The organism is Vreelandella lutescens (genome assembly GCF_014640815.1).
Taxonomy (GTDB): Bacteria; Pseudomonadota; Gammaproteobacteria; order Pseudomonadales; family Halomonadaceae; genus Vreelandella; species Vreelandella lutescens.
The window spans coordinates 227,857-458,542 of the sequence record NZ_BMHM01000003.1 but is presented as its reverse complement, the minus strand read 5'-3'; the positions used below and the strand labels follow the sequence as shown (position 1 = coordinate 458,542).

200 protein-coding genes and 1 tRNA gene (2 of these 201 running past the window's edge) are annotated in these 230,686 nt (G+C 56.6%); 86 read left to right on the top strand and 115 right to left on the bottom strand.

Going from position 1 to position 230,686, the window contains the following annotated elements:
- Together IEW65_RS09650 and IEW65_RS09645 are read left to right on the top strand one after the other, a co-directional pair.
- Positions 1 to 438: the 3' portion of an NfeD family protein gene (locus IEW65_RS09650; protein WP_188639262.1), read on the top strand. Its footprint begins 48 nt before the window's first position; only the last 438 of its 486 coding nucleotides appear in the window; the start codon falls outside the window, past its left edge; the stop codon is at positions 436 to 438.
- Positions 439 to 448: 10 nt separating this feature from the next.
- Entirely contained in the window at positions 449 to 1,498 is a 1,050-nt protein-coding gene (locus tag IEW65_RS09645; RefSeq protein WP_188639261.1) for an SPFH domain-containing protein, read from the top strand.
- Between the two features lie 38 nt (positions 1,499 to 1,536).
- On the opposite strand, the gene IEW65_RS09640 is transcribed toward IEW65_RS09645, so the two are convergent.
- From IEW65_RS09640 to IEW65_RS09630, 3 genes are all read right to left on the bottom strand, one after another.
- The gene (locus IEW65_RS09640) at positions 1,537 to 2,865 is read right to left on the bottom strand and encodes a DUF2252 domain-containing protein (protein WP_188639260.1); all 1,329 of its coding nucleotides are present in this window, start codon (positions 2,863 to 2,865) and stop codon (positions 1,537 to 1,539) included.
- Positions 2,866 to 2,929: 64 nt separating this feature from the next.
- Positions 2,930 to 4,420: a sodium:solute symporter family protein gene (locus tag IEW65_RS09635; RefSeq protein ID WP_188639259.1), complete on the bottom strand. Its 1,491-nt coding sequence runs from the start codon at positions 4,418 to 4,420 to the stop codon at positions 2,930 to 2,932.
- Positions 4,413 to 4,640, bottom strand: a complete 228-nt coding sequence (locus tag IEW65_RS09630) for a hypothetical protein (protein WP_188639258.1) — start codon at positions 4,638 to 4,640, stop codon at positions 4,413 to 4,415. Before IEW65_RS09630 ends, IEW65_RS09635 begins: the two co-directional genes overlap by 8 nt.
- 120 nt (positions 4,641 to 4,760) lie before the next feature.
- Here IEW65_RS09630 and IEW65_RS09625 point away from each other — a divergent pair, with 120 nt between their 5' ends.
- On the top strand, positions 4,761 to 5,924 hold the full coding sequence (locus IEW65_RS09625) for a glycosyltransferase (protein WP_229755525.1): 1,164 nt from the start codon (positions 4,761 to 4,763) through the stop codon (positions 5,922 to 5,924).
- 40 nt (positions 5,925 to 5,964) lie between these two features.
- On the opposite strand, the gene IEW65_RS09620 is transcribed toward IEW65_RS09625, so the two are convergent.
- The 9 genes from IEW65_RS09620 to fabV form a co-directional block, all read right to left on the bottom strand.
- Positions 5,965 to 6,390: a GNAT family N-acetyltransferase gene (locus IEW65_RS09620; protein WP_188639256.1), complete on the bottom strand. Its 426-nt coding sequence runs from the start codon at positions 6,388 to 6,390 to the stop codon at positions 5,965 to 5,967.
- A 56-nt stretch (positions 6,391 to 6,446) separates the two neighbouring features.
- Complete coding sequence (astB, locus tag IEW65_RS09615; protein WP_188639255.1) at positions 6,447 to 7,805, bottom strand: N-succinylarginine dihydrolase; 1,359 nt, start codon at positions 7,803 to 7,805, stop codon at positions 6,447 to 6,449.
- Positions 7,802 to 9,274: a succinylglutamate-semialdehyde dehydrogenase gene (astD, locus tag IEW65_RS09610; protein ID WP_188639463.1), complete on the bottom strand. Its 1,473-nt coding sequence runs from the start codon at positions 9,272 to 9,274 to the stop codon at positions 7,802 to 7,804. The genes astB and astD overlap by 4 nt, the downstream gene beginning before the upstream one ends.
- Before the next feature lie 74 nt (positions 9,275 to 9,348).
- Complete coding sequence (astA, locus tag IEW65_RS09605) at positions 9,349 to 10,380, bottom strand: arginine N-succinyltransferase (RefSeq protein ID WP_188639254.1); 1,032 nt, start codon at positions 10,378 to 10,380, stop codon at positions 9,349 to 9,351.
- The gene (locus tag IEW65_RS09600; protein WP_188639253.1) at positions 10,380 to 11,444 is read right to left on the bottom strand and encodes an arginine N-succinyltransferase; all 1,065 of its coding nucleotides are present in this window, start codon (positions 11,442 to 11,444) and stop codon (positions 10,380 to 10,382) included. The genes astA and IEW65_RS09600 overlap by 1 nt, the downstream gene beginning before the upstream one ends.
- A 35-nt stretch (positions 11,445 to 11,479) precedes the next feature.
- On the bottom strand, positions 11,480 to 12,694 hold the full coding sequence (locus tag IEW65_RS09595; RefSeq protein ID WP_188639252.1) for an aspartate aminotransferase family protein: 1,215 nt from the start codon (positions 12,692 to 12,694) through the stop codon (positions 11,480 to 11,482).
- A 100-nt stretch (positions 12,695 to 12,794) separates the two neighbouring features.
- Positions 12,795 to 13,769, bottom strand: a complete 975-nt coding sequence (locus IEW65_RS09590; RefSeq protein ID WP_188639251.1) for a GlxA family transcriptional regulator — start codon at positions 13,767 to 13,769, stop codon at positions 12,795 to 12,797.
- A 188-nt stretch (positions 13,770 to 13,957) separates the two neighbouring features.
- Entirely contained in the window at positions 13,958 to 14,173 is a 216-nt protein-coding gene (locus IEW65_RS09585; RefSeq protein WP_188639250.1) for a hypothetical protein, read from the bottom strand.
- A gap of 68 nt (positions 14,174 to 14,241) precedes the next feature.
- Positions 14,242 to 15,447, bottom strand: a complete 1,206-nt coding sequence (gene fabV, locus IEW65_RS09580; RefSeq protein WP_188639249.1) for an enoyl-ACP reductase FabV — start codon at positions 15,445 to 15,447, stop codon at positions 14,242 to 14,244.
- Between the two features lie 160 nt (positions 15,448 to 15,607).
- On the opposite strand from fabV, the gene IEW65_RS09575 reads away from it, so the two are divergent.
- Positions 15,608 to 15,991, top strand: coding sequence for a DUF7079 family protein (locus tag IEW65_RS09575; protein ID WP_188639248.1), 384 nt, complete (start codon positions 15,608 to 15,610; stop codon positions 15,989 to 15,991).
- 11 nt (positions 15,992 to 16,002) lie between these two features.
- Here IEW65_RS09575 and IEW65_RS09570 read toward each other — a convergent pair whose 3' ends face one another.
- A complete protein-coding gene (locus IEW65_RS09570) occupies positions 16,003 to 16,488 on the bottom strand; it encodes a glutathione peroxidase (RefSeq protein ID WP_188639462.1) in 486 nt (161 codons plus the stop codon).
- Positions 16,489 to 16,563: 75 nt separating this feature from the next.
- A complete protein-coding gene (locus tag IEW65_RS09565; protein WP_188639247.1) occupies positions 16,564 to 17,181 on the bottom strand; it encodes a LysE family translocator in 618 nt (205 codons plus the stop codon).
- A gap of 246 nt (positions 17,182 to 17,427) precedes the next feature.
- Between IEW65_RS09565 and IEW65_RS09560 the strand changes: the two genes are divergently transcribed.
- Positions 17,428 to 18,159 carry a YebC/PmpR family DNA-binding transcriptional regulator gene (locus tag IEW65_RS09560; protein ID WP_188639246.1) on the top strand — a complete coding sequence of 244 codons (732 nt, stop codon included), beginning with the start codon at positions 17,428 to 17,430 and terminating at the stop codon, positions 18,157 to 18,159.
- Positions 18,160 to 18,163: 4 nt separating this feature from the next.
- On the opposite strand, the gene IEW65_RS09555 is transcribed toward IEW65_RS09560, so the two are convergent.
- The 3 genes from IEW65_RS09555 to IEW65_RS09545 are packed head-to-tail and all read right to left on the bottom strand — an operon-like array spanning position 18,164 to position 20,933.
- Complete coding sequence (locus tag IEW65_RS09555; protein WP_188639245.1) at positions 18,164 to 18,922, bottom strand: DUF429 domain-containing protein; 759 nt, start codon at positions 18,920 to 18,922, stop codon at positions 18,164 to 18,166.
- The gene (locus IEW65_RS09550) at positions 18,922 to 19,749 is read right to left on the bottom strand and encodes a mechanosensitive ion channel family protein (RefSeq protein WP_188639244.1); all 828 of its coding nucleotides are present in this window, start codon (positions 19,747 to 19,749) and stop codon (positions 18,922 to 18,924) included. The genes IEW65_RS09555 and IEW65_RS09550 overlap by 1 nt, the downstream gene beginning before the upstream one ends.
- Before the next feature lie 8 nt (positions 19,750 to 19,757).
- Positions 19,758 to 20,933, bottom strand: a complete 1,176-nt coding sequence (locus IEW65_RS09545; protein WP_188639243.1) for a hypothetical protein — start codon at positions 20,931 to 20,933, stop codon at positions 19,758 to 19,760.
- Positions 20,934 to 21,070: 137 nt separating this feature from the next.
- On the opposite strand from IEW65_RS09545, the gene IEW65_RS09540 reads away from it, so the two are divergent.
- Positions 21,071 to 21,337, top strand: coding sequence for a hypothetical protein (locus IEW65_RS09540; RefSeq protein ID WP_188639242.1), 267 nt, complete (start codon positions 21,071 to 21,073; stop codon positions 21,335 to 21,337).
- A 62-nt stretch (positions 21,338 to 21,399) separates the two neighbouring features.
- Here IEW65_RS09540 and IEW65_RS09535 read toward each other — a convergent pair whose 3' ends face one another.
- The 6 genes from IEW65_RS09535 to ybaK form a co-directional block, all read right to left on the bottom strand.
- On the bottom strand, positions 21,400 to 22,407 hold the full coding sequence (locus IEW65_RS09535) for a zinc-dependent alcohol dehydrogenase family protein (protein ID WP_188639241.1): 1,008 nt from the start codon (positions 22,405 to 22,407) through the stop codon (positions 21,400 to 21,402).
- Positions 22,408 to 22,451: 44 nt separating this feature from the next.
- The gene (locus tag IEW65_RS09530) at positions 22,452 to 24,344 is read right to left on the bottom strand and encodes an ABC transporter ATP-binding protein (RefSeq protein ID WP_308421457.1); all 1,893 of its coding nucleotides are present in this window, start codon (positions 24,342 to 24,344) and stop codon (positions 22,452 to 22,454) included.
- Between the two features lie 52 nt (positions 24,345 to 24,396).
- The gene (locus tag IEW65_RS09525; RefSeq protein ID WP_188639240.1) at positions 24,397 to 25,440 is read right to left on the bottom strand and encodes an AbrB family transcriptional regulator; all 1,044 of its coding nucleotides are present in this window, start codon (positions 25,438 to 25,440) and stop codon (positions 24,397 to 24,399) included.
- 184 nt (positions 25,441 to 25,624) lie between these two features.
- Positions 25,625 to 26,482 (bottom strand): PA4780 family RIO1-like protein kinase, encoded by an 858-nt coding sequence (locus IEW65_RS09520; RefSeq protein ID WP_188639239.1) that lies wholly within the window; start codon positions 26,480 to 26,482, stop codon positions 25,625 to 25,627.
- Between the two features lie 111 nt (positions 26,483 to 26,593).
- A complete protein-coding gene (dbpA, locus tag IEW65_RS09515) occupies positions 26,594 to 27,991 on the bottom strand; it encodes an ATP-dependent RNA helicase DbpA (RefSeq protein WP_188639238.1) in 1,398 nt (465 codons plus the stop codon).
- 135 nt (positions 27,992 to 28,126) lie between these two features.
- Positions 28,127 to 28,594: a Cys-tRNA(Pro) deacylase gene (ybaK, locus tag IEW65_RS09510; RefSeq protein WP_188639237.1), complete on the bottom strand. Its 468-nt coding sequence runs from the start codon at positions 28,592 to 28,594 to the stop codon at positions 28,127 to 28,129.
- Positions 28,595 to 28,701: 107 nt separating this feature from the next.
- Here ybaK and IEW65_RS09505 point away from each other — a divergent pair, with 107 nt between their 5' ends.
- Positions 28,702 to 28,893: a DUF3008 family protein gene (locus IEW65_RS09505; RefSeq protein WP_188639236.1), complete on the top strand. Its 192-nt coding sequence runs from the start codon at positions 28,702 to 28,704 to the stop codon at positions 28,891 to 28,893.
- A gap of 58 nt (positions 28,894 to 28,951) precedes the next feature.
- Here the strand turns inward: IEW65_RS09505 and IEW65_RS09500 are convergent, their stop codons facing one another.
- Both IEW65_RS09500 and IEW65_RS09495 read right to left on the bottom strand, forming a co-directional pair.
- Positions 28,952 to 29,221, bottom strand: a complete 270-nt coding sequence (locus tag IEW65_RS09500; protein WP_188639235.1) for a hypothetical protein — start codon at positions 29,219 to 29,221, stop codon at positions 28,952 to 28,954.
- A 104-nt stretch (positions 29,222 to 29,325) separates the two neighbouring features.
- Positions 29,326 to 30,189, bottom strand: a complete 864-nt coding sequence (locus tag IEW65_RS09495; RefSeq protein ID WP_188639234.1) for a cation diffusion facilitator family transporter — start codon at positions 30,187 to 30,189, stop codon at positions 29,326 to 29,328.
- A 119-nt stretch (positions 30,190 to 30,308) separates the two neighbouring features.
- Here IEW65_RS09495 and IEW65_RS09490 point away from each other — a divergent pair, with 119 nt between their 5' ends.
- Together IEW65_RS09490 and IEW65_RS09485 are read left to right on the top strand one after the other, a co-directional pair.
- Positions 30,309 to 31,178, top strand: coding sequence for a LysR family transcriptional regulator (locus IEW65_RS09490; protein WP_188639233.1), 870 nt, complete (start codon positions 30,309 to 30,311; stop codon positions 31,176 to 31,178).
- 190 nt (positions 31,179 to 31,368) lie between these two features.
- Positions 31,369 to 32,778: a PhoH family protein gene (locus IEW65_RS09485; protein ID WP_188639232.1), complete on the top strand. Its 1,410-nt coding sequence runs from the start codon at positions 31,369 to 31,371 to the stop codon at positions 32,776 to 32,778.
- Positions 32,779 to 32,845: 67 nt separating this feature from the next.
- On the opposite strand, the gene IEW65_RS09480 is transcribed toward IEW65_RS09485, so the two are convergent.
- The 10 genes from IEW65_RS09480 to IEW65_RS09435 all read right to left on the bottom strand — a co-directional run bounded on the left by IEW65_RS09480 (position 32,846) and on the right by IEW65_RS09435 (position 46,310).
- Complete coding sequence (locus IEW65_RS09480) at positions 32,846 to 33,874, bottom strand: YihY/virulence factor BrkB family protein (protein ID WP_229755524.1); 1,029 nt, start codon at positions 33,872 to 33,874, stop codon at positions 32,846 to 32,848.
- Positions 33,874 to 35,643 (bottom strand): complex I subunit 5 family protein, encoded by a 1,770-nt coding sequence (locus IEW65_RS09475; RefSeq protein WP_188639230.1) that lies wholly within the window; start codon positions 35,641 to 35,643, stop codon positions 33,874 to 33,876. The genes IEW65_RS09480 and IEW65_RS09475 overlap by 1 nt, the downstream gene beginning before the upstream one ends.
- Positions 35,640 to 37,145 (bottom strand): complex I subunit 5 family protein, encoded by a 1,506-nt coding sequence (locus IEW65_RS09470; protein ID WP_188639229.1) that lies wholly within the window; start codon positions 37,143 to 37,145, stop codon positions 35,640 to 35,642. Before IEW65_RS09470 ends, IEW65_RS09475 begins: the two co-directional genes overlap by 4 nt.
- Complete coding sequence (locus tag IEW65_RS09465; RefSeq protein ID WP_188639228.1) at positions 37,142 to 38,632, bottom strand: complex I subunit 5 family protein; 1,491 nt, start codon at positions 38,630 to 38,632, stop codon at positions 37,142 to 37,144. Before IEW65_RS09465 ends, IEW65_RS09470 begins: the two co-directional genes overlap by 4 nt.
- On the bottom strand, positions 38,629 to 39,288 hold the full coding sequence (locus IEW65_RS09460) for a DUF4040 domain-containing protein (RefSeq protein ID WP_308421459.1): 660 nt from the start codon (positions 39,286 to 39,288) through the stop codon (positions 38,629 to 38,631). The genes IEW65_RS09465 and IEW65_RS09460 overlap by 4 nt, the downstream gene beginning before the upstream one ends.
- Before the next feature lie 103 nt (positions 39,289 to 39,391).
- Entirely contained in the window at positions 39,392 to 40,057 is a 666-nt protein-coding gene (locus IEW65_RS09455; RefSeq protein ID WP_188639226.1) for an alpha/beta hydrolase, read from the bottom strand.
- 72 nt (positions 40,058 to 40,129) lie between these two features.
- On the bottom strand, positions 40,130 to 41,899 hold the full coding sequence (locus IEW65_RS09450; RefSeq protein WP_188639225.1) for an SLC13 family permease: 1,770 nt from the start codon (positions 41,897 to 41,899) through the stop codon (positions 40,130 to 40,132).
- Between the two features lie 795 nt (positions 41,900 to 42,694).
- Positions 42,695 to 42,901, bottom strand: a complete 207-nt coding sequence (locus IEW65_RS09445; protein WP_054641278.1) for a cold-shock protein — start codon at positions 42,899 to 42,901, stop codon at positions 42,695 to 42,697.
- Between the two features lie 190 nt (positions 42,902 to 43,091).
- Positions 43,092 to 44,771, bottom strand: coding sequence for a GMC family oxidoreductase (locus IEW65_RS09440; protein ID WP_188639224.1), 1,680 nt, complete (start codon positions 44,769 to 44,771; stop codon positions 43,092 to 43,094).
- Positions 44,772 to 44,798: 27 nt separating this feature from the next.
- Entirely contained in the window at positions 44,799 to 46,310 is a 1,512-nt protein-coding gene (locus IEW65_RS09435) for a CoA-acylating methylmalonate-semialdehyde dehydrogenase (protein ID WP_188639223.1), read from the bottom strand.
- 138 nt (positions 46,311 to 46,448) lie between these two features.
- On the opposite strand from IEW65_RS09435, the gene IEW65_RS09430 reads away from it, so the two are divergent.
- The 3 genes from IEW65_RS09430 (at position 46,449) to IEW65_RS09420 (ending at position 49,669) form a co-directional block, all read left to right on the top strand.
- Complete coding sequence (locus IEW65_RS09430; RefSeq protein WP_188639222.1) at positions 46,449 to 47,357, top strand: LysR family transcriptional regulator; 909 nt, start codon at positions 46,449 to 46,451, stop codon at positions 47,355 to 47,357.
- A gap of 73 nt (positions 47,358 to 47,430) precedes the next feature.
- Complete coding sequence (msrA, locus tag IEW65_RS09425; RefSeq protein WP_188639221.1) at positions 47,431 to 48,054, top strand: peptide-methionine (S)-S-oxide reductase MsrA; 624 nt, start codon at positions 47,431 to 47,433, stop codon at positions 48,052 to 48,054.
- A 232-nt stretch (positions 48,055 to 48,286) separates the two neighbouring features.
- Entirely contained in the window at positions 48,287 to 49,669 is a 1,383-nt protein-coding gene (locus IEW65_RS09420; RefSeq protein ID WP_188639220.1) for an NAD-dependent succinate-semialdehyde dehydrogenase, read from the top strand.
- Positions 49,670 to 49,774: 105 nt separating this feature from the next.
- Here the strand turns inward: IEW65_RS09420 and IEW65_RS09415 are convergent, their stop codons facing one another.
- The 5 genes from IEW65_RS09415 to IEW65_RS09395 form a co-directional block, all read right to left on the bottom strand.
- A complete protein-coding gene (locus tag IEW65_RS09415; protein WP_188639219.1) occupies positions 49,775 to 50,251 on the bottom strand; it encodes a phosphatidylglycerophosphatase A family protein in 477 nt (158 codons plus the stop codon).
- Positions 50,251 to 50,979, bottom strand: coding sequence for a tellurite resistance TerB family protein (locus IEW65_RS09410; RefSeq protein WP_188639218.1), 729 nt, complete (start codon positions 50,977 to 50,979; stop codon positions 50,251 to 50,253). Before IEW65_RS09410 ends, IEW65_RS09415 begins: the two co-directional genes overlap by 1 nt.
- Positions 50,980 to 51,088: 109 nt before the next feature.
- Positions 51,089 to 53,692, bottom strand: coding sequence for an AAA family ATPase (locus IEW65_RS09405; protein ID WP_188639217.1), 2,604 nt, complete (start codon positions 53,690 to 53,692; stop codon positions 51,089 to 51,091).
- Complete coding sequence (locus tag IEW65_RS09400) at positions 53,689 to 54,837, bottom strand: exonuclease SbcCD subunit D (protein WP_188639216.1); 1,149 nt, start codon at positions 54,835 to 54,837, stop codon at positions 53,689 to 53,691. The genes IEW65_RS09405 and IEW65_RS09400 overlap by 4 nt, the downstream gene beginning before the upstream one ends.
- Positions 54,838 to 54,946: 109 nt before the next feature.
- The gene (locus IEW65_RS09395) at positions 54,947 to 56,587 is read right to left on the bottom strand and encodes an SLC13 family permease (RefSeq protein WP_188639460.1); all 1,641 of its coding nucleotides are present in this window, start codon (positions 56,585 to 56,587) and stop codon (positions 54,947 to 54,949) included.
- A gap of 242 nt (positions 56,588 to 56,829) precedes the next feature.
- On the opposite strand from IEW65_RS09395, the gene IEW65_RS09390 reads away from it, so the two are divergent.
- The 3 genes from IEW65_RS09390 to IEW65_RS09380 all read left to right on the top strand — a co-directional run bounded on the left by IEW65_RS09390 (position 56,830) and on the right by IEW65_RS09380 (position 67,097).
- A complete protein-coding gene (locus IEW65_RS09390; RefSeq protein WP_188639215.1) occupies positions 56,830 to 57,444 on the top strand; it encodes a CDP-alcohol phosphatidyltransferase family protein in 615 nt (204 codons plus the stop codon).
- A gap of 203 nt (positions 57,445 to 57,647) precedes the next feature.
- Positions 57,648 to 66,239 (top strand): glycoside hydrolase family 94 protein, encoded by an 8,592-nt coding sequence (locus IEW65_RS09385; RefSeq protein WP_229755522.1) that lies wholly within the window; start codon positions 57,648 to 57,650, stop codon positions 66,237 to 66,239.
- 540 nt (positions 66,240 to 66,779) lie between these two features.
- On the top strand, positions 66,780 to 67,097 hold the full coding sequence (locus tag IEW65_RS09380; protein WP_229755521.1) for a hypothetical protein: 318 nt from the start codon (positions 66,780 to 66,782) through the stop codon (positions 67,095 to 67,097).
- Between the two features lie 81 nt (positions 67,098 to 67,178).
- Here the strand turns inward: IEW65_RS09380 and IEW65_RS09375 are convergent, their stop codons facing one another.
- Positions 67,179 to 67,508, bottom strand: coding sequence for a hypothetical protein (locus IEW65_RS09375; protein ID WP_188639213.1), 330 nt, complete (start codon positions 67,506 to 67,508; stop codon positions 67,179 to 67,181).
- A gap of 233 nt (positions 67,509 to 67,741) precedes the next feature.
- Between IEW65_RS09375 and sstT the strand changes: the two genes are divergently transcribed.
- The 9 genes from sstT to IEW65_RS09330 all read left to right on the top strand — a co-directional run bounded on the left by sstT (position 67,742) and on the right by IEW65_RS09330 (position 75,911).
- Entirely contained in the window at positions 67,742 to 68,959 is a 1,218-nt protein-coding gene (gene sstT, locus IEW65_RS09370) for a serine/threonine transporter SstT (RefSeq protein ID WP_188639212.1), read from the top strand.
- An 81-nt stretch (positions 68,960 to 69,040) separates the two neighbouring features.
- Entirely contained in the window at positions 69,041 to 69,571 is a 531-nt protein-coding gene (locus tag IEW65_RS09365; protein ID WP_188639211.1) for a helix-turn-helix domain-containing protein, read from the top strand.
- The gene (locus tag IEW65_RS09360; protein ID WP_188639210.1) at positions 69,568 to 70,308 is read left to right on the top strand and encodes an AzlC family ABC transporter permease; all 741 of its coding nucleotides are present in this window, start codon (positions 69,568 to 69,570) and stop codon (positions 70,306 to 70,308) included. The genes IEW65_RS09365 and IEW65_RS09360 overlap by 4 nt, the downstream gene beginning before the upstream one ends.
- Positions 70,305 to 70,640: an AzlD domain-containing protein gene (locus tag IEW65_RS09355; protein ID WP_188639209.1), complete on the top strand. Its 336-nt coding sequence runs from the start codon at positions 70,305 to 70,307 to the stop codon at positions 70,638 to 70,640. The genes IEW65_RS09360 and IEW65_RS09355 overlap by 4 nt, the downstream gene beginning before the upstream one ends.
- Before the next feature lie 159 nt (positions 70,641 to 70,799).
- Positions 70,800 to 72,260, top strand: a complete 1,461-nt coding sequence (locus IEW65_RS09350) for a DHA2 family efflux MFS transporter permease subunit (RefSeq protein ID WP_188639208.1) — start codon at positions 70,800 to 70,802, stop codon at positions 72,258 to 72,260.
- Complete coding sequence (locus tag IEW65_RS09345) at positions 72,257 to 73,237, top strand: ABC transporter substrate-binding protein (RefSeq protein ID WP_229755520.1); 981 nt, start codon at positions 72,257 to 72,259, stop codon at positions 73,235 to 73,237. Before IEW65_RS09350 ends, IEW65_RS09345 begins: the two co-directional genes overlap by 4 nt.
- Positions 73,227 to 74,231, top strand: coding sequence for a FecCD family ABC transporter permease (locus IEW65_RS09340; RefSeq protein ID WP_188639207.1), 1,005 nt, complete (start codon positions 73,227 to 73,229; stop codon positions 74,229 to 74,231). Before IEW65_RS09345 ends, IEW65_RS09340 begins: the two co-directional genes overlap by 11 nt.
- Positions 74,228 to 75,268, top strand: a complete 1,041-nt coding sequence (locus IEW65_RS09335; RefSeq protein ID WP_188639206.1) for a FecCD family ABC transporter permease — start codon at positions 74,228 to 74,230, stop codon at positions 75,266 to 75,268. The genes IEW65_RS09340 and IEW65_RS09335 overlap by 4 nt, the downstream gene beginning before the upstream one ends.
- 19 nt (positions 75,269 to 75,287) lie before the next feature.
- Entirely contained in the window at positions 75,288 to 75,911 is a 624-nt protein-coding gene (locus IEW65_RS09330) for an RraA family protein (protein WP_188639205.1), read from the top strand.
- A 53-nt stretch (positions 75,912 to 75,964) separates the two neighbouring features.
- Here IEW65_RS09330 and IEW65_RS09325 read toward each other — a convergent pair whose 3' ends face one another.
- The 6 genes from IEW65_RS09325 to IEW65_RS09300 all read right to left on the bottom strand — a co-directional run bounded on the left by IEW65_RS09325 (position 75,965) and on the right by IEW65_RS09300 (position 86,021).
- Complete coding sequence (locus IEW65_RS09325) at positions 75,965 to 77,872, bottom strand: IucA/IucC family protein (protein ID WP_229755519.1); 1,908 nt, start codon at positions 77,870 to 77,872, stop codon at positions 75,965 to 75,967.
- Between the two features lie 43 nt (positions 77,873 to 77,915).
- A complete protein-coding gene (locus tag IEW65_RS09320; RefSeq protein WP_188639203.1) occupies positions 77,916 to 78,689 on the bottom strand; it encodes an HpcH/HpaI aldolase family protein in 774 nt (257 codons plus the stop codon).
- Entirely contained in the window at positions 78,683 to 80,563 is a 1,881-nt protein-coding gene (locus tag IEW65_RS09315) for an IucA/IucC family protein (protein ID WP_188639202.1), read from the bottom strand. The genes IEW65_RS09320 and IEW65_RS09315 overlap by 7 nt, the downstream gene beginning before the upstream one ends.
- 35 nt (positions 80,564 to 80,598) lie before the next feature.
- Positions 80,599 to 81,867: a type III PLP-dependent enzyme gene (locus tag IEW65_RS09310; protein WP_188639201.1), complete on the bottom strand. Its 1,269-nt coding sequence runs from the start codon at positions 81,865 to 81,867 to the stop codon at positions 80,599 to 80,601.
- Positions 81,860 to 83,677, bottom strand: coding sequence for an IucA/IucC family protein (locus tag IEW65_RS09305; RefSeq protein ID WP_188639200.1), 1,818 nt, complete (start codon positions 83,675 to 83,677; stop codon positions 81,860 to 81,862). Before IEW65_RS09305 ends, IEW65_RS09310 begins: the two co-directional genes overlap by 8 nt.
- Positions 83,678 to 83,894: 217 nt before the next feature.
- Positions 83,895 to 86,021 (bottom strand): TonB-dependent receptor, encoded by a 2,127-nt coding sequence (locus IEW65_RS09300; protein ID WP_422822613.1) that lies wholly within the window; start codon positions 86,019 to 86,021, stop codon positions 83,895 to 83,897.
- A gap of 248 nt (positions 86,022 to 86,269) precedes the next feature.
- On the opposite strand from IEW65_RS09300, the gene IEW65_RS09295 reads away from it, so the two are divergent.
- Positions 86,270 to 87,091, top strand: a complete 822-nt coding sequence (locus tag IEW65_RS09295) for an ABC transporter ATP-binding protein (RefSeq protein ID WP_188639198.1) — start codon at positions 86,270 to 86,272, stop codon at positions 87,089 to 87,091.
- On the top strand, positions 87,088 to 88,035 hold the full coding sequence (locus IEW65_RS09290) for a sucrase ferredoxin (RefSeq protein WP_188639197.1): 948 nt from the start codon (positions 87,088 to 87,090) through the stop codon (positions 88,033 to 88,035). Before IEW65_RS09295 ends, IEW65_RS09290 begins: the two co-directional genes overlap by 4 nt.
- Here IEW65_RS09290 and IEW65_RS09285 read toward each other — a convergent pair.
- Positions 87,968 to 89,320, bottom strand: a complete 1,353-nt coding sequence (locus IEW65_RS09285; protein ID WP_188639196.1) for a serine hydrolase domain-containing protein — start codon at positions 89,318 to 89,320, stop codon at positions 87,968 to 87,970. The genes IEW65_RS09290 and IEW65_RS09285 overlap by 68 nt on opposite strands.
- Before the next feature lie 79 nt (positions 89,321 to 89,399).
- Positions 89,400 to 90,437 (bottom strand): diguanylate cyclase domain-containing protein, encoded by a 1,038-nt coding sequence (locus IEW65_RS09280; RefSeq protein WP_188639195.1) that lies wholly within the window; start codon positions 90,435 to 90,437, stop codon positions 89,400 to 89,402.
- A gap of 469 nt (positions 90,438 to 90,906) precedes the next feature.
- Between IEW65_RS09280 and IEW65_RS09275 the strand changes: the two genes are divergently transcribed.
- On the top strand, positions 90,907 to 91,635 hold the full coding sequence (locus tag IEW65_RS09275) for a Crp/Fnr family transcriptional regulator (RefSeq protein WP_188639194.1): 729 nt from the start codon (positions 90,907 to 90,909) through the stop codon (positions 91,633 to 91,635).
- A gap of 188 nt (positions 91,636 to 91,823) precedes the next feature.
- The gene (locus IEW65_RS09270; protein ID WP_188639193.1) at positions 91,824 to 92,537 is read left to right on the top strand and encodes a Crp/Fnr family transcriptional regulator; all 714 of its coding nucleotides are present in this window, start codon (positions 91,824 to 91,826) and stop codon (positions 92,535 to 92,537) included.
- 70 nt (positions 92,538 to 92,607) lie between these two features.
- On the opposite strand, the gene IEW65_RS09265 is transcribed toward IEW65_RS09270, so the two are convergent.
- The gene (locus IEW65_RS09265; protein ID WP_229755518.1) at positions 92,608 to 94,752 is read right to left on the bottom strand and encodes a TonB-dependent siderophore receptor; all 2,145 of its coding nucleotides are present in this window, start codon (positions 94,750 to 94,752) and stop codon (positions 92,608 to 92,610) included.
- Between the two features lie 227 nt (positions 94,753 to 94,979).
- On the opposite strand from IEW65_RS09265, the gene IEW65_RS09260 reads away from it, so the two are divergent.
- A complete protein-coding gene (locus IEW65_RS09260) occupies positions 94,980 to 96,827 on the top strand; it encodes a 3'-5' exonuclease (RefSeq protein ID WP_188639192.1) in 1,848 nt (615 codons plus the stop codon).
- Positions 96,828 to 97,546: 719 nt separating this feature from the next.
- Here IEW65_RS09260 and IEW65_RS09255 read toward each other — a convergent pair.
- On the bottom strand, positions 97,547 to 99,220 hold the full coding sequence (locus IEW65_RS09255; protein ID WP_188639191.1) for an ATP-binding protein: 1,674 nt from the start codon (positions 99,218 to 99,220) through the stop codon (positions 97,547 to 97,549).
- 300 nt (positions 99,221 to 99,520) lie between these two features.
- Positions 99,521 to 99,597, bottom strand: a tRNA-Ile gene (locus IEW65_RS09250).
- 138 nt (positions 99,598 to 99,735) lie between these two features.
- Here IEW65_RS09250 and IEW65_RS09245 point away from each other — a divergent pair.
- On the top strand, positions 99,736 to 100,311 hold the full coding sequence (locus tag IEW65_RS09245; RefSeq protein ID WP_188639190.1) for a hypothetical protein: 576 nt from the start codon (positions 99,736 to 99,738) through the stop codon (positions 100,309 to 100,311).
- Positions 100,312 to 100,337: 26 nt separating this feature from the next.
- Here IEW65_RS09245 and IEW65_RS09240 read toward each other — a convergent pair whose 3' ends face one another.
- The 5 genes from IEW65_RS09240 to IEW65_RS09220 are packed head-to-tail and all read right to left on the bottom strand — an operon-like array spanning position 100,338 to position 106,135.
- Positions 100,338 to 102,173: an ABC transporter ATP-binding protein gene (locus tag IEW65_RS09240; RefSeq protein ID WP_188639189.1), complete on the bottom strand. Its 1,836-nt coding sequence runs from the start codon at positions 102,171 to 102,173 to the stop codon at positions 100,338 to 100,340.
- A gap of 47 nt (positions 102,174 to 102,220) precedes the next feature.
- Entirely contained in the window at positions 102,221 to 103,021 is an 801-nt protein-coding gene (locus IEW65_RS09235; protein WP_188639188.1) for an ABC transporter ATP-binding protein, read from the bottom strand.
- Positions 103,018 to 104,148 (bottom strand): FecCD family ABC transporter permease, encoded by a 1,131-nt coding sequence (locus tag IEW65_RS09230; protein WP_188639187.1) that lies wholly within the window; start codon positions 104,146 to 104,148, stop codon positions 103,018 to 103,020. The genes IEW65_RS09235 and IEW65_RS09230 overlap by 4 nt, the downstream gene beginning before the upstream one ends.
- Positions 104,149 to 104,174: 26 nt before the next feature.
- Positions 104,175 to 105,143 carry a FecCD family ABC transporter permease gene (locus tag IEW65_RS09225; RefSeq protein WP_188639457.1) on the bottom strand — a complete coding sequence of 323 codons (969 nt, stop codon included), beginning with the start codon at positions 105,141 to 105,143 and terminating at the stop codon, positions 104,175 to 104,177.
- A 56-nt stretch (positions 105,144 to 105,199) separates the two neighbouring features.
- The gene (locus tag IEW65_RS09220; RefSeq protein WP_188639186.1) at positions 105,200 to 106,135 is read right to left on the bottom strand and encodes an ABC transporter substrate-binding protein; all 936 of its coding nucleotides are present in this window, start codon (positions 106,133 to 106,135) and stop codon (positions 105,200 to 105,202) included.
- Positions 106,136 to 106,424: 289 nt separating this feature from the next.
- On the opposite strand from IEW65_RS09220, the gene IEW65_RS09215 reads away from it, so the two are divergent.
- The 3 genes from IEW65_RS09215 (at position 106,425) to IEW65_RS09205 (ending at position 113,089) form a co-directional block, all read left to right on the top strand.
- The gene (locus tag IEW65_RS09215; protein ID WP_188639185.1) at positions 106,425 to 108,614 is read left to right on the top strand and encodes a TonB-dependent receptor domain-containing protein; all 2,190 of its coding nucleotides are present in this window, start codon (positions 106,425 to 106,427) and stop codon (positions 108,612 to 108,614) included.
- A gap of 234 nt (positions 108,615 to 108,848) precedes the next feature.
- Entirely contained in the window at positions 108,849 to 109,931 is a 1,083-nt protein-coding gene (locus IEW65_RS09210; protein ID WP_188639184.1) for an efflux RND transporter periplasmic adaptor subunit, read from the top strand.
- Positions 109,931 to 113,089, top strand: coding sequence for an efflux RND transporter permease subunit (locus IEW65_RS09205; RefSeq protein WP_188639183.1), 3,159 nt, complete (start codon positions 109,931 to 109,933; stop codon positions 113,087 to 113,089). The genes IEW65_RS09210 and IEW65_RS09205 overlap by 1 nt, the downstream gene beginning before the upstream one ends.
- A gap of 51 nt (positions 113,090 to 113,140) precedes the next feature.
- Here IEW65_RS09205 and IEW65_RS09200 read toward each other — a convergent pair whose 3' ends face one another.
- Positions 113,141 to 115,099: a ligand-gated channel protein gene (locus IEW65_RS09200; protein WP_188639182.1), complete on the bottom strand. Its 1,959-nt coding sequence runs from the start codon at positions 115,097 to 115,099 to the stop codon at positions 113,141 to 113,143.
- Between the two features lie 188 nt (positions 115,100 to 115,287).
- Here IEW65_RS09200 and IEW65_RS09195 point away from each other — a divergent pair, with 188 nt between their 5' ends.
- The 5 genes from IEW65_RS09195 (at position 115,288) to IEW65_RS09175 (ending at position 121,324) form a co-directional block, all read left to right on the top strand.
- A complete protein-coding gene (locus IEW65_RS09195) occupies positions 115,288 to 116,211 on the top strand; it encodes a LysR family transcriptional regulator (RefSeq protein ID WP_188639181.1) in 924 nt (307 codons plus the stop codon).
- A gap of 69 nt (positions 116,212 to 116,280) precedes the next feature.
- Positions 116,281 to 117,156 (top strand): AEC family transporter, encoded by an 876-nt coding sequence (locus tag IEW65_RS09190; RefSeq protein WP_188639180.1) that lies wholly within the window; start codon positions 116,281 to 116,283, stop codon positions 117,154 to 117,156.
- Between the two features lie 94 nt (positions 117,157 to 117,250).
- Positions 117,251 to 118,438 carry a PQQ-dependent sugar dehydrogenase gene (locus tag IEW65_RS09185; protein ID WP_188639179.1) on the top strand — a complete coding sequence of 396 codons (1,188 nt, stop codon included), beginning with the start codon at positions 117,251 to 117,253 and terminating at the stop codon, positions 118,436 to 118,438.
- 25 nt (positions 118,439 to 118,463) lie between these two features.
- A complete protein-coding gene (locus IEW65_RS09180) occupies positions 118,464 to 119,909 on the top strand; it encodes a sensor histidine kinase (protein ID WP_188639178.1) in 1,446 nt (481 codons plus the stop codon).
- Positions 119,910 to 119,920: 11 nt separating this feature from the next.
- Positions 119,921 to 121,324 (top strand): sigma-54-dependent transcriptional regulator, encoded by a 1,404-nt coding sequence (locus IEW65_RS09175; protein ID WP_188639177.1) that lies wholly within the window; start codon positions 119,921 to 119,923, stop codon positions 121,322 to 121,324.
- A gap of 103 nt (positions 121,325 to 121,427) precedes the next feature.
- On the opposite strand, the gene IEW65_RS09170 is transcribed toward IEW65_RS09175, so the two are convergent.
- Both IEW65_RS09170 and IEW65_RS09165 read right to left on the bottom strand, forming a co-directional pair.
- A complete protein-coding gene (locus tag IEW65_RS09170) occupies positions 121,428 to 121,646 on the bottom strand; it encodes a hypothetical protein (RefSeq protein ID WP_188639176.1) in 219 nt (72 codons plus the stop codon).
- Positions 121,647 to 121,879: 233 nt separating this feature from the next.
- The gene (locus tag IEW65_RS09165) at positions 121,880 to 122,314 is read right to left on the bottom strand and encodes a hypothetical protein (RefSeq protein ID WP_188639175.1); all 435 of its coding nucleotides are present in this window, start codon (positions 122,312 to 122,314) and stop codon (positions 121,880 to 121,882) included.
- A gap of 375 nt (positions 122,315 to 122,689) precedes the next feature.
- Here IEW65_RS09165 and IEW65_RS09160 point away from each other — a divergent pair, with 375 nt between their 5' ends.
- The 4 genes from IEW65_RS09160 to IEW65_RS09145 all read left to right on the top strand — a co-directional run bounded on the left by IEW65_RS09160 (position 122,690) and on the right by IEW65_RS09145 (position 127,615).
- Positions 122,690 to 123,892 (top strand): quaternary amine ABC transporter ATP-binding protein, encoded by a 1,203-nt coding sequence (locus tag IEW65_RS09160; RefSeq protein WP_188639174.1) that lies wholly within the window; start codon positions 122,690 to 122,692, stop codon positions 123,890 to 123,892.
- Positions 123,892 to 124,725 carry an ABC transporter permease gene (locus tag IEW65_RS09155; protein ID WP_188639173.1) on the top strand — a complete coding sequence of 278 codons (834 nt, stop codon included), beginning with the start codon at positions 123,892 to 123,894 and terminating at the stop codon, positions 124,723 to 124,725. The genes IEW65_RS09160 and IEW65_RS09155 overlap by 1 nt, the downstream gene beginning before the upstream one ends.
- A gap of 148 nt (positions 124,726 to 124,873) precedes the next feature.
- Positions 124,874 to 125,746 carry a glycine betaine ABC transporter substrate-binding protein gene (locus IEW65_RS09150; RefSeq protein ID WP_188639172.1) on the top strand — a complete coding sequence of 291 codons (873 nt, stop codon included), beginning with the start codon at positions 124,874 to 124,876 and terminating at the stop codon, positions 125,744 to 125,746.
- A gap of 228 nt (positions 125,747 to 125,974) precedes the next feature.
- The gene (locus IEW65_RS09145; RefSeq protein WP_188639171.1) at positions 125,975 to 127,615 is read left to right on the top strand and encodes a BCCT family transporter; all 1,641 of its coding nucleotides are present in this window, start codon (positions 125,975 to 125,977) and stop codon (positions 127,613 to 127,615) included.
- A gap of 91 nt (positions 127,616 to 127,706) precedes the next feature.
- On the opposite strand, the gene IEW65_RS09140 is transcribed toward IEW65_RS09145, so the two are convergent.
- From IEW65_RS09140 to IEW65_RS09130, 3 genes are all read right to left on the bottom strand, one after another.
- Positions 127,707 to 128,432: a 3'-5' exonuclease gene (locus tag IEW65_RS09140; RefSeq protein WP_188639170.1), complete on the bottom strand. Its 726-nt coding sequence runs from the start codon at positions 128,430 to 128,432 to the stop codon at positions 127,707 to 127,709.
- A 1-nt stretch (position 128,433) separates the two neighbouring features.
- Positions 128,434 to 130,344: a DUF294 nucleotidyltransferase-like domain-containing protein gene (locus tag IEW65_RS09135; protein WP_188639169.1), complete on the bottom strand. Its 1,911-nt coding sequence runs from the start codon at positions 130,342 to 130,344 to the stop codon at positions 128,434 to 128,436.
- A gap of 246 nt (positions 130,345 to 130,590) precedes the next feature.
- A complete protein-coding gene (locus tag IEW65_RS09130; RefSeq protein WP_188639168.1) occupies positions 130,591 to 130,980 on the bottom strand; it encodes a DUF4168 domain-containing protein in 390 nt (129 codons plus the stop codon).
- A 146-nt stretch (positions 130,981 to 131,126) separates the two neighbouring features.
- On the opposite strand from IEW65_RS09130, the gene IEW65_RS09125 reads away from it, so the two are divergent.
- Both IEW65_RS09125 and IEW65_RS09120 read left to right on the top strand, forming a co-directional pair.
- Positions 131,127 to 132,050 carry a DMT family transporter gene (locus IEW65_RS09125; protein ID WP_188639167.1) on the top strand — a complete coding sequence of 308 codons (924 nt, stop codon included), beginning with the start codon at positions 131,127 to 131,129 and terminating at the stop codon, positions 132,048 to 132,050.
- Between the two features lie 40 nt (positions 132,051 to 132,090).
- The gene (locus IEW65_RS09120; protein WP_479694273.1) at positions 132,091 to 132,858 is read left to right on the top strand and encodes an EAL domain-containing protein; all 768 of its coding nucleotides are present in this window, start codon (positions 132,091 to 132,093) and stop codon (positions 132,856 to 132,858) included.
- Positions 132,859 to 132,888: 30 nt separating this feature from the next.
- Here the strand turns inward: IEW65_RS09120 and mtgA are convergent, their stop codons facing one another.
- The 4 genes from mtgA to IEW65_RS09100 all read right to left on the bottom strand — a co-directional run bounded on the left by mtgA (position 132,889) and on the right by IEW65_RS09100 (position 136,712).
- Positions 132,889 to 133,605, bottom strand: coding sequence for a monofunctional biosynthetic peptidoglycan transglycosylase (mtgA, locus tag IEW65_RS09115; RefSeq protein WP_188639166.1), 717 nt, complete (start codon positions 133,603 to 133,605; stop codon positions 132,889 to 132,891).
- A gap of 10 nt (positions 133,606 to 133,615) precedes the next feature.
- On the bottom strand, positions 133,616 to 134,470 hold the full coding sequence (gene fghA / locus IEW65_RS09110; protein WP_188639165.1) for an S-formylglutathione hydrolase: 855 nt from the start codon (positions 134,468 to 134,470) through the stop codon (positions 133,616 to 133,618).
- Positions 134,471 to 134,554: 84 nt separating this feature from the next.
- On the bottom strand, positions 134,555 to 135,664 hold the full coding sequence (locus IEW65_RS09105; RefSeq protein ID WP_188639164.1) for an S-(hydroxymethyl)glutathione dehydrogenase/class III alcohol dehydrogenase: 1,110 nt from the start codon (positions 135,662 to 135,664) through the stop codon (positions 134,555 to 134,557).
- A gap of 61 nt (positions 135,665 to 135,725) precedes the next feature.
- Positions 135,726 to 136,712 carry an MBL fold metallo-hydrolase gene (locus IEW65_RS09100; protein ID WP_188639163.1) on the bottom strand — a complete coding sequence of 329 codons (987 nt, stop codon included), beginning with the start codon at positions 136,710 to 136,712 and terminating at the stop codon, positions 135,726 to 135,728.
- A 127-nt stretch (positions 136,713 to 136,839) separates the two neighbouring features.
- Here IEW65_RS09100 and IEW65_RS09095 point away from each other — a divergent pair, with 127 nt between their 5' ends.
- Entirely contained in the window at positions 136,840 to 137,727 is an 888-nt protein-coding gene (locus IEW65_RS09095; protein WP_188639162.1) for a LysR family transcriptional regulator, read from the top strand.
- On the opposite strand, the gene IEW65_RS09090 is transcribed toward IEW65_RS09095, so the two are convergent.
- Positions 137,724 to 139,091: an L-serine ammonia-lyase gene (locus IEW65_RS09090; RefSeq protein ID WP_188639161.1), complete on the bottom strand. Its 1,368-nt coding sequence runs from the start codon at positions 139,089 to 139,091 to the stop codon at positions 137,724 to 137,726. The two genes, IEW65_RS09095 and IEW65_RS09090, sit on opposite strands and share 4 nt — an antisense overlap.
- A gap of 257 nt (positions 139,092 to 139,348) precedes the next feature.
- Between IEW65_RS09090 and IEW65_RS09085 the strand changes: the two genes are divergently transcribed.
- Both IEW65_RS09085 and IEW65_RS09080 read left to right on the top strand, forming a co-directional pair.
- A complete protein-coding gene (locus IEW65_RS09085; protein ID WP_188639160.1) occupies positions 139,349 to 139,993 on the top strand; it encodes a hypothetical protein in 645 nt (214 codons plus the stop codon).
- A 180-nt stretch (positions 139,994 to 140,173) separates the two neighbouring features.
- Positions 140,174 to 141,745, top strand: a complete 1,572-nt coding sequence (locus IEW65_RS09080) for an AbgT family transporter (protein WP_188639159.1) — start codon at positions 140,174 to 140,176, stop codon at positions 141,743 to 141,745.
- A 102-nt stretch (positions 141,746 to 141,847) separates the two neighbouring features.
- Here IEW65_RS09080 and rpoD read toward each other — a convergent pair whose 3' ends face one another.
- From rpoD to rpsU, 3 genes are all read right to left on the bottom strand, one after another.
- The gene (gene rpoD / locus IEW65_RS09075) at positions 141,848 to 143,704 is read right to left on the bottom strand and encodes an RNA polymerase sigma factor RpoD (protein ID WP_188639158.1); all 1,857 of its coding nucleotides are present in this window, start codon (positions 143,702 to 143,704) and stop codon (positions 141,848 to 141,850) included.
- A 232-nt stretch (positions 143,705 to 143,936) separates the two neighbouring features.
- On the bottom strand, positions 143,937 to 145,796 hold the full coding sequence (gene dnaG / locus IEW65_RS09070) for a DNA primase (RefSeq protein ID WP_188639157.1): 1,860 nt from the start codon (positions 145,794 to 145,796) through the stop codon (positions 143,937 to 143,939).
- 186 nt (positions 145,797 to 145,982) lie between these two features.
- Positions 145,983 to 146,198: a 30S ribosomal protein S21 gene (rpsU, locus tag IEW65_RS09065; protein ID WP_016416934.1), complete on the bottom strand. Its 216-nt coding sequence runs from the start codon at positions 146,196 to 146,198 to the stop codon at positions 145,983 to 145,985.
- A 201-nt stretch (positions 146,199 to 146,399) separates the two neighbouring features.
- Between rpsU and tsaD the strand changes: the two genes are divergently transcribed.
- Positions 146,400 to 147,443 (top strand): tRNA (adenosine(37)-N6)-threonylcarbamoyltransferase complex transferase subunit TsaD, encoded by a 1,044-nt coding sequence (tsaD, locus tag IEW65_RS09060; RefSeq protein ID WP_188639156.1) that lies wholly within the window; start codon positions 146,400 to 146,402, stop codon positions 147,441 to 147,443.
- Positions 147,444 to 147,488: 45 nt separating this feature from the next.
- Here the strand turns inward: tsaD and plsY are convergent, their stop codons facing one another.
- Entirely contained in the window at positions 147,489 to 148,058 is a 570-nt protein-coding gene (gene plsY, locus IEW65_RS09055; RefSeq protein WP_188639155.1) for a glycerol-3-phosphate 1-O-acyltransferase PlsY, read from the bottom strand.
- Positions 148,059 to 148,160: 102 nt separating this feature from the next.
- On the opposite strand from plsY, the gene folB reads away from it, so the two are divergent.
- Together folB and folK are read left to right on the top strand one after the other, a co-directional pair.
- On the top strand, positions 148,161 to 148,526 hold the full coding sequence (gene folB / locus IEW65_RS09050) for a dihydroneopterin aldolase (protein ID WP_188639154.1): 366 nt from the start codon (positions 148,161 to 148,163) through the stop codon (positions 148,524 to 148,526).
- Positions 148,527 to 148,537: 11 nt separating this feature from the next.
- Positions 148,538 to 149,083, top strand: coding sequence for a 2-amino-4-hydroxy-6-hydroxymethyldihydropteridine diphosphokinase (folK, locus tag IEW65_RS09045; protein WP_188639153.1), 546 nt, complete (start codon positions 148,538 to 148,540; stop codon positions 149,081 to 149,083).
- A 20-nt stretch (positions 149,084 to 149,103) separates the two neighbouring features.
- Here folK and IEW65_RS09040 read toward each other — a convergent pair whose 3' ends face one another.
- On the bottom strand, positions 149,104 to 150,231 hold the full coding sequence (locus IEW65_RS09040; RefSeq protein WP_188639152.1) for a tRNA nucleotidyltransferase/poly(A) polymerase-related protein: 1,128 nt from the start codon (positions 150,229 to 150,231) through the stop codon (positions 149,104 to 149,106).
- On the bottom strand, positions 150,232 to 151,047 hold the full coding sequence (locus IEW65_RS09035) for a symmetrical bis(5'-nucleosyl)-tetraphosphatase (protein WP_188639151.1): 816 nt from the start codon (positions 151,045 to 151,047) through the stop codon (positions 150,232 to 150,234).
- 178 nt (positions 151,048 to 151,225) lie between these two features.
- Between IEW65_RS09035 and IEW65_RS09030 the strand changes: the two genes are divergently transcribed.
- Both IEW65_RS09030 and IEW65_RS09025 read left to right on the top strand, forming a co-directional pair.
- Positions 151,226 to 151,411, top strand: a complete 186-nt coding sequence (locus IEW65_RS09030) for a hypothetical protein (RefSeq protein ID WP_188639150.1) — start codon at positions 151,226 to 151,228, stop codon at positions 151,409 to 151,411.
- Positions 151,411 to 152,865, top strand: coding sequence for an FAD-dependent oxidoreductase (locus IEW65_RS09025; protein WP_188639149.1), 1,455 nt, complete (start codon positions 151,411 to 151,413; stop codon positions 152,863 to 152,865). Before IEW65_RS09030 ends, IEW65_RS09025 begins: the two co-directional genes overlap by 1 nt.
- Before the next feature lie 6 nt (positions 152,866 to 152,871).
- Here the strand turns inward: IEW65_RS09025 and apaG are convergent, their stop codons facing one another.
- Genes apaG through IEW65_RS09000 form a run of 5 tightly spaced genes read right to left on the bottom strand, consistent with a single transcriptional unit; the run spans position 152,872 to position 158,684 of the window.
- A complete protein-coding gene (apaG, locus tag IEW65_RS09020) occupies positions 152,872 to 153,249 on the bottom strand; it encodes a Co2+/Mg2+ efflux protein ApaG (protein ID WP_188639148.1) in 378 nt (125 codons plus the stop codon).
- A complete protein-coding gene (gene rsmA / locus IEW65_RS09015; RefSeq protein WP_188639147.1) occupies positions 153,246 to 154,094 on the bottom strand; it encodes a 16S rRNA (adenine(1518)-N(6)/adenine(1519)-N(6))-dimethyltransferase RsmA in 849 nt (282 codons plus the stop codon). Before rsmA ends, apaG begins: the two co-directional genes overlap by 4 nt.
- A gap of 26 nt (positions 154,095 to 154,120) precedes the next feature.
- A complete protein-coding gene (gene pdxA / locus IEW65_RS09010; protein ID WP_188639146.1) occupies positions 154,121 to 155,164 on the bottom strand; it encodes a 4-hydroxythreonine-4-phosphate dehydrogenase PdxA in 1,044 nt (347 codons plus the stop codon).
- Positions 155,164 to 156,201 carry a peptidylprolyl isomerase gene (locus IEW65_RS09005; protein WP_188639145.1) on the bottom strand — a complete coding sequence of 346 codons (1,038 nt, stop codon included), beginning with the start codon at positions 156,199 to 156,201 and terminating at the stop codon, positions 155,164 to 155,166. Before IEW65_RS09005 ends, pdxA begins: the two co-directional genes overlap by 1 nt.
- 35 nt (positions 156,202 to 156,236) lie before the next feature.
- Positions 156,237 to 158,684 (bottom strand): LPS-assembly protein LptD, encoded by a 2,448-nt coding sequence (locus IEW65_RS09000; RefSeq protein ID WP_188639144.1) that lies wholly within the window; start codon positions 158,682 to 158,684, stop codon positions 156,237 to 156,239.
- 70 nt (positions 158,685 to 158,754) lie between these two features.
- On the opposite strand from IEW65_RS09000, the gene IEW65_RS08995 reads away from it, so the two are divergent.
- From IEW65_RS08995 to speD, 4 genes are all read left to right on the top strand, one after another.
- Positions 158,755 to 159,765, top strand: a complete 1,011-nt coding sequence (locus IEW65_RS08995; protein ID WP_188639143.1) for an aminoglycoside phosphotransferase family protein — start codon at positions 158,755 to 158,757, stop codon at positions 159,763 to 159,765.
- Positions 159,762 to 160,424, top strand: coding sequence for an N-acetylmuramate alpha-1-phosphate uridylyltransferase MurU (murU, locus tag IEW65_RS08990; RefSeq protein ID WP_188639142.1), 663 nt, complete (start codon positions 159,762 to 159,764; stop codon positions 160,422 to 160,424). The genes IEW65_RS08995 and murU overlap by 4 nt, the downstream gene beginning before the upstream one ends.
- Before the next feature lie 94 nt (positions 160,425 to 160,518).
- Positions 160,519 to 160,938, top strand: a complete 420-nt coding sequence (locus IEW65_RS08985; RefSeq protein WP_188639141.1) for an OsmC family protein — start codon at positions 160,519 to 160,521, stop codon at positions 160,936 to 160,938.
- A 219-nt stretch (positions 160,939 to 161,157) separates the two neighbouring features.
- Positions 161,158 to 161,952, top strand: a complete 795-nt coding sequence (gene speD, locus IEW65_RS08980; protein WP_188639140.1) for an adenosylmethionine decarboxylase — start codon at positions 161,158 to 161,160, stop codon at positions 161,950 to 161,952.
- A 75-nt stretch (positions 161,953 to 162,027) separates the two neighbouring features.
- Here speD and lpxL read toward each other — a convergent pair whose 3' ends face one another.
- The 12 genes from lpxL to IEW65_RS08920 all read right to left on the bottom strand — a co-directional run bounded on the left by lpxL (position 162,028) and on the right by IEW65_RS08920 (position 172,664).
- Positions 162,028 to 162,942 (bottom strand): LpxL/LpxP family Kdo(2)-lipid IV(A) lauroyl/palmitoleoyl acyltransferase, encoded by a 915-nt coding sequence (gene lpxL / locus IEW65_RS08975; RefSeq protein ID WP_188639139.1) that lies wholly within the window; start codon positions 162,940 to 162,942, stop codon positions 162,028 to 162,030.
- A gap of 12 nt (positions 162,943 to 162,954) precedes the next feature.
- Positions 162,955 to 164,055 (bottom strand): alanine racemase, encoded by a 1,101-nt coding sequence (gene alr, locus IEW65_RS08970; protein WP_188639138.1) that lies wholly within the window; start codon positions 164,053 to 164,055, stop codon positions 162,955 to 162,957.
- Between the two features lie 222 nt (positions 164,056 to 164,277).
- Positions 164,278 to 165,252: an RNA polymerase sigma factor RpoS gene (gene rpoS / locus IEW65_RS08965; protein WP_188639137.1), complete on the bottom strand. Its 975-nt coding sequence runs from the start codon at positions 165,250 to 165,252 to the stop codon at positions 164,278 to 164,280.
- Between the two features lie 127 nt (positions 165,253 to 165,379).
- Entirely contained in the window at positions 165,380 to 166,417 is a 1,038-nt protein-coding gene (locus IEW65_RS08960) for a peptidoglycan DD-metalloendopeptidase family protein (protein ID WP_188639136.1), read from the bottom strand.
- A gap of 28 nt (positions 166,418 to 166,445) precedes the next feature.
- On the bottom strand, positions 166,446 to 167,411 hold the full coding sequence (locus IEW65_RS08955; protein ID WP_188639135.1) for a DUF368 domain-containing protein: 966 nt from the start codon (positions 167,409 to 167,411) through the stop codon (positions 166,446 to 166,448).
- Positions 167,408 to 168,085, bottom strand: coding sequence for a protein-L-isoaspartate(D-aspartate) O-methyltransferase (locus IEW65_RS08950; RefSeq protein ID WP_188639134.1), 678 nt, complete (start codon positions 168,083 to 168,085; stop codon positions 167,408 to 167,410). The genes IEW65_RS08955 and IEW65_RS08950 overlap by 4 nt, the downstream gene beginning before the upstream one ends.
- On the bottom strand, positions 168,072 to 168,818 hold the full coding sequence (gene surE, locus IEW65_RS08945) for a 5'/3'-nucleotidase SurE (protein ID WP_188639133.1): 747 nt from the start codon (positions 168,816 to 168,818) through the stop codon (positions 168,072 to 168,074). The genes IEW65_RS08950 and surE overlap by 14 nt, the downstream gene beginning before the upstream one ends.
- Positions 168,819 to 168,839: 21 nt before the next feature.
- Positions 168,840 to 169,880 (bottom strand): tRNA pseudouridine(13) synthase TruD, encoded by a 1,041-nt coding sequence (gene truD / locus IEW65_RS08940; protein WP_188639132.1) that lies wholly within the window; start codon positions 169,878 to 169,880, stop codon positions 168,840 to 168,842.
- Complete coding sequence (ispF, locus tag IEW65_RS08935; protein ID WP_188639131.1) at positions 169,873 to 170,361, bottom strand: 2-C-methyl-D-erythritol 2,4-cyclodiphosphate synthase; 489 nt, start codon at positions 170,359 to 170,361, stop codon at positions 169,873 to 169,875. Before ispF ends, truD begins: the two co-directional genes overlap by 8 nt.
- Positions 170,361 to 171,071: a 2-C-methyl-D-erythritol 4-phosphate cytidylyltransferase gene (ispD, locus tag IEW65_RS08930; protein WP_188639130.1), complete on the bottom strand. Its 711-nt coding sequence runs from the start codon at positions 171,069 to 171,071 to the stop codon at positions 170,361 to 170,363. The genes ispF and ispD overlap by 1 nt, the downstream gene beginning before the upstream one ends.
- Positions 171,068 to 171,433: a cell division protein FtsB gene (ftsB, locus tag IEW65_RS08925; RefSeq protein WP_188639129.1), complete on the bottom strand. Its 366-nt coding sequence runs from the start codon at positions 171,431 to 171,433 to the stop codon at positions 171,068 to 171,070. The genes ispD and ftsB overlap by 4 nt, the downstream gene beginning before the upstream one ends.
- Before the next feature lie 82 nt (positions 171,434 to 171,515).
- The gene (locus tag IEW65_RS08920; protein ID WP_188639128.1) at positions 171,516 to 172,664 is read right to left on the bottom strand and encodes a GNAT family N-acetyltransferase; all 1,149 of its coding nucleotides are present in this window, start codon (positions 172,662 to 172,664) and stop codon (positions 171,516 to 171,518) included.
- Between the two features lie 164 nt (positions 172,665 to 172,828).
- On the opposite strand from IEW65_RS08920, the gene IEW65_RS08915 reads away from it, so the two are divergent.
- The 4 genes from IEW65_RS08915 to IEW65_RS08900 all read left to right on the top strand — a co-directional run bounded on the left by IEW65_RS08915 (position 172,829) and on the right by IEW65_RS08900 (position 179,497).
- Positions 172,829 to 174,184: an aldehyde dehydrogenase family protein gene (locus tag IEW65_RS08915; protein ID WP_188639127.1), complete on the top strand. Its 1,356-nt coding sequence runs from the start codon at positions 172,829 to 172,831 to the stop codon at positions 174,182 to 174,184.
- Positions 174,185 to 174,255: 71 nt separating this feature from the next.
- A complete protein-coding gene (locus IEW65_RS08910; RefSeq protein ID WP_188639126.1) occupies positions 174,256 to 176,880 on the top strand; it encodes an ATP-binding protein in 2,625 nt (874 codons plus the stop codon).
- Positions 176,877 to 178,634: an EAL domain-containing response regulator gene (locus IEW65_RS08905; protein ID WP_188639125.1), complete on the top strand. Its 1,758-nt coding sequence runs from the start codon at positions 176,877 to 176,879 to the stop codon at positions 178,632 to 178,634. The genes IEW65_RS08910 and IEW65_RS08905 overlap by 4 nt, the downstream gene beginning before the upstream one ends.
- Positions 178,634 to 179,497, top strand: coding sequence for a MurR/RpiR family transcriptional regulator (locus tag IEW65_RS08900; protein ID WP_188639124.1), 864 nt, complete (start codon positions 178,634 to 178,636; stop codon positions 179,495 to 179,497). Before IEW65_RS08905 ends, IEW65_RS08900 begins: the two co-directional genes overlap by 1 nt.
- A gap of 12 nt (positions 179,498 to 179,509) precedes the next feature.
- Here the strand turns inward: IEW65_RS08900 and IEW65_RS08895 are convergent, their stop codons facing one another.
- The gene (locus IEW65_RS08895; RefSeq protein ID WP_188639123.1) at positions 179,510 to 179,869 is read right to left on the bottom strand and encodes a RidA family protein; all 360 of its coding nucleotides are present in this window, start codon (positions 179,867 to 179,869) and stop codon (positions 179,510 to 179,512) included.
- An 81-nt stretch (positions 179,870 to 179,950) separates the two neighbouring features.
- The gene (locus IEW65_RS08890) at positions 179,951 to 180,427 is read right to left on the bottom strand and encodes an Lrp/AsnC family transcriptional regulator (RefSeq protein WP_188639122.1); all 477 of its coding nucleotides are present in this window, start codon (positions 180,425 to 180,427) and stop codon (positions 179,951 to 179,953) included.
- A gap of 249 nt (positions 180,428 to 180,676) precedes the next feature.
- Here IEW65_RS08890 and IEW65_RS08885 point away from each other — a divergent pair, with 249 nt between their 5' ends.
- A complete protein-coding gene (locus IEW65_RS08885) occupies positions 180,677 to 182,362 on the top strand; it encodes a 2-isopropylmalate synthase (protein WP_188639121.1) in 1,686 nt (561 codons plus the stop codon).
- Here IEW65_RS08885 and IEW65_RS08880 read toward each other — a convergent pair whose 3' ends face one another.
- On the bottom strand, positions 182,363 to 182,704 hold the full coding sequence (locus IEW65_RS08880) for a TraR/DksA family transcriptional regulator (protein ID WP_188639120.1): 342 nt from the start codon (positions 182,702 to 182,704) through the stop codon (positions 182,363 to 182,365).
- A 66-nt stretch (positions 182,705 to 182,770) separates the two neighbouring features.
- On the opposite strand from IEW65_RS08880, the gene IEW65_RS08875 reads away from it, so the two are divergent.
- The gene (locus IEW65_RS08875; protein ID WP_188639119.1) at positions 182,771 to 183,967 is read left to right on the top strand and encodes an MFS transporter; all 1,197 of its coding nucleotides are present in this window, start codon (positions 182,771 to 182,773) and stop codon (positions 183,965 to 183,967) included.
- Here the strand turns inward: IEW65_RS08875 and IEW65_RS08870 are convergent.
- A complete protein-coding gene (locus IEW65_RS08870) occupies positions 183,960 to 184,814 on the bottom strand; it encodes a universal stress protein (protein WP_188639118.1) in 855 nt (284 codons plus the stop codon). The genes IEW65_RS08875 and IEW65_RS08870 overlap by 8 nt on opposite strands.
- A gap of 188 nt (positions 184,815 to 185,002) precedes the next feature.
- Between IEW65_RS08870 and IEW65_RS08865 the strand changes: the two genes are divergently transcribed.
- Genes IEW65_RS08865 through IEW65_RS08855 form a run of 3 tightly spaced genes read left to right on the top strand, consistent with a single transcriptional unit; the run spans position 185,003 to position 186,754 of the window.
- A complete protein-coding gene (locus IEW65_RS08865; protein ID WP_188639117.1) occupies positions 185,003 to 185,380 on the top strand; it encodes a fluoride efflux transporter FluC in 378 nt (125 codons plus the stop codon).
- 13 nt (positions 185,381 to 185,393) lie between these two features.
- The gene (crcB, locus tag IEW65_RS08860; protein ID WP_188639116.1) at positions 185,394 to 185,798 is read left to right on the top strand and encodes a fluoride efflux transporter CrcB; all 405 of its coding nucleotides are present in this window, start codon (positions 185,394 to 185,396) and stop codon (positions 185,796 to 185,798) included.
- The gene (locus IEW65_RS08855) at positions 185,798 to 186,754 is read left to right on the top strand and encodes an arsenic resistance protein (protein ID WP_188639455.1); all 957 of its coding nucleotides are present in this window, start codon (positions 185,798 to 185,800) and stop codon (positions 186,752 to 186,754) included. Before crcB ends, IEW65_RS08855 begins: the two co-directional genes overlap by 1 nt.
- A 52-nt stretch (positions 186,755 to 186,806) precedes the next feature.
- Here the strand turns inward: IEW65_RS08855 and IEW65_RS08850 are convergent, their stop codons facing one another.
- Positions 186,807 to 187,664 (bottom strand): universal stress protein, encoded by an 858-nt coding sequence (locus tag IEW65_RS08850; protein WP_188639115.1) that lies wholly within the window; start codon positions 187,662 to 187,664, stop codon positions 186,807 to 186,809.
- A 19-nt stretch (positions 187,665 to 187,683) separates the two neighbouring features.
- The gene (locus IEW65_RS08845) at positions 187,684 to 189,174 is read right to left on the bottom strand and encodes a SulP family inorganic anion transporter (RefSeq protein WP_188639114.1); all 1,491 of its coding nucleotides are present in this window, start codon (positions 189,172 to 189,174) and stop codon (positions 187,684 to 187,686) included.
- A gap of 515 nt (positions 189,175 to 189,689) precedes the next feature.
- On the opposite strand from IEW65_RS08845, the gene IEW65_RS08840 reads away from it, so the two are divergent.
- The 11 genes from IEW65_RS08840 to IEW65_RS08790 all read left to right on the top strand — a co-directional run bounded on the left by IEW65_RS08840 (position 189,690) and on the right by IEW65_RS08790 (position 199,459).
- On the top strand, positions 189,690 to 190,706 hold the full coding sequence (locus IEW65_RS08840) for an isocitrate dehydrogenase (RefSeq protein ID WP_188639113.1): 1,017 nt from the start codon (positions 189,690 to 189,692) through the stop codon (positions 190,704 to 190,706).
- 91 nt (positions 190,707 to 190,797) lie between these two features.
- Positions 190,798 to 191,820 (top strand): NAD-dependent epimerase, encoded by a 1,023-nt coding sequence (locus tag IEW65_RS08835; protein ID WP_229755517.1) that lies wholly within the window; start codon positions 190,798 to 190,800, stop codon positions 191,818 to 191,820.
- Between the two features lie 24 nt (positions 191,821 to 191,844).
- Positions 191,845 to 192,687 carry a glycosyltransferase family 2 protein gene (locus tag IEW65_RS08830; RefSeq protein ID WP_188639111.1) on the top strand — a complete coding sequence of 281 codons (843 nt, stop codon included), beginning with the start codon at positions 191,845 to 191,847 and terminating at the stop codon, positions 192,685 to 192,687.
- Complete coding sequence (locus tag IEW65_RS08825) at positions 192,684 to 193,598, top strand: glycosyltransferase family A protein (RefSeq protein ID WP_188639110.1); 915 nt, start codon at positions 192,684 to 192,686, stop codon at positions 193,596 to 193,598. The genes IEW65_RS08830 and IEW65_RS08825 overlap by 4 nt, the downstream gene beginning before the upstream one ends.
- Positions 193,599 to 193,765: 167 nt before the next feature.
- Positions 193,766 to 194,674 (top strand): glycosyltransferase family protein, encoded by a 909-nt coding sequence (locus tag IEW65_RS08820; protein WP_229755516.1) that lies wholly within the window; start codon positions 193,766 to 193,768, stop codon positions 194,672 to 194,674.
- Positions 194,671 to 195,624, top strand: coding sequence for a DUF6492 family protein (locus IEW65_RS08815; protein WP_188639109.1), 954 nt, complete (start codon positions 194,671 to 194,673; stop codon positions 195,622 to 195,624). Before IEW65_RS08820 ends, IEW65_RS08815 begins: the two co-directional genes overlap by 4 nt.
- Positions 195,625 to 195,668: 44 nt before the next feature.
- The gene (locus IEW65_RS08810; protein WP_188639108.1) at positions 195,669 to 196,586 is read left to right on the top strand and encodes a glycosyltransferase family 2 protein; all 918 of its coding nucleotides are present in this window, start codon (positions 195,669 to 195,671) and stop codon (positions 196,584 to 196,586) included.
- Between the two features lies 1 nt (position 196,587).
- Entirely contained in the window at positions 196,588 to 197,157 is a 570-nt protein-coding gene (locus IEW65_RS08805) for a sigma-70 family RNA polymerase sigma factor (RefSeq protein ID WP_188639107.1), read from the top strand.
- Between the two features lie 15 nt (positions 197,158 to 197,172).
- The gene (locus IEW65_RS17165; RefSeq protein ID WP_188639106.1) at positions 197,173 to 197,379 is read left to right on the top strand and encodes a zf-HC2 domain-containing protein; all 207 of its coding nucleotides are present in this window, start codon (positions 197,173 to 197,175) and stop codon (positions 197,377 to 197,379) included.
- A complete protein-coding gene (locus IEW65_RS08795) occupies positions 197,369 to 198,052 on the top strand; it encodes a DUF3047 domain-containing protein (protein WP_229755515.1) in 684 nt (227 codons plus the stop codon). The genes IEW65_RS17165 and IEW65_RS08795 overlap by 11 nt, the downstream gene beginning before the upstream one ends.
- A gap of 138 nt (positions 198,053 to 198,190) precedes the next feature.
- Complete coding sequence (locus IEW65_RS08790; RefSeq protein ID WP_188639105.1) at positions 198,191 to 199,459, top strand: methyl-accepting chemotaxis protein; 1,269 nt, start codon at positions 198,191 to 198,193, stop codon at positions 199,457 to 199,459.
- A 62-nt stretch (positions 199,460 to 199,521) separates the two neighbouring features.
- On the opposite strand, the gene IEW65_RS08785 is transcribed toward IEW65_RS08790, so the two are convergent.
- From IEW65_RS08785 to IEW65_RS08775, 3 genes are all read right to left on the bottom strand, one after another.
- Positions 199,522 to 200,172: a peroxiredoxin gene (locus IEW65_RS08785; protein WP_188639104.1), complete on the bottom strand. Its 651-nt coding sequence runs from the start codon at positions 200,170 to 200,172 to the stop codon at positions 199,522 to 199,524.
- 102 nt (positions 200,173 to 200,274) lie between these two features.
- Positions 200,275 to 201,312 carry a CNNM domain-containing protein gene (locus IEW65_RS08780; protein WP_188639103.1) on the bottom strand — a complete coding sequence of 346 codons (1,038 nt, stop codon included), beginning with the start codon at positions 201,310 to 201,312 and terminating at the stop codon, positions 200,275 to 200,277.
- Between the two features lie 114 nt (positions 201,313 to 201,426).
- Entirely contained in the window at positions 201,427 to 203,352 is a 1,926-nt protein-coding gene (locus IEW65_RS08775) for a diguanylate cyclase (protein WP_188639102.1), read from the bottom strand.
- Positions 203,353 to 203,689: 337 nt separating this feature from the next.
- On the opposite strand from IEW65_RS08775, the gene IEW65_RS08770 reads away from it, so the two are divergent.
- The gene (locus IEW65_RS08770; RefSeq protein WP_188639101.1) at positions 203,690 to 204,961 is read left to right on the top strand and encodes a methyl-accepting chemotaxis protein; all 1,272 of its coding nucleotides are present in this window, start codon (positions 203,690 to 203,692) and stop codon (positions 204,959 to 204,961) included.
- Positions 204,962 to 205,057: 96 nt separating this feature from the next.
- On the opposite strand, the gene IEW65_RS08765 is transcribed toward IEW65_RS08770, so the two are convergent.
- The 6 genes from IEW65_RS08765 to IEW65_RS08740 all read right to left on the bottom strand — a co-directional run bounded on the left by IEW65_RS08765 (position 205,058) and on the right by IEW65_RS08740 (position 210,436).
- Complete coding sequence (locus IEW65_RS08765; protein WP_188639100.1) at positions 205,058 to 205,525, bottom strand: S-ribosylhomocysteine lyase; 468 nt, start codon at positions 205,523 to 205,525, stop codon at positions 205,058 to 205,060.
- Between the two features lie 54 nt (positions 205,526 to 205,579).
- A complete protein-coding gene (locus tag IEW65_RS08760) occupies positions 205,580 to 205,927 on the bottom strand; it encodes a putative quinol monooxygenase (RefSeq protein ID WP_188639099.1) in 348 nt (115 codons plus the stop codon).
- Between the two features lie 87 nt (positions 205,928 to 206,014).
- On the bottom strand, positions 206,015 to 206,470 hold the full coding sequence (locus IEW65_RS08755) for a DUF302 domain-containing protein (RefSeq protein WP_229755514.1): 456 nt from the start codon (positions 206,468 to 206,470) through the stop codon (positions 206,015 to 206,017).
- Between the two features lie 27 nt (positions 206,471 to 206,497).
- The gene (locus IEW65_RS08750) at positions 206,498 to 207,178 is read right to left on the bottom strand and encodes a haloacid dehalogenase type II (protein ID WP_188639098.1); all 681 of its coding nucleotides are present in this window, start codon (positions 207,176 to 207,178) and stop codon (positions 206,498 to 206,500) included.
- Positions 207,179 to 207,318: 140 nt separating this feature from the next.
- The gene (locus IEW65_RS08745) at positions 207,319 to 208,752 is read right to left on the bottom strand and encodes an aspartate aminotransferase family protein (protein WP_188639097.1); all 1,434 of its coding nucleotides are present in this window, start codon (positions 208,750 to 208,752) and stop codon (positions 207,319 to 207,321) included.
- A 187-nt stretch (positions 208,753 to 208,939) separates the two neighbouring features.
- The gene (locus IEW65_RS08740; RefSeq protein WP_188639096.1) at positions 208,940 to 210,436 is read right to left on the bottom strand and encodes an NAD-dependent succinate-semialdehyde dehydrogenase; all 1,497 of its coding nucleotides are present in this window, start codon (positions 210,434 to 210,436) and stop codon (positions 208,940 to 208,942) included.
- 397 nt (positions 210,437 to 210,833) lie between these two features.
- Between IEW65_RS08740 and IEW65_RS08735 the strand changes: the two genes are divergently transcribed.
- On the top strand, positions 210,834 to 212,015 hold the full coding sequence (locus IEW65_RS08735) for a diguanylate cyclase (protein ID WP_229755513.1): 1,182 nt from the start codon (positions 210,834 to 210,836) through the stop codon (positions 212,013 to 212,015).
- Here IEW65_RS08735 and IEW65_RS08730 read toward each other — a convergent pair.
- The 3 genes from IEW65_RS08730 to doeA are packed head-to-tail and all read right to left on the bottom strand — an operon-like array spanning position 212,010 to position 214,758.
- Complete coding sequence (locus IEW65_RS08730; protein ID WP_188639094.1) at positions 212,010 to 212,492, bottom strand: Lrp/AsnC family transcriptional regulator; 483 nt, start codon at positions 212,490 to 212,492, stop codon at positions 212,010 to 212,012. The two genes, IEW65_RS08735 and IEW65_RS08730, sit on opposite strands and share 6 nt — an antisense overlap.
- Before the next feature lie 8 nt (positions 212,493 to 212,500).
- Positions 212,501 to 213,532 (bottom strand): N(2)-acetyl-L-2,4-diaminobutanoate deacetylase DoeB, encoded by a 1,032-nt coding sequence (gene doeB, locus IEW65_RS08725; protein WP_188639093.1) that lies wholly within the window; start codon positions 213,530 to 213,532, stop codon positions 212,501 to 212,503.
- Positions 213,533 to 213,558: 26 nt separating this feature from the next.
- Entirely contained in the window at positions 213,559 to 214,758 is a 1,200-nt protein-coding gene (doeA, locus tag IEW65_RS08720) for an ectoine hydrolase DoeA (protein WP_188639092.1), read from the bottom strand.
- A 300-nt stretch (positions 214,759 to 215,058) separates the two neighbouring features.
- On the opposite strand from doeA, the gene IEW65_RS08715 reads away from it, so the two are divergent.
- From IEW65_RS08715 to IEW65_RS08700, 4 genes are all read left to right on the top strand, one after another.
- Positions 215,059 to 215,994: a 2-hydroxyacid dehydrogenase gene (locus tag IEW65_RS08715; RefSeq protein ID WP_188639091.1), complete on the top strand. Its 936-nt coding sequence runs from the start codon at positions 215,059 to 215,061 to the stop codon at positions 215,992 to 215,994.
- Positions 215,995 to 216,083: 89 nt separating this feature from the next.
- Positions 216,084 to 216,794 (top strand): hypothetical protein, encoded by a 711-nt coding sequence (locus IEW65_RS08710; protein ID WP_188639090.1) that lies wholly within the window; start codon positions 216,084 to 216,086, stop codon positions 216,792 to 216,794.
- Positions 216,795 to 217,727: a LysO family transporter gene (locus tag IEW65_RS08705; protein WP_188639089.1), complete on the top strand. Its 933-nt coding sequence runs from the start codon at positions 216,795 to 216,797 to the stop codon at positions 217,725 to 217,727.
- 75 nt (positions 217,728 to 217,802) lie between these two features.
- Entirely contained in the window at positions 217,803 to 219,032 is a 1,230-nt protein-coding gene (locus IEW65_RS08700; RefSeq protein WP_188639088.1) for a nucleoside recognition domain-containing protein, read from the top strand.
- Positions 219,033 to 219,047: 15 nt separating this feature from the next.
- Here the strand turns inward: IEW65_RS08700 and IEW65_RS08695 are convergent, their stop codons facing one another.
- The 5 genes from IEW65_RS08695 to IEW65_RS08675 form a co-directional block, all read right to left on the bottom strand.
- The gene (locus tag IEW65_RS08695; protein ID WP_188639087.1) at positions 219,048 to 220,061 is read right to left on the bottom strand and encodes an asparaginase; all 1,014 of its coding nucleotides are present in this window, start codon (positions 220,059 to 220,061) and stop codon (positions 219,048 to 219,050) included.
- A gap of 31 nt (positions 220,062 to 220,092) precedes the next feature.
- Positions 220,093 to 221,556 (bottom strand): alanine/glycine:cation symporter family protein, encoded by a 1,464-nt coding sequence (locus tag IEW65_RS08690; RefSeq protein WP_188639086.1) that lies wholly within the window; start codon positions 221,554 to 221,556, stop codon positions 220,093 to 220,095.
- Between the two features lie 228 nt (positions 221,557 to 221,784).
- Positions 221,785 to 223,968, bottom strand: a complete 2,184-nt coding sequence (locus tag IEW65_RS08685; RefSeq protein WP_188639085.1) for an OsmC domain/YcaO domain-containing protein — start codon at positions 223,966 to 223,968, stop codon at positions 221,785 to 221,787.
- Between the two features lie 108 nt (positions 223,969 to 224,076).
- The gene (locus tag IEW65_RS08680; protein WP_188639084.1) at positions 224,077 to 224,961 is read right to left on the bottom strand and encodes an alpha/beta fold hydrolase; all 885 of its coding nucleotides are present in this window, start codon (positions 224,959 to 224,961) and stop codon (positions 224,077 to 224,079) included.
- Between the two features lie 30 nt (positions 224,962 to 224,991).
- Positions 224,992 to 225,876, bottom strand: coding sequence for a LysR family transcriptional regulator (locus tag IEW65_RS08675; RefSeq protein WP_188639083.1), 885 nt, complete (start codon positions 225,874 to 225,876; stop codon positions 224,992 to 224,994).
- Positions 225,877 to 225,996: 120 nt separating this feature from the next.
- Between IEW65_RS08675 and IEW65_RS08670 the strand changes: the two genes are divergently transcribed.
- Both IEW65_RS08670 and IEW65_RS08665 read left to right on the top strand, forming a co-directional pair.
- Positions 225,997 to 227,007, top strand: a complete 1,011-nt coding sequence (locus IEW65_RS08670) for a zinc-binding alcohol dehydrogenase family protein (protein ID WP_188639082.1) — start codon at positions 225,997 to 225,999, stop codon at positions 227,005 to 227,007.
- Positions 227,008 to 227,118: 111 nt separating this feature from the next.
- The gene (locus IEW65_RS08665; protein WP_188639081.1) at positions 227,119 to 227,922 is read left to right on the top strand and encodes a helix-turn-helix domain-containing protein; all 804 of its coding nucleotides are present in this window, start codon (positions 227,119 to 227,121) and stop codon (positions 227,920 to 227,922) included.
- A gap of 11 nt (positions 227,923 to 227,933) precedes the next feature.
- Here the strand turns inward: IEW65_RS08665 and IEW65_RS08660 are convergent, their stop codons facing one another.
- Positions 227,934 to 228,521: a TetR/AcrR family transcriptional regulator gene (locus IEW65_RS08660; RefSeq protein ID WP_188639080.1), complete on the bottom strand. Its 588-nt coding sequence runs from the start codon at positions 228,519 to 228,521 to the stop codon at positions 227,934 to 227,936.
- Positions 228,522 to 228,736: 215 nt separating this feature from the next.
- Here IEW65_RS08660 and IEW65_RS08655 point away from each other — a divergent pair, with 215 nt between their 5' ends.
- Together IEW65_RS08655 and IEW65_RS08650 are read left to right on the top strand one after the other, a co-directional pair.
- Positions 228,737 to 229,942 (top strand): efflux RND transporter periplasmic adaptor subunit, encoded by a 1,206-nt coding sequence (locus tag IEW65_RS08655; RefSeq protein ID WP_188639079.1) that lies wholly within the window; start codon positions 228,737 to 228,739, stop codon positions 229,940 to 229,942.
- On the top strand, positions 229,939 to 230,686 hold the 5' portion of the coding sequence (locus IEW65_RS08650; RefSeq protein WP_188639078.1) for an efflux RND transporter permease subunit. 2,351 nt of this gene lie beyond the right edge of the window; only the first 748 of its 3,099 coding nucleotides appear in the window; it begins with the start codon at positions 229,939 to 229,941; the stop codon falls past the right edge of the window. The genes IEW65_RS08655 and IEW65_RS08650 overlap by 4 nt, the downstream gene beginning before the upstream one ends.

Below are 230,686 nucleotides of genomic sequence, written 5' to 3'. Positions count from 1 at the left end.
AGCCTAGCCGAACTGACCTCTGGCGCGATGGTGCTGTTGGCGCTCGGCATCGCGGCGGCGCTCACCGCCGCCGTCACGGCTTTGGGACTATCGCTGCCCTGGCAGTTGCTCAGCATGGGCATCTTTGCGGGTGTGCTGGTGCCGTTAGGCGTAATGGTGATTCGGCCACGCTTCTCCCCCAAAGGCGTTGCCTACGGCACCACCGGTACCGGAGTAGAAAAAGGCCATCGCTATACCACGCTGATTCGTGAGTATGACAATGCCACAGGGATTAAAGTGAACGGCGATTTTTACCGTTTACGTGTGCTTGAAAGTGGCCAAACAGAGCTGCCCGAAGGCACCCAAGTGGTGTTCAAGCACTTTGAAGGTACGACCGCTCTGGTGAATGTATCATCACCTGAAGCACTCGATAGTGAACGCAATACGCCCGACACCTAGGAGTTTTAAAATGGATTTACCGATTAGCCCCGGCCTATTGATTAGCCTGATTGTTGTCATCATTGGCATTTTGATCATCTCGAAAGGCTTGGTGATTGTTCGCCAGTCAGAAGTGATGGTGATTGAACGCCTCGGCTCTTTTCACCGCGTGTTAGAAAGCGGTATTAACATCATCATTCCATTTATTGAACAGCCCCGCGCCATCACCATGCTGCGCTATCGCAAAATGGGCGAGGAGTACACGGCCATCACCACCGATGAAACCCGCATCGACCGCCGCGAAACGGTGATGGATTTCCCCGGCCAGCCCGTGGTGACCACAGATAACGTCACGGTGCGCATCAATGGCGCGCTGTATTACCAGATCATCGATCCAAAACGGGCGGTCTATGAAGTCGAAAACATGAGCCAAGCCGTCGAGGTATTAGCGAAAACCACGCTACGCTCGGTGGTGGGTAAAATGGAGCTGGATAAACTGTTTGAGTCTCGTGCAGAGGTCAACAACGAGATTCAGGCGGCGATGGAAGAGCCTGCCTCTAAATGGGGCGTGAAAATTTCCCGGGTGGAAGTGCAGGATATCGCCATGCCGGAAGAGGTAGAGTCGGCCATGCGCCTGCAAATGGCCGCCGAGCGGAAGCGGCGCGCCACGGTGACCGAAGCCGAGGGTGAAAAATCGGCCGCCATTGCCATGGCCCAGGGCCAGCGTGAATCCTCCATCTTAAATGCTCAGGGCGATAAAGAGTCCGCCATTCTGCGCGCCCAAGGTGAGCAAGAATCCATCAAGCTGGTGCTTAGCGCTATCGGCGATAGCGAAGAGAACAAGCGCACGGTGGTGGGTTACTTGCTTGGCCAAAGTTATATCAAGGTGCTGCCCACCATGGCGAAAGACGGCGAGCGAGTGTTCGTGCCTTACGAGTCCTCTGCTCTGCTGGGCTCTATGGGGATGTTCCGTGAAATGGCAGGCTCCCCAGAAGACACCGTGTCTAATCATTTAAAAAGCCGCTCCGGTCAGGAAAGCGGCTTAAGAAGTGGCATTGTCGGTGGTGCCAGTAGCAGCTAACGCAAAGGTCTTAAGCTACTGGCACGGTACTGCTCAGCCTATGATTCCGTGTCAGTGGCTAGAAAATGCTCCATAAACACTTGGTAGTCTTGAGCCACACAGTCCGCGTAGGCCTTAGCAAGCGTTGAGACCACGCCGATAAACTGCTCTTCACGCCCTTCTAACCGCTGGCATACCGCGTCGGCAAACGGTGCGGCTTTACCTCGGTTAAGTGCCTGTGCACCGCGCAGGTGTTCACGGGCCAGAATCTCGCCCCACTGGCGCGCCAGCTTGCGGTAGGCTTTACCGCCTGAGAGCTTGTGGGTAGGGACATCCTTTTTGAACGGTGAACGTTCGCGTACCGAAAACACCTTGCCGTTCATGGTCAACCAGCCAAGGTAGGCATCCGGGTGTTCGGCAATGGCATGGAACGCCGCGGCATGGCGAATACCTTCATTGGGAAACAGCTTGCGCCACGCCTGCTGCTGCGCTTTGTCCATCAGACGGTAGGCTTCTGGCGTGACCTGCTCTTTGATGTCCAGGATCACATCGTCGTGCTCGTGATCGGCCCCGCCTTCGATCAGCACGTAGTAACGCTCAACGCCCAGCGACCCAGTGCCTGCATCCAAGCGCCGCGCGGTGTCTTTGACAAAGAAGTGCTGCGGGTCGCTCTCCTTAATGGGGTGCTGAAGCGTTTGCTGGTACTCCTGCTCGATGATGCGCCGTAGCTGGCTTGCCATATCGGCAGGCAGATTGGCGAGTTTGCCGGGGCGCTCAGCAAACTGACGCCCTTTATCTGGGTCGAGCGTCGTCCACTTCTCTAGCATACGCGCACGGCTCTGTTTATCGGCCACCTTGCCCATAAAGGATTTGAGCGGATCTTTCGCGCTATCGAGAGTAACAGCGTAAATCGGCAGCTCCTCCTCGCAGTGCGCGCTCAGAGTCTCCATGTACCCTTCCAGCAGTTTTTTGAGTGCTTTATCCACCGCTTTGGGGCTTAACTCAGCGTTTTCACGGGCATCCAACACGAGGCTAATAGCCAACCGCCACACGTCGTACTGATAATCCCCAATCAACGCATCATCGAAGTCATCCATGCCGTAGCGCACTTGGTCATCGTGATGGCCGTAGGCGCCAAAGTTGTAGGCATGGGCGTCGCCCTGCAACCAGGTTTGGGTATTGGGCCAGCCGCCGAACAGCGCAAAGCGCCAGTCGTGCCAAACATCTTGCCAATAGAGATGGTTGGAGCCGCGAAAGAAGCGATAGGGAGAGGCCGCCATTTTGGCGTATTTCGCCTGCCGATGCGCCGCGCTTAGCGACGCATTCGCCTGTTGAATGGCCTCAATGACCTGTTGAGGGCGGTTGTGTCCAGTCAATGCGTGGCTCATTGCAGTGCCTTTGTAGGTGCATTAAATCGCTGTGCGCTAAGCGTAAACGATGCACGTTAACAGATTAAGACACCCGCTTACCCACACGCGTCAGCCCCCGAGGCGCTGCAATGCGAAAGAAGCGCTCGACAACCTCGTCACGCGTCGCAGGGGTCGCTAGCGACACCAGCACAAACAGCGGCAAATTGACCATTAGCCCCCAAAACCCTGCATGAATGCCGAGCGGATGCCGCCATAAGGTAGTGAACGCCACGGTCACCACAAAGCCGCCTAAAATGCCCGCCATAACGCCTAGCCTAGAGGCGCGAGGCCAAAAGAACATGCCAATAAACGCGGGCAAGACCTGCGAGGCAAAGCCAAGCCCTACGAGCAAAATCATCACTAGGCTTCCCGGCTCGGCAATCGCCAGCGGCGCAATCACCAGAAACATAATGGGCAGAATCAAAAGCCGCGCCAGCTTGGCGGTAACACCTTCCGAGAGTTTTAGCAGCGGCTGCAGCACATCTTTACTCACAGAAAGGGAAATCGAATGAATAAACGGCTCGCTGGAGGACATAGAAGCCGCCAAGGTGCCCGCGCCCAGCAGCCCGACTAACACCACGGGCAAATGCTGCATGGCGTACTCCAGCACTACGGTATCTGCCCGCACCAGCTCTGGTAGCGAGAAAATACCGATAAAGCCCACCACTACCATGGGCAAAATCACCACGTAGTAGGTGGGTAGCCATGTCGCGCTGCGGCGGATGGTGCGCGCTGAGGAGGCGCTCATCCACTGCGTCCAGACGGGGGGCATAAACGAGAACATCGAGACAATGATCGACGTTGTCCAGAAGCTAAAACTCATATCGCCACCCGCGCCGGGTAGGGTCAGAAACTCGGGGTGCTCGGCGGCGATGCGTTCAAACACCCCCGCAAAACTCAGCCCGCCGGTGGCACTATGTATGGCCCATAGGCCTACCGCCCAGGCCACCACCAGCATCAGCACGCCCTGGAACGCGTTGGTGCGGCCAATCGCCCGCTGCCCGCTGGCGTAGAGATAAACCGCAATGCAAGCCAGCACCAACAGCACGCCCAGCCAAACGGGAATCTGCCCGCCGCTCATCACGAACAGAATATAAGCAGAGCCAATCGTTTGTAGCACCGCGTAGGCCACGGAGCCTACCGCCATGACCAACGCGGACAGCGCCCCCAACGCAGGACTTTGATATCGATCGGCAATGGCGCTTGCTTGGGTCACATGGCCAAACTGCTCGCCGAACTGCCATACCTTCGGCCCGAAATACCACGCCACCAGCGCTAAATAGGCCAGATAAACCGCTACATAAAATACGGCTACGCCCTTGGAGTAGGCCCAGCCCGGCGCGCCCATAAAGGTGTAAGCACTCACACTGCCTGCCGCGATCAGCAGATACAGGGTTACTGGCCCCATGCTGCGCCCAGCCACGCCCCACTCTTCAAGATTATTCATGGAACGCCCCGCCCGTGCGCGAAGGCCAATCAGCATCGCGGTGGCAACGTATAGCAGCGTGATCACCAGCGGCCAGGCACTATTCATGATCGTCTCGCTCTACCATCCGGTTGCCTATCAGCATGACCGCCACGCAGGCGAAGATAATCACGTAGCTCCACACCACCAGCAGCGGCAGTCCCATCACCAGCGTGGCGCGGTTCACCCAGCTAATCACCGGCCAACTGCCTGCCAACACTAGCGTCAAAAAGGCAATAAGAAGCCCCCAGCCCGCCCGAGACGTGGGCAGCACTAAAAAACGTCGCATGTCATATCCATAAGATGATGAAAAGAAGTGGTAGCCTCAGCGGCTGTCATGGCGGTGTCACGGCACATTGCCACACTAGCGGCAATGCCAGCCGTTAAGCCGCTTATAATGAAGATTTTAATGCTTTCCGACGTCTACTTCCCCCGGGTGAACGGCGTTTCCACGTCGATTGAAAGCTTTCGCGGGGCGCTAGAGCGTTTAGGCCATCAAGTACATCTGATTTGCCCCCGCTATGCGGATCACGCCAACGAAGACCCGCGCCTTTGGCGTATCGATTCCCGAGGCGTATTGGGTGACCCCGAAGACCGCATGATGCGCTACCAGGCCATCATGGCACTGGCTCCGTCGCTGCACGCCATCGAGTTTGATCTGATCCACATTCACACCCCTTTTGTGGCGCACTACGCGGGAGTGGCATTAAGTAAACGGCTCGGCGTGCCCGTCGTAGGCACCTACCACACGCTGTTTGAGGAGTATCTGCACCACTACGTGCCGTGGCTGCCTCGCCGCAGCCTGCGCTTTGCTGCCCGGCGCTTTTCGGTGCACCAGTGCCATCAGCTTTCCGCTGTTGTCGCTCCTTCGTCCGCCATGAACACTGCACTCACCGCCTATGGCGTTCGCTCCCTGATCGCAACCATTGCAACCGGCTTATCGCTCACTCATTTCGTTGCGCACACCGCTGGCGGAGAGTTTCGTGAGCGGCATGGCCTCCCAACACAGGGTCGACTGCTGCTGTTTGTAGGTCGCGCCGCGTATGAGAAAAACATCGGCTTTCTGATCGATATGCTGCCTAAGGTGCGCCACCAGCACCCGGCGACTCACCTGGTGATCGTCGGCGAAGGCCCGGCACTCACCTCACTGAAACAGCAGGCCCAGCAAGCAGGTCTCTCCGATGCGGTTCACTTTTTAGGCTACCTTCCCAGGGATGGCGCACTGCAAGATGCCTACCGAGCAGCCGATGCCTTTGTGTTTGCCTCCCGCACGGAAACCCAAGGCTTAGTCCTGCTGGAAGCCATGGCGCTGGGCACTCCAGTCGTCTCGACCGCCATCATGGGCACCCAAGATGTATTGCAACAGGATGAGGGCTGCCTGATCGCGGAGGAACACCCTGCCCGCTTTGCAGAACACGTCAGCCGACTGCTCTCTGATGACGCTCTTCGCACCACCCTCGCCCACCGCGGCCAAGCCTACGCCCAGCGCTGGAATGAAGACACCAAAGCCGAAGCACTGGCAGCGCTGTATGAGAGCCAATGCCCTAAGGGGTTTGCTTCATCGCCTGCTTAGTTGTCGATATAGTTGTCGATATAGTTGTCGATAGAGAGGATCACACAATACGCCGCTCCATAGCATGCACGGCGTCTTCAGTGTTCAGCACTCGAAACCCCGTGCGCTCGTATAAAGCGATAGCGGGATTGATACTAAATACCCGCAGCCGCAGTCGGTGAATACCTGCTTGCCGTGCACGCGCTTCGGCGAAGTATAGCGCCGCTGTTCCCAAACCTTGGCGCTGCCACGGCGGGGCAATTTGCAGCTCTCGAATATGGTAGGCGTCATCCTCCTGATGGAGGCATAGCACGCCGACAGGGGTCTCATTGACGACTAACTCAAAGCTTTCTAGCTCGCGCCACTGCTGATCGAACAGGGCGGTGTCCCAGTGCCACCCTAGCTGCTGGTGGTAAGCCGCCATGTTGTGACGAATCAGCGTTTCGGCAAACGTTTTGTCGTTTGTCGGCCGGATAACGGGCGTCATAGCGCAACGCCTGGTTCATCCGGCCATTTGCGAACACAGACTTGGCCGTTCATTGCCTACCCTAATTGGAACGGATAGACCGGGCCAACTTGCAGTAGCTGAGTCAGCTCATCCAGCGCGGTGAGCACTTCTGTGGCGAGTTGGGGGTCGGCGAGGTCTTCACTCGTCAGGCGGTCGCGGTAGTGGCGGTTCACCCAGGCGGTGAGGTCGCTATAAAGTGCATCGTTGAGCAGTACGCGGCCAGTCAGCGCAGCGCGCTCGGCTTCCGACAGCACCACCCGTAGGCGCAGGCAGGCGGGGCCGCCGCCGTTGCGCATGCTTTGCTTCACGTCTTTCACGATCACTTCGCCGATGGGGTTATTGCCCGCCAGGATGAAGTTTTGAATCGTGTTCCAAACGGCTTCGCGCTCTTGGCACTCGCTGGGCACCACCAGGGTCATGGTGCCATCTGGGTTGGAGAGCAGTTGGGAGTTGAACAGGTACGACGCCACCGCGTCTTCCATGCTCACGGCTTCCACCGGTACCCGCACAGGAATCAGCGGCGTGCTCATTTTGGCGCGCAGCTCGTTCAGCGTGCGCTCTTCATCAAGAAACGCCATTTCGTGGTAGAGCAGCACCGGGCCGTTACCCACGGCAATCACATCGTTGTGGAACACCCCAGCATCGATGGCCTCCGGGTGCTGCTGGGCGAAGACGGTTTGCGCCTCACTCAGACCGTGCTGGCGGGCCACCGCTTGGCTGGCTTCCAGGGTTTGGCGGGCGGGATAGCGCTTGGGTTCGCGCTCACTGCTGCGCTCGTCGCCAAACGCTTGGCGGCCGTAAACGAAGAGATGAACGCCTGGCTCGCCGTATTCGCCGCACAAGCGGGTGTGGTTGGCCGCCCCTTCATCGGAAAATGCGGGCGTGGCGGGCAGCACCGGATGATGGGCAAAGCGCTGCTCATCGCGGAAAATCGCCTGCAGCACGCGGCCAGTGGTTTTCGGTTCCAGGTAGCGGTGGAAGCTGGACTGCAGGTTGGCGGGGGTGAAGTGCACCCGACCATCCGGTGCATCGACGCTGGGGGTAATCGTGCCTGCGTTAGCCGTCCACATGCTGGAGGCTGAACATACTGCCCGCAGCAGCTGTGGCGCTTGCTTCGCGGCTTGAGCGAGGATCTCGCTATTGCTGCCGCTAAAACCTAACGCTCGCAGCGCGCCCAAATCCGGGCGCTGCTGGGGAGGCAGCACGCCCTGGGCGTAGCCTGCGTCCATCAGCGACTTCATTTTGGCCAGCCCCTGCAGCGCACCCTCTTTGGGGTTGGAAACCAAGCCGCCGTGGCTCATGGAGGCCACGTTGCCGTGGGCAAGACCCGAGTAGTTGTGGGTAAGCCCTACCAAGCCATCGAAGTTAACTTCCCGGATGCTGTTCATGCTCATAGGTTGACTCCCGGCGGCAGGGTTTCGGGCATTTCCAGGCTCTCGGCTTCCATGGAAGCGACCGGATAGGCGCAGTAATCCGCCGCGTAGTAGGCACTGGGGCGGTGGTTGCCGCTGTCGCCTACGCCGCCGAAGGGCGCATCGCCAGAGGCACCGGTGGTCTGACGGTTCCAGTTCACAATGCCTGCGCGAATACGCAGCAGGAAGTCGTCCCAATCCGCCTGCTCGCCACCAATCAGCCCTGCAGAAAGGCCGTAACGGGTGTCGTTGGCAAGAGCCAGCGCCTCATCCCAATCCGCGTAGCGGTGGATTTTCAGCAGCGGGCCGAAGTGCTCCTCGTCGGGCACGTCCAGGCCCGTCACGTCGATCAGCGCGGGGCTGAGCAGGCTGGTGTTCTCTTTGAGGCGCTGCATACGATTAATCACCGTGCCGCCCATGGCTTCCAGTTCATCCTGGGCGTTGAGCAGGCCATCGGCTGCGGCAACGCTTACCAAGCCGCCATAAAACGGCGCGGGCTCCTCGTCGAACTGCCCCGCCACATACAGCTTGGTAATAGCATCGGAAAGCGCATCGATGAGACGGTCGCCCACCTCGCCTTGGGGCACCATCAATCGGCGCGCACAGGTGCAGCGCTGACCCCCAGAGAGAAACGCTGATTGCAGAATCGTCAGCACCGCTGCTCGCTCGTCGTCAATATCCTTCACCACCAGCGGGTTATTGCCGCCTAACTCCAGCGCGAGGATTTTATCCAGCTGCCCGGCGAACTGCTGCTGCAGCATTCCACCCACTTTGGCACTGCCGGTGAACAGCAGGCCATCAATGCCAGGATGGGCAGAGAGCGCCTGCCCAACCGCGACACCGCCCTGCACGAGGTTGATCACCCCGGCAGGCAATCCAGCTTCTAACCAGCACTGCAGGGTTAAATCCGCAGTAAGCGGGGTTTGGTCGCTGGGCTTGAATACCACGGTGTTACCTGCCAACAAGGCAGGCACCATATGGCCATTGGGCAGGTGGCCGGGGAAGTTATAAGGGCCAAACACCGCCATGACGCCGTGAGGGCGGTGGCGCAGTACCGCTTTGGCGCTGCCGACCTCTTTTTCGCGCTCCCCGGTGCGCTCGTGGTACGCCTTGATGGAGAGCGCGACCTTACCCACCATCGCGCCTGCCTCGGTGCGTGCTTCCCACAGTGGCTTGCCGGTTTCCGAGGCGATGGCAATGGCCAAGTCTTCGCGGCGGGCGGTTAATACGTCTACAAAGCGCTCGACCAGCGCCTGACGCTCAGCAAAAGGTGTACGTGCCCAGCCAGGAAATGCCCCACGCGCTGCGTCAACCGCCGCGCCTACCTGGCGGCTAGAGGCAGCCGCGCCTTGCCATAGCAGCGTTCCCGCGACGGGGTCGTGCTTCGTCAAGGAGTCAGCGTCGCCGTCTTCCCAAGCACCGTTGATCAGTTGCTGCTGCTGGGCGTGCATGTTCTGGATGTGCATCGTGCTCTCCTTCACTGAGCCTGCGTGTCTGTCGAGTCGTTTTGTTAGCGAGCCGGGCGTTAGGTTTCCAGTAGGCGAACGGTATCGCCGCTAGATACCCCCAGGCGCTCGGCTTCTTGGGGAGTGAGGACGATGGTGCTGCCGTCTTCGGGGCCACGACCTACCCAGCTAGCGGTAAAGCTGAGCATGCGGGTAGACGCTGCCAACCAGCGGCTAACGCTCTCTTGCTTCGCGTTAGGTGACACTTCCACCTGATAAAGCTGCGAGTTGCGAATGGCGCGCACGTCATCGATATAGGCTTCTACGGTGGGGCCACCATCGAAGATGTCGATGTAGCCTTCCCAGCGAAGCCCCTCTTTTTTGAGCATTTCAAGCGCCGGGCGTGTGTGCCGGTGCACCTGGCCAATACACGCCCGCGCCTCTTCCGCCATAAACGTGGTGTAGATGGGAAACTTGGGCATCAGCTCGCCGATAAAGCTCTTCTGGCCCAGGCCGGTTAAGCGGTCGGCTTCGTTGAAATCCATGGGGAAGAAGTGTTTGCCAAGGCTTTCCCAGAAGGGGCTGACGTTGTTTTCATCGAACACACCGCGCATCTCGGCCAGCACTTTTTGTGGAAAACGATCGCGGAACTGAGCAATAAACAGCCAGCGCGCTTTAGAGAGCAGCGCCCCGTTACGCAGGTGTTTGTTGGCCTCGCCGCGATACTCTGGGCGCAAAAACAGCGAACACACTTCGGCGTCGCCGGTATGGTCGGAGCTTAAAAACAGTGTATCGATGGTGCGATGCAGATCGAGCTGTACCGACGAGTGCGCCAACGTACCCAGCCGGTAGTTATAGAACGGCACTTCGCGCCCTACCTGGCCTTCAATGGCGCAGCAGCCTGCCAGCTCGCCGTTGGTTTCATCTTCCAACACAAAAAAGTACAGACGGTCATCTACCGGGGTGCGCTCTTCAAAAGCGCGGGCGGCGGCCTCGATTTTACCGGCTAAAAATTCGCGGTTATCCGGCAGCGAGGTAAAGCCAACGCCAGCCTGCTGCGCAAGCGCCTGGAGCCCATCCAGATCATCACGGGCAATGGGTCGAATGCGCATTACATCTCTCCTTCATCAAGCGCATCCACGGCGCTTGGCAGAGTTAACGGCGCGGCCAGCACCGCCCGCCCCTCTTCTACGCCCAAACGCTCCGCGTGCTGGGGGGAGAGCATCAGCTGCCCCGTGGGCGAGAGCGCATAGCGCGCGACGATGCAGCGGAAATCGCTCAGCGTTTGGTTGGCGATCATTGCCGGTTCGGCATCCGGCAACGCGTGTTCTGGGCGGATTCGTACAGGGTGCCAGGCAGCGCGGCGGAAGGTTTCCAGGCGCTCGCGTTCGGCTTTGACGATGGGGCCTGCGTCGAAAATATCCACATGCCGGGAGCGCACGAAGCCTTCGGCCAGCATTTCGGCCAGCGCCTCTTCATGGGCCGGGTGCTCGCGGCCAATGGCAGCGCGGGCCTGGGGCGTGAGCAGCGGTAAGTAGAGCGGAAACTGCGGCATCACTTCAGCAATAAAGCTTTTCGAACGCACGCCTGCCATGTGATTCATCTCTTGGAAGCTGCGGGCAAAAAAGTGACGCCCCACGCTCTCCCAAAAGGGGGATTCATTCTGACTATCCAAATAGCCGGGAAAGGCCACCGCCAGAATCCGCGAGAAGCGCTCCGGGTATTGGGCGATAAACATCAGCCGCGCCCGACGCAGCAGGCTCTCCGCACTGGTGCCTTTATAGCGCGGGTTGAGCGATAGCGCGCAAAGCAGCGTGGCATCCGAGGCTTCATGGGAAAGCGCCAGCGTTTGCACTTCACGGCGCACGTTGAGCTGCTGAGAGGCGTGAATCAGCGTCTCTTGACGGTAGGTGTAGTAGGCCTCGGCGGCCCCTGCTTGGGCGCGAATCGTGGCCGTTCCCAGCACGTCATTGCGGCTATCGTCCGCCAGCACAAACATATAGTGCTCGTTACCGGGATACTCGATATCACTCGCAAACGCTTCCTGGGAGCGCAGAATGCGCTCCTCAAGACGGTCACGGTTGGCAGGCAAGTTGGTAAGCCGTGGCACTGCGTGCTCTGCCAGTTGCTCTAAGGCGGGAAGGTCAGCCAACGTGACCGGACGGATTACCAACATGTTTAACGCCCCCTCTTTTTTATCTTGCTGCCTGCTCATGCGCTGGCAACAAGTCGCTCGATGGCACGTTCAAGGCGCGCCATGCCTTCAGCAATGTCTGCTTCCGGAATCACCAGCGAAGGCGCCATACGCAGCACGTTGGGGCCAGCAATCAGCGCCATCACGCCCTCTTCAATGGCCAGCGGCAGAATATCCTTGGCGCGGCCTTCGAAGGCATCCGACATCTGCGCCCCCATCAGCATGCCCATGCCACGAATCTCTTTGAAGACGCCGTGCTTGCGGTTGATGGTTTCCAGGTGCTCGCGGAACAGGTCGTGGCGATGTTTGACACCTTGCAGCACCTCGGGCGTATCGATGAACTCAACCGCCGCCAGCGCTACCGCGGATGCCAGCGCGTTGCCGCCGTAGGTAGAGCCGTGGGTGCCGATGGCCAGCGATTTGGCGATGGCATCGGTGGTCAGCGTGGCACCAATCGGGAAGCCGCCGCCCAGCGACTTAGCGCTGGTAAGAATATCCGGGGTGATGCCGAAGTTTTTATAGGCGTACAGCTCGCCGCTGCGGCCAACGCCGGTTTGCACTTCATCGAAAATCAGCAGCGCGTTGTGCTCGTCACACAGATCGCGCAGACCCTGCAGGAATTCCTGAGTGGCGGGTACGATGCCGCCTTCGCCCTGCATCGGCTCAACCATAATGGCGCAGGTGTCGTCGCCCACGAGCTGACGTACGCTCTCCAGGTCGTTGAAGTTGGCATGCAGAATGCCGCCCGGTACCGGGCCAAAACCTTGGGAGTACTTGGGCTGGCCGCCCACGCTCACGGTAAAGAACGTGCGGCCGTGGAACGACTGGTAGAACGAGATGATTTTGTCTTTGTGCTCGCCGTGGTGGTCTACCGCCCAGCGGCGGGCCAGCTTCAACGCGGCTTCGTTAGCTTCGCCACCGGAGGAGCATAAAAAGACCTTATCGGCGAAGGTGCGCTCGGTCAGGGTTTTGGCCAGTTTGAGCGCCGGTTCGTTGGTGAACACGTTGGAGAGATGCCAAAGTTTTTCGCCCTGCTCTTTCAGCGCGTTGACCAGCACCGGATGGCAGTGACCCAGGGAGTTCACCGCGATGCCACCGGCAAAGTCGATGTACTCACGGCCTTCTTGGTCCCACAAGCGGCTGCCTTCACCACGTACCGGAATAATCTGCTGCGGCGCGTAGTTAGGCGTCATGTAGTGGTCGAAATCTTGACGGCTCGGGGTGTGGCTCATGGGACAGTACCTCCAGTGGAGTAAGCGATAGAATCAGTATACGGGGGGCGATGGACGCCCTGCTTTCAGTATTGGGACGGTAAATTATGAAAAGCTGCGCTTAACCCAGCCGCTCTTCTCGCGGGGTAATACCAAAGTGGTTGCGGTAAGCGGTGGAAAAGTGCGCGCCAGAGGAGAAACCGGTCATCAGGGCGATATCCCCCACCGGGCGGTCGCTCTCTCGCAGCTGCTTGCGGGCATCCTGCAGGCGTAAATCTAGGTAGTAGCGGCTGGGCACCGCCTGCAAGTACTTCTTAAATAAACGCTCGAGCTGACGCCGGGAAATCCCCAAATGCTCCGCCAGTTCCAGCGTCGAGAGCGGCTCTTCGATATTGGCTTCCATAAGAGTGACCGCATCTACCAAGCTTTGGGGGGCATGACCCAACCGGTTGCGTAGAGGAACGTGCTGGCGCTCATCGGCTAAGCGAATACGGCCACACACAAACTGTTCAGAGACCTGCTCGGCTAGGCGCGGGCCATGATGTTTACCAATCAGCGTCAGCATCATATCCATGGCGGCGGTGCCGCCCGCGCAGGTCAAGCGGTCACGATCAATCTCGAAGAGCTGTTGGGAAAGCGTCACCTGGGGGTAGGCTTGAGCAAAGGCCTCGAAGCGCTGCCAGGGCAAGGTGGCGCGGTAGCCTTCCAGCAAGCCACAGCGGGCCAGCACTTCGGTGCCACCGGCCAAACCGCCCAACACCACGCCGCGGCCTTGGTGGCTACGCAGCCACTCATTGAGTTTTGCGGGCAGTGCGTACGGCAGCGGCGTGGGCGCACACACCAGCAGTAGATCCAGCGGGCCAAGGGGCTCAGCCAGGGTGTGTTGCGCCATAAGCGATAGCTGCGCGCCGCTGCGCACCGGCTCTTCATTCAAGCTGAGAGTGACGGTGTGATAAAGCATCTGACCGCTCAGCTGGTTGGCCATTTGCAACGGTTCAATGGCGCTGGCGTGGGCCAACAGCGAAAACCCTGGCAGCAGCACAAAGGCTACCCGCCTACGATTCTGGGAGGGCGGGTTTAACGTGCTAAAAGACATGTGAATTCGCTGATGTGCATGTGACGCTGCATGAAAACCGCCGCTGGCTGACTGGGTAAGGTGTTCTATTTAAACGCCATCTTACCCAATTGCGCGATTGAAGGCAGCGCCATGACCACGCAAACAAAAACAGGACGCATAAATGCAAATTGCCGGGCCATGGGCCCGGCAATGGAGGAGTCACGTTGTTAACCGCCGCTGTTGCCCATCCCCATAATAATGAAGGCTGCAACGATTAACCCTAAACCAATAACGACAATCGGCAGCAGCTTATGAAGGCCGCTGGGAGATTTTTTGGCTTCAGGCTGCCGTTGGGGCTCAGCGCTGTCAAAATCCTCCGGTAAGCGCTGGTTTAGCACATGCTCTTTCTCTTCTTCCCGGGTTTTGCTTTCTCTCGTATCCATACAACACCTCATCCTATCCGGTAGATGATCAACAGCGCGGCGGAAAATGATGCCCGTCGCGCGTCGCCTTATAACGTCACGACATCAAACACAACGTCAGGGTTCACATCGGCGTCGTAATCCACATCGTCACGCTCGAAGCCAAACAGCTTCAAAAACTCATGCTTGTAACCAGCATAGTCGGTAATCGCGAATAAGTTTTCAGTGGTGACTTCTGGCCATAGGTCCTGGCAGGCTTTTTGAACATCGTCACGCAGTTCCCAGTCGTCCAGGCGCAGGCGGCCCTGGTCGTCGGTCGCCATCTCGCCGGGCTGGCCAGAGTAGAGACGCTCACCAAACAGACGGTTCAACTGATCAATCGTGCCTTCGTGCAAGCCCTGCTCTTTCATGATGCGGTAGACCATGGCGATATACAGCGGCATGACCGGAATCGCGGCGCTGGCCTGGGTCACCACGGACTTCAGCACGGCTACATTGGCACCGCCGCCGCTCGCTTTCAGCTTGGTGTCGATGGCTGCCGCCGCGCGGTCGAGATCTTCTTTGGCTTTACCCAGCGCGCCGTGCCAGTAAATTGGCCAAGTGATTTCGGTGCCGATGTAGCTAAACGCCACGCTACGCGCGCCTTTCGCCAGCACGCCCGCGTCATCCAGCGCGCTCATCCACAGTTCCCAATCTTCGCCACCCATGACGGTGATGGTGTCGTCGATCTCTTGCTGAGTGGCGGGTTCCACTTCAGCTTCGATGATGGCGTCTTTGTTAGTATCAATGGCCGTGGCGCGGTAGGTTTCACCAATCGGCTTCAGGCTGGAGCGTTTGACTTCGCCCGTATCCGGCAGCTTACGCACGGGGGATGCCAGGGAGTAAACCACGAGATCAATCTCCCCCATGTCCTGCTTAATCAGCTCGATGGCTTTTTCCCGCGCTTCGTGGGAGAACGCATCACCATTGATAGATTTGCTGTACAGGCCTTCTTGCTTGGCAAATTTGTCGAAAGCAGCGCTGTTGTACCAGCCCGCCGTCCCGGTTTTCTTCTCGCTGCTGGGCTTTTCAAAAAATACCCCTAGCGTATCCGCTCCATAGCCAAAGGCAGCTGTAATACGAGCGGCTAAGCCGTAGCCGCTGGACGCACCAATCACCAGTACCTTTTTAGGGCCAGCGCTTTTATCCAAACCACGGGCGCGGGTCGCCTCAATCTGCTCAAGAACATTCTGCTCGCAGCCCTTGGGATGAGTAGTCGTACAAATAAAGCCACGCACTTTCGGTTTAATGATCACAGTGAACCCCTTTATCAGATAATGATCGCGTTCGGCACGGCGGTGCCGAGTTACCAATGGGGGTATTCTAGCGGTCTCGGCGCGCCCTGTCCGCTCTTGAGCTTCTCCGCTATTCGCGGCAGGATAGCGGCCTGCCCACCACTTGCCGACGAGATCTTTGATGAATGCACAGCAGCTAGTCGATGAGCGAGGCGATCTGTGGCTTGCACTCGCCCCCCTCTGGCTTGACCGTGAACCCAGCGAGCGTGATTACGCCCACATGGTTGAGGTGATTGAACAGCACCACCTGTCACTGAAAGAGCTTGAGTGGGTGTTCCGTATTGAGCTGGCCCCCGTGCTGTCACGCCACCAGCTCTCGGTCGCCAGCGAGTGGCGTAAGTTCGATGACTACAAACTAATGAAACAGTTGGTTAACCATAATCTTCGCTTGAAAGGATGGCGACGCAAAAGTTGGGCACTCTTCTCTGGCCTAACCACGATGATGGTTCGCCATCGCTGGACCGAATTAATGCAGCGGCTAGTGGTGGTACGCGGTGAGATTTAGTCGCTGCTGCGCTACTCTTTATCCAGTGCAGCTTCAAGAGCTAAGCGCAGCGTTAGCCCATGATCTTTGGGACCAAAACGGGCAATCACGTTGCCATCTCGCCCCACCAGAAATTTCGTGAAATTCCATTTAATGGCTTTGGTACCCAGTACGCCTGGCGCATCTCGCTTGAGCTGCGCAAATAAAGGATGGGTATCAGAGCCATTTACCTTGACCTTCTCCATCAGCGGAAAGTGCACCCCAAACTGCTGTTCACCGAAGGCGCAGAATGCCTCAGCGCTTTCAGGCGATTGGCGTCCAAACTGGTTGCACGGAAACCCCAGAACCGTAAAACCGCGATCACGGTAGCGCTGATACAGTGCTTCAAGCTCTTTTAACTGAGGCGTAAAGCCACACTGGCTGGCCACATTGACGACCAGCAGCACCTGACCACGCAGCGCGCGTAGGTTAAAAGGCTTTCCTAGGTGGGTATAACAATCCTGCTCGTAAATCGTCATTGCCAGGCCTCTAAATGCCTTTACCAGCATGCGCCTTACCTTGCCACGGCAACGGTAGTGACACCAGCGTGGAGATTAAATGATGGGTCCCGCCACGACACGCAGTGCTAACGCAATCAGCAGCACACCGGTGATACGGTTAACCCAGTGGGCGTTGCGTTGCAACCACGGCAACACCCTAGAGTGAGAGAGACCTACTGCCACTAGCACGTACCAGCCGCCATCAATAATAATAGCGGTAGCCACGATAATCGCCTTGGCCAGCAGGCTCATTTCCGGCGTGACAAACTGGCTCAATAGAGCAACAAAAAAGATGATCAGCTTCGGGTTACCCAAGGCGACTAACACGGCTTCTTTCGCCGCTTGACGCGGTGTGGTCATCACCGCCCCCGGCGTAAATGCTCCCCCACGGCCTGCGCGTAGGGCTTTGATGCCCAACCACGCCAAGTAGGCCGCCCCACACCAGGTGATGACCTGAAATAACTCGGGGAAACGCACCATCACAGCGCCTAAGCCCAGCACGGTCAGCAGCGCGTAAAACCCCACGCCCAAAGCATGGAAGATGGCAGCCGTCATCCCAGGCACGCGCCCACCCCCGAGAGTGTGGCGAAGCACCAGCGCCAAACTTGGCCCAGGCGACATGGCCCCCATCGCACAAATAGCGGCCAGTGATAGCCAGAGTGTCAGTGGCATAACTTCCTCCATGAAAGCGTCGTCTTTGAGCGGCTCAGTATACGCCAGCTTTCTTCGCGACTAATCGCCAATTCTCGTGGTGTTTTTATGCGTACTTTTTTTAGTGTTGATAGTCATCTTTAGCGAAACCACACGAGCACTTAAATAACGCTGTTAGCATGGTACGCTGTTGGGTAAAATTTTCCCTTTTTTGAACACGATGACGCCTGCCATGCAGGCGGTTCATGGCTGATAAAGGACTTCGATATGGGTAGGGCGTTTCAAAACCGTAAGGAATCCATGGCCAAAACGGCCGCTGCGAAAACCAAGGTTTACAGCAAATATGGACGCGAAATTTACGTCTGTGCCAAAGCGGGCGGCACAGACCCCAACGGCAACCTGACGCTGCGCGGTTTGATGGAGCGCGCTAAGAAAGACCAGGTTCCCTCTCACGTCATCGATAAAGCGCTGGATAAAGCCAGCGGTGCAGGCGGCGAAGACTTTTCACCAGCGCGCTATGAGGGCTTTGGCCCCGGCAATGCCATGGTGATTGTCGACTGCCTCACCGACAACCCTAACCGCACGTTTGGCGATGTGCGCGGCTGCTTTACCAAAACCAAAAGCAAGATCGGCACGCCGGGCAGCGTGAGCCACATGTTTGATCACTGCGCGATTTTCTCTTTCACCGGCAGTGATGAAGAAGCCGTGCTGGAAGCGCTAATGGAAGCCGACGTGGATGTCACCGACATCGAGCAGGAAGGCGGTCGCATCACGGTGTTTGCTCCCCACACCGATTACGCCAAAGCCAAGCAGGCGCTGCTGGATGCGTTCGGCGAGATCGACTTTGAAGTCGATGAAATTCAGTTTCTGCCACAAGCCACCACGCCGATTGCAGGCGATGATGTGGCGTTGTTTGAAAAATTCTTGGGCATGCTGGAAGAATTAGACGACGTGCAAAACGTCTTCCACAGCGCGGAGCTCCCCGAAGAGAACGCCTAACCGATTAGCTGTTTAAGGCGTCCTTCGGTACAAAGATCCACCCTTCGGCCGCTGGCACCTCTGTTGGCGGCCAAGCCACGCTCTCTTTTGCATGTTCCAAGCTCCACGCCAACAACGCGCAGTGCCAAGCATCGTGGATATCTTGCTGCTTTGGCGTGGGTTGATGAAGCATGGCGTTCAATGTTTCAGGCATGTGCACGCGCTGACGCAGCGCCGCAAACTCGGCCGACCGTTTAGCGGGCGACGGGTAGCCCTCGACCGCGCACAGCTCTCCCGCTACTGATTGCCACTGACCGCAGGCCGTTATGCGCGGAGCAAACCGTGCTAAAAAGTGCATGCCTTTCGTGGCTTGGCTGCCAATCATATCTTTAATCGGCGAAAGCGGCGCGATACCTCGGTCAAACAGCCAGCGCTCAGTTTTCCGGTATAGATAAGGATTCTCCTGTGAGCGGCCCAGCGTATCCACTGCCTCGCCACGGGCAAGCGCCAGGAGCGCCTGAGGAAGCGCTAACGGCGTATCAATCGCCATCGCCACTCGCTCATTGCCACTGGGCACATATTGGCACAGCGCCAGCAGCCGGTTGATCACATCACGACTAGAGGTAGCAGCATTCAGCGTAACGCGTAGGTTTCCACGCCACGGCGTTCCTACTACCTGCAGCGCTTCATCCAGCACCACCAGCGCATCCCGGCTGGCAGGGTTGTTGTCGCAGTTCCAGCCGCCCACATCCCAGCCCATGTAGAGTGTCTTTTGCCATGTCATCAAAGGGCTGCGCCTCGCGCATCTAGCGCTGCATCTGGTGGCAGCAGCGCGGGTGTAATGCCTGCAGCGCTGAGCACCGCTTTTCCGCGCACGGTTAAATCAGTGACAAATAGAAATTGCTGGCGGGGGTCGACCGGATAAGCCCGGATACGGTAATGGGTGCCCCAGGGCTTCTCCTCCGCCACCACAATAATGGGCTTATCGAATTTTAAGTACGCGCTGGTGAGGGCTACATCGCGCAGCGCCTTGCGTACCCAACCCGCCTCATGCGCTGGGTGAAGGTAGAAACTGGCCACACACTGCAGGCTCGTACCGCCGTTATTGGCATTGTAGATCGCAGAGTCCCAGAGCTTTAAATGCGGTACCGCCACGAGATCATCATCCGGCGTTTGGACTTCCACTGTGCGCATGCCCACGTGCTTTACTTCGCCGTAAGTGCCTTCGATATTCACCCAGTCGCCGGGCCGGTACGGCAGCTCCACCGCAGACACTACCCCCGCAATCAGGCTGCTCACATAATCTTTCAGGGCAAAGCCAATGGCTAGGCCAATGGCCCCCAGCAGCGTCACCATATTGCGCAGCGACGGCTCGATAATAATGGGTACGGCAATGGCGAGCGCAGCAATCAAAATGATCAGCCGGGTGAGTGGCACCAGCGCAAAGACTCGAAAGCGCACTTGGCCATGCAGCCGGTTCGCCACCCAGTTGAGCCCTCGCTGGCTGGCAATAATCAGTAAGATAGTGCTGGCTAAAATCACCCCGAGCGTTATCAGCGCTTGGCTATCGATATCGTTAAACAGCTTGGCATACTGCCCTTGATCGTCCATCAGCGCTCCTACAGCGGGTCCACAAGGTAATTACGCGACTCAAGCAACTGCCGCACGCTGGCGTAACTAAGCGGTGCCACCTGCCAGCGCCCTTGCTGGCTGCTGAGAATGCCACGCCGGGCTAGCGCAAACCGTGCGTTTAAAGCCTCATGGTCCGAAAACGGCAGCACGTGTTTTAACGCTTGATCTTCAAGCCCACCATGAATCAGCAGGGTATGCAGCAGTAGCGTGGCTACGTCACCGGTATCCGCGGGTAGCTCAGCGTCAGCAAGCGCATCCAATAGCCATAGTTCTTGGGAAGAATCAGGCTGAGCTTTTTCACTCTGTTGATCGTCCGCGTCAACGTCCTCGGCGGGTTCACGTAGCCTTTCCCGCCAGTAGTGCCAAGCAATGCCCAAATGCCCTCGGCAGTGTGCCGCCAGGCGCTGTAACTCTTTGAACACCGCTTTTTGATCACTTTCGCTGGTCAGTATCAGCTTCCCTGTGCGTGTGCTGTATACGGTCGGGCACTCCCCAGCCGCTTGAGAAAAGTAGTGGGCCAGTTGTTCTCCCTCTACTCCCTGTAGCGTTAAGACCGGTATACCCTCAAGCCCCACCGCATGCTGCAAGTAGGCGTAGGTCCAGCTGTCGCAGCCTATCACGCTCTGCCCTAAACGACCGCTCAACGCGCGTTCAAACAACTCACGAACGCCTTGTAAGCCGTGGGTATGGCGTAAAAAATGACGCTCAAGGGCGGGAATTGCCCAATGCTTGGTTTGGGTAGCGCTATCGACCCAGGCCAAGTTTCCGTCTATTAACTCTTTTAATGTGGGGACGGTGAGGCAGTCCGCGCCCTGTTGTGCAGCCCAATGGCTGACCACCGCACTGTGCCCTCCGTGGGGCGGTGAAATGAAGAGCACTACAGGGGCATCGTGATAGGGCTTCAGCGCCTGCTCCAAGCGCGCGGCGGCGGGTCGCCAATCAATAGAAGGTGCCACGTGCGCCAGCTTGATTTCAGGCAGCGCACGCAGCTCGCTTTCCTGTTTCGCTTGGCGCTCGGAGGCTTCTCTGCCGATCATCCAGGTAGTCGCTGCCCGCCAACTACGTCGCCACTGGCTCGCTTGAGTGCGTTCGGGGGTTTGAAAGGTATCTAATGCCACTACATCCCATGGCGATAAAGCCGCGTTCGTTGAGCCTTGCGCCATATCCCGCCTCAGATTCGTTAACTATATTAAGGTTAGCATGCCTTATGCTGGCCCCTCGGGGCTAGCCGAACTTATCGACTAGAATAAAGTCGTTATAACTTAGCAACTCACCTTTGAGCGATGCGCAGGAGGCAACGATGAGCGTGGTTAATGTCACCATGGCAGAATTACACGAGAAGCTTGCAAAGTGCATTGCTGGCGAGCGAGTGCTTGTTGACCAGGAGGGAAATCGCTTCAGTGCCCGCATTCAGCACGTTGGTATGACGGGAGTAAAGGTGATTCCTGAGACTATCATCAAAAATAGCACCGGCGACCCAGGCGACTTAGACGGCGTAACGGTACCCTACGATGATATTTGGGAGCTTGAGGTGAAAGGCGTGGTATTTAGCCGATTAGGAGAGTAGACCCACGTTATGTGGCTGCGCGCCTACCTCTCGGCAGGCGCGCAAAGACGTGCGCAATGCCTTTAGAACGTCAGGCAGATTTTACCGAAGTGCTTACCCGACTCTTGATGGCGAAACGCCTCAGCGATGTCAGACAGCACAAACTCGCGGTCAATCACTGGCTTCATGTTCGCCGCTTCAATGGCACGAATCATGTCCATCTGATGACGGCGGCTACCCACAATCAGCCCCTGCAGCCTGGCCTGTTTCGCCATCAGCTTCGCGGTCGGGATCTCACCTTCACGGCCGGTGAGCACGCCAATCAGCGAGATATGCCCACCAATTTTCACCGCATCGATCGATTGCGGCAGCGTGCCTGGACCGCCCACTTCCACCACGTGATCAACACCTTCACCATTGGTTAGCTCTTTGACCGCGTTACCCCACTCTGGGGTTTCACGGTAGTTAATGGTGTGCTCAGCGCCCAGCGCACGCAGGCGCTCAAGCTTCTCATTGGATGACGACGTTGCAATCACCCGAGCGCCCATCATCTTGGCAAACTGCAGCGCGAAGATAGATACACCACCGGTGCCTAGTACCAATACGGTATCGCCGGCTTTCAGCCCGCCATCCACGACCAAGGCGCGCCACGCAGTTAAGCCCGCGGTGGTCAGCGTCGCTGATTCGGCATGGCTGTAACCTTGCGGCTGACGCGTAAACCAGGTGGCGGGGCGAATTACTTGCTCCCGTGCGTAGCCATCTACGCCATCGCCTGGAGTGGTTCTGAAATCGCCCACCCGCGCGGGGCCTTCCAGCCAGTAGGGAAAGAACGTCGAGACCACCGCATCGCCCACAGCAAACTCTTCAACGCCTTCGCCTACGGCTTCCACCACGCCTGCACCATCTGACATGGGAATACGGGCATCGTCGGTGGGAATCATCCCTGCCACCACCGCGTAGTCGTGAAAGTTCAGCGAGCTGGCGTGCAGGCGCACTTTGATCTCGCCGGGGCCCGGCTCACCGGGAGCGGCCACGTCGACGACGTTCAATTTGTCTAAACCGCCGGGTTGTTGCAGCTGAATGGCTTGCATCACTACCTCCTGTTAATGCGCCTTTGTAGGCGACCGGTCTAGTTTCAAATGGGGGCGTTGTTGTCAGGATCAAGGTCATTACCCAAAAAGCCGCCCGACTGGCGCTGCCATAGGCCTGCGTAAATGCCGTTTCGGGCCAGCAATTCCTGATGGGTGCCGCTCTCCACCATGCGCCCTTCATCCACCACAATCAAACGGTCCAGCATGGCAATGGTAGAGAGCCGGTGTGCGATGGCAATCACCGTTTTACCCTCCATCAACGCGTCCAGTTGCTCTTGAATCGCCGCCTCTACTTCAGAGTCTAGCGCTGAGGTCGCCTCATCCAGCACCAAAATCGGCGCATCTTTAAGCAGTACACGGGCAATGGCAATGCGCTGGCGCTGACCGCCAGAGAGTTTGACGCCCCGCTCGCCCACATGCGCATCTAAACCGCGCCGCCCTTTGGGGTCGACAAGGTCGTTGATAAAGGTATCCGCATGGGCGCGGCGCACGGCCTGCCAAACATCTTCGTCGCTGGCGTGAGGGCTGCCGTAGCGAATGTTGTCCCGCAGCGAGCGGTGCAGCAGCGAGGTATCTTGGGTCACCATCCCAATCTGATGGCGCAAAGAGGTCTGCGTCACCTCGGCAATGTTTTGGCCATCAATCAGAATGCGCCCGCCCTGCAGGTCATAAAAGCGTAACAGCAGATTCGCCAGGGTGGATTTGCCCGCCCCAGAGCGACCAATAAGGCCGATCTTCTCACCGGGCTTGATGGTTAGGTTCAACCCATCAAACACGTTTTTGCTCTCCCCTTTGGCTTGGGCATACTGAAAACGCAGGGCGTCGAAAACGATTTCTCCCTTTGGCACCACCAACGCTTTGGCATTGGGTATGTCCTTCACCATGGGCGCTTGGGCGATGGTATTCATGCCATCTTGCACGGTGCCAATATTTTCAAACAGCCCCGCGACTTCCCATAAAATCCAGTCGGACATAAAGCGGATCCGCATCACCAGGGCAATGGCGATGGCCAGCACGCCTAGAGAGATCGCCTCCATGTACCATGCCGCAATGGCCATGCCTGCCGTGCCGACCAGCAGCAGCGTGTTGAGAAACGTCAGGCAGACGCTCATCACCGTGACCAAGCGCATTTGGCGATGCACGGTGACCATAAAGCCTTCCATGGCATCTTTGGCGTAGCGCTCTTCGCGCTGAGTATCGGCAAATAGCTTAATGGTTTGGATATTGCTGTAGCTATCCACCACGCGGCCGGTCATTTGCGCGCGGGCATCCGCCTGGGCCATGGAGACATCCCGCAGGCGAGGTACGAAAAAGCGCATGATGCCCAAATAGCCGATCAGCCATAGCCCCAGCGGCAACAGCAGCAAAGGGTCGGCCCGCCCCAGCAGGATCGCAGCCCCGGTAAAGTAGACGATGGCATACACCATCAGGTCCATCACTTTGGTCACGGTTTCCCGTATGGCCAGCGCGGTTTGCATCACTTTTTGCGATACCCGCCCAGCAAATTCATCCTGATAGAACGCCAGGCTCTGGCTCAGCATATGGCGATGCGAGAGCCAGCGGCCAATCATCGGGTAGTTGCCAAAAATACTCTGGTGAGTGACCAGCGACTGCACCAGCACCAGTAGCGGCAGCCCGATCACTACTAACAAACCAAGGCCCGCCAGCCACAGGCCATGGTTAGCCCAGAAATCGGCGCGCTCAACGCCGCCCAGCCAGTCCACCAAATCCCCCATGTAACTAAAGAACACCACCTCTGCGGCGGACACCACCGCCGTGATCAGTGACATCAGCAGCAGCCACGGCCACACCGGGCGCGAAAAGTGCCAGATAAACGGCAACAGCCCCTTCGGTGGAGTCGTGACACTTCCTTCGGGGTAGGGGTTAACGCGCTCCTCAAAGAAACGGAACAGCGGCGTAAGCAAGCGTGACAGCATGGAGAGTCCTTACATAACGCGAAAACAGAAAAGAGCAGGGATTAATGGGATATCAGGAGCGAGCGCTTCGGTGTAGCAACCAGCGAGCCCAAAAGGGAGCCACGATCATTAATGTGATCATGCGTAGCAGGTGGTGAAAGGCGACAAACACCGGATCAATATCCAGCGCAACCGCCAGAATGGCCATTTCACCAATACCGCCAGGCGCTAGGGCGAGCAAGGCAACATCCCGCCCTACTCCCACCGTTTGGTGGATCAGTTCGGCAAAAACAGCCAGTACAATGAGGGCCAGCAGCGTTGCAACACCTGACTGCCATAAGTAGCGGCCCAGTAGCCTCCGGGTCATGCCTTGAAAGCGTGAACCAATCGCGCTGCCCAGCACCCATAGCATCAGATTCATGCCCCAGCTTGGCAGGGCGAGGCTGGCAATATCGAGCCCTGACAGCAGCGCCGCCATCAGTAACGGTGCTAACAGCGCGGAACTTGGGATTTTCAGCCAACGCCCTAGCGGTAACAGCAAGGGTATCGTGAGCAGCATCCACCCATGTTCCAGTACTGATGAGGCAGGGCCAAGCTGACCCTCTCCTCCTTCAAACGCCCAGAACAGTGGCGGTAGAAATAGAATAACGAGAATAATACGCAGCGATTGGGCTATCGCGATACGTTGCGGGTCGCCGCCGCATTTATCCCCTAGCATGATCATGGCGGTCATCGCCCCTGGGGAGGCACCAAACCAAGCGCTCACAGGGTCAAAACCACAGCGACGGTACCAGGCAGAGGCGACGGCGGTGGAAGCAGCGACACCGGCTAACAGCAGCGCGGCGGAAAGCGGCCAGTCCAATACCCGATGAGCGAGCTCAGGTGTGACTTGGCTGCCCAACACCAACCCCATGACGGCAAGAAAAACGTTACGCAGCGGCTCAGGCACCGCCACTTTCACCCCTTTTGCCGAGGCCAGCAGGTTGGCCACTAACGGCCCCAACATCCAGGCGAGTGGCAAGTTAAAGAGGTGAAACAGCGTGCCACCCAACGCACCCACGCTTAGCGAAATCGCCAGCGCCCTTGCACTCCCTGCACTGAACTGGATGCCCTTCACGCGCTCCTCCAATGGTTAACGGCTGACAAGGCGCTGTCGCAAAGTGACGCCCCCTCTCTTGGAAAGAGCGATGTCATCGCCCGTACTTAATCATCGATACGAAATCATCAGACCCTAATGAAAAGCACCCAAGAGAAAGTACTTACTCTGCTAAGCGTTGCCGTCAGTTTACCACTGTTTTTGCTTAATCCTCGTCGTCGTCATCGCGCATGCGCGCTTGGCGCTCGGCCTCTTCTTCTTTGGCGTCGTCGATGACTTCCATCAGTTCATCCACGTTGGCAATGTGGCTGTCAAACTCGAAGTGGCCGGTGAGTTTGCTATCGGGATGCAGCTCACCCGCTTCATAGAGCGCCCACATCTCCTTGGCGTAATGGGTGTCGAGTAGCGCTGGCGCAAAGCGGCCAAAATAAGCCCGCATGTTATCGACATCGCGCTCCAGCATCGCGGCGGCACTGTTATTACCGGCCGCATCTACCGCTTGAGGCAAATCAATAATGACCGGGCCATCGGCATCGACAAGCACGTTGAACTCAGATAAATCGCCATGAATCAGACCTGCACAGAGCATTTTCACCACGTCTTGGATCACTTTAGCGTGATAGCGCAGGGCCTGCTCTTCGGTCAGGGTGACATCATCCAAGCGCGGTGCCACGTCGCCTTCGGCATCGGTGATCATCTCCATCAGCAGCACGCCATCCACAAAGCCGTAGGGCTTTGGCACACGTACATCGGCAGCGGCTAAGCGATACAGCGCATCGACCTCGGCGGTGAGCCACGCCTGCTCCTGCTCTTTCTGGCCGTAGCGGGTCTTCTTGGCCATGGCCCTGGCTCGGCGGCTATTGCGCTCTTTACGCCCTTCTTGGTATTGCACCGCCTGCTTAAAGCTGCGCTGCTTGGCTTCCTTGAATACTTTGGCACAGCGCGTGTCGCCGCCGCAGCGCACCACATACACCTGCGCTTCCTTGCCGCTCATCAACTGCATCAGCACCTCATCGATCAGGCCGTCATCGACCAAGGGCTGTAATCGTTTGGGTGTTTTCATAGCTTGCTGCGAAGGCTCCTATCTCATGCCAGACATATACATGGCGAATGCGCGAGTCGCGAATACGCTGACGACCAAGTGATACACATCAGCATTGTTTTGAATACGTCGTTAATACCGAATGCGGCGCACTCGAAAAGCGCGCCCTTTTAGCTTATCCCGCTCAAGCTTTGCTTGGGCTTTTTGCACCGCTTCTCGCTCTACGGCAACGTAGGCACTGCGAGCCAGGACTTTGATTTTGCCCACCTGATCACCGCGCAGACCGCCCTCACTGGTTAACGCTCCCAGAATATCGCCGGGGCGAAGCTTGTCTTTTTTGCCGCCGGCTAGTTGCAGGGTCGCCATCGGTGGCTCAAACGGGGCACTGTTGGTCGCTTTTGGCAGCGGCTCGGTTGTCAGTGTTTCACCCAAAAGATCCGCTAACCGTTCTAAACGATAGCTCTCTTGGGGAGTCACCAGCGTGCAGGCAATACCACTGGCCCCTGCACGCCCGGTGCGGCCAACGCGGTGCACATGCACCTCTAGCTCACGAGCAATTTGGTAGTTAAACACAGCGTCTAACTGCGCGATATCCAGGCCACGGGCGGCGACATCGGTGGCCACCAAAATGGACGCGCTTTGGTTGGCGAACAGTACCAACAGCCGGTCGCGATCTTTTTGCTCAAGATCGCCGTGGATAGCCACCGCGCTGAAGCCCGCATCGACCAGACTATCGGCCACCGCTTGGGTTTCTCGCTTGGTGTTACAAAACACCACGCTGGTGGTAGGCCGTGTCGCAAGCAACAGCTGCTTTAGCGCAGCAAAGCGGGCGTCGTCGTTGGCCACATCATAAAAGTGCTGCTCAATAGTCGTTGCGTCATGGGTCTCTTCGACTTTAACGCTAACCGGGTCGCGCATCACGCCCCGCGTCATGATCGCCAACCCACCCGAGGCTTCTTCGTCAGGAAAAGTAGCGCTGAACAGCAGGGTTTGGCGGTCGGCCGGGGTATCGGAAATAATATCGTCAATGGTGGCCTGAAAGCCCATATCCAGCATACGGTCAGCTTCGTCCAGCACCAGGGTGGTGAGTGAGCCAAGCGTCAGTGAGCCTTTGCGCAGGTGCTCATCAATTCGCCCCGGCGTGCCCACCACGATGTGCGCGCCATGCTCCAACGATGCGAGCTGCGGGCCAAACGGCGCACCACCGCACAGTGTGAGCACTTTTACATTGGCCATACCACGGGCGAGGCGCCGCAGCTCTTCCGCTACTTGATCCGCCAGTTCCCGAGTGGGGCACAGCACTAAGCCCTGCACACTGAAGGCTTCTACACGCAGCTGTGAAAGCAACGCCAAGCCAAAGGCGGCGGTTTTCCCCGAGCCGGTTTTCGCCTGGGCCATGACATCGTGGCCTGCCAACATCGGCGGCAGGCTCTGTGCCTGTACCGGCGTCATCTCGTGATAGCCAAGGGAGTCTAGGGTAGTAATCAGCGCAGGTGACAGCGCCAGGGATGCAAACGAGGTGTCGGACACAAAAAATTCCTGAAGGGGCCATTAGGCCCAGCAAACCAATAATGTGAAGCACCATACCAGAAAGTGCCACCCCCTGCCTTGCTGGCCTTCGCTTCCTCTCTGGCATCCCCTCTCGCTGCCTCTCTTGCTTCCCTTCTACGCCGACAGCTCAGCAAAACGCCCTTGGCTCAACGTTGCTAAATCGCTGGGTGCTAGCTCAATTTCAAGCCCTCGCCGCCCAGCGCTAACATACAGCGTTGACCACGCCTGCGCCGAGGCATCTATAAAGGTGGGCAAACGTTTTTTCTGACCCAGCGGGCTCACGCCACCCAACACGTAGCCGGTGGTGCGCTCAACGATATCAGGCGCGGCCATCACGGCCTTTTTGGCACCTGCGGCTTTAGCAATCTGCTTCAAACCCAACTGGCTATTCACCGGCACAATGCCCACCGCCAGCTGTTTACCATCCAAGCTGACCACCAGGGTTTTAAACACTTGCTCGGCCGTGACGCCCAGTTTTTCAGCGGCTTCCAGCCCGTAAGAGGGAGCGGAAGTATCGTGATGATACTCATGGAGTTGAAATGCAATACCTGCGTGCCTTGCGCTGTTAATCGCCGGTGTCATGGAGTTCTCTTATGTTAAACGCGCCAGCCTGTCTGGAAACAACACTACCCACTGCTAGGCTTAATAGCGTGAGCACCTAAGGGAAGTCAACTGACAGGAGTTGTTAAATGAAAGCCACCTCCAAAGCACAGCAGAAAGCCGCCGGGGCTGCTCTCTCGGCCAAGCGCGGTGAAACAAAGCCCAGCGAGCTGTATGACGCATCGAAAGAGATGTACGACTCAATGAGTGAGGAGGCACTCGAGGAGATGGCGGGGACCCAGCGTAAAGGTAAACCGCAAAAGAAAGAGAGTAATCACTAGCAGCTGCGCCAGCGAGTGACGCTGGCGCAGCGAACGCAGGCCAAAGGCGGTGTACCAATTACTGGCAAGGCACCACGCGACGCAGCGTATCTTTCGCCCACAGGGTTTGACCGTCGGGCGTACGGCCATGCTCGTTCCAGCGCTCGGTAGTTTCTAAGCAGAACGAACCGGCGTTTTCGGTACGCGGGTCAGCGCTGGCAGGACGCTCTCCGCCAATACGCATCACGTCAGGATTTTCAGTGGTGTAGCGTGGGGCAATGGTAGAACTTGCGCAGCCAGCCACCAAAGCGGTGACCAGCAGCACGGGCAAACAGCGGCGCAGTGGCATGTTTTTGCAACCCTCAAAAGTGCAGTGTTAGGCCGACACCAGTTGTCGGTAGCGCTGAATATCACCACACCTTTGACAGCGTCAACACTTTTTCGATGAGAACGTTAGGTGACCAGCGTAATACTCGTTACCGGACGTAAATTACGCAGCTTACAGTGCTGCTCCACGCTCTCAACAATCTCTTCGGCGTCATCCATCTGCTGCTTATCCAGCTGAATATCGACCATTAAGAAGCTGCCTACCTGGGCAAGGCGCACATCATCGTCAGCAATATCAAAATCAGCGACTTCTTGCACTACCTCACGGCGAACGCTGCCCAGCGGCTCGCCAAACATCAGTTCACGCAGCGCTCCCTTCACCATACGAATCGGCATGGGTAGAAAGTAGCCCGCAATCAACAGCACCATGACCGGGTCGGCAAAGCGCGCTAAGTGGGCCCAGGGCGAGAGCGTAAGCCCCCAGGTGAGGGCAAAGCCCAGCATTACCGCCGCACTGAGCCAAGTATCCATCTGCCACTGGCGCAGCTCGGCGGCCAATAGTGATGAGCGTGCCACTTTGGCGTAACGATCAAGCCACCACCACGTCAGCAAACAGCCACTCACGTTGACCACGCCAAACATCAGCGCCAAATCCAGCGTGACTAAGCGCCCGCCCTGAGCAAGGCTCCAGAGCGCTGACACCAGTGAAAATAGACAGACCAGCGCGATCACCACGCCTTTGAGCAGCACGGCCAGCGGTTCTACCGTTAGCCGCCCAAAGGGGTAGTGATCATCCGCAGGTTTGCGGGCCTGCTGAAGTGCAAACAGGGAAAGCGAAGCCAGCACTAAACTTAATAGCGAATAACCGCTATCGAATAGAATCGTAATTGAGCCACTAGCAAGGCCAAGGGCAAGCCCGGTAAAGGCAAACAGGCTGGCAGAAATGGCGGAAAATCTAAGCGCACGGCGCTCGGCGACGAAGGGGGTCACGCGGGTTGCTCCAATAGAGGGTGGTAAAAGACCGCCATCATAATGAGTGCATTAGCGCTTCACCAATCGCTCAGCGCCAACTATATTGGCGCTCAAAGGGTTTTCACAAGGTCGTTTGCATGCGCGCAGAACAGGTACAGGCGTTTATTGATGTCACAGAACATGGGTCGTTTGCCGCCGCTGCCCGGCACACCGGAATAAAGCGCAGCACGCTGAGCGCTGCCGTCAATGCGCTGGAAGATAGTCTGGGCGTGGCACTGTTTGAGCGCTCGGGTAACAGCCTGCAGCTAACAGCGGTGGGCGAAAGCGTGCTCCCCGACTGCTACCGCCTACTGACCAGCGCCAGCCGTATTAACAAACATTGCCAGCAGCACTTACAGGGGGTTGAAAGCCAGCTTTGTATTGCGCGAGATGACGCTCTTCCCGAAGCGTTCTGGCGACAGGTGATGCATGACTTAAAGCAGCGCTATCCGCTCACGGCCATTTCCGTTTACCTGCTGCCACCCCAAGAGCATGCACAGTTTGTGCTGCGTCAAACCGTGGATATTGCCTTTGGGCTTTACACCGCCGAAGGCGCTGCGGTAAACGCCAGTAACCTTGCCCCTGTGAGCATGAGCCTGGTGGCCGCCCCTAACCACCCGCTTAGCCGCCTGCCCAATGTCACCAAGGATGACTTGGCGCAATACACCCAGGTCTGTCTGACCTTTGATCAAGGCGACAAACTCGTGAGCGAAGCGCTGTTCTCAACGAACTACCTCGGCCTCACCATGTTTGAGGTTATTCGCGACGCGGTCATCAACGGAACCGGTTGGGCGCTGCTGCCCTACCCACTGGTGAAGGATGCCTTAAACACACACGCTCTTTGCGCCCTCAACCACGACCTGCTATTGGAAAGCCATTACTACCGTTACGTGGAAGGTGAAAGTCTTGGCGTCGTCGCCACAGCGCTACTCACCAATGTCATTCGTTTTTTGGGCACCACGCGCTAAGCCGCCCACCTGAGAGAAGCGTTGAAATTTAGCAGTGGCAAAAAACACGTTTGCCTTCCACGCTGTAAAAAACAGCTTATTGAAGGAGCACCAAGGACACGCTAGAGAACCGACACAGGCAAGTGTCATCTAAGCGTAAAGTGCATCTGCCAGTGTCGATGTTGCCGTCAACCAAGGAGTAGTTTCCGCGATGGTACGACTCGATAAGAAAGCGACTAGGCTGTATGTCCTAGACACGAATGTCCTGATCCACGACCCCGCCGCGCTCTATCATTTTGATGAGCATGATGTGGTTATCCCCATGACCGTGCTTGAAGAGCTGGACAAGCACAAAAATGGCATCCGAGAAATCGCCCGTACGGCACGGCAAATTAGCCGCACGCTTTCCGACCTCACTAACCAAGTCACTTTCGATGAGATTCAAAAAGGCATCCCCATTCCCCGCATCAGTGGAGAATCCGGCCGCCTGCACTTCTTGTGCTACAACGATTTAAAGCCGTTCGACTCGCTAGACGATAGCCCCGACAACCGAATTCTGGCAGAAACCTGCCGCCTGCGTGACGAACGCCCGGATGCCTCGGTCATTCTCATCACCAAAGACATTAACCTAAGGGTAAAAGCCGCCGCCCTGAAAGTACCGGTGGAGGACTACCTGAACGACCGCGCCTTCTCTGATAGCGATGCGATGATTGAAGGCGCGCAGGTGTACGCCCAAGCAGGGCAAGATGGCGCCTCGCTATGGGAAGCGCTCAACGTTGAGGTCACTGTTGAGCGCGTTGGCCACCATCACTTCTATCAACTTAGCGGTAATATGCCCCGCCACTGGCACGTGGGCATGCTGGTCTCTGATAGCGAAAATGGCGCTGAGTTCGAGGCTATTGTGCGCGAACTATCGCCCTCCTCTGCCCGGCTTCAGCTGCTCACTAACTATCGCCACCATGCCGGTGTGTGGGGCGTTCATGCCCACGACAGCCGCCAGAACTTCACCCTCAACCTACTGATGGACCCCGAGATTGATCTTGTCACTATTGCCGGTAATGCGGGCACCGGTAAAACCTTTATGACCTTGGCCGCCGCCTTCCAGCAAACCCTGGATGCAAAGCGCTTTGAACGCATTGTGTTTACCCGCGCACCGATTCCCATGGGGGAGGATATTGGCTTTCTGCCGGGTACCGAAGAGGAGAAAATGTCGCCGTGGATGGGTGCCTTCCACGACAATATGGATAACCTGCTGCGTAACGAAGAGGGCGAATCCAGCTGGGACAACGGAGCCACCCGGCAGCTTATAGGGTCGCGGGTACAAATTCGCTCGCCGAGCTTTATGCGCGGGCGCACGTTAAACGACACCTTTTTAATTATCGATGAGGCGCAAAACTTCACACCTAAACAGCTTAAATCGCTGGTGACCCGTGCCGGACGCAACACCAAGATTGTCTGCCTAGGCAACGTTGGGCAGATCGACACGCCCTACCTCACCGCTAACACCTGCGGTATGGCCGCGGTGGTGGAACGGTTTAGAGACTGGCCCCACGCCGGGCATATCACTTTGAAAAGCGTTGAACGCTCCCGTTTGGCGCTGGCCGCCGAGGAGCTGCTGTAACACCTACAGGCCTATTTCACTTACGCTCACGCCGCCCAGCCCTGCTGGGCGGCCATGCGTTACGCGCTTACTCACTCGGGCGGCGCTGGCTATCGTCGGGAGCACTACCGGGCGACTCTTTATTCCAAGGGTTTTCAACGCCAATGGTGTCAGCGGCAAAGGCTTCACGCTCTCCCAAGGGGCGCACCGTACCAATGGTGGTGTCGTGGCAGGTTTGCCGCTCCATCTCACAGTTAAGCTCTGCACCAAATAGTACGACAAACGCTGAGAGCCAAAACCACAGCATTAGCGCGACAACCGCCCCTAACGAGCCATATAGCTCGCTAAAGGTCGAAAAATAGCGCACATAGAGCGAGAGGCCACCGGAGCCCAACAGCCACATCAATGTCGCCAACAGCGTGCCGTAACTCAGCCAGCGCCACTGCGGTGAACGGCGATAGGGGGCAAATCGGTATAACAGCGCAATCAGTAAACTCATCAACACTAACAGCGCAGGCCAGCGTAGCCACTGCAGTACTCGATCCAACGGTGGATCAATTAGCAATCGATCTACCACCACCGGCACGACAGCAATAAAACCCAATGAAACAAGCGTCATACCAATTAAACCAAAGGTCAGCGAGACCAGTACCAGGGCGCGGTACAGTAGCGGTCGTTTCTCCTGTTCGCCGTACACCGCGTTTAGCCCTATCACTAATACCGACACCCCTTTTGAGGCAATAAACATGGCGACCAACAGCCCCCCCAAAGCCGTCATGACATTGCCAGACTCGGTACTCTCCACCACCTCTTGCGCCTGTTGATCAATCAGGTTGGCAGCATCCGGCGGCATAAAGCGGCTAATGGTATAGAGCTGTCGTCCCGCTTCTACCGGGTCGAACAGCAACCCCCACAAAGAAATCACCGCCGCAATCGTCGGAAACAGCGCTAGCAGGGCATAAAAGGCGACGCCCGCTGCAAACATGGTGATTCTATCTCGGCGAGCTGCGCGCACTACCCGCCAAGCAATATCCTGCCAGCCCCGCTTGGGAATATCGTTTGGCGTATCGGCCTGTCGCCCACGCTGGCGTGATGGCTGTTTTGCTTGTTGGCCCACTACAGCCCCTCCCACATTAGTAACAGCGCAAGGAGAACGGCTAACGCCATCATCAGCCCTCCGCCATGCTGACGCATCCATGCCTCCGCTTGAAGTCCGCGTAGTAATCCTCCCATGACAGCGCGCTCACTTTTCAGTGCCAGCGCAACGGAGGTTGCCTTACCCTTTCCACATAGCCCCGCTACTGAACGTGCGGTGCTTATGCAGATAATGGCGACGGGGCTATACACCCACCACAAATCGCCGGACGGAGGTGGTGAAATGGCAGAACGACGCAACGCCAGCATCAACACCACCACACTCAGCACCCCCACCGGGAAGGGCCATATAATCCCTACCCACTCTTTTAAGGGAGGAGCTATCACGCTTGCCTCGGGCAGCGGCAGCCAAAGCGGCGTTACTAGCGCAGCGAGTAGCGCCACTAGCCACGCACCCCACTGAAACGAATCGCTACCACCTTGGTGCCGCTGTTGCCATTGTCGCCAAACACAGGCAGTGACAAGTGCCGCGGTCCCAATGGCCGCCCAGGTTAACAGCAGGATGATGCGCTCTTGCTCGAATTCATAGAGGGCATGTTTCACGCCCCACTTACTGAACATTCCCGCAGCTAGTGCCCCCGTCAGCGATATGCCGGGCAGCGCGATCAAAAGAAACAGCAGCGGGGAGGGCCACTTGGGCATATGCTCACTCACGCTGGTTCCCATAAACAGTGCCCCCTTGGCTAACGCATGGTGGCCTGCAAATAAAATAACGGCAGGCAGCAGTGTCGCCCACACGCTGGGTGTCACTAATCCTACTCCTACCAGCGCTGTCAGCATTCCCATCTGACTGATGCTGGAGTAAGCCAAAACTGCCTTGGGGTGTTGCTGCCAAACGCCGTAAAGAGCAGCGCCAAACGCCGCTGCAAAGCCTGCCACCAAAATAATATTGCCAAGTTGTGTCATCTCGGGAGAGAGCCCCTGCGCGCCCAGCGGCAGTACGTTTAGCCAGCCCAACAAGCCCGCCTTAATCATTGCTCCACTAAGAACAGCGCTGGCGGGTGCCGGTGCCACTGGGTGGGCCAACGGCAGCCAAACATGCAGGCCGATGACCCCAGCCTTCACTCCTAAACCTAGCCACAGTAACAGCGCCATCCACACGCCATGGTCGGCGCTTGCCAGGGTGTCGCGCACGCCTTTGAGCGTTAGCGTATCCGAGGTGCCTGCGGCCCAAAGAAAGCCGCCCAATATCAGGCCTTCGCCGATGACTGCTAATACCAGATAGGCTTTGGCCCCCAATGTCGCAGCAGGGCTGCCGTTATGAACAACCAGCGCATACGCGGCGAATGTCATCAGCGCAAAACCAAGATAAAAACTGGCAATATCCTGGGCAATAATGAGCAGAAGGTTCCCTAACAGGGTTAACGGCCAAAATAAGGTTAACCGCTGTAAACGCCGCTGAGCGTTGGCGTCTCCCGCTTGGGCCTGACGCTGCTCGCCAGCGAAGTAACCCCGCGCGTGGAACGCCGCAATACTCCACAGCAGAGCGGTGAAGGCTAACCACGGTCGGCTAAGCGCGTTCAACTCCCAGTAACCGCCTAACATCCAGGCATTGATTGTCCACTGGAATTCGCCCACATACGCTAACAATAAAGCAGGCCAAGCAGCGCTTACCCACAGCATCGACACGTAATTGCGTTGATGCGCGGGCACTTGGTAAGCGCACCATACCGTGCTGCCTGCCACAACAAGCGGCCAAAGTAAGGCCACAGCTAACAGCAGTGAACTCATGGCAGATACTCCCCAACGGCGACGCGCGTCGCCCAGTCAAGTGGGCTAAAGGGCAGCCCCGCCAATAAGCCAGCACCGATACTAATAACCGCCGTAAATACCGCGGGCCACAATAACCACCCGTGGGTTTCCAGCCGCCCCAACCGCTGCTCTTTAGGCCACTGACCTTTTCCGTGCGCAGGGCCTTCACGGAACCAAAGACGATGCAGGATGGGTAGAAAATAGATGGCATTCAAGGTACTGCTTGCGACTAACACCGCGACGACCCAATACATCTCTGCCTGGATAGCACCGATACCTAGGTACCATTTAGTGATGAAGCCAGCGATTGGCGGCAAACCGATCATGCCCAGTGCACCTACCGTAAAAGCGAAGCTGGTCAATGGCATACGTTTGCCTGCACCATCCATTTCATCAATACGGTGAATGCCCAGCTCCTCCGCATAATTACCGGCACAGAAAAACAGAGTCACTTTCATAAGGCCTTGATGAAGCAAATGCGCCAGCGCCCCTATCGTGCCAAAGGGCCCAAACAAACTAACGCCTAGCACCACATAGGAGACTTGGCTGATAGTTGAAAACGCCAAACGTGGCTTTAACTCCTCTTGGGCGATAGCCCGCAGCGACCCATAAATAATGGTGATAGATGCCGCAATGGCCAGCACGGTGGTGACACCTAGCTCGACGCTCAGCTCAATCCCATATAAATCATAAATGACGCGCAAAATGCCAAACGCACCGGCTTTAACCACGGCAACGGCATGCAACAATGCACTCACCGGCGCTGGCGCTACCATGGCTCTAGGCAGCCAGCCATGCAGCGGCACCATCGCCGCCTTAACGGCCAGGCCGCCTACCAGCAAAGCAAAAATGAGGGTGAGCAACCCACGGTGATCATCCAAGTAGGGCGACAAGCCTTGCTCGGACGCGAAGGAGTGATCGTTCGTTAAGCTGTACAGCAGGACAACGCCTAGCAGTAGCACCACGCCCGCCGTCAGGGTGTAACGCAAATATACCCGCCCTGCTGCTAACGCCTTCGCTGTCCCAGAATGCACCACCAGCGGGTAGGTAGACAGCGTGAGCATTTCGTAAAAAATCAGGAAGGTGAACAGGTTTCCCGACAGGGCAATCCCTAGCGTACTGGTAACGCACAAACTGAAAAAGCCGAAGAAACGCTTACGATTGGCCGCCCCTTCTAAGTAACCAATGGCGTAGATCGTGGTACACAGCCATAGCAGCGACGAGAGGCCCGCAAACATAACGCCCAACGCGTCTGCCCGCAGCACAAAATCGACGCCACCCACGATTTGAAAGCTAAAGGTATCTTCATAACCTTCTGAGACACGCCCAACCATCAACGTCACCAGGACGATTTTACTGACAGCAGCCAGCAAGTTGATGCTCGTACGAACCCGCCGAGCCTCTTCCGGTAGTGAAAAAATCGCCACCGCCGCGAATAGAGACGTCGCCAGCGTCATCAGTGGTAACCATGCCGCGTTCATGCTCCACCTCCATGCAGCAGCGCCAGCGGCAAATGGGCCAGCAAGCCCAACGCCAAGGCCGCTACCGCCAAACAAAGGGCGATCAGATCCATGCCGGGAGCGAGCGGCTGATAGTCGTGACGTGGAGCCGTTTCATCAAATGAGTAGCGAAACACACGAAACACGTACGCAGCCGTCAAGAGTGTGCCTGCCATTAGTGCCGCAACGGCGACCCATTGTTGAGTTAGCACCATGGATTGAAGCAAGAGCCACTTCGCCGTAAATCCTGCACTGGGTGGTAGCCCCATTAGGGTGACGGACGCAATTCCAAAAATAAGCAGGGAAAGCGGCAACCGGCGACTGGTACCTGCCAAAGCGTTAAGCGAACTTTCACCCGTGGCAATGATTAAATTTCCTGCCGCCATAAACATGGCGGCTTTGGCCAACGCATGCCCCATTAAATGTAACCAAAACCCGTCCCATGCAAGCGCCAGAGGCAGGGGGGCGATTCCTGGCCCTAACAGCAGCGGAAAGGCCACCATCAAATAACCCAGTTGTCCCACGGTGGAAGAAGCAATTAACGTTTTCAGCGAATCAGCTCGCCACGCCACTAGCCCTCCCCAAACAATCGCCAGCATGCCTAACCACGCTATCAGCCGAGGAGCCAACAACGTTTCAGGAAGCAGGATGCTCCACAGCAGGATTAAAATATATAACGAGGCCTTAATGACTAACGCTGCATGCAGTGCACTGACGGGCGTCCAAGCATTTTCATGCACTGGGGTTAACCAGCCATGCAAAGGAAATAACGCAGCCTTTAAGGCAAGCCCCGCCCCCATCAATGCGGCCGCCACCCAGGTAATAGGCTCTTGCTCCACCAGTTCAACAAGCACCGCTAAGTTGAGCGACCCCCATTGGCTCAATAACAGTGCTATCCCCAGCAAAAAGGCGAGTGAACCGACGAGCGCTAGGAGGAGATAGCGCATTCCCGCCTTTAAAGCAGCAGGTTTGCCCGATAACAACAGCATGCCCACAGCCGCCAGCCCCATAATCTCCAAGGCGGCATACAGCGTTAAAAGATCCGCCGCGAGCCAAATCAGGGAAAGCGCACTGACCAGTAGTCCCATTAACGGCCAGATCCAGCGATTGTTAAGATCCGGGTAGGTTAATCGCAAATAACCGGGCGTATACATGGCAACGGCGGCGGCGGTCCATTGGGTAATCAATAACATCAAGGCACTCAGGCCACTAAAGCGCAGCGTGAACTCAATATCCCCTATCACCCACTGCCAGCGCAGCAAGCCAGCTTGTTGATAATCGATCACCATGAGCACACCCGCTACTAAAATGGGCATGCATGCCAATACCACCGGTAATGCACGAGATGGCCGGAATATAGCCCCCAGCAAACCAGCCATGATAGGTAGAAGCAGCGCGCCTGCCAGCGCCCAGTGAGTCATCCACAACGGATCAAACGAAGGGTCGTACAAGCCAAAACGCCACATCATGAAGGCAACCTCGTGGAAGATTGCTCACCGTCAAGGGCAACGCTGCCCTCCTGCTCCACTAAACGGCGTATTAACAAAACCCCTAATAGCGAGCCCAACCAAGCAATGACGAGCCCAACGCTTATGAGCGCCTGCGAACTAGGCCGGGTGTCTGCCATGCCTGCTAGCATTAGGAAGACACCCGATCCAAGTACATTAAACGCCATCAAACGGCGCAGCAGGTGACGATGGAGGGCAAACGCCCCCATACCCACCGAAACGATCACAACAGCGGCTAAAATAAGCGGATGTTCGGTGAGTGACAGCGCCATATCAGGCAATAAAAACTGGATGGCAACGCCCAGCATCAGGCTCCAGGCAACGGTTAGCAGCACGCGAGTAATGCGATGGCTCCAACCCACCTGAGTATGATCATAGCGGACGATAGGGCTGCGTTGACTAGGCAGGTTACGTAAGGCGTATAAGAAACTACCTCCGGTCAGCACCCCACCTAATACCACTTCCACGAGAGCCAACCACGGAGCGTTTAGATACCACCAAGCAACACTCATAAGGAGTGCAAACAGTATCAAGAGCCAGCAAGCCCTTAATAAGTGGCGGTCAAATAAGCACGCGATTGCGATGACCAGCAGACACACCGCTAGCCCACTTTCCATAGTATTGATAGACGATATCATGTGACTTCGCCTGTCCCTTGCCTTGGCTATTAGTAGCAGCAGCGTACTATCAAAGACGCCTCACGCCTACCGCACTCTTCTATCAGATCAGCCGCTCGCTCAGCCACTTACCGATATCATTGACCTGCTGAGGGCAAAGCGCATGGGCCATCGGGTACTGGCGATAGTTAACGCTGTAGCCCATGGTTTTCAAACGCTCAACGCCACTACGCCCTAGTGTTTCAGGCACAATAGGGTCGAAGTTACCGTGATGAACATCAATCGGCAGCTGACGATTAGCCTCGGCAAGCTCAATGCTATCGGCAGTGGCAAAGTAGGTCGACATTGCCAGCAGCCCGCCTAGTGGCTGAGGGAACGATAGCGCGGCCTGGTACGCTACCGCGCCGCCTTGAGAGAAGCCGGCGACGATGATGCGCTGGCTGTCGATACCTTGATCGATCTGTTCTTGAATCAGCGCCTGGATACGCTCGGCGGATTTTTTAAGCTGAGTTTCATCGACCCGGCGCCCCAAATCCATAGCCAGAATGTCATACCATGCAGGCATCACCATGCCACCGTTAATGGTCACCGGCAGGCGGGGCGCATGGGGCATAATAAAGCGAATATGGGCATTATCTGGCAGTGCCAAGGCGGGCACCAGAGGCTCAAAGTCGTGCCCATCGGCACCTAAACCATGAATAATAAACACGCACGCATCGGCGGGTTGACCATTTTTCGGCTCAATAATCAGTTCGCCTGGGGCTGTCATGGGCTTTTTCCTTGCTGATATTAAAAGCGCCACCCTAGCGTAAAGCAGCGCAGGGGGCGAGTGATAACCTGCTTAAAACGGCCAGACGAAAGGAATCAGTGCAACTGCGATCATGCCGGTCAACACATTCAAACCACCGCCAACGCGCAGAAAGTCACTTATCCGGTAGCCACCAGGGCCATACACCATCAAGTTGGTTTGATAACCAATCGGGGTCAGGAAGCTTGCCGAGGCGGCAAACATGACCGCCACCACAAACGGCATAGGGCTGACCCCAAGGCTTTCAGCAGCCGCCATCACCACGGGAAAAATAATCACCGCCGCAGCGTTGTTGGTCACCAGCTCCGTGAGTAGCGCCACCACGCAGTAGGTGCCAACCAGCAGTAGCCACGGGTTTCCTGCCACCAGTGACAACACATTGCCCGCGATGACATCTGCCGCCCCAGAGGATTGCAGCGCAGCTCCTACTCCAAACGAGGCGGCAATCGTTAATAGCACCTGGGTGTCCAAACCGCGCTTAGCGGCACCTACCGAACAACAGCCCGTCAGCAGCACCATCGCAGCCCCCAGCATAGCGGCGTTTAGCATACTTAATACGCCAATCGCGGCCAGCAGCACGGCACCCAGCAAAATACCCCAGGCCAGCGGCGCTTTCTCGTGGATAGGTCGTGCAGAGCCGTTTAACTCGCTGATCAACAGGAAATCTTTTGACTGCCGATGACGCTCGATAAAAGGTGGACGTGCCTCTAGCAGCAGTACGTCAGCAGGCTGCAAGCGAACCTGGCCGAGGTTCCCTTTGACCCGCTCACCGCCACGGCAAATGGCCAACACGGCAGCACCGTAGAGCGTTCTAAAACGCCCATCGCGGATACGCTGTCCGATAAATTGGCACTGGCTAGAGACCACCGCCTCGACTAAACGACGCTCTTTAAACTCTTTCTCCAGACTGGAGGCCCCATCCCGTGAAGGGATCAGCCCACGGATCTGTTGAAGCTCCACAGCAGCATCTGATGTGCCCACAAAGACGAGGCGGTCACCGCCTTTTAGCTGCTCTCCTGGCCCCACGACGCTCACCACGTTACCGGCCCGCTCAATTTCAACCAAGAACAGTTCCTGAAGGTGCCGCAACCCGGCCTCTTCCACCGTACGATCAACCAACACGCCGGCGGGATCCACCTCCATCTCAATGGTGAACTCCCGAGGGTTGGCAAACGCTTTTGCCATTCCTTCGCGTGCGGGCAATAAACGTGGACCAAGGATGATCAGGTAAGCCAACCCTGCTACCGCCACCGGAAGCCCTACCCACGCCAAATCGAATAACCCCATGGCCAAATCAGGATAGCGTTCAATCAGCAGCCCATGCACCACTAAGTTTGTACTGGTGCCAAACAGCGTGATCGTGCCGCCCAAAATAGAGGCAAAGCTAAGTGGCATCAGCAAGCGCTGTGGAGAGAGTCGAATACGGCGACTCCAGCTCATGACGGCAGGAATATACGTCGCCACGACCGGCGTGTTATTAAGAAAGCCGCTGAGCGATGCGACGGGCAATAGCAAGCGCGCAAGTGCACCTCGCTCGCTGGCAGGCCGCCCCAGCACATAGCGAATAATCAGATCGATGCCGCCGGTTTCACGAATACTGGCCACCAGCACGTACATAAAAGCCACAGTAAACAGGCCGCTATTGGAAAACCCGCCCAGCGCCTGCTGAGGGTCAATCACGCCAAGCGTCATCAGCACCACCACCGCGCCCATCAAAATAATATCGGGGCCCAGGCGTGAAAGCGCCATCAGCGGAAAAATCGTGAGCACTACCCCTACTGCAATCCAAGCATCCAGCGACATAACCCTGCGTCCTTCATAGCGAGTCTTAATAACCGTCTAAACAAGAAAGTACCGGGAGCATTGTGCCGCCTGCCGGATATTCTAAAAAGTTATTTTTAGAAACACAGTAAGAACAAAAAAGAATATTCGTGTGAGGTGTGAGGTGTGAGGTGTGAGGTGTGAGGTGTGAGGTGTGAGGTGTGAGGTGTGAGGTGTGAGGTGTGAGGTGTGAGGTGTGAGGTGTGAGGTGTGAGGTGTGAGGTGTGAGGTGTGAGGTGTGAGGTGTGAGGTGTGAGGTGTGAGGTGTGAGGTGTGAGGTGTGAGGTGTGAGGTGTGAGGTGTGAGGTGTGAGGTGTGAGGTGTGAGGTGTGAGGTGTGAGGTGTGAGGTGTGAGGTGTGAGGTGTGAGGTGTGAGGTGTGAGGTGTGAGGTGTGAGGTGTGAGGTGTGAGGTGTGAGGTGTGAGGTGTGAGGTGTGAGGTGTGAGGTGTGAGGTGTGAGGTGTGAGGTGTGAGGTGTGAGGTGTGAGGTGTGAGGTGTGAGGTGTGAGGTGTGAGGTGTGAGGTGTGAGGTGTGAGGTGTGAGGTGTGAGGTGTGAGGTGTGAGGTGTGAGGTGTGAGGTGTGAGGTGTGAGGTGTGAGGTGTGAGGTGTGAGGTGTGAGGTGTGAGGTGTGAGGTGTGAGGTGTGAGGTGTGAGGTGTGAGGTGTGAGGTGTGAGGTGTGAGTCAGATAATAATCCACAAACAAAAAACCCCGCTCAAGGCGGGGTTTTTCTAGCTCACTAACATCAGGTGTTAGCGGCGAACATCAAGCTGGAATTAACCCAGAACTTTGATGTTGGAAGCCTGAAGGCCTTTTTTACCCTGGGTGACGTCGAAGGAAACCTTCTGGCCGTCTTGCAGAGTTTTGAAGCCGTCAGCTTGAATTTCGGAGAAGTGCGCGAACAGGTCGTCGCCATTGTCGTCCGGAGAAATGAAGCCGAAGCCTTTAGTGTCGTTAAACCACTTAACGGTACCAGTTGCCATGATCGAAATCCTCGATAGAGCTTAATGTAGAGCCGGGTAATACCCGAGTTGCAGTGGGTAGAACAAGAAACTTTCACCAGACTCAACGCTAGAGCGTTTCGATACTGCTGACAACGTTCGACTTGCTAACCAACTGCATTCAGCATGCGCTTAACCAAGCCGCACGTCAACACTATGATGAAAAAAAATGTCAATGCAATGAATTTTCATTAAAAATCCATCCAGCGGCCTTTTCGGCGATCATTAACGTGGGCGAATTGGTGTTTCCACTGGTGATGGTGGGCATCACGCCTGCATCGGCTATTCGCAGTCCGGCCACCCCGCGCACCCGCAGTTTTGCATCTACCACCGCCATAGGGTCATCGCTTCTCCCCATCCGCGTGGTGCCTACCGGGTGAAAAATCGTTGTACCAATATCCCCGGCTAACCGCGTTAACTCGTCATCCGTTTGATACTCAACGCCCGGCTTTACTTCTTCAGGCGAATACTTAGCAAAGGCAGGCTGTTCGGCGATACGCCGAGTCACCCTCAGCGAGTCAGCGGCCACTTTGCGGTCTTCTGGCGTGCTGAGGTAGTTCGGCGAAATCGCTGGTGCCTGACGCGGGTCGGCGCTTTTCAAACGCACCGTTCCTCGGCTGGTAGGGTTCAAGTTGCATACGCTCGCCGTAATGGCCGGATACGGATGCAGCGGCTGCCCGAAAGCTTCTAGGCTGAGCGGCTGCACGTGATACTGAATATTGGGGTACGGCTGATCGTCAGAACTGCGGGTAAACGCGCCGAGCTGCGAAGGCGCCATGCTCATCGGCCCGGTGCGCTTGGTCACATACTCCCAGCCAATCCCCGCCTTGCCCCACAGCGTACTGGCAATAGCATTGAGCGTTTTGGCATTACTGACACGATACACCGAGCGAATCTGGAGGTGATCTTGCAGGTTTTCGCCCACCCCAGGCAGGTCGTGCACCACCTCAATGCCGTGCTCACGCAGATGCTCAGCAGGCCCGATGCCCGACAGCTGCAAAAGGTGGGGCGAGCCAATGGCCCCCGCACACAGCACCACTTCTTTGCTCGCCTGAACACGCTGGGGCTTACCGCTGCGCACCACTTCTACCCCAGTGCAACGAAGCGTTGGCTGCTCCTCATCAAAGCAGAGCCGATTCACCTGGGTCGAGTGCCAAAGCGTCAGGTTGTCCCGCTTTAGAGCACTGCGCAAGAACGCTTTAGCGGTATTCCAGCGCCAGCCATCGCGCTGGTTCACCTCAAAATAGGCAACCCCTTCATTACTACCGCGGTTGAAATCTTCAGTGCGAGGAATACCGGCCTGAACCGCTGCTTCGGCAAAGTCATCCAGCACTTCCCATTTCAGGCGCTGCTTCTCAACCCGCCACTCGCCGCCGTGGCCATGAAAAGCGCGGTGAGTCTCATCACCGTCGCTGCCTTCATCCAGCCGGTAGTGGTTTTCGTGTTTGATAAAGTCCGGCAGGCAGTTCTCCCAGCGCCACTCGTCGCTACCGGTAACCTCCGCCCAGTGGTTGTAATCCCGCGCTTGGCCGCGCATGTAGATCATGCCGTTGATGCTGGAGCAGCCCCCCAGGGTTTTCCCTCGGGGGTAGATCAGCGAGCGGCCATTAAGCCCCTTGTCCGGCTCAGTACGAAACAGCCAGTCGGTGCGCGGGTTATTGATGCAATAAAGGTAGCCCACTGGAATATGAATCCAGTGGTAGTTATCCCGACCGCCCGCCTCAATCAGCAGCACCCGATTATTGGGGTCGGCGCTCAGCCGATTGGCCATCAGGCACCCTGCGGTGCCTGCGCCAATCACGATGTAATCAAATGCCTCTGCGGTGGGATAGGTGGTTGTATTAGTTGGCATGGGCTTGGCTCCCGTAACGGTCAGGCGTTACTTCGCCGTCGGCATCACAAACTCAGCACCCGCGTCGATGGAGTCCGACCAGCGCTGCATGATCGACTTCTGTTTGGTGTAGAAGCGCACGCCCTCTTCGCCATACGCGTGAGTATCGCCAAACAGCGAGCGCTTCCAGCCGCCAAAACCGTGCCACGCCATAGGCACCGGAATCGGTACGTTGATGCCGACCATGCCCACCTGAATACGGCGGCCAAATTCCCGGGCAACGCTGCCGCTTTCGGTAAAGCAGCTCACCCCGTTGCCAAACTCATGGTCGTTGATCAGTTGAATGGCGGTCGCCACATCCGGCACGCGCACGCACACCAGCACCGGGCCAAAGATCTCCTCTTTATAGATAGTCATCTCCGGCGTGACGTGGTCGAACAGCGTGCCGCCCATCCAGAAGCCGTCTGCACAGCTCTCGCCCGCTTGGGTGCTATCAAACCCACGGCCATCGACGATAAGCTGTGCGCCTTCCGCCACGCCCTTTTCGATGTAGCCGGTAATCCGCTGGTGCGCCTGGCGGGTCACGATGGGCCCCATTTCTGCATCCAGCTGCATGCCATCTTTGACTTTCAGCGCCTTGGCACGCTCGGTGAGCATCGGCACCACTTTATCGGCCACATCGCCTACCAGCACGGCCACGCTAATCGCCATGCAGCGCTCGCCCGCACTGCCGTAGGCTGCACCAATTAACGCATCCACCGCTTTATCCAGATGGGCATCCGGCATCACGACCATATGGTTTTTCGCGCCACCCAGTGCCTGCACGCGCTTACCGTGCTTGGCACCGCGCTCGTAAATCGAGTTGGCAATCGGCGTGGAGCCGACAAACGACAGCGCTTTAACATGAGGGTGATCAATCAGTGCCTCAACGGAGTCTTTATCGCCTTGCACCACGTTGAACACGCCAGCGGGCAGGCCTGCCTGCGTTAACAGATCCGCGATCATCAGCGAGGCGCTAGGGTCCAACGGGCTAGGTTTGAGAATAAAGGTATTACCGGCGGCAATAGCGATGGGGAACATCCACATGGGTACCATCGCCGGGAAGTTGAACGGCGTAATACCGGCGACCACGCCCAGCGGCTGGCGCACGGTCCAGTTATCAATACCGGTGCTAACCTGCTCGGTGTAATCACCCTTTAATAGCTGGGGAATGCCGCAGGCAAACTCGACAATATCAATACCCCGTGCCACTTCGCCCTGGGCATCGGTAAATACCTTGCCGTGCTCTTTGGTGATTGCTTCCGCCAGGGCGTCTTTATTGGCGTTTAGCAGCTCCAGGAATTTGAACATGACCCGAGCGCGGCGAATGGGCGGCGTATCGGCCCAGGCGGGGAATGCCGCCTGGGCGGCTTGCACGGCAGTGTCCACATCGGCGGCCGAAGCCAGGGCAACGCGGCCGGTGACCTGCCCGGTGGCGGGGTTGAAGACATCCTGGGTGCTGCCGGAAGTACCTTCGCTGCGTTGGCCGTTAATAAAGTGATGGATGGCGTTGGTTGTCATTGTCGCTACCTTTATAACAAAAGCTTAAGTGATCGGAGAATGACCACTAGACTACCCCGCCCAACAGGCCAAGCAATTGAGTAATTTTTAACCTAGATATAAGCTTCGCTAATAACATAACAATGAAGGTTCACCACTATGCAGGAGTACGCCACGCTGCGGGCCTTTGTGGCCGTTGCCCACACCGGCAGCGTCTCAAGGGCGGCCGAGCAGCTCCATCTGACCCAGCCCGCGGTTAGCCTAAAGTTGAAGCAACTACAGCAGCATCTGGGCTTAACGCTGTTTACCCGTCGCCCGCAAGGGTTAACGCTCACCGCCGATGGTTACGCCCTGCTGCCTGCCGCTGAAAATGCCCTGGCCAGCGCCCTGGCCTTTGAGCAGAGCGCCAGCGCGTTACACAGCACGCTGCGCGGCAAGCTGCGTATTGGCACCATTGTTGACCCGGAATTTATTCGCTTGGGCGATTTTCTCAGCCGCTTGATGGCCCGTGCGCCACAGCTGGAAACCGAGCTTCACCACGGCATGAGCGGCAACGTATTGGGCAGCGTGGAGCAGGGGGAGTTGGATGTCGGCTTTTTTCTCGCCCCGCCCGGCGAAGGCACCGGCAATAGCGCTCTGGCGTGGCGGGAGTTAACCCACTTTCACTACCACGTGGTGGCACCGCCGGGCTGGGAAGCCAAACTCGCTGATACCCGCTGGGAGGCGCTTGCGCAACTGCCCTGGATTGTGACCCCCACCGTGTCGGCGCACTCGCGACTACTCAAGCGGGCGCTGGCCGATAGCGGTGCGACCCCAAACCGCGTTGCCCAGGTCGACCAAGAGGCGTGTATGCTGGATTTAGTACGTGCAGGCGTGGGCCTGAGCCTAGCGCGAGACGCCCTGGCCATGGCCGAACGCCAGGAGAGCGGCTTAGCAGTGGCGGACAACGTTCGCCTGCCCTGTGCATTAAGCCTGATCTGGCGCTGCGACCGTGCCACCGAGCCCACGATTAAAGCCGCGCTAGACACGCTCGATACGGTGTGGCCGCATCGTTTAAGGTCGCTGTAAGGAAGCGGAACCTCTCCACACTAATGGACTCAATAACGAGCTTTGACTCGCCACCTCCACCGGAGTGTTTGTAATGATCCGATTTCCCCATATCCGCCCCTTAACGCTGTGCGTGATGGCCGCTGCCGGTTTTGCAAGCGCATCGCTTCAAGCGCAGTCTAATGCAGAGGCCACCTTTGCCGGCGGCTGTTTCTGGTGCATGGAGCCTCCTTACGATAAACAGGTGGGCGTGAGCGCCACTATTTCTGGCTACATGGGCGGTGAGCTTGAGAACCCCACTTACGAGCAGATCTCCCGTGGCGGCACCGGCCATATAGAAGTCGTACAAATCGAGTACGACGACACCCAGATTAGCTACGAACAGCTTCTGGAGATTTTCTGGCGCAACATAGACCCCTTCGCCGTCAACCGTCAGTTTTGCGATAGCGGTGACCAATACCGCTCGGCCATTTTCTACAGCAACGATGAAGAGCGGCAATTAGCGGAAGCCTCAAAAGCCGAGTTGGAAGCGAGGTTTGATCAAGAGATCACGACCGACATCCTGCCCGCCAGCGAGTTTTGGACCGCAGAGGAGTACCATCAGGATTACTACCAGAAAAATCCGCTGCGCTACCAGTTCTACCGCCTGAGCTGCGGCCGGGATGATCGCCTAGAAGAAGTATGGGGCGAAGAAGCGGGCGGCCCTACTTTCGAGTAATCTCACCCCGTTAGCCTCAAAACGCCAAGGCGATTAATTCGCCTTGGCGTTTTTTTATGGAACGATTTCCAGTGCGCCCTGCCCCATCAGTAGCTTTATTGAAAGGCGAATCATTCATTTGGGCAAAACGCCATTTTTCTACTAAGGTAGAAAGTCAGCATTAATAGACCAGTCGGCTAAAGGACTGCTCTACTTGATTGAACGCCCCGTTGATCTAAAGATAGGAGATCTTATGAGCAACACCATTACGACAGTGAACCCGACCACCGGCGAAACGCTTGAGACCTACACGCTGATGGATGAAAGCCAGGCCAAGCAGGTAGTCGAGGCTAGTCATGAGGCGTTTTTAGATTGGCGGCTCAAGCCGCTAGAGCACCGCGCCAAGGTGGTGAAAGCGATTGGCGAAGCAATGAACGCGCATAAAGAAGAGCTTGCCGACCTGATGGTCAAAGAGATGGGCAAGCTGCCCTCGCAAGCGCGCCAGGAAGTGGATCTCTGCGTCGGCATTTGTGACTACACCGCCGAACATGGCCCCACTAAGCTGGCCGATGAAGAGCGCAAACCCGGTAACGGCGAGCGCGGTATTGTTACCTACTCCCCCATGGGCGTGATTTACGGCATTCAGCCGTGGAACTTCCCTGCTTACCAAGTGGTGCGCTACTCCATCGCCAATATTATGGCGGGCAACAGCGTGCTGCTAAAACACGCTGAAAACGTGACAGGCAGCGGCCTGCTGCTGGAAAAAATCTACCGCGAAGCGGGCCTGCCGGAAAACGTCTTCCGTACGCTGGTGATTTCACACGATGTGTCCGACACTGTCATCGCCCATAAAGCCGTGCGTGGCGTGACCTTAACCGGCAGCGACGGCGCTGGCCGCAAAGTGGCCGCCAAAGCCGCCGAGCACCTGAAAAAGACGGTACTGGAACTGGGCTCCAACGATGCCTACTTGGTGCTGGACGATGCCGACCTAGACGTTGCGGTCGACACCTGTGTGACCGGTCGGATATTTAACGGCGGCCAAACCTGCGTAGCGGCAAAACGCTTTGTGGTCACCGAAAAGAATTACGAAGCGTTCAAAGAGCGCTACGTGGCCCGCATGAAGGACTTAAAAGCGGGCGACCCGACCAAAGAGGATAGCGACCTAGGCCCGATGGCCCGTGTCGATCTTCGTGACGGCCTTCACGAGCAGGTGGAAGAGAGCGTGCGTAAAGGTGCGACAATCCTCTGCGGCGGTAAAAAGCCTGAAGGTAAAGGGGCATTCTACCCGGTGACCGTGCTGGATAAAGTCACTCCCGGCCAGCCTGCCTACGACGACGAGCTGTTTGGCCCGGTCGCCGCGCTGATTCGTGCCAAAGATGATGAAGACGCCATGCGCATCGCCAACGACAGCCGCTACGGCTTAGGCGGCGGCATCATCTCCAAAGACGTGAAGCGCGCCACCGAGCTTGCCAGCAAGTATTTCGATACCGGCATGGTGTTTATCAATGGCTTTGGTGTGGCAACGCCTGAAATGCCGTTTGGCGGCGTGAAAGATTCCGGCTACGGCCGTGAGCACGGCGGCTTTGGGATGCATGAGTTCGTCAACGCCAAATCGGTGATTGTGGTGCAAAGCTAACATCGCCAAGCCCATCGGCTCACGATGGGCTAACCCATAAAAACGCCGCAGTGTCGTTTCCACGACCTGCGGCGTTTTTATGGGTAGCGTATTTTAAAAGCAGCGTTAGGCGATTTGCCGCCGACGCTGCCATAGCGTCACCAACAGGGCGACCACCAGCCAGCTTACCAGCGCGGCAATCACGTCATCCAACACAATGCCCAACCCGCCAGTGACATACTCCGCTAAATGAATAGGCGGCGGTTTTAAGGCATCAAAAAAGCGGTACACGCCAAACGCCAAGGCCAGAACCAACGGATGGCGAGCGGCTTTTAGCCCCAGCACCGCTAACGGAAAAGCGACGTACTCATCGGCGACAATGCTACCGTGATCCAACCCATCGTAGTGCCATGCCGCTACATGGCACACCGGTACGGCGGCCACCACAAGGAGCGCCATAATGGCGGCCTGCTGCCCAGTCGGGCGGCCCAAAAGCCACCACGCCAGCGGCAAGCCAATCAGTGAACCAAAGGTACCTGGCGCAACGGGCGCTAGCCCCAGCCCAAAGCCGGTGGCTAGCCAAACATTCAACGTATCGAGCATTAGCCAGCCTGCTGTGCCTGATGCTCAAGCTCCGCCGCCATCTCTGGCGTTAGGTTTAGCGCGCTGGCCAGTTGATCCAACCAAGCCCGCTCCATGGGGTTCTGGTCGTCAATCACTGCCACGCTAATCAAATACATCTCGCGAGCTGCCTGGGGGGAATCCGCTTCACGGGCCAGTGCCTGGGCATCCAGCGGCGCTTTTAACTGCTGTTCCACCCAGCGGTGCATCTCCTGATCTGCGCCAAGGGCATCGATCTGATCGGTAATTAGCGCCTGTTCCTGCTCATCGATATGACCATCGGCCCGGGCGGCCATGATCATCGCCTGCAACAGCTCCAGGCTGCGGCGCTCTTGATACTCACCGCTCAATACTTCGACTCGCTCGCCTTCTGAGGAGGATTGGGTCGCGGCGCCTTTCTTTTCCTGGGAGCTTTGCCACGCTTTCCACGCCAGCATGCCCACACCCGCAATCGCGCCATATTTCAACGCTTTGCCGCCCATGCTACGACCCCGTTTTGAACCCACCAGCATGCCCATGGCACCGCCGCCCAGCAGACTTTTCATATCAAAACCGCTGGAACCGCTGCTTTGACGCGTGCCTTGGCTGCTATTACCGCCTAAATGGCGGGAGAGACCATCAATCACACCTTTCACATCCATGCCACCGCTGCTGCCTTTGCTACCACTGGCCTGACTCATCAGCTGCTGTAGAATTTTGCTTGCGTTCATCCTTGTACTCCTCAATAGACATTCATTCGACGGGTCGAACGCGGGTCGTTTAACCCTTGTTATAACGCATGCTACATGAATGCAGCATGAACTAACCCCGCGCTAACGCTTAGCTCAGCGCCCCTCTCACCGCAACCGAACTACCGTGACGGCTAGCGCTCACCTCAATACGAACCGGCATCTGCTCTTTGAGTTCGCTGACGTGGGAAATAATCCCAATCATGCGCCCGCTCATTTGCAGCTCGCTCAACATGGCAATGGCTTGATCCAGGGCATCCTGATCCAGGCTGCCAAAGCCTTCATCAATAAATAGCGTATCCAGCTGAATACCGCCCGCGTAGGCCTGCACCACATCGGAAAGCCCCAGGGCCAGCGACAGCGCCGCCATAAACGACTCCCCACCAGAGAGCGTGGCCACCGGGCGATTTTTGCCGGTGTAGGTATCGGCCACGTCCAGCTCGAGACCAGACGCTTTATTGCCTTTAGAGGGATCTTCCCGGCGCACTAACTGATAGCGCCCTCGGCTCATGCGCACCAAACGTTCAGAGGCTTGAATCAACACGTCGTCCAGCAGTACGCCCAGCACGAAGCGCTGCAGGCTGATGCGGTTACCTGTGCGTCCGTTAGCGACTTCGCTGAGCGTGCCCCACAGTTTGTACTGCTCCTCTAGCGCTGCCTCTGCGCGGCGGGCGTTCGCCAAGCGCTGCTGAGTGTCAGTCAGCTGGTCGAAGCGCGCCGCCAAGCGCTGGTACGTTTGCCGGGAGGCCTCCTCATGGGTTTTGGCCGCGTCGGCGTTGGCGTTGAGAGCGGCAACATCAGGGAGTGCCTTGCCTTCCAGCAGCGGCTCGCTGGACTCAATTTGCCCATCCAGCTTTGCCAGCTCCCGCTGAAAGCGTGCGACGGTATCGCTCAGGCGCTGCTGCTCCGACGCTTCAAGGCGAGCCGCGGTAAACGCCTGCTCATCGCTAAAGGGGCTTACTTGCAGCGCTGCTTGCCACTCGGCTTGAGCGGTTTCCAGCGCGCGCTGCGCCTCTGCTTGGCGCTGGGCGGCTTCGGTGAGCGTAGTTTGCGCTTGGGTGAACGCCGTATGGGCGGCTTGGGCCTGGGCATGGGCGGCTTTCCAGGTCTGTTCACAAGTGTCTATCTCGCGCTTTACGCTGGCCAACGAGGCCTTCAATACTTCCAGTGAAGAGCCTTCCCCTAACTGCCCGCGCAGCTGTTGGCACTGCTCGTCTAGGTGGTTTGCCTGCTGCTCCAAACGCTGAGCGGCTTGCTGAGCGCTAATCCAAGCCTGGCGAGCGCGCTCATAAGCATCCCGCGACTGCTTCACCTCCTCCTGAGTCACCAGCGCCTGAGCAGGTATGGCAGGGGCTGGATGCTCGCGACTACCACACACTGGGCAGGGTTGGCCGTTATCCAGCTGCTGGGCGAGCAGTGCCGCTTGGCCCTGGTGCCAGCGCATCTCCTGCTCAATGGCGTGCTGCTCTTGCTGGGTGGCAGCACGCTGCTTTTGCTCAGCCGATTCAAGGGCTTGAGCCGCCTGACTGGCGAGCGTTTGGTGCTGCCCTTCAAGCGTGGCCAGCTCCTGCCACTTAGCAAGAGATTGCTCCCGCTCATAGGCCTGACGCTGCAGAGTGGGCAGTTGCTCGTGCTGGGCATTGGCCTTCTCCAGCCATGCCTGGGCCTGCTGGTGGGCGGCCTGGCGTGGGGCAATGGACTGCTCGGCTGCTTGGCATTCACGCTGGGTGGCGGTGGCGTTTTTCTGGGCGCTTTGCAGCGTATAAAACGGCGTCGCCAAGGTTTGGGTCTGCTCGTGCTGTCGCAGCTGTTCTTGAGCGTGCTGTACCGCAGGCTGCTGCTCAAGCAGGGACGCTTTTGCGCTAACCAGCGCGGCATGCTGCTCGAACTGACGGGCCAACGTCGTGCCCGCCTGGGCAGCCGTTACGGCCTGCTCGCGCTGCTCACTCGCCGTGGTAAGCGCATGCTTGGCAGCTTGATAATCGGGTGATAGCGCCGCGAGTGCCTCGTTAAGGGCGGCTTCGCTCTCGACATCGCTTGCTGAGAGCATTCCCTGTACTCGCTGCCGATGGTCATTCACCTCACGAACGATGTGTTTGGCCTGATCCAGTAAACGCTGTTCGATACGCTGAAAAATCTGCGTCTGGAACAGCTGGGCAAAAATCTCCTCACGCTCTTTAGAGCCCGCCAGCAACAGCTCGCGAAATTTACCTTGGGGGAGCACCATGACTTGGCGGAACTGGCGGGCGTCGACTCCCAACAGGCCCTGCAATTGGCTGGTGGCATCGGTCACGCTGCGGGCCACTAGGCACTCATCCTCTGTACCTTGGGGCGTTAGCCGCCAGAGCTGAGCTTCGGCATTTTGGGTGGTCGTGCCTTCCCCCCGCGCTTTGGGACGCTCCTGCTGGGGAACGCGGCGCACCCGATAGGTGTCATTACGCAGGCGGAAATCCAAGGTGACTTCAGTAAGCAGGGTGGCATCCGCCTGGTCGCAGCGCATCTGACCAGCGTCGCGCTCGTTGCCAGTGGTTTGGCCATAAAGCGCAAAACAGATGGCATCGAGGATTGAGCTTTTGCCCGCGCCAGTGGGGCCGTTAATCAGAAACAGCGGGCTTTTGCCCAGCGCGGTGAAGTCGATAGTTTCGCTACCGGCAAAAGGGCCAAAGGCCTGCATGGTGAGCGTTAATGGCGTCATGCTTGGCCCTCCTGCTCGCGGCTCAGGGTGGTGATCAGCTCGCCCATGGCGCGGGCTTGCTCATCACTCATCGGCTCGCCGCTGGTTTGGGTGAAAAAGTCGCTAAACATATCCAGTGCGCTGAACGTGAGCCGCTCGCGGTCCAGCTGCTGGCGGCCTTTTGCTTCCAGCATGCCGGGCTTTTCCAGGTGCAGCACGTTGGGGTACACCGCCCGTAGTTTGCCCATGGGGTCAAGAATGGCGTGGCGGTCGGTGAGGCGCACTAGCAGGTAGTCATCGGCGTGGGGGTCATTGACCCCTTGGGCCAGCAGCTGCGCCAGCTCACCTTCTAACACGCGCACATCCCGGCGGGGCAGCAGCGGATGGTGGGCTATTTGGGTGACGCCTTCGCGCCCCACCTCTACCAGGGTGACACCTTTGCGCTGGGTGGCTTCGGAGAAGCTGTACTTCAGCAGCGAGCCGCTATAGCGAATATGCTCGCCGCCGCGAATTTGGGGGCCGTGAAGATGGCCAAGCGCTACGTAGTCAAAACTTTGCATGGGCTCCCAAGCCACGCTTTCCGCACCGCCTAGGGTGAGCGGGCGTTCGGAGTCGCTGGCCGTGCCGCCATCGACAAAACAGTGGCTCATCAGTAGCGTCGGGCGCCCCGGCTGGCGCTGTGCCTCAATACGCTCCAGCAGGTAGCGATGGGCGCTGTCGAAGTCGCGCACGTCTTCGCCAAATTCGCTGCGTACATATTCTGGATCGGCGTAGGGGATGCCGAAGATATCCACCGTGTCATCGCCAATCGTCAGCGTGACCGGCTGGTCGCAGCTGGCTAGGTCGGTGAGGATATGCAGCCCGGCCTGGCGCAAGTGGCGTGCGCCAAACCCCAGCCGCTCGGCACCGTCGTGGTTACCGGAAATCATCACGACCGGCAGGCCGCGCTTCTCGCACAGCTCGCCTAATATCTCATCCAACAGCGTAACCGCCGCTGCCGGAGGCACCGAGCGGTCGTAAATATCGCCCGCCACCAGCACGGCATCCACCTGCTCGCGGTCGATAATCTCCAGCAGTTGTTCCAGCACATGACGCTGGTCGTCCAGCAGGGAAAGGTTGTGAAACAGCCGGCCCAAATGCCAATCGGCGGTGTGAAGTAATCGCATGACAGGCTCGATACAAAAAGTGTGTCGCCATCATAGCAATCGCGCCTGGGATTCACCCATGAAAAAGCCCCGCACAAGGCGGGGCAATGAACACGGAACATATGAGGCCTTAGTCTCTAAATGCGTCCGGGTAGGTGGTGAGATCCACGCCCCACAGCATCGGCAGCAGGAAGTAGACCGCAGCCACAATCAGGAACATCGCAATAATGTTCAGCCAGAAACCGTTACGCACCATCTCAATGATTTTGATTTTGCCGGTGGCGAAGATGATCGCGTTAGGCGGCGTGCCTACTGGCAGCATAAAGGCGCAGTTAGCCGCCATGGCCGCTGGCACCATCAGTACGAACGGGTGAATATTCAGCGCCAGCGCAAGCGATGCCAATACCGGCAAAATCATCGTGGCCGTGGCCGTGTTGGAGGTAATTTCGGTCAAGAACAGCACCATGCCGGTGGCCAGCAGAATCACCAGCAGGAAGTTTACGCCTTCCAGCACGCTCATTTGGCCGCCAATCCAAGAAGCGAGGCCCGATGAGCCAAAGCCTGCAGCAATCGCCAAGCCACCGCCGAACAGCAGCAAGATGCCCCACGGTACGTCTTTGGCCACATCCCACCCCAGCAGGCAGCCGCCTTTGTTGGGGGAAGGAATCAGAAACAGCGCCACGGCAGCGGTAATCGCAATCATGGTGTCGTTAATGCCAGGAATATTAATGATCTGGCCCTGCCACAGGAACGAGCGGGTAATCCAGAAAAACGCGGCAAACAGGAACACACCGAGCACCGCTTTTTCTTCAAAGGAGATTTTACCCAGCGCCTCTTTCTCTTTACGGATCAGCGCGCGGCCGCCCGGCAGCTTGGCGAGCTTAATCGGGTAAATAAAGCGCGTGAGCATAATCCAGCCAATCACCAGCAGCGTGACCACCACCGGGAAGGCAAACATGAGCCATGCGGCAAACGAGATCTCCACGCCAAACAGCTCGTTCACAATCGCCGCCAGGATAATGTTCGGCGGCGTGCCGATCAGCGTGCCCAAACCGCCAATGGTGCCACCGTAGCCCACACCAAAAATCAGCGATTTGCTGAATTTATCGATCTCATCGCTATGGTCACCCTCGGTTTTGTTCAGCTCCTGAGTGACCTGGTAGACAATGGCGGTGCCAATGGGCAGCATCATCATGACGGCGGCGGTATTGGACACCCACATGGACAAAAAGCCCGTGGCAGCCATAAAGCCGAACACGATGCTGTTAATACTGGTGCCGAGCACGGAGATGATCGACAGCGCAATGCGCTTGTGCAGATCCCACTTCTCCATCGCCAAAGCGATCATAAAGCCGCCCAGGAACAGGAAAATAATCGGGTTACCGTAGGCGGCGGTGACCGTATTGCCATCCAACGCGCCGGTAATCGGCAGCAGGATAATCGGCAACAGCGAGGTCACCGGAATGGGAATGGCCTCCGTAATCCACCACACTGCCACCCATAAGGTGGTAGCCAGAACCATCCGCCCTTCAAAGCTAAGATCGGCAGGGTGGAAAAACATCACTACCAGTGCAAACAGCAACGGGCCCAGCACCAAGCCGATTTTCTGCGCTCGGTTATACGCAGGTGGGCGGGGTGAGTGGCCGCTGCTGCCCTGGGTGCCATCAGCATCGCGGGATGAGGAGCCACCGGTACTTGAGGTCGGCAACGCACACATGAGGAGATTTTTGACTTGATCGTGGGAGTGCCAAAGCTGATCCCACAGCGTCATCGTAGCAGTTCTGCGCATTATTAAAGTACCGCTCGCAGTCAGGGTGAACGAAAGGGCTCAGGACATTGCTGGCCCTATGGCGTTTTTGCCAGCGCCGCTGGCTTTTGTGGTGCCCTTTATTCACTGCAATAGGCCATTAGTCCAGTAAATTGGCAGCAATTACAACCAAAGTCTAACCACTTTAGTCGCAACTATTAGTATCGACTAACATTAAAACGCCCCCCTTTTACGGAGATATCATTGTGTTAGACCGCTTTACCATGCCACTCACCCAGCGCCCACTTCGTTATCTTGCTCACGCCTTACACCAGCGAAAAATCACCCCCGACCAGGTCACGCTGACCGCGTTTGTGATCGGTATCAGCGCCCTGCCATTGCTGGCGTTTGAGCAGTATGGATTGGCTTTAATCGCGATTTTGCTCAATCGCGTAGGAGATGGCATCGATGGTGCTCTGGCACGCCTGAGCGGCCAGCAAAGCGACGCCGGTGGATTTCTGGATATAGGGCTGGACTTTGTCTTTTACGCTGCCGTGGTGCTCGGGTTTGCACTCGCGAATCCGATACAAAATGCCCTACCCGCCGCGCTACTGCTGTTTGCGTTTATTGGCACCGGCACGTCGTTTTTAGCCTTTGCGATTGCCGCGAAAGCACGCCAAGTGGAGCGCCCTAACTTTCCTCAAAAAGCCTTTTACTACTTAGAGGGCCTGACCGAAGGCACCGAGACGGTTGCTGCGCTGGTGCTGTTTTGTCTATTTCCGAAGGCGTTCCCGCTACTGGCCAGCCTGTTCGCCGCGGCTTGCCTCATCACCACGGCTACACGGCTATGGGGCGGCTACTGGACGCTGCGCCAACCCTAACCAGAGCCAGCAACATGAGGCGCATAACAGCGGCGCTGCAGCCTCTGCGTTTGTGGCCGTAATGTGCGTTAACGAACCGACAGTCACGGTCATTGCGACCATCGTCTTGGTAAGGAAGCCCTGTACTTGTTGCTAGTACTTGTTGCTAGTTCTTGTTGACAGTACTTGGGTGCGGTATTCGCAGCGAAACCAGGATGGTAGCCGTGACTCTTTTATTCCAATCGCCCTTTTTTCAGCGTGTGCGCCGATATAACGCTTCTGCATCACTCTGGAACTCGACCGCCCCCGTGCGTGAAGAACTCTTCAGCGCAGAGCGACTGGAACAGCACGCGCTCAGCCTGGCGTTGGCTCAGGTCGTGACGCAAACACCCCCTAGAGTGGTCTCCTTATCCCGACGTCTCAACGAAAACGCCAGTGTTCTGCTGTCTGCCTACCGCGCCTGTGCAGCAACCCTGGCAGAAGGGCGCGATATTGTGCCTGCTGCAGCTTGGTTACTGGATAATTATCACCTGATTGAGGCACAGATACGGGAAATTCGCGGTAATTTACCGCCTGGCTATTACCGCCAGTTACCAAAGCTGGCCGATGGGCCGTTTGCGGGTTACCCGCGGGTGTTCGGTATCGCTTGGGCATTTGTGGCCCATACCGACAGCCATCTAGAACTGGCCAACCTGCAGGCTTTTCTCACCGCTTACCAACGCGAACAGCCGTTAACAATTGGCGAGCTATGGGCGGTCGCCATTACGCTGCGTATTGTCTTGGTGGAAAACCTGCGCCGTCTGGCCGATCAAATCACCGAAGAGCAAAGCGCCCGAGATAAAGCCGATGCACTCGCCACAAAATGGCTGGTGGAGCAAAACGCGCATGATTTTCCCTCTTTTACGCTGCAAAAGGCTCCCCTTTCTGCCTCTTTTACCGCCCAGTTGGCGAAACGCTTACGCGGTATCAACCCCCGCACCAGCACGCTGGCTTGCTGGCTTTCAGAGCAATTACACACTCAGGGAGAGAGTATTGATGACGTGGTACAAAATGCGCAACAGCGCCAAGGCGCGGCGAGCGTCACCATGCGCAATATCATCACCAGCATGCGGTTTATTGCCAGCACTGATTGGGCTGAACTGCTTGAGAGCGTCAGCTTGGTCGATGCCTTGCTGGGCCAACATAGCCACTTTGCACACTACGATTTTGCCACACGCAACCAATACCGCAGCGCTATAGAGGAACTGGCCCGGGGCTCTTCCTACAGCGAAATTGACGTCACCCACCACGCACTCAGCGCCTGTCGTGACGCCATGAAAACCGCAGCAGATGATAGTGAAGCAGCCCGCATCGGTGACCCCGGCTACGTGTTGGTGGCGGCGGGAAGAGCCGCCTTAGAGAAACGGCTGCACTTTCGCCCGGCTTTGCGCCGCCGTTTTCGCCAACGGCTGATCAATAACGGTATTCCGGGCTATGTCACGCTGCTTTCCATGACCACCGTGCTACTTGCTGCACTGGCAGGATGGCTGCTCTGGCTCGCGGCTTCCCCTCAGGCGGTGCCTGTACCGTGGCTGGTGCTGTTGGGCATTATCAGCCTGCTGCCGCTGATTGAAGTCGCCACGCTGATCGTCAATCGCTTTGTGATTCACAGCATTGGTGCCGAGCCTCTGCCCAGCCTGGATCTCTCCAAAGGCGTGCCCGCTGCGCTAAGAACATTAGTTGCTGTTCCCACGCTGTTAACCAACGAGGCCGATTTACAAGAGCAGCTTAATCGCCTTGAAGTGCACTATTTAAGCAGCGGCGATGGTGCCATTAGCTACGCCTTACTCTCGGATGGTGTGGACGCGCCGTGCGAAACGCTACCCCATGAGGCCGCGCTATTTCGCATTGCAGAGCAACGTATTCAGCAGCTCAACGATCGCTACTGCCCCTCTGGCAATGAGCAGCGCTTTTTTTGGCTCCATCGCAGGCGTGTTTTCAATGCTCGCGAGCAGTGCTGGATGGGCTGGGAGCGAAAGCGCGGTAAGCTGCGCGAATTGAACCGGCTGTTACGCGGCGCCACCGACACCACCTTTATCGCCCCCCCGCTCCTGCCTATCGGCGTTCACTACGTCATCACCCTGGATGCCGACACTCGCCTACCTCGAGGGGCCGCCAGCAAACTGATTGGTAAGCTCGCACACCCCTTAAACCATCCGCGCCTGGACCCGCGCCAACAGCGGGTGGTCGAAGGCTATGCCATTTTGCAGCCTCGGGTGACTCAGTCGCTCCCCATGTCCGGCAGCGGTTCCACCTATCAAAGGCTGTGCTCTGCCCCCGGCGGTATAGAGCCCTACGCAGCGGCGATTTCCGATCTGTATCAAGACTTGGTAGGTGAAGGATCCTATGCAGGCAAAGGGATTTACCATATCGACGCCTTTGAAGCGTCGTTAACCGGCCGTATTCCTGAGAACAGCTTGCTCAGCCACGATATGTTTGAAGGGGTTTTTGCCCGCGCGGGGTTGGCGTCGGATATCGAGGTGGTGGAGGATTTTCCGAATCGTTACGATGTGGTCGCCAAGCGCCAGCACCGCTGGGTTCGCGGTGATTGGCAGCTACTGCCATGGTTACTGAACGATGCATTACCCCCCATTGGACGTTTGAAAGCACTGGGTAATCTGCGACGCTCGCTACTGCCACCGCTGCTGCTGGCCTGCTTGGCCGTTAGCTGGCAGTTACCCCCACTGATGGCCTTAGTCAGCACCTTGATCGTTATCCTGATGTTAGGTGCCCCGGTCATCTTGTCGCTATGGGCTGCCTTTATTCCGCTACAACCTGGGGTAAATCTTCGCCACCACTTTCAACAGTGGTTGGCTGAACTGCTGCTGGGCGCCAAGCAAACGCTGGTGCAGCTTATTTTCCTGCCAGACCAGGCGTGGCGCATGATGAGCGCCATCAGCTGCACGCTCACGCGTTTATTCGTTACCCACCGCCACTTGCTGGAGTGGACCTCCGCGGCACAGACCATGAAGCGCCCTCAGCTTAGCGCACTAGGGTTTTACCAATACATGGCCCCTAGCACTGCCCTGGGTTTGGCTGCTGCCGTAGCGGCACTCGGCTTCAATAGCCAAGTGTGGGGCATGGTACTGCCTATTGCGCTGCTGTGGTTGGCAGCGCCTTACATCGCCGCTTGGCTCAGCAGCACAGCCAGCGCTGCGACTCATCCCCAACCCTCGGCAGAGACCGCGCAAGCGCTACGGCTGATCGCTCGCCAAACATGGCGCTACTTTGAAACCTTCGTGAATAGCGACAGCCACTACCTGCCGCCCGATAACTTCCAGGAAGCACCTCAACCGGTCGTGGCCCAGCGCACCTCGCCCACTAACATGGGGCTTTATTTATTAGCGACCGTCGCCGCACGGGACTTTGGTTGGATTAGTAGCCAGGAAGCCCTGCACCGCCTAGCCACTACCCTGGGCGTCATGCAGACGCTGCCGCGCTTCCGGGGCCACTTTTATAACTGGTACGCCACCGCAGACGTTCGCCCACTCGACCCGCGCTATGTATCAACCGTGGATAGCGGCAACCTGGCAGGCCACCTGATTACGCTGGCCAACGCTTGCGAGACCTGGCAAGACGCAGCGCCTCCCAACCCACGCCAAGGCGTCGCCGATACGCTGATGCTCGCCGTCGAGGCCCTTACGTGCTTTTCGTCCTCAACAGGCGAGCATGACGCATCGGCCATCAAGCTCCTTGAAAAGCAGCTCCAGTACGTTGATGCACTGTTAAACGAAGACACCACCGGGCCGCTACCGGTCAATGATTTATTATCGCTCACCAGCGCGGCGGTGGTATCTGCACAGGCGATGCTGACGCCCTCGATCAATGCTGAAAGTGACACGGCGCTATTCTGGGTGAGTGCCGTTCATCAAGCAGTGGCGCAGCATCGTGACGATCAAGTAAGAGCGTCGCTTTCGGTCAGCGCCCGTCCGGCTCAGCTCCAGCAGTTGGCCCATCAAGCGCGGCGGCTGGCGACGTCCATGGATTTCGCGTTCTTGCTCAATAGCGAGCGGCAGCTGCTCTCCATTGGCTATTCATTGGATGACTACTGCCTAGACAGCAGCTGCTATGACCTGCTGGCCTCGGAAGCACGGCTGGCCAGCCTATTTGCCATTGCTAAAGGCGACGTGCCCACCCGCCACTGGCTGCGTTTGGGCCGCGCAGCTACTCCGCTTGTACGCGGCGCGGCGTTGATCTCCTGGTCGGGTTCTATGTTTGAGTACTTGATGCCGTCATTGGTGATGCGCGCGCCCGCGGGGAGCCTGCTAGAGCAGACCAATCGCTTGGTCGTGAAGCGCCAACAAGCCTACGCTGAACAGTTTTCAGCCCCCTGGGGGATTTCTGAATCGGGGTATAACGCCCGGGATATTGAGCACACCTACCAGTACTCTAATTTTGGCGTGCCGGGGTTGGGGCTAAAGCGCGGGCTGTCGGCAGATTTAGTGGTGGCCCCCTATGCCACGGGGTTAGCCACGATGATTGACCCGGAAGCGGCCTACCAGAATTATCGCCGTTTAGCCGAGATGGGGGCTCGTGGGCGTTATGGCTTTTATGAAGCTATCGACCTGACTCGCTCGCGACTCCCTGCTGGCGAAGAGGGCGTAGTAGTACGCAGCTATATGGCGCATCACCAAGGTATGACCATGGTGGCCATCGCTAATACGCTGCAACAGGGAAAAATGCGCGCCCGCTTTCACCGTGAACCGATCATTCAAGCCACCGAACTGCTGCTGCAAGAACGCATCCCCAGGGATGTCGCGATTGCCTACCCACGGGCCGAAGAGGTGAAATCCACCGCCAGCCAAGTCACCAACGACGACCAAGCCGTGCGCCGCGTTGCTACGGCGCTGAACGGACCACCGATGACGCACCTGCTCTCCAACGGCCACTACTCCGTTATGTTGACGGCAACCGGCGGAGGCTACAGCCGCTGGCACCACATGGCGATTACCCGCTGGCAGCCCGATACCACTTGCAACCCCTGGGGCTGCGCTATCTTCCTTCGCGATACTCGCCATCCGGGCATATGGACCGCCACCGGGCAAACCGCTGAACACCATAACAGCTCTCACGATACCGCCAATCACGCGCTGTTTGCTGAAGATTACGCACGCTACACCCATCGTCACGACGATATTTCCAGCCACTTGGATGTGCTGGTCTCAGGAGAAGATGACAGCGAGGTTCGCCTGCTCACCCTGACCAACAACGGCCGCCATACCTGCGATATCGATGTGACCTCCTATGCAGAGCTTGTCCTCACCACGCCAGCCACCGACAACGCTCACCCATGCTTTGCAAAAATGTTTGTGGTCACCGAGTACCTGGCCGAGCTCAACGTACTCATCGCCACACGGCGACAGCGCGAGCCCACCGAACCCTCAGTATGGGTCGCCCACTTCGCAGTGGTGGAAGGGGATACCGTGGGTGATATGCAGTATGAAACGAGCCGTGACGCCTTTATTGGCCGGGGCCGTGGTGTGTTGAGCGCCGCCGCACTGGCAGAAGGTCAACGCTTAACCGGTACGGTGGGCAGTGTACTTGATCCCATTTTGGCCCTGCGCTATTGCCTGCGGGTCACCCCCGGCAGCGTTGCCCGTATCGCCTTTTGGACGGTGGTGGCGGCTACCCGAGAGGCGCTGATGGACTTGATCGATAAGCATCATGATCGCAGCGCCTTTGAGCGCGCTAAACTGCTGGCCTGGACGCAAGCGCAGGTCCAATTGCGTCACTTAGGCATACAGCCTGATGAGGCTGCCGATTTTCAGCGCCTAGCGGCTCCACTGCTTTATCCAGATGCCCGTTTTAGAGCCCCCCCCTTAGCCATCCAACGAGGTGCCGGGCCACAGTCGCTGCTTTGGCAACACGGTATTTCCGGCGACTTACCCATCGTTCTACTGCATATCGATTCGCTAATGGATATCGCGCAACTCCATCAGCTGCTTCGCGCCCAGGAGTACTGGCGCATGAAGCGTTTGGAAGTGGATATCGTAGTGATTAACGAGCGGTGCTCTTCTTACGTGCAAGACCTGCAGCAAGCCATCGAGGCCATTATACTCAGTAGCCAAGCCAGACCGAGAATGCATGATGGCCAAACCCAAGGCGCTATCTTTGCTCTACGCGCTGATTTAATCAGCCCCACCTCGCGTGCGCAGCTCTTGTCGATTGCGCGCGTTGCCCTGCTGGCCGAGCGTGGCGATATCGCCACTCAACTGCTGATCACCCTGAAAGAAACAAAGACGCTCACCTTTACGCCCCCCACTAAACGCGCGCTCCCTCAGCCCCGTAAGCTGAATACCCCTCCCCCTGACACTGGCACCACTTCGCTTGAATGCTTTAATGGGTTAGGGGGCTTTGACAAGCAGGGCCGCGAGTACGTCACGCTCTTGGATAGCCACCGCACCACCCCCGCCCCCTGGATTAACGTTATGGCGAATCAGCGGTTTGGCTGCCAAGTCTCGGCGGACGGCGCGGGCTACCTATGGGCAGACAGCAGCAAAGAGAACCAGTTAACGCCCTGGTCCAATGACCCGGTGATCGACCCCAGCGGGGATGTTATTTACCTTCGCGATGAAGAGAGCTTGGCCCTGTATACCGCTACCGCCAGCCCGCTTCGCGATGCCGGGCGCTACGTGGCCAGACATGGCTTTGGCTACAGCCAGTTTGAGCACCGGGTGGATGGGGTAGCGATGACCCTACTTCATTTGGTGCCTCTGGAAGAGCCGCTGCGCATCTCGCGTCTGAGGATTACCAACCACTCTAACCGCGTACGCAAGCTCTCCGTTACTGCCTATGCTGAATGGGTGCTTGGCACGTCGCGTAGCGCATCGGCTCCGTTTTTAATCACCTCTCAGGCAGCAGGCAGCGGCGCGCTATTGGCCACCAACCCCTGGAACGCCGCCTTTCCCGGCAGAGTGGCTTTTTTGGATATTGGCGAGCCGCCAATGAGTTGGACAGCCGATCGCAGCGAGTTTATTGGTTACGGTAAAAGCCTTTCAGAGCCCGCCGGGCTACGCCATAAACGTCCCCTTTCAGGCACACTAGGCGCAGGCATAGACCCCTGCGCAGCGCTGCAACGAAGGTGCACGTTAGCGCCAGGAGAAACCGCCGACATCGTGGTGCTGCTAGGCCAAGGCGACTCCACTGAACACGTGCAGGCGCTCATTGCGCGCTATCGCGATGTTGATATGGATGCAGAACTGGACACATTGAACCAGTACTGGGAGTCGCAGTTAAATGCCATCCAAGTCACTACGCCTGACCGCACCATGGATATCATGCTCAACGGCTGGCTTCTGTATCAAACCATCGCCTGTCGGCTAACCGCCCGTTCGGCTTTTTATCAAGCCAGCGGCGCTTACGGCTTCCGCGACCAGCTACAGGACGGCATGGCGTTAACCTTTAGCCAACCGGACACCACGCGCCAGCACTTGCTGCGCGCCGCCTCGCGCCAGTTTCCTGAGGGCGATGTGCAGCACTGGTGGTTGCCGCACTCAGGGCAAGGGGTGCGGACACGCATCTCCGATGATCGGGTATGGTTAGCGTATGCCTGCGCTTGTTATATCAATGCCTCCCTTGACCGCGATGTCCTGAATGAGCCGATCAGCTTTCTCAACGGTGCGTTACTGGCACCCCATGAGCAAGAGCATTTTTCGTTGCCTAGCGTATCCCAAGACACCGTCACGCTTTATGAACACTGCGCACGGGGCTTGGATATCTCGTTAGCACAGCTCGGTAAACACGGCTTACCGCTAATGGGCAGCGGCGACTGGAACGATGGTATGAATCGTGTAGGTGCGCAGGGGCGCGGGGAAAGCGTGTGGTTGGGCTGGCTGCTGGTTAAAACGCTAGACCTGTTTATCCCCTACGCTGAACAGCATGACGCCATGCACCCTCAGCTACCCGAGAGTGAACGCCGAGCAGAGCGCTGGCAGCAGCAGGCCAGCGCGCTACGCTCCGCGTTGGAACAGAGTACCTGGGATGGCCAATGGTACCGGCGGGCCACCTACGACGATGGCACTTGGCTTGGCAGCCAGTACAGCGATGCCTGCCAGATTGACTCTATTGCCCAGTCTTGGGCGGTACTTTCTGGGGCTGCCCCCGCGGAACGGGCAGCGCTAGCCATGGACTCTTTAGAGCGCCACTTGATACGACAAACCCCGCCATTAGCGCTGCTCTTTTGGCCACCGTTTGATCACCCCCAACGCGACCCCGGCTACATTAGCGGCTATCCGCCCGGCATGCGCGAAAACGGCGGGCAGTATAGCCACGCCGCCATGTGGGCTATTCTGGCCTTCACCAAACTGGGCGAAGGCGATCGTGCCCATCACCTCTTCTCACTGCTCAACCCAATTAACCATGCGCTGACCGCCGAAGAGACTGCGCGCTATCGAGTCGAGCCTTACGTGGTGGCGGCTGATGTTTACTCGGTTCCACCTCACGAAGGCCGTGGTGGCTGGACATGGTATACCGGGGCCGCCGGCTGGATGTATCAGGCGGGCATGGAAGGTATTCTCGGCATACGTCGCGAGGGTCATTGGTTAGTGATCGCGCCCTGCCTACCCAGCGCGTGGCCTTCGTTTAGCGCCACCGTCACCTTGGGCAGCAGCGAATACCGTATTCGGGTCAGCCAGCCCTCGACCACAAGGGAAGCCGCTACCACCGCGCGCTCCGCGGTACTGGACGGCGTCACGCTGTCACTCTCTGACGAGCAGCCCCTGCGTGTGCCCTTAGACGGTCAGCCGCATCATCTTGAGCTGCATCTACCCTCAAGATGACCTCCTCATGACACCATAGTTAACATTTTGTATAGCTTTTATGAACCCACTTTCACAACCGCTGGTCTATGATGGGAGAGTCAACACAGCGTGCAACGATAGCACCAGTGACGCCACTGCTGTTCTCTTTGAGGGGGATCACACACATTGCCCAAACATGGGGAGGTCAGATGATCCGTCAACATATTTACAAAGGCACCCAGCCTGGCAGCCGAGAGCATCTTGAGAAATATCTTATGGAACAAAAACATAGCCGTGCAAAAGCTAAACAGCTGGATGTAGTTACTGTCGCGACCGTGTCTTTTTTCACAGGTTGCCTGGTAACACTACTGGCTACTTTTACTTTCTAGCTCCCGCCGCTTTCAACGAAATCCCCACCCATAGCGTGGGGATTTTTTTATCGGCAAAAAAGGTGATTGATTCTCACCAACCCCTGTATTACCCTCGAAGAGTACAACACGCGTACAAATAGCGCGTTTAACACTAAATGACCGATTTGCTCTTAATGAGCCGCCGTTAGCATTCACAAGGAGTCGTGGCATGCAACCTAATCAATTGATGGATATTTCCCAAGCGGGCCTTCAATTAGCAATTCAAGAGATCAAGGAAGAGATGTTCGATACCCCCCAATGCGACTACACCATTGCCAAGCTGTTAAGCCATTGCGGCCAGTTTGCAGCGGCAGAGCGTCATATCGACGACATGTTGCTTAAATGGGGCGCTTCTCCAGATGTTATTGACCTCACTGAGCAAGCTTACGCAGATATGGCAGCACTAAGTGCCCACACTGCGGCACAAGCCACTTTACACATCGCTCAGCGCACACCGACGTTTACTCAATCCAGTGCGGTTGCCTAACGTTAGGTAGATACCTGCCCACAGCAACTACTGTGACTAAACGGCTTGCTACCCAGTCAGGAGCAAGCCGTTGGCATGTTGTTAGTCTAGATTATCCAGCGTTACTTCAAGGTCTTGCGTAGAAACGTCAACGTTCCAAAAGGTGTAGCTGTCGTCTTCTTCATCCACTAAGCGGATATCAAAGTAGGGGCTTGAGTAGCCCGTTAGCGTAACGCGCTGCGTATCCCCGTCCATCAGCACATCACTTCCCAATACATCCTCTTCCCAGCTTTTTGAGTCCTCCGGGCTCACGTACATGTAATAAATGGTATAGCCGGTACGGTTAGTGATATCCACGTAGTAGTCGGCAGCCATGACCAACGACGAGCTACACAGCATCAGCACTGCAGCTAACAACACTTTCATGCGCATGGAACGTTCCTTTTTCTTTTTTTTAACAGGCGGGAGGTGGCATAAGTGCCGCGCTGCGGTAATGCCCCGCAGCCAACAAAGTATAATCTGGCGCTGAGGCCAGAGATAGCGGGTCACGTTTTTTTACATGCACGCCCAAGATGCGCCCGCAACTGGTAGAATGCTGCCCCTTTCAGGCGCGGTTGCGGTACCTCCGCACCGCTTCCCACCTTCTACTACCTGAGAGTCGCGCAATGATTGCCACCGCTAATGCCTTGTTTCGGCCGCTTTTACGGCTAGGGCTGATCCCTCAAATCGTTATCGGGATCATAGCCGGGGTGCTACTGGCCCTGTTCACCCCCGACATAGCTCGCAACGTTGCGCTACTTGGCCAGCTATTTATTGCAGCGCTCCAAGCCGTGGCCCCTATTTTAGTGTTTGTGCTGGTGGCTGCCGCCATTGCTGCTCACCAAACAGGCCAGCCCACACGTATCCGCTCCGTGCTGGTTCTCTATGTGGTGGGCACGCTAATGGCAGCTTTGATTGCCGTAGCCGCCAGCTTTGCACTGCCTACGGAGCTTGCGCTGGATGCAGGCCAAGTAGACGGCAACCCACCCAGCGATATTCTTAGCGTGCTGCGCGACCTGCTGCTCAACGCGGTGGCAAACCCCGTGACCGCCCTGATGGAAGCCAACTTTATTGCCATTCTGGCCTGGGCGATTGGCTTGGGCTTAACGCTGCGCCAAGCCAGCGACACTACCCGCCAAGCGCTCAGCGACTTATCCGCCGCCATTACGCGTATTGTCACGTTGGTGATTCGCTTAGCTCCTCTGGGTATTTTCGGCTTGGTGGCCGGTACGCTAGCTGAATCGGGCGTGCAGGCGCTGCTCAACTACGCCCAGCTACTCGGGGTGATCGTCGGCTGCATGCTGTTTGTGGCGCTAGTGAGTAACCCGCTGCTGGTCTATTTAGCCACCCGCCAAAATCCTTATCCGCTGGTATTCGCCTGCCTACGGGGCAGCGCCATTACGGCGTTTTTCACCCGTAGCTCGGCGGCCAATATCCCGGTCAACCTGGAGCTGTGCCGCCGCTTAGACCTGGATGCCGACACCTACGCCATCTCCATTCCGCTGGGCGCTACCATCAATATGTGCGGCGCGGCGATCACGATTACCGTGATCACCCTGGCCACCACGCATACGCTGGGGATTAGCGTCGACTTCCCCACCGCGCTGCTGCTCTGCGTGGTGTCGGCCCTTGCGGCCTGCGGCGTTTCGGGCGTGGCGGGCGGTTCTTTAATGTTGATCCCCATGGCCGCTAGTCTGTTCGGCATTCCTACCGAAGTCGCCATGCAGGCCGTCGCCATCGGCTTTGTGATTAGCGTGGTGCAGGACTCCACCGAGACAGCCCTCAACTCCTCCACCGACGTGCTGTTTACCGCCGCCGCCTGCCGAGCGCGCAAGCCTACCTAATCACTTCTTTATGGCTTGTCGATTGACAGCCCGCTGTTCCTTATATAGAACGTTCTATAAAAGGAACAGCGGGCAATCACTATGGATGAGCACTCTCTTCTTACGTTAGGCCAACACCTTCAGGCGCTTCGCAAAGCGCAGGGCTTGTCGCTTTCTCAACTTGCCAGCGCGGCGGGTATTGCGAAATCCAACCTATGCCGCTTAGAGCAGGGCAACGGTAACCCGACGCTGGATACCATCTGGCGGCTGGCGGTTCAGCTCAACGCCCCATTTGGCACCCTGGTCGCACCGATCAGCGTGCCGTTGGGCGAAGATGGCGTGCAGGTACAGCTGATTGACCAAGGTAAAGACACGCCTCAGGTAGACGCCTACTGGATGCGCTGTGCCCCCAATACGCTGCGCCATGCCGAAGCCCATACACCGGGTACGCAGGAAACGCTGACGCTCATCAGCGGATGGTTAGAAGCCGGGCCTGAAGGTGCCACCACAGCGCTTGGCCCCGGTGAGAGTGTGACATTTCCCGCCGACCAGCCACACCTTTACCGCACCCATACAACTGAAGCTACCCTGCTACTCACCGTCACCTACGGGCAAAAAGGCACCCGCTCATGAGCCAGCCAGTTGACCACACAATGCACACCCAACACTCTCCGTTGCGCTCTGCGCTTCAGGGCGTGCGTGAAGCCATTCCGCTATTAGGTGGCTACATTCCCGTGTCGCTCTCGTTTGGCTTAGTCGCGACGCAGGCCGGTTTTACCACCTGGGAAGCTGCGATAATTTCCGCACTGATTTACGCAGGCGCGTCGCAGTTTCTATTTGTGGGCATGATTGCCGCTGGCGCGCCGCTATGGCTGGTGGTGGCGATGACGCTGCTCATCAACGTGCGCCATGTGGTGTACGGCCCCAATTTGGCGGCGCTGCTGCCCCGCAGCCGCCACTGGCCCTGGCTGATGCACGGGCTGACCGACCAAGTCTTTGCCTTAGCGCTTACACGGCTCCCTCAGCTACCAGAAGTGAAGCGGTTTAGTTGGTTCGTAGGGGCGTCGCTGCTGGCGTGGGCGGTGTGGATTATCGGCACCGCGGTGGGTGCGACCGGCGGCGAAGCGGTCACCGCCCGCTGGCCGCTGCTGGGTGAAATTATGCCCTTCGCCCTCCCCGCGCTGTTTCTCACCATGGTGGCACCGCGCTTTACCGACAAGCGCTGGGCCGCCGCGATGCTGTGTACCATTCTTGCCGCGCTCGGGTTGAACCTGGCCGGGTGGAGCAACGTGGCGATTCCCCTTGCAGCCGCCTGCGGCGCGCTGTGCTTCTACACGGTCACCTTTCAACCACGCAGGAGCCGCCCATGAGCAGTGCCATGTGGATCGCCGTTATTATCTGTGCATTGGGCACGCTACTAATGCGCGTGGTGCCTTTTTTATGGATGCAGCGTCGGCTGGGCAGCACAACGGGAATGAACGCCATGCCCCAATGGCTGGTGATTCTAGGCCCCATGATGATTGCCGCCGTGCTGGGCGTTTCGATGGTACCCGTCAACCCCAGCGCCATCTCTTGGTTGGCCACCGCGATTGGCCTGAGCGTTACGCTGTTGGTGTGGCGTCGCCTGCGCTCACTGGGCTGGCCGGTGGCGGCGGGGGTGGCGGTGTTTGGGGCGGTGGAGGTGGCGGCCGCCCTTATTTAAAGAGCACGGTCATCGCGCGCGTCGATTCAAAAGCTCAATCACAATTGATAACTATTTGCATTAAACAGCCTTAACATGGCATCATCACTTTCTGGGTGAGGCGTCATAGCAGCACGTCTGCTTTGCCATATCCCCATGACATCTCAGAAAGTGGGTCTCATGCCGAACGCGACTTCCAACGGCAAAAAAGTGCTGATCAGCGTGCTACTGGGCACCTTTACCGTCAGCCTCAATAACAGCGCTCTTAACCTAGCCGTCGCTGAACTCATGGTGACGTTTAACGCTAGCGCCACCCAAGTCAGTTGGGTAGTGACCATCTTTATGATTGCCATGGCGATGACAATGCCGCTGACGGGCTATTTGGCAGGCAGATGGGGGCGAAAAACGGTTTACCTCATGGGCCTATGCGGTTTTTTGGCCGGCTCGGGGCTCGGTGCCTTAGCGCAACATCTCAATGGCATCATCGTGGCCCGAGGCGTGCAAGGGATCGCCGCTGGCTTGATGATTCCCCTGTCTCTATCGTTAATTTTTTCCGCCTACCCTCGCGAACAGCGGGGACGTGCCAGCGGTGTATGGGGCTTTGCCGTCATGATGGCGCCCGCCATAGGTCCGACGGTGGGAGGCCTGCTGTTGGAGATCAGCCACTGGCGAGCCCTGTTTTTGATGAATATGCCCTTCGCGATCGTAGGGCTGATATGCGGTTACCGTTATTTATCCGCCGACTCGCGGCCGACTCGACGTCAGTTTGACCTAGCGGGCTTTTGTCTCATCACGTTAGGTATCGGAGGCGTACTGCTTTCTCTCAATGGCGTGGAAACGCTGTCTGACCTGTTGCGCCCCGCTACCCTTGTGCCGCTTCTACTAGGCGCCATCGCGTTAACGCTGTTCATACGTGTTGAACGACAGCAGGCTGAGCCGCTGCTCGACCTGTCCCTATTTAACCATCATCGCTTTCGCTACAGCGTGCTGCTTGCCAGTTTGCAATCGATCATCCTGTTTGGATGCATCTTGTTGATCCCTCTGTGGATGCAAAACACGCTGGGCTTTAGCCCGCTGACGACAGGCCTCGTGTTTCTCGCCACCGCGCTTGCTGCCGCTGCCTGTTCGCCCATCGCAGGCCGTTGTATCGACCGGGCGCCCCCTCAGTGGTGTATCGGTTTAGGCCTTATCGCCACGGTCATCAGCTTGATAGGACTCGGCACGCTGAGCGCGGCTACGCCCGTTTGGATTATTGCTGCCTGGATGGGGCTTCGTGGGATCGGGTTGGGATTCGCTTACTTACCGGCGACCACGGTGGGCATGAAAGATCTTCCTGAACAGCAGGTGGCCCAGGCCTCGGCCATGAACAACATGGCGCGTCGACTCGTCTCCTCACTCGGGGTAGTCGCACTATCGGTCTACTACGACATGAGTGTACGAGCATCCCTGGACCTGGGCACCTCCTACTCCGAGGCCAGTGCCTCTGCCCTGCATGTGGCCTTTTTTGTCTTGGCGGGTATCGCGCTGGCATGTCTACCTCTGGCGTGGGCACTGGGTCGCTCCGGTGTTTCACCAGACATGGCGATGCCCTCCTCCTCGAACAGCCAGCCGCAAACGTCGCTTCAAGGAAGAGCCAAATGATCCCTTTTCAAACGCACCGAATGACATGGCGATCTTCATGGGGGAAGACGCTGCTGAGCGTTGCCTTCGTCGTGAGCTTGATAGGCGCTACCTGTGCCGCCCAATCCCACAGGAGCCAAACACCCTCCGCTGAACGCGTCGTAACGCTTTATCAAGGTGCGACGGATAGCGCCGTCGCATTGGGGATCACCCCCATTGGCGTGGTGGACTCATGGTTGGAAAAACCCATGTATCGCTACCTACGCGACGAATTAAACGACGTGCCGCACGTGGGCCTGGAAACACAGCCAAACTTGGAAAAAATCGCTTGGCTAAACCCTGATGTCATCGTGGCCACGGATTTTCGTCATCAGAGGATACAACCGTTGCTGACGGCCATCGCCCCCACTGCCACGGCCGATAACGTTTTTGACTTCAAGGAGACGCTGACCCTGGTGGCCAATGCCACAGGTCGAGAGGAAGTAGCCAATGCGTTACTGCGCAATTGGGCAACGAGGGTCGACGACTTTCACCGGCAAATAGCAGACACGCTTGGAGATGCGTGGCCGCAAAAAGTCGCGGTGATCCGCTTCAAAAGTGATCACCTGCGTATCTACTCTGGCGGCTTTGCGGGCTATATTCTTGATGAGTTAGGGTTCGAGCAACCCGATACCTTGAACACGCACGGTTGGGGCATGAAGCTTTCCAGCACTGAGAACATCCCTATTTTGGATGCCGATGTCATTTTCGTGCTGCTGGAACCAGACCCAGCGATTCTCGATAACTACCAGCACTGGTCGTCCCATCCTTTGTGGCAGCAGCTAGAGGCCGTCGAACATCAGCGGGTATTTGAGGTCGACCCCATCAACTGGATGATGGGCGGCGGTATACTCGCCGCCAATGCCATGCTTGATGACCTCTATCGCCACTATGGTCTTGAAGGCCTCGAGCAACGTGATGCGCCTGCTAGCAGCCAGGAGACGCAGGATGCTAGATAGCCACATCGCTAAAAGTCTCGGGCTGCTGATTGGGGTGGTGGTGACCTGGAGCGCATTTTTAACCAGCACGCTATCAGGAACGACCGATATTGCGTGGCACACGCTGTGGTCGGCCTTACATCACTACGATCCCGGCAATGTCGCACACATCATTCTCATCACCGAGCGTCTTCCTCGAGCGATCATCGCAGCGTTGGTGGGCGCTAGCCTCGCCATTGCCGGGGCTCTGATGCAAACCATCACACGCAACCCGCTGGCCTCACCTAGCCTCTTAGGCATCAATGCGGGGGCTATGTTTTTTGTCGTGGTTGCCGTGTCGCTCCTGCCGCTATCAGCGCCTGCCCACTATGTCTGGGCGGCTCTTCTCGGTGCATCGGTGGCCGCGCTTTTGGTCATTCTGCTAAGTAGGGGACGACACGGAGAGCTATCGCCGCTGCGTGTCGTGCTGGCCGGGGTGGCCGTGACGGCCATGTTCGTCGCCTTCAGCCAGGGGCTACTGGTGATCGATCAGCAAAGCTTCGAAAGCGTGCTCTACTGGCTGGCAGGCTCGGTAACCGGGCGAGAACTTGCGTTGGTGGTTCCTTTATTACCGCTATTTGGCGCGGCGCTACTGCTCTGCACCCTGCTGGTCCGTCATGCCAATGCGCTCTTGTTAGGCGATGACATGGCGACAGGCCTGGGTTTACAGGCCACTACGATAAAACTGCTGCTCGGACTCGTCGTGATCGTGTTGGCGGGCAGCTCCGTGGCCCTATCGGGGATGATCGGGTTCATAGGGTTGATCATTCCTCATATGGCGAGGGGTCTGTTTGGTATCGATCACCGCTGGCTTTTGCCCGCCTGTGCGCTACTAGGCGCCAGCCTTCTATTGCTGGCAGATGTGGCATCACGCTTTTTAATTCCTCCCCAGGAGATCCCCGTGGGCGTGATGACCGCTTTGCTGGGTACGCCTTTCTTCATTTATCTGGCGCGACGCAACATGGCTGGCCAATGACACCGAATACTTCACGCTCCTTTATCTACGCTGAGCAGCGCCATGACTATCGGTCGCTGCTCACAGTCGTCGGCTTGGCCATTTTGCTGTTGACCAGCGCAGGCTTATCGCTGAGTTTGGGTAGCTTTCCTACCTCGTTCGTGGACGTTTTAAAGGCGTTAACAGCGCCGCAAAGTAGCGACATTGTCTTTATCGTTTGGGAGTTGCGCCTACCGAGAATCGTATTGGCTATCTTGGTGGGTGGCGCCTTGGCGATGGCAGGAGCCATTTTGCAGGGTATCGTCCGCAATCCGCTGGCATCTCCTGATGTCATCGGCATTACTAGCGGCGCCGCACTGGCGGCGGTCCTATTTTTAGCGCTGTTCAGCAGCACCATAGGTATTCATTGGCTGCCACTCTTTGCCATGCTGGGTGCCCTGGTATCGGCCCTGCTGGTCTTTGCACTCGCTTGGAAAAGCGGTCTACACCCGTCACGTATGGTACTCGTGGGCATTGGTTTGGCCGCGGCCATGGGAGCAGGCACCACGCTATTGATCGTCATTAGCAGCGACGCTGCTGCCATGTCGGCCTACGTCTGGCTCACCGGCAGTCTCTATGCGGCACAGTGGCGGGACGTCAATGGCTTACTACCGTGGCTGGTGGTGACCACGCCGGTCTGCTTGGCCTTCGCCCGCCATGCAGATGCCATGGCACTGGGGGATCAGGTGGCGGAAGGGCTAGGCGTGGCAGTGATGCGTAGCCGAGTCATCCTACTGGCCTGTGCCGTGGTTTTGGCAGGCGCTGCGGTGGCTTATGCAGGTGCCATCAGTTTCGTGGGCTTAATGGCGCCTCATATCGCGGCGAAATGTGTGGGACGCCATATGGCACGCCTCATTCCTGCATCGGCGCTGGTAGGGGCGCTGATCGTACTGTATGCCGATTTGTTGGGCCGGGTCGCTTTTCTTCCCAAAGACCTGCCCGCAGGTATTTTCGTCGCTGGCATCGGCGCGCCCTTCTTTGTTTATTTACTGCACCGCACGCGCTACCAGCGCGCTTGAGGGAATCAGGGAGAGTTCTATGTTTCATGTCCTGCCCCGTAAGGAGAGCATCACCCCCCAGCAGCGGCAGAGATTCGAGGACATTGCCACCTCGACACTCGGGCATTTTACCGATATCGGAGCCATCGCGACCCTTCTGCCTCTCAAGCGCCCTGTTCGGCTTTTAGGCACGGCCCTCACGGTGCGCATCCCCCATGTGGATGGCAGCATCATCCGTGAGGCGCTGACCATGGCACGCCCAGGCGACGTGCTGGTGATCGACGTCGGCAGCGATGTACAGCGTGCCTGTTGGGGAGAATTTCGCGCTTACGCCGCTCTACAAAAAAGCCTGGCGGGCGTGGTGACCAATGGGTCGGTCACCGACTGGGCCCATCTTTCTCAGCTAACGCTACCCACGTTTGCGCGGGGAACAAGCCCGTTAACCACCCGAGCACTCTCGCTAGAGGGCGAGATCAACACGCCCATCACGATCGAAGGGTGTGTCGTAGCCCCAGGGGATCTGATCATCGGAGATGACGATGGGCTCTTCGTTATACCTCCTCACCGTGCAGAGGCGCTTGCGAGTGCCGCAGAGAAAAAGCAGGCGCAGGAAGACGAGAAGCGGCGTGTGCTGCGAGCAAAACATCCCGCTTGGTTTTGCTAGTTCATCGCGTTGATTGAATAGCCGCCTAGTTGATCTACTAGGCGGCTTTTGCCTTAGTGTTCCATTACCGCTTCCTTATGGTGCCGCTGCTGGGAAACGTCGACTCGGCGAAGCGGATTACAGGTTGCGCTGGTGCCGAAGGGCATACTGCCTGGCCCTCCCGCTCGCTCGATGATCGGTGAAATCAGGCGTTTATAGGGCCACTGCTCCTGCTCGAACAACTGTTTCAGCAGCCTATCCCGGTCGTGTTGGTCAAAAGCAACCTCCTCCAGCTGGGCTCTCAACCGTATCGCCAGCGTCTCCCATAGAGTGTGCGCCGAGACTCCGTAGTAGCCTACCAGCGCGTCGATGATGGCGCGTAGATTGACTTGAATGGCAAGGGTTTGCAGCCAAAACAGCAGGGCTTCCAGGCTATCGTGGTAAAGGGTATTGGAGTGACCTTGCTTGATGCGGTAGCACGGATCCTGCATCCCATGCTGTTCCAGCCGCTCAACGCAGATACGCAGCGAGTCATGATCGCGTAACAGCACGCCGTGGCACCGGCCTGATTTAAAGACCATGACCGCATTCTGACCATGGACTTCTGCCAGCATCCCCAACCGAAACAGGCGTAGGTTGATCTCGAAGAATCGGTCGCACAGCTCGCCGAAGAGGGCTGTCACGGATGCCGCACTCGCAGGCCACTCACGCTCGGCTAACCAGTCATCGAACACATGATGCTCACCACCCGGTAATGGCGTTCCCAGCGTGGCCATGGGCACCAAACGCACGGTATCGTCTTCCAGTAACTCAGAGGGGTAGCTACGCACCATGGCCGACAGGTGACGAGGCGCTTCATCAAAGAGCGTTGCCCCTTGCGGCATATACGCCCACCACTTGCTTTCATCACATAGATAGAGGCCTTGCGCTAATCGAGCGTCGCGTGCCTTGGCCTGCTGCAGCAAGCGGGCACTGAGATCGCCATTGATCATTTTCACGGCCGGTAAATAGCGAGAAGCCCCCAGAGAGTAAATGGCCATGGGCAGTTTGAGAAAGTGCGGGCTGGCCGTGGTGGGCGCAAGCGACCGTAACGAGGAGGTGGCTAGCCAGGGTTCCGTGACGGTCGTGAGTGACACGCAGGCACCGGCTTCAAAGGCGTCTTGCAACCAACGGGGCAACGCATGCTCGTACTGCCACGGATGTACCGGAATGGCGGTATGCGTATGCGCTAGGCCTCGCTCGACCATCTCCTGCTCCAACATCCCAGCGCTGGTCTCGCTGGCGAGCCAGCGCACTGGCAGCGGCGTTTCTTCGTTGACACCGTCACCACTGAGCAAAGCGTTATTGTCGATGGCGACCCAACAGAGTTCGATAGGCCGATTGAACTCCGCCATATAGGCGTGATACTCCTGATTATTCAACCCCTGCTTGGCTTTCGCCGTGGGGTGATAAGGGCGATCCAACAGCGATGCCCACTGCTCCATCACGGCAAAATGATCAGCCGTGGCAAGCGTGGGCAAATCCGCCGTTCTTACCTGATGCTTCACCGAGCTGGTCGCTTGCCAAAGCGTATCGGAGAGCGCCTGCAAAAATACTTCCTGCCCCTGGGTTAGGGCTGCGTCATCCCCGCCTCCGTTAGCAAAGAGGTAATGCATGAAGGCCTCAGGTGACAAAGCGTGATGCTGACCTGCGGCATGGTCGACCAACACGACCGGCGTCTGCGGCACTTTCTCCCAAGCCTGCGTGATACCAGGCTGAAGCAGCATCGCGACATGCCAACCCGGCTTTGCTGGCCAGCGCCAAAGACGCTGCGCGGGATCACGGGTAAAACCACCAAACAAGCCAGTCAGTGCTTTCTCGTCGTCACCGACGATGCTCCACTGCGCATCGAGCCCCTCTAGCAAGCCTTCTACCAAGCACCCATCGACCAAACATTGCAGAATCTGCTGTTGCGCATAGTGCTGAGCATTAACGGATGTCATGTGCCTAAACTCCAAAACAGTATCAGTAACGTGAAAACATCGATCAGTGTGAGACGTCTTTAGCTTCGTGAAGGCTCTTTTGCAGAGCGCGAAACGCAATCCCTCGCTCATCTCCCAGCATGAAGGTGTGAACACCCCGTGCCTGCCATCGCGCTTTAGCTCGGGAGTGGCGGAGAAAGGCCCCGTAGGGGATACCAAATGCCTGAGCCGTCCGCTGAACATGCTCGAGCGACTGAACGACGTCTGGATGATCGGTTTGCCACGTCACCCCCAGGGACTGGGAAAGATCCGCTGCGCCTTCCAGCACCATATCCAAGCCAGGCACGGCACAAATCGCTTCTATCTGCTGCACACCTCGACAACTTTCAATCATGGCAATGACCATCGTTTCTTGGTTGGCTTGCCCCACGTACTCGACGAGAGAGGACTTACCAAATCCACCAGGGCGACCGGCGTTGAGGCTCCTTGCTCCTTCAGGCGCGTATTTACAGGCAGCAACCGCGTTTGCTAACGACGCTGCCGACTCCACATTGGGTAATACGATGCCTTGCGCACCGCCATCCAGCAGGCGCAGCAGCTGTTTGGGTTCCGTATCCGCCACTCGAACCAGCGGCGTCATCCCATAGCTTTCTGCGGTACGAATCATGTGTTCGACGGTTTCTGGGTTGATCAGAACGTGCTCGGTATCGATGACCACGTAGTCAAAGCCTGCTTCTCCAATCAACTCAATCGAGGCAGCGGTCGGCATGGAGGCCATTACGCCGAAGACTTCCTTACCCTCTAGCAGCGCACGCTTTAGCTGGTTCGTTCTCAACATGCGCGCTCTCCTTCAGGCGCAAAGGCGGCCAGCGGATTGGGCACCTTTTTGACCTGGGGCTGCTCGTCTCCAAAGAGACGGCGACGAGTGAGCGCCTCCACTTCCCACTCCGGAGTAAACACATCAAAACAGCGATAGCGCTTAGCGTGCTGGGGATGCTCGCGCTGATACTCTTTGACGACCTCTGCCGTCATGGCCCAAAAGTGAGCCTCCTCCAAGCCAAAGTGGCGCTTCAAAAAAATCGCCATGTCACCAAGCGCAATGAAGAAAAAGGCATCGCAGGAGTAGTCACGCACCGCCGCTAGATCATCGGTGACGATAAAGGAGTTGCGATTGAGTGCGGCATGACGCGGAGGGACCGGCTCAAGCTTAGGCGCCAGCTCGGGACGGGCGAGATGCGCCTTGCTAAAACGCACGCCGTCATGAAAATCTTTGAGGGCAACGCGCGTAGGCCAGCCATCACGATGGATGACGACGATATTTTGCCCGTGGGATTCCATCCCGATACCTTCCGCAAACAGCAGATGGATGATCGGTAGCGTCGTAACGTGAATCAGTTGGCGCGTCCACGCCGCTAGCCCGTAGCGCTCTACCCAAGGCGTGATAAATGGATCAGAGGGCTCCCCTTGCGACGTGCGGGTAAGCTGACTCAACCCGTTGAGCGGGGCAGCTTGCTCGCCCTCATGTAAATATTGGCGGATATTCTGTCGCCAAATGGCCCCGACCTTGCCATACACCTCTGCATAGCGCTTGGCAGCAAACGCGCGCTCATCCAAGGCCACGCCAGCAATCTCCCCTAACAGGACAAAGCCCGCAGAGGAAGCGGTATCATTCGTCTCGATCAGCCGCTGAAGCCACTGCGTGATGATGGGGCCGTTGGTGACGGTATGGCGCGCCAATATACGTGTGCTAGACGTATTCGTGATACTCATCGCCAGCTTGAGGTAGGGTCGATGGCTTGTTACCGGGGCCAGGGTACGTATCGACTGCTGAGGGGTATAAACCGTTTCGCCCTCCCCCAGGAAGGCAATATCGCCACTGGCAAGCTCGGGATAGAGCGCATCTACCAGAGCATTTTCCCACTGCCATGGATGCACGGGCATGAGCACGACCTCATCGCGCCGACGCTGCTGGCGTTCGAGATAGACCTCTAACCTCGCTAGCACCTCTGGCCCAGCCTCTTCCATGGCCCGGCCCAGGCAGGTTTCACCATCCACCGCACTTGCATGGGCTAACTGGTTGGGCACCGCTAGCCAAACAACGCGAAGCGGTTGAGCAAACTCGGGGCCGTAGCGCTGGTTATCCTGTAAGGAGAACCCCAGCCGTGACTTGTAGCAAGGGTGGTAACTATGGGCATCCGTGAAATAGCGCTCTAATGCATCCGCCTCCAGCGTTTGAGGCGATGCGATGTCACTCAGCGCAAACGCAGCCGACTGGGTGTCTTTGATGAGTGTCTGAATCAACTCGTTGACGAAGCCTGGCTGAATGGCTCCCTCCCCCAACGTCTCTTCGAGATCCGTAATGAAGCACTGCAAACTGATGGTGCCGGGTTGGTTCGGCGCGCCACTCACCGACAGCGTGGCATGGTCAAGACGAATCAGGTGGAAGCTGTGGCAAACCCAACCCTCAACGCAATAGCAGCGGCTACCTAGCGTGATTGAAAATCGTGAAGCCCCAACCCGCGTGGCGGCTGGGTTAGGCACGACGGCATAGCTCAGCACATCTTCATACAGCAGGGTTTGCAGCAACTGCCCAATGACACGCTGCTCAATACGCCGGTAGTGGCGCCAGCTATCCAAAGAAGAAAAAGGTGTGGAGACAACGGAGTTCTCGATGACCGCCCGCGTGGGCAGCCAAGATGCTTGTGACGTCATGGAGTACCTTCACAACATAGAGAAATGGATAACGATTAGCCTGAGTAACCTTCAGCCAACACGCGACGAAGCCCGGGGCGAGAATGCAGCGCTTCAGCAGTGTCCGTCACAAAGTGCTGAGATGGCCGGGGATGACACAGGAAGTCCGCATGGGAAATGTTGTAGCCATAGGCACCTGCCAAAGGCAGCACCAATAAGTCCCCCACCCTGACGCCACGCAGCTCTTGGTGTCGGCTCAATACATCTTTTGGGGTGCAAAGCTGCCCCACGACCGTCCAAGCGCGTTGTTCGCCATTGCTCGACTGCTCTGGGTCGCGGGGTAAGTGAATGACCGGATGGTCGTGCCCCTGCGCCACAGGCAAGCGGAACTGATGCGTTCCCCCTCGACAGACTAAAAACCCTTCACCATGGCTGACTTTGGTATCCAACACTTCCATGACGTAGTAGCCACAAAAGGCAGAAAGATAGCGCCCAATCTCGAAACGAACGCGTGGCGGTTCGGAAAGGTTGTCGAGCTGTTGCCCGAAGGCGTAGCAGAGACTAGCCCAGTCGAACTGGTGGGAAGGCTGGCGATAATTCACCCCAATGCCGCCTCCCACGTTGAGCTGAGTCAGTTGCTCGGGGTAACGGGCCAGCGCTCGCCACGATGGCCAACGCTCCAGGTAGAACGCGAGTAACTGTTGATGGCGCTGCTCGCTTGTTTGATGCGACATGGCATGCACATGAAAGCCGCAGAGCTTTAGGTTTGGCGCGTTATCCACGGCACTGACGGCCTGGGGGAGCTGTGCTTCATCGATACCAAACGGTGTCGCCGTGCCAGCCATGCGCAAACGACTGGAAAACGATTCAGGTAACCAAGGGTTGATACGCAAAAGAACGGGCTGCGTACGCCCCAACGCTGCAGCGATGGACTGCAAACGCGCAATTTCTCCGAGACTTTCGACATGAAACGCCTCCACGCCCCGCTCGATGGCACTACGCATGTCCGCATCTAGCTTGCCAGGCCCCGATAACACCCATGGCCGTGGCGTGGCACTTCGGCACGCGCGCTCGATTTCTCCACCGGAAGATAACTCTAGGCCATCTACGATAGGGGCCAAGGTATCGATGATGGCAGGCTCGCTGTTCGCCTTGATGGCGTAGTACAGCTCCACTCCCGGTGGCAGCGCCGCTTTCATGGCGTTAGCGTGGGCGGCCAAGGCAGGCAGGTCGTAGAAAAAGGCGACCATGGGGTCGCTACACTGTTGGCGGTATCGCTCTATTGCTGAAAGGATCGAAAGTGGCAACTCATTTGGTTCAGCCATAGGCTACCTCCCGCCCCATAACCCGAGGAACGTGCCAAGGGTTGGGCAACGACACATAGTGCGCCTGGCGGTCTGCCTGAGCCATGAGCCGTAATTTGAAGTTGGTCTTGCAGGGCAGCGCGCCGCCTTGTAACAGCGCATCGAGCTCTGGCGCGGCCACCTCCAGCTTATTACGCACACGCTGCAACTCCGTCGACGTGTCTTGCCATAACGCATCCGCCAACGCTGGTCGTTGCCAGCTCAGCGCGAGAATAGCCTCCGCAATGTGGTTGACGAACAGGCAGTAGGCAATTCGGTTCCAACCTTGCTCCCGGCTATAGATCATGGATGCTTCGACGCGAGGGTGAAGGACTTCACCCGCCAACCATGCGGTGCCCTTATCACGGGTCAACTTGACCCCCTCGAAGTCACGTAACAGCATTTTCTGGGGCGTTCCCGCCTCATGAATCAAGACGCAGTTTTGTAAGTGCGGCTCCATGACGATCCCGTGCCGGAAGAAAAGCCCCAGCACCGGTGCCAGCAGCGTCCGCAAATACGCCTGAAACCAAGCTCTCACCTGATTCTGTTCAGGCAAGGTGCTGGTACTGCGCGAGCCTTCATACCCCTGTGAAATGAAGGAGAGCACCATAGGCACCAGCGTCGTATCACGCGCAAATAGCGTGCCCGTGAGTAAGCAATCTTGAGGAGAGAACCGTCGACAAAAGTTTTCTCGCAAGATGATGCCTGTTTGTTCGCGGAACCAACGCTGCTGCTCCTCGCTGCCCTCGTTAGGCGTCCAATGCACCGTGGCGGGTTCCTCGGCAACGAGTAACGTCGCCAGGGAAGGGTCTTCCAAGCGACCCAGTTGATGCATGATGCGATCAATCACCAGCGTGCTTTCCAGCTCGTACCACGCGTTTTTACGCACGCAGTTGGTGATGCGCACATTGAGCGATCCTTTGATGAACCAGGGATGCCCTTCGATATACCACGTGCGCATGGAGGCCGTTGGCACTGCGCTAAAACCACTTTGACCAAGATCCCTGATCACGTTGCGCTGAAGCAGCTCTCTGGCGGCAGGCGCTTTCTTAAACATGGCCGCTTGCACCGGATGCATGCTCAGCACGACGCGTTCATCACTCTCGGCGGCCGCTTGGTCTGCCACGTAGGAAAGTACGTCCTCTTCTTCAACGCGGTTGGCCTGAACGCGTAACCCGTCTGCGGGAAAGGAGAACTGATAGAGCGAGGTGGCGATGCCACACTCCGGGGCGTAAGAAGGAGTGCCATCAGCCAAGCATTCATCAGGCCACTGGCGCGCTTTAGGCGTGGGGTGATTCGGATGACCAAACCACAACCCTTGTTCGCTGCTAGGATAGTCGGCTAAGGGCTGTCGGTTAGGCAGCTCGGCAGCATGCGTGACAATCTCTGCCATCACTTGACGACTTTGACGAACCTGCTGCGCCAGCTCCTGATTAATAGCGGTATCGGCACTGGGCAGATGCTTGAGCAGACCGCTAATAAGCGTCTCGGCATCAGCGGCTGTCCACTCAGGATCGTCTTTGGCCTTTAGGTAAACATCGGAAAGATAATACTGGCTACCTATCGTCGACTGGCGGTCTACCATTACCCATAAGTCCAGCGACGTTGACCACTTGATCTGAAGGGGAATACCCGACAACTCCTCAGGCAACCCGCGACGATGGCTCGGCCATTGAAACGCTAACGTTCGTTCAGGTATGGCGACTTCTTTGATAATACAATTGAGTAACGCATGCACTGAGGCACACTGACTAATATCGCTCGCTGAGCGATGATCCTGTGCGTAGCTCATATAGCCTCCGCAGAATGTCATCCTTTTTAAAGGTTTACTTACCCATCGATAGGTAAACCCACGCATCCATGGCTAGTCACATCGCGCGGTTTTTGTTGTGTTACTGCTTGAACGAAACGCCCTCCTCCGGCACGTTCAGTTGGTTGTCGGTTAGCCACTCCTTCCTTCGAAGGAGTGGCCATGCGTTAGACAGCACTAGAAACAAGACGCCTGAGCCTTAAAAATCCAGCTGATACCCCACCGTGAACGTGCGCCCACGGCCGGTGAAGTAGTACTCATCGCTGATGCGAGCGGCTTGAGAGTAGTAAGTGAGGTAGTCTTCGTCGGTCAGGTTCTCGATACCCAGCGATAGCTGCCCCGTAGGGAGCTGGTAGGCCAGCGAGGCGTCCACCAAACCGTAGCCATCAAAGTCGAGCGCCGGGTTATCGACGCTGCGGTCGAAGTAATAGCTGCCCTGTAGGCGCGTCGAGAGACGGTCGTTCCACACGGCGCTCCAGCCCAGCTTGAGCGTATCGGGCGCGATGTTGATACCGGTGAGCTTGGTATCCACGCTGCCATCGCCGTCTTGGTCTGACTTGCCTTGGGTATGGGCGTAGGAGAGCGACAGATCATGGTGGTCATTGACCTGCATGTTGCCGGTCACTTCCACCCCTTGGATTTCAGTTTTTTCCCGGCTGCCCACCCACGTGCCGTTTTGCTCGGCCAAGCGCTGGCCAAAGTCAGAGTTCGACTCGTAGTAGCTTACTTCCAGGCCGTATCGCTCCCAGTCGAAACGCGCGCCAATTTCACGGTTATCGGTCACGATGGGCTGCAGTTGAAGCAGCGTATCCACATCCTGGCCCGGTTCGCCGATGCCACGCAGCACGCGGCCGACATCGGGCATGCCGAAACCTTCGGAGTAGCTGGCGTACAGCTGGGCCCAGTCGGTGGCTTGAAAGGTTAAACCCACGTTATAGAGCGTTTCGTCAAAACTGGGGTTGCCACCGCCAACGGCCACGTCGTCCTGGGTCACGTTGTTACGGTCAATCGTCTGGTAAGCATCCACTTCTAGCTCTGCATGCTCATGGCGAACGCCAGCATGCAGCGTCAGTGGGTCGGCGATTTTGAACTGCCCCTGCAAGAACGGCGCAATGTTGCTGTAGCGGCTTTCCGGCACGTAGGTGCGCCCGGTCTCTACCAGCATTTGGCGGGTTTCATCTTCGAGGATGTCTAACCCCACCGTCACCCCGAGCCGGTCATCCAGCATGCCCTGGCGGTTCAGGGTGAACTTGGCGCCCTGCTTATCCGATTCGTTACGGGTTTGGTCGAACTGGGTATTGCCGTTGCCATCTAGGTAAGGGAAGAACGGCGTGGTGGCAAAGCGCGCCCGGAAGCGCTGGCGATACACTTGGGCATCGACCGCATTGCCGTACCAATCGGCATGGGAGTACGCCAAGCGGGCGGTGGTGACCTCATTAAAGCCCGGCGCTCCATCGGGTGTGCCACGTTCGGCGCTGGTAGGGATCCCCGCCTCGCGGTCGCCCACCACGGGCACGTAATTGTCGCCCTCTTCCAGATCAAAATGATTGAGCGACACCTCGATATTCTGGTTGTCGTCGATCCAATAGCCTAACTTGCCGAACAGGTCGTAACTTTCAGAGTTTTGCAGCTCGCCGGGGTAGGCAATACCCACGCGACGGTCGCCGCCATCGTAAAATACGCCCCGCTCTTGGCGCGTGGCAGCGGCTACAAAATCCCAATCGCCCTGCTGGCCGCTAATGCGATAGTTGAGCTTGTTGCCCAAGCCTTCTGAGTGCAGGTCGTCGTCAACAGTGAAGCTAATGCCCGCGCTTTGACTAATACCGCCCCCTTCGGCCCGGCGGGTAACGAAGTTGATCAAACCGCCGGTGGCCCCCAAACCATGCTCAGCGCTGGCCCCGTGAATCACTTCAATCCGCTCGACCATAGAAAGGTCGATGGTGTAGCTATCGCGAGAGCTGTCGCGCAGCGGATTGGACTGAGGCACGCCATCAATCAGGAAAAGCGCATCGCGCCCACGCATCGTTTCGCCCGCATTGGAAAGCTTTTGTCGGCTAGGCGAATAGGAGGGAATCAAGTTGCTCAAGACCTGGCCAGGGTCGTCGGTAATGGCCAGTTGCTGTTCGATCTGCTCACGGGTAATCACTGTCACCCGCTGCGGCGTTTGCCCCTCTTCGCTGCGGCTACGCGTCGCCGTCACGACCACCGTAGGCGATGACTCGCTGAGCGACTGCCCCACCTCAGCTGCCTCTTGCTGGGCATTAGCCTGAGTGGCTGCCACTAAACTTGCTAACGTCACCGTTGGCCAGAAAGCGGCTTTTTTCATCTGTGTCATGCTGACTCCCCTGCGTGATGTGAATGCCCCTTGGTATTAGCTATCGCTTAAATGCTAACGCGCATCTAAATGATAATGATTATATTATGCATAAATGAGCGAGGAGGTCTATCGCTTCGAACGAACGGTTCGAACTAACGAAATGACCGGAAATGAGGTGGCAGCAAGAACAATGTTGAAAATGAGAATATTTTATCTTAGGGTGCTGACTGCCTTTATCGCGTGACTGAGCCTGCCTTATGCCCGCCTATTCCCACCCTGCATCACGACTCACCGCTGACGCCCTGAAAGCTGGCTACGACGCCAAGCGCATTTTGCAAGGGGTGGATATTGCTGTAGCGGAAGGCCAACTCACGGTGCTGCTGGGGCCCAATGGCAGCGGTAAATCGACCCTGCTAAAAACCCTGGCGCGAACGCTGACGCCTAGCGGCGGGCATGTCTATCTCGATGGCAAGGACATTCATCGTAGCAACACCCGGGAGGTCGCCCAGCGGCTAGGGATCTTGCCTCAAGGTCCCATCGCCCCCGAGGGGCTAAGCGTAAAACAGCTGGTGGGCATGGGGCGCTTCCCCCATCAAGGGTTTTGGAAAAAAGACCCACAACAGGATGCCGCCGCCATCGCGGAAGCCATGGCCTATATGCACATCACTGAGTTTGCCGACCGGGATGTGGAAGCACTCTCCGGTGGCCAGCGCCAGCGCTGTTGGATCGCGATGGTGCTCGCCCAACAGACCGATTTAATTTTGCTGGATGAACCGACCACTTTTTTAGACTTGAAGGTGCAAGTAGACCTGCTGGCGCTGCTTTCTCGTCTGGCCCACGACCATGGCCGCACGCTGCTATTAGTACTGCACGACTTAAACCTAGCCGCCGCCTACGCCGACCATCTAGTGATGATGCGTGACGGCCAGATCGTCACCAGCGGCGCGCCAAACGATGTGTTCACCGCGGCCAATCTGAAACGCGTCTTCGACCTGGATGCTCATATTCTGCGCGACCCCGCTAGCGGCAGCCCAGTGTGCGTGCCCTCTACGTCGGCGAGGTTAAAAGTGGCCCAATGAACCATACCTTCTGCGCTGAGTTAAGCCGCGAACAGCACGACCCGCTCGCCGGTAGCGCCGCCCATGCCGAGCGCAACTTACTGCTCAGCTGGCCGCGCTCAAAGTGGCTGCGCAAACTGCGCCATGCCAGCGATATGAGCGATTCATTAAAGCAAACGCTGGATACGCTGGCCGACGATGGCCTGCGCATCAACCTGATCCAACAGCCGGGCATGGAAAAATACCAGCATCAGCTTTTTCTGATGCCGGAGCGGCGGCGTTTTCGGGTGGCACGAGGGGAGTTAGAGGCATTTTTCACCGCCTTTCAAAGCGGTAGCAATCTTAGCCAGTGGGAGCAGCCACCGTTGCTCAACGACTTGGTCCTCTGCTGCACCCACGGCACCAAAGATAAGTGCTGTGCCAAGTACGGTTATAAAACGTTCAAAGCGCTAGCCAGCACGGTGGCAGAGCACCCGCTGCCGTTCGAGGTATGGGAGAGCAGCCATCTAGGCGGCTGCCGACTCGCCGCCAGCGTGATCATACTGCCCAATGTGCGCAAATATGGTCGCATTACGCCCGAACAAGCGTTGCCCTTTTTACAGGCTGAAGCCCACCAGCAACGATACTTACCCGGCTATCGTGGCGGCTCGCAATTAACCCCCGCGCAGCAAAGCGCTGAAATCGCTGCGTTAACACACCTCAGCACAGATACCGGACAGCCAACGCTGACCCTAATCAGTGATCACGGCGACGACGAAACGCGGGAGATACGCTGGCAGTGGCAGCTCGGCCACGAGCAGGGAGAACTGACCGTGCACTGCCAAGCCACCACCCTATGGCGTGTGGATACCTGTGCAGACCTAGAGCAAGGCCCTACCGAAAGCACCGTATGGCAGGCTAAGGTGAGTTGGGGGTACGCTCCATCAAGTACTCCGCCACCGCCTGATAAGCAGGCAATGAGGTAGGATCGTTGGCCGCGTTACCCGCCACCGGATGCGAGGCAAACCGCACGATCACCATCTCAGCGGTGGGGTCGATATAAATCGTTTGGCCATGCACACCCCGGGCAGCGAACGCCCCGTGTTCATTGTGCAGTGACCACCACATGCCGCGATAACTGCCACCTGGCAGAGTTGAGTAGCCCGCTTGTGCGAACGCTTCCCGGTCTCCCCCCTGGCGGATACGTTGCACTGCCGCCGCCGGGAAAAGTGACTGGCCGTTGTGCTCCCCCTCGTCCAAGACGAGCTGCCCCACTCTGGCCAAATCGCGCAGCCCTGCACTCAGGCCGCCGCCCGCGAACGGCGTACCAATCGAGTCCACCGTAAAGTAGGCATCTTGCTCCATGCCCAACCGCTGCCAGAGCCGGGACGAGAGTAGCGATGCCACGGACTCGCCGGTGGTACGCGCTATCACCCAGCCCAGGGCGTCGGTATTGATCGTCTTATAACCAAATACCTGGCCGTGCTCCCCTTCTGGCTGAACCGTTGCCAAATATTCGTAATAGGTGCGTGGGCCGTTGTACTCATCTGGTTTCGGTAACGGACTTGCCGCCGCGTTGTAGGCCCAAATTTCAGCGTCTGGGTCGCTGTAATCTTCGCTAAACGCCAGCCCGGTCGTCATTTCCAGCAGTTGCTGCACCGTGGCATTTCCAAAAGCGCTGTTAGCAAGTTCGGGCACTATTTCTCTCACCAGAGCCTGCTCATCGAGCACGCCCTCTGCGACCAGAATCTCGCCCAGCAGGCCGGTCATCGATTTGGTGACGGACATTGCTCCATGTTGACCGAGCTCGTCCAAACACCCGGCATAGTGCTCATACACCACGTGCCCTTGATGCAAAATCAGCAGGCCATCGGTGTAGTTCTCACTCAGCGACGCCGCCCAGGTCATCGGCGTTTCGCTACCAAGCGGGTAAAACGTAACGGCATCGATCCCATCGTCCAGGGCATAAGTGAGAGATAAGGAAGCCGCTAGCCCCCGGCTCACCTGCTTGGTAGGCAGTAATTCCCGAAAATGACACACCGTCCAGCGCATCTTCGGAAAGCTAAAGTAGTCGGCATCGGGTTGGCCAATGATGCGCTCGGCAGGGGGTGGAAACCCCTGCATCCAACCCAAGCGCACCGGGTCAGAAGCGTCAGCCGTTAACGGCTGGCTGTTGGAAGCCTGCGCTGTCAAAGGGAAGGTGCAGCACAGCAATAGCGCCGCTACGGTGACTGGCTGGGTACATCGTAAGGAATTAGGGCAGCACGGCATGACTCACTCCTTGGCAGTCAATACGACACAGGCAACTACATGCCCTGTAGTCTAGCGAAGCCCCTAGCGTTAACCGTGTTTAATTTGATCGAGGTGTACAAATCATGCCCACCAGTGGCGAAATACTGCCTTGAAACACTTGGTACTGGTTACGGCCACTTCGCTTAGCGTGATACATGGCGGCATCGGCGTTATTGAGTAACTCGTGTTCGTTACTGGCATGATCGGGATACAGACTGACCCCAATGCTGGCACTGATACAGCGCTCAACGTGCCCCATTAGGCAAGGTTTGGCTAACGTGGTAAGAATTTTTTCCGCAATCCTCACAGCATCCTGCGTGTGCTCAATTTCACTGAGCAAAATAACGAACTCATCGCCCCCTTGACGGCACACCGTATCCGTCACACGGATACACTCGCTCAAACGCTCTGCCACCGCCTGTAGCAAACGATCACCCAAGGCGTGGCCCAGGGAGTCGTTGATGCACTTGAAATTGTCGATATCCAGATACAGCAGCGCCACTTGATGACGATGGCGTTTCGCCAAACCGATGGCGCGGGAAAGACGCTCGGCAAACAGAAAACGATTGGGAAGAGACGTTAGCGCATCGTACTGCGCTTGGTAGGCAAACTGCGCAGAACGCGTTAGCGACTGGCAGGCATCGTGAAATACGACCACCGCGCCCACCGTAAACCCTTGATGGTTATGGATAGGAGCCGCCGAATCTTCGATTTCTAGCTGGCTGCCATCTTGACGAATCAACAGACAGTTCATGGCCAAACCGACGGTGCGATTCTCCGTCATGGCACGCCGTGCTGGGTTCGTCGCCGTGTGAAAGGTTTGGTTATTGACGAGTTTTAGGATGTGCTCCACGGGCTTTCCCAGCGCGTCGCGGCTGGCCCAACCGGTAAGCTCCTCTGCCACCCGGTTCAGGTAAGTCACTCGGCCCTGCACATCAGTGGTTAAAACAGCATCGCCGATCGAGTTCAGCGTTACCTGTGCCCACTCTCTTTCAGCCTGCAGGGCGGCCTCGGCACCACGCAACCGCTCGTCGGCACTCTGCTCCCCCTCCCCTTCGGAACGCCCATTGTTGCTCTGGCAATCACCGTACAGCATGACATCGTTCTCCATGTGTAATCTGATCCGGGATGCATATTTTTATTGTGAGTGTGGTTCAGCAGCGCAGCCATGTTGATAAAAAAGTGTCGATCAAAAAAGTGGCGCCGCGCTCCCTGCAGCGCACAGTGCAACATCCTGTTCAGGCATCTCCGTTGCCTCACTGAAGCAACCTTAGACGCCCCTGACAGTATTGACTGTGCGTTAGCGAACATGGCAACAAAATGTGGGTAATGTTTGTTATTTGTCGCGATCTTTTACCACTTTGGACAGCGTACTCTTTCATGAATCCACTACCTTATGTGCGATAGCGTACAGAGTTTTTCACCGCGCGCCCTATACTTAAGAACGGTACGTCTGGCGACGGACGACATACAAAGTGGCCGATTAAAAAACACTTAAAAAAGCGCCTCACATCGTTCAATTTCACCAGACGCTGCGCGAAAGCTAGGAATAAGGGAGATATTCAATGCTTCAAACGCGTCACTTTCAGCAAAATGCCTTGCTTGGCCTACTGCCTGAAAAAGAGCTCGAACACCTGTTGCCACATCTTGAGGAAGTATCGCTGACCCTGGGCCAATCGCTGTCTGAATCTGGCCGACACATGAGCCACGTCTACTTTCCGTTAGACGCTATCGTGTCGCTTCTGTGCGTCATGGAGAACGGCGACTCAACAGAAATTGCCGTGGTAGGCCATGAAGGCCTGGTGGGCGTTTCTCAGTTTATGGGGGGAGAAACTACGTTAACTAGCGCCATCGTGCAAAGCGCTGGGCAAGCCTATCGCCTCAAAAGCCACCTGCTCAAGCGTGAGTTCGACAGAGCAGGCACCATGCAACGCTTACTGCTGCGCTATACCCAAGCATTACTCACACAGATGGCGCAAACGGCCGTGTGCAACCGCCACCATAGTCTGGATCAACAGCTGTGTCGGTGGCTACTCCTCAGCCTAGACCGGCTGCCCGGCAATGAGCTGATTATGACGCAAGAGCTGATTGCCAACATGTTAGGCGTGCGCCGCGAAGGGGTAACGGAATCTGCCGGAAAACTGCAAAAGGCGGGGCTGATCTCCTACAACCGAGGCCACATTACGGTGCTGGATAGGCAAGGGTTAGAAGACCGCGTCTGTGAGTGTTACGCGGGGGTCAAAAACGAATACGACCGACTGCTGAAATATCCAGCCGTGACGGTGGCGTGCTAACCCCTCCATAGATCCCTAAGTGCTCTAAGATAAGCGCGAGTTGTGTACGCTAGCGTGCCGACGGGTGATTTACCAAATGGTAATATGCCGATGGGCCATCCATCACTGGAACCCCATCTGCAGCCGACATCAAAATGAGAACCACCATCATTGTGCCGTTTGCCAGGTTCATTTGACCGGAGAGGCGCATGATTTCTATTTCCCACGCGATCAATACCAACCGACTGCTGGCTGACCTGCCAAGCGCCGAACAGGCTGCTTTAGCCGCCTGCTGTGAAGTGGTGCCGCTCGCCTTTGGCGAAGTACTCTATCAGCCGACCGACACGGTGACGTACGCCTACTTCCCTATCAATAGCTTCGTCTCCAATATCGTCATTCTTAACAACGATAGCCGCCTCGAAGTCACTATGGCAGGCCTTGAAGGCATGCTCGGTATTGCCCTAGTGCTGGGCTTCAACAAAGCGCCGCTGCTGGCCGTGGTGCAAGGTGCAGGTGTTGCTTTGCGGATCCCTGCTTCGCAGTTTCAAGCATTGCTACCCACCAGCCCAGCGCTGCACCAGCGGCTCATGCGCTATCTGTATATTGTGATGAACCAGTTGGCCAATTCAGCGGCCTGCATCCACTTTCACCGCATTGAAGAGCGGCTCGCCCGCTGGCTGCTGATGACGCAAGACCGCGCTCAAAGCGACCATTTACAGCTTACCCATGAATTTCTTGCCATGATGTTAGGCGTTCGGCGTGCAGGCATTACCCTCGCCGCCCTTGCCCTGCAGCAACGCGGATTGATTAGCTACCACCGTGGCGACATCATCATTTTAGACCGCAGCGGATTAGTGGCCGCTGCCTGCCAGTGCTATACACAGGATTGCGCGCTGTACGCCAACGCCATGGCCACGCCCTAACGGGCCTACAACGACAACGCCCGGCTTAAAGCCGGGCGTTGTTCGTTAGTGCTTGGCGATTAGCAATTACTCACCAGCGGTACTTCACGCTGCCGATCACACTGCGAGAAGCACCGTAGTAGCAGTAGAAATCGCAGCCGCTCACGTACTCTTCATCGGTGATGTTGTTCACGTTCACCTGCGCGGTCCAGCTGTCGTTAATATCGTAACTGGCCATGGCATCGTAAAGCGTCGTGGAAGGCACATCGCGGTTAATGCCGCTGCCAGGGCTCGGGGACGTTTCACCGATATAACGCACGCCAGCCCCCACGGAAAGCCCAGGCAAGCTGCTGCTCATATCGTAATCCAACCATGCTGAGGCCATATGGAAAGGCACCAGCGGCACGCGCTCATCCTGTTGGGCATCGCTTACATCGTAGCGCGCATCGGTATAGGTGTACGCAGCGGTGAGCTGTAGGTCATCGGTGAGGTAGCCCACACCTTCAATCTCCACACCCTGGGAGCGACGCTCGCCAGCCTGCTCTTGCACCGGCGCGCCGGTGGAAATCAGCGTGTTGTCCTCTTCCACGTCGAACACGGCAACGGTCACGTAGCCATCCACATCAAACGGGGCAATCTTCACACCGGCTTCTAGCTGACGGCCTTCCAGCGGCTCGTAGCTAGCACCATCCGGCCCGATACCCGCCACCGGCGTAAACGACTCGCTGTAACTAAGGTAAGGCGAAATGCCGTTATCGCCCAGGTACATGGCCCCGGCGGTGAGTGATAGCTGCTCGTCATCGTAGCCTTGGCTGCTGCTGCCGGTGGCATCGCTGAAGTCGTCGCTGCTATCCACGCTGTCGTAGCGTGCGCCTGCGAGGAATACCCACTTATCTGCCACGCGCAGCTGGTCTTGCACGTAAATACCGAACTGGCGGCGGTCCACATCATGCTGGGTCGGGTCGCCGGTATCCGGCGCGGTAAAGGCGGCGTAATCCGGGTTGTAGAGGTCTACGGTATCCACGTTCGCAAAGAACGTAGAGCCATCGCCCAAGGTACGGAAGCTATCGCGGTTGGTGTAGTTCAGGTTCAATTCCTGATAGCCCGCGCCCACCAGCAGGGTGTTTTCCGTGTTGTCGGTGTAGGTTCGTGCAATCAAGCGGTTATCGATATTGAACGCATCGTACTCGCCGTCGCGATCAATCACACCACGGGAAATACTGCGCGGCGGGGTAACAAACGAGTTGGGATAAACATTACGCAGCTCAAGATCTAAATGCGTATAGCGAGCGTTCTGCTGGAACTCCCACGTATCGTTGATCTGGTGCTCAAGCTCGTAACCAATGCCCACTTGGCGCTGATCCAGACGGTCGTAATCCGGCTGGCCCAGGTTGGTCTCGGGGTCGATTTGGCCGAACGGAGAGTCGTTCAGCGTACCCAGTGCCGGGAAAAAACCGGTAGTGGGCACGCCCTCATCTTTCTGCACGCTGGCTAGGAAAGTGACCGTGGTATCGTCGCTGACATCCATTTCCAGGCTAGGCGCAAAGTAGTAGCGCTCTTTTTCGCTACCGTTAAGCTCCCCTTCCCCATCGCGATACAGCCCGACCATGCGGTAACGCATATCGTCGCGCTCGGCCACCGGGCCAGAGACATCAATGCCCACTTGGCGATGCTGCTGGTTGCCCGCCTCAATTTCCAGCATGCCCTGTGGTTCGCTGGTCGGGCGCTTGCTGATGGCATTAATCACACCGCCAGGAGGCGCTTCACCGTACAAAATAGAGGCCGGGCCTTTGAGTAAATCCACCCGCTCAACGCCAAACGTTTCGTTCATCCACCAAAAGTAGCCGCCGGTGCGGAATAAACGCAGGCCGTCTTGGTAGGTCGCGCTTTCCGCGCTGAAGCCACGTAAAAAGAACCAATCTGTGTTGTTGTCATCGCCGTAGGGCTGGGAAACAACGCCAGAACGATACTGGAACGTTTCGTCGTACTTATTAACACCACGGGTTTCCAGCTCTTCCGCGCTCACGGTCGAGATCGCCCGGGGCGTTTCTGCCTCAGGGGTGTCTACTTTCAACGCGGTCGCGGTGACCACCGTGGTACCGGTATTGATGGTCTCTTCTTGAGCCAGCGCGGCCAACGGCGCAACGCTCAGCATTCCACCAAGCGACACCAGCAACGAACGACGAACGGCCGCGGGCAACGGCGCGACGGAAAACGGCAGGGTTTTACGGAGCATGGGGAGGTCTCAACGGGCATGAGGAGTAGTATGGTTATAGTAAAGCGAATGATACGGATTTTTATTCACAATCACAACGCACTTGCTAAGGCAAACTCTCGCAACAGAACAGCAGGTTTCACTTTGCGAGCTTTTCTAATTGAAGGCACCCAGTGCGCCAGATAGAATAATGAACCAAATAAAACTTTATTATTGGGTGAACGGCCCGATACCGGAGCCTTTATACAATGGCCACGTTCATTCCAGCCCTAACGACCATTCCCCGAATGACCGCAGGCGAGCGCCGTGTGGCACAGCGTCTCGATAGCCTGCTGGAAGACGACTACATCGTCTGGTATGACATTCCGCTAGGGCGAAAGCGCCGCTATCCAGACTTCATAGTTCTCCATCCTGCCCGAGGGCTTCTATTTCTTGAGGTAAAGGACTGGAAGATCGAGACCCTCCGCTCAATCACGCCTGACAGCGTTGAGATCGATACCCAACAGGGGCGCAAAGTTGTGAGCAATCCGCTGGCCCAGGCACGCCAATGCGCCTTTTCCGCTATTAACCAGCTACAGCGCGACCCACAACTAACGCAGCGTGGTGAGCGCTATTTGGGGAAACTCTGCTTTCCTTATGGCTTTGGAGTGGTCTTTCCCAACATCACGCGTCTTCAGTGGAACAAAGCGGTTTCCGAGAATGAGCAAGAGCTTGTCTTGCCAGCCCATCTAGTGATCTGCAAGGACGAGATGTTGGCCACCACGGATCCAGAAGCATTTCAGGAACAACTATGGAATATGTTCGGCTATCAGTTCGGCGAGAAGCTGAGCCTTCCCCAGCTCGACCGAATTCGCTGGCAGCTTTTCCCAGAGGTGCGTATCGATATACCTATCGGGGATCTCTTCGATGACGAAGAAAGTGATGAGGAGCCAGCAACCGAAACCATTCCCGATATCGCACGCGTTATGGACTTACACCAAGAACAGCTGGCGCGAAGCATGGGTGATGGCCACCGAGTAATTCACGGCGTTGCAGGCTCTGGCAAAACGCTGATTCTCGGCTATCGCTGCCTACACTTGGCCCAAGCGACAACCAAACCGATTCTGGTGCTGTGTTTTAACATCACGCTGGCGGCAAGGCTACGCTGCTTCATCGCCGAGAAAGGCATTACTGATAAGGTGCAGGTTCATCACTTCCATGAGTGGTGCGGCCTACAGCTCAGGGCTTATCACGTCGACTTACTGGCGGGAAGCCAACCCGTGTACGAGCGTCAAGTGAAAAGCGTTATTAACGCCGTCGATCAATCACTCATTCCGCGGGCGCAGTATGCTGCAGTTATGATCGATGAAGGCCACGACTTCGAGCGCGACTGGCTCAAGTTGGTAGTGCAAATGATTGACCCGGACACCAATTCGCTGCTGCTGCTCTACGACGATGCGCAATCCATCTACCAGAAAGGCTCGTTGAAATTTCCCCTCTCTGCCGCAGGGGTTCAAGCCCGCGGGCGCACCACCATTCTCAAGCTGAATTATCGTAACACCCGCGAAATACTCACGTTCGCCTACGAATTCGCACGGGATTTCCTGGAAGCGCACGACACCGACGAAGACCATGTTCCGCTCATCGCCCCCGAAGTCGCTGGGGTAAGCGGCCCCAAACCAGCGTTTCGCCACTTTGAAAGCGATCGAGACGAGAGCCGCTATCTCGTACACTGCATTCAGGCTTGGCAGCGCCAAGGTAGCAAGCTAAGCAGCATCGCAGTTGTGTATACCAGCAATGCCCAAGGTCTTAAGTTCCACAAAGCTTTCCAAGAAGCCGGGATTCCAAGCCGCTGTCTACAGCAACCTTCTGACAAGCGTGCCTATAACCCGGAAGCGAATGAAGTGGTGCTGCTCAGCCGCCAAAGCAGTAAGGGGCTTGAATTCGATACGGTGCTGCTCAGTGGACTGGGCGCACTCAGTAACGATGAGGAAAAACAGGCCCAGGAAGCACGCCTACTTTACGTGGGTATGACGCGAGCCCGCCGCCGCTTAATGGTCACCAGCAGCAAGGCAAACTGGTACACCAAGCGGCTAAAGGAACTGGCTCCTGCTTGAACACGACAATGCCTGTAATGCTGACGTAGGTATGCAGCTAGGTGAGGTGACGCTCAGTGATATTTGCTACCTTGAGCCGTTAGCCCCTACCCCAAGAGAGTGAAGGACAGCTTAATACCCCATGAAAGGTGCATACTGAAGACACTAGCCCGCCAACTTAAGGTTTCCAAATGAGTACTTTTTGACGAACTGCAATCATCGCTGCAGGAAGCCTTTGAGAACACACAAGGCAAAGCACCCGCAAGCTGCTTCAAACTGCATAAAGTGACTGATGTAAAAGTCATTCGTGCCCAGCCCCATGTCTCTCAGACGTAATTTGCCGAAGCCATGGGCACCAGTGTAAACACACCCAAAAGCCAGTAAACCAAGCGCCGTAACCCTAAAGGGCTCGCCGCTAAAGTGCTGGCTACGATTTAGGTCAACTCTGAGAGTTTGCTTCGTATTAGCAAGCAGCACACGCGAAAGCGTTCGGTTTAATTTCTAACCGAATCGTCGTAGGGTGTTTTGAACACCTACAGCAATCCGATTCTAGACCAACTGCAACAACGTACCGATAGTACAGGCGCCGCCACTGGGTCATTGAAGCCCCGGTGGCACCACCAACTTCGGACAAGGGTCGCGGCCACGGCCGGGTCAGCCCTCCCTTGACAGATGAAACATTGATAGCCTTGGATTCTATTTATTATTTTTCATAAAGGCTCATAAAGGCTCATAAAGGCTCATAAAGGCTCATTTCCACTTAATGTATAAAATGTGCCACGCCGCTCTCCATGCTGGATGAGCTTGCTTTCACTGCTCATGCGGCTTAGCAGCTTAGAGGCTTGATCCTTGCTCAGATAGCAAAGCTCCATGACTTCACGCCTCTGGATGCGGCCATGGTGCTGGATATGATTGATCACTAGCTGCTCATGCTGTAAGCCACTTAGCCCAGCCTGACGGGTATAAGCCACCTGTTCACCCTTCGCTCGGTAAACATCGGCAGACAAGGTATAGCTGCGGTTGCGATTACTACCATGGGGTTGAACCAACCCAGCCTCTACTAGTTGTTCTAGCGTACGCCGAGTTTGGTGAACATCACGATGAATATGGCGTGACAGGGCTTCACTGCCCAAGCGCTTTTGTTCACGCAAGGCGGCCAGCACAATTAGGGTGTCAATCGGTAGAGAAATACCGTTTTGCTTGTTTTCCTGTTCAACAACCAGCTTTAAGAAAAATTCATCTGCCGCAACCGTCGCCAACTGAAGAATAACGCTGCTAGAGTCGGTTCTACTGTAATCGGGTTCTGGACGACCAAAGCGCAGCATGCCACGATAAATCTTGTCTACCCCACGCCCGGAACGCTCAACAATGCCAATACGCTTCATGGCATCTGCCAACATGGGATTACGCGGACGCGGTTCTGTTGTGAGCAAGTTTTGTAGGGTGACGCCTTCTACTAAGCCACCAGGGTTGCTAACGGTTAACCCACTATCATCCATACGTACATGCACAGCCCCAAGGCGGTGATAATCTCTATGCACCAGTGCATTGGCAACCGCCTCACGAAAAGCGCCCATGTCCACTTTTGGTACAGGCACACGAAACAAGCCGATTTGTACTTCATGCTCGGGGTTATGCGGGCGAAAGTTAGTTTCTAGCCATTCCAGGGCTTTCAACAATGGAAAGCGCCGAAACTCGTTAAACGCCACGTTTTCACGAACCAGCACCTGAAAGGCCAGTTCATGAGTGGGCACCCGCTCACGTAGTGCTTCTTCTCGCCCAATGATCAATAAGCCCGTCAGGGTCGGGACACGCTCGCCGGTGTCGGTACGCGTGGTAAAGCCCAAGGCCCCATCCAATGCTTCGTCATCTAACTCCAGCAAGACACGATCACCGCCATATTGACGGATGGTCTGACGCAAGCGCTCTCGTTCTAGCGGATCGAAATCCGCTAGCGTGACTCCTGCCACCGGCTGGGCAGAGGTATCAGCCAAACCAAAATGGCTAGCCCTACTGCTTCGCTCGTGAGGCAACATCGGTATATTTTCTGGAGTACCATCTTGTTTCAAGCGGCGGCGCAAATACATGCCCGATGTTGTGGCCACTTCCGAGCGAGATTTAGGCACCTGTATGCGAGCGACGCTAACGCCTAAAATCTCATGCTGTGTGACGCTGATTGCCAGCGATGGCGATGTCCTGGCCGACACTAATCCAGGCAAACCCAGCAGGTTCTGGTGAGCTTCATGCAAACCGGTTGGCGTACCATCATCTTCCACCCCCAGCCATAGCTCGCCACCCTCTGTATTAGCAAGCCCAATCAAGGCTTCGATAAGTTCACTATCAGGAAAACGCTTACGGTCACTTTTAAATTCGACGGAGAGGGATTCAGTGTATGGGATGCTTTGAGTACTCATTTCACCGCGGCTCCTTGCCTACCATGCCCAAAGTGTTTACTGAGCCATTACGGTATAATTACATACTCAGGGTCGTAAAATCAGCGACGTTGCCTAGAAAATGGGCTTCACAACGATATCGCCCAAAGCACATTAGAAACAATAAATATTAATTAGTGAATGGATATAGTACACACCCAAGGCCGCTGCTTCAGCGTCTGGCGTGCTTGAAAAATAAGTAAAAAAGAATGGATATAAAAATAGGCGGGAGCTAAGACCGAGGGATTTATAAACCCCCTGCTTTGACAAAGCATCTAGAAATGGTGGGCCCAGTAGGACTTGAACCTACGACCAAGGGATTATGAGTCCCCTGCTCTAACCAACTGAGCTATAGGCCCGAAAAGCGTGCATATAATAGCGAATGTGGGGGGGCGAGGCTACCCCTTGGTGCGCTATCTTACGGCGTGATCGGCATTTTTTCGGCACTAATGACCGGCGCTGGGGTCTGGTGGTGAATGCTTCTATGGAGAATCGCTTTGAAAGCTTTGATGGCTCTTTTTCCGCTGCTGTTGGCGCTGCCGGTGCAGGCGGATTGGCAGCTTGATCCTGGCCAATCCCAGGTGCAGGCGTCGATTACCCAACTGGATGGCGAGTCCCCGCAAACCCATCACCATCAGGTGAATAATTTACAGGGCGATATTGCTGCCGATGGCACGCTTCGGCTGCCGCTGCGCTTGAGCCAAACCGATCTGCTCAATCGCTTTGGGGAGCTGCCGCCATGGGTGGGCTTGCTGGCGAATACCACGCTGGTGACGCTGGTGGCGCAAATGCCGCCGGAGCGGTTAGACGGCTTGGATATTGGCGAGTCGATGGTGGAAACCCTCACCTTCCGGGTGCAAACCGACCTGATTAACCAAGAAGAAGCGGTAGCGCTGCGCTTTACCCGCGAAGGGTTAAACGAGGTGCGCGTGACCCACGCCGAACCCATGGCGCTGGATGGCAACGCGCTGATGGCCAACAGCACGGTGCGTACCGTGCTGTCGATGTTGGGCTACCAGCAGATTGATGAGCATGTGCCCGTCACGCTAAATGCGCTGCTGGTGAACCGCTAACGTTTGGCTTAGCCACTGATGAGCGCTTAGTGGCTAAGCGCTTCTACATCGCCTGCTTGGGCGGCCCCGGTTTGTACCCGCCACTGGGCGGCATAATGGCCGTCGGCGTCTAGCAGGCTGGCGTGGGTGCCGCGCTCGGCCACTTGGCCTTTCTCGATCACCACGATCTCATCGGCGTGCACAATGGTGGAGAGCCGGTGGGCAATCATAATTACCGTTCGGCCGTGGGCGATGCGCTTTAGCGAGCGCTGAATGGCGGCTTCGGTTTCGTTATCCACCGCGCTGGTGGCTTCATCCAGCACCAGAATCGGCGGGTCTTTTAATAGCGCCCGCGCCAGTGAAAGCCGCTGGCGTTGGCCACCGGAAAGTCGTACGCCCCGCTCGCCTACCGGCGTATCCAGCCCTTGGGGCAGCGTTTCGATAAAACTCAAGGCTTCGGCGGTTTTGGCGGCGTCGATAATCGCGGCATCCTCGGCATCCGGCTGACCGTAGGCGATGTTGTCGCGAATACTGCCTTCAAACAGATACACGTCCTGGCTGACTAAGCCAATCGCTTGACGAAGTGAGTGCATACTTACGTCGGTGATAGGCTGACCATCTACCAGCACACGGCCACTGGCGGGGTCGTAAAAGCGCAGCAGCAGTTTGATCAGCGTCGATTTACCGGAGCCGGTGGCCCCCACCAGCGCCAGCGTATTGCCAGCGGGCACGTGTAAGTCCACGCCGTTCACACCTACCTGGCTAGTCTCATATTGAAAGCTCACCGCCTCGAAACGCACGTCGCCTTTTACCGGGGCAGTTAAAGGCGTGGTGCTGTCATCCTTCACGGTAATCGGCACTTCGAGTAAATCCAGAATCCGTTTGGTGCTGGCCATGGCGCGCTCGAACAGGTCAATCACCTGGGCAAGGCCAGTGAGTGGCCACAGCAGGCGCTGGGTCAGGAACACCAACACGCCATACGCGCCCACGTTGAGGCTGCCGTTCAGCGCCATCATGCCACCAACGGTAAAGGTGGCAAGAAAGCCCGCCAGAATCGCCATGCGGATGACCGGAATAAACGCAGAACTGACTTTAATCGCGCGACGGTTGGCTTCTACATAGGCTTCGCTGGCATCCCGCAGCCGCTCGGCTTCCTGCGCTTCGCTGGTGAAGCTTTTAATCGTGGCGATGCCGCTGAGGTTGTTAGAGAGACGGCTGGCAAGGTCGCCTACTTTTTCGCGCACATCGCTGTACAGCGGCCCGGCTTTGCGCTGGAAGAAAAACGCGCCCCAAATGATCAGCGGAATGGGCGTGAATGCTAGCAGCGCGATCAGCGGAGAAAGCACGAAGAACACCGCGCCTACGGCCACCACCGTGACCACTACTTGAATCAGCGCGTTAGCACCGCCATCTAGAAAGCGCTCTAGCTGGTTGACGTCATCGTTCATGGTGGCCACTAGCTGGCCGGAGCTTTTCGATTCAAAAAACGCCATGTCGAGGCGCTGGGCGTGCTCGTAAGTGTCTTGGCGCATATCCGCTTGCAGCCGCTGGGCTAGGTTGCGCCAGAGAATCTGGAACAGGTACTCAAACAGCGACTCCCCCGCCCAAATAAAGAAGGTGAGCACCGCCAAAATGGTGATCTGCTCTTGAGGCGATTCAAACCCCAGCCGCGCCACAAAGCTGTTTTCCTGGTTCACCACCACATCGATCGCCACGCCAATCAGGATTTCCGGTGCGATATCGAACAGCTTGTTGATAATCGAGCAAATCGTGGCGGTGATAATCTGCCGCCGATAGCCTTTGGCGTAGCGCAGCAGGCGTATTAAGGCGTGAAAGCTTTGATTGACGGACGCTTTGTCAGCGCGGGTCGGGGAAGAAGCCACATCGATTCCTTTTACGTTGTTATCTAGGGTGGTTAACCGTCAACACGTTACGAGGGTTGGCTCGCCCGCCGCACGTTGGCGAGCAAAGGGCTGCCGGTATCGGGGTCAAGCAGCAGCGTGCACTCCACCTGATACAGCTCCCGCACCAGCGCAGGCGTGACCACCTCTGATGGCGCACCCTGGGCAACAATTTGCCCGTCGCGCATGGCAATCAGGTGGTCGGCGTAGCGGCAGGCGCTGGCAAGGTCGTGCAGCACCATCACCACCGTGCGGCCCTGGTAGGCCAGGTCGCGCACCAGCTCGAACACCTCTATTTGATGGCCTAAGTCTAACGCGGAGGTGGGCTCGTCGAGTAGTAAAAGCGGCGTTTGCTGAGCGATGGTCATGGCGATCCAGGCGCGCTGGCGCTGGCCGCCGGAAAGCGCTTCCAAAGGCCGGTCGGCAAGCGCCTCAAGCCCGGCAGCGGCCAGGGCGTAGTGCACCACCTGCTGATCTTCCGCTGACCACTGGCGCAGCCAGCCCTGGTGGGGCTGGCGGCCAAAGCGAATCAGTTCGGTGACGGTCAGCCCTTCCGGAGCGACCGCTTCTTGCGGCAGTAGCGCCAGCTTGGTGGCAAGTTGGCGGGCGGGCATCTGGGCGATGTCGTGGCCGTTGAGCAGCACGGCACCGCTGTCGGGTTTATGCAAGCGGGCCAGCCCAGAGAGCAGCGTGGATTTACCGCAGCCGTTGGGGCCAACAATGACGGTTACTTGCCCGCTGGGCAGGCTAACGCCGAGTTCGTGAATCACTTGGCGCTGGCCGTAGCTCATGCTGAGCGCATCGGTGGAAAGCGTGGGTAATGAGGTCATGGGCGGCTCCGTTGCGGGCGCATTAATATCCAGAGTAGCCAGGGGCCACCCACTACGGCGGTAACAACCCCCACGGGAATCTCGATAGGGGCAAACAGCGTGCGGCCCGCTAAATCGGCTAACACCATCACCAGGGCACCCGCCAGCGTGGCGGCTAAAATGGGTACATGGCGGGCGCTAGAGAGCGAGCGGGCAATTTCAGGTCCGATCAGCGCCACCAAGCCCACCGGCCCCGCCACGGCAACGGCCAGCGCGGTGAGCACTACTGACAGTAACAGCACCTGCAGCCGCCCCACTTTCACAGCGGTGCCTAAGCCACTGGCGATGGCATCCTTAAAGCGCAGCAGCGTGAGCGAGCGGGCCAGCGCCAGCGCGGCCACCAGCCCAAGCGCTAAGCCAATACCCAATAGCTGTACCGCGCTTGCCGGGCGGGCATTGAGGGAACCAACGGTCCAGGGGTAGGCAGCGTTGGCGGTATCAATCGCTACCCGCGCCAACATCAGCTGTGTAACCGCGCCAAAAACCGCGCCCACGCCAATGCCCGCCACAATAAAGCGATAGCCCTGGGTGCCGCTGCCTGAGGCCAAGCCAAAAGTGAGTACCGCGGCGGTGGTCGCCCCCGCCAGCGCCATGGCAGGCGGGGCAATCCCTACGCCTAACCCAACAATCGAGGCCACCGCAAAGGCGGTGGCACCGTTATCAATGCCGATAATGCCCGGGGTCGCCAAGCGGTTACGGGCTAGGGTTTGCATTAATACCCCAGCCAGCGCAAACGCAGCCCCGGTAAAACAGGCGGCGATCAGGCGCGGCAGGCGCAGCTGCTGCACCATAAACGTCGTCATGCTATCGCCCCGCCCCACTAAGGAAGCCACCACCGCATTCGGGGAAAGCGTCACGCTGCCCAGGCTTAAATAGAGCACGCAGGCTGCCAGCAGCGCGGCGCTCAACCCTATATTTACTACCAAAGCGCGCTTTTCCAGCAGCACGCTCACCCCATAACGAGGCAGCGCGGCGCGCCAGTAGCCCTGCGGAGCCGCGACCGCTTGGGCACTCGCCTCTTCATGATAAGCGGTGGATGTGTGGGGCAGTGCCACCCCGCTGAGCGACTGTTTTGCCGTGTTTTTCATAGCATCAGATAACCAAAGAGAGTGCGTTAGAGCATGGGCAGGCGCTTGGCCCGCACCACCGCAATCAGCACCGGCGCACCGCATAGCGCGGTGAGTACGCCCAAGGGCAGCTCGGAAGGGGCGACGACGACACGGGAGATAATATCGGCGGTGAGTACGATCAGCGGGCCGACGGGCAGGCAGAACCAGAGCGTGCGGCGAATATCCGGCCCGGCGATAGCCCTGGCCACAAACGGCACCACCAGCCCCACAAACGCAATCGGCCCCGCAATAGCGGTGGCCGCACCGACTAATAGCGCCACACAGCCAACGGCCAACCAGCGAATCAGCCCAGGACGGTGCCCTAAACCGCTCGCGGCCCGCTCCCCCAGCGCCAGCGCGGCCAGCGGCCGGGCAATCAATACAACGCCCGCCCCTGCTACCAACAGGCTGGGCAGCACGGCCCACAAATCGTCTAACCGCCTACCGGCCAAGCTGCCTACCACCCAAAAGCGAATCTCATCGGCGGCACGCTGGTCGTAAAGCAGCATCAGAGCGCTGAGTGAACCGAGCAGCCCCGAAAACGCGGCCCCCGCTAACACTAAGCGCACCGGGTCATTCCCCACACCGCGCAGCCGAGCCACGCTGAGCACGCACACACAGCCGATGAGCGCCCCTAACTGGGCTACGGGAATGCGCAACGTGGCCGCGCTGGCCCCTAACACCAGCGCCAGGGAAACGGCAAACGCAGCGCCTGCGCTCACGCCCAACAAGCCCGGCTCGGCCAGCGGGTTGCGGGAAACGGCCTGTAGCAGCGCCCCCGCCACGCCCAGCGCCACGCCAACGGCAATGCCAATGAGCGTGCGGGGCGCGCGCAGCTCCCAGACGATAAAACGCGCTTCCGCGTGATCACTACCGCTTATCAGCCCTAACACTTGGCGGGGGCCTACGCTGCCTGCGCCTATCAACAAACTAACGACGCTCACCGCCACAAGGGCGGTGAGCAGAATCAGCATCCAGTGTCGGGATGAACAGCGCCACCTGGCGCTACTCCCTGCCTTGGTAAGTAGCATCACGGCAATAACGCATTCTCGATGTCATCCAGAATCGCCTGAGCCGCCAACGGGCCGTTGGCACTGCTCCAGAGCTGTCCGTTTACCGGCACCACCCGCTCACTCTGTACCACGTTCAAGCGGTTGAAGGCGGCGCTCTGTTTGGCGCTCTCCAGGGCTGCTTGGCCGTCATCATTGAGCGTAGCCAAGAACAGCCAATCGCCGTCTACTTGGGAAAGGTTTTCAAGGCTTAATACGTCGCTGTGAGCGCTGTCTGCTTTGATAAGGCCCGCATCTTGTACATCAAGCCCGACCTTCTCTAACAAGCCGGTGGCGATCAGTTGCGTCGACATCACCATCGGGCCACTGGGCATCCAGCGCGCTAAAAAGGCAGTGCCACCGACATCGGCCGCGGCAATCGCTGCCGCCAGTTCAGCGGCACGCAGGTCAACCGCAGCCATCGCCTCTTCAATCGCCTCTTCTTGGTTCAGGGCCTGGCCGAACAGACGCGCTTCGGCTTCCCAGTTATCTGCCGCCAGCGGTTGAGTGTGGGGAACCACGGTAGGCGCAATTTGCGATAGCAGCTGATACTGCTCCTCCGGCAGCTGTGCTGCGGCTAAAATCAGGTCCGGCTGCTGGGCCAGCACTGCCTCAATATTAATTTCTCGCACAACGCCTACAATCTCAGGGTGTTCGAGCTCGTTCGCATGGAGGTAGTCGGTCACGTATTCCGCCACGTTGTCGCCGCCACGGGTGGTCACCGCCCCTACCGGGGTCACGCCTGCCGCCAGCGCTGCATCCAACGCGCCTTCATACAGCGTCACTACACGCTCCGGGTGGTCAACAACCTCAACGTCGCCGTAAGCCGTCTCCAGCGTGCGCGCCTGGGCGGTGCCCACCAATAAGCCGCTTATCAGCATCCCCAGTAAACCGCGCTGTAGTAACGTGTGTCGCATATGAGCCTCTCCTGATTAATCGCCGCAGTAATAGTAACGATTCTCAAAAGCAGTTGCACCCATATTCCAACGAATAGCATGTTGCAAAAACTGCAACCTTGAACGCCGCCAATATAATTAGCGCCCTAACTGCTTGTACAAGCTGCCTCCTATGACTTTCAGCGTTCCAAAAACAGCAACACCATGTTCGATAAAACAATCTCGCAAGTGGGAACTTTTCTTCTTAGAATCCGCAACTCATTTGATAATCAGTTTCATTGGTAAACAATACTCATATCAGGGGATCGCCATGCCACGCTTTACTCGCACCGCCCTCGCCAGTGCCATCGCGCTCAGCGTTACTGCGACTGTTCATGCCCAGGAGGCCACCCAGAACAGCACCCAGCTTAACAATATGGTGGTTACCGCTGCCGGTTATGAGCAAACGCTGAACAATGCCCCTGCGAGTATTGCCGTGGTCACCCGTGAAGAGCTGGAGCAAAAACAGTTCTCCAACATCGCCGAAGCGATTGCCGATGTTCCGGGCGTCGATGTGCGTGCAGGCACGGGCAAAACCGGTGGTTTGAACATCTCTATCCGTGGCATGCCCAGCGACTACACGCTGATTTTGATTGATGGCCGTCGCCAGAACACCTCCGGTAGCGTCACGCCGAATGGCTTTGGCGAAACGTCTACCAGCTTTATGCCGCCGCTCTCTGCCATTGAACGTATTGAAGTGATTCGTGGCCCGATGTCGACGCTGTATGGCTCTGACGCCATGGGCGGGGTCATCAACATCATTACTCGCCGCATTGGCGAAGACTGGGCAGGCTCGGTGAGCGTTGAAAATACCTTTCAGGAAGATCGCGATGCGGGCAACAGTTCGGCGATTAACCTTTACAGCGCCGGGCCGCTGGTGGAAGACACCGTTGGCCTACAGGTACGTGGCCGCCTGTTTGACCGCGATAGCTCCGAGCGGATGATCGAAAACAGCACAGGCCGCGACCCGCGCCCTTCAGAGGCGCGCATTTACTCCATCGGCGGGCGCTTAAATGTAACGCCAGACGAAAACAATGAGTTCTGGCTAGACGCCGAACGTGCACGCCAGACCTATGACAACAGCGATGGTCGTCTAGGCAATCTAGACACTCCTGCGCGTATCTTTGGCTATGACGATGAACAGCGCTTCAATCGCGACCAAATTGCGATTGGCCACACCGGCCACTACAGCGCGGGCACCTGGGAAAGCAGCGTAACGCGCAACGTCACCGAAACCCTTGGCCGCACGCTGCCGGCGGGCAGTGCGCCTGAATATGGTTACGAGGCACAAGGCGGTGAAGATCGGCTGTTAGAAAACCGCGACATTATCGTCGATACCAAGTTCGTTGCCCCCATCGGCGACCATATCGCCACCGTCGGCGGCCAATATATCGATGCTAAATTAGAAGATGGCGCTGCAGGTAACCAACCTTTTGAACAAACCAGCTGGGCGCTGTTTGCCGAAGATGAGTGGTTACTGCGCGACGATCTAGCGCTGACGCTGGGTGGCCGCTATGAGCACCATGATGCTTTCGGAGGTCACTTTAGCCCACGCAGCTATTTGGTATGGAACACTACGCCTAATTGGACATTGAAAGGGGGCGTGAGCCGTGGTTATAAGACACCGTCACTCAACGATCTCCATGATGGCGTGACGGGTTTCACTGCCCAGGGACGTAGCGTGACACTTGGCTCGCCAACGCTAGAGCCCGAGAAGAGCACCAACTATGAAATTGGCGCTATCTACGATAACCAAAGCGGTTTCTCGGCGGGTGCCACGGTGTTCTACAACCGGTTCACCGACCGTATCGCCGATGCGGCCGATATTCCTAACTGCCAATTCGTCGACAGCAACGGCAATACGCCGAACGCCGGGCTAGCGAACTGCCTGAGCGTTGGCAACTTTACCCAGCAGGAGAGCTTTGGCCAGCTGACCAATATTGATGAAGCGGAAACCCGCGGCGTCGAGCTAAATGCCAGCTACCAGCTCGCCCCGGCGTGGCGTGTTAGCGGTGGGTATACCTTCACCGATTCCGAAATCACCTCGGGCGCTAATGAAGGCCAAGTCCTCACCAATACGCCTGATCACAAGCTGACTGCCGACCTCACCTGGGCGATCAACGACCGCTGGAGCACCACGCTGGAAGGTGAGTACTACTCTTCCCGCGAGCGTTTTGTCGGTGATATCAGCGGAGAATCCGCCTCACTCGTCGAGCAGTTGGGCAACAAGCTGGATGGTTACGAGCTGTTCAACCTACGTAGCTCCTACCGCTTCAGCGACAACGTGCGCCTGACCGGCACCATCTACAACCTGTTTGATAAAGACTTCACCGGTGCGGATACCTTCGTACACAACGGCGACACGCTGCTGGCCTACCGTTTTACTCAAACCGGCCGTTCCACCGACGGCGTGGCGCTGGATGGCCGCAGCTTCTGGCTCTCCGCCACTTACGATTTCTAACGTGTAAGGTTTCTGCTGACTGTTTCAATGCTGACTTGCTGCCCCGGCCTTGCGCCGGGGTTTTTTATGACGTGCTTTTGTATAAAGCGTCCACCGCAGTAGCTTCCCGCTATGGTAGCGATTCATGGTTTTAATCTATTTAAACGCATTCGCTTGGGTAGTATGAGCAGTGCGCGTACTCCTTACCTACTGACGCTCTCACCCACCTTCACTAATGCTAGGAAACAGCCTGTTATGACGGTGCCTCCGCTTGCCCGCTCTCTTGCTTTTTTACTGATACTGGCCTGCTCACTCTTCGCCAGCACCGCACTGGCTCAATCCGCTCCTCGGGTGGAACTGGCCAGCGTGAACCGCGAGCCCATTTATCAAGAACTTAATATAGTCGGCACGGTGAACTCCCTGGAGGATGCGCTGCTCTCCTCGTCGGTGGCGGGGCTGGTCGCGGCGATTAACGTGAACCCTGGCGACCGGGTTGATACAGGCGACACGCTGGTGGCGCTGGATGATGATTTGGCACGCTTTGAGCTAGCTGGGGCGCAAGCGGCAGAAGAGGAAGCCCGGGCCGCGCTTAGCGAAGCGCAGCGGCTGCTGCGGGAGGCGGAATCCGTAGGGGCTGGGCGCAACATTGCCGCTACGGAAGTGAGCGCCCGGCGCAGCGCGGTGAGCGTCGCCAACGCAGCGCTTTCTCGCCTGAACGCCGAACAGTCACGGCTCAATGCACTATTAGAGCGCCACACGGTTACCGCGCCGTTCAGCGGTGTGGTCAGCGAGCGAAGCGTCAACCTGGGCGAGTGGGTCACACCGGGCGGTAGCGTTGCCCGTTTGGTCAATCTCAACGCACTGCGCGCCGATTTGCAGGTGCCCGAAGCGTTCTATACCGCCTTGGAGGAGAACGCCACACTCACCCTGACAGCAGGCGAGCAGAGCGCTGAAGCCCGCATCGCCACTCTGGTGCCAGTCAGCGCCTCTAGTGCGCGAACGTTTTTGCTGCGCGCCGAAGTACCCGAAGCGCTGCCACTTTACCCTGGCAATGCGGTCGACGCCGTGGTGAAAGCCGCCACCGGGCGCGATGGTATCACCGTCTCCCGAGATGCGCTCAGCCGCTACCCTGATGGCCGGGTCACGGTGTGGGTCGCCACGCCTGACGACAGCGGCACGTACCAGGTGCGCGAACAAAGGGTCGAGGTCGGCATCAACTTCGCTGAACGCGTCGAAATCACCAGCGGGCTATCCGGCAGCGAGCAGGTGGTGGTTCGCGGCAATGAATCCTTGGTAGAAGGCGTCAACGTTGAAGCCGTCTCGGAGGGTGGCGAATAATGTTTGCTGCCCTGCTGCGCCAGCACACGCTGGTGACCGTGATTGCGCTGATTTTCCTGCTGCTGGGCATCGCCGCGACGCTGCGCATTCCGGTGCAGATGATTCCTGATATTGAAGCGCGCACCATTACCGTGGAAACGCGTTGGGCGGGCGCGACGCCCCAGGATATCGAAAAAGAGATTCTGGTAGAGCAGGAGCAGTACCTGCGCAACGTGCCCAACCTCACCCGCATGACGGCGGTAGCGGAAAGCGGCAGCGCGGAGATCGAGCTGGAGTTTCCGTTCAGCGTGGACATGACCGCCGCGCTGATCCAAGTGAACAACGCCTTAAGCCAGGTCTCCTCCTACCCCAATAACGTCGACCAGCCCCGGGTGGTGTCGGCCGCGTTCTCCACCGATGCGTTTTTGCGTTTTCACGTCGGCACCCTGCCCGGCAACCCCAAGGCGCTGGATATCCAACTGATGAGCGACTTCATCGAAGACCGCGTGCGCCCGCGCTTGGAAGGCATTGAAGGGGTCTCGGAAGTCGGCGTGAACGGCGGCGCCCAGCGCCAGCTGCAAATTTTGGTCGACCCTGCGGCACTCGCCCAGCGCGGTGTCTCGCTGCTGGAGCTGCGCGAAGCGATTACCCAGCGCAACCGGGATATCTCCGGCGGCGAGCTGGATGCGGGAAAACGGCGTTACCTGGTGCGCACGTTGGGCCGGTTTGATAGCGCCGAGGCGCTGGCACAGCTGGTGGTGGCCCGCGAGGGCGATAGCATCGTGCGGCTGGCCGATGTGGCAGACGTGCGCCAAGGGCAGTCGCGGCTTAATCAGCTGTCGTTCTACAACGGCGAAGCGGGGATTGGGATGGACCTGCGCCGGGAGAGCGGCGCCAATGTCATCGACATCAAATACGCGGTGCAGGATGAACTGACAGCGATCAACGAGACCATTCTGCGACCCGCAGGCATGGAGATTGTGCTGACGGCCGATGACGTGCGCTACGTAGAAGCCTCGGTGAGCAACGTGTGGAGCAACCTACTGCTGGGGGCCGCCTTCGCGACCCTGGTGATGTACCTGTTTTTGCGCTCGGCTCGCGCCACGTTTATCGGCGTGATCGGCATTCCGTTCTGCACCATTGCCGCGTTTTTGGGGCTAATGCTGACCGGCCGAACCATTAACGTGATCTCCATGGCGGGCATTGCCTTTGCCATCGGCATGAGCGTGGATAACAGCATTGTGGTGTTAGAAAACATCGAGCGCTACCGCCGCCAGGGGCTAGACCGCATTGAGTCGGCGCTGCGCGGCGTGCAGGAGGTGTGGCCCGCCACGCTCGCCTCCACCGCCACCACCATTCTGGTGTTCTTACCGATCCTCTTCATCGAAGAGGAGGCCGGGCAGCTCTACTCCGACGTGGCCATCGCGGTGTCGGCGGCGATATTTGCTTCCATGCTGGTGGCGGTCACGCTGGTGCCCTCACTCTGCTCGCGATTCAGCTTTTCAATGAATCCCGCTTCTAAGCACGACGACGCTCAATCGCTAGAGAACGAGCGCCCTTCTCGGCTGGGCGCGCTGCTGGAGCGGCTGATTGCAACCCCGCTGCGGCGCGGGGTTATTTTAGTGTTCACGCTACTGATCAGCGGCTGGACAATACTGGCACTGACGCCGCCCGCCGAGTACCTGCCCGAAGGCGAAGAGCCCAAAACCTTTGCCCGCATGAGCCCGCCCCCTGGCTACAGCCTGCAGGAGATGGCTAGCATTGCCGAGCAGGTAGAAGCGTACTTTCTCCCCCATGTGCAGGCGGAGCCTGACGCCTTTTTAGCGGGCGATACCGAGGTGCCGCCGATAGCCTATATGAGTATGCGCGTGGCCCCCACGCAGCTCTTTATCGTTGCCGAAGCGGTCGACCCTGCGCATATCGAAGCGCTGATGGAGGCACTCACCCACTACTATGAGCGCTTCCCTGGCATGCGTGCCTTCGCTTCAAAAGGCTCCATTATTTCCAGCAACGATGGCGGCACGCGCAGCATCAACCTGGATGTGTCCGGCCCGGATTTAGCCACGGTGTACGGCGCGGCCAACACGCTCTACCGGGAAGCCCAAGCGCAGTTTGGCAATCCGCGTATTCAAAGCCAGCCTTCGTCGCTGTCGCTCGACCAGCCGCTGATTCAAATCCGCCCCGACTGGGCCAGGGTCGCGGAGCTGGGGATTTCTGCCGAGGCGGTGGGGTTTTCGGTCTCTGCCCTGGGGGAAGGGGCGTATGTGGATGACTTCTTTTTAGACGATGAGAAGATCGATATTTACCTTTATGGCCCTCAGGCGTCGCTGCCATTAGACCAGCTGCCAAACCTGCCGCTGCACACCCCCGATGGCTATACGCTGCCTCTGTCGGCAGTGGCGCGTATCGATGAAACCATGGATACCAGCGTGATTCGCCGGGTAGACGGCAGCCGCACGGTAACGCTGAACGTGATTCCGCCTGCCAGCATTGCACTAGAGGCAGGCGTCGAGCAGGCCGAAGCAATGCTGGAGCGGCTGCGCCAGGAGGGCGTGCTGCCCTCGACGGTGGATGTTTCAATTTCCGGCGCTAGCGACCAGCTGAACGCCACCCGCGAGGCGCTAACGGCCAACTTCCTGATTGCTATTGTGATCGTTTACCTGCTGCTAGTGGCGATCTTCTCCCATTGGGGCTATCCGCTGCTGATTTTAACCTCGATACCGCTGGGCGTGGTGGGCGGCATCATGGGGCTGGCCGCCATGAACGGCGTGGGCAGCCTGCTGCCGTTAATCGGCGTGGCACCGCTCAGCCAGCCCTTCGATATGATTACCATGCTGGGCTTTTTAATCCTGATGGGCACGGTAGTGAATAACCCGATTTTGGTAGTCGACCAGGCCAGACGGCGGCTGCATGATAAAACGCTCAGCGTTCAGGAGGCCGTATCGCAGGCGGTACAAACCCGCCTGCGCCCCATCGCCATCACCACGCTGACCACCCTGTGCGGGCTATCGCCGCTGGTCTTTTTACCCGGCGAAGGCACCGAGCTGTATCGCGGCGTGGGGGCAATTGTGCTGTTTGGCCTGCTGGGTGCGGCGGTGGTCACGGTGACCTTCCTGCCCGCGCTGATGATCAGCGTGCTCAAGATCACCGAGCGCCGCTCACCCCGCTCGCGGACATAAAAAACGCGGCCACCCAACGGTGGCCGCGCTTCTTGGCTACTCACGTGATGTTTAGAAGGCGATATTCAGGCCCAGCCATACTCGGCGGCCATCATCCACATAGCCGTACTCGTCATAGGTGATGCGCTCATCAAATAGATTGTAGATACCGGCATTCACCGTGGCGCTGTCGTTGAGCTGATAGCCAATACCCGCATCCACGAAGGTGTAGGACGGCGCGACAATCGAGCTTTGCGACGGCCCGGTGGTGGGCTGGCTCTCTTCGCCCCGGTAGCTCACTTTGGTCCACTGGCTAAGCCGTGCGTTCACGTCCCAATCCAGCGTGGCCGACACCTGATGGCGGGGCAGCTGGGTCAACGGCTCGCCAGCGTAGTCGCCGCTTTTCTGTTCGGAATCGGTAAAGGTGTAGCTGGCGGTTAGCGCTAGCGTGTCGGTTAGCGGTGCGCCCAGGCTGGCCTCGACCCCTTGGGTGACTGCGTCGTCGATATTGATCCGATAAGTCGGGTCGCTGCCAAACTGGTTCGGGCCTGCATTACAAATATCGATGGGGCAGGCAATGCGGGTAATTTTGTCTTTGAAGTCGTTGTGGAACAGCGTCAGGCTGCCGTTCAGGCCTGCGTCGTTGCCGTACAGCAGGGCGATCTCTTTGTTGAGCGAGGTTTCCGGTTCGAGATCCGGGTTGCCGTATACGTTGCCGCCACGGCTGACCTGCCCCCAGTCCGGAGTAATTTCCCGAAGATTGGGGGAACGGTAGCCGGTGGACACGCCGCCTTTCAGGGTCCATTCAGGGGTCATGTTCCATACGCTGTAAAGGCGCGGGCTCAGATGGCTGCCGTAGTTGTCGTCATCGTCCAAGCGCAGCCCGCCGGTCAGTGCCCAGGCGTCTGTCAGCATCCACTCATCTTCCACAAACAGCGCCCACTGGCTGTTTTCGATAGTGTTGCGATCAGAAATCTGGTTAGTCGTGGCGTCTTCCAGCGCCTCCTCTTCCCAGCTCGCGCCGACGGTGAGCATGTGCATGCCCAAGGGAATCACCGCGCTGGTTTTCGCGGTGGTGTTGGTGATTTCAATCTCCCGCGACTGGTTTTCGCTGCGCTCACGCTGCACGAAGGTTTCGCTGGTGCCCCAGTCGAAGCGGCCGCTGTGGGTCACCGCCACGTGGGTGTTGGTGTATTCGCCAATGCTGTCGGTGCAGCCCCCGCGGCAGCCGTCCACCGGCCCGGAGCGCCCCACCAGCGAGCGCCGGTCTTGCTCGGTAATACCCGCTTCGGCGGTGAAGTCATGATTGTCGCTAGCGGCGAGGCTCAGCCGTGCGGTGAGGCTTTGCAGGCTTTTCTCTTCGTAGCCGTACTCGATATCGTCCTCGTCCCGTTCGGAGGTGCGGCCATACAGCTGTAGGCCCAAACGCTCGCCTACCAGCGGCCCGCTGAGGTAAAAGTTGGCTTGGCGGCTGTCGCCGGAGGCGCTGTCTTCCTGCAGCACCGTATCGAGCTGGATGTTGCCGTGCCAAGTATCCGCCACTTTGCGGGTAATCACGTTGATCACCCCGCCAATAGCATCCGAGCCGTACAGGGTCGACATCGGCCCGCGCACCACCTCGATGCGCTCAATGGCTTGCAGCGGCGGCAGCCAATCCTGTTCAAAGCCCGCATCGCCGTTGGGGCGCGACTCTCGCGAGCTCTGCGGGCGGCCATCTACCAAAATCAGCGTGTACTGGGAGGGCATACCGCGAATGGAAATATCGTTGCCGCCATCGCCACGCCCGCCGCCGGTCACCACCACGCCAGGCACATCCCGCAGGGCATCGGTGACGTTTTGATAGTAGCCGCGCTCCAACTCTTCGCGGGAGATGACGCTGATGGAGGCGGGCGCACTGCTGATGTGCTGCTCAAAGCCGGAGGCTGTCACCACGATATCACTGAGCTTGGGTGTTTCTTGAGCCACGGCTGCCCCGCAGGCAAGCGAGGAGATAACGCTGGCCAGCAGCGAACGGCGCACACGAGAAGACATAGCGGGTTCCTTTGATATAAAGAGCACTTGCACTCAAATACGAATTATTAGCATTTGTATTTTTGCATACTCTTTGCACAAAGAGGCGGGACAGCGCGTTCAAACAACCGGAACACAAATGCCAATTATTTTCATTCACAACATTAAATGGCACAATGGAGAACTCCGTTTCTCCAGTGGCCCCGACTATGTACGATTTTGATGAACTCGCCGCTTTTGCCGAGGTGATGAGCACCGGCAGCCTGACGCGCAGCGCACAGAAGCTCGGGCTCGCTAAATCCACCTTAAGCCGCCGGATTAGCCAACTCGAGGCGCGGCTGAACCAGCCCCTGCTGCGTCGTCAGGCCAACCGTTTGATCCCAACAGAGGCCGGGCTGCTCTTTCAGAGCTACTGCACCGAACTGCTGGCCATGGCCGCCCATAGCCAAGAGGCGCTGGCAGAGCTTCGCGAGGAGATCAGCGGTAAAGTCACGTTAGAGGTACACGGCGCGCTAGCCAGGGGTTGGATGGCAGGCGTGATGGATGCGTTTTTAACCCGCTACCCTAAGGTAGAGTTGACCCTGCACACTCGGGAAACCCCACCCAGTAAAATGCACAGCAACAGCGTGCATATCTGGCTAGGTGCCACCCATGAGTGCGGCCTCAATCAAGAGCGCTTGGGGCATCTTACCCGCGGCTTATATGCCAACCCTAGCTATCTCAGCCATGCAGGTACGCCCCAGCACCCCAGCGAGCTTGACGCTCACGCCTGGATCGATCTACTGGATACCGCCTCCAGCGGCCTACTGCTGCATCACCCAGAACACGACGACTACCTCTTTAACGCTCCCCGCTCGCGGCTGCGGGTGGACCTAACGGCACTTCACATTGATGCCATTGCCTATGGCCAGGGCATCGGCCTGCTACCTCATTGGGTGGTTGAAAAGCGCGAACGCCATCACCCTGGCGATTTAGTGAACTGCCTGCCTGGCTGGGAACCCGCTCCGCTGCCCATCACGCTGCTCTACGCCTACGGGCACCACTCCCGTCGGGTCAATGCGTTACTGGAGTTTCTCCGCGATCAGGTGCCGGCAGAGTGGCAAACGCGCCCACGCGCCATTCACGCCTCTTAAGACTTTCGCCTTGCCAGTTAGCCGCCTAATTACCCACAATAGGCAGCCGATAAACGTCAAGGAACGTTAATGCTCGCTGAACTTTTCGCCGTGATGGCTCCTGTATTGGCGGGTGCCGGATTGGGCTTTTTATGGGTACGTCTTGGGCAACCCTACCCTGTCGATTTTATTACCCGGCTGGTCTTTAACATTGGTACCCCTGCCCTGGTCTTGGCATCGCTCTCGGGGGCGACGATTGATGCCGGTACGTTTGGGCAAGTGATGCTAGCGACGGCACTCGTCATTTTAACCATGGGGGCGGCCAGTTTTGCCGTTGCTAAACTATTACGCCGGGATTGGCGCGTGTTGATCGCCCCCATGATGTACCCCAACACCGGCAACATGGGCCTGCCGGTGGTGCTGTACGCCTTCGGCAGCGCGGGCTTTGCCTACGGCATTACGGTGATGGTGACCGTCTCACTGTTTCAGTTCACCTTAGGGGCAGTGCTGAACAGCAGCGGTAGTCCGATCAAAACGCTGCTTAAAACCCCCACGGTATATGCCATTTTAATTTCCATGGCACTGCTGCTTACCGAGACCGCGCTGCCGCTATGGATGGCGAACACAGTGGATTTGATGTCCGGCTTCACTGTGCCTCTCATGCTGATCACCCTAGGGGTGTCACTAGCCAGTATTCAGGTCAAAAGCCTGCGCTCAGGCGTCGGTTTTAGCCTCATTCGTATTCCGCTGGCCGCCGCTACCGCTTGGTTAATAGCTGGTTGGCTGGGCTTGCCACCGCTGGCCCAGAGCATTTTAGTGGTGCAAATGTGTATGCCGGTCGCTGTCTTCAACTATCTATTTGCTCAGCGCGCCCAGCGTGAGCCTGCTTACGTGGCAAGTTTAGTCTTCTGCTCTACCCTGATGGCCTTGATCTACTTGCCGGTATTGCTGGCGCTACTGATGTAGCGGCGGGGAACCCCACCCACCTTAGGCAGTCACTGCTAGACTAAGATTCGGATTCCGTGCAAAAAGAGGACACATAATGCCAACGCGACACCTCATGCCCACTCGATGCTCTCAACCGCTGATCACACAGCAACGCTCGCGATGCTTACAGGCAAAACGCTGGGTCGCACCTTCACTGGCCGGGTTGTTACTGGCAACGACGGCCCAAGCGGAGGTAGTACATAACGCCCTTGGCACCGACCACCTTTCAATCACAATTGAGCGAGTGGCCGATGACTTTGCGAACCCGTGGGCGGTAGCGTTTCTGCCCGATGGTCGCTATTTGGTCAGTGAGCGCAGCGGTGAGTTAAATCTTGTTGACGCTAATGGCCAGTCGCAGGTGCTGGAAGGCATGCCTCAAGTGAGTCAGAACGGCCAAGGTGGCCTGCTCGACGTGGTGCTGCATCCTGAATTCGGCGATGGCGAGCACGATTGGATTTACTTCACCTGGAGCAAGCCGGAAGGCAATAACAGTCGCTCAGCGCTCTCCCGCGTGAAGTGGGAAGGTGATTCGTTAGGCGATGTTGAGCACTTGTTTGAGCAGGATCGCGCCTCCTCCCCCGGCCGCCACTACGGCTCCCGCTTAGCGTGGCTCAAAGATGGCACGCTGCTGATGAGCATTGGAGACCGCGGGGTAGACCCCTCCCGTGCCCAGGCAAGCGACGACCACGCAGGCTCTACTTTGCGTCTGACCGAAACCGGCGGTGTCCCCGACGACAATCCCTTTGTGGATGACGACAGTACGCTGGATGAAATCTACACCCTGGGCAATCGCAATATTCAGGGAATGACCGTGCTGAGCAATGGCGAACCCTGGGCCACCGAACACGGCCCGCGTACTGGCGATGAGCTAAACCAAATTGTGCCGGGTAATAACTACGGCTGGCCGGAAGTGAGTTTAGGCAACGACTACGGCACCAACGAGCCCATTGGCGTGGAATCAAAACCCGGCATGGAAGATCCGGTGTACCGTTTTGATGGGCGCTTTGCCCCCTCTGGCCTTGCCGAAGTCACCAGCGATGCCTTTGGGCCCTGGCAGGGCAGCCTGCTAGCAGGTGGCCTGGGCAGCCAAAAGCTGCTGCGCCTTACCCTTGAAGAGGGCCAAGTAGCGGATGAAGAGCTGATTTTAGAGGGCGAGCTTGGGCGGATTCGCGACGTGCGCCAAGGCCCCGATGAGGCACTTTACTTGCTAACCGATGGCGGCCAAGGCAGCCTTTACCGCCTGACGCCCACAGAACGCTAACGTTCACCCACCACCAGGAAGCACGATGCGATTACGTAACCTCATCATTTTAACGGTCATCGTGCCGCTGTTCGTGATTCTGGTGGTGTTTAGTCTGGTGGCGATTAAATCGTTAGAAGATAACGTTCGCTCTAAGCTGCAAACCGAAGTAGAAATTATCACCCGCGCGCTCAGCACCTCGCTGAGCTACGCGGTGGCCCGAGACAGCGCCACCCCACTGGAAGAAGCACTGCAGTCAGCGTTTTCATTTCACCGTATTTACGGAGCGTATGTCTTTGATACCCAGGGCCGTGAGGTTTACGGCCTTGGGTTGGGGAAAGATCTGTTCACACCAGAAGAGATCCAGCAGGTGATTGAGCGTGACGACCTGCACAGTAGCTATCGCCAGCAAGAGGGCTGGACCTACTACTCAGCCCTTACCCCACTGCGTACCCAGGATGGTGCCGTTCAAGGCGTGCTGCAGGTGAACCGCCTCAACACCGGCATTGAGAATTACACCGGGTTTATCAGCATCGTCGCCGTGCTGGTCTTTGTGATTGGCGCTGCGGGTATCGTCTTCAGTATTTGGTGGGGATTTCGCCACTATATTGAGCAGCCGCTGAACCGCCTGCTGCGCGTTATGTTGCTGGTAGAAGATGGCGACCGCAGCCAGCGGGCCACAGAAGGTGGCCCGACGGAGTACCGCCGTTTAGCCTCGGGCTTAAACGGCATGCTGGATGCCATGGCCGAAAAAGACCGCGACATTGACGCGCGTCAACGCCGAGAAATCGAGCTGGAAAAGCGTCTACGAAAATCCAAAAAGCTAGCAGAGCTCGGCGTACTGGCAGCCGGGGTCGCCCATGAAATAGGCGCGCCGCTCACCGTGATTAACGGCCAAGCCCAGCGCTTGGCCCGCCGGGACACCATAGGTGACGACGAGCGTGCCCGACTTGGCCGAATCCGCGGCGAAGTGGAGCGCATTGTAGAAATCGTCCGCCAACTGATGGAATTAGGCCGGCAACATAACGTGGAGAAAGGACATCAAGCCCTTGACCAGCTTATTATGAGTGCCAGCGAGCTGGTCGAGGAGGAGCTGGAGCCACGAAATATCTATCTGGATATTGATCTTCCCTCCCCGACCCCCCATCTATTAGTGAACGGTCAGCAAATTGTGCAGGTGCTGACCAACTTATTACGCAACGCCGCCCAAGCCCCAGACGTTAGCCATATTCGTGTTCGCGCCCAGGCGCACAGCGACGAGCTGACAGTATGGGTGGAAGATAACGGGCCAGGCATACCGACATCGCATCATCATCAAGTGTTCGACCCCTTTTTCACCACCAAACCGGTGGGCCAGGGCAGCGGCTTGGGGCTATCGATGGTGCACCGCATTATTAACGACCACGGCGGGACGATTGGCGTATTTGACAGCGCCCTTGGCGGCGCTGGCTTTGAGATTACGCTGCCCCTTAGTGAAACCGCATCCGCTTGAGGACGACGTTTGTGACCCATCAGGAACACCTTTTGCCTTTATTGGTGGTGGAAGATGACGCCGCTATACGTGAGTTATTAGAGGAAGAGCTCAACGACGCGGGCTACGACACACTGGGAGTCCCCAGCGCAGAAGAAGCCATTGCCCTGCTTAGCCATACACCGGTGGCCATGATGATTACCGATGTACGGCTGCCCGGCATGACCGGCATTCAGCTGCTTCAGCAGCTACGCCAAAGTGGCAGCGAGTTAGGTATTATTGTCATCACCGCGTTTGGCACGATTGATCAGGCAGTAGAGGCTCTCAAGCTTGGCGCGGACGACTTTTTAACCAAACCCCTTGATTTAGATGCCATCCGTGAAGCCGTTTTTCGGGTACTGGAGCGCCAGCGTTTATCACTCTCCCATGACACAGAGCTCAGTCACTTTCACGGTATTGTGGGCAAAAGCCCTGCCATGCAGTCGCTGTTTCACGACGCCTCACGATTAGCGAAAAGCGATGCGCCTATTTTAATCCTGGGCGAAAGCGGCACCGGTAAGGAGCTGTTAGCCCGCGCGATTCATCAAGAGAGCAGCCGCCAAGACGCGCCTTTCGTTCCCGTGAACTGTGCCAGCATTCCCGCTGACTTGATGGAGAGCGAGTTTTTTGGCCACGTGAAAGGTGCCTTTACTGGCGCTAATGAAGCCAGAAAAGGGCTGTTTCACAGCGCTCAGGGCGGCAGCCTGTTTCTTGATGAAATCGGTGAAATGCCCATTAACCTGCAGGCTAAGCTGTTACGGGCACTGCAGGAAAAAACCGTTCGCCCGGTGGGCGGCGAGCGAGAAGAGCCAGTGGATGTGCGCATTATCGCCGCGACGCATCGCAATCTAGAGAAAGAGATTGAGCAAGAGAACTTTCGCAGCGACTTGTTTTACCGGTTGGAAACGTTCTCGCTGCGGATCCCACCGCTGCGCGAACGCGGCACAGATATCGAACATCTTGTGTTCGCGTTGATTGATAAGCACGCGGAAGCCCAGGGCAAGCAGATTGAGCAGATTGAGCCAGAAGCGCTGAACAGCCTGTTGAACTACGCTTATCCTGGCAACGTACGCGAGCTGGAAAACGCGATTATGCGTGCGGTGACCCTCAGCGAAGAGGGCCTACTGCAGCACCAAGACCTGCCTGAGCGCCTACGCGAACAGGCCAGCCAACAGAAAAGCGGTACCGATATTGCCCCCACGCTCAGTGGCGAAGTACTGCCCGGCACGCAGATCCCTGCGCCAGCACCGGCTCGCTGGCCAAGTCTGGAAGAAGTAGAAAAGCGTTACATCCGTAAGGTACTTGAGGCGACAGGGGGTAATAAACGCAGAACTGCAGAGGTGCTTGGGATTGCCCGCCGCACGCTCTACCGTCGCCTAGAGGATAGCGAAGAGTAGTGACACTATCACCGCAGTGAAGTGATGGTAACAGCATCATGCCGGTCGCCGCTAAGCGACCGGCAGCTCTGCGTAGACGTTGTTACACGCTCTTTATCCTACGCTACTCCGTCACACCACCAGGCGCATCTCGGGTCGTCTGCCCATCGTTGGACATTGGGCCGGAATCCATGGGCTCTTGGGGGTCATCAGAAATCATATCCTCTGAATCTGTCGTGGGTGGTGCTTCCTCTGCATCACCACAACCAGACAGCACACCCGCCATTAGCAAAGCGCTAAATAGCAGCGCCACCCACTGTGTATTGCGTAATCGTGACATCATGTCATTCTCCTTCCTTGTTAAAAGCTATGGCAGCGCATCCTATTAACGAGCGCCTCTTTAACCTTAGCGGCTGCCTGCCAACTTGCAAAACTTACAGCTACTCTGGGCAGAAATAGCCGAAGGCAAAAAAAAAAGCCCCCGCGGGCGCGGGGGCGAAAGGATGATAAACCGTGTGGAGCAGCCGCAGGGAACAGACAGCTGGGTCGGTTTATCATCGTAGGGAGCGTTGACGGCTACTGGCCGCTAGTCATCTCGTCATCTTCATCGCCATTGGTGTCGTCATCGGCACCGGTGTCGTTTGCGCCAGGCATGGGATCTGTACCTTCACCAAACCCGGGGTTCTCTTCAGGGTCTGTTGCCGCTGGCGATTCGCCGGGCATCGGCTCTTGGGTTGCCGCGGGGTCTTCACCTAACCCTGGATCTCCGCTCATCGGATCATCAGCCATTGCCGGATCTGTTGCAGGGTCAGCCATGGCAGGCTCGTTTTCAGGCGCAGGAGCCGTTGTCGACGTCGCATCCTGCTCTAGCGTTTCAGGCTGCTGTGCCGGGGGCATATCCTCTTCACCGTTACCGCAACCTGCCAGTGCCAGGGTGCTGACGGTCGCTGCTAACATACAGAGCGTTAAACCACGTGAACGCTTTTTCGTTTGGTTAGCTTGCTTATCCATAGGGGTTGCCTCCGTTTTCATCTGAGTTGCTTACCAAGATACATCCACTACTCGTGCCAACTCGGCCTTAATATTTTTTTATTGTTTAAAATCAATATTTTGAAAAATAAAAAACATGCCAACGCAGTGCCCTCACAGAGGTAAAAGAGGGGGTTCAAAATGACACATGTGGCGTAAATTGGCCCTGCAGGCGGGAGCGTTGTGACACATCCTGTTCATTTATGTATAATATTTTGTAATAAATTATTAGATATAATCTTAATTTCTACTTATGAACCGTTTTGTGTCGCTGCTTGCAGGGAAGCACAGTAGTGCAGCAAGTATGCGCATTGAGTAACGACACAAGGCTGCTCATTCAATCAAAAGGCACCGCTGATGGACGAGACACGCCCTGTCAAAATTCAGGTACGCGGCTTAAGTAAGGTATTTGGCAAACAGCCCAAAAAAGCCCTTGAGCTTCGTGACCAGGGGCTTAAGCGCCCTGAAATATTAGAAAAAACCGGCCAGACACTAGGCCTGTCCAATATCTCTTTCGATGTCTATGAAGGCGAGCTGCTGGTGATTATGGGCCTATCCGGCTCAGGTAAATCCACCCTGATTCGCTGTCTCAACCGCCTGATTGACACTACCGAAGGCGAGATCATTATTGATGGCGAAAATATCCCCACGCTGGGAGAAAAGGCACTATTAGAGTGTCGCCGCCGTCATTTCTCGATGGTCTTCCAAAACTTTGCGCTCTTCCCCCACCGCACCGTGCAGCAGAATGCAGAGTTCGGCCTGGAAATTCGCGGCGTCGAAAAATCGGAACGTCACACCATTGCCCATAACGCGCTCAAGCAGGTGGGATTGGAGGGATGGGAAGATGCCTACCCCAACCAGCTCTCGGGCGGTATGCAGCAGCGTGTCGGGCTCGCCCGTGCGTTGGCAAACGATGCCAGCGTACTGCTGATGGACGAAGCGTTCTCCGCGCTCGACCCGCTCATCCGTAAGGATATGCAGCAAGAGCTGCTGCAGCTGCAAAACAAAATGCAGAAGACGACCGTCTTCATTACCCACGACCTGGATGAAGCGCTCAATATCGGTGACCGCATTGTGCTGCTGAAAGATGGCGAAGTCGTGCAGATCGGTACGCCCGAAGAGATTCTCACCAAGCCCGCCGATGAGTATGTGCGCCGCTTTATTGAAGGCGTGGATCGCTCGCGCATTCTCACCGCTGAAAGCGCCATGCGCCCAGTGCGCACCACCGCACGCGACAGCGATGGCCCGCGCACTGCGCTGCACCGGATGCGTGATCACAGCATTGACTCCATTTACGTAACCGACCGTGATCGCCAATTGATAGGCCTGTTAGAAGCCGACGCTGCCAGCCGTGCCATTGAGGCAAAAGCGGAGACGATTACTGACCACCTGACCCAAGATTTCCGCAAAGTGCCGCCAGAAGAGCCGCTGCAAAACCTGTTCGCCATGTTTAGCGAAAAGAGCTACCCGATTGCCGTGGTGGATGAGCAGCAGCGCCTTTTAGGCGTTGTGGTGAAAGGCGCTGTTTTGGATGAACTGGCACGAGCAGGAGAGCAGTAATGGAGATTCCACGTATTCCTTTAGGTAGCTGGATTGAGGGCGGCCTAACTTGGCTCACCAGCGAGTATTCTGTGGTCACACGCGGGATTTCCCGCATTACTCAAACCGGTATTAACAGCCTTAATGATGGCCTAATGTGGCTGCCGGAATGGGCACTACTGGCGATTATTGCGCTGCTGTGCTGGAAGCTTGCTAGCACACGTTTAGCGATTGGGGCCGTCGCAGGGCTTGCCCTGATTTGGAACCTGGGGCTTTGGAATCCCATGATTGAGACGCTCACGCTGGTGGTCATCGCCACGCTAGTGGCTGTCGTGATCGCCCTACCGGTGGGCATTGCGGCGGCGCTTTCCGAGCGGCTCTACCGGCTAATTATGCCGATGCTGGATTTCATGCAGACCATGCCTGCGTTTGTGTATCTCATTCCTGCCATTCCGTTTTTTGGTATTGGCTCGGTCTCGGCTATTTTCGCGACGGTGATTTTCTCGATGCCGCCCGCGATTCGCTTTACCACTCTGGGTATCCGCCAAGTGCCAGTAGAGCTGATTGAAGCAGCCGACGCCTATGGCGCGACCCGTGGCCAAAAACTCTTCAAAGTGCAGCTGCCGCTATCGTTGCCTACCGTGATGGCCGGTATTAACCAGACCATTATGCTCGCGCTCTCCATGGTGGTCATTGCCGCCATGATCGGTGCCGACGGCCTAGGCAGTGAAGTATGGCGCGCGATTCAACGTCTGCGCCCGGGTGATGGCTTCGAAGCCGGTATCGCCGTGGTCATTCTTGCCATGCTGCTAGACCGCTTGACGCAGTCGTTGCGCAAATCGCGCCGCTCGTAATCACCATCGGCACTGCGTTGACCATGGCACTTGATCGATAAGTACGTAGTGACCATGCTGAAAGTGCCAACACGTAACTTACATTAAGCCAACTCAGGCTACATATACCGCAGTGGCGACAGCCACTGCCCATCAAGGGAGCAAGTGAATGAAAACTCGTACGTTGAATCACCGCATCCGTCTCGCTTCATTAGCCTTAGTGGCGGGTACTGGCCTTGCCGCAGGCAGCATGGCCCACGCTCAAGACCAGGGCACCGTTAATCTGGCCTATGTAGAGTGGTCTTCTGAGGTTGCTTCTACCAATGTGGTGGCCGCTGTTCTTGAGCAGGCAGGTTTTGAGGTGGAACTGACTTCCCTCTCCGCTGCGGCCATGTTCCAAGCGCTTTCCACGGGTGATGCTGATGCCATCGTAGCGGCTTGGCTGCCCACCACCCACGCTGACTACATGGAGCGTGTCGGTGATAACACAGAAGACCTAGGCGTTAACCTCGACGGCACCACGCTCGGCTTAGTCGTACCCGACTATACTGACGTGGATTCCATTGCTGATTTAAACGACAACGCCGACAGCTTTAATGGCGAGATCATCGGTATTGACCCCGGTGCCGGCTTGATGTCGCTCACCGAGCAGGTTGTGGATACCTATGACCTTGGGCTGAACCTGCGTAGCGGTAGCGGTGCCACCATGACCGCGGCCCTTGCCAGCGCGATCCAAAATGAAGAAGACATCGTCGTGACCGGCTGGACGCCTCACTGGATGTTCGCTCGTTTTGATCTGAAATATCTTGAAGATCCGGAAAACGTTTATGGCGGTGCCGAGCAGATCCATACCGTGGTACGTAGCGGTCTGAAAGAGGATATGCCGGAAGCCTACGCGATTCTGGATGCGTTTGAGTGGACACCCGACCAGATGGGTGAGGTCATGCTGATGAACCAAGAAGATGGCAGCGACCCCTACGAGAACGCCAAACAGTGGGTAGAAGAGAATCAAGACGTCGTTGAGCACTGGCTCAATAGCTAAACGCCTTGCCCAAGCGTTAAATAACAGAGGGCTGCGGCCCTCTGTTGTCGTTGTAAACGTAGTGCTTTTTCGTGGTAATGTTCCCGCGCGTTGAATAAACATTAAGCAACGTTTGCTATTGTTACTTATGTAACGCACGCCTGCTACCGCATTGATGAGTGACCAGAGGTTTACCGCTGGTTAATAAACGTGCGTGTAGCGGTTTCTGTTCGACATGGAGAGGCTCCCGTGGATAACCCTGACTCTAAGCGTCCCGCTGAAGAGCCGGTTTCAGAAGGCATCCCCGCCCCTGATGGACCGGCGAACCTGATTGACACAGATTATGTGATCGGTCAGGACAACATTACGACCAATGCAATGGGGTTTAACCTTGATCTACACGGCAAGGTTTTCTCCATTTCAGCGGTCGTGGTGCTGCTATTCGTTGTGCTCACCCTTGCACTGCAAGATACGATTGCACCGGTTTATGATGCCATCTTTGGTTTCTTAACCGGCAATCTGGCCTGGTTCTTTATTCTGGCCGCCAATATTTTTGTCATCCTGTGCTTGGGCTTAATTGTTTCACCGCTGGGTAAAATCCGCATCGGCGGCGCAGATGCCAAGCCAGATTTCACCTATACCGGCTGGTTCTCCATGCTGTTTGCAGCAGGTATGGGGATTGGCTTGATGTTCTTCGGCGTTAACGAGCCGCTGACCCACTTTGGCACCTCGTTAGATGGCGGCAGCTGGGCACCACTGGCAGGGGCTGAAGGCGACACCGCAGGCGCTGCTGCGCTGGGCATGGCAGCGACTATTTTCCACTGGGGCCTGCACCCGTGGGCGATTTATGCGGTGGTGGCATTATCGCTGGCACTGTTCTCGTTTAACAAAGGCTTACCGCTCTCCATGCGTTCGGTGTTCTACCCGCTGCTGGGTGAGCGCGTATGGGGTTGGCCGGGCCACCTGATTGATATTCTGGCGGTGTTTGCCACGCTGTTCGGTTTGGCCACGTCTCTTGGTTTGGGCGCTACCCAAGCGGCAGCCGGTTTAACGTACCTGTTCGGTGCACCAGAAAGCGACATCACGATGATTCTGCTGATCATCGGTATCACCATTATTGCGATTGGCTCCATTATGGCCGGTGTCGATAAAGGTGTTCAGCTGCTGTCCAAAATCAATATTGCCATGGCCGCGGCCCTGCTGTTCTTTGTGATCGCGGTGGGACCGACCTTGCTGATCGCTACCGGCTTCTTCGAGAACCTGGTGAGCTACGTGGTTCACTTACCGGCGCTTTCCAACCCGTTTGGCCGTGAAGACGCGAACTTTAGCCAAGGCTGGACCGCCTTCTATTGGGCGTGGTGGATCTCCTGGTCCCCGTACGTCGGTATGTTTATCGCACGAGTATCACGTGGCCGTACCGTTCGTGAATTCCTGATTTCTGTACTGATCGTACCGTCGGTCGTTTCGGTTCTGTGGATGACTACCTTCGGTGGCACGGCGATTGATCAGTACGTCAGCCAGGGCATTGAAGCCGTACGTGATGCAGGCGTCGATTTGCAGCTGTTTATCATGCTAGAGCAGCTGCCGCTGTCGCAAATCACCTCGTTTATTGCGATTTTGCTGGTGGTGATCTTCTTCGTGACGTCCTCGGACTCCGGCTCGCTAGTCATCGACTCCATCACCGCTGGCGGTAAAGTAGATGCACCGAAACCGCAGCGCGTGTTCTGGGCGATTATCGAAGGCGCGATTGCGATTGCCTTGCTGCTGGGCGGTGGTTTGACCGCACTGCAGACCATGGCCGTCTCAACCGGGTTCCCGTTCACCATCATTTTGCTAGTGGCCTGCTATGCCATTATCAAAGGCTTGATGAGCGAACCGAAAGCGGTCTAACGGTGAGCGCTTAATCTCTCAGCAACACGTAAACGGGCAGCCCTTGGGCTGCCCGTTTGCGTTGTCTATTCTTTCAATAGCATGTGCCCTTTCAACACCACACTGCCTTGAGCGGCGTATCAGGCGAATAACGATTGGCAATTTGCGCTTGCAGCAGCTCGGCGGTGGCCAGTGCGTCCACCAAGGCATGATGCCCTTGGTAGGGGGGTAAACCGTAGCGTTCACGACTGGCATTCAAACGAATCGATACCGGCGGGCGGCCCAGCCAGCGCCGAAAGCGTGCCCAGAGGGTTTGTCGATGCAGTCGTGCTTCCAACGACATGGTGTCGATCATCGGAAACAGTACTCCCTCCCCTCGACGCGCCTTCACCGCCGCATCGAGAAAAGGACGCTCAATATTGCGAAAGTGCACCACCACAATACGCCCTGCCAGCACCGCTAACAGCTCATCCAGCACGCCATCCAGATCTGGCGCATCGGCCACCTCTGAGTGCGTGATATGGTGATAGGCGATGGAGGCTTCATCCAGCGGCCGGGGTGGCTTTACCACCCAGTAGCGGCGCTGAGCCATAGGAATACGCCCTAGCGTAAACGGCACCACACCGATACTGACGATCCCGTGACGACGCTCATCCAGCCCCGTGGTTTCCATATCCAGCGCGACCATCGGCACTTCCGATAAGGGCGTTTCAGGGTCGGGCATTGGCGTACTAAAAAAACGCTTCAGCATCTCATCTTGGGCCCGTTCAGCGCGGGCAGCCATGTAGCCATTCCAATCAGCTTGAGTGACTTTTTGGCGCGGTCGTATGCCGTGCATATCAGCGCCCCTGCCGTTGCGTAGGAACGGGATAGCGGAATTTCAAAAATTTCTGGGCATTGCTGAGCACTTGGAAGGCATCTTTCAGCGTATGCCGTTCGCTATCCTCTACGTTTTCCGGTTCGATATTGTTATCCGGCACGCGCTCCTCTTGCAGGTCAATCATCTGATGGCGGATGCGCGACATGCATAGAAACTCCAGCGCATAGCTCAGCTTGTCACTCACTCCAGTAGCGAGCAGCTGCGTTTTGCTAATGTCGTCTAAACGCTGAAAGGAGTTTTGCGCTTTTGAACCGCAGGCCAGCGCATGCACGCGAATAAGGTCCACCATGGGTGCCGTACCGCGCCGTTTGAGGTTGATAGAGTTGTTGTGCTTACCATCTTTCTCCATCACAAAGGTGCGGAAAAAGCCTAGCGGCGGCGTACGGTTGAGCGCATTGCGTGCCATGGCCGCCAGAAACAGCGGCGACTTAGGGGCGGTTTGAGCAATCAAATCCTGCAGCGTTTCGACGAACAGGTCTTCCCCATAAATACTGTCGAGATCGAAAAAGATCGAGCTATGCAGCAGCTTCTCTGGCGTTGGATTAGCCATCCAGTCCTGAAAATAGCGTTTCCATACCGCCAGCGGCTGACGCCACTGGCGGTTGGTGGCCATCACATCGCCCTTGCAGTAGGTGTAGCCACAGGCGGCCAAGCCGTCGCTGACGAACGCCGCCAGGGCATGGAAGTACTCGTCGTGCTCTTCGGGAACAAAATCATCCGAGAGAATCAGCGCGTTATCCTGGTCGGTGACAATACTCTGCTCGTTGCGTGCCATAGAGCCATTAACCATATAGCAGTACGGCACCGGCGGCGGCCCCAGCGTATCTTCGGCTAGCTCCAGCAGCCGGCGAGTGAAGCTGCGCCCAATCGTGGAGAGCGCGCTGCCCACCATTTGCGAGTTAGCACCCTCCTGCACCATGCGTACGAATGCCGCTCGAACGTCCGGCGCGAGCTTGGCCAGCCCTTGAGCGCTGGATTGGTTAAAGATGTTGCTGACCAAGTAGAGCCCGCTGTGGGTTTCGTAGCGAATGATATCGGATAAGTGCACCACACCTACCGGACGCTGGCGGTAAAGCACCGGCAGGTGATGAACATTGCTACGCAGCATCGTCAGCATGGCCTCATACACCGAGGCATCCGACTGAATAGTAATCAGCCGTTCAGAAATCACCTCGCCAATCGGCGTGCTGGGCGATAGGCCCTCCGCCACCACCCGCGTACGGAAATCACTATCGGTAAGAATGCCGCACATCTGCCAAGTTTTGCCTTCGCTATCTTGAAAGCTGTAGCGCGGGTTATTGCTACCTTCATTAATCACCAGCACCGCAGAGGCCTGGGCATCAATAATCTGTTTGGCCGCCTGCTGCACGCTGGTGGTGGATTCCACCATGACCGGATAACGGGTGACCAGCTTACGAATGCGGGTCACCATCATGTCGTTAGACTTTTTTTGCTGCTCGGCGGCGGTCTCTAACCGAGGGCGCTCCAGCTCGACGAAATCGGCAAAGTCATCATCCTCTTCACACAGGCGCTGAAACACCGCGTCGGGGATAAAGTAGATCAGCGTATCTTCAATGGCTTTGGCGGGGAAACGCACCTTATGGTTACGCAACAGGCTGAAGTGGCCAAAAATATCGCCTTCGCCTAGGCGGTTATAGAGCTCGCCTTGGCGGCGATATACTTCAACCGCGCCGCTGCGAATGTAGCAGAGCTCGTTCAGCGTATCGTTGAGCGTCAGGATATCGCTATCTGTTTTGAAGTAGCTCACCTCTACCTGCTCGGCAATTGCGTCCAGCAGTTCATCTGATAAACCATCAAACGGGGGAAACTGCCCCATATGCTGGCGTATTTCTAATAGCTCAACGTCCATACGCTCTCCTACTGGCGCTATGTCTCTTTCACTGGTTATCCCGCAGCCAGCCATGGGCTAAGTTTGTCTTGAACGATGGGCATCGACAACCCTTGGGAGAGGAAAGCATGACGATAGAGAACGTTGAAATAAAAAAGCCCAGCGCGTTGGCGCTGGGCTTTGTTCGGCTGCCGATATGCAGATACTTCGCACGTTAAGGAAAATCTGGCACTATCCGCATAGCCTTGATGAGACGATTAAGAGTGCTTACGACTGGCTAGCCATCTCTTGAACGCGCTGCATCATCTCTGGGTCTTGCTGAATAGATTGACCAATCGCATTGAAGGTGTCGACATCCAGACCGCTATCTTCAACCACTTCGATCATGCGGTCATTGGCTTCAGCGCGAACTTCCTGTTGGGCAGTTTCGTCTTCTGCTTCCTGCAGACGCTGTGTGTACTCTTGCGAGATCACGGCGATTTCTTGAGAAGCATCCGCGAACTGCTGTAGCTGCTGATCAGAAAAATCCTGGGCCGGTGCTTGCTGGGTAGCCATCGGATCTTGTGCTTGGCCTTCGGTTTGCTGTGCGTGGGCAGTACCCGCCAGCAGACCAGTGGCGAGAAGAGCAGCAGAGAACAAAGCAGTCATACGTTGCATAGTAAGAAACCTCATTGGCGCGTTATGAATGTGCCCAGTGTGACGCGCTGTTCAGGCGCAGGTTCAATCTTTTATGTAAAACTAAGTAACAAAAAGAACAAAAAGTAAATCAACCACACCATTAATCATGCTACTCCAGGAACATTATGTCTATTAATTTCAAAGTCTTACAAGAAAAAGATGCGACTACTCTTGGGCTAGCCGCTATGCCCGGCGTCTTTGTTCTTTTATGGAGCACAGGCTTTATTGGGGCAAAATTTGGGCTCCCTTATGCCGAGCCTTTCACCTTTTTGTTTATTCGTTTTGTCCTGACACTGATGTTGCTGATCCCACTCACGTGGCTAATGCGTATTTCCTGGCCGTCATCACCCAGGTTATGGAAACACATCGCGATATCAGGTTTGCTGGTACATGGCACCTATTTAGGTGGTGTCTTTTACGGCATCTATTTGGGCATGCCCGCGGGCTTGGCCGCTCTACTAGTAGGTCTGCAGCCACTCCTCACTGCTGCTTGCGCTGGCCCACTGTTGGGAGAGCGACTGACCAAGCAGCAGTGGCTGGGCCTAATGTTGGGCCTGCTCGGCATCAGCTTGGTACTAGGCAGCAAGTTAGAACTTGGCAGTACGCTGTTCAGCGGGTTTGGCGCAGGCGCACTCATCAGCGTGATGGCGGCACTGCTAGGTATTTCTCTGGGCACGCTATATCAAAAGCGCTACTGCACCAGCATGCCTTTGCTGTCTGGCGCTGTGATTCAATATATGGCCGCTGGCGGGCTATTGGGGATAGGCGCACTGTTATTTGAAAGCCGAGAGGTGACGTGGAGCACAACGTTTATGCTCACGCTTGGCTGGCTCGTGCTGATTCTGTCAATTGCCGCTATCCTGCTATTAATGGCCTTGATAAAAAAGGGGGAGGCTTCCCGGGTGGCAAGCCTCTTTTATCTTGTGCCACCGGTCACCGCGCTGCAGGCGTGGTGGCTATTTGATGAGCGCTTACCGCTGCTTGGGTTAGCGGGCATGGTGATCGCTATTGCCGGTGTGGTAATGGTGGTAAGACCTTCAACGACATAAATCATATGATAATGATGAAAATTCCAGGGCTTGGAAAAACATGACTGCACAACCTCATTGCGCCAGGGTGAACGGCGTTTGCAATCGCTGTGATACACCGGTTCCCTTCGCGTTTACGATGGCCTTCCAACCGATAGTCGATGTTCTGCAACGGCAGGTGATCTATTACGAGGCGCTGGTTCGCGGCATCAACGGCGAATCGGCCTTTTCGATCCTAGACCAAGTCACCGATGAGTTAATGTATCGCTTTGATCAGGCTTGCCGCGTTAAGGCAATTGAACTTGCCAGTGAGCTAGGCATGAAAGAGCGGCTTTCGATTAACTTTCTTCCCAATGCCGTCTATGAACCGGAAGCCTGTATCCAATCCACACTAGAAACCTCACGCCGGGTAGGCTGGCCCACCGAGCGGCTTAATTTCGAGATAACAGAAACCGAGCGGGTTGTTGATCGTGCCCATATGCGCAATATCATCGACAGCTATCGTCGCATGGGCTTTACCACGTCGTTGGATGATTTCGGCAACGGCTACGCGAACTTGGACCTGCTCACCGATTTGCGGCCCGATACGCTCAAAATTGATCGTGAGCTCGTCATGGGCTGCGATAGTAATATCCGCCGCCAAGCCATTCTAAAAAGTATGGTGGCGCTGGCACGCACGCTTGGCACCCAGCTCGTTGCTGAGGGCGTGGAAACCCGCGACGAGTCGCGCTGCCTGTTAGCACTAGGCATCCACGTACAGCAGGGCTACTACTTTGCTCGCCCGCAGGTGGCCAAGTTGCCTATCGTGGCATCGGAAAAGTACGACTAACCACCAGGGCCAGTGATTCGCTAACGCTGGTTAAAGCCGTTCAAGGTAAGAAGTGCCACCCAAGTTGCGCATTTGCTGACGAATCCACTGGCTACGGCGCTCGACCTGGGCGTCGGGCCGAGAGGCGCTGCGAGTGCGAGGACTAGGAAGAATCGCGGCCAACAGGCTGGCTTGACGCTCGGTCAAGGCACTGCCTGAAGCACCGAAATAGTGGTTGGCGGCAGCTTCAAGACCGAAGACACCGGTATCCCACTCGGCAACGTTGAGATACACCTCCAAGATCCGCTGCTTACCCCATAGCGTTTCGATCAGTAGCGTAAACCACGCCTCCAACCCTTTACGCACCCAGCTGCGCCCGCTCCATAAAAACACGTTTTTGGCGGTTTGCTGGCTCAAGGTGCTGGCACCGCGCAGCCGCGCCCCGTCTTGGCTCGCTTGCCAAGCACGACGCATTTCAACGAGATCAAAGCCGCGATGCTGAGGAAAGCGCTGATCTTCTGCGGAAATCACCGCCAGTTTGGCGTTACTGGATAAGTTTTCCCAACTACGCCACTGGCGCTGAATATCAATCGGCTCGCTGTTGATCCAGCTTTGCACTTTACGCTCGACCATCACCATAGAACCAGGCGGGGGGACAAAACGGAACAGCAGCACCAGGGCCACGGAGAGCACTACAAACCCAAGCGCACCACGCCATACAAGACGCCATAGCAGACGAAGAAAACGGCGCAGCGCGCGATTGAGCATCTCGGAATCCTTAGCGTTTCATGAGGTGTTCCGCATGATAGCGCAAATGGTCCTCGATGAACGAGGCGATAAAGAAGTAGCTGTGATCATAGCCCGGCTGGCGACGCAGCGTCAGCGGGTGATCATGCTCTTCACATACGGCTTCCAAACGCTCGGGCATCAGCTGCTCTTCCAAGAACTGGTCCGCTTCGCCTTGGTCGATAAACAGCCGCTGGCGGGAAGCACCGTTCGCCACTAGCTCGCAGGCATCGTACTGGCGCCAGCGCGACTGATCATCCCCAAGGTAGCTGGTAAAGGCTTTTTGCCCCCAGGGGCAGTTCATCGGGTTCACAATCGGCGCAAAGGCAGAGACCGAGCGGAAACGGCCAGGATGGCGCAGGGCCAGAATCAACGCCCCGTGGCCGCCCATGGAGTGGCCACTGATAGATTCACGCCCGTTAACCGGGAAGTGCTGGCGCACCACGGAGGGCAACTCTTCAATGACGTAATCGTACATGCGGTAGTTGGACTTCCACGGCGCTTGGGTGGCGTTTACGTAGAAGCCTGCCCCGGAGCCAAGATCGTAGCTGTCGTGCTCACCGGGTAGGTCAGTGCCGCGCGGGCTGGTATCCGGGCAGACAATCGCCACGCCAAGTTCTGCGGCAATGCGGTGTGCACCTGCCTTCTGCATAAAGTTTTCGTCGTTGCAGGTCAGGCCCGATAGCCACCATAAGAGCGGTACACGCTCGTTTTCTGCCTGAGGCGGCAGATAAACCGCGAAGACCATATCGCAATCCAGCGCCCGGGAGTAATGGCGGTAGCGCTTGTGCCAGCCGCCGCAGCTGCGGTTGGCCGACACCAGTTCTAAAGTTTCACTCATGCTCATGGGGTAGGCTCCTTGAGAAGATGAAAACGCGGCAGGTCGCCCCTACCGCGTTCGTTTACCCGGTACTGTTTGAGTAGATAATACTCAGTAATGCAGCACGGTACGAATGCTCTTGCCTGCGTGCAGCAACTCAAACGCTTCGTTGATCTTCTCAAACGGCATATCGTGAGTGATAAAGTCGTCGATATTGAGTTCGCCATTCATATAGCGATCCACGTAGCCCGGCAGCTCGCTACGGCCTTTCACACCACCGAACGCCGAGCCTTTCCAAACGCGACCGGTCACCAGTTGGAAGGGGCGGGTTGAGATCTCTTCGCCTGCACCTGCCACGCCGATAATGATCGATTCACCCCAGCCCTTGTGACAGCACTCAAGCGCTGAGCGCATCACGTTGACGTTGCCGATACACTCAAACGAGTAGTCGACGCCGCCATCGGTCATATCAACAATGACCTGCTGAATCGGGTCGCTGTAATCTTTCGGGTTGACGAAGTCCGTGGCACCAAACTGCTTGGCCAGCGCAAATTTGTCCGCATTCACATCGATAGCGATAATTTTAGATGCTTTCGCCATCACCGCACCCTGAATCACCGCCAAACCAATGGCCCCCAGGCCGAACACGGCAACGGTAGAACCCGGCTCTACTTTCGCGGTGTTGAGTACAGCGCCAATACCGGTGGTCACGCCGCAGCCCAGCAGGCAGATTTTATCCATCGGCGCTTCTTTGGAGACGACCGCCAGCGAGACTTCCGGCAGCACGGTGTACTCACTAAACGTGGAGGTGCCCATGTAGTGGTGCAGCATTTTGCCGTCTAGCGAAAAGCGTGACGTGCCGTCTGGCATGACGCCTTTACCTTGGGTCGCACGTACGCTGCCACACAGGTTGGTTTTACCTGAGAGGCAGAACTTACACTTGCCACACTCCGCGGTGTAGAGCGGAATGACGTGGTCGCCCGGCTTGAGGCTGGTAACACCTTCGCCTACTTCCTGAACAACGCCCGCCCCTTCGTGGCCGAGTACCGCCGGGAAATTGCCTTCCGGATCAGCACCAGACAGCGTGTATGCATCCGTATGGCACACGCTGGTGGCCGCCATTTTGACCAGTACTTCTCCCGCCTTCGGGCCTTCAACATCAATCTCAACTAGCTCAAGCGGCTTACCCGCTTCAAGTGCCACTGCCGCACGTGATTTCATAGTCACTCCTATTGGATGGGCGTTGCGAGCACGCTATAGCGTGCTCGCTAAAGGTGATGGATTACTCGCTATCGCTGCTGATAGGCCCAAATTCAATGGGCAGCCAGCGGTAGCCTTCGGTATCTTCCACAATATGACCAATACCAGGGAACGGCATGTGGGCACCCGCTACCCAGTGCTTATCCGCAACGGCACTTTCTAATACGGCTTCACGGGTGCGAATGGCCTGTTCCGGGTCAGAATCAAACTCGATGGCCACACTCGGGTCGGCAAATTGAACGCCGTAGCTGTGTACAACGTCCCCCCATACCAGCATGGCGTCTTCATCACTGTGGAGCATAAAGCTCGCATGACCTGGGGTATGGCCGTGAGTGTCTTGCGCGACGATGCCCATTAGCAGCTCATCGCCCGGCTCAAAGGGGCTGAAGCGACCGCTCTCTTGATAGGGAGCCACGGCCTCTTGCGCCATGGTAAAGAAGGCGCGTTGATCTTCCGGCAGTGCCTGAGAGCGCTCTTCATCTAACCAGAAGTCAGCATCGCCTTGGCTCGCCCGCAGCTCTGCGTTGGGGTAAACCGCGTCACCGTTCTCATCGGCTAAACCGCACACATGGTCAGGATGCAGGTGCGTCATCAGAATCGTATCGACCTCTTCTGGCACATAGCCAGAAGCGCGTAAGTTCTGCTCCACTTGGCCCAAGGTAGGTCCAAAGCAGGCGGCAGAGCCTGCATCTACCAGCACTAAGTTATCGCCAGTGTGAATCAAAAAGGCGTTCACGGCGGTTTGCATGCCGTTTTCCGCATCAATAAACAGCGCATCCAAATGGCGAAGGATCTCCTCCCGCTCCATTCCTTTAAGCAGCGAGGTATCCAACGTGGTGTGGCCATCATACAAGGCCGTCACTTCGTACTCCCCCACCATCATTCGGAACCAGCCAGGGGCCTGCTCCTGCTGCTGGGCAGGTGGCTCTGCCTGCGCAGCGACTACCCATCCCATACTTATTGCCGCCACCAAGGCGCGGCGAGACCAGCGTGCAGAGATCATCGACATCAGCAAGACACTCCATTGATACGCTAAAGAGGCTTTCAGTGTAGGTCAGCTAGGCGGAGGGGATAAAGCGGGATACACTCATAAGATTATTGCCTGTGAGCAACAATCTAACGTGTAAGGGTCATGCATGCAGCGCTGGGATCGCATCGAAGCGTTTGTGGAGGTCGTGAGGCTGGGCACGTTTTCCGCCGCCGCACGTCACTTAAAAGTATCGACCTCACATATCAGCCGCTTGGTTAGCCAGTTAGAGAACCAGCTTGGCGTACAGCTGCTCTACCGTACCACACGGCAGATTCGGTTAACGGATGCGGGGGCGCTTTATGTCGAGCACTGCCGCCATCTATTTGACGGGCTGCGGGATGCCGAGCAGGTGATCAGTGAGCTACAGGCCAAACCCCATGGGCTGCTTAAACTTACGTCTGCCACCACCTTCGGAGAGCGTTACATTGCGCCGCTTGTGAATGACTTTCAGCGCCTGCACCCACAATTAGAGGTGCATATGCACTTTACCAACCGGCCGGTGGAACTGATTGAAGAGGGCTACGATGTTGCGATTCGGATGGGAGTGCTGAAGGATTCCAGCCTGATTGCTAGACGGCTTTGCGAACGGCGGGAGTACGTGGTGGGCTCTAACGCCTATTTTCGCCAGGCCCCCAGGCCCCATACGCTTTCCGAGCTGAGCCAGCATCGCTGCCTGATCGGCTCACGCCCTAACTGGCTCTTTGAAGTTAACGGCCAGCGCCGCGAGGTAAAAGTCGAGGGGTGTTGGAGCGGTAACTCTGGGCCTGCGTTACTTGATGCTGCGCTCAAAGGGCTAGGGCTTGCCCAACTGCCGGACTACTACGTAGCCCCTTACTTGGCCAGCGGTGAGCTGGTGTCGGTTCTGGAGCCTTTTCAGCATAACGATACGGCGGTGTGGGCGGTCTACCCACGCCACCGCCACTTATCGCCGAAAATTCGCCAGCTGGTGGACTATTTGGTAGCGAATATTGCCACTACCCTGCCCGCGACTTAACACTCAATCGCGTTGACCGCGAGGCCGCCTTTAGAGGTCTCTTTATATTTATCCTGCATATCGCGCCCGGTATCGCGCATGGTGCGAATCACTTTATCCAGCGAGACAAAATGGTCGCCGTCGCCATGTAACGCCATGCGGGCGGCGTTAATCGCCTTGACCGACGCAATCGCGTTGCGCTCAATACAGGGCACCTGAACCAATCCAGCGATAGGATCACAGGTGAGGCCCAGGTTATGCTCCAGCCCAATCTCCGCGGCGTTTTCTACCTGCTTGGGCGTGCCGCCCAACACTTCAGCAAGCCCAGCGGCGGCCATGGCGCAGGCCGACCCCACCTCCCCCTGGCAGCCTACTTCAGCACCGGAAATAGAGGCATTCTTTTTACATAAAATGCCCATCGCACCGGCAGTCAGCAAAAAATTCACCACGTCAGCATCGCAGGCGTCGGGCTCAAATTTTAAGTAGTAGGCCAGCACGGCGGGAACAATGCCTGCGGCCCCGTTAGTCGGCGCGGTCACCATCCGCTTTCCAGCAGCATTCTCTTCATTGACCGCCAACGCAAACAGATTGACCCAATCCATCACGGTAAAACTGGTGACAATCAAGCGCTGGTTGGCAGGCGGTGACAGCAGCTGTTGATGCAGTGAGTGGGCGCGGCGGCGGACATTTAAGCCGCCCGGTAGGCGCCCGGTGGCCTCAAGGCCATTATCGATACTTTGGCGCATGGCGTGCCAAATGGTGAGTAATTCGTCACGTATCGCGGCGTCGCTTCGCCAGGCTTTCTCGTTTTCTAACATCAGCTCGCTGATGCGCAGGCCATGCTGCTGACACAGTGCTAGCAGCTCATTAGCCGACTCAAACGGGTAAGGCAGTGCCGTTTTGTCCTCATCCAGCCCGCCTTGATCGGCGCAGGCTTGATCGACGTAAAACCCACCACCCAGGGAGTAGTACGTGTTTGTAGCGACCGGCGCTTCGTGCTGATACGCCGTGAGCACCATCGCATTGGGATGAAACGGCAGGCAGGTCTCATCCCACTCAATATCACGGGTTTTATCAAACCCCAGCGTCTGGCCGTTGGGCAGTGTGAGCGACGCGCCGCTCTCTAGCGCAGCCAGGCGTTCAGTAATCGTGTCTAGGTCAACCGCTTCAGGCGTCTCCCCCATCAATCCCATGATCACCGCGTTATCAGTGCCATGACCAACGCCGGTCGCCGCCAGCGAACCGTGCAGCCGCACCACCACACGAGTCACTTCCGGTGCCGTCAGCGCCATCACGAAATCCCGCGCTGCCCGCATGGGGCCTACGGTATGTGAGCTGGATGGGCCAATGCCGATCCGAAACAGATCAAATACGCTAATTGCCATAACTGTGCCCGCCCCTCAACGGTCGTTCTTACTTGTCACTAAACGCTTAGAACTCTTCTAATGAAACTATCCAGTCGAAACGGTGTTGCTGAGATCACGCTCTTCTCATTTTGTATCTGCCAGCTACTTTGCAGCTTTATCCACTGGCCGTCGAGTGATATGCAGTAGGTTGGACGTGCGAGCACACAAAGGTGACGTTATAATGAACATTCATCTCTGCATGTTTGTCTCGCTACCCCTCCGATAAGGATATTGGTATGTCACCGTCTCCACCCTGGGCGATTAGTTTTCGCACCGCCTTACTGCGTGCCACTCTTTACACCCTTGCCATTGGCGGTATTGCTCAAGGCGGCTACTTAGAGGTGCTGTACTTACCGGAGGTGCGCTATACCGAGCTTGGCTTTACCGAGTTCACCCAAACGCTGGTGCTCGCTAGCTGTTGCGCCTTGCTGATTTATGTACGCCAAGTACTTAAGGTATGGCCAACGGTCACGCTGCTGCTCTTGGCATTTATATCGGCATCCCTGGTACGCGAGCAGGACTACTTTCTGGATCACTATGTCGCCGACAATACCTGGAAGTTTGTAGTGGCGCTGATCGTGCTGCCAAGCCTTGCCTGGGTGATTCTCCACCGGCAGCGTTTTCTGGATGAGTTCTACTATTACAGTAATACGTTTTCGTTTGGATTGTTCGCTGCTGGCGTGTTGGTGACCTATATCTTCTCGCGCCTTTACGGCCGTCAAGACTTTTGGCGCGCGGTGCTGGAGGAGAACTATATCCGCGATTTTAAAGATATCGCTGAAGAGGCCATTGAGCTACTCGGCTACAGCTTGATTCTGTTTGCGATGATAGAACTCCTCCTCCTCGCTAGGCGACTCCATCGGGCACGTCTAGCGCCTTAATCCCCCTCTTTTTGCCTACCCAATGAAACGCCGCTGCCCACTGGGTCAGCGGCGTTTCATTTTTTACATCTCGCTATACGTAAAGCCATTTGCGCCTCTTGCGCCATCAACGTAGTGTCGACCATCACACCTACATGGGCATTTTTTGCTGAAAAATAACCTACCAACGATATAAATCTTATGACAAACCCACAAAATCGTGAAGAAAACCTAAAACGCGGGGCATTTACTCGCTTTCTCGATAGCGTTGAGTGGCTAGGCAACCTACTGCCTCACCCGGTGACTCTGTTTGCCATTCTGTGTGTATTAGTGGTCATAGCAAGCGGGATTGCCGGTGCCTTGGGCGTGTCGGTTGCTGACCCACGCCCAGCCAATGAAGGCGAGTGGATTGCAGTGAACTCGCTCTTAAATGCCGAAGGGCTACGCCGCTTAGTGACCGAAATGGTGACGAACTTCACCAGCTTTGCGCCTCTAGGCACAGTGCTGGTCGCTATGTTGGGGGTGGGCGTTGCCGAGCACTCTGGCCTGCTATCGGCCAGTATGCGGGCGCTGGTGCTCAACCGCTCACCGCGCATTGTGACCTATGCGGTGGTGTTTGCCGGGATTATGTCGAACATGGCCGCCGAGCTTGGCTATGTGGTACTGATTCCGTTAGCGGCGATGATTTTTCACTCTTTAGGACGGCACCCGCTGGCGGGCCTGGCAGCAGCGTTTTGCGGCGTTTCCGGCGGCTACAGTGCCAACCTATTGATCGGCACTGTCGACCCACTGCTCTCTGGTATTACCCAGGAAGCGGCACGGTTGCTCGACCCTACCTACTCAGTCGGGGCTGAAGCCAACTGGTTCTTTATGTTTGCCAGCACCTTCTTTGTGACTCTCATTGGTGGCTTGGTTACCGAGCGTATCGTCGAGCCCAAGTTGGGCAAGTTTGACTCTGCCTATGCGGATAGCGATATCGACAAAAACCGCATGGAGGGCCTGACGCCTACTGAAAAGCGGGCATTAAAAGGCACCGGTCTAGCCACCCTAGCCCTCGTTGCGCTGGTCGCAGTGATGGTGGTTCCAGAAAGCGGCATATTGCGCCACCCTGATACTGGGCTTATCAGCGGCTCACCGTTTTTGCGTGGCATTGTTGTCATTGTCGCCATCGCCTTCACCGTGCTTGGCTTCGTTTACGGCCGCTTGGCAGGCACCATGCAAAACGACCGCGATGTGGTCGATGCCATGGCCAAAAGCATGAGCAGCCTCGGGCTCTATATCGTGTTGGTGTTCTTTGCTGCTCAGTTCGTTGCACTGTTTAACTGGAGCAACTTTGGCACCGTCACGGCGGTGGCGGGGGCAGATCTGCTGGACTCTTTGGGCCTGCGCGGCCCCGGCTTGTTTGCGCTATTTATCATCATGTGCGCGTTTGTAAACCTGTCGCTGGGTAGCGCGTCGGCGCAGTGGGCGGTCACCGCGCCAATTTTTGTGCCCATGCTGATGCTGATGGGCTATGCACCGGAAGTGATCCAAGCCGCGTACCGGATTGGGGATTCCGTCACCAACCTGATCACCCCAATGATGAGCTATTTCGGCCTGATTCTGGCGGTGGCTACCCGCTACCGCAACGATATGGGCATTGGTACGCTGGTAGCACTGATGCTGCCCTACACACTGTTTATGCTGATTGGCTGGAGCCTGCTGTTCTTTATCTGGGTGTTTGTATTTGGCCTGCCGGTTGGCCCAGGCTCTGCCACGTACTACACGCTGTAAACTTTAAACGGCATAACGCAAAAAGCCCGCTGTTCTGAGAACAGCGGGCTTTTTGATCTTCGTGGCGACTCTATTCACCACTCACGCTTCACTACTCGCGGCTTACTCGTCCAAGAACGAACGTAGCGGCTCTGAGCGGCTGGGGTGGCGCAACTTGCGCAGCGCTTTGGCTTCAATCTGACGAATCCGCTCGCGGGTAACGTCAAACTGCTTGCCCACCTCTTCCAGCGTGTGGTCGGTATTCATATCGATACCAAAACGCATACGCAGGACTTTCGCTTCGCGGGCAGTCAGGCCGCCCAAGACGTTGCGAGTCGCTTCGATCAAGCCTTCGCCGGTGGCCATATCGATAGGCAGCAGCATAGTGCCGTCTTCGATAAAGTCGCCCAGGTGCGAATCGTCGTCATCACCAATCGGCGTCTCCATGGAGATCGGCTCTTTGGCAATTTTAAGGACTTTGCGTACCTTGTCTTCCGGCATTTCAAGGCGCTCACCCAGCTCTTCAGGTGTCGGCTCGCGGCCCATCTCCTGAAGCATCTGACGTGATACGCGATTGAGCTTATTAATGGTCTCAATCATGTGTACCGGGATACGGATGGTGCGCGCCTGATCCGCGATAGATCGGGTAATCGCCTGACGAATCCACCACGTGGCGTAGGTCGAGAACTTGTAGCCGCGACGGTATTCGAACTTGTCTACCGCCTTCATCAAGCCGATGTTGCCCTCCTGGATCAGATCCAGGAACTGCAGGCCACGGTTGGTGTACTTCTTGGCAATCGAGATTACCAAGCGCAGGTTGGCCTCAACCATCTCTTTCTTGGCGCGGCGCGCTTTCGCTTCGCCAATCGAGAGCTTGCGGTTGACTTCCTTCAGGTCGGCCACGGTGAGCTGCACCATGTCTTCTTCAAAGGCAATCTTGCGCTGTGAGCGAGCGATATCGGCACGCAGCGGCTCTAGGCGATCGGCATACTTAGGCTGCGCTTCCTGGAAAGCATCCAACCACTTCTGGTCGGACTCATTACCTGGGAAGGACTTGATAAACGTCTTGCGCGGCACTTTGGCTTTTTTGACGCACAGCTGCATGACCGCTTTTTCCTGGGCACGCACCTGTTCAACGCTGATACGGATCTGACCGACCAAACGCTCGAAATGCTTAGGCACCAGCTTAATCGGCGAGAACAGCTCAGCAAGGCGAGCTTGCTCAGCCTTCAGCTCTGCGCTGCCACGGCCATGCTTAGCCAGCGCGGCTTCAACGGCGGCATTTTGCTCGCGAATCTGCTCAAAGCGGGCCTTCGCCTCTTCGGGGTCCGGGCCACCTTCACTGGCAGTAGTGTCGTCCTCTTCGTCGTCATCGTCGCTGTCGATATCATCGTCATCGCTCAGCTCAGTTTCAACGACAGGCTCTGGCACTTCCGCTTCAGCAACACCCGGAATACCTTCGTCGGGGTCGATAAAGCCAGAGAACAGGTCAGATAAGCGCCCAGGGGCTTCTTCATCCTGGGTAGCGTCGTAGGCTTCAAGAATAGAGGCAACTGCACCCGGCAAATAAGCCAGTGCAGACATCACTTCCCGCGTGCCCTCTTCGATCCGTTTAGCGATTTCAATTTCGCCTTCACGGGTCAAAAGCTCTACCGTCCCCATTTCGCGCATGTACATGCGCACAGGGTCGGTGGTGCGACCGACGTCGCTTTCCACGGCGGCAAGGGCCGCAACGGCCTCTTCCGCAGCGGACTCGTCCGTGGAGTGATCCGACATCATCAAAGTGTCTTCATCTGGCGCTTCTTCAACGACACTAATACCCATGTCGTTGATCATGCCAATGATGTCTTCCACTTGATCCGGGTCGGCGATATCCTCGGGTAGATGGTCGTTGACCTCGGCATAGGTCAGGTAGCCCTGTTCCTTGCCGCGCGCGATCAACTCCTTCAGACGTGACTGCTGCTGCGCATTTCCAGCCATAGAAACCCTATCTCGACGAAGAAGAATGAAACACCTGGGGCGCTGAATCGATTAAACTCAACAAGCCGAACAGTATAGCGTAAATAGCTGTATTTTTTCCAGCGAAACGTATTTGCGCGGTCATTCAGGTGTGTTAGGTTGTTCGGTTAGGCCAGCGCCTGGCGACTAACCTGTATGTGGTGCTGAAGCCTGGGAATTCAACCCCACACTTCTGTTTTGCCTTGATTTAGCATTAACGATGCTGAATAAGCTCCATCATTAGCTCCGCTAACCGCTGTCGCTGTGCTTTATCCAGCTTTTGTCCTTCACGCTCTAGCGCCAACAGCGCGTCATACTCTTCCTGGGGCGAGCGCCTACGACGCTTATCTACCAAGTGCTTGACCAACCCCAGCAGCTCTGTTTCCCGCGCTGCCTTGGGAATCAGCAGCTCACGCTGTGCAAGCTCTGCTAGCACCTGCCCCTCTTGGCTTCCTTGAAAGTGCGCCAACACCACCTGCGGGCTACGGTAGCGGCCAGCGCGTAGCAGTGCGATAAGATCGCGGCATAGCGGCGCTTCTTCACTCTCTTCCGGCAGCCAATCCAGTGACTCTGGCAGCACCTCCACCAAACGCGGCTCATGCAGCAGCACCTGCACAATACGGCTGACAACCGAGAGTGCGCGTGGCGCAGTTCCCTGGCGGCGCGAACGACTCGTAGGTTTATGCCCCGCACTTTCTACGGGAAGCGATAACGAGGGCTCATCAACAGGCTCCCACTGCGCCGACTCTTTAGGCGCGGATGCAGCGACGCGTTTATCCAACAGCCCCTGCAACTGTGTCTGCGTTAGCCCACTGCGCTTGGCCAACGACTCAAGCAACAGTGATTTGAGCATGCCGTCAGGCACTTTGTTCAATGCCTCCAGCACCTGACTGGCAAACCGCTCGCGCCCCTCAACCATGTTGAGATCGCGCCCTTGGGCGGCCTGCTCAAAGAGAAACTCTGAAAGCGGCATGGCACAGGTGACGCGATCCTGAAACGCTTCGCTGCCTTCGCGGCGTACCAGCGAGTCAGGGTCGTCACCTTCCGGCAGAAACAGAAAACGCGCCTCGCGACCGTCGATCATCTGCGGCAGCGCCGTCTCTAGGGCGCGACTGGCTGCCTGCCGACCCGCACGGTCACCATCGAAGCAAAACACCACTCGACTCACTAGCCGGAACAGGCGGCTTAAATGGTCTTCCGTGGTGGCTGTACCCAGGGTCGCCACAGCGTTATGAATGCCATACTGGGCCAGTGCCACCACATCCATGTAGCCTTCCACAATCACCAGCTGCTCTAGTTTGCTAGAGGCTTGGCGCGCCTCATATAAACCATATAGCTCGCGTCCCTTATGAAAGACAGGCGTTTCTGGCGAATTGAGGTATTTAGGCTGCTCATCGCCCATGACCCGGCCGCCAAAGCCTAGGGTACGGCCACGCAGATCGCGAATTGGGAACATGACCCGATCACGAAAGCGGTCATAGGTGCGGCCGGTATCTTCGCGGTGAATCAGCAGGCCGTACTCCACCTGCACCGGCTCACTGATCCCTTTTGCACTGAGGTGCTGCTTTAGCGCTTCCCAACCGCCGGGGGCGTAGCCAATCCCGTAGGTGGCTATCACTTCCGGTGAAAGACCGCGTCCCTGCAAATAGCGCTGGGCGCTTTGCCCTTCCTGCATTTTGAGCCGTTCGCGATAAAAGCTTCCGGCCACTTCCAGCAGGTTAACGCCCTCTTTGCGCTTTTTTTCCCGCTGCTGAGCACGGGGGTCATCAGCACCTTCTCGCGGCACATCCAGCCCTAAACGCCCGGCCAACTGTTCCACGGCTTCTGGGAATGGCAGCTTGTCGTACTCCATCAAAAAACGCAGCGCATTACCGTGAGCACCACAGCCAAAGCAATGGTAGAACTGCTTATCGGCACTGACGGTAAACGATGGCGATTTTTCTTGATGGAAGGGGCACAGGCCTGAAAAATTACGCCCTGCTTTTTTCAGCTGCACGCGCTCGCCCACAACTTCAACCACGTCAACGCGGCCAAGCAGATCGTCAATAAAACGCTGTGGAATTTGACCTGCCATGAACTGCGGGCATCCTCGCGCAAAGCGCTTACGGGCAAGTTTAACGTCATCAGGCAGCGCGCCTGATCACCTTAAACTGCCAAAACATACGTCACAGAACGAAAAACAAACGGCCACCTAGTGGCGGCCGCTTGGCATCCCTCTTGAGATAACCGGCTAACAACGCAGGCTATCCCCAGGTACGGATCAATAGAGCCGTTCGAAACGCTTACGCTCACGCTGCAACTTCTTAGCGTGACGTTTTACGGCAGCTGCCGCTTTGCGCTTGCGCTCAGCAGTCGGCTTCTCGTAGTGCTCGCGACGACGTACTTCAGAGAGAACGCCGGCTTTTTCGCAAGAACGCTTGAAGCGACGCAGGGCGACGTCAAACGGCTCGTTATCACGTACTTTTACAGAAGGCATTAAGCACTCACCTACCTTAAGGAGTCTTGAGTTCGGATAGTACGCACACCGAACAAGACGGTGTACGACCCAGTTTTTACAGCGCACAGTAGTCTAGTCGTGGTTGGCGATCTTTGCAAATGCTTACGCCCCTTCATGGCCACAATGCTAAACTAGCCGATTTTAAACCTCTGCCTTACCACCTACACGAGTTCTTTTGCTATGCGCGTACTGGGCATTGAAACGTCTTGCGACGAAACCGGCGTCGCCATTTACGATACCGCGTTCACCGGCGGCCAGGGACTGCTGGCCGATGCGCTGTATAGCCAAATCGCCATGCATGCGGAGTACGGCGGCGTAGTGCCTGAGCTGGCCTCCCGCGATCACACCCGCAAACTGCTGCCCTTAATTGAGCAAGTACTCGCAGATGCCAACCTCACTCGAGGCGATTTAGACGGCGTCGCCTATACCGCAGGCCCCGGCTTGGTCGGCGCACTGATGGTCGGTGCGAGCACTGCGCATGGCATGGCCAAAGCGCTGAACATCCCCGTACTTGGCGTTCATCACATGGAAGGCCACCTACTCGCCCCCATGCTTGAAGATGATGCGCCAGAGTTCCCCTTTGTGGCGCTCCTGGTATCGGGCGGGCACACCCAGCTGGTGGAAGTCCACGGGCTGGGGGACTACCAATTACTGGGAGAGTCGGTGGATGACGCCGCAGGGGAGGCCTTCGATAAAGCCGCGAAAATGCTCGGCCTGGCTTATCCGGGCGGCCCGCTGGTGGCCAAACTTGCCGAACAGGGTGACCCGAAGCGTTTTCGCTTTCCACGCCCCATGACCGACCGTCCCGGCCTGGACTTCAGCTTCTCTGGCTTGAAAACGCATACCCTGACCACGATTCGCCAGTTAGAAGCAGCAGGCGAGCTCGATGAGCAGGCCAAAGCCGATGTGGCCCGGGCCTTTGAAGAAGCCGTGGTGGATACGCTGGTGATTAAGTGCCGCCGTGCGCTGGATCAAACCGGCTTGAAACGCATTGTGATGGCGGGTGGCGTGAGCGCCAATACGCGCCTGCGTGAACGGCTAGCGCTGGAAACGCAAAAGCGTCAGGCGCGCGCCTACTACCCCCGAGGGCGCTTCTGCACCGACAACGGTGCCATGATTGCTTATGTCGGCGCACAGCGCTTGGCAGCGGGCGAGCGCGATAATGACGGCGTGATGCAAGCCACTCCACGCTGGCCGCTCAATACGCTGAACGCGCCGGTTTAACTCAAGCGGCTATTCAAGCGCTTATTCAAGCGGCTACTCAAGTGCTTATCCACGCAGGTGGGGCTCTTCCCCTCGGCGTAAGCGTCGGATATTGAGGCCATGGCGGGCCAGCACTAATAGGCTGAAGCCCCCGACTACGCTGACATAGCCCGGGGCCAGCCATAGGCAAAAAAGCGGGGCTAACAGAGCACTGATCAGCGATGCCGCAGCGGCGGTGCGTAATCGCCAGGCTAACAACGCCCAGCACAGCGCTACCAGCAGCGCCACGCTGGGCACGAGCACCAGCAGCACGCCAAACGCGCTGGAGACCGATTTGCCACCACGAAAGCCATGCCAGAGGGGGTAGCTGTGGCCCAGCAACACGGCCAAGCCTACTAGCCCCTGCAGCCATACCGGCAGCGCCAGCAGCTTCGCAGCCAGCACGGCGGGCACCCCTTTCAGCGCATCCAGCAACAGCGTGGCGGCGGCAAGTCGCGGCCCATACAGGCGCAGTACGTTAGAAAACCCGGGATTACAGGAGCCACAAAACCGAGGATCCGCAACGCCTGCCCAGCGGCATACGCTCACCGCCGCTAGCCAACTGCCGCTTAAATAGCCGATCACTATCCACATCATGGCCTGCCCACCCTGGCATTGGCGGCCAACGCCGCCGCCTTACTGTCGTTTCTAGTCATCCTCAAGTACAATCGCCCGCTTGTTGACCCTGGGGGAAGGCCTGTGGACCGCATTTTGATCGAAGCACTCACCGTAGATACCGTCATCGGTGTGTACGACTGGGAACGCACGATAACGCAATCGCTGAGCCTGGATCTATCGCTGGCAACCGATATCCGGCCTGCCGCCGCCACGGATGATTTACGCTTAACGCTTGATTATGCCGCGATCTGCCAGCGAATCCAGCAGTTCGCCAATGAGCATCAGTTCGCGCTGGTGGAAACCTTTGCAGAACGCTTAGCGGCCTGCCTGCAACATGAATTCCCCATCAGCTGGCTGCGTATGACCGTCCGCAAGCCTGGCGCTGTTCCTCAAGCGGCAAGCGTGGGCCTTGAAATCACGCGCGGCACATTACCGGAGGCCACCTAGGGCACGCATTTATGAACTTGGTGACGCTTAGTTTAGGCAGCAACATCGACCCCGACACCCATATTCGTCTGTGCTTGGACGCTCTGGAAGATACGTTTGGCCCGCTGCAGATTTCGCGCATTTTTGAGAGCGAGCCGGTGGGCTTTAAAGATAGCCGCAACTTCTACAATTTAGTGGTGGCGTTTTACAGCGACTGGTCGGTGAACAAACTCCAGGCGTGGTCTAAGCAGCTTGAGATTGCCCACGGCCGTACACCCGACATGGTGAAATGCAGCCCCCGTGCCCTGGATATCGACCTGCTAACCGTGGGTGATGCCTGCGGAACGATCGATGACGTGACCCTGCCCCGCGGCGAAATCACCCGTAACGCCTTTGTGCTCCAGCCGCTTGCCGAGCTGCTGCCCAACGAGCGCCACCCCGCCTGTCAAACCCCTTACAGCACGCTATGGAAGCGGTTTAGATTAGGCGACCAGCGTTTGTGGGCCATTGATTTTCACTGGCGAGGCCGCTGGGTCTCCCAAGCCGACCCGCAGCCTCGCACGGCCATGGCGCGCTAGCGCTTTGTTTACTTCTTAATTCACTCTTCACTCAACGCGTTGGCGACTGCCTTTTGGCGATGCTGGCGAAGCGCTTCTCCTAGTGCGGCACCTTGATACCCCTCGCTAAGTAGCGCCTGTGGGCTTACCGCTTGCGCTGCCTGCCACGCAGCGCGCAGAGGGGCTTGGTGCTGTAGGTCTAGCTTGCCGACAAGCGCTAGCTGAGCCGCTACCTGGCCAGGTTTGCGCCAGCCATCCAGCCGCTCCAGCCAATGCAACACTCGCTCGTCGTTTAACGGCTCGTTGAGCAGCGCTTTAGTCAGCGCAGTATGGCGAGCTAACTGCGCCACCGCGTTGGGCAGCCGAAGCCTGCCCGCTAGCGCATCCCGCTCCTCATCACTCAGCAGCGAGACCAGCAGCGCGTAGCGCCAGTGGGCCAACGGCAATGAAGGCTCCTCCGGCGCGCTTGGCATTTCAGCCAGTGCGGCGGTTAATATCTCGTCCTCGGCAAGCTCAGGCCACCAAGTGGCAAGTGCCTGGCACTCGTGTAGTGTGGTGAAGTAGCGTTCAGGGTTGGGTTCGCCCAACGCTTTCTCGGTTTCTACCCATACCCGCTCTGCGGCTAAGTGGCTAAGCTCACCGCTTTGGCTTACTTCACGCATCAGCGTGTGAGTATCTGGGGCGATGGTAAAGCCCAGGTGAGCGTAGCGGGCTAGAAAACGTGCGGTACGCAGCACCCGCAGCGGGTCTTCGCTAAACGCAGGCGATACATGGCGCAGCAGGCGCTGCTCAATATCCTGCTGGCCGTCAAAAGGGTCCGTTAACTGGCCGTCTGGCCCTTGGGCAATGGCATTGATCGTCAGGTCACGCCGGGAGAGATCCTCCTCCAGCGTCACATCGGGGCTGGCATATACCTCGAAACCACTGTAGCCGTGGCCGGATTTACGCTCAGTGCGCGCCAGCGCATACTCTTCTGCCGTTTGTGGGTGCAAAAACACCGGAAAATCTCGGCCAACGGGCTTAAAGCCCCGCTGACGCATCGCTTCCGGCGTGGCGCCTACCACTACCCAGTCGTGATCCACTACCGGCCAGCCCAGCAGCGCATCCCGCACTGCACCGCCTACCCGGTAAACGTCAAGCCCTTGGGTCAATGCATCCTGTTGAAACACTTAACGGCCTCCTTGCAGGCTCGGCACGCTAGTGCGTTCGCCGGTGCCCAGGTTCATCGCGGTGAGTGACCCACCCCATACGCAGCCGGTATCCAGCCCTTGAACGCTGATCTTCGCCTGCGGCGTGCGCCCTTCCAGCGCCGCCCAGTGGCCAAACAGGACCTGCAGATCATCCTGACGAGCAAATTGAAACCAGGGGGCAAATCCTTCCGGCGCGCTATCCAGCCCCTCTTTGGCGGCAAAATCAAGGCGCTCCTGCGCATCGATAAAACGCATGCGGGTAAACACGTTAACGATACAGCGCAGGCGGTCCACGCCCTCCAAGTCCTCCTGAAAACGGTCAGGCTGATTGCCGAACAGCTGGGTCAAAAATGCGCCTGCGCTTTCACTGTGCAGCGCTGCCTGCACCTCACCACTCAGCGCCAGCGCTTGCTCAGCACTCCAGCTCGGTAGCACGCCTGCGTGGGTCATTAACGTATTGCCTTCTTGAATCGCTAACGGCTGGCTCTGCAGCCAATCCAGCAGCGCTTCCCGCTGGGGCGAGGCAAGAATGTCGTCTAGCGTATCGTTTTTCTTCAGTTTGCCGCCCCCACGGGCGACCACCAATAGGTGAAAATCGTGGTTGCCCAGCACACAGCGCACGGCGCTACCCAGCGCCTTGGCCTCCTGCAGGCAAGCGAGCGAACCGGGGCCTCGATTAATCAGGTCCCCTACCAGCCAAAGCGTATCCTGGGCCGGATTAAAGTGGAGCTTTTCCAGCAGGCTGACAAATTCGGCATGGCAGCCGTGGAGATCGCCAATGACGTACGTACTCATAGGCTAAGGCCTTATGATGAATGGAATAAAAAAAGGATAGACAACACGTCTAGTGACTCAGGGTAACGCCTCGACGTTATCACTCTACGGCAGCACAAAATTCTGGAGCAATCGACAAAGTTACATCACTATGTACTCAGACAGCTCGCGACTTTCTGTTAAGGATAACGATACGCTAATGAGCCCTTACTTTCCGCGTCACCCTGCCATCGATCTTACCCGCCGAGGCGTTTTAAAAAGCCTGCTCCTTTCAACCGGCGCGGTACTGACCCTGAGCCGATGGCCCGTGGCAGCTGCACAGCCAGTGCCCACACCGGCCCCCGTGCTGGGAAACGGCTGGCTGCTACGCGCTGAAGACCGCTAATGTATCTCGCCTTTGAAACTCTCGCGACCCAAGAGACCGAGTACGACATCTGCATTATTGGCGCCGGGGCTGCTGGGATTGCCATGGCCGTTACGCTGGCAGAGCAAGGGCACCGTACGCTGCTGTGCGAAGGCGGCGATGCCTCTTACAGCGAGCGCTCCCAGGCCATCTACCGCGGCGATGTCGTAGGCGACCCTTATATCCCCCTGGATGGCGCACGCCTTCGCTACTTAGGCGGTTCCACTAACCACTGGGGTGGGGTATGCAGACCCCTAGACGCCCACGATTTTACCGCAAAGACGGCCGCACCTGAGACTGCTTGGCCGATTACCCAAGAGACGCTTGCGCCGTATTATACCCACGCTGCCAAGCTGCTAAATTTAACGCAGCCTCATGCCGATTACCCCGTCTCCGGCTCAGGGTTTGAACGTATTTACTTCTCCTTAGGCAACCCCGTCAGGCTGAAGGATAAGTACGCGGCCACGCTCAATGCCTCTCCCCACGCTGATTACTGCTTAACCGCCAATTTGGTCGGGCTTGAACGCCATAATGGCCGCGTTGAGCGCGCCACGTTACGCAGCTTTCAGGGGGATGAGTGCCATGTTCGTGCACGGCATTTTGTGCTTGCTTGCGGCGGCATCGAAAACTCACGTCTGCTGCTGTGGTTAAACCAGCAATCCAATGGGCAGCTAATCCGCAATGCCACCACGCTAGGCCGCTATTGGATGGAGCACCCTCATGCCTCGGTAGGCCAGGCACTGCTGTTTGAACCGCAGGCGCTGGGGCTCGATCAAGAGTACAACGTCTTTTTATCGCCCACCCCCGATATGCTTGCCAAGCGCCAACTGCTCAACTGCGGCTTGCGCCTTCACCGTATGAACGCAGAAGCGACTCAGCAACTGATCGAAGCGCTATCGCGAGAGGCTCCGTCACTCGGTGATCAGTTAGCTACTTGGCAAGCCCAAGGCCGTGTGATGCATGGGGTGATTCTGCGCGCCGCCTGGGAGCAGGAGCCGCGTTTTGAGAATAGTGTGGAGCTTGGCGCTGACGTGGACGAGTTTGGCATCCCCCGCAGCCGGCTAGTTTGGCGGCAGTCGGCATTGGATCGCCATACCATCCGCGAAAGCCTGCTGCTACTGGGTGAGCACCTGCTCAATGAGAACATCGGTCGCTTGCAGCTAGCCGACTGGCTAGCCGTTCAACCGGTCACGATGCCCAGCGAGGGCGAGCTGGCAGGAAGGCACCATATGGGAGGCACCCGCATGAGCCACAGCGCCGAACAGGGCATCGTCAATAGCGACTGTCGTCTGTTCGACCAGGAGAATATGTACGTCGCAGGCTCAAGCGTTTTTCCAAGCGTTGGGCACGCCAATCCCACACTGACCATCGTGCAACTGGCGTTACGACTGTGCGACCATCTTGATCGCGAACTGACACTGGCACGCCGGGCTTAATCAACGTTAATGCAGCTGACGGGGCACCGCTAGTCGAAACGGCGCAACGGGCACATCAAAGGCCCGTTGGGTATAGGTATTGAGCAGGGTGTAAGCCCCCTCCATGACGCCCACCGGGGTTTGCAAGATGGCCCGACTGGTATACCGAAAGCGCTGTCCAGGGCCAATTAACGGCTGCTGACCCACGACCCCCTTCCCGCGCACCTCTTGGCTATCGCCGCTGCCTTGGGTAATTTTCCAATAACGCGCCATCAGCTGCACGCTGTGGGGGCTTTGATTGTGTACGGTGACGGTGTAGCTAAATACATAGCGGGATTCGCTGTCGCTAGACTCTGCGTCACGAAACTCTGGGGCGACGCTGACCTCGATGTCTAAGCCACTCACGCCTCGTCGCTCCCCTTTGTATCGCCATTGGCAGCTGCGCTAGCAGCGTCATCGGCAGCCACTTGGTTGGCAATCGTCACGTACTCTGCCACCGTCAACGTTTGTGGACGGCGAGCGGGGTCAATGCCGAGTGCTTCGAGCGTCTCAGCGCTCACCCGCCCCTTCAGATTGTTCCGCAGCGTCTTGCGACGCTGGCCAAACGCCAGCTTCACCAGCTCAAACAGCAGCGCGGGGTCATCAGCGGTATGCGGAAGGCTTGCGTGGGGCGTCAGGCGAACAATCGCCGAATCAACTTTCGGGCGCGGCACGAAGGCTTCCGGCGGCACGATAAACAGCTGGTCCACCTGGCAGTAGTACTGCGCCATCACCGAAAGACGGCCCCAGTCGGTGCCACCCGGCTCAGCCGCCAAACGCTCTACCACCTCTTTTTGCAACATGAAGTGCATATCGGCAATGGCATTGCCCATGGTCAGCAAATGCACAATCAGCGGCGTTGAGATGTTGTAGGGCAAGTTGCCCACTACCCGCAGCGCCGGGCCTTCGCCCTTTAGCTCAGCAAAATCAAACTTCAGCGCGTCGCCTTCATGAATCACAAACTCGGGGTAGTTAAAAAACTGCACCCGCAGGCCAGGAATCAGGTCGCGGTCGAGTTCGATCACTTCCAGTTTGCCAGTCGCCTCTAACAGCGGTGCCGTCAGTGCGCCTTGCCCGGGGCCAATCTCGACGAGCCGGTCGCCTTCGCGTGGCCCAATGGCGCGGACAATACGCGAAATAATGCCGAGGTCACGCAGAAAGTTTTGACCGAAGCGTTTACGAGCGCGGTGCTGCTGAGGCACTTGAGACATCTAACAGTGTTCCTTGGAGGGTTGATTCATGAAGCGGCCAGGGAGCTGGCACGCTGAGCAGCAAGCCGCTGCGCAAGGGCAAGCGCAACACCCAGGCTATTGGGGTCGGCAAGGCCACGGCCCGCTAAATCCAGCGCGGTGCCGTGATCCACCGAGGTACGCACCAGCGGCAAGCCCAGAGTAATGTTCGCCGCTTGCCCAAAGCCTGCGTATTTTAGCACTGCTAGGCCCTGGTCGTGATACATCGCGAGCACCGCATCCACCCCGGCCAAATGGCGGGGGGTAAATAGCGTATCGGCGGGCAGCGGCCCTTGGATATCCAACCCTTCGGCGCGCAGGGCGTCGAGGGCAGGGATAATAATATCCAGCTCTTCGCGGCCCAAATGACCATCCTCCCCCGCGTGGGGGTTAAGGCCACACACCGCAATACGAGGGTTTGGGATACCAAACTGGCGCTGTAGGTCAGCGGCCAGCAGGCGGCTAATCTGGGTGACCCGCTCAAACGTAATGGCATCGGCCACATCACGCAGCGGCAGGTGGGTTGTCACCAGGGCAACGCGTAAATCGCCACTGCCTTGCCAGCTTGGGTTCTTCGCATGCAACGCGGCATCGGTTGCCAGTAGCATCACCACGTCATCCACACCGCAGGCGTCGCGCAGCCATTCGGTGTGGCCGGTGAAGTGGGGAAAGCCGCCTTCGATAATGACCCCTTTATGCAGCGGCGCAGTCACCATCGCCGCGGCCTGCCCTGCTTGGCAGGCGTCCACGGCAATTTGCAATGTCTCTAACACGTAGCGGGCATTGGCGGGGTTAAGCACCCCTGGCGTCGCTGGCTCACGAAGTGCTGCAGGCCATACCACTAAGCGCCCAGGAGATGACGCTTCCTCACTGCCGGGCGCGGCTTCAACAACCTCTACGGCTAGCGCCAGCCGCTCGGCGCGCTGGCGTAGCATGTGCGGGTCGCCCACCGCGACGGTGTTGGCTAATTGCCCACGGGCGGCCAGCATCAGCGTCAATTCTGGACCAATACCCGCGGGCTCACCGGTAGTAAGAAGCAGCGGTAGCGTCATTAGAGACGAATATCCACAAAGGCCTGTTCGCGGATTTCACGCTGCCAGGTTTGCAGCTCTTCGTTGGCACGACGCTGGAAAATCGCTTGGCGCACCTGCTCACGACGGCTCTCTTCTGTCACGTCCTGACGACGACGCTCCAGCACCTCAATGACGTGGTAGCCAAACTGGGAGCGTACCGGCTCAGAGAGCTGGTTGGGGCTGAGCGAGGTCATGGCTTCTTCAAATGCTGGTACTGTTTGGCCGGGGCGCACCCATCCTAAGTCGCCACCGTTCATGCCGCTGCCACGGTCATCGCTGTACTCACGGGCCACTGAGGCAAAGTCATCACCCTGCTGCAAGCGCTGACGAGCTTCTTGCGCACGGGCGCGTGCTTGGTTTTCATTGCGCGTGGGGGTGAGCTCCACCAGCACATGGCGAGCGCGAGTCTCTTCAATAAACGCTTGGCCTTGCTGGCTAGGCTGCTGACTCAAGAAGCGCTCGACGTCGCGATCAGACACCGTGACGCGCTGGCTAATTTGGCGCTGCTGCACTTGGCGCATCAACATTTCACGGCGTACGTCTTCGCGCACGTCGGCCAGGGTGATGCCGTCGGCTTCTACCGCATCCGCAAACTGATCCAGCGTCATGTTGTTGGATTCGGCAAGGCTACGCAGCTGGCGATTAAGCTCCGTGTCATCCACGCTCAGGTTCGCTTGACGAGCCATTTGTAGCTGGATTTCATCCATCACCATACGCTCCAGCACTTGCTGGGCTAACTGGTTACGCGGCGGCAATGTACCGTCTTGGGCCGTCGCTTGCTGTTCCACTTGGGCGATACGTTCGTTCAGCTCGCTGCGCATAATCACACCGTCATTAACAACTGCGACGACGGTGTCTAATTGCTGACGCTGGGCCGACTCAAAGTTTTGTGCATGAGCGGCCAGTGGAACCAGCGCTGCGCCAGTACCCAGGCAAAGCACCATCATGCTGCCAACCGATAGTTTGGTTGCCCGTTTTTTTAGCGCGCAGGTCAGCAGGGTCTTTCTGATCATCATAAAAAGTCTCTTTCAGTCGCTCGTTAAAGTGGTCGTTATAGGGGCGTGGGGCGGTAGCCAGGAATCGCCTGTTCAAAGTAGCCGTCGGCCTCTTGGCCTACGCCACCTAGACCACGAAACACAAAGCGCAAAAATAGCCCGCGGTCGTTGAAGTCATCGCCAACCCGCGCCGTATCGTTATCATCGATCCATTCGCGCCATACCAGCTGCACGCCGTAGCAGCAGTCGTTCCATTGCAGGCCCGCTATCTGCTCCAGCGGCCGATTATTGGTTTGATCGTGCAGGTAGCGGCCAATCAAATCAATCCTGGGGCTCGCTTTCCAGGCCAGCGAGAGGTCCCACTCCTCGCGACTATAGTCGCGGAAGCCGTCGTCGCCGGGTATCACGCTCGGATCAAACCCTTCGATCTCCCAACGGTAGCCAAGGTTCACTACATGCCCTGCCGGATGGCGATAACGTACATCCACACTGGAGCGCTCGGTTTGTTCACGCTCATCATCGTAAAGCCATTCGTAGCCGGTGCTCCAGCGGTCGGAGATTTGCCAATCCAAGCGAGTGACCAGCGGGGAGCGGTCGCGAGTGGCTTGATAGCGGCTCTGCGGATTAACAGAGGGGTCTTCGCCCGGGCGTGGCGGCAAGGTATCCGGGTCGCCTTCGCTATCGATCCGACGCTCAGAGAAGTAGACGCTTTGACCAACACCAAGCGTTAGCCGATCACGCCCCGCACTATCTTCGATCAGGCGTGACTGAACCCCTAAAGAAACGCGATTGAGATCACCCACTCGGTCAGCACCCGAGAAACGGTGCGGTGACCAGAGTTGGTCCCAGGAGAATGCACGCTCACGGCTATCGAAATCGGGTAGCTGGGTCTGATTAGTGCGCGGCACGTAGGCATAGTTCACACGGGGTTCGAGCGTTTGCCGGTAGTCGCGCCCGCCTAGCTCAAGCTCCCGCTCAAACACTAGGCCGCTGTCGATAGAGGTAATGGCAACACTGCGAGTCGGCGAGGTGGCTCGATCGGTGACTCGGTCGCCGTAATCCAGCTCGTAGGCGGTGTGCCAAAGCTCGGTGCGAGGCTCAATGTAGCCCCAGGGCTGCTCATAGCGCCAGCCCACCGCGGGCGTTAAGTGCAGACGGGAACCAATAGCCGCTTCACGCTCCGGTACCCGCCGCTCGTCAACATCGCGCCAGAAGTAAGTGGCGTTCGAGCGCCACTGGGTATATAGCCCACTCCCTAACTGCCAATCGGAATTGGCCGTTAAGCTGGGCAGGCGATAAAACGGGCGGTCGGTGTCGCTAAGGGGGTCTTCCAAACGCTGAAAGCCCTGGGCGCGGGCGTCAAGCTGCCAGCGCTCACCGCGGTAATCGACTTGAGCCAAGCGCTCCATACTGACCCGGTCACTATTGCCAAATTCGCCGCCAAAGTCATCAAAATAGCGTCCGTCGCTGGCGGCACCGTAGCGGAGCTGATAATCGCTGCGGGCCGTTAATGTGCCAGCGTGCTGAGCATCAATGTACCAGCGGTCATCACCTTCAAAGCGGTTATCACCGCTACTGGTACCGCCGTCGCTATCGAGATAGCCGCCCTCGACCAAACCTTGGCTCTGCTCCAAAAGGTAACGGTACTCACCGTTGAGCAACAGCCCACGATCCGACATCCAGCGCGGGGTAATGGTAGCGTCGTGGTTCGGCGCAATGTTCCAATAGAACGGCTGGGTGTAATCAAAGCCGTCGCTAGAAAAGCTCACCGAGGGTGAGAGCAGCCCGGTATGGCGGCGGTCATCAATCGGGAAACGCAGCCATGGCCAGTAAAACACCGGGACATCTTTGACCTGCAGGCGCGCGTGGCGGGCGGTGCCAAATCCCGATGCCTGATCAAGACGAATGTCGCTGCTAACCAGTTGCCAGCTGTTAGCGCCGGGGTCGCAGGTCGTAAATGTGGCCTCCTGCAGCCGATATTGGCTCTCACCGGTCTGTTCTAGCTGGCTTGCTTGGCCACGCAGATGCTGTTCGTAAAGCACGTAGTGGCTATTACGCAGCGAGGCGCGGTCTTCATTCAACATGAGCGTTGCTTGCTCACCGCGCACTAACGCTTGGCCATCGCGGATCGCTAGATTGCCCTCGGCATCCACCTGCTGGCGCTCCGCCGGAAGAAAGACGCGCTCAGCCTGCAGTTCGGTATTGCCCCGGCGTAGCACCACATCGCCACGCAGCAACGCTTCGCCATCAGCGGCGTAATCCACTTCTGCGGTTTCCACCGAGAGGGTTTCCGGGTTCTCCTCCGCTGGCAAGCGGTAGCCGGGCATCACATAGCGCCCCCGGCACAGCTGTTGCGGCGCTTCGTCTTGGCTCCAGGCCTGCCAGTCCAGCGCCTCTGCAGGCAGTGTTTGTCCCTGCGCCACCGCTGAAAACGAGGCGCCAGCGAGCAAACTGCCCAGCAGCGTATGCGCAACCGGTACGGTGCGCGAGATTCGCTTGCCCATGTTCGTTATCCTTGGCATCCAGAATCGGTATTATACAGCCCGCATGATGCCCGACCAGCAAGGAGCTTGCATGTCCTCTTCTCGGATTGACGCCCTCACTCAGTGGGCGGCGCAACACCATGGCCTTGATAGTGCCACCATTCGCCTCTCGGCGGCGGGCGGTGACGCCAGTTTTAGGCGCTATTTTCGACTTACGCTGCCGGATGGCAACACCCAGATCATCATGGATGCGCCCCCCGCCCAGGAGGACTCCGCGCCGTTTGTGGCCATTGGCCAGCGCTGGCACGCCGCTGGGCTCCCGGTGCCTTACATTCACGCCAGCGACTTAGCTTCCGGTTTTTTGCTGCTTGATGACTTGGGTGATACACCGCTGCAGGCCACCTTTACTGACCCGGCAAACACGGAGAAAAACCACCTTGCCGCGCTTTCGCTGATTGCCGAGCTGCAAAACCGCGCTAACCCAGCCGCCCTGCCTGCTTACGATGCCGCCCTGCTGGGCCGGGAGCTGGATCTGTTTCCCGAGTGGTGCCTGAGGCGCTGGCTGTCGCTGTCTGTTCCCGATAGCTGGGAGGCAGTGCGCGGCACATTGATCGAGCGTGCGTTAGAGCAGCCGGTGGTGAGCGTCCACCGTGACTTCGATGCCATGAACCTGATGCTGCACGATCAAACGCTTTATATGATCGATTTCCAGGACGCCGTGGCAGGCCCGCTCAGCTATGACGTTATTTCGCTGCTGCGAGGGCGTTACTGCCGCTTTAGCGCTGAACAGTTTGCCTCGTTTGTAGGCACTTTCTATCAGCAGGCGCGACAAGAGGGGCGCTTGACCCGCTCGGTCAGCGAAGACGTCTTTTTGGCACAGTGCCACGCCATGGCCGCCCAGCGCTCGCTGAAAGTACTGGGCATCTTTTGCCGTTTGACCCTGCGCGACAGCAAAGAAGGCTACTTAGCCCGCCTGCCCTACTTTTTAGCACATTTAGAAGATAGCCTAGCGGCCCTGCCCCAGCAGCGCGAGTTTGCCGACTGGGTAAGCGGCGCGCTGCGCCCGGCGATCATGCAACGCCTGGAAGAGGAGACGCCATGAAAGCGATGATCTTGGCGGCAGGCCTGGGCAAACGGATGCGCCCGCTCACCGACCACTGCCCTAAACCGCTGCTGCCCGTGGCGGGCAAACCGCTGATCGTGCACCACTTGGAGCGCTTAGCGCGCGCAGGTATTAATGAGGTGGTCATTAACGTGAGCTACCGCGCCGAGCAAATTATCTCAGCGCTGGGCGATGGCTCTGCCTACCAAATGCGTATTCATTGGAGCCAGGAGGATAGTCCGCTTGAGACCGGCGGCGGCATTCAACGGGCACTGCCGCAGCTAGGTAGTGAGCCGTTCTTATTGATCAACGGCGATGTCTGGTGTGACTACCTGCCCAGCGCTTCCGCGCTGGCAGAAGGCGACCTTGCCCACTTGATCTTGGTGGATAACCCTGACCACCATCCAGGCGGCGACTTTTTACTACATCAGGGGCGGGTGACCATGTCCGGCGATCCACGGCTCACCTTTGCAGGCATCAGCGTAATACGCCCTGCGCTGGTGGCTGATGAGCCGCCCGGTGCCTTTGCGCTGGCACCGCTATTGAAGTGCGCCATGGCAGACCAGCGGGTGAGCGGTGAGCACTTTTCTGGCCACTGGGTCGATGTGGGAACCCCCGAGCGGCTGGCCGAGCTTGACCAACACCTTCAATTCGCTTGAACCGTGCGAGCCGCGCACGATCAAGCAGTGCGTCGCCCCATAGAAATGTTATGCTGCGCGACTTACCTTTCGTCGCCAAGATGAGGAGAGCAACGTGAAAGCACGGGTAAAATGGACCGAAGGTCGTCAGTTCGTCGCTGAATCCGGTAGCGGACACAGCGTTGTGATTGATGGCCCACCCAACCACGGCGGCCGCAATACCGGCCCTCGGCCGATGGAAATGCTGCTGATGGGCATGGGTAGCTGCACGGCGTTCGATATTTTGAACATTCTTGATAAAGCCCGCGCCGATGTCACCGACTGTGTGGCCGAGCTGGATGCCGAGCGCGCTGACGAAGTGCCGGCGGTGTTCACCAAGATTCACGTCCACTTCGTGGTCACTGGCCGCAGCTTGAAAGAGAAGCAAGTACAGCGGGCGGTGGAGCTTTCTGCAGAGAAATACTGCAGCGCCTCAATCATGCTGGTCAACGGCGGCGTTGAGATTACCCACTCCTTCGAGATCGTCGAGGCTTGAACCCCACGTCGCGACACTTTCATCCCGGTTTAAAAAAAATGGCGTGGTCGGATGCAACCCTCGCCGCAGGCGGGCATAATACGCCCGCTTGTTTCTCCCCATACTGCGTAGTGCGGGGCCGCTTGATGAGTAGCGGCTGCGTCAGCACGGTAACAAGTGTTTATCGGTTCCGGCGCTGGATCGTCGGGGTGTCTTCATCTGCCATAGGGAGGTTCGGACGTGTCAGATAATCTCCGACTCCACGGGTTCAACAACCTGACAAGCTCGTTGAGCTTCAATATTTACGACATCTGTTACGCCAAAACCGAAGAGCAGCGTGCGGCTTATATCGACTATATCGATGAGCTTTACAACGCCGAACGTTTGACGCAGATTCTCAAGGACGTGACCAATATCATCGGCGCTCATGTGCTGAATATTTCACGTCAGGATTACGAGCCCCACGGCGCGAGCGTGACCATCCTGATCGCTGAACACGAGCTGGATGACCCCACACCTGGGCAAACCGAGCCGGGCCCTGGCCCGCTGCCGGAAACCGTGGTTGCTCACCTGGATAAGAGCCATGTGACGGTGCATAGCTACCCAGAATCGCACCCTGACAACGGCATCAGCACCTTCCGCTTGGATATCGATGTTTCCACCTGTGGTCATATCAGCCCGCTGAAAGCGCTGAACTACCTGATCCACAGCTTTGATTCCGATATCGTCACCATGGATTACCGCGTGCGCGGTTTTACTCGGGATGTGGACGGCAAAAAGCTGTTTATTGATCACGACATTACGTCCATCCAGGACTACTTGGCAGAAGACACCAAGCAGGCCTACCAGATGATCGACGTGAACGTGTATCAAGAGAACATGTTCCACACTAAGATGCTGCTGAAAGACTTCGAACTGGATAACTACCTGTTCGGCACCTCTCGCCGCGACATCACCTTTGAAGAAGCGCGGGATATCGAAAGCCGCCTGCGTAAAGAGATGCTGGAGATCTTCTACTCCCGCAATCTTGATTAAGGCACTGCCTTAAGCCTATGATTCAGCTAACGAAAAGCCGCCTTTGGGCGGCTTTTTTTATGGCATTTTCATTGGCTAGTACAAACCTGCCTCGCCTTCTGGACGGGTTTTGAAGCGTCGATGCAGCCACAGGTACTGCTCCGGGTGTTTACGGATTGCCCGCTCGATAAAGGCATTCACCCGCGTGGCATCAGCCATTTCATCGCCACTGGGGAAGTTGTCAAAGGCAGGCAAACACTCGATGGTGTACGTACGGTTATCCGGATTGCGGTGGAACATCAGCGGCACCACGGGGGCACCCGTCATTTTGGCAATTTTGGCCGTCAGGCGAATCGTCGCCGCCTGCTGGCCAAACAGCGGTGCAAAGACGCTCACATCACGACCAAAATCCTGATCCGGCGAGTACCACACGATATGCCCCGCTTTAATACGGCGCACCACTCCGCGCAAGTCATGCCGATCAATCGCTTGGCCGAAAATACGCGAGCGCGCGCGGGTCATAAAGCGCTCAAACAGCGGGTTGTTATGGGGGCGATAGACCACATCGGCTGGGAAGAACAGTGAGTGCAACGCCCCGCCTAAATCCAGCGTTGAGAAGTGAATCCCCACCACCAATACGCCTTTGCCCTGAGCTTTTGCGCGGGCAAGGTGCTCTTGGCCGTGATAGGCCACGCGATGACGCAGTCCTTCTGCATCCCGGCACCAACCGGTGGCGGTTTCCACCAAGCCAATACCATTAGCGATAAAGGTCTCTTTGACCAGTTGGCGCTGCTCATCGGCGCTTTTTTCAGGAAAGCAAAGCGCAATATTAGTGGCCGTAATGTGCCGACGACGCTTCGCTAACCGCCAAGCCAACAGGCCAATGGCTTTACCTACCCATAGCTTGAGCCGCCAAGGGAGCCAAGCGGCCACGTACATCAGGCCAATGGCCAGCCACGTGGGCCAGTAACGAGGATGCGCAAAAGAGCGCGGATAAGACACTTTAGACATACAGATAACCGTTTAAATGTGAGCCCTATGGTAGCGCCGCGGCGCTCTAGGCAGCACCCCCGTCAGCAGGGTGTAACTGATGGTATCGCAATAGCGAGCCACTTCATCCACTGACAGCACTGCGCCGTTGCTGGCCGTGCCCCAGAACACTACTTCGCTTCCAATCACCGCATCGGGTACATCGGTCACGTCCACCGTCAGCATATCCATGGAAACCTTACCGGCGATGGGGCAGCGCTGGCCATTAACCAGCACCGGCGTGCCATCCACTGCATGGCGGTCGTAGCCATCGCCATAGCCTGCGGCGACCACGGCGATTTTAGAGGGGCGTTTGGCTTTCCAGCGACCGCCGTAGCCCACCTGCTCACCCACTGACAGTTCACGCAGCGCCATAATTTCAGAGCGCAAGGACATGACCGGGCGTAGCTGCTGGGTTATCTCATTAGCGATTTCTAACGGGTCGCTGCCGTAAAGCATGACACCAGGGCGGTTCCAGTCGCCATGAGCAGCAGGCCAAGCCAGCGTAGCCGGGGAGTTGGCCAAGCATAGCGGCGCATTCAACTCAGCGGCTAACGCTTGCAGAGCGGCCATCTGACGGTTGAAGTAGCTAGCGTCCTGCGCATCAGCCGTAGCAAAGTGGCTCATCAGGTGTAGCGCCGTCACTTGGGGGGCGTTGACCAACCGCTGCCAGACGCTGGGAGCTTCCTCAGGTGGGAACCCCAGGCGGTGCATACCAGAGTCCACTTTTAGCCATACAGGAATAGGCTGCTGGGGAGCGTAAGCCAAGAGCGCCTCGACCTGCCATGCGCTGTGCACACTGGTCCATAGGCGATGCTGGTCGACCAGGGCCAGCTCATCGGCACTAAAAATACCCTCCAGCAGTATAATCGGCGCGCGAATGCCACCTTCCCGCAGGCTAAGCGCTTCCTCAATGCAGGCCACGGCAAAGGCCGGAACATCGGCTTCCAAGGCGCGGGCACAAGCCAAAGCACCGTGCCCGTAGGCATCGGCTTTAATCACAGCAACTGAGCGGCTTTGCGGAGCGCAGCGGCACGCCAGTTGATAGTTGTGACGCAATGCGTCCAAATCAATATGGGCCACTAACGGGCGCATGGCTCTCTCACTCTCTCACTTACACTGGGGCGACTGACCCTAGGCCACTTGGCCTATCCGCTTACCTGCTCGCGTTGCGGGCAAGGTGACGTTATTCAGTGCGTGCTACATGAATAAAAAATGGTTAGCCCTAACAACAGCGCACCGAGCGGGTAACTCGGTGCGCGTTGAGTGCATTTATCAGGCTCGGCCAGTACGGCTGACTTGCCCCTCTAGGGTGGATTAACTCTCGAAAATCGCGTCGAGGGAAAGCCCCTGTTTTTCCAGCGAGCGGCGCAGCTTCTTTAACGCTTCTACCTGTATCTGACGAACGCGTTCGCGCGTTAGACCAATTTCAGCGCCCACTTCTTCCAACGTGGCAGCTTCGTGGCCTCGTAAACCAAAACGACGCACCACCACTTCGCGCTGCTTTTCACTCAGCTCATCTAGCCAGTGGTCTACGTGCTCACGCACATCACCATCCACTAAACACGCTTCGGGGCCCAGTACCTCGTCATCCGTCAGCGTATCAATCAGTGGCTTATCACTGTCGCCACCCATGGGGTAATCAACCGAGGAGACCCGCTCGTTTAAACCCAGCATCTTTTTCACCGTTTCAACCGGCTTATCAAGATGCTCAGCAATCTCTTCGGCGGTGGCCTCGTGATCCAGCTTTTGGGTCAGTTCACGGGCAGCACGCAGGTAAATATTGAGCTCTTTCACCACGTGAATAGGTAAACGAATGGTACGCGTCTGATTCATCAGCGCACGCTCAATGGTTTGACGAATCCACCACGTCGCATAGGTCGAAAAACGGAAGCCACGCTCTGGGTCGAACTTCTCTACCGCTCGAATTAAACCGAGATTCCCCTCCTCGATCAAATCGAGCAGCGTTAAGCCCCGGTTCAGGTAGCGTCTGGCAATCTTGACCACCAAGCGCAGATTCGACTCAATCATCCTTGAGCGGCCAAGGGCATCGCCTTTGCGCGCTAGGCGGCCATAATACACTTCTTCTTCCGGCGTCAGCAGCGGAGAGAAGCCAATTTCATTCAGGTAGATCTGTGTCGCATCCAAGCTTTGAGTCGATTGACGGTCTTCACGGCCCAGCGCTTTTTCAAACGCATCCTCTTCTGCCGTGGCGTCGTCGTCAGCGTCATCTAACGCCTCTTCAACTTCATCCAGGTCAATCTCCTGTAGGTCCTTCTCCAGCATACTCATGGTCATACCCCCGTTGTCTCGCCTATCCGCCATTTCGAAAAGTAAGGGTGGTCGCACTCCCTGTGCGCATACACCTTATTGTTATATGACGCCCTAGTTCAGCTATTCGGGTATTGCTAGGTGATGACTAGCGAGATGGCAGATAGTCCAACGGATTTTGCGGCTGACCATCGCGGCGCACCTCAAAATGCAGTTTGACAGCATCTGCATCGCTATCGCCCATCGTGGCAATGACTTCACCTGCCTCGACGACATCATTCTCTTTGACGCTTAAACTATCATTATGTGCGTAGGCACTAAGAAACTGATCGTTATGTTTCAGTAGTATTAAGTTACCGTAACCGCGCACACCGCTACCGGCGTAAACCACAATTCCAGGACCAGCCGCACGAACAGGTTGCCCCTTTTGTCCGGCGATATCAATCCCGGCAGTAATGCTGCCTCCCTGACCAAACTCACCCGTCACTTGACCATCGGTTGGCCAGCGCCAATCAATGTTTTCAACGGGAGTGAAGGTGCGCGACGAGCGATCTGGGCGGGCCGCCTGGGACGGTTGAGCCGCTGGTTCTGGCTCCGCGGCAGCCACCGGTTCAGGTTCAGGGGCCGGCTCTGGGGTAGGTTCAGGCGTCGGCTCAGGCGCTTGCGCCGTCTGGGCAGGTGGCTGCGTATTCGCAGACTCCGCTGGGGCGTTAGCCGCTGCCGCCACTTGCTGCGAAGCTTCAACCGCCGAACGCTCGGCGGTCAGCCGCTGATTGCGCTCAATGGCACTCTCATCCGGCAGCAGCCAATCCAGCTCCTGGTCGTTGCTGGCCACCGCCGTTGCTGGGGGCTGTAGGCCCGTTGCCACGACGCCACTGGTAGCGGCCGGTGCTGCACTGGGCTGAGCAGAAGCACTGCCTGCACCTTCCCGTAGCGCAATCGTTTGGCCAGGATGAATCTGATAGGGCGCGGCGATATTGTTGATAGCGGCTAACTGGCGGTAATCCAAATTGTGCTGCCAGGCGATGCCGTAAAGCGTATCACCTGCCTTCACGGTGTATTGCGGCGAATTTTCAACCGCACGGCGAGCATCGCTTAAATCGCGCACTTGGGGAGTATTTGATTGCTGATTAGCACAACCACTCACTGCCAGTGCGAGCACCGTCATCATAAAAACCTTACGCATGCAAACCCTACTCCTGTTCAACGCCGTGCTAACGATCAATGGAACGACTGTCTGTTGAGTGATGCTGGGCATGGGCGGTCGCGCGGCGGTTCAATAGTACGACCATCAGCGCGCCCACTGCCATCAACGTTATTACACCAGTGACCTGTGCCGACGACCCTGTCAACACGGCGTAGTCGCTGGGCAACAAATAGCGATAAGCCAGCGGAATCATCTGCCCATCAGGGCCTAACTGGTAGCGTAACAGCTCGCGCCAGGGCCAGAGAACCGGTAGCGAGCCGACAATAAACCCCAATAACAGCTGTAGCGTCGCGCCGTAATAGCGCCGCAGCAACCAAGACAATAGGCGTGATGAGAGTGCAAGCCCAACGATACAGCCCATTCCAAATAAAATGATAATACCGATATCAAAGCTGCGAATAGCCCCCATGATGGTGCCGTAGAGACCCATGGTGAGCAATAGGAAGCTACCGGAAACGCCGGGTAGTAACATGGCACTGATCGCAATCGCCCCCGCAATCACCACCACTAACGCTTCGTTACCCACCATCAGCACCAGCGGCATCATGCCGGGCAGCAGTTTGGCCAGCATCAAGCCAATGGCCAACGGTAGCAAGTACCAAATTTTCCATCGCTGCCCCGCTTGCCCCACCACTAATGCAGAGGCTGCGACAAGTCCGAAGAAAAAGCCTTCTAACAGCAGCGGATAGGCCTCCATTAACCATAAGGCTAGATGGGCAACACTGATGAGGCTGACGGCAACACCCAGCAGTAGCGGGACTAAAAACGCTAAATTCAGGTGCAGCGCTAATCCTTTCCAGCCACCACGTTGCCAAGCACCGAACGCGCTGGGGCCAAATTGCTTTATGGTATTAATCAGCTCTTCATAAATACCAGTAATAAAGGCGATCGTGCCTCCCGATACGCCAGGAACTGCATCGGCAGCGCCCATCCCGGCGCCTTTTAAGAACAGTCCTATGGGTCGACGCTTCAATCCACCACTCCTTGCAATAGAGGTACAAAGCGCACGGGCTCAAGACGCCGCTTTTCAAAGGCGGAGCCAATACGCTTAATTTGGGTCAGCCATTGGCTGCCATCAGGCTCTTCCAACGGCGCAATCATGACGCCATCATGGCTTAACTGCTCCAACAGCGCCTCAGGCAGTGTTTGGGCGCAGGCCGTGAGCAGAATCACGTCAAAAGGTGCAGCTTCTGGCCAGCCTTCGCCGCCATCTGCCACGGCTAAGGTCGCGGGTGCCTCTAACCGCCATAATCGCTCAGCGGCTCGCTCGTGCAGCGTATAGATTCGCTCGACGGAGTAAAGTGTTTCTACCAATCGCGACAAAATCAGCGTTTGATAACCCGATCCCGTACCGACTTCCAACACACGCTGAGGCGATGCCCGCAGCACCAGTTCTGTCATGCGCGCTACCGTTAGCGGCTGGGAAAGCGTTTGGCCAAAACCAATAGGCAGCGCAGTGTCTTCATAGGCCCGGTGGGCGAGCGCCTCATCGACAAACAGGTGACGCGGCTCACTGGCCATTACGTCCAGTACACGCTGGTTTTGAACGCCCTGCGCAAGCAGGCGTTCAATCATGCGGTCACGGGTGCGCTGGGAGGTCATACCACGACCACGCAGCTCACCGGGAGATAACTCAGGCAAAGGCATCCAACCAGTCCTGCACATCGCGGCGCGCGGGGTGGCGTGTCAAATCGGTCTGCAGCGGCGTAATCGACACATAACCTGCCTCAATGGCCGCAAAATCGGTGTCTTCGCCATCATCGGCATTGGCCGCCACCGGAGCAATCCAATAGCGGGTGCGTCCGCGAGGGTCTTGAATGGGCACGGGCTTTTCGGCTGGGCCGCGATACCCCAAACGGGTGACTTTCACGCCCTTTATTTTATCCCAAGGGAGATCTGGCACGTTCACATTCAACAGCGTGCGCGGCGGCAGCGAGAGCTGTTCAGCGGCCCCAATAAGGCTCGCAGCAAACGTGGCAGCCGTTGCAAAATGCTGGGTACCGCATAGCGACATCGCAATGGCCGTCATACCTAGGTTACGCCCTTCCATCGCGGCGGCCACCGTACCGGAGTAGAGCACGTCATCGCCGAGATTACTGCCGTGGTTAATGCCTGAAATGACCAAATCCGGCCGCTCATCCCAAATACCGTTAACCCCTAAATAGACGCAGTCGGCTGGGGTGCCATCGACGCTATGAAAGCCGTTCTCTAGCGCCGTTAGAGTGAGCGGGCGCGACAACGTGAGCGAATTGCTAGCGCCACTTCGGTCGCGGTCTGGGGCAACCACGCGCAGGTTGGCATGGGGAGTTAACGCTTCGTAAAGCGCCCGAAGACCGGGGGCGTGAACGCCATCGTCGTTAGAAAGCAGCAGTCGCCGCATCAGAATCTCCTCACCTCAGCGTTACGCCGTATCGGGATGATGAATTAACTCGCCAATCACCGCTGTGGCAAAACTGCCACGGGGCAGTGCAAACGAGAGCAGCACAGCGTCTTTTTCAACAGTGGCCTGTGGCTCTATGAGCCGGGCTCGCAGTGCACGCTGACCACGTTTAACCCCGCTTTTCTCAAGCCCCTCACACAAGGCGGGGTGCTGCGCGGCAAGCTGTGCCTCATACGCGCCCGCCTGCCCACTCGCCCTGTCACCAACGCCCCACAGCATACCGGTTGGGTGAACATCCAACACGGCGGCACGCTCTACCATGCTCTCTTCTACCGACGCTATGCCAAAGACACTCTGGGTGCCGTCGAGCATCAACGTATCTCCAGGCACCGGCTGGCACCAATTACCGTCTTGCAACCGTGCGCTGAGTAGCTCATTAAAGAGGAAGCTGCGTGCGGTGGAGAGCATCATGCCTTGGCGGTCGTCTCGTTTGCGCCAGCCTTTCGCCAGCACCACTTCAGCACGCTGTAAGTTACGCGCCCCGGCACCAAAGCGCTGGTGACCAAAGTAGTTAGGCACGCCTTGGGCACAAAGGGCCTCCCAGCGCGGCATGAAGTCGCTGGACTGCACCGCTTCTCCGCTCAAACGCAGCGTAAAGTGATTGGTGCGATGCACACCCCGCTTCAGCTTACGCGGGTGGCGTGCTTGATCAAGTACGTTAACCCCCAGCGCCGCCAAAGAGGCGGATAAATCCGTTGGGGCGTCGCGCCCGGGCAAATGGACACTTAGCCATTGGCGCGTCACTGCCACCCGGTCTTTCATGCCGGAGTAGCCGATATCACGTGGCGTAACACCACACAGGCGGCTGAGCTGCCTCACCACGTCTAACGTGGTTTGATTACGTTTTTCAAGCCGTAACCACAGATGCTCGCCGTGGGCTTCGGGGGTAAAATCGAGCTGCTCATCGACAATAAAGTCTTCCGGCTGAGCGCGGTACTGGCCCGGCTCTGGCACGCCAAAAGTAGGCGTTAAGCTACGCTGCCATGCAGGAAGATTAAGCATCCTGCGCCCCATGTGCAGCCAAGAGTACAACCGCTTCAGCGGCAATACCTTCACCGCGTCCGGTGAAACCAAGGCGTTCGGTGGTGGTGGCTTTCACGTTTACCTGCCCCAAACTCACGCCGACATCCTCTGCAATTACCGCGCGCATGGCATCAATATGGGGGGCCATTTTGGGTGCTTGCGCCATTAACGTTGCGTCCAGATTCACCACATCAAAGCCTTCACCGCGCACCAGAGCCACTACATGGCGCAGCAGGCCGCGGCTATCGGCCCCTTTCCAAGCGGGGTCGGTATCGGGAAAGTGGCGTCCGATATCTCCCAACGCACAGGCACCCAGCAGCGCATCGCTAATGGCGTGGAGCAGCACATCGCCATCAGAGTGCGCCACAAAGCCGTGTTCAAACGGCAGCTTAACGCCGCCGATCATTAAATGGTCACCCGGCCCAAAGCGATGTACATCAAAACCGTGGCCAATTCGCATTAGAAACTCCTGTTACTAGCAGTTGCCGCTTGGGCCGCCAAAATGGCAGCCGCCAGGGCTAAGTCGTCAGGGTGGGTGACTTTTAAATTATCGCGACGCCCTGTGACTAAACGTGGCGCTTCGCCCAGCGCTTCAATTGCGGAGGCTTCGTCGGTCACCACGGAGCCGTTTTGCTGAGCCTGTTCAAGCGCATGGAGCAATAGGGCGTAGCGAAACCCCTGTGGCGTTAGCGCATGCCATAGCCCGTCTCTCGGCTCGGTGGTATGGCTCAACAGGTCATCGTGGTCACGCTTCATGGTATCCGCCACCGGCATGGCTAATAGCGCCCCCCCGGAATGGGCCTGTGCTGCTTGATAAAGGGCATGTAGATCTTCGCGGGTGATACAGGGGCGCGCAACGTCATGCACCATCACCAGATCGGTATCGTCGGCGGACATGGCCTGCAGGGCATTCATGACGCTATGCATCCGCTCAGCGCCACCCGGCACTCGTTGCCAGTGTGGAAAAGGTACCCAAGAGGGGTCAAACCAGCGGTCGTCGCTGTCTAGGCAGAGCACAAGACGCGCATCCGGAAATGCCTCATGCAGCCGTGCCAACGTGTGGGCTAGGATAGGCTGGCCATGCAGGTTCAGGTACTGTTTGGGCTTATCTGCCCCCATCCGTTTCCCCTGACCCGCCGCTGGAACCACCAACCAAACGCGTGGATTCATTCGACGCTGCCTTGACGACTATTATTGGGGAGAGCGCCGGGCTGAGACACCATCCCGGCATGAATACCGATCAGCTCGTTTTCGATCGCGACGCCAGGCACCCAAAAAAACTGTTCATCCGTTCGCACCATGCCCATATCGCTTCGGGCGCGCTCTTCAATGGCATCAAGCCCGGTTTTAAGATCGGTGACTTCTGCGGCAAGCCTGGCATTGCGTTCGCGTAATGGGCCGTTGTCAGCCTCCTGCACAGCTACCCGCTGTTCCACCTGCTGGAGGTCTCTCCAGCCGCCGTTACCCAGCCAAAGCTGGTACTGCAGCAGGCCAAGCACGGCAAGCAGCAGCCCCACAAGCCATTTGTGCATCACAGAGATCCTTTGTGAAAGCGAGAACGGCGCGCATTATGCCATTAAGGACAGAGTCCAGCGAGCCGCCGCGCCGTGGGAATTATTTAAACGGTAAAGCATCCTCAGCGGCACGGCGATAGGCCATGATATGAACGCTCTCTTGTTGGCAAAACTGGGCCACGCCTGCGGCCAGCCCAGGATGGGCCAGATAGTGTAACGAGCGAATCCGCTGCGGGGCAAAACCTCTTACTAGCTTATGCTCGCCTTGAGTACCGGGATCAAATAGCGTGAGGCCTTTGGCTAAACAGTACTCGATGCCTTGGTAGTAGCAGGCTTCAAAATGCAGGCAGTCAGCCATGACCTCGCTTCCCCAATACCGGCCATAAAGGGTGCTATCGCCCTGGAAATAGAGGGCCGCCGCGACAGGACGGCTATCCAAGCGGGCCTGCACCAACATGAGTGACTCCGGCATGACATGGCGTAGACGCTCAAAAAAAGCGTGATTCAGGTAAGGCGGACGACCACGCTCATGGTAAGTAATGGTATAGCAACGATAGAAGTGGGCCATATCCACATCACTAATGTCACTCCCCTCCAAACGATGCAGCGTTATGCCCTGATCGGCGACTAAGCGCCTCTCCCGCTTCATCATTTTGCGCCGCTTGGATGTCATGCTCGCTAAAAAGCCGTCAAAGTCGCCAAAGCCTCGGTCGCGCCACTGAAACTGTACGCCTTCGCGGGCAATCAGCTCGGGGCAGTGGCGCTGCCACGCCTCCACCTCTACCTCATCAGCAAATAGCAGATGCCAACTGGAAAGCCCCCTCTCCTCGCACTGCTGCTGCCAAGCGCTGGCCAGCTGCGCCCGAATAGCCTCTGCATCTGCCTCGGGAGCGACTAGCGTACGGGGGCCAGGCACGGGGGTGAAAGGAATCGCACTCAGCGCTTTTGGGTAGTAATCGCCCCCCGCACGCTCCAGCGCCTCGGCCCAGCCCCAGTCAAACACGTATTCACCGTAGGAGTGATACTTACGGTACATAGGCAGCGCGCCCACCAATTGCGCCCCTTGCCACACGCATAAATGGCAAGGCTCCCATCCTGTAGCCGCACTGACAGAGCCGCTGATTTCAAGCGCTTGCAAAAATCCGTGGCGTAGAAAGGGCTGATTTTCAGGGACGAGTGCATCCCACTGACTTGCCGCAACAGCCTCAATGGCAGGTAGAATGGTGTAGGACAGCGGACGCGAATGCATAACATCTCCCTGGCACAAATGGCGGATGGCTTACTGTATCACTCCGGCTGCGTATGCGTATGAAACGCCTTCATTTGTAAACAATTGTTGATGCTGGGCAGGCAACGTACCGAAGCAATCCCAAAGCACGTATTGTCAACGCTAGGTGAATCCAAGGAGAGGTCATGAATCGCGACTTAACGGATATTTTAAAGGCGCAGCGCCAAACAGCAGGCCAAGCACCTTTCCCGACGTTAGCCGTGCGGCGTGAACGTTTGGCCCGGCTCGCCAGCATGACCAAACGTCACCAGCATGACATTGTGCGCGCTATCCAGCTAGATTTTGGGCAGCGTAGCGAGACCGAAATTCGCCTCGCTGAAATTACGGCGGTATTGCATGCCATTCGCTATGCGCGCCGCCACCTTTGGCACTGGATGCGCCCCCGCCGTGCAAGCGTTCCCTGGCGGCTATGGCCAGCCCACGCTCAGCTTGCCCCCCAGCCGCTAGGCGTGGTGGGCATTATGTCGCCGTGGAACTATCCCTGGTGCCTTAGTTTATTGCCCGTGGTGGATGCGCTCGCGGCCGGGAACACGGTAATGGTCAAGCCCAGCGAGCAGACCCCTCACACCAGCGCTTTACTGGCAAAGCTAGTGCCGCAACACTTTACCGACGAAGAGTTTAGTGTCATTCAAGGAGGGGCCGAGGTTGCCAAAGCGTTCTGTGCCCTGCCGTTTGATCATCTAGTGTTTACGGGTTCAACCCACGTGGGACGGCAGGTCGCCGCGGCCGCCGCCACTAACCTCACCCCCGTCACCTTGGAGCTGGGGGGTAAATCACCCGCGCTAGTGGCAGGCGATGCGGATCTCGATAGCACGGCCGAGGCAATCATTTTTGGCAAAGGATTTAACGCCGGACAAACCTGTATCGCGCCGGATTACGTGCTGGTAGAGAGCCGTCGCTTGGACGCACTGATCCACGCATTGGAGCGTGCCATTCGTCGCCAGCGGCCCGATGCCAAAGAGTCTACCGGCTACGTCAACGATGCTCATCGCCAGCGTATTGAACACATGCTGAGCGAAGCGCGAGACCATGGTTGCCGAGTGCTAGAGCACGGCAGCCATGCACCTGCCCTAGTCATTGACCCCCACCAAGGCTTAGCCCTGATGCAAGAAGAGATTTTTGGCCGTGCGCTACCGGTTATTAGTGTCAAGCATATCGATGACGCCATTCGGTTTATCAATGCTCGCCCTCACCCACTGGCGCTGTATGCCTTCACTCGCCAGAAAACGTTGCAGGAGACACTACGCCACTGCACGCGTTCCGGGGCGCTGGTCTTCAACGATACCCTACTGCACCACGCCGTTCCTTCGCTGCCCTTTGGCGGAGTCGGTGACAGCGGAAGCGGCGCTTATCATGGTCGACATGGGTTTGAGCGCTTCAGCCATATGCGCGGCGTGCTCTGCCAATCCAAGCATCCCAGCAGCCGCTGGTTAAGGCCGCCTTATCACCGCTGGCTGCTCAAATTACTTCGCCTTGGCTAAAGCTAGCGAGTTAATGTCCGATATTTATTTAATACGCTTTTTTTATAAGACCCTCACGTTTAGGAAACGCCATGCAAGCCGCCGATCTACCGGATAATGAATCACAGCGCCTGACGGCCTTGCATGCATTACGAATTCTCGACACGCCTATCGATGACGCTTTTGAGCGGCTGACACAGCTCGCCTGTGACCTGTTTGATGTGCCCACCGCGCTGGTGTCGCTGGTGGATAAAGAGCGCCAGTGGTTTAAGTCTCATACCGGATTAGACGCTTGTGAAACCAATCGGGAAGTGTCTTTTTGTGCCCATGCCGTGGCCTCAAACACGCCGCTAGTGATTGAAAATACCGGCAGTGACCCACGCTTTGCCGACAACCCGTTAGTAAAAGGCATGCCCCATATTCGCTTTTACGCGGGGTATCCACTAAGACCCACTGACGAACTGGCCGTCGGCACGCTGTGTTTGATTAGTGACCAGCCTCGTGATTTCTCAGCGCGGGACATGAAGATCCTGGAAAGCCTAGCGGGCCAAGTGGACGAGCTGTTGCGCCAACACCAAATGCGCTACGCCCTTTCACAAACCACCCGCCGCTATGAAGCGCTGTTTAATGAAAGTGCCACCGGAATCGTACGCATTGACTGCGCAGGCAATGTTCTCAGCATTAATGCTTTTGCCTTAACAATGCTCGGCTATACAAAGCAGGAAGTCGTCGGCAACAACGTTGCGATGCTAACGCCGCCTCCGATTCGCGTGGAACACGACCACTTTATCGAGCGTTTCTTGGCGGGCAACGCCCCCAAGGTGATTGGTCGTGGGCGTGAAGTCGATGCTTTACATAAAGACGGCCGTTTAATCCCCGTCCATCTGGCCGTGAACGCCATACACAATGAACAAGAGGAGGTGGTTGAGTTTCTGGGCATACTGACGAACCTAAGTGATGTCTACAACGCTAACCACCGTATGCACAAAGAGCAGAGCCTGCTTAAGGTGCTGCATCAAGGAATCACCGATTACCAAGCGCTCATGTCCGGTGAACAGCTGTGGACATTTTTAATGGAAGCGTTGCGCGAGCTGACCGACAGTGACTACGCTCTCATTGGCGAAGTGTTGCCAACAGAGACAACTAACGCACTGAAAATTCACGCCATTACGGATCTATCCTGGAACGAAGAGTCGCGCCATTTAATGGAAATGCTGCGCAGCGGTGATATGACGCTGACCAACCCCGACTCGCTGCTTGGCCGCGTGTTCGCTTACGGTGATGTGATGATCACCGACGACGTGTATCACCATGCCAAGCGCGGCGGATTCCCGCCAGGCCACCCTCCTATCGATAACTACCTGGGTGCCCCTATTTTCAGCGGTGACAAATTAATTGGCATGTTCGCCATTGCCAACAGCAAGCAGCCCATCAGTCAGGCACTGCTGGACTGGCTGCAGCCGTTTACCGATACCTGTGCACTGCTGATCAATCTGTATCGACAAATGGCCGAGCGTGAACAGGTGACCCAAGATCTCGCCACCGCTCGAGACCAAGCCGAAAAAGCCAATAAGGCGAAGAGCGAGTTCCTCTCCTCGATGAGCCATGAACTGCGCACGCCGCTCAATGCCATTATTGGGTTTGCGCAGCTGCTGGGCAAAGGGCGACGCGACCCACTCAGCGAGAAGCAGCAGCGTCAGGTGAGCCAGATTGAGAAAAGCGGCCAGCACCTGTTGAGCCTGATTAACGAAGTGCTCGATTTAGCAAAAATTGAGTCTGGGCATATGACGCTGTCCATCGAACCCATCGCGATTGAAGGCGTGATTGAGGATGCCTGCAGCACCTTAGAAGCCAATATTTGCGCTGCCGGGCTAACACTCAAGCGCCAGCCTTTATTAACCCCCTGGCGAGTGGCCGCAGACTACACGCGCACGAAGCAGGTACTGCTCAACCTGCTTTCCAATGCCATCAAATATAACCGCCCCCAAGGCTCTATCCACATCGCTGTCGACCAGCAAGGCAGCGAGCTGTGTATCCGCGTTACCGACTCTGGGTATGGCATTGCCCCTGAGCGCCAGCATGAGCTTTTCGAGCCTTTTAACCGTTTGGATGCGGAGCATGGCACCATTGAAGGCACGGGGATTGGGCTAGCCATCACCCGTGAATTGATTGAGCGCATGCAAGGCAGCATTGGTGTTACCAGCACACCCGGGCACGGTGCGACCTTCTGGTTCACGCTACCACTCACCGACGTTAGCGCCCCGAATGACACCAAAGCCGCGCATGCGCCTACGATGGCCACGTCTGACAAACACGATTACCGCCTGCTCTACATTGAAGATAACCCTACCAATCAGCGCCTGATGGAAGACATTATTGAGGGCTTCCCTGAGCTACAGCTGCAAACGGTGACCAGTGCAGAACTAGGGCTTGAGATCATGCGTCACTCACCGCCTGATCTTGTTCTTATGGATATCCACCTGCCCGGCATGAATGGCTACCAAGCGCTGCATGTGATTCAGCAGGATGAGTACTTACAGAAAATCCCGGTGGTTGCGCTCTCTGCGAATGCTATGGAGCGCGATAAAACCCATGGTTTAGCCGCCGGATTTGCCGATTACCTGACCAAGCCGATTGATATCGACCAGCTTTTTGCGACGCTGAACCGCTATATCTCGGCAGTACCCGCACCAGACACACCAAGGAAGGCACCATGACGTTTATGACCAAACACCTGCTCGTTGTGGATGACAACAGCATCAACGTCGAGCTACTGCTTGATCTTCTAGACGATCATGGTTTTGACAATGTGCATGGGCTCAGCGACCCCCGTCAGGTGCTGCCCCACTGCCAGCAAGCTTTACCAGACTTGATTTTGCTCGATATCCGTATGCCCTACTTAGACGGCTACGGCGTGATAGAGCAGCTGCAGGGCGCATTTGCCGAACAAACCCCACCGATTATCGTACTCACGGCACAAATCGATGACGAAACCCGCCACCAGGCTCTGAGCCTGGGCGTGCGGGATTTTTTGACCAAGCCTTTTAAACACGATGAAGTGCTGCAACGCATTCGCAATACCCTCAGTGTTGAGCATCGCTATCAGGTGCGCGACAAGCAAGCCGAAACCCTGGAGCAAATGGTCGCCAAGCGTACCGAAGAGTTAGACCATCAGTCGCGGACCGACCCCATTACGCAGCTTCCCAATCGCCGAGCGCTGACCCAGCATCTCGCAGAGGCGGCTCAGCAGGGCCGCCCAACGGGGCTTTTGTTTATTGCGCTGGACCACCTAGACGATGTCGTGCGCTTGCACGGCTACGGTATTGCCGACCAACTGATGGTGCACATCAGCCACCGGCTCAACGCCCAGTTGGAGGCGGGCAGCACCCTCGGACTTTGGGGGGGCAGTGAGCTTCTGGTGATCACCCAAACAGCGGAGCTTAGCGAGCTGCGCCAGTTAGCGGCACGCCTGCTCAGCTGTTTTGAGCACGACCAAGCGCTGGGCGATCTTTTGCTTCCGCTGAACGCGCGGATTGGTATTAGTTGGTCTCAGGGGAATTTTAATACCGAACGGCTGGTACACATGGCCGCGTTGGCGCTTCCACAAAGCGGCTCGCTGCGGCTGCAAAGCTATAATGAAACTCTGGAAAACCAACAGCGCCATCGGCTGCACCTTCAGCAGGCGGTGCGCGGCGCAACCCAACGCGGGGAAATGTCGTTGGCATTTCAACCCAAGCTGTCGCTCGCCACCCAGCGAGTGATTGGCGCGGAAGCGCTATTGCGCTGGCACCACCCAGAGCTCGGCCACGTCTCACCAGGTGATTTCATTCCTCTGGCAGAGGCCAGTGGTGATATCCTCTCGATTGGTGAGTGGGTATTAGAAGAAGCCATGCGCTATATTGCCTCCTGGCGAAAACAGGGGCTACTGGACGATGATTTCCATATCGCGGTGAACGTCGCCGCACGTCAGCTAGCGCGAAAGGACTTTGCAGAAAATTTATTAGCACGCCTGGCAAAACATGGCATTCCAGAGCGTTTTTTTGCACTGGAAGTCACTGAGTCGGGGCTGCTGAGCGATATGCACAATGCGCGTATTCAGTTGGCGCAACTGGCCGAGGTGAACATTGCCGTGGCCATTGATGACTTTGGCACCGGGCACTCGTCACTGGCCTACGTTAAAACACTGCCTTTTTCGACGCTCAAAATTGACCGCGCCTTTGTGATGGATCTGGAAAAAGACGCGGTGGACCGCCACTTAGCGCTCACCATTACCCAATTAGCCCATGCGGTGGGCTGCGATGTGGTGGCAGAAGGGATTGAAACCGCCGCACAGGCCGACTACTTACGTTCAATTGGTTGCGAAGCCGCACAAGGGTATTACTATGCTCGTCCGCTGCCTGCCGACGAGTTTTATCGCTGGTGCACGGACTGGACACCTCACACACCTAACGCTTGCCACGGAGTCAGTTAATGGCGCATGACCTGCTAGACCGCTTACGGGAACGCTTGGAAGAGTTGAATCGCTCTGAGCGTAAAGTCGCAAACGTCATCTTGGAAGACCCCGCAGCGGCCACCAGCCTGAGCATCGCAAGCCTAGCCCAAGCCGCGAGCGTCAGCGAACCTACCGTTAATCGGTTCTGCCGTAACTTCGGCGCGAAAGGCTACCCTGACTTCAAAATCAAACTGGCCCAAAGCCTGGCAGGCGGCACGCCCTATGTCACCCGGGCCGTTGAGCCAGGCGATACCGCCACCCAGTACACCCATAAAATCTTTGGGGCGACCATTGCCGCGCTGGATGAAGCGCAGCGAGAAGTAGACATGGCCGCCGTTGAGCGAATGGTTGATTACCTGACGCAAGCCAAGCAGATTCACTTTTTCGGGCTAGGCGCGTCAGGCGCTGTAGCGCAAGATGCGCAGCATAAGTTTTTCCGCTTTAACCTGCCGGTCATGGCGTATGTGGACGTGCTGATGCAGCGCATGGTGGCCGCCGCCTGCCACACCGGCGATGTGGTGGTGATTATTTCCTACACAGGCCGCACCCGGGAACTGGTCGATATTGCCAAAGTAGCCAGGGAAGCAGGGGCGGTGGTACTGGGCATTACTGCCCCTCACTCTCCGCTTTCGCGAGAGTGTACCGCCACGCTGGAAGTCGCCACACCAGAAGACACCGACCACTACATGCCGATGACGTCCCGAGTGATTCAGCTCACTTTGATTGATGCGCTCGCTACCGGCGTAACGCTTAGGCGCGGCGAAGACTTTCTGCCGCACCTGAAGAAAATCAAAGACAGCCTACGCGATACCCGCTTTCCAGCGGAAAAACCCGCTAAATAAGCACGGTTGCGATTACGCATCCACCGCGGTGGTAACCGTAATTTCTACTTTTAACTCGTCAGCCGGCATCGGCGCACATACACAGGTGCGTGCCGGTGCGTAGCCTTCCGGCACCCAGGCATCCCATACCTCGTTCATCGCCGCGAAATCGCTGCCATCTTTCAAGTAGATGGTGGCGCTTAATAGTTGTTCACGGCTGGAACCGATCTCTTTTAGCAGCGCATCTACCCGTGCCAGCATGCTCTCAGTTTGCGCTTTGATATCGCCGTGGCGCGCCTCAGGGCCCGCCACCTGACCACACAGATAGGCAACGCCCTGATGAATCACAGCGCGACTCATGCGGGCTTTTGTATCATGACGCTGAATACTCATAGATCAATCTCCTAGTTAGATATAAAAAGCCAGTGTAAACCGCCACCAAGTCACTGCCTATGCTTCGTTCGCCAGTCAGCATTAGGTAGGCACAGGGCGGTGCTCAAACACGCGGCGCAATACGAAGCTCGTATGGGCTCCAGTGACCCCTTCGATGCGGTTGATCACATGCAGCAGCAGGTGCTGGTAATCATCCATGTCTTTCACCAGAATTTTGAGCTGAAAATCGGCGGCTTGCCCGGTAATGATCAAGCACTCCACCACGTTGGGAATAGTGCGAATGTGACGCTCAAAGTTATCAAAGCGTTCGGGGGTGTGCTGGTCCATCGAGATATGCAGCAGCGCCATCAGCTGGTAGCCCAGCGGCCGCGCATCGACCACCGCCCGATACTGGGTAATCAAGCCATGCTCCTCTAGCGCCCTCACTCGCCTTAAACACGGCGATGGCGATAGCCCGATGCGCTCGGCGAGCTCCTGATTGCTGATACGCCCTTCTTGCTGCAGTACGTCCAGGATACGGCGGTCAAAACGATCCAGCGTTAAGGGTGTTGTCGCCATCTCAGCAGCTCCTACCAATATAAAATTATTTATTGATATATTCTGCCACTTATTTCCGATAAAGCCACATTTTCGCAATAACCTTTCGCGGCACTTTGCGTAGACTGTCTTTACTGTCACAAGCAGCCCTCGATTGACGCCTTACCCAGGCGTCCCTCTAACGCTCCTCCTACCCCGGAAGAGCACGCTCAAGCGGCTTGCGCCACAAGCGGCCGCCCTAAACAACTTAACGTTTTCAGGAAATTCACCATGCCTGCTTTTGATCATCGCAAATATCGTCCAGCCCCACGTGTGCCCGCGTTCAATCGCCAGTGGCCGGACCGGGAGCTTACTCAAGCACCTATTTGGGTTAGCGAAGACCTACGCGATGGCAACCAGGCCCTGCTAGAGCCAATGACGGTGGCGCAAAAGCAGCGCTTTTGGCACCAGATCATCAAGGTCGGCATCAAGGAAGTCATGGTGGGTTTTCCCTCTGCTAGCCAGCCGGATTACGACTTCGTACGCTGGCTGATCGAAGAGGACCAAATTCCTGACGACGTGACTATTGCCGTGCTCGTGCAGTGCCGCGAGCACCTGATCGAGAAAACGTTTGCCTCACTGGTAGGCGTCAAACGCGCCATTATTCACCTGTACAACTCCACCTCGACCATACAGCGGGAGCGAGTATTCGAGATGGACCGCGACGGGATTACCGATATTGCCGTGCAAGGGGCGACCTGGGTCAAGACCTACGCTGCGCAATATCCGGATGTCGATTGGCGCTTCCAGTATTCGCCGGAGAGCTTCTCCAGCACGGAGATCGACTTTTCGCTGGCCATTTGCGAAGCAGTGATGGATATCTGGCAACCCACGCCTGATAACAAGTGCATTCTTAACCTGCCTACCACCGTGGAAGTGGCTGGGCCACACCACCACGCTGACCAAATTGAGTACTTCTGCCAGCACATTAGCCGCCGCGACAGCGTGATTATTTCTGTTCACACCCATAATGATCGTGGCGGTGCCGTGGCCTCGGCTGAGCTTGCGCTGTTAGCGGGTGCCGACCGGGTAGAAGGGACGCTGCTTGGCAACGGTGAACGCACCGGCAATATGGATATTGTCACCCTGGCCATGAACCTTTATAGCCAAGGCATTGACCCACAGCTGGATCTTTCCCACCCGGATGAGATCATTCACGTGGTGCATGAGTGTACCGGCATTGCCATTCATCCCCGCCACCCTTGGGTGGGCGAAATGGTCTACACCGCCTTTTCCGGCAGTCACCAGGATGCGATTCGCAAATCGCTCAAACACCAAACGCCGGACGAACCCTGGCAAGTGGCCTATCTGCCCATCGACCCCCACGATATTGGCCGGGACTATCAAGCGGTCATTCGGGTGAACAGCCAGTCGGGCAAAGGTGGCATGGCCTTCCTGCTAGAGCGCGACTACGGCATTAACCTGCCACGCTGGATGATGCTGGCACTCGCCCCCTACGTGCAGCAGGAGAGCGAGCGTCGTAACAGCGAACTTTCCAGCGAAATGATTCGCCAAGTGATGTTTGACCATTTCTCCCATGATGCCCCGCTAGCGCTGGCCGATTACCGGCTTTCAAAAGGGCAGCAAGAAGGGATCGATATGACCCTGTGGCAAGGCGCAGAAACGCTGCGTTTATCCGGCACGGGCAATGGTGCCATGTCGTCGTTCACCGACGCCTGGAAGAAGCATACTGGCACCCACGTGGCCATTCTGGATTACAGCGAGCACTCGCTGGGCGGCGACAGTGAAGCCAATGCCATTGCGTTTGTGCAGCTCAACATTGATGGCCAGCGGGTGTGTGCCGTGGCGGAAGATAGCGACACGGTGAGCGCGTCGCTTAAAGCGGTACTCTCAGGGATTAATGCCGTTCAGCCAGCGCTCGCCAGCCCCAGTGAGGTGAGTGCTGTAGACACATAATCACTCTGCACACTCAATGCATTTGAGCACTAGCGGGTCCCATGTTAGGCGTTTGGCACCAATCCACTCGCCGCACTCGATGCACTCACCGAAGTTCTGATGCTCAATACGCTGTAGCGCGCCGCTGATACGCCTAAGAGCCATTTGGCGGCGTTGCTCTTCTGCTTTGGCCATTGCTTGCCCCTGAAGCGCGTCCATACGGGAAAGGCGGCCGACTGAGGTTTGGTCAAGCACCACCGTCTCCCTGGATTCAGCACTGCTCTCGCTCTCTTCTTTCAGCCTTACCTGCATGTCATACAGCGTTTGCTTAACCGCTGGGATGTCAATCTCGGGATGATTCATCTTATCCTCCTGATACCCTACAATACTTAGCAAATTAACCAAATATTTGCGAAGGAATGCTGCGCCATGGGCTACCGGACTCTATTGCGCGAGCACCGTAGCGTGCTTGGAATCGCTTTTTTAGCCATGTTCAGCTCCAGCCTTGGGCAAAGCTACTTCATTGGCTTGTTTCAAGCGCCGCTATCGGCCCATCTAGGCCTGAGTGCCGGGCAGTTTGGCACCGCTTATGCAGTAGTCACATTGATCGCTGGTTTCTGCATGCTGCGCTTTGGCCCTTCCATTGACTGGGTCAACCCTCGTCGCTTTGCGATCATCGTATTAAGCCTGTTATTGACAGGCATTGTCTTGCTGACGCTCTCACCCTGGTGGTGGCTGGGCATCGTAGGCCTGGGCATCGTGCGGCTATGCGGCCAAGGGATGCTAACCCACCTGGGCAATACCCTAGCCGCCAGAGAGTTCACCACGCTGCGTGGCCGCGCCATTGGGCTTGCTAATCTTGGTATTCCGCTAGGGGAGGCTTTACTTCCCCCTCTCGTAGCTGCGGCTCTGGTGTGGACAAGCTGGAGCATTGTCTGGTGGTCACTGAGCGGCATCCTAGCGTGCCTTTGGCTATTACTACTGATGATGGCTCCTTGGCCCAAGGCACCCGGCAGTAAACCCACGCCCAAAACACCCCAAGGGCCACGCCCGTTTCACGACCCGCGCTTTTGGCGCTTACTGCCGTTATTAATGGCATTACCGATCACCATGACGGGCCTCTTTATTTACCAAACCCAGCTTACTGCATCGCTCGATAGCACGCTCACTGTCTACGCCTTGGCACTTACCGGCATGGGACTAGCGAAATTACCCGGTGCACTGCTAGGCGGTCGATGGGTCGATAAACTAGGGCCGGTGGCACTCGCCCGGGTGTATCTACTGCCCTACGTGCTGGCAATGGTGATGGCCGTGACGGTAGGTGGCCATGTGAGCGTATGGGCTTTAATGGTCGGCGGCGGTTTAGCCATGGGCGCACAAGAGCTGATTGCTTCTGGGTTAATGATCAAGCTTTGGGGAACTGAGCACTTTGGTCGTGTACGCTCTTCACTTAGCGCTGCGATGGTGTTTTCCACCGGCATCGCCCCTGCCGTACTCGGCACTGCCATCAGTGCTGGCGTGCCGTTTCATTCCCTGTTGCTCGCCATGCTGGCCTTTATTGTGATGGGTTGGCTACTCGCCCAAGGCGTATTGAGCGAGGCCAATCACGCACCGGACGTCACCTAAGAATCAACACTGGCAAATGGGCATTACGCAGCATCGCCGTGGTGGTGCTGCCCACCAGCAAATGACGAATGCGCGAGTGGCCGTAAGCCCCCATCACTAACAGGTCAATATTCTTTTCTTGTTTATAGGCACGCAGGGTTTCTTCTACTTCCCCCGCACGAATAGCGCCTTCAGCTTGGTGACCAGCGCCCTTTAGCGTCTCGGTGGCCCACTGTAACTGCGAGCGGTTCTCTGCGGTTTCTGCGCCTACAATCACCACGTGACACTCAGCGCCCTCGAACAGCGGGCTTTTCGCCAGCATTTCCACGCCTTTGCGCGCTGTTTTGCTACCATCAAACGCCATCAGTATGCGTTTAGGCGGAGTGAACGCTCTTGGCACCATCAAGATAGGCCGGTGCAGCTCGCGCACCACACGCTCAAGGTTGGAACCTAAATGACCGCTGGATTGATGGGCCGTTTCTCCTCGCTTGCCTACCACCAACAGGCGGATCTCTTTTTCGTGTTCGGCCAAGGTATCCACAAGAGTGCCATTGCGCTGCATGCAGGGAGGCTCTGAAAACCCGGCTGCCTCACTTCGCGCTTTGGCGGCATCCAACATTAAACGCCCCTGCTCGCGGGCGAGTTTTCCGCGCTGCTCTTCAATGTCCGAAAGCTGTTCCAACAAGTGCTCTCGGGTGCCTAGGCCAAGATGGCCTGTGAGGTCAGGTTCTGCGACCTGGGCGTGATTATCGACGGTGTGCAGAAAACGCAGCGGAGCAGAGAGCGCCGTGGCTGCCCAAACCGCATAGTCACACACACTTTCTGAGTAGTGAGAACCATCAATGGCTGCTAATACGTAATCAGACATACGGACTTCTCCTTGAGCGGGTGCATCAGTCGTTATCATTATTCTGACTTCTTTTGTACACGAAGAGATTGATCAGCAACACCGTTAGCGTCTGCTTTTTTGCTCGCCTACCACCTTCTGGGCTCCTCCCGCTGCGGTGTTACACTTAGCCGCCTAGCGATTTTCACCAACACAGAGCGAGGCGTGATATGGGACACGGGATCACTAGCGTCGTACTTGTCGCCTTGGGCGGCGCACTGGGCGGTATGGCCCGCTTTGCCGTCTCCAATGCCATGGCCCATTTACTGGGTAAAGTCTTCCCGTGGGGCACGCTGCTTGTGAATGCCAGCGGTGCGTTTCTTGCTGGAGGGTTGCTAGGCGTTTACGGCGTGCCTAACGCACAGCCGTTTTGGCTATTTGCGATAGCGGGCCTGCTCGGTGGCTATACCACGGTGTCATCGTTTAGCTTGCAGACTCTTGAGCTGTTCCAGCGCGGCCAAGCGTATCGTGCAGCGCTCAATATGGGGGCGACGCTGCTGTTAGGCATCGCCATGGCAGCGCTAGGCTGGTGGTTGGCCCAAGGTTAGAAAGGAGCCCTTGATGAGCATTAACGTCTATCTCGCCGTTGGCCTTGGCAGCGCTATGGGTAGCGTGCTGCGCTATAGCGTCTCGCTAGCTTCAATGGCAATGCTAGGTAGCCACTTCCCCTGGGGAACATTATTGGTAAACGTGTTGGGTTCCTGCCTCATCGGCTGGCTAGCCGCGAAAACATCCCGCATACCCCATGGCAAGCTGGCACGCCATCAACCGCTTCTGATGGCAGGTTTCTGCGGCGGCTTCACCACCTTCTCACTCTTTAGCCTTGAAACGCTGCACTTGACGCAGCAGGGCAGCCTAGGGCTGGCGCTGTTTTATGCTGTAGGCAGCTTACCGCTGTGCGTAGCCGCCGCCTGGATGGGCGAGCGCTTGGCCTTTTTTAAACCAACCAGTGGCCTAAGCTCTTGATACGCGCACAGCTCGAACAACAGCAGTCATGGATTTATCTGGCGTTTATCGCGCTCGGGCTTTGCCTTGGCCTACTGGCTCCAGAACCAATGGCAGCGTTTGAGCAGGCGCTATGGCCGCTACTCGGCATATTGCTTTACGCAACCTTTACGCAAATACCGCTGCTGAGAGTCAAACAAGGGTTTCAAGACCGACGCTTTATGGCGGCACTATTGGTGGGTAATTTTATCGTTATTCCCGCGTTACTGGGGGTAGGGGTATTGTGGCTGCCGTTACCAGCGCCTGTGCTTGCGGGTATCCTGATGGTGCTACTTATGCCCTGCACCGATTGGTTTATTAGCTTTACCCACCTAGGCAAAGGCGATACGGCGCGCGCCATAGCCGCGACGCCACTGTTACTGCTCGTACAAATGGTCGCGCTACCCGCCTACCTGTGGCTATTTCTAGGCAGCGAATGGCTGCATTTAACGCTGTCACCCGCGCTATTGGGCGCTTCGCTGGGGTTAATAGTACTCCCCTTACTGCTAGCTTGGTTAACCGAATACGCAGCGCAAAGCCATCCAACCGTAAAGCGGGCTGCCCACGCGCTGGGGCTTATGCCGGTACCGCTACTGGCCTGTGTGTTGTTGATCATAGCGGCTACTCAGGTAACCCAAGTACTGGCGATGCGCCAACTGCTCTGGCAAACGATAGTGATCTTCCTGGCCTTTTTAATCGTCGCAGCGCTATTGGGCAAAGGGCTTGGCCAGCTATTCAAACTCTCCCCCGCCAGCGCCCGCACGTTGGTATTTAGCTTCGGCACTCGCAACTCGTTCGTCATGCTGCCCATTGCTCTCACCCTGCCCCATGGCTGGCAGGCTGCCGTCGTTGTGATCGTTTGCCAATCACTGGTGGAGCTCTTTGGCATGGTGGCCTTTATTCGTTGGGTACCAGGTAGTTTGCTACGTGGCCCATAAAAAGCGCCAGCCCTAGGGCTGGCGCAATGATAGGTCGAGACTAGCCGCTCACTCAGCGCAGTATCAGCACCGGTACTCGGCTGCTGCGCAGCATCGACGTTGTCGTGCTACCGACTAGTAAATGGCGAATGCGTGAATGCCCGTAGGCTCCCATCACTAGCAGATCGATGTTGTTTTCTTGCTCATACGTTTGCAAGGCATCATCCACTTCCCCTGCGCGAATTGCTCCTTCCGCATGGTGTCCAGACTCGCGTAAGGTACTGAGCGCCCATGCCAACTCGCTTCGATGCTCGGCAGTGTCTGAGCCCACAATTAGCACATGGCAGGTTGACCCAGTAAATAAAGGCGAACGGGCCAGCATCTCCACTCCCTTTCGGGCGGTTTTGCTGCCATCAAAGGCAATCAATACGTTCTCTGGACGCTTAAAGGCTTTTGGCACCATCAAAATCGGGCGGTGCATTTCGCGCACTACCCGCTCTAGGTTAGAGCCCAGATGCCCACTGGCCTGGTGAGCGGTTTCACCACGCTTACCCACCACTAGCAGGCGAACGTCTTTTTCCAGCTCTACCAGCGTTTCCACTAACGTGCCGTTTAACTGGCGGGTAGCGGGGTTGCTCACCCCGTCTTCCAACGCCCTAGCCTTAGCCGCTTCCAGCATCAGCTTGCCTTGTTCACGGTTTACCCTGGCACGTTGCTCATCAAGTGCTGAGAGCTCTTCCATTAGTTTTTCGCGGGCACCGAAGCGCAGGCTACCGGATAAATTTTGCTCTCCGGGTGCCTCAGAATGATTATCCACTACGTGCACAAAGCTCAAAGGTGCATCAAGAGCCAGGCTTGCCCAGGCGGCGTAGTCACAAACGCCTTCGGCGAATTGGGAGCCGTCAATGGCGGCGAGTACGTGTTCAGTCATGTTGTTCTCCTTGCCTGGCTTAGTGGCCACCCATCAGTTTTTCAACGGCTTCTGGGTCATTGTGAACGGCGTAGCGATCCACCACAGTGGCACTTGCTTCACTCAAGCCCACTAGGTCTACCTCGGTGCCTTCGCGGCGGAACTTGATCACAACACGGTCAAGCGCCTGAACGGCGGTCACATCCCAAAAGTGCGCTTTCGACAAATCAATGGTGATCTTGTCGACACTCTCTTTGAAATCGAACGCGGCCATAAAACGCTCAGATGAGGCAAAAAACACTTGTCCCACCACCTGATACTCACGCTCTTTACCAGCCTCTACCTCTTTTGAACCGACGTACATGATGTTGCCGACTTTATTGGCAAAGAACAGTGCTGCTAACAGCACACCTACAAAGACACCAATTGCCAGATTGTGGGTACCTACCGTGACGGCCACCGTTGCCAGCATAACGATGTTGGTGCTCACCGGGTGCTTTTTCAGGTCGCGAATGGACTCCCAGCTAAAAGTACCAATCGCCACCATGATCATCACTGCGACCAGCGCTGCCATGGGGATTTGCGATACCCAATCGGCTAAGAACACCACCATCATTAACAACACCACACCCGCAATCAGCGAGGATAAGCGCGTACGACCGCCCGATTTAATATTGATGACCGACTGACCAATCATCGCACAACCGGCCATACCGCCCATTAAACCGGCACCAATATTGGCGATGCCCTGACCTTTACACTCGCGATTTTTATCGCTGGACGTGTCGGTGAGGTCATCCACAATGGTGGCAGTCATCATCGACTCAAGCAGACCTACAACGGTAAGCATGATGGCGGTAGGGAAGATAATCATCAGCGTTTCAAGATTTAACGGTACGCTCGGCCATAAGAAAACGGGCAGTGTATCCGGCAGCTCACCCATATCGCCGACGCTGCGAATATCCATGCCGCTGATCATATACACGGCGGTGAGCACCACGATGCACACCAGGGGCGAAGGGATCGACTTACCAATCACCGGTAAATAGGGGAACAGGTAGATAATACCGAGGCCTGCCAGCGTCATGGCATACACATGCCACGTTACATTGGTGAGCTCTGGCAGCTGCGCCATGAAAATAAGAATGGCCAGAGCGTTCACAAACCCGGTCACTACCGAGCGAGAGACAAAGCGCATCAGCTCCGCTAGCTTTAAGTAACCCGCAATAATTTGCAGAACGCCAGTGAGCAATGTGGCCGCCAGCAGATACTCCAGGCCGTGCTCCCGCACCAGCGTTATCATCAGCAGCGCCATCGCCCCTGTCGCGGCAGAAATCATACCCGGGCGGCCGCCGGTAAAGGCGATAATCACCGCTATACAAAACGAGGCATAAAGCCCCACTTTTGGGTCTACACCGGCAATAATCGAAAAAGCGATCGCTTCAGGAATTAGTGCCAGCGCGACGACAACACCTGCGAGCGTATCGCCCTTAATATTAGAGAACCACTCATGCTTGCTGAAAAGTGCCATTCAGGGAGTCCATGGTTTGAGGTTTAAAGATATTGCGTGCCACAGCCGCACAAGGGCAGCAAATAAGCACTCATTAGTCATAGTTTGTCGGATGAAGGCTACCGAACGAAGACGCTAGCGCGTCGATAGCCAAATAACGGCAATGGGATGCCGCAGCGCCGGGATAACGCGAAGAGCGTTATGACGCTAAAAAAGAGAGGAAACCTAGGGCGGAGTCATCAGCCCTGGTGTGGGCAGAGCAATCGCTGCCATTGCATTGTTCATTAGCAATAAACCTTGCTGTTCTATTATCGTTTTTCAGACGAGGGGGGTGGCCGCTAAGTGCCTTGATCCTAAGTGCCTTGGTCGTCGTGAGCGCAGCATTCTATCAGTAAACGGGAAGCTTCGCACCCGCCAAACCTAGACGTTTAGACGATGACCTGCCCCCTAGGCTTGGCTTACCATGGCACTCAAAGGGCGGCCTAACCGCCGTTTCCTCGCCACTTTTTATCCTACCCAACGAGAGGACCCCGCACATGAGCCAAACAGTAGCAGTGATTAAAGGCGACGGCATCGGCCCGGAAATCATGGACGCCACCCTGCAAGTGCTAGACGCCCTGGAGTGCGGGCTAAATTACGAATTCATCGACGCGGGCTTGGTAGCACTCGACAAGCACGGCACGCTGATTCCTCAAGACTCGTTGGATGCCATTGAAAAGCACGGCATTGCCCTGAAAGGCCCGCTCACCACGCCAATCGGCAAAGGCTTTTCATCCATCAACGTGCAGTTGCGCCGCCACTTTGACCTGTATGCCAATGTACGCCCGGCGATTAGCTTTCCGGGCACGCGCTCCCGCTACGACGATATCGATATGATCACCGTCCGTGAGAATACCGAAGGCGCTTACCTCTCCGATGGCCAAGAGATGATCGACGACGGCAATACCGGCATCTCGATCATTAAAGTGACGCGTCAAGGCTCTGAGCGCATCGTGCGTTACGCCTTTGAGCTGGCTAAGCAGAACGGCCGCAAGAAGGTCACCGCTGTTCACAAGGCCAACATCATCAAAACCAGCTCTGGTCTGTTTTTAGAGGTTGCTCGTGAAATCGCCAGCGAATATCCCGAGATCGAATTTCAAGAAATGATCGTGGATAACGCCTGCATGCAGCTGGTTATGAACCCTCACCAGTTCGATGTTGTCGTAACCACGAATCTGTTTGGTGATATTCTTTCTGACCTATGCGCAGGCCTAGTGGGCGGCTTGGGTTTAGCGCCTGGGGCAAACATCGGCGAAAAAGCAGCGATTTTTGAAGCGGTACACGGCTCAGCGCCGGATATTGCAGGCAAAAAACTGGCCAACCCTTGCGCCTTGTTACTGGCAGCGGCCCAGATGCTTGACCACTTAGAGATGAATGAAAAAGGGGATGCTATCCGTCAGGGAATCCGCACAGTATTGGAGAGCCGCCGCGATATGGTCACTCCAGATATGGGCGGCACTGGCACGACTGACACCTTCGCTCAAGCGCTGGTGGAGCACCTGAAAAGCTCCTAGTAGATTCACGCAATAAATAGGTACATGCCTGCCTTGTTACAGAAGGCAGGCCATTCACTCGCTTCAAAACGCGAATATGTGGAGATATTCATTGAGTATTTTAGTCAGCGGCACAGCAGGTTTCATCGGGGCCGCAGTGGCTTATCGCCTGTTAGAGCGAGGCGATACGGTTATTGGGATAGATAATCATAACAGTTACTACGACCCCACATTAAAAGAAGCGCGCGTTGACCGTTTATCTGCCTTCCCTAATTATACTCATTTACGTATAGACGTTGCAGACCGCGCCGCGATGGCAGCGCTATTTAAGCAATATGCGTTTCAGCAAGTGATCCACTTAGCCGCACAAGTCGGTGTTCGCTATTCATTAGAAAATCCTGCTGCCTATATAGATAGCAACCTAGTCGGCTTCTCAAATATATTAGAAGGATGTCGTCAGAAAAAAGTAGAACACCTCGTTTACGCTAGTAGTTCTAGTGTATATGGTGCCAATGAAGCTATGCCATTTGCCACTCACCACTCTACTGACCACCCTATTAGCCTTTATGCAGCGACTAAAAAGGCAAATGAGTCTATGGCGCATACCTATAGCCACTTATACGGCATTCCTACGACCGGCTTACGTTTTTTTACAGTATATGGCCCGTGGGGCCGTCCTGACATGGCACTGTTTAAATTCACAAAAGCTATCTTGGAAGGCAACACGATACCTGTCTACCATTATGGTGAGCATCGTCGCGACTTTACCTACATTGATGACATTGTAGAAGGTGTTATACGTGTTTTAGATCGCCCAGCCCAAGCTAACTCCCAATGGTCAGGCTTACAACCTAACCCTGCCAGCAGCAAAGCACCTTGGCGTTTATATAACATTGGCAATCAAAAGCCAGTGGTATTAATGAATTATATTTCTGCACTAGAAAAGGCGTTAGGCATGACTGCCCAGAAAGAACTTCTACCTATGCAACCGGGCGATGTCCCCGATACCTATGCGGATGTGGAAGATTTAGTATCACAATTCAACTACCAGCCAGCGACACGTATCGAAGACGGAGTCAATGAATTTGTAACATGGTATCGCGATTTTTACCATCCTACGCTTAGTAGCCATTAAGTGACACAGAGCATAGTGAACCACATGAAACTTTCGGTCATTATCAGCACATATAATTCTCCTGATTGGTTAGAAAAGGTTCTTTGGGGATATAGCGCACAGACCTATAAATACTTTGACATTATTATTGCCGATGATGGCTCAACTGAAGAAACACGCCACCTCATTGAACGTATGCAGAAAACGACAGGCTTAACCATTCAGCATATATGGCATGAAGACCAAGGCTTTCAAAAGTGTCGAATTTTAAATAAGGCCGTTCTTGCTTCCAGTGCTGATTACTTAGTTTTTACCGATGGTGACTGTATTCCCCGCGCTGACTTTTTAAATGTACATGCCACAGAAGCTTCACCCGGATACTATCTCTCAGGGGGCTACCATAAACTCCCCCTTATAACGAGTAACGCCATCACCCAAGACGACATACTCTCCGGCCGCTGCTTTGAACTTTCTTGGCTAAAGAAGCATGGCCTGTTATCGAGCTATAAAAACAGTAAACTTACTGCCAACCACTGGCAGGCTCGAATTCTTAACAAAATCACGCCAACCCGCTGTCGTTTTAAAGGTTCAAACGGATCGGCCTGGAAAAAAGACGTATTAGCGGTTAATGGGTTTGATGAAACAATGGCCTATGGCGGCGAAGATAGAGAATTTGGTGTAAGGCTAGCAAATTTAGGTATTAAGCCGAAGCATGTGCGTTATAACGCTATTGTTATACATCTAGATCATGCTAGAAGCTATGTAGACACGAACATTATCGCTGCCAATAAACGTCATCGCCTGCATGTCGACAAACACGGAATTACTCGTACACCCCATGGAATTGCAGAACATACGCAACTTATAGAAAAAGGCAATCCCCTGTGATTTTCTTCGTTTTTTCTTATAATCGTGGCCCTCATTTGCGCAACTGTATCGACTCAATCGAACGCTGCGCCGCTCAACACACTGTGATTATTTACGATGATGGTAGCGACGACCCTGAAACCCAACATATATTGGCTGATATTGAGAAACGTCACGAGGTGAAACGGCCTCGTAAAGCGGGTGAAGAGAGTCAACACGGCGCGCTGTATGCCAACATGCAGCGCGCCATTGAGTCTGTTGAAGAAAACGAGCTAATCTGTTTTCTTCAAGATGATACTCAGTTAGTCCGTGAGATAGATGAGCACGACATCCACTTTCTGGAACATTATTTCAATACATTTCCAATTGGCGGCTTTCTTGCTCCCGTTTTTCAAAAACAAATTACACGACAGAGTACACGTGACCGCTTCGTTTTTTATCCAGAGAGAGGCGTCTATGTGTGTGAGCACCAGAGCCGAAAACCTGTTGCTGGCGTCTATTATTCCGATATTTCTATCACCCGCAGTGACCGCCTCAAAGAGGCTAATTGGTCATTCTTAGCTAATGAGTTTGACAATGAACAACAGGCCAAACAGCATTTTTTAGAAATGGGTTACTTACCTGCCCCCTTTGCTATGTGGCTACCCAACCCTCCGGCCTACCGAAATAAACAAAAAAGCTTCACGTTCAGGCTGGCTGAAATTGTCAACCAAGCTGGTTTTTATCCTTTTAATATAATGGATAGCCAAGCAATAAAAGCGCTTCGAGAACGACCAACGAACAGCGCACCCATCGCCGAAGATTATCTGTCAGTCGCAGCCGATGGCCTGAGAACACCTTGGATTTATGACCCCCTTAGACGCTACCGGCTGTTACGCAAACTCGCCAAGCTGGAAGCATTACTTAGCCGCCTCAAACACTCCAAATCATAAAAATATAACCCAATGCTGCTGCACAAAGAAGCTGATAGCACTGCCCTACCTGTCAGCATCCAGCGTGAAGCTTCAACGCTGCCACATGATAAGCTGTTAACTCATAGCATCGTGGCCGTACATCACTTTTGCCGCTCCATACATGCACCCACCTACCTAGGACTACGATGATGTGGACATCGCTACAACTCGCTTTTTTCCGCTTCGCCGCGGGAGGTAAAATCCCGCCTACGTGGTTCGAACCTGATCTGCCACCCAACCCTGAACGCGCATCTAAAACAGGACGCCTGTCGCTTGAAGTGGTTAGCCATTGCTGGAATTACTCGCATTTTTTGGTTTATCAATTGAGCTCTCTGGTGCTCTTCCCGCCCCATCAACTGCATGTGACGATGACCGTTTTCTATAGCCCTGAAGACACCAAAACGCAGGAGCTACTCGACTTTTTCAACACCATAGAAACGCCAAATGTGACGTGGAATTGGCAGCCTGTTGCTAAGCAGGCGCTCTTCCGGCGCAGTATCGGGCGTAACCGTGCAGCACTTGCGACTAAAGCTGATTGGGTATGGTTTACCGATTGTGACCTGATGTTTCGTGAGTCTTGTCTTGACCAGTTATCAGACCATCTGCAAGGCAGACGTGATGCACTTCTTTTCCCTGATGAAGAACGCACCACCGATCTACTTGCCGAAGATAACCCTATGCTGAACGCCACCCAAGAAGGCCCCAGCGTACTAGATATTGACACTTCTTCGTTCTCATCTCGCCAAATCACTAAAGCAACCGGACCGCTGCAAATTGCGCATGGCGATGTGTGTCGTGCCGTTGGCTACTGCCGAAACATTGGCATCTATCAGCAACCGGTAGACAACTTCGCTAAGTGCCATGAAGATCGAGCCTTTCGCTGGCTATTACAAAGCCAGGGTACGCCCCTTACCTTGCCAGGCGTTTACCGTATTCGACATATCGCTAAAGGCCGCTACAGTGGCAATGACACCCACAATAAAATTCGTGAACGGCTGCGCATTTGGCAGTCACGGCGGCGTGACCGTAAAGAAAATGAAGGTGTTTCCTCATGATTGAACAGCAGCGGCTTGTCTTCATCACTCCCACATGGGCAGGAGACATCGATCATTTTCGAGTTATGAGAACCTCTTTTGAGCAGTCTCAGTTTTCTGGATACGCACACTATGTGGTCGTTCAAGATGAAGACCTTCCTCTATTCAGTGAGTTTCAAGGCCGTGACGGCTTAGTCCTGTTATCAACAAAGGATGTATTACCTCCTATTGTTGAACACCGAAGGCATCAAGCCAAAGCGTTTGCAAACTCATTAGGGCGTAATGTTACTAGAATTTGCGGCAGTCTAAAACGAGTCTTTTCTCGCCCGTTATGGCCTTCTTATACGGGTTGGCATACTCAACAAATATGCAAATTAAAGCTAGCCAGCGAACTACCGTATACCACGGCCATTATTATCGACTCTGATGTCATTATCACAAAATCAGCGGTCATTGATGACTTCGTGAGTAGCGACAGCACTATATGCTTCAGCGACTGGCTGGAAAGAAAAAAACTGAGAGGAAAAGTTAAAAACTGGATAAATGAATCTGACCACTTAACTAACAACCAAACAAAAGAGCCGTTGGTTAACGTCTATTTTGACACCCCCTTCATTATCAACAAATCTCTTCTTTGCAAAGCACTGGCTGACCTTGAAGCATCTTCAGGTAAACCATGGTGGAATGCCTTATTGGATCGCCCACCGCGTCGATGGTCAGAGTTTGGTTTTTACAAAGCATTTTTAATAAAAAATGCTGATAGTAAAACGATCGAGTGGCGCGAACCTACCTTTAGCCACTTTCTTTATGACACAAAAAACCCCGAAGCGGTGGTTCAATCAGTCTCTAGCATGCTAGAGGATTCAAATATCCATTACATCACTATTCATTCCCAAGCTAACGGACGTGAATACCAAGATCCGAACACTTACTTAAACTCTATTCTTTCCTTGCTATCTAGCTCAGAATAATCTCTTCGCTCTAAGCATGGATAGAAAGGCAATAAGAGAACATTATGTCCGCCATCACCGTATGCATTTTCTCTTTTAACCGCGCACAATACTTGCGTAACTGCATCGACTCAATTCGCAACTGTCTTACTGGTGCAGACATCCTCATTTTTGATGACAATAGCGATGATACAGAGACGCTTGAACTACTTAATAGCTTAAAAAAAGACTGCCGAGTAATAAAGCCTAATAAATTAGGAACCATCAAACACGGTGGGCTTTATCACAACATGAACTTGGCGCTTGATTTACTTAATGACACGCCGCTAGCCTGTTTTTTACAAGATGATACCCAACTGGTGCGTCCTATCGACACTCCAGAATTACATCAAATTAAAGACATGTTTAATCGCAATCCAACGCTTGGATTTATACACCCATGCTTTATTCGAGGAATAGATCTAAAACGACGAAAAGTCACACCGTTACCGTCTTCAGACAGCCTCTTTTTTTATCGTCAGGATACAGGGCAGAGTGCTGGCATCCATTACTCTGACTTAGTTATATTTGAACCAAAGCGACTCATTGAGGCAGGTTGGCATTTTCAGCAGTCTGAGCCTGCCAATGACCAACAGGCCAAACAGCTCTTCGGCATGATGGCCTACATGTGGTTGCCTATCGCAATGTGGCTACCTGAAGTGCCTGCTTATCGAGGTAAAAAGAAAACGCTTGGTCTGCGTCTTGCCGAAAAACACAAGCAAGTCGGCTTTTACCCGTTTGAGATACTAAGCATCAGTAAAGATGAGTATATTCAGAAAAATGAAATGCCAAAACTACCCATAGCGGAGGAATTTTTGACATGCCAAGGCACCACACCACCTGCCCCCTGGACGTACAACCCGCTAACGGGACTAACGCTGTACAAACATGTCAACAATATAGAAATTTTTATTCGCCGATGGCTGCGCAAGCTGAGAGGATAATGTGACCATCACCGCTTCGCTGGCCGCCACGCATTTCAGCCACATGCGCCCTCGCCTACTCGCCTTTGCGCGCTTACAGTTAAGAGACGCCGCTGCCGCTGAAGATGCCGTTCAAGAAACGCTGCTAACCGCTTTTGAAAAAAGCGCAACGTTTGAAGGCCGCTCTGAGTTTGAAACCTGGGTGTTCGGCATTTTGAAATTCAAGATACTGGATCAGCTACGCCATCAGAAAAAACAGAGTCGCTGGCAGCCGCTGGATGACGACCTAAACGACGATACTTTAGATCGCCTTTTTGAAGCCAATGGGCATTGGCAACCTAACGCTCGACCAAGCGACTGGGGGCAACCTGAACAGCTGCTCGAAAATCAGCGTTTTTGGCAAGTCTTTGACGCCTGCATGCTCGCCCTACCCGATAACGTTGCCCTTATTTTTAGCCTGCGTGAGCTAATGGGACTCTCAACGGAAGAGATCTGTAAGGAAACCGGCGTCTCTGACACCAATTGCTGGGTTATCTTACATCGGGCTCGGCTGCGTCTACGAGAGTGTTTAGAGAGCGGCTGGGTTCGCTAGCAGGAGTACATAACGATGCTAATGTGCCGCGAAGCGACACGCCTCATGTCGCTCAAGTTGGATAAAAAGCTTACCTTCCGAGAGCGGACTGCGCTGCGTGTACATCTTGCCATGTGCGGCGCTTGTCGAGCCTGTATGCGTCAATTTGATTTGCTGCATAGCGTGGGTAGCCGCCACCCTGCTGCCCCGACTCAGCCGGGAGAAGACCACCATGGCGCGTAACGTGGCGTTTAGCATCGTTCAGCGAACCCTCATGGTGAGCGCCTGCGTTAGCGGTTTGCTCGCAAGCCAAGCCAGCGCTCAAGAAGTACGCTTTACTCCGAACCAAATCATGACCTGGCCAACCCGCAGTTTCGACGGTGAAACACGCTACAGCATTGTAGAGAAGTCTGGCCAACGGGTTTTACAGGCAGACGCCATGGGCCAAGCATCAGCCCGTTACTTAGAGCGCGATATTGATCTAAACGCGACACCTTACCTGCACTGGTGCTGGCAAGTCAGCGGCATTTACCCAGGCCTTGATGAAACCACCAAAGCAGGCGATGACTATCCGGCAAGGGTGTATGTTGCGCGCAAAACGGGCCTACTGCCGTGGCAGGTGGAGTCAGTGAATTATGTGTGGGCTTCACAGCAACCACAGGGTGCCCACTGGCCCAACGCGTTCACTGATCGCGCGCAGCTGCTGGCTTTGCAAAGCGGAGAACAGGCCGTTGGGCAGTGGAAAGCGGAGGTGCGAGACATACGCGCTGACTATCAAGCACTATTCGGCAGTGCCCCCAATGACATTAATGGCATCGCCCTGATGAGCGACGGGGATAACGCAGGAGGCAGCGCCAGCGCTTGGTTCACGCACCTCGGCTTTTCCGCCAACTCGACTCCCCCCACCTGCCCATAGACGTTAATATTTATTAAAACAGATACTTAACATTACTGACGTGACATTTTGTGCCACAACGATACAAAACAGTGTTTTCTATAAGAAACTGGTCTATTCTGAGCACATTTATAATACTGCGCTCGAGACCTTGCCTCCATGTTTAGCCCCTTCGCCTCTGGAAATTTACGCAGTGCGCTGAATCAGCACACAGCCTGTATCTACTTCACTCCTGAAGGCATCATTCAAGATGCTAGCCCCCAGTTTCTTGAAACCGTGGGTTACTCCCTTGAGGAGGTCAGGGGAAAACACCACCGGCTCTTCTGTTATCCGGAAGATACCAACAGCGCAGCTTACACGGCTTTTTGGGAGGCCCTTGCTGCGGGAGAGAGCCAGCAAGGGAGGTTTCGTCGCATCAACGCCTTTGGGGAAGAGGTGTGGCTGGAAGCGACCTATGTACCGATTAAAAACCGCCGCGGCAACGTCGTTCAGGTGTTTAAAGTGGCCAGTAACGTCACTGAAAAACACCAGCGCGCCGCTCGGGAGCGAGCCATTTTGCAGGCACTGGATAGCTCAATGGCCGTCATCGAGTTTACTCCCGATGGTTATATCTTAGATGCCAATAGCAACTTTGAGCAGGCTATGGGGTATTCGCTACGCGAGATTCGCGGCGAGCACCACCGCATGTTTTGCACGAAGGAGTTCTATCAGCAGCGTCCCGACTTCTGGAAGCAGCTCGCCAGTGGCGAGTTCAAGCAAGGCAAGTTTATGCGCCTTAACGCCCAGGGCCGCGTGATATGGTTAGAAGCCACCTATAACCCCATCGTGGATCACGAAGGTAACGTCGTAAAAGTGGTTAAATTTGCCACGGATATTACCCGCGCCATGGAAGCATCAGAGGCTGCCCGAGCCACGGTCGGCAGTGCGCGCACCTCCTCCAGTCAAACCGAACGCATTGCCCAGGAAGGCTTGGCGCACCTGAAAAAGGTGATGACTCACTTCCAGCACGCAAGCCACACGCTGGGCGATGCACAACGACTGATTAGTGACCTTAATACACAGGCAGAGCAGATCAATAAAACTGCCACGACGATTGCTCAGATCGCCAGTCAAACCAACCTGCTTTCTCTTAATGCCGCTGTTGAAGCCGCCCGTGCAGGTGAGCAGGGACGCGGCTTTGCCGTGGTCGCCAATGAAGTACGCCAACTCGCTCGCGGCTCCAGCGAGGCTGTCGACGAAATCACCCGGGTACTAAAAGAAAACAATGCGTTGGTGATGCGCACCACCGAAGCGATGCAGCAGGTGGTGGAGCAGGGGCAAACGAGCCAAACCAGCGTGCATGAGATTGAGTCCATCGTGAATGAGATACTGCAAGGGGCACAGAGTATCTCCAACTCGATCGAGCAGCTAACACTCGAACCTGCCTAATAAAAAAACCCGCCAGCTCAACGCTGACGGGTCTTCCTAACGTTGCCGCCTAACAGCGGCAATTAACGCAGCTTCGTTTTACGCAAATACGGCAGTACCGCGTCAAACTCGCCAAATTTCTGCTGAGCATCGCTGTCAGACACGCTTGGCGGAATAATGACATCCTGGCCCACAGTCCAGTCAGCCGGCGTGGCAACACCATGTTTAGCCGTCGTTTGCAGCGCATCAAGCGCACGCAGAATTTCAGCGAAGTTACGACCCACCGTCATCGGGTAAGTCATCGAAAGCTTAAGCTGCTTATCCGGTCCAATAATAAAGACCGAACGCACAGTGGCACTGTGTGCCGGGGTGCGGCCATCCGGCAAATAGGCGTCTTCTGGCAACATATCAAACAGCTTAGAGACTTTCAGGTCTTCGTCAGCAATGATAGGAAAGCCTACGGTGCTGCCGCTCACGGTTTCGATATCGCTGGCCCAGCGTTTGTGATCTTCAACGCCATCAACAGATACCCCAATCACCTTAGTGCCGCGCTTTTTCCACTCAGCGCTAAGGGTCGCTACCGCACCGAATTCAGTGGTGCAAACCGGCGTGAAATCTTTAGGGTGTGAGAAAAGAATCGCCCAGCTATCGCCGATCCAGTCGTGAAAATGGATGGGCCCTTGGCTCGTTTCTGCTTCAAAGTCAGGCACGACTGCATTGATACGTAATGACATCGTTGCTCCTCGTTAAAATGAAGTGACTCTCATACCTTATATGACTTTCAACGCCTTCACTATAGAACGTTTTGCGCTAAGACAATGAGTACCCAGCAGTGTTCACTCCGTCGGTTTCACATCTTTCTCTTCGCGTTTAATCCGCTTTACCCAGCGCTGTTTTGCATAGTGACGTAAGTTGGCAACGCTATCGGTTTCATCGACGATATCTTGACCCAGAATGGTCTCAAGAATATCTTCCAGCGTGATCAGCCCCACAAAAGTGCCATGTTCATCGTAAACCACCCGCATGTGCAGGTGATCCTTAAGCATCGACGTGAACACCTGCTCAACATTGTTGGCAACATCAACGCTACCAATCGGGTGCATCAGTTCACGCATCGTTTTGCTATCGTCGGCATGATACATATCTGCTTTATGCACATAACCGAAAGCTTGCTCGCCGTTATCCATCACAGGAAAGCGTGTAAACGATGCTTTGCCGTACTGCGCGTCAAATTCGCTGACGGTCATATTGGGCGGTACCGTTTCACACACGGTGCGTGGCGTCATCGCTTGGCTTACCGCAATATCGTGCAAATTCAGCATATTAATAATCGTGCGAGACTCATCTGCATCTAGCACGTTTTGCTCAAGGCCAACACGGGCCAGCACTTTAATTTCATCCCGCAAATCCACGTCGTGCTCAGACTTTCCTAAACGACGAGTAATCAACTCTGACATCCAGATAAAGGGAAGCAGGCTTAAAATCATCATATTAAGAAGACGTGGCAGAACGGGGGCTAAGCCACGCCAGTAAGTGGCACCAATCGTCTTGGGGATAATCTCTGACAGCACTAAAATCAGCAGCGTCATCACCGCAGAAACAATCGCAATAGAGGACTCACCAAACACTACAGCTGCTTGGGCACCTACGGCGGTGGCACCGACGGTATGAGCAATCGTGTTAAGCGTTAAAATCGCGGCTAAAGGGCGGTCGATATTGTCTTTTAACGTCGTTAGCGCAGCGTAAAGCTTGGGATTGTCGTCCTTTTGCTTTGCAATATAGCTCGGCGTGATCGACAAAAGGGCTGCTTCAAGGATAGAACACAGAAACGAGATACCAATTGCAAGCGTGGCAATCGTGATAAGGAGGAGCATGGTAGCCTAAGGTGATGAGTGATGGCCTGTTTATAGAACCTGCTGAGCCTCACTGTCAATGCGTTAATACAAAAAAGCTTCATTGGCACATACGCGCCTAAAAATGATGCCTTCTTAACAGCTAGTTATGATACTTGGCATGTGCCATCTCACCCGATTACGCCCCTCTTTTTTAGCCCGATACAACGCTTGGTCCGCACAGCGAAGATCGTCCTCCCATTGATCATTGTTAGCACCTGGCGCCACCTGACACGCCCCGATGCTGACAGTCACATTAACGCCGCCTTCACTTGTCATAACCGGCTCTGCGGCGATAACTTTGCGCAACGTTTCAAGGGTGGGTGCGCCTTTCACATCAAATAGGCATACACCGAACTCTTCCCCCCCCAAGCGTGCCACTAGATCGTCTGAACGCAACGAACTGTTGAGGCGAAAAGCCACCTCTTGTAGCACCTCATCACCAACCTGATGACCATATTGGTCGTTGATGGATTTAAAATAATCAATATCAATAATAGCGATTGAAAAAATGGTGGCATCTTGCTCATAAAACGCCTGTATACGCTCTATGAACGCGCGCCTATTGGGCAGCTTTGTCAGTACATCGGTTTCGGCTAGATAACGCAGTTTTTGTTCAGCCTGGAGCCTCGACTTCTCAACTTCTAGCGCATAAAAAAGTGCCCCTAAGGTATCAAGGAGTGGCTGCAAAAACTGTGCATCCTCATCAGAGTAGTCTTCCTCCTTATTTGCCAGGCCAATCATACCCACGGTTTCTTCACCAATTTTAATCGGCAGCCCCAAAAAACGCCGTAATGGAGGGTGCCCGGACGGCGTTCCTTTTGCCGCATGGTGTTGCCGAGGGCGGTTAGCCATCACGACCCCACCACTGGTAATCACATGACCAAACAGGTTATCGAGATTGTTAAAAAACAGCTCTCCCCGCTGGTAGGCGCGATACTGCTCATTGGTCTCTTCGCTCCAGCTAATATTAGAAAGTGCATGAATAAATAGCGATTGGTCGCCTCCACTCTGCACCTGAACTTGACCAATTAGACCAAACTGACTTTCCGCAAGCGATAGCAGCTCATCGAAAATCATTTCACAGGAGTGTCGAATATTCTTCTCATGAAGAAACACACTCTGGGCTCGATTCATAAAGTTAAGCAGTTGAACTTGCTTGCGTTCACGAAGCTCAGCACTTTTTTTCTCAGAAATATCCCTCATCACGCAGGTTAGCCGTAACGGCCGTCCAGAACGATCGTTCGCCACCACCCGCCCATACGTATTTACCCACACCCAATGCCCCTGGGCATGCCGCATACGATACTCAACATTCAGCACTGCTTCGTCCTGGGCTAAATGCCGACGAATAGCATTGTTTACCTGAGTGAAATCATCTGAATGAATGAGGCTTTTCCAAAAGCTGGAACGGCTCTCGACCTCATCCGTTTCAATGCCTAGTAGCTCACACCAGCGCTGGTTGAAGACATTGTGATCGTTGGGTATTTCCCAATCCCATACGCCTACATCAGCGGACTCAATCATCATGGCAAAGTCACTGCCGCTAACCCCTGACCTTTGCTTATCAATAAGATGGATATAATCGCTAATGAAGTAACTCAGTGACTCTAAAAAGCGCAGATCCTTATCGGAAAGCGTATTAGGTCGATTATCAATCAAGCAGACAGCGCCCACTTCACGCCCACCTGCCGTCAGCGGAACACCCGCATAAAAGCGAATATGTGGCGCAAAAAGCACCAGAGGGTTGTCACAAAAGTCAGGATGCTGGCTGGCGTCCTCAATCACTAAAGGTGCCCGCAAGGCCACCACATGGCGGCAAAAGGCATCCTCTAACGACGTAAAATCAACATCCAACCCAGACTTGGCAATAAACCACTGTTTTTGACCAAGAACAGACACTAGAGCAATAGGAAACTCAAAAAAGTCAGCTACCGATGCAATCAGCTTATCCAACGCGTCGGTGTCAACGTCAGGAGCTAACTTGTGTTGACTGATATGTTGCCAGCGTTTATTTAGCATCACCTAACATCCTAATGGCGCAGATCACATTGCCTCACCCCGATCTTAGCTATACTTTATCAAGCACTAGCATCAAGACTGTCAATCAGTAAAACTATGTAGGTTTATAAGCGCTTTTATTATCAGCTACTTGCCCTTTTTATTTTACATTTTTTCACATTTTTATTATGCCGGATCAGTCGATAAAAAGGCTATATTGCTAACGGGCTCAGCTTTTAAAAATAGAAACAACGTGGCTAATAAAAATTACTACTTTAAAAAATCATGCCATGTTTAGCTGAGGTGCCTCCCCTTGCGCCTCCTCCTGCACGGATCACTGAAAACAGAGAAGGCAACAATGCATACTCCTTTTTTAAATGCATCTCTTTATCAAGCGCTCATATCGCATACTGCTTGTATTTTCTTTACGCCACAGGGAATGATCAAACACGCCAGCCAGCCATTTCTTGATGTCATGGGCTGCCATTTGCAGGACATTAAGGGGCAGCACCATCGAATATTTTGCGATGGTGCTGAAACGCAGCGCTCAGAATACCAGCAGTTCTGGCGGTCACTCGCCGAAGGTGAGAGCCATACGGGTCGCTTTCGTCGTTTTAAAAACAGTGGCGAAGAAGTTTGGCTGGAGGCGATGTATGTTCCTATTGTCAACTTTCGTGGCAGCGTCACTTCCGTGCTTAAAATTGCCAACGACGTGACAGAGCGTCACCAGAAAGCCCAGCGACAAGACGCGGTGCTACAGGCTCTCAATGCCTCCATGGCCGTGATTGAGTTCACTCCTCAAGGTGAAATTTTGGAGGCCAATGACAATTTTGAAAGTGTCATTGGCTATCGTGCCAAGGAGTACCAAGGCAAGCATCACCGCATGTTTTGCCCAGAGCATTTTTACAAACAAAATCCGCACTTCTGGGAACACCTCGCTCAGGGAAACTTCACCAAAGGCAGGTTTGAGCGTATTAATGCCAAAGGCCATAGCGTTTGGTTAGAGGCGACTTACAACCCAGTGAGAGACGGCGATGGCAACGTGGTAGAAGTTGTTAAGTTTGCCAGCGACATCACACCACTGGTTGAAAAAGCCAACGCGACCTCGGGCACCATCAGCTCGGCTCAGAGCAGCACCTCGCAAATTGAGCGCACCGCCAAGGACAGCCTGGATCACTTAGATGAAATGGTGAAAGGCTCAGAGCAAGCCGCGCAAACCCTGGCAAAAGCTCAAGAGCTGATCGATGCGCTGCACAAACAGTCGCAAAGTATCAATACCATCACGGAGTCCATTGCAAAGATTGCCAGCCAAACAAACCTGCTTTCCTTAAATGCCGCGGTGGAAGCCGCCCGCGCAGGTGAACAGGGGCGGGGCTTTGCCGTCGTTGCGAACGAAGTACGCCAACTGGCGAAGGGTGCCACCGAAGCCGTTGATCAAATTACCCGCGTACTCAAAGACAACAGCAGCTTGGTAGAACGCACCACGCAAGCCATGCAGCAGGTTATTCAGCAAGGCAAAGCCAGCCAGTCCAGCGTCAGCGAAATCGACGCCATTGTGAACAAAATTCTGCAAGACGCCAGAAACGTCGCCCACTCCATCGAGCAGCTAGCGGCCGACACGCATATTTAGGCAAACCGATTTTCATGCACAGGGACGTGCACCCTATGACACAAAACGCCCCCATAAAGGGGGCGTTCAGCAGTCAGTGCTTACTTACACAATGACTCACGCAAATACTTCAGTCCACTCACTGCGCTTGGCCAGCAGGCCTTTGGCGAGTTCCTGGGCGCCTTCCAGGCTGTGGCTGGCGGCCCAGCCGCACTGCATTTCGTTGCAGGCAGGCACTTCGGTGGCGGTGAGTACGTCGTTGAGAGTGAGCTCGATGATTGACAGCACATCGTCGTAATCGTCGTGGTTAATCAACGCGATGTAGAAGCCGGTCTGGCAGCCCATCGGGCTGATATCGACCACTTTATCGGTATGATTGCGGGACATTTCCGCCATCAAGTGCTCCAGGGAGTGCAGCGCGGGCATCTCCATGTGCTCTTTGTTGGGCTGGCAGATCCGCAGGTCGTACTTGTGGATACGGTCGCCGTTCTGGCCCTCTTTGATATCGGCCAAACGTACGTAAGGTGCTTTTACCTTGGTGTGGTCCAGGTTAAAGCTTTCGACGTTCATCTTTTTTTCGGTCATGTTGGCTCCGTAGTCGCTCTCTTTCGTTCGCCTATTCTACACACTGAGTGCCGATTACACCTTGGGAGCGTCAAAATTCCACGGCTCATCGGTGTAAACGCACACGTTGGCGTCTTCGATATCACCCTCGGGTGACTCAACGTGCTTGGCGAAGAAGTCTTGAATCTCTTGGCGCTGGCAGTGGGCTTCAAACTCTTCACGGCTGGCCCAAATTTCATGGAATACGATGGGGTAGCTAGTGCCTTGGGCAAACGGGTTATCGATCTGGCGAGTCACCGTGTAGTGCAAGCAGGCATCTTCACGATGCGTATTGGGTTCTAACGTCTGCAGCGCTTTAAAGACCGCTTCTTCTTTACCGGCTTTGGGTTTGAAGCTCGCGATGCAGTAGATTTTTTTCGACATAGTCGTGTGTCCTAAGATATTGAGTGGGCAATATTATGCGCGCCCGAGTGGGCTATGGACAGTGTTAACGTGACTGCGTTCACGCCGCTATTGCGCTGCGCTTTGCGCGACGTCGCGCAGCACGTTGGCCACGTTCTCAAGAGGAAGATCGCACGCCTCCAAGCCATGCCGTTCTGCCAGATACTCGGGAGCGTTCCATTCTAAACGCACGCCATCTGAGGTTTCGCGCACCACCATTTTTTGAGGAAGGTCTAAGGCAACGCTGCCTTGGCACTGCATCATCGGCGTGCCTACATTGGGGTTACCGAAGATGAACGTAGCCGTGGGCGGCAGTTCCAGCCCGTTATTCGCGGCATTTTGCGTGTGGTCAATCGTGGCAACTAAGGTGAGTCCTTTTTCATCCAGCGCGGCATTTAGCTGTTCACTGACCTGCTCAAAGGTTGAATCACTCGTAATGTACTCAATACCGTTGGATGAAGCCGCCAAGGCGGGAGCCATCACACAAAACGTTGCCGCAACGGTCGTCATACGTAATAAATGCATCGATGGTTTCCTTAAGGTGAAGAGTCATCATCTACTTAATAAGCGCTCACTGAAAGCGGTTAAATCAGACACGGTCATATCCGGCTCGCCACCCCAGGGGTCGAAGGGCGCATCCGATTGGCGGCGCACCCAAACACTGCGCAGGCCCGCTTGCGTGGCACCAATCACGTCAAAGGCGTTGCTTGAAATCAGCCAAGTATTTTCTGGGCGAGCTTCAAGCTGACTGCGTAAATAAGCGTACACGGCGGGGTCGGGTTTGAAGCGTTTGATATCGTCCACACTCACCACCGCATCCATATGGTGCTGCACGCCTGCACGGCTCAAGAGCTGGTTCACCGCGTCTGATGTGCCGTTAGAAAACGCCACGCAGCGAATCCCTGCATCGCGCAGCTGATCCAGCGCAGGCACCACATCGGGGAATGCGGGCAGTTCTGTATACACGGCCATCAAGTGGTCGTGATCGTTATCGGATAGCCCGGCTTGCAGCGCACGATTCGTAAATACCAGCGCTTCGCGAGTACAGTCAGAAAACGGCACGTAGGCCCCCATTAACCCTCGGCGAAAGCTGTATTCCAGCTGTTTTTCGCGCCAACGCTTGGCGAACTCAAGCGCTTGTGAGGTATCTTTCAGGCGTCGTTCCAGCTCAACGGTGACGCCCTGGGTGTCAATCAACGTGCCGTATACATCAAAGGCGAGTACCGGTTGCATGGTGAGCGTCTCCTCAACGATCAACGTTCTATTGTCTATTTACACTGTCCAGCTATTCACACTGTTCAGCATAGACGCCACGATCAAAAACAAAAACGCCGCTGCATCGGCAGCGGCGCTTAAACAACTAACGCAGGCGATTAAACGGTAAAGGCGGCTTCTTGCTGACCTGTTTTCAGGTCGCCAGAGCGCACTAGCTCATCGGTCACGCGGTCGATGGCACGTTTGGCGCGGCCGATCATTTCGTCTACTTCGCCACGGTTGATGGTCAGCGGCGGTGCAAAGCCAAGAATGTCGCCTTGGGGCATGGCGCGGGCAATCAGGTTCTCTTCCATGGCCGCCGCGGCGACACGCGGGCCCACTTTCAATGTGGGGTCGAAGTGCAGCCGCTGTTTTGCATCCGGCGAGAACTCCAGCGCCGCCATTAAGCCAACACCACGCACATCCCCGAGTAACGGGTGGCCTTCAAACGTCGCTTTCAACTGCCGCTGGAAGTAACCACCGGTTTCCGCCGCGTTACCCACCAGATTTTCACGCTCGATGATATCCAGGTTGGCAAGGCCTGCGGCACAGCCCAGGGCGTGGCCTGAGTAGGTCCAGCCGTGGCCGATGGGCCCAAATTCACCTGTGCCCTGCTCTAGCACTTTCCATACTTTATCGCCGACAATCACGCCCGACAGCGGCTGGTAGGCGCTGGTCAGGCCTTTGGCGATGGTGATGAGGTCAGGCTTCATGTTGTAGTGGTGGCTACCGAAGTCGGAGCCGGTACGGCCAAATCCACACACCACTTCGTCGGCAATCAGCAGCACGTCGTACTTATCCAGTACCGGCTGAATCGCTTCCCAGTAGCCTTCCGGCGGCGGCACGATGCCACCGGTGCCCAGCACCGGCTCGCCGATAAAGGCGGCCACGGTGTCCGGGCCTTCCTCTAAAATCATCGCTTCGAGCTTATCCGCGCAGTAGGCGGAGAATTCCCGCTCGGTCATGCCGTGCTGCTCGGCGGCGCGCAGGTAGTAGTGCGGCGCTTCGGTATGGCGAATGGTGTCAATCGGCAGATCGAAGTGGTCGTGGAACGCTTTCAGGCCGGTGAGTGAGCCAGACGCGATGCCGGAGCCGTGGTAGCCGCGCATGCGCGAGATGACCTTTTTCTTCTGCGGGCGACCCAGTACGTTGTTGTAGTAACGCACGATTTTGAGCTGGGTTTCGTTGGCGTCAGAGCCGGACATGCCGTAGTAGACCTTGGACATGTTGAGGCCTGCAATTTTCAGCACGCGCTCGGAAAGCTCGATTTGCGGCTCGTTGGAGTGGCCGACATAGGTGTGATAGTAAGAGAGCTCCAGCGCCTGCTTATAAATTGCTTCTGCTACTTCGGTACGGCCATAGCCGATGTTGACACAGTAGAGGCCAGCAAAACCGTCGATGAACTCGCGGCCATCTTTATCAACAATATTAATGCCTTTACCGCCGGTAATGACACGGCCAGGCAAATCGCCATGGGCGAAGTCACGTAGGTGGGTAGAGGCGTGAAAGGTGACTTTGCGATCGCGTTCGATCAGATCCTGATGCAAGCTCATAACGTTCTCTCTGTACGATAAACCTCCCCACTGTTGGGGAGGGTGTTTTATCTTTGGTGACTGACGTAATGTTGGGCACCTAGCGGTGCCTTCGCCCGGCAGAGCCGGCCTCCCACAGGGCCTATTCAAGCGCCTCAGCGAGTGTTGTGGGAGGGCGCTTCAGCGCGCGATGCTGTGGTTCCTAAACCTAGCTGCCCGATACCGAACCCAGCGCCCCCAGGCAGTAGTACTTTGTTTCCAGGTATTCATCGATACCCGTGGCGCCACCTTCACGGCCAAGGCCAGACTGCTTGACGCCGCCGAAGGGCACGGGCGGGCCGGTCATCTTCACGGAATTGACGCTCACCATGCCGTACTCCAGCGCGCGCATCAGCTTCCAAATACGACGAATATCGTGGGTGTAGATATACGCGGCCAAACCGTATTCGGTGTCGTTGGCCATCTCAATCACTTCGTCGTCGCTACTATAAGCGGTAATACCTGCCACCGGGGCAAAGTTCTCTTCCCGCCATACTTTCATTTGCGGCGTCACACCGGTCAGCAGCACCGGCATAAAGAAGTTGTCGCCCGGCGCTTGGCTTTGGTCGCCCGCGATCATGGTGGCCCCTTTAGAGATCGCGTCGTCCACAATCGCAGCCGCTTTTTCAACCGCTTGGCGGTGAATGAGCGGGCCAAGATCGACTTCGCCGTGCAGGCCGTTGCCCACAGTGAGTGCCGCCATACGCTCGGTGAACTGGGCCACAAACTCATCGTGAATCGATTCGTGTACCAGAATCCGGTTAGCGGCGAGGCAGTCTTGCCCTGCCGTTTGAAACTTCGCCGATACTGCGGCATAGGCGGCTTCTTTCGGGTCCATATCTGGCCCAACAATAAACGGTGCGTTGCCGCCCAGCTCCAGCGAGAGCCGCTTCACGGTGTTCGCGCTCTGCTCGATAAGCAGACGGCCAACACGGGTGGAGCCAGTAAACGAGAGTGCACGAATACGCGGTTCGCTGCACAAAATCTTGGAGACTTCCGCAGGCTCGCCCAACACCACGTTGAAGATGCCTTCGGGAATGCCCGCTCGCTCGGCAAGCTCTGCCAGCGCCAGCGCCGAGAACGGCGTTTCGTTCGCGGGCTTCACAATCACCGGGCAGCCTGCGGCCAGCGCGGCAGCGGCTTTGCGGGTGATCATCGCCAGCGGGAAGTTCCAGGGCGTAATCATCGCGGCAATGCCCACCGGCTCTTTAATCGTGCCGAGCGATGCATTGGGAATGTGGCTCGGGATGGTCTCACCGTAGGTGCGCTTGCCCTCTTCCGCGAACCAGCGCACAAAGCTTGCGCCATACTCCACTTCGCCACGAGCATCGGGCAGTGGTTTGCCCTGCTCCAGGGTCATAATAGTGGCCAAGTCTTCACGGTTAGCTTGAATGAGGTCGTACCACGCCAACAGACGTTCGCAACGCTCGTCAGCGCGCAGTGCCCGCCAGTGAACAAACGCTGCTTCCGCCGCATCCACCGCCGCAGTGATTTGATTCGCCTCTAGCAACGGAATATGGCCAATGGCTTCGTTGGTAGCGGGGTCAAAGACAGCCTCTTCGCGGCCACCTTCACCATGCGTCCATTTGCCGTTGACATAAGCGTACTGACGGAATAGGCGAGGGTCTTCAAGGCGTTTCACAAGCGTGGTCGATAGTGTGGTCATGGGAACCTCCCCAGGTTGCAGCCAGTACGGTGAGGCCAAGTGAGGGCAACAAACCGTGACGCATGAATAAAGTAGCCATTAGCAGCGGCGAAACAGCCTGCTGTTCAGATGTGCTCAGCGTACGGGAGATCAGACACGAAGTGTTTTTGAAAGCACTGGAGAAACCCGCTACTTTTTTTGTGGCAAGGCGGTTTATAGCGGTTTTTTTTGGTGAGAACGCATATTCGCCGTCGTTGCGGTCGCTATAACGCCTTTAAACTACAAAAATGGTGGCAAACGTTTTTATCTTCCCCTTTCCCATTGATTCCCAGTTAAGCTGAGGTAGCTCAATAGGCCGAGAGATCACACCGTGTACCGACCAGCTTACTATCAGCAGTTGTCAAAGCGCATGGGCGCAATGACCGTACGCGAAAAGTACGATATCGACCGCCATGATGAGCGTCTCAAAACATTGCGGCTACTCACCAAGCTGCTCGCGTTTTTCTATTTTTCTTACACGCTGGTAGATATCTACCTATTGCCAGATATTACTCTCCGCTCGTTGCTGCTTCGCGGTTGCGTGATGCTTCCGCTTACTTTCTTTCTCTTTGCCTATTACAACCGTCCTGTTTCGATTCGTCGTAAAGAGCTAGCAGCCGTCCTTGTCATCACCTTATCAGCCGTCGTGTGGTGTGCCATTTTGCTTGGCTCAGAGAATGAACGCGTGCTTAGCTATTTTTATGCAGGCCTTGTCTTTCTTATGGTACTGACCATCGTCTTAACACCGCCTTTCGAGCAAAGCCTCTACAGCTCCCTCTTTGTATTTGCTTGCCTTTACTCGTCTATTTGGTTTTTGTCTGGCTCAACAAGCTTTTACGTTATTAATCATTTATCGCTGGGCGTTCCTGTGCTGGTGCTCACCTTGATGGCTAACTACCGCTTTTCTGCTGAATCTTTGCGGCTCTATTTAGAGAATGTCAGCGTGGAGCAGCTTCGCGAGGAGCTGGCTGCCCGCAATGCAGAACTCGAAAGAATTTCCCATATTGACCCACTGACGGGGCTGACCAACCGCCGAGGCTTAGCTCGCTACGCGGATGATTTACAGCAGCATCCAAACGCGCAGCACTGTATTGCCGCCATTCTTATCGATGTGGATCACTTCAAAGCCTTTAACGATTTTTACGGACATTCAGAGGGAGATAACTGCCTACGCGACGTTGCCAATGCCATCCGCGACGCCTGTAGGCCAGACGATGTGGTATGCCGTTTTGGGGGCGAAGAGTTTTTGATATTACGCTCTGACAACAGCTCCCACACACGTCATGCGCTCGCCTTAGCAGAAGAGATTCGCGTTAAGGTGATGGAGCTAGCGATTCCTCATCAGCCTACTCAAGAGATGCGAGTCACCATCAGCGTGGGCGTTTGTGTAGCCGCACTGGGTACCGACACAGAGCTTAGCCCGTTGATCAAAGCCGCGGATACCGCCTTATATGAAGCAAAGCGAGAGGGTCGCAACCGTGTTCGAGTCAACAATCAACCTGACAACGACGCCCACCACCTTTCAACACTATCTGTTTCCAATATTAATACAGCGCTATAAATCAGCATTTGACTCAGCATCAATGCCAATAGGCGCATGTTTAACCGTCTTCGTCACGATATACGTAAAGTAGCGCTCGATGCCCGCCTCTGACACCAGCCACTTATCCATCATCCGCTGGTAGCTATCAATGGTACGGGCTTCAAACTTCACGAGATAATCGACGCCACCACCGACAGCCACACACTCGGTCACCTCGGGGGTTTGCATCACCAGGGCTTCAAAGCGGGCAAAGCTTTCGGCGTTGTGCTGCTTGAGCTCGATTTGCACCCACACGGGGTTGCGCGGCACCAACACCTCCGCATTGATGCGCGCTGTGTACCCTTCAATCACCCCGGCCTTTTCAAGGCGCTTCACTCGTTCCCAGCAGGGGCTAACCGAAAGGTTAATCGCCTCGGCCAGCTTCGACTTGGTGATTCGACCATCCCTTGAAAGGATATCGAGGATTTTTAAATCATAGCGATCCAGTTTCATCATGCCTTGGGCTATGCCTCCAGGCGTTCGACAACATCAGCGATCACCGCCAGGGTGTCCCCCATATTGATCAGCGACGGCGCACGGCGGGCCATGAGAATACCGTCACGCTCGGCTTTGTAGGCTACCGGAGCCGTGCCGCTGCGGGTCATGTCGTAAACGTAGGCGATGGTTTGGCCCTTCTTCACTTCGTCGCCCAGCGCCACTAACAGCTCTAACACGCCGGAGTGCTGGCTCTGCACGTAGCATCTGGCATCCGGCATATCGAGGTACATCTGCCCGCCTTCGGGCATCTCCACTTCACCGGCTACCAAACCGTAATGAATTAAGAAGTTGCGCACGCCACGCTCGGCAATGGCAATACTTAGCGGGGTGGAGGTACCGCCGCCGCCAAGCTCAGTGGCCACAAATACTTTGCCCTGGCGTTCGCAGGCGGTGTCGAAAAGCTTTTCGGCATCTAGCTCAAACATCACCATGGCGTAAGGTGCACCAAACGCTTTGGCACCTTCTAAGGCTGCCTGCTGCTGCTTTTTGTCGTCCAATACGTGAGACGCACCAAACGGCAGGATATCCAGCGTGCGGCCGCCGGAGTGCAGGTCGAGCACCACATCGCTCATGGGCACCAGCACACGGGTGAAGTAGTCGGCAATTTGCGAGGTCACCATGCCGTTAGGATCGCCGGGGAAGCTGCGGTTCAGGTTGCCTTTATCCATTGGCGAGGTGCGTTTGCCCGCCATCACCGCTGGGGTATTCATGCAGGGCACGATGATCACACGCCCGGTCACGTCTTCCGCTTTCAGCGTTGAGGAGAGCTTCAGCAGCGAGGTAATGCCCTCGTACTCATCGCCATGGTTGCCGCCGGTTAATAGCGCCGTGGGGCCTTCGCCATTTTTTACTACCGTGACGGGGATCATCACCGCGCCCCACGCCGATTCATCGGTGGAGATCGGCAGCTTTAAAAAGCCGTGCTGCACGCCGTCGGCGTCGAAATCAACGGTGGCAGAAATAGGGCTTGGCCGCAGTTGGTTCGGTTGAAGCGTCATTGTGTGTCCCTTATGTTGTCACGCAGCTACTTAACGAACAGCTGACGGGGAAAATTCGCCAGGGTTTCGCAGCCGTCTTCGGTAATTAGAATGCTTTCGGTAATCTCCAGCCCCCAGTCATCGACCCATAAGCCGGGCATAAAGTGAAACGTCATGCCGGGCTGTAAAATGTTGTCATCCGAGGGGCGTAGACTCATAGTGCGCTCGCCCCAGTCGGGCGGGTAGGAGATCCCAATGGGGTAACCACAGCGGGCACCGCCTCGGTCAAAGCCATATTTATCCATCGCAGCACCCAGCGCCATGGCGATATCTGCCGTGCGGTTGCCGGGTTTAGCAACGGCTAAGCCGTTTTCGATCCCTTCCAGCAGCGCCGATTCCGCACGGATAAAATCAGTCGGGGGCGTACCCAGAAAGACCGTGCGCGACATAGGGGCGTGGTAGCGCTTAAAGACACCGGCAATTTCAAAGAACGTGCCTTCACCTTTCTTAAAGGGCGTGTCGTCCCAGGTTAAATGCGGGGCAGCCGCGTCTTTACCAGTGGGCAGCATAGGTACGATGGCCGGGTAATCGCCGCCGAATACTTTGCCGTTTTCGTCGATAAACCCTTCAATGCCTACGCGATAAATTTCTGATACCAGCTTGCTCTTGGGCAGGCCGGGTTCAATCACTTCAAGAATGCGCGAGTGCATCCCTTCGACGATTTTGGCCGCAACCCGCATGTAAGCAATTTCTTGGGGCGACTTGATCGCCCGGCACCAGTTAACCAGCGCGTTAGCATCCATAAACCGCGCATGGGGCAGCTCTTTCAGTAGGCTCTGATACGCTTTGGCGGAGAAGTAGTAGTTGTCCATCTCCATGCCCACCACGCCGGTATGCCAGCCACGGTCGGGCATAATCGACTGCGCCAGATACTCCATCGGGTGCATATCGGGGTTCTGGACGTAGTAATCCGGGTAGTAGGTGATGTTGTCGGGATGGATCCAGCAGGTGCGCAGCGCGCCGTTGGCATCCATACGGCGACCAAACCATACAGGCTCGCCTTCCAGCCCCACCAATACGCACTGGTGAACGTAAAATGACCAGCCATCGTAGCCGGTTAGCCACGCCATATTGGAAGGGTCGCTTACGAGCAGTACATCAATACCGCGAACGGCCATTTCAGTACGCACCTTCCACAGGCGGTTTGCATACTCTTCACGAGTGAAAGGCAGGGAAACCTCAGTCATCGGGCAACTCGCCATCAAAGATCACTAAGAACCAGCACAAGCCCTACAGGCTTGCTGCGCTGGGCCACAGGATCGACCTGGCCACCGCCGCTGTTGGCCCGCCAATGTCGTCTTAAGCCGATACTAGCACCCACCCTCGGTTCCCGGTCAAAACCTTTATTACAAAAATTTCATATGCCGTTAACATTGGCTTTATCTATACGTTGACAGCATTCTCCATAATGCCCTCAGGTTGCGGTATTCAGCTCCTCTCGCCCATGATAGTCAGCATGCATGATTCACTGAGTACAAGGAGATAACATGAAAGTCGTGGTGCATATTGACGACGCTGCCCAGTGGAAAGCAGCGATTGCAGAGGCGCTGCCAGAGGCCACCGTGGTGACCAGTGACGCCCCCGCCAGCGAACGGGCCAACGCCGACTACCTCGCCGTATGGAAAGCGCCCGCTCACCTACTGCAAGAACAAACACAGCTAAAAGGCATTATTAACCTAGGGGCAGGGGTCGATTATTTACTGAAGACGCCAGGGCTCCCCAAAGGCGTGCCTATCGTGAAGCTGCGCGATGCGGGCATGAGCGAGCTCATGGCCGACTATGTGCTCTACGGCGTACTGCATTTTTTCCGCAGCATGGATCGCTATGCGGCTCAGCAACCTAATGCCCAGTGGCAGCCCCATGAGGTGTTGGATAAAGCGAGTTGGCCGGTAGGCGTGTTGGGCCTGGGCGCGATTGGTAGCTATGTGGCAAGCGCACTTCAGCAGGCGGGGTTTCCCGTGCTGGGCTGGAGCCGTACGCCCAAAAAAATCACCGGCGTGCGCTGCTTACACGGCGATGCGGGCTTGAGCGAGCTGTTAAGCCAAGTACACAGCGTAGTGACAATTCTTCCTGACACGGCGGCCACCCAGCATATTCTCAATGCCGAACGGCTGGCGCAATTGCCTAAAGGCGCCAGTGTCATTAACCCAGGTCGTGGCAGCCTAATTGATGAGCAGGCATTGCTTGAGGCACTGGGGGATGGGAAGCAGCCAGGGCACCTGCGCGGTGCTCTATTGGATGTCTTTCACGAAGAGCCCTTACCCGCCACTAACCCGCTTTGGCAGCATCCAAAAGTCATGATTACGCCCCACATGGCGGCACCTACCCCGCTTAACGATGCCATTGATCAGGTCATCTCCTACTTAAATGCGTTTGAGGCGGGAGAAACACTGGCCACCGTCAACCCAGAGATGGGCTACTGACGGCTAACACTGCGCTCGTTATACTGGCCTAAGGAACCAAGCGCTCGCTAAAGGCTCTTAGGACAACAGACTTTACGGAGGAAGGGCCTTTGCGTCATACATTCGCTAATGCCGCTAGAAACGGGTTATTAACCACTGCCTTAGTTGCCGCACTGATGACAGGAAGCGTTAACGCTTTGGCAAGCAACAGTGCAGCGCTGCCCTCTCCTCAACCGTTTGAGGCGCAGTATCGGCTGGAAATTCGCGGCTGGCCGGGGGCAACCATTACGCATACGCTCACCAATGAAGGCTCACATTGGCTCAGCGATATGAGCTTTTCTATCGCAGTCGCCCGAGGTCAGGAGCGCAGCCGCTTCTCGATTGATGACACTGGCACTCACTCTCTGCTTTACAACAGCAGCTATTCGCTCTTCGGCATGGGCGATAGCTATCAGCTGAACGACAGCGACATTCACTCCATTGACCGTCAAACTGCGCTGTTTGACCTGTCTCGGCGAGCGGGCTTTGAAGGCTGCACTGAGACCTCCCCTTGCGAAATCACTTTCGTCGACCATCGCGGTCGTGACGAAAACTTTCAATATTACGTTAATGAGCCAACCACTAAACGTGTTCCCGCTGGCGAGTTTGCTGCCAAGCAAGTCACGCTGGTCGATGCCGAAAAACCAGACCGCCATTTGCTGATTAACTTTCATCCCGAGTGGCCAGGACTCATCCTGTCCGCAGAGTATGAAAAAGAGGGCAGCAGGCAAACAACCTTAACCATGACCCACTTCTCCCCCGCTGGGGGTAACGCGCCCTAAATGCTCTCTGGCCTATTGATTGTTTTATTGCCGCTATTCTTGGGCTACTTGGTACGCGTTCGTTCACCACGCTTACTCCACCTGATTAACCGAGCCGTTAGCGGCTCGGTTTATTTGATTCTGCTGTTCATGGGCGTAAGCCTTGCCGGGCTTGAGAACCTGGGCAGCCAGCTCTCTCGCTTAGGGGGCAATGCCCTGCTGCTGTTTAGCATCACCACGCTGTTTAACTTAGCCGCACTGTGGTGGCTTTCTCGGCGAGTGCGGCTCAGCGCGGGCGGCTCTCCGGTAGTGAAAGATGCCCCCACCAGCAAACTCGCCGCCATGCAGGGCTCGTTAATGCTGGTGGGCGTGGTCGCTGCGGGTGTCACTGCGGGGCTGCTGCTTGGGCCTATGGTTGGCGAGGCGCTGTTCACCACCGCCGACTGGCTAGCCGAGTGGGTGCTGTATTTACTGCTAGTGTTGATTGGCTGCCAGCTACGCAACTCCGGTATGCCGCTGAAGCAAATTTTGCTAAACCGATTGGGGCTGGCGATTGCAGTCACGCTGGCCGTTAGCTCGCTGCTAGCGGGCTTGGTAGCCGCCCCGCTGCTTGCGCTGAGCTGGAACGAAGGCCTCGCGATGGCCTCAGGCTTCGGCTGGTACTCGCTTTCCGCGATCCTGATTGGCGACCAGCTCGGCCCGCTGATGGGTGGCGTCGCGTTCTTTAACGACCTCACACGCGAACTGCTGGCGTTTATCCTAATCCCGCTGGTCATTCACCGCCATACCGCACTGGCGATTGGCTACGGCGGGGCGACCTCCATGGATTTCACCCTGCCCGTCATCCAGCAGCACGGCGGCGTGGCCTGCGTGCCGATTGCCGTGGTGAGCGGCTTTATCCTCTCGCTGCTCTCCCCGCCGCTGATACTGTTCTTTCTTTCGCTTTCGGGTTAGCACGCACGGGCGCTCCTTGGTTAGGATACGCAGCAAGCGCATACCCTCTTTTATGACCAAGGACGCCCACCCGCCATGCTCAACGGAATCTGGTTAAGCTTTTTTATTGCCGCCTTTGCGGCCTCACTTTGGCAGTGGCTGGTGGGTGGCGACAGCGAAGTGTTTGCCCGCTTGGTGCAGTCGCTGTTCGATATGGCGAAGGTGAGCGTCGATATTATCTTGGTGCTACTGGGCACCATGACGCTGTGGCTAGGGTTTCTTTCCATTGCTGAAAAAGCGGGGTTGATACGGCTACTGGGGCGGGTGCTCGACCCGCTGTTCAGCCGTCTGATGCCAGAGGTGCCCCGTGGCCACCCGGCCATGGGGCTGATTAGCATGAATTTTGCGGCCAATATTCTGGGCTTGGATAACGCCGCTACTCCTATTGGCATCAAGGCGATGCACTCGCTGCAAACGCTGAACCCCAGCCGCGAAACGGCCAGCAACGCGCAAATTCTGTTTTTGGTACTGAATACCTCGTCGCTTACCCTACTGCCCGTCACGATCTTCATGTACCGCGCCCAGCAGGGGGCAGCGGAACCCACGCTGGTGTTTCTGCCGATTCTGCTGGCGACCAGTGCGTCCAGCCTCGCTGGGCTGCTGGCGGTGGCTATCATGCAGCGCCTAAAACTTTGGCAACCGGTCGTGCTGGCGTACTTACTGGCCGCTGCGCTAGCGCTTGGGTTGTTGATGACCACCTTGGCAGGCATGTCCGCTCAGGCGCTAGCAGCTGCCTCCACCTTGGTCGGCAACCTCACGCTATTTAGCATTGTGATCATGTTCTTAGTCGTCGGTGCGCTGCGCGGCGTCAAGGTATACGACGCTTTTATCGAGGGAGCCAAAGAGGGCCTGAGCTTCACCATCACCCTGCTACCCTACCTAATTGCCATGCTGGTAGCCGTGGGAGTGCTGCGCGCCAGCGGCGTGTTGGATGCCGGGCTTAGCGGCATCCGCTGGCTGGTGGAGAGCATCGGCTGGGACACCCGCTTTGTGGATGCGCTGCCCACTGCCTTTGTGAAACCGCTTTCTGGCAGCGGCTCCCGTGCCATGATGATCGAAACCATGAACACCTTTGGTGTCGATAGCTTTCCAGGGCTACTGGCGGCCACTTTCCAAGGCAGCACCGAAACCACGTTTTATGTGCTGGCGGTTTACTTTGGTGCGGTGGGCATCACCCGCATTCGCCACGGCTTGGGCTGCGCATTAGTGGCCGACGCAGCGGGCATTACCACCGCTATTCTGGTGTGTTACTGGTTCTTTGGCTGAATCAGCAAGGTGGGGTCAACGCGACTGCTCACCGCGCATCGGCGCACTGAGCGCCTTGCGCAGCACCGGCTCCGTTAGCCCTTGGCCAATCAGCACAATCAGCTTCGCCACGGCGGCTTCTAACGTCATATCGCCCCCGGCGATCACGCCCGCCTGGTTAAGTGCCGCCCCCGTCGCGTAAGCGCCTTGTACGACTTCCCCTTGGGCACATTGGGTGACGTTCAGCAGCGCCACGCCCCTCTCATTGGCGGCGTGTAAAGCGCTTAGCAGTTCGCCTTCAAAGCTTGGGGGGTTACCCACCCCGTAGCTGTGCAGCACAAGCCCCTTGAGCGAAGGCTCTGCCAGGAGTGCTTTAGCGCGCCGTAGCGACATCCCTGGGTACAGCGGCAGCACGGCCACCGCCTCATCGTCTAGCTGGAGCGGCGAAAAACTAGGCTCCCCGCTGAGCAGCGCCGACGGTTGGGGGAAGGTAATGCCTATGCCTATCTCGGCCAGCCAGGGGAAGTTGGGGGAATCGAAGGCATCCAGGCCTTGCGTGCGCACCTTACGGGCGCGGTTGCCGCGCAGCAGCCGGTCATGAAAGAGCAGGCTCACTTCGCAGGGGGTAGCCGGATGAGCGGCCAGCTGTAGCGCGCTGACCACGTTGTTCAGCGCGTCGCTTCTTGGCTCACCCAGCGGAATTTGAGAGCCGGTGAAGATCACCGGCTTATTGAGCGCACCGAGCATAAGCGACAGCGCCGCAGCGCTGTAAGCCATGGTATCGGTGCCGTGCAGGATGATGAACGCATCGTAAGCCTGCCAGTGGTTTTCCAGCACGGCCACGAGGCGATTCCACGCCTCGGGCATCAGTTCGGCGCTGTCGATCAGTGGCTGCATCTCCACCACATCGAAGGCAGGCAACCGATAAGGGTCGCCCAAGGCTAGGTGCGCCGCTAAGCGCTCGGCCAGCCCCGCGCTGGGTACATACCCTTGTGGCGATGGCTGCATACCAATGGTGCCGCCAGTGTAGAGCATAAGTACGCGGGGCATGGGTGCTCCTTATTCAATGATCAAGGGCGAATTACTTCGCTATCGCGCTTTCCAGGCGCTGCTTCAGCGCTTCAGCTTCTTCTGGCTCCAGCTCCCAAGCTTTGGGGTCCAGATCAAGATCCGGGTGCTGGTTCGCATCAAAAATCGGCTGTTTGATGCCCTGACGGCGCTGGCTGTCGAAGTCGTTCAGAATGCGCAGGCCGCACTTGAACAGCAGAATCAGCGCCACGAGGTTCACCACCGCCAAGAGGCCCATGGTCACATCGGCAAAGCCAAACACGGTGCCTAGATCGGTGGTCGCGCCCCAGCACACCAGCAGCACAATCGCTACACGGAAGGCGTTGAACAGGTTCTGGTTGTCACGGCTGAAGAAGTTCAGGCTGTTTTCGCCCAGATAGTAGTTGTACAAAATGGTGCTGAAAGCAAACAGCAGCAGCGCCAGGCTCACAAAGGTACGACCCCACTCGCCCACGTGATCGGCCAGCGCCGCTTGGGTGAGCGCGATGCCTTCTACGCCCGCACCGGTGGCCGGATCGTATACGCCGCTGAGTAGAATCAAGAACGCCGTAGCCGAGCAGATAATCACCGTGTCGATAAACACCGAAAACGCCTGCACGATGCCCTGGTTCGCCGGGTGAGGCACATAGGCTACCGCAGCGACGTTGGGCGCACTGCCAAGGCCTGCTTCGTTGGAGAACAGGCCACGCTTCAGGCCCATCATGATGGCAGCGCCAATACCGCCGCCTACCAGCGGCTCAAGGCCAAAGGCACTCTTGACGATCAGAGCAATCACCGCGGGGATCTCACCCAGGTTCATGGCAATCACTAACAGCGCCACCGCGATATAGCCCACGGCCATAAAGGGCACCAGAAACTCGGAGATACGGGCAATACGCTTGATGCCGCCAAAGATAATCAGCCCCACTAGCATGGCCAGCGCAATACCGCTGTACAGCACCGGCACGCCAAAGGCGTCGCCAAACGAGGTGGCAACGGCATAGGACTGCAGGGCCGTAAAAGCAAAGCCGAAGGTAATCAGCAGCAGCACCGAGTAGAACGCCGCCAGCCAGCGCCACTGTTTGCCCAGGCCTTTCACGATGTAGTACGCCGGGCCGCCACGGTAGGTGCCGTCGCCTTCCGCCTGTTTGTAGGTTTGCGCCAGCGTGCACTCTAAAAAGCTGGTGGCCATGCCCATTAGGCCCACTAGCCACATCCAGAAAATCGCACCAGGGCCACCCAGCGTAATCGCCACGGCCACACCGGCAATGTTACCGCCGCCCACACGGCCCGCCACCGACAGCACCAGTGCCTGAAACGAGCTTAAGTGGCCGTGCTGATTACGCTTGAAGGCTTGGCCTGAACCCAGAATACGGAACATCTGACCAAAGTAACGAAACTGTACAAAGCGGGAGGCAACGGTAAAACCGATACCAACGCCCACCAGTAAAACAAGCAGGACCTTCCCCCAGAGGAGGTCGTTGAGCATATCGAGCATGGGATAGTCTCCGCATTTTTATATTGGCGTTATGGTTGTGATCGCGTCTTTATTTTGCTGTTGAGAGGCGCGGAGACTGTTGTACCAAGCCAAGAGCGGGATGAAATTTAGCGCAGCGGTGCAGTTGGTTGCACTCACTGCGCCAATCACTGCATCACAGTGCACCACATAAAAAACGGTGCGGGCCATTGAAGGCCACGCACCGTTGGTATTAAGCGATCACTGCCGTTAGCGGCCCGCGTTTGCCGCCCGCGCTGCGTGAAGCTTCTTGTAGCTTTCGATCAGGCGCTGGTGGCGCTCCAAGCCTTCTAGTTGCATGTTGGTCGGCGTGAGGCCGTGGAAGCGTACAGTGCCGTCTACTGAACCCACGACGGCTTCCATGGTGGCTTCGCCGAACATGCGCTGGAAGTTGGGCAGGTAGTCCTCCAACTCCAATTCATCGTCCAGCTCAATCTCCAGCACCGCGTTCACCGCCTGGTAGAACAGGCCACGTTCAACAGTGTTGTCGTTGTACTGAAGGAACATCTGCACGCAGTCCAGCGCCTCTTCATGGCGGCCAAGTGCGAGGTAGACCAGCAGTTTCAGCTCCAGAATGGTCAGCTGGCCCCACACGGTGTTCTCGTCGAACTCGATACCAATCAGCGTGATGATATCGGCGTGGTCGTCCATCTGGCTCTCTTCCAAGCGCTCGACGAGATCGGTGAGCTGATCGTCATCCAGGCGATGCAGATTGAGGATGTCCTCGCGGTAGTCCAGTGCCTTGTTGGTGTTATCCCAAATCAGATCTTCAATCGGGTACACCTCGGAGTAGCCCGGCACCAGAATACGGCAGACTGGCGCGCCTAAGTCTTCATGCACCGCCATGTACACTTCCGCGCCCAGCTCTTCGAAAATACCGAACAGGGTCTCCGCTTCCTCGTCGTTGCTGCCGGAGAAATCCCACTCGCTGAACTCGAAGTCGGGCTTGGCGCTGAAGAAGCGCCAGGAGACCACGCCCACCGAGTCTATAAAGTGCTCGACAAAGTTGTTCGGCTCGGAGACAGTCTGCGAGTTGAAGGTCGGCAGCGGCAGGTCATTTAAGCCCTCGAAGCTGCGGCCCTGCAGCAGCTCGGTCAGGCTGCGTTCAAGCGCCACTTCAAAGCTTGGGTGAGCACCGAAGGAGGCAAACACACCGCCGGTACGCGGGTTCATCAGCGTCACGCACATGACCGGGAACTGCCCACCCATGGAGGCATCCTTCACCAACACCGGAAAGCCCTGGGCTTCCAGGGCGTTAATGCCCTCGACAATGCTGGGGTACTTGGCCAGCACTTCTTGGGGCACGTCGGGCAGGGTCAATTCCTGCTCGAGAATCTCCCGCTTCACCGCCCGCTCGAAAATCTCTGAAAGGCACTGTACCTGGGCTTCCACCAGCGTGTTGCCCGCGCTCATGCCGTTACTGAGGAACAGGTTTTCGATCAGATTGGAGGGGAAGTAGACCGTTTCGCCATCGCTTTGGCGCACAAAGGGCAGCGAGACAATGCCCCGGTCTTCACGGCCTGAGTTGGTATCAATTAAGTTTGAGCCGCCAAGCTCGCCTTCCGGGTTGTAAATCGCCAGGCAGTGCTCGTCGAGAATCTCGGCGGGCAGCTCGTCATTCGGCCCCGGCTTGAACCACTTCTCATTGGGGTAGTGCACGAATTCACTGCCCGCGATCTCTTCGCCAAAGAACTGGTCGTTGTAGAAGAAGTTGCAGCTTAGGCGCTCGATAAACTCGCCCAGCGCCGAGCACAGCGCGCTCTCTTTGGTCGCGCCTTTGCCGTTGGTAAAGCACATGGGGGACGCCGCATCGCGGATATGCAGCGACCACACGTGAGGCACGATATTGCGCCAGGAGGCGATCTCGATCTTCATGCCAAGGTCGGCAAGAATCGCGCTCATATTGGCGATGGTCTGCTCCAGCGGCAGGTCCTTACCGGGGATAAAGGTGCTGCCACCTTCCGGCGCGCCCATCAGCAGCGCCTGGGCGTCTTCGTCGATGTTCTCGACCACTTCGATCTGGAACTCAGGGCCGGTCTGGATGACCTTCTTCACCGTGCAGCGGTCGATGGAGCGCAGAATGCCTTCGCGATCTTTTTCCGAGATATCTTCCGGCAGCTCAACCTGGATTTTGAAAATCTGCTTGTAGCGGTTTTCCGGGTCGACGATGTTGTTTTGCGACAGGCGAATGTTCTCGGTGGGAATATTGCGCGCGTTGCAGTACACCTTGACGAAGTAGGCGGCACACATGGCCGACGACGCCAGGAAGTAGTCAAACGGGCCGGGGGCCGAGCCGTCGCCCTTGTAGCGAATCGGCTGGTCGGAGATAACCGTAAAATCGTCGAACTTGGACTCCAGGCGGAGGTTGTCGAGATAGTTAACTTTGATTTCCATAAGCGGGCGTCCGGAGTAATGAGTGTGCCTGAGCGCCAACGCATCAGGCGAATGGCGGCCATTATCCAGTTTTTTACCCGCTTCGTCTTGGGCAGTCGCTTGAATCGCTTATTGCGGATCCAGCAAGAACGGCAGCGCCTCCTCTAGCAGCAGGTCAGGAATCTCTTCGGCGATATAGTGGCCGCAAGGCAGCGCCTTGCCCTCTACCTGCGTCGCTACCTTGCGCCATTCAGCCAAGGCATCGAAGCAGGCTTCAATCGCGCCTTGGGCGCCCCACATCACGTTGATGGGGCAGGTGAGTTTCACACCCGCGTCGATATCCGCCTGATCGTGCTCCAGATCGATGGTGGCGCTGGCGCGGTAGTCGCCGCAGATGCCGGTCGCCGTGCCGGGAAGCGACAAGCAGCGCTCGTACTCCGCCAGCGCTTCTGGGGCGAAAGGTGCCATGCCTGCGCTGCGGGCGCCCATCACGCTTTTTAAATACTGAGCGGGGTCGGCTTGAATCAGCATTTCCGGCAGCGGCTGAGGGCGAATCAGAAAGAACCAGTGCCAGTAGCTGCGGGCGAACGCCTCATTGGTGCCACGGTACATCGCCAGCGTGGGGGCGATATCTAAAAGCACCATGCGCTCAACCCGCTCGGCGTAATCAACGCCTAAACGATGCGCCACCCGCGCGCCACGGTCGTGGGCCAGCACCTTGAAACGCTCGAACCCCAGCGCGCTCATCAGCTCCGCCATATCGGCAGCCATGGTGCGCTTGGCGTAATTCAGGTGCACTGCGTCGTCATCCGGCTTACCGCTATCGCCGTAGCCGCGCAGGTCGGCGGCAATCACCGTGAAGTGCTGGGCAAGCGTGGCCGCCACTTTGTGCCAGATCATATGGGTCTGCGGATGGCCGTGAAGCAGCAGCAACGCCGGGCCACTGCCCCCCATGCGATAGGCGATATCAACCCCATTGACGCGGCGTGTGTGCTTTTCAAACCCTTCAAACATAGCGAGCTCCTCGCGGATAGATGATGCTCTTCATTCGACAACCTCTTGTAACCGCTCAATCAGGAAATCTTTCAGCGCGACCACGGCAGGCGTTAGCGACAGCCGATGCGGGCAGACGAGATACAGCGGCGCGGGCTCGGTAGGAAACGCGGCCAGCAGCGCCAATAAGCGGCCGGCGCGGAGATCCGCCTCAACATCGAGGCGAGATTTATAGGCAATGCCCTCTCCCGCCAGCGCCCAGCGGCGCACACACTCGGCATCGTCGCTCACCCGATTGCCCTGCACGCTGATACGCTCACTGCCGAACTGCCACTGGTTATGCACCCGCTCACCAAGATTAAAGCAGAGGCAGTTGTGCTGGCGTAGTTCATCTGGAGCGGCGGGCTCGCCGTGGCGCGCGATATAGTGAGGTGCGGCGCACACCACCCGTTGGTTATCACTTTTTAGCGGCAGGGCGACCAGACTGGAATCCTCCGGCACTCCGTAGCGCAGGGCAATCTCCACTGGCTGGCGAAATAGATCGCTCACCCGGTCGCTGACTCGAAGCCGCAGGCGCAGCTGCGGATGCAGCGCCATAAAGCGATCCAGCCAGCCCAGCAGCACGTTTCGGCCTAGATCAGACGGCATGGAGAGGCTGATCTCTCCCGCTATCTCTTGGCGCTCGCGGTGCAGCTCTTTTTCCCCTTCGGCAAGGGCACTCAGCGCCGTTTTCGCATGCACTAAATAGTGCGCCCCGGCGGGCGTTAGCCGCAAGCTGCGGGTAGAGCGTACCAGTAGCCGCGTGCCTAACGCGTCTTCAAGCCGTTTAATCGCCACGCTAGCCACTGCCGGGGTAATCGCCAGCTCCCGCGCGGCGGCGGAAAGGCTGCCGTGCTCGGCGGCATAGACAAGCACGTTTAGGTCATCGGTACGCATGGATCGATGGCGCCCTTATTTTCAAAGAAAATGAGAAACTGTTAGCTACATTAGCCCTCTTTTTCATAAAACGACACCCAGGCATGATGTCGCCATTCACCATCCCCTTAGAGAGCGACCATGAAAGCATTTGCGTTTACTAAAAGCCTGCCTATCGACCACCCAGACGCCCTGCACGCCGTTGAGCTTCCGCTGCCCACACCTGAGCCCCACGATATTCGCGTCGCGGTAAGTGCGGTGTCCGTGAACCCGGTGGATGCCAAGGTGCGCAAGAGCGCGCTGCCCGAAGGCGGCGAGCCGCGGGTGCTGGGTTACGACGCGGTAGGCGTGGTCGATGCCGTGGGCAGTGCGGTCACTCGCTTTCAGCCGGGTGACCGGGTGTGGTACGCGGGCAGCATTGCGCGCCAAGGCTCCAACGCTGAGTACCAACTGGTCGATGAGCGTATCGCTAGCCTAGCGCCGAGAAGCCTAACTGACGTCCAGGCAGCGGCTCTTCCCCTCACCGCCATTACCGCCTGGGAGCTACTGTTCGACCGCCTAGAGCTGGGCATGCGCGACACCAAAGGCAAAACATTATTAGTGGTAGGTGCTGCAGGTGGCGTTGGCTCAATTCTGATTCAGCTTGCCAAGCAGCTCACCGATATCACCGTGATTGGGACGGCCTCTCGCCCGGAAAGCCAAGCCTGGGTCACGTCGCTCGGCGCGGATGCGGTGATTGACCATCGCCAGCCGTTGGATGACGCGCTTAACGCCGCAGGCTACGAGCAGGTGGATATGGTGATCAGCCTGAATCAAACCGACCACCACTTCGAGGCGATCATCAATGCATTAAAGCCCCAGGGTAAACTGGCGCTGATCGATGACCCAGAGCTGATCGACGTGCGTAAACTCAAGCTTAAAAGCCTGTCGCTGCACTGGGAGTTGATGTTCACGCGGCCGCTGTTTAGTACTGAGGACATTGCCAAGCAGCACGACCTACTGAGCGAAGTCGCCGCCATGGTGGATAGCGGCCGTTTAACCACGACGCTGGGCGAAGTGCTCGGCCCCATCACTGCCGACAATCTAACGCGTGCCCACGCGCTGATTGAAAGTAACCGTACCGTGGGTAAGCTGGTATTAGAGGGCTTTTAAACACGCTGGCTGGCTATTTTAAGCAGACGTAAAGAGCGAGCCGTTGCACTCTTGGGCGCAAGGCGGCACATTAGCCGCACCGCCACCGCCCAAGAGCCTCGAGTCTCGCCCATGCATGATGAATTTGTGGCCAATTTGCGCCTGCTGTGCAGCTACTACCCCTCTATTGCCGACGTGTGTCGTCGACTGTCGATCAACCGCGCTCAGTTCAACCGCTACCTCAGCGGACGTTACTACCCAAGCCACGCAGCCCTGCAACGAATTTGCCATTTTTTTGGCGTCACGCCAGACGATATCACCCTGCCACACCACGATTTTCGCGCGCTAGTACAAACCGGTCAGCTCAATGCCGAAACCACCACCACCTCGCTCCCTTGGCCCAATGCGCTGGTTCAGCGCGGCAGCGAAGGCATGGAGCGCTATCTTGGGTGCTATTTCGAGCTTTATCACTCTATGTCGCGCCCAGGCCACCTAATGCGCACGCTGGTGTGCCTGGAAGCACGAGAAGGCGGCGTGGTGTATCAGCGCACTGAGCGGATGCAGGTCACTCCTGGCAAGCGCCCCTGTCATAACCGCTATGTCGGGGCAGCCGTTAAGCTGGCCGACCGGCTGTTTTTGGTCGACCACGAAACCCTGAACGGCCACGAGATTACCCAAACCATTCTGTTTCCCAGCTTTCAAAGCCAGGTGACGCGGTTAACGGGGCTAAAGATGGGCGTGGCGGATAACAGCGAGCGCATGCCATGCTGTGTGCGGGTGGTGTATCAGCGCCTGGATGAGCAAATTAGCCTACGTGACGCGCTGGCACAGTGTGGCTTAGTGGCATTGGATGACCCGTCACTGGATGCCTCGCTGCTCGACGCCGTGAAGAATGACATCCCCAGCGGCGACTACCACTTTCGCGCCCGCCATTAAGGCACCGTTGGCTAGCGGATAGCCAACACGTGATCGAACAAAATGGCCTCAAAGTGTTCCATAGGGGCCACAGACTTGAGCGTTTTGGCGCGCAGAATGGCACCTTCCCAACCGGAAAGAATAAAACTGGCGAGTGCCTCGGGGGCAATGGCGGTATTCATCGTGCCTTCGGCCTGAGCTTGGTTAAGGCAGGACACAAAGCGCTTTTCCCAGCGCTGAAACACCACGTTCAGCGCATCGCGGAAGGTATCGCTCTGACCAGATAGCTCCTGGCCGAGATTACCGATCAGGCAGCCGGTGGTGTGATCACAATTCAGCATGTGGGCACGCCCAGTGGCAAAATAGCGGCGCAGGCGCTCTAGGGGAGCAAGGGTCGCGTCTTCTAGCAGCGTTGCAAGGTCCGCATCGTACTCATCAGCGAAGCGCTCAATCACCGCCAGCCCGAAATCTTCTTTGCTGGAAAAATAGTGATAAAACGAGCCTTTGGGGACACCGCAGGTTTTAAGCACAGCATTGATACCCGTCGCGTTATAGCCCTGTTGGGCAATCAGCTCGGCACCAGAATCAATGAGTTTGTCGCGGGTGGCGGTGTTTTTCATAACGTCATACAGACCAGGGAGTCTATGGCTTTTCAAATGAATGATGGCAGCGATTGCGAATTTCGTCAGCGTTTGTCGAGAAAAAAGCTAGCCACCTTGGGTTGCACACTCTTTGCACAAAGCTTACCTAATCGCTGCTTGGCAATCGGTGATGCTAGCATGATACGCCACTTTTTCTGGAATTTTCGCTCTCAGCCAACGGATACCGCCCGGCAATGACCCCAACTCGCTCTCACGCTTTTTATCAGCAAGGTCGCATCGGCTTCGGCGCTTTGGCAGCACTTCTGGTCTTTGCCGGTGGTTTGGCACTTGCTTGGTGGATTGTTAGCCAACCCCCAAGAGTAGAGCGCCGACCGCCGCCACCGCCCTCTCCGCCCGTGGTCGATATCATCACCACTGAGCAGCGCGTGCAGTCACCCACGCTGAACGGCTTTGGCCGGGTAGAGGCAGAACAATCTACCGAGCTCGCCAGCCGAGTGGCGGGTCAGTTAGAGCGCTTTGGCGAAGGCGTCTTGCCTGGCCGGGTGGTAGAACAAGGCGCACCGGTCGCCCACATCGACCAAGCCGACCTGCGTCTAACCTTGGAAGATGCGGAGGCTCAACTGTCCAATGCCCAAGCTCAGCTCGCCTTAGAGCAAGCCGAGCAGCAGCGCGCCCGCAGTGAGTACGAATCCTTTGGCCGCCAGCTAAGCGCCGAGCGCCGCGCTCTGGTACTGCGTGAACCGCAGCTCCGTCAGGCCCAGGCCCAACTGACCCAAGCCCGCGTGGTACGTGACCAAGCAGCGCTCAACTTAGAGCGAGCAACCTTAACCGCCCCGTGGCGGGCCATGGTGCAAGAGCGTTTAGTGGGCGCTGGCAGCCTATTAAGCCAGGGCACTGCTGTCGCGAGCCTGGTCGGCGTTGAGCAGTTTTGGGTGCGCGCCTCGCTGCCGGGTGAAACGCTGGATTGGCTATCGCCGGGGGGCAGCGTCACGCTGACCAGCCAAGGCTGGCCTGAAGGTGCCTCCCGAGAAGGCACCTTGATCTCTATTCTGCCTAATCTCGAAGAGAACGGCCTTCAGGCACAGCTCTTAGTTGCCGTAGATGACCCGCTAGCCCTCAACCAAGATGGCCCTGCCTTGCGCCTGGGCGATGTGCTGCGCGTGGCGTTTCATACCTCGGCTCAAGAACCACTGATTGCGCTGCCTTCAGCAGCACTTCGCCCAGGCGAACAGGTGTGGTGGGTAGATGATGAAAATCGTTTGCAGCGCACCCATGTGACCCTTGCCTACCGCGGCCAAGACGAAGTATTGGTACGCAGCGGCCTAGCGCCCGACCAGCGGGTGGTGGTTGCCGGCCTTGCCCAACCCCGAGAGGGCCAGGAAGTACGGATACGCCAGCGCGGCGATACCCCCGCTCAGGATGAGGGAGCGGCTCAATGATGCGTAAAGGCCCGCTGGCATGGATGGTCGACCACGGCGTTGCTCCCAATCTAATGATGGTACTGTTTATCGTCGGCGGGTTAATGGCATCGCTGGCGATCAAAAAAGAGGTGTTCCCTGAATTCGAGACTGAAATCGTTCAGGTCACCATTAGCTACCCGGGTGCCACCCCCGAGGATGTGGAGCAGAGCCTGCTACTGCCGGTCGAGGCCGCCATTGCCGATGTCGAAGGCATTGATGAACTGACCGCCAGCGCCAGCGAAGGCAGCGGCGTGGTGAGCGCCACGCTGATTGATGGCGTGGACGTCATGCGGGCATATCAGGATATTCAGCAGGCCGTGAATGCCATCACCACCCTGCCAGCCGCTGCCGACCCGCCCCGCTTCACCCTGGCAGGCCGCTCGCGCAGCGTGGTCAGCCTTCAGGTCTATGGCAGCGTGGGGTTGGCTGCGCTTCACGATGCCGCCGAGAACGTTCGCGCTGAACTGCAGGCCACCAGCGGCATCTCCCGCGCGGAGCTTTCCGGCAACCGCGAGCGGGAAATCCAGGTCCACCTGGATGATGAGGCCATTGAGCGCTACGGATTAGACCACCAGCAGCTAGCCAGCCGCATTGCCGAAGAGGCGCTGGACCTTGCCAGTGGCCAGCTCACCACTGCCGAAGGCGAGTGGCTGATTCGCTACCAAGGGCGGCGCAACAGCGCGGAAGAGTTCGCCTTGCTACCGATTTTAACCACCGCCCAGG

Bases quoted from the DNA above. Each gene is read 5' to 3' on its own strand.
- IEW65_RS09200 (WP_188639182.1), bottom strand. From the start codon at position 115,099: ATGTCTTCTCGTGTGCGCCGTTCGCTGCTGGCCAGCGTTATCTCCTCG.
- ybaK (WP_188639237.1), bottom strand. From the start codon at position 28,594: ATGACACCGGCGATTAACAGCGCAAGGCACGCAGGTATTGCATTTCAA.
- IEW65_RS08675 (WP_188639083.1), bottom strand. From the start codon at position 225,876: ATGCGTACCGATGACCTAAACGTGCTTGTCTATGCCGCCGAGCACGGC.
- IEW65_RS08890 (WP_188639122.1), bottom strand. From the start codon at position 180,427: ATGGCGACAACACCCTTAACGCTGGATCGTTTTGACCGCCGTATCCTG.
- IEW65_RS08765 (WP_188639100.1), bottom strand. From the start codon at position 205,525: ATGACCGAAAAAAAGATGAACGTCGAAAGCTTTAACCTGGACCACACC.
- IEW65_RS09025 (WP_188639149.1), top strand. From the start codon at position 151,411: ATGTATCTCGCCTTTGAAACTCTCGCGACCCAAGAGACCGAGTACGAC.
- folK (WP_188639153.1), top strand. From the start codon at position 148,538: ATGAACTTGGTGACGCTTAGTTTAGGCAGCAACATCGACCCCGACACC.
- IEW65_RS09415 (WP_188639219.1), bottom strand. From the start codon at position 50,251: ATGCTCGATACGTTGAATGTTTGGCTAGCCACCGGCTTTGGGCTGGGG.
- fghA (WP_188639165.1), bottom strand. From the start codon at position 134,470: ATGAGCATGAGTGAAACTTTAGAACTGGTGTCGGCCAACCGCAGCTGC.
- IEW65_RS08845 (WP_188639114.1), bottom strand. From the start codon at position 189,174: ATGGCACTTTTCAGCAAGCATGAGTGGTTCTCTAATATTAAGGGCGAT.
- IEW65_RS08885 (WP_188639121.1), top strand. From the start codon at position 180,677: ATGCCTGCTTTTGATCATCGCAAATATCGTCCAGCCCCACGTGTGCCC.
- IEW65_RS09490 (WP_188639233.1), top strand. From the start codon at position 30,309: ATGCGCGCAGAACAGGTACAGGCGTTTATTGATGTCACAGAACATGGG.
- IEW65_RS08780 (WP_188639103.1), bottom strand. From the start codon at position 201,312: ATGCTCCTCCTTATCACGATTGCCACGCTTGCAATTGGTATCTCGTTT.
- IEW65_RS17165 (WP_188639106.1), top strand. From the start codon at position 197,173: ATGCTAATGTGCCGCGAAGCGACACGCCTCATGTCGCTCAAGTTGGAT.
- IEW65_RS08915 (WP_188639127.1), top strand. From the start codon at position 172,829: ATGAATCGCGACTTAACGGATATTTTAAAGGCGCAGCGCCAAACAGCA.
- IEW65_RS09190 (WP_188639180.1), top strand. From the start codon at position 116,281: ATGCTCGCTGAACTTTTCGCCGTGATGGCTCCTGTATTGGCGGGTGCC.
- astB (WP_188639255.1), bottom strand. From the start codon at position 7,805: ATGAGCATGAACAGCATCCGGGAAGTTAACTTCGATGGCTTGGTAGGG.
- IEW65_RS09535 (WP_188639241.1), bottom strand. From the start codon at position 22,407: ATGCAAGCCATTCAGCTGCAACAACCCGGCGGTTTAGACAAATTGAAC.
- IEW65_RS08815 (WP_188639109.1), top strand. From the start codon at position 194,671: ATGATTGAACAGCAGCGGCTTGTCTTCATCACTCCCACATGGGCAGGA.
- IEW65_RS09275 (WP_188639194.1), top strand. From the start codon at position 90,907: ATGCTTCAAACGCGTCACTTTCAGCAAAATGCCTTGCTTGGCCTACTG.
- IEW65_RS08715 (WP_188639091.1), top strand. From the start codon at position 215,059: ATGAAAGTCGTGGTGCATATTGACGACGCTGCCCAGTGGAAAGCAGCG.
- IEW65_RS09105 (WP_188639164.1), bottom strand. From the start codon at position 135,664: ATGAAATCACGTGCGGCAGTGGCACTTGAAGCGGGTAAGCCGCTTGAG.
- IEW65_RS09290 (WP_188639197.1), top strand. From the start codon at position 87,088: ATGAACCATACCTTCTGCGCTGAGTTAAGCCGCGAACAGCACGACCCG.
- IEW65_RS09530 (WP_308421457.1), bottom strand. From the start codon at position 24,344: ATGCTGTCACGCTTGCTTACGCCGCTGTTCCGTTTCTTTGAGGAGCGC.
- IEW65_RS09215 (WP_188639185.1), top strand. From the start codon at position 106,425: ATGCCACGCTTTACTCGCACCGCCCTCGCCAGTGCCATCGCGCTCAGC.
- IEW65_RS08760 (WP_188639099.1), bottom strand. From the start codon at position 205,927: ATGTCGAAAAAAATCTACTGCATCGCGAGCTTCAAACCCAAAGCCGGT.
- surE (WP_188639133.1), bottom strand. From the start codon at position 168,818: ATGCGGCGACTGCTGCTTTCTAACGACGATGGCGTTCACGCCCCCGGT.
- IEW65_RS09035 (WP_188639151.1), bottom strand. From the start codon at position 151,047: ATGAGTACGTACGTCATTGGCGATCTCCACGGCTGCCATGCCGAATTT.
- IEW65_RS09485 (WP_188639232.1), top strand. From the start codon at position 31,369: ATGGTACGACTCGATAAGAAAGCGACTAGGCTGTATGTCCTAGACACG.
- IEW65_RS08785 (WP_188639104.1), bottom strand. From the start codon at position 200,172: ATGTCATTACGTATCAATGCAGTCGTGCCTGACTTTGAAGCAGAAACG.
- IEW65_RS09080 (WP_188639159.1), top strand. From the start codon at position 140,174: ATGACAAACCCACAAAATCGTGAAGAAAACCTAAAACGCGGGGCATTT.
- IEW65_RS08750 (WP_188639098.1), bottom strand. From the start codon at position 207,178: ATGCAACCGGTACTCGCCTTTGATGTATACGGCACGTTGATTGACACC.
- IEW65_RS09500 (WP_188639235.1), bottom strand. From the start codon at position 29,221: ATGCCACTGCGCCGCTGTTTGCCCGTGCTGCTGGTCACCGCTTTGGTG.
- IEW65_RS08895 (WP_188639123.1), bottom strand. From the start codon at position 179,869: ATGAGTATTCAGCGTCATGATACAAAAGCCCGCATGAGTCGCGCTGTG.
- ispD (WP_188639130.1), bottom strand. From the start codon at position 171,071: ATGAATCCACGCGTTTGGTTGGTGGTTCCAGCGGCGGGTCAGGGGAAA.
- IEW65_RS09255 (WP_188639191.1), bottom strand. From the start codon at position 99,220: ATGAGTACTCAAAGCATCCCATACACTGAATCCCTCTCCGTCGAATTT.
- IEW65_RS09210 (WP_188639184.1), top strand. From the start codon at position 108,849: ATGACGGTGCCTCCGCTTGCCCGCTCTCTTGCTTTTTTACTGATACTG.
- IEW65_RS09170 (WP_188639176.1), bottom strand. From the start codon at position 121,646: ATGATGTCACGATTACGCAATACACAGTGGGTGGCGCTGCTATTTAGC.
- IEW65_RS08735 (WP_229755513.1), top strand. From the start codon at position 210,834: ATGACCGTACGCGAAAAGTACGATATCGACCGCCATGATGAGCGTCTC.
- IEW65_RS08920 (WP_188639128.1), bottom strand. From the start codon at position 172,664: ATGCATTCGCGTCCGCTGTCCTACACCATTCTACCTGCCATTGAGGCT.
- lpxL (WP_188639139.1), bottom strand. From the start codon at position 162,942: ATGTCTAAAGTGTCTTATCCGCGCTCTTTTGCGCATCCTCGTTACTGG.
- IEW65_RS08690 (WP_188639086.1), bottom strand. From the start codon at position 221,556: ATGCTCGATATGCTCAACGACCTCCTCTGGGGGAAGGTCCTGCTTGTT.
- sstT (WP_188639212.1), top strand. From the start codon at position 67,742: ATGATTGCCACCGCTAATGCCTTGTTTCGGCCGCTTTTACGGCTAGGG.
- IEW65_RS09440 (WP_188639224.1), bottom strand. From the start codon at position 44,771: ATGCCAACTAATACAACCACCTATCCCACCGCAGAGGCATTTGATTAC.
- IEW65_RS08910 (WP_188639126.1), top strand. From the start codon at position 174,256: ATGCAAGCCGCCGATCTACCGGATAATGAATCACAGCGCCTGACGGCC.
- IEW65_RS09455 (WP_188639226.1), bottom strand. From the start codon at position 40,057: ATGACAGCCCCAGGCGAACTGATTATTGAGCCGAAAAATGGTCAACCC.
- IEW65_RS09100 (WP_188639163.1), bottom strand. From the start codon at position 136,712: ATGTCGATGATCTCTGCACGCTGGTCTCGCCGCGCCTTGGTGGCGGCA.
- IEW65_RS09350 (WP_188639208.1), top strand. From the start codon at position 70,800: ATGCCGAACGCGACTTCCAACGGCAAAAAAGTGCTGATCAGCGTGCTA.
- IEW65_RS08705 (WP_188639089.1), top strand. From the start codon at position 216,795: ATGCTCTCTGGCCTATTGATTGTTTTATTGCCGCTATTCTTGGGCTAC.
- dnaG (WP_188639157.1), bottom strand. From the start codon at position 145,796: ATGGCAGGTCAAATTCCACAGCGTTTTATTGACGATCTGCTTGGCCGC.
- IEW65_RS09375 (WP_188639213.1), bottom strand. From the start codon at position 67,508: ATGCGCATGAAAGTGTTGTTAGCTGCAGTGCTGATGCTGTGTAGCTCG.
- IEW65_RS08790 (WP_188639105.1), top strand. From the start codon at position 198,191: ATGTTTAGCCCCTTCGCCTCTGGAAATTTACGCAGTGCGCTGAATCAG.
- IEW65_RS09220 (WP_188639186.1), bottom strand. From the start codon at position 106,135: ATGCGACACACGTTACTACAGCGCGGTTTACTGGGGATGCTGATAAGC.
- plsY (WP_188639155.1), bottom strand. From the start codon at position 148,058: ATGATGTGGATAGTGATCGGCTATTTAAGCGGCAGTTGGCTAGCGGCG.
- msrA (WP_188639221.1), top strand. From the start codon at position 47,431: ATGATCCGATTTCCCCATATCCGCCCCTTAACGCTGTGCGTGATGGCC.
- IEW65_RS09030 (WP_188639150.1), top strand. From the start codon at position 151,226: ATGAGCCCTTACTTTCCGCGTCACCCTGCCATCGATCTTACCCGCCGA.
- IEW65_RS08810 (WP_188639108.1), top strand. From the start codon at position 195,669: ATGTCCGCCATCACCGTATGCATTTTCTCTTTTAACCGCGCACAATAC.
- IEW65_RS08660 (WP_188639080.1), bottom strand. From the start codon at position 228,521: ATGAAAAACACCGCCACCCGCGACAAACTCATTGATTCTGGTGCCGAG.
- IEW65_RS08850 (WP_188639115.1), bottom strand. From the start codon at position 187,664: ATGACTGAACACGTACTCGCCGCCATTGACGGCTCCCAATTCGCCGAA.
- alr (WP_188639138.1), bottom strand. From the start codon at position 164,055: ATGCGCCCGTTAGTGGCCCATATTGATTTGGACGCATTGCGTCACAAC.
- IEW65_RS08820 (WP_229755516.1), top strand. From the start codon at position 193,766: ATGATGTGGACATCGCTACAACTCGCTTTTTTCCGCTTCGCCGCGGGA.
- IEW65_RS08655 (WP_188639079.1), top strand. From the start codon at position 228,737: ATGACCCCAACTCGCTCTCACGCTTTTTATCAGCAAGGTCGCATCGGC.
- IEW65_RS09235 (WP_188639188.1), bottom strand. From the start codon at position 103,021: ATGACCTCATTACCCACGCTTTCCACCGATGCGCTCAGCATGAGCTAC.
- IEW65_RS09600 (WP_188639253.1), bottom strand. From the start codon at position 11,444: ATGTTGGTAATCCGTCCGGTCACGTTGGCTGACCTTCCCGCCTTAGAG.
- IEW65_RS09305 (WP_188639200.1), bottom strand. From the start codon at position 83,677: ATGAGCTACGCACAGGATCATCGCTCAGCGAGCGATATTAGTCAGTGT.
- IEW65_RS09310 (WP_188639201.1), bottom strand. From the start codon at position 81,867: ATGGCTGAACCAAATGAGTTGCCACTTTCGATCCTTTCAGCAATAGAG.
- astA (WP_188639254.1), bottom strand. From the start codon at position 10,380: ATGCGCATTCGACCCATTGCCCGTGATGATCTGGATGGGCTCCAGGCG.
- IEW65_RS08740 (WP_188639096.1), bottom strand. From the start codon at position 210,436: ATGACCACACTATCGACCACGCTTGTGAAACGCCTTGAAGACCCTCGC.
- IEW65_RS09000 (WP_188639144.1), bottom strand. From the start codon at position 158,684: ATGGGCAAGCGAATCTCGCGCACCGTACCGGTTGCGCATACGCTGCTG.
- IEW65_RS09090 (WP_188639161.1), bottom strand. From the start codon at position 139,091: ATGGCAATTAGCGTATTTGATCTGTTTCGGATCGGCATTGGCCCATCC.
- IEW65_RS08775 (WP_188639102.1), bottom strand. From the start codon at position 203,352: ATGCTAAATAAACGCTGGCAACATATCAGTCAACACAAGTTAGCTCCT.
- IEW65_RS09280 (WP_188639195.1), bottom strand. From the start codon at position 90,437: ATGCTGTACGGTGATTGCCAGAGCAACAATGGGCGTTCCGAAGGGGAG.
- tsaD (WP_188639156.1), top strand. From the start codon at position 146,400: ATGCGCGTACTGGGCATTGAAACGTCTTGCGACGAAACCGGCGTCGCC.
- IEW65_RS08865 (WP_188639117.1), top strand. From the start codon at position 185,003: ATGGGACACGGGATCACTAGCGTCGTACTTGTCGCCTTGGGCGGCGCA.
- IEW65_RS09095 (WP_188639162.1), top strand. From the start codon at position 136,840: ATGCAGCGCTGGGATCGCATCGAAGCGTTTGTGGAGGTCGTGAGGCTG.
- IEW65_RS09380 (WP_229755521.1), top strand. From the start codon at position 66,780: ATGCAACCTAATCAATTGATGGATATTTCCCAAGCGGGCCTTCAATTA.
- IEW65_RS09575 (WP_188639248.1), top strand. From the start codon at position 15,608: ATGAATGCACAGCAGCTAGTCGATGAGCGAGGCGATCTGTGGCTTGCA.
- IEW65_RS08695 (WP_188639087.1), bottom strand. From the start codon at position 220,061: ATGCCCCGCGTACTTATGCTCTACACTGGCGGCACCATTGGTATGCAG.
- IEW65_RS09400 (WP_188639216.1), bottom strand. From the start codon at position 54,837: ATGCGATTACTTCACACCGCCGATTGGCATTTGGGCCGGCTGTTTCAC.
- IEW65_RS09130 (WP_188639168.1), bottom strand. From the start codon at position 130,980: ATGCAACGTATGACTGCTTTGTTCTCTGCTGCTCTTCTCGCCACTGGT.
- IEW65_RS09260 (WP_188639192.1), top strand. From the start codon at position 94,980: ATGGCCACGTTCATTCCAGCCCTAACGACCATTCCCCGAATGACCGCA.
- IEW65_RS08795 (WP_229755515.1), top strand. From the start codon at position 197,369: ATGGCGCGTAACGTGGCGTTTAGCATCGTTCAGCGAACCCTCATGGTG.
- IEW65_RS08680 (WP_188639084.1), bottom strand. From the start codon at position 224,961: ATGTTTGAAGGGTTTGAAAAGCACACACGCCGCGTCAATGGGGTTGAT.
- ispF (WP_188639131.1), bottom strand. From the start codon at position 170,361: ATGCGAATTGGCCACGGTTTTGATGTACATCGCTTTGGGCCGGGTGAC.
- rsmA (WP_188639147.1), bottom strand. From the start codon at position 154,094: ATGTCTCAAGTGCCTCAGCAGCACCGCGCTCGTAAACGCTTCGGTCAA.
- IEW65_RS09465 (WP_188639228.1), bottom strand. From the start codon at position 38,632: ATGATGTGGCGTTTTGGCTTGTACGACCCTTCGTTTGATCCGTTGTGG.
- IEW65_RS09640 (WP_188639260.1), bottom strand. From the start codon at position 2,865: ATGAGCCACGCATTGACTGGACACAACCGCCCTCAACAGGTCATTGAG.
- IEW65_RS09150 (WP_188639172.1), top strand. From the start codon at position 124,874: ATGAAAACTCGTACGTTGAATCACCGCATCCGTCTCGCTTCATTAGCC.
- IEW65_RS08745 (WP_188639097.1), bottom strand. From the start codon at position 208,752: ATGAGCTTGCATCAGGATCTGATCGAACGCGATCGCAAAGTCACCTTT.
- murU (WP_188639142.1), top strand. From the start codon at position 159,762: ATGAAAGCGATGATCTTGGCGGCAGGCCTGGGCAAACGGATGCGCCCG.
- IEW65_RS09565 (WP_188639247.1), bottom strand. From the start codon at position 17,181: ATGCCACTGACACTCTGGCTATCACTGGCCGCTATTTGTGCGATGGGG.
- IEW65_RS09475 (WP_188639230.1), bottom strand. From the start codon at position 35,643: ATGAGTTCACTGCTGTTAGCTGTGGCCTTACTTTGGCCGCTTGTTGTG.
- IEW65_RS09270 (WP_188639193.1), top strand. From the start codon at position 91,824: ATGATTTCTATTTCCCACGCGATCAATACCAACCGACTGCTGGCTGAC.
- doeA (WP_188639092.1), bottom strand. From the start codon at position 214,758: ATGACTGAGGTTTCCCTGCCTTTCACTCGTGAAGAGTATGCAAACCGC.
- IEW65_RS09590 (WP_188639251.1), bottom strand. From the start codon at position 13,769: ATGTCTTTTAGCACGTTAAACCCGCCCTCCCAGAATCGTAGGCGGGTA.
- IEW65_RS09285 (WP_188639196.1), bottom strand. From the start codon at position 89,320: ATGCCGTGCTGCCCTAATTCCTTACGATGTACCCAGCCAGTCACCGTA.
- IEW65_RS09140 (WP_188639170.1), bottom strand. From the start codon at position 128,432: ATGCACGGCATACGACCGCGCCAAAAAGTCACTCAAGCTGATTGGAAT.
- IEW65_RS09430 (WP_188639222.1), top strand. From the start codon at position 46,449: ATGCAGGAGTACGCCACGCTGCGGGCCTTTGTGGCCGTTGCCCACACC.
- mtgA (WP_188639166.1), bottom strand. From the start codon at position 133,605: ATGCTCAATCGCGCGCTGCGCCGTTTTCTTCGTCTGCTATGGCGTCTT.
- IEW65_RS09325 (WP_229755519.1), bottom strand. From the start codon at position 77,872: ATGACATCCGTTAATGCTCAGCACTATGCGCAACAGCAGATTCTGCAA.
- IEW65_RS09630 (WP_188639258.1), bottom strand. From the start codon at position 4,640: ATGCGACGTTTTTTAGTGCTGCCCACGTCTCGGGCGGGCTGGGGGCTT.
- rpsU (WP_016416934.1), bottom strand. From the start codon at position 146,198: ATGCCTTCTGTAAAAGTACGTGATAACGAGCCGTTTGACGTCGCCCTG.
- IEW65_RS09635 (WP_188639259.1), bottom strand. From the start codon at position 4,420: ATGAATAGTGCCTGGCCGCTGGTGATCACGCTGCTATACGTTGCCACC.
- IEW65_RS09300 (WP_422822613.1), bottom strand. From the start codon at position 86,021: ATGAAAAAAGCCGCTTTCTGGCCAACGGTGACGTTAGCAAGTTTAGTG.
- IEW65_RS09165 (WP_188639175.1), bottom strand. From the start codon at position 122,314: ATGGATAAGCAAGCTAACCAAACGAAAAAGCGTTCACGTGGTTTAACG.
- IEW65_RS09435 (WP_188639223.1), bottom strand. From the start codon at position 46,310: ATGACAACCAACGCCATCCATCACTTTATTAACGGCCAACGCAGCGAA.
- IEW65_RS08880 (WP_188639120.1), bottom strand. From the start codon at position 182,704: ATGAATCATCCCGAGATTGACATCCCAGCGGTTAAGCAAACGCTGTAT.
- IEW65_RS09560 (WP_188639246.1), top strand. From the start codon at position 17,428: ATGGGTAGGGCGTTTCAAAACCGTAAGGAATCCATGGCCAAAACGGCC.
- IEW65_RS09595 (WP_188639252.1), bottom strand. From the start codon at position 12,694: ATGAGCCACACCCCGAGCCGTCAAGATTTCGACCACTACATGACGCCT.
- truD (WP_188639132.1), bottom strand. From the start codon at position 169,880: ATGCTTAATCTTCCTGCATGGCAGCGTAGCTTAACGCCTACTTTTGGC.
- IEW65_RS08870 (WP_188639118.1), bottom strand. From the start codon at position 184,814: ATGTCTGATTACGTATTAGCAGCCATTGATGGTTCTCACTACTCAGAA.
- IEW65_RS08950 (WP_188639134.1), bottom strand. From the start codon at position 168,085: ATGCCTTTGCCTGAGTTATCTCCCGGTGAGCTGCGTGGTCGTGGTATG.
- IEW65_RS09335 (WP_188639206.1), top strand. From the start codon at position 74,228: ATGACACCGAATACTTCACGCTCCTTTATCTACGCTGAGCAGCGCCAT.
- IEW65_RS09505 (WP_188639236.1), top strand. From the start codon at position 28,702: ATGAAAGCCACCTCCAAAGCACAGCAGAAAGCCGCCGGGGCTGCTCTC.
- IEW65_RS09315 (WP_188639202.1), bottom strand. From the start codon at position 80,563: ATGACGTCACAAGCATCTTGGCTGCCCACGCGGGCGGTCATCGAGAAC.
- IEW65_RS09395 (WP_188639460.1), bottom strand. From the start codon at position 56,587: ATGACGCTGTGGGATCAGCTTTGGCACTCCCACGATCAAGTCAAAAAT.
- IEW65_RS09340 (WP_188639207.1), top strand. From the start codon at position 73,227: ATGCTAGATAGCCACATCGCTAAAAGTCTCGGGCTGCTGATTGGGGTG.
- IEW65_RS09445 (WP_054641278.1), bottom strand. From the start codon at position 42,901: ATGGCAACTGGTACCGTTAAGTGGTTTAACGACACTAAAGGCTTCGGC.
- IEW65_RS09185 (WP_188639179.1), top strand. From the start codon at position 117,251: ATGCCCACTCGATGCTCTCAACCGCTGATCACACAGCAACGCTCGCGA.
- IEW65_RS09005 (WP_188639145.1), bottom strand. From the start codon at position 156,201: ATGATGATCAGAAAGACCCTGCTGACCTGCGCGCTAAAAAAACGGGCA.
- IEW65_RS08995 (WP_188639143.1), top strand. From the start codon at position 158,755: ATGTCCTCTTCTCGGATTGACGCCCTCACTCAGTGGGCGGCGCAACAC.
- IEW65_RS09265 (WP_229755518.1), bottom strand. From the start codon at position 94,752: ATGCTCCGTAAAACCCTGCCGTTTTCCGTCGCGCCGTTGCCCGCGGCC.
- IEW65_RS09125 (WP_188639167.1), top strand. From the start codon at position 131,127: ATGTCTATTAATTTCAAAGTCTTACAAGAAAAAGATGCGACTACTCTT.
- IEW65_RS09160 (WP_188639174.1), top strand. From the start codon at position 122,690: ATGGACGAGACACGCCCTGTCAAAATTCAGGTACGCGGCTTAAGTAAG.
- IEW65_RS08830 (WP_188639111.1), top strand. From the start codon at position 191,845: ATGAAACTTTCGGTCATTATCAGCACATATAATTCTCCTGATTGGTTA.
- IEW65_RS09360 (WP_188639210.1), top strand. From the start codon at position 69,568: ATGAGCCAGCCAGTTGACCACACAATGCACACCCAACACTCTCCGTTG.
- IEW65_RS09410 (WP_188639218.1), bottom strand. From the start codon at position 50,979: ATGAACGCAAGCAAAATTCTACAGCAGCTGATGAGTCAGGCCAGTGGT.
- IEW65_RS08905 (WP_188639125.1), top strand. From the start codon at position 176,877: ATGACGTTTATGACCAAACACCTGCTCGTTGTGGATGACAACAGCATC.
- IEW65_RS09345 (WP_229755520.1), top strand. From the start codon at position 72,257: ATGATCCCTTTTCAAACGCACCGAATGACATGGCGATCTTCATGGGGG.
- IEW65_RS08685 (WP_188639085.1), bottom strand. From the start codon at position 223,968: ATGGAAATCAAAGTTAACTATCTCGACAACCTCCGCCTGGAGTCCAAG.
- IEW65_RS09625 (WP_229755525.1), top strand. From the start codon at position 4,761: ATGCTTTCCGACGTCTACTTCCCCCGGGTGAACGGCGTTTCCACGTCG.
- IEW65_RS09520 (WP_188639239.1), bottom strand. From the start codon at position 26,482: ATGAAAACACCCAAACGATTACAGCCCTTGGTCGATGACGGCCTGATC.
- IEW65_RS08670 (WP_188639082.1), top strand. From the start codon at position 225,997: ATGAAAGCATTTGCGTTTACTAAAAGCCTGCCTATCGACCACCCAGAC.
- IEW65_RS09470 (WP_188639229.1), bottom strand. From the start codon at position 37,145: ATGAACGCGGCATGGTTACCACTGATGACGCTGGCGACGTCTCTATTC.
- astD (WP_188639463.1), bottom strand. From the start codon at position 9,274: ATGCACGCCCAGCAGCAGCAACTGATCAACGGTGCTTGGGAAGACGGC.
- IEW65_RS09135 (WP_188639169.1), bottom strand. From the start codon at position 130,344: ATGGACGTTGAGCTATTAGAAATACGCCAGCATATGGGGCAGTTTCCC.
- IEW65_RS08730 (WP_188639094.1), bottom strand. From the start codon at position 212,492: ATGATGAAACTGGATCGCTATGATTTAAAAATCCTCGATATCCTTTCA.
- IEW65_RS09405 (WP_188639217.1), bottom strand. From the start codon at position 53,692: ATGACGCCATTAACGCTCACCATGCAGGCCTTTGGCCCTTTTGCCGGT.
- IEW65_RS09205 (WP_188639183.1), top strand. From the start codon at position 109,931: ATGTTTGCTGCCCTGCTGCGCCAGCACACGCTGGTGACCGTGATTGCG.
- IEW65_RS09230 (WP_188639187.1), bottom strand. From the start codon at position 104,148: ATGAAAAACACGGCAAAACAGTCGCTCAGCGGGGTGGCACTGCCCCAC.
- IEW65_RS09450 (WP_188639225.1), bottom strand. From the start codon at position 41,899: ATGTCGCTGGATGCTTGGATTGCAGTAGGGGTAGTGCTCACGATTTTT.
- IEW65_RS09180 (WP_188639178.1), top strand. From the start codon at position 118,464: ATGCGATTACGTAACCTCATCATTTTAACGGTCATCGTGCCGCTGTTC.
- IEW65_RS09330 (WP_188639205.1), top strand. From the start codon at position 75,288: ATGTTTCATGTCCTGCCCCGTAAGGAGAGCATCACCCCCCAGCAGCGG.
- IEW65_RS09085 (WP_188639160.1), top strand. From the start codon at position 139,349: ATGTCACCGTCTCCACCCTGGGCGATTAGTTTTCGCACCGCCTTACTG.
- IEW65_RS09155 (WP_188639173.1), top strand. From the start codon at position 123,892: ATGGAGATTCCACGTATTCCTTTAGGTAGCTGGATTGAGGGCGGCCTA.
- pdxA (WP_188639146.1), bottom strand. From the start codon at position 155,164: ATGACGCTACCGCTGCTTCTTACTACCGGTGAGCCCGCGGGTATTGGT.
- IEW65_RS08875 (WP_188639119.1), top strand. From the start codon at position 182,771: ATGGGCTACCGGACTCTATTGCGCGAGCACCGTAGCGTGCTTGGAATC.
- IEW65_RS08770 (WP_188639101.1), top strand. From the start codon at position 203,690: ATGCATACTCCTTTTTTAAATGCATCTCTTTATCAAGCGCTCATATCG.
- IEW65_RS09460 (WP_308421459.1), bottom strand. From the start codon at position 39,288: ATGGAAAGTGGGCTAGCGGTGTGTCTGCTGGTCATCGCAATCGCGTGC.
- IEW65_RS09225 (WP_188639457.1), bottom strand. From the start codon at position 105,143: ATGCTGATTCTGCTCACCGCCCTTGTGGCGGTGAGCGTCGTTAGTTTG.
- IEW65_RS08900 (WP_188639124.1), top strand. From the start codon at position 178,634: ATGGCGCATGACCTGCTAGACCGCTTACGGGAACGCTTGGAAGAGTTG.
- IEW65_RS09365 (WP_188639211.1), top strand. From the start codon at position 69,041: ATGGATGAGCACTCTCTTCTTACGTTAGGCCAACACCTTCAGGCGCTT.
- ftsB (WP_188639129.1), bottom strand. From the start codon at position 171,433: ATGCACAAATGGCTTGTGGGGCTGCTGCTTGCCGTGCTTGGCCTGCTG.
- IEW65_RS09420 (WP_188639220.1), top strand. From the start codon at position 48,287: ATGAGCAACACCATTACGACAGTGAACCCGACCACCGGCGAAACGCTT.
- IEW65_RS09550 (WP_188639244.1), bottom strand. From the start codon at position 19,749: ATGGACGATCAAGGGCAGTATGCCAAGCTGTTTAACGATATCGATAGC.
- rpoS (WP_188639137.1), bottom strand. From the start codon at position 165,252: ATGAGTATGCTGGAGAAGGACCTACAGGAGATTGACCTGGATGAAGTT.
- rpoD (WP_188639158.1), bottom strand. From the start codon at position 143,704: ATGGCTGGAAATGCGCAGCAGCAGTCACGTCTGAAGGAGTTGATCGCG.
- IEW65_RS08840 (WP_188639113.1), top strand. From the start codon at position 189,690: ATGAGCCAAACAGTAGCAGTGATTAAAGGCGACGGCATCGGCCCGGAA.
- IEW65_RS09120 (WP_479694273.1), top strand. From the start codon at position 132,091: ATGACTGCACAACCTCATTGCGCCAGGGTGAACGGCGTTTGCAATCGC.
- IEW65_RS09195 (WP_188639181.1), top strand. From the start codon at position 115,288: ATGTACGATTTTGATGAACTCGCCGCTTTTGCCGAGGTGATGAGCACC.
- IEW65_RS09570 (WP_188639462.1), bottom strand. From the start codon at position 16,488: ATGACGATTTACGAGCAGGATTGTTATACCCACCTAGGAAAGCCTTTT.
- IEW65_RS09645 (WP_188639261.1), top strand. From the start codon at position 449: ATGGATTTACCGATTAGCCCCGGCCTATTGATTAGCCTGATTGTTGTC.
- IEW65_RS08960 (WP_188639136.1), bottom strand. From the start codon at position 166,417: ATGCGTAAGGTTTTTATGATGACGGTGCTCGCACTGGCAGTGAGTGGT.
- IEW65_RS09295 (WP_188639198.1), top strand. From the start codon at position 86,270: ATGCCCGCCTATTCCCACCCTGCATCACGACTCACCGCTGACGCCCTG.
- IEW65_RS08700 (WP_188639088.1), top strand. From the start codon at position 217,803: ATGCTCAACGGAATCTGGTTAAGCTTTTTTATTGCCGCCTTTGCGGCC.
- IEW65_RS09555 (WP_188639245.1), bottom strand. From the start codon at position 18,922: ATGACATGGCAAAAGACACTCTACATGGGCTGGGATGTGGGCGGCTGG.
- IEW65_RS09355 (WP_188639209.1), top strand. From the start codon at position 70,305: ATGAGCAGTGCCATGTGGATCGCCGTTATTATCTGTGCATTGGGCACG.
- IEW65_RS08665 (WP_188639081.1), top strand. From the start codon at position 227,119: ATGCATGATGAATTTGTGGCCAATTTGCGCCTGCTGTGCAGCTACTAC.
- IEW65_RS08755 (WP_229755514.1), bottom strand. From the start codon at position 206,470: ATGCATTTATTACGTATGACGACCGTTGCGGCAACGTTTTGTGTGATG.
- IEW65_RS09320 (WP_188639203.1), bottom strand. From the start codon at position 78,689: ATGTTGAGAACGAACCAGCTAAAGCGTGCGCTGCTAGAGGGTAAGGAA.
- crcB (WP_188639116.1), top strand. From the start codon at position 185,394: ATGAGCATTAACGTCTATCTCGCCGTTGGCCTTGGCAGCGCTATGGGT.
- doeB (WP_188639093.1), bottom strand. From the start codon at position 213,532: ATGACGCTTCAACCGAACCAACTGCGGCCAAGCCCTATTTCTGCCACC.
- IEW65_RS09620 (WP_188639256.1), bottom strand. From the start codon at position 6,390: ATGACGCCCGTTATCCGGCCGACAAACGACAAAACGTTTGCCGAAACG.
- IEW65_RS09585 (WP_188639250.1), bottom strand. From the start codon at position 14,173: ATGGATACGAGAGAAAGCAAAACCCGGGAAGAAGAGAAAGAGCATGTG.
- IEW65_RS09540 (WP_188639242.1), top strand. From the start codon at position 21,071: ATGAGCGTGGTTAATGTCACCATGGCAGAATTACACGAGAAGCTTGCA.
- IEW65_RS09545 (WP_188639243.1), bottom strand. From the start codon at position 20,933: ATGGCGCAAGGCTCAACGAACGCGGCTTTATCGCCATGGGATGTAGTG.